Here is a 166,448-nt window from a genome sequence, read left to right on the forward strand (position 1 = left end):
TGGTCTTGAACTTCTCGAGGGAGCCGTCTTCCTGCAGCCGCTCGAGCGTGCCGTTGACCTTCTCCAGCATCGCCGTATTGCCCTTCTTCACGGAAATGCCCAGCTGCTCGCCGGTAGCAAATTCCTCAACGCTCTTGAACTTGGGATTGTCCTTGATGGCGTAGCCCAGGACCGACTGGTTGCCCAGGGCAGCATCGATGGTGCCGGCCTGGAGTGCCTGGACAAGGAGGCCGGTGTCCTCGAACTGCTGTGCGTCAAGGCCCTGCTCCTCCGCGTAGTCGGCGCCGGTGGTGGCCTGCTGGACGCCCACCTTCTTGCCCTTCGCGTCTTCGAGGCTGCTGATGCCGGAGTCCTCGCTGGCCACCAGGGCCAGGTCATCGTCCAGGTACGGGTTGGAGAAGTCCATGACGGATTTGCGGGTGTCCGTGATGGAGATGGATGAGATGCCCAAGTCGCACTGGGTGAGGGCGGTGCCGGTTTCGATGGCTTCAAAGGAGCTGTCCACGATGCTCAGTTCGGCGCCGAAGTCCTTGGCGAGCTCCTTGGCGATGTCCACGTCGAAGCCGACCGTCTGGCCGTCCTTCTCGAATTCGAACGGCTCGTAGGGGATATCGGAGCACACCGTGAGCTTGCCGGAGTTGATGAGCTGGATGCCGCCTTCAGAAGCGGCCGGGGTGGAGCCCCCGCCGCCGCAGGCCGTGAGGGTGAGGGCGCCGACGGCGAAGAGTGCTGCTGCCTTGGCGGTCATTTTGGCCGTGGCCAGGGACTTGAGCTGCATTTTTCTTACCTTTTGTTGCAGGAGTATGCGGTACTTAATCGGTTCATAGTGTAGCCCCGATTATGAGATGTGCATCACAGGAAACTTAGTTTCACTATTGGATAACTAAACCACAGAAGAAATCAAGCGGGTCGGGGAAGCCGCTGTCTTTAATTCCGGACTCAGCTCCTGATGCCCAGCGATTCCAGCATGGGGCGGAACTTTGCCCAGGTCTCCGCCAGCTCGGCTTCGGGCTGCGAGCCGTCCACTATTCCGCAGCCGGCATAAAGCCGAACCGTGTCCCGCGCTTCAATCACTGCACCCCGCAGCGCAATGCCCCATTCGCCGTTGCCGGCGGCGTCCAGCCACCCGACTGGCCCGGCGTACGGTCCGCGGTCCAGGTTCTCCAGCTTGCGGATCAGCGCGCCGGCCACTTGGGTGGGCGTTCCACAGACAGCCGCAGTGGGGTGGAGTGCATTAATGAGGGCCAGGCAGGTGGGGACATGTCCTTCCACCTCCGTGAGCTCCGCCTTAACGTCGGACGCCAGGTGCCACACATTCGGCAACTCAAGGATGAATGGCTCGTCGTGGGCATTCATCGCCTCGGAGAACGGCGCCAGCTGGCTGGTCAGCGACTGGATGGCGATCTCGTGTTCGTGCCGCTGCTTCTCGGAGCCCGCGAGCGCCCGCGTGGCGTAGTCAATGGGCAGTCCGTCCTCGCCGTGCGCATCGAGTCGGTCCAGCGTCCCGGCGAGGACGCGCGCCTGGGCGGTGCGGCCCTCCACCTGGATCAGCATCTCCGGCGTTGCCCCCACCAGGCCGTCCACCCCGTACGTCCAGCACTCGCGGTACCGGGCCGCAAGCTCGCGCAGCACGGTGGCCGCATGCACGCCCATGGGAAGGGTTGCCACCACGTCCCGTGCGAGCACCAGTTTCTCGAGCGCTCCGGTGCGGATTTCCGCCACCCCCGCTGCCACGGCATCCATCCACGCTTCCTCGCTCAGCGAACCGGTGTGCAAGGTGGCTCCGGCGGCAAGGGTAAGGGGCCGTACGACGGCGCCGCCTCCCTTGGCGGAACCCCCACCGGAGGTGCCGTTCCCGGCGGGGCCCGTTGCCGCCGTCGTGCTTTCACGTCTGGCGGAGGTGCCCAGCCACCGGTCCAGGGCGGCGAGGGCGGTGCCCTCGGTGAGGTCGCCGTCGTCGAGCGCCAGCTGGGTGAGCCAAACCTGGTTGTCACGTACTCCCACCACGATCTCCGGTACGATCAGCCGGGACTCATGGGCGGACGTTTTGGAAAAAGCGAAGGAGCCAAAAGCTACAGGGCCTGTCCCGGGAAGCTCCACGGAGTCTGCGATCTCGGCTTCGAGGACCAGGTGCCGCCACCAGACATCAGCCTCGAGGAACCGCTCCGGGCCGGTGGCGGTAAAGCGGATGATTTCCCCGAAGCCAGCAAGCCCGGCCTCACGGCGGGTCCAGCACAGGACATCGTCCCGGACCAAAAACGACGGCAGCCCCCCGGCAAATTTTTGGCCATCGAGGGGGACTGTCAAGGTGCGGAGCGTGCTCGTCATGATGAGACAACACTAGTACTGAAAGGTACTTACTACGCGGACTACCTGGTTGCGCATGCTGCGCAACCCTATTCGTCGTGGTCCGGGCGCTCCTGAACATTTGAGACAATGTCATGGTGAACCGAGCATCCTTGGATAAGCGTCCGGACGAAGTAGCCACGATGTTTGACGACGTCGCACCAAAGTACGACGTCGTCAACGATGTCCTCTCGATGGGGCAGACCCGCCGGTGGCGCAAGGTCGTGGTGGAAGCCATGGAGGTCTCCAAGGGGCAGCGCGTCCTGGATCTGGCTGCGGGCACCGGCACGTCCAGCGAGCCATATGCTGATGCGGGCATAGACGTGGTGGCCTGCGACTTCTCTTTGGGCATGCTTAAGGTAGGCAAGCGCCGCCGCCCGGACATCGACTTCATTGCCGGTGATGCCACCAACCTGCCGTTCGCGGACAACACCTTTGACGCGACCACCATCTCCTTCGGCCTGCGCAACGTAAATGAGCCGAAAAAGGCGCTGGCCGAGATGCTCCGCGTCACCAAGCCCGGCGGCCGCCTGGTCATCGCCGAGTTCTCCCAGCCTGTGGTTCCGCTCTGGCGCACCATGTACACCGAGTACCTGATGCGCGCGCTTCCGGCCATGGCTACCAAGGTCGCCTCCAACCCGGACGCCTACGTCTACCTCGCCGAATCCATCCGCGCCTGGCCGGACCAGGACCACCTCGCCGCGTGGCTGCAGGAAACCGGCTGGGAAACCGTGACCTACCGCAACCTCACCGGCGGCATCGTAGCCGTGCACCGGGCGTTCAAACCGGCCGGCACAACGCCCGACGGCGCTGCTGCCGCCATTGCCGCCCACAAGGGCCCGGTGGTCAAACTGCGCCGCAACATCGTCCGCTGACCCGCGTGAAGGTACTGATTGTTGGGGCGGGCCCTGCCGGGTCCACGGCCGCCTATTACCTCGCCAAGGCCGGCATCGAAGTCACCGTCCTGGAAAAGACCAGCTTCCCGCGGGAGAAGGTGTGCGGCGACGGGTTGACCCCCCGCGCGGTCCGCGAGATCCAGAAGCTCGGTCTGCCGCATCCCGAAAACGACGGATGGCGCCGCAACAAGGGCCTGCGCCTGATTGCGGGCGGCCGGACCATTGAAGTGCCCTGGCCTGCAGTTTCGGACTTTCCGCAGTACGGCCTGATCCGCACGCGCCTGGGCTTCGATGAGGAGCTGGCCCGGCACGCGCAGTCTGCCGGTGCCACCATCCTGGAGCGGCACAGCGTCACCGACGCCCTGCGCAACGACGACGGCCGCGTTACGGGAGTCCGGGCAGCGCTCCTTGACGGGTCCGGCCGCAGGACGGGCGAGACGCGCGAGTTCAGCGCCGACGTCGTCCTCGCCGCGGACGGAAACTCCACGCGCACGGCCGTGTCCCTTGGCATCCAGAAGCGCGACGACCGCCCGCTGGGCGTGGCCGTCCGCACCTACTTCACATCGCCACGTACGGACGACGACTGGATGGAGGGCTGGCTGGAGCTTCCCGGCCGGGACGGCAAGCTGCTGCCCGGCTACGGCTGGGTCTTCGGCGTGGGCGACGGCACCTCCAACGTGGGCCTGGGCATCCTCAACTCGTCCAAGGAATTCGGCAAGCTGGACTACAAGCAGGTCCTGCGCGAGTGGACCTCCGGCATGCCGATGGAGTGGGGCTTCAGCCCGGAAAACCAGGTGGGCGAGATCCGCGGCGCCGCGCTGCCCATGGGCTTCAACCGCACCCCGCACTACTCGCCCGGGCTGCTCCTGCTCGGTGATGCCGGCGGTATGGTTTCCCCGTTCAACGGCGAGGGCATTTCCTATGCCATGGAATCGGCTCGGTTTGCGGCCGGGTTTATTATCGACGCCCCGTCGCGCTCGGCTTCTTCGGGTGGAACGTACGACGCCGATGCGCACCTTGGCCGGTACGCGGAGTACGTGCGCGAACAGTGGGGATCGCATTTCACCCTGGGCCGCGCGTTTGCCGCGCTGATCGGGAAGCCGGCGGTCATGAGGCTCGCGCTCCGGACCGGCATGCCCGTTCCGGTGCTGATGCGGTTCGTGGTCCGGCTGCTGGCCAACCTCACCGACCCCTCGGCGAAGGGTTTCGAGGACAGGGTGATCCGGGTCCTGGAGGCGCTGGTCCCGGCTACATCCAATACCCTCTCGGCTTCGAATCAGCGGTATCCGCAACAAAAAGTTAGGGTTAACCAGTGAACTACCCCGCAGACCACAGCTGGACGCATGCCGGGCACGGCCTGCCGGAGTCCGAACCCAGCCTCAATACCACCGCCATCGCCACCGGACTGCAGCTGCCCGCTGGCTTCGCGGCCATCGCCGGGGATGCAGAGCTGGGGCCTGCCATCACCAATAACCTGGCCAAGGTGGAGAAGAAACTCCGCGAAGCCATCGCCAACTCGGACCCGCTGGCTGATGCAACGTCGCGTCACCTGGTTGAGGCCGGGGGGAAGCGCATCCGCCCGCTGCTGACCCTGCTGTGTGCACACCTCGGCAACGCCTCCCTGCCCGCCGTGGTGCAGGCCGCCGTCGTGGTGGAACTGACGCACCTGGCAACCCTGTACCACGACGACGTGATGGACTCCGCCCCTTTCCGCCGGGGCGCCCCCACTGCGCATGAGGTGTGGGGCAACTCGGTGGCGGTCCTCACGGGCGACCTGATCTTTGCCCGCGCTTCGATCCTGGTGTCCGAACTCGGCTCGCGTGCGCTGGGTATCCAGGCCCGCACCTTCGAGCGGCTGTGCCTGGGCCAGCTGCACGAAACCGTGGGTCCGCGGCCGGATGAGGACCCGGTGGAGCACTACCTGTCCGTTATTGCTGACAAGACAGGTTCCCTGGTGGCGGCTTCCGGCCAGCTTGGCGCCATCTTCGCCGAAGCCGATCCCGCATACGAATCGGTCCTCGTGAAGTACGGCGAGAAAGTTGGGGTTGCCTTCCAGCTGGCCGACGACGTCATCGACGTCACCGGCATCAAGGTCAAGTCCGGCAAGTCCCCGGGCACGGACCTGCGCGAAGGGGTCCCCACCCTGCCTGTCCTGCTCCTGCGCCGCGCTGCCTCGGGAGGTGACCAGTCCGCCGTCGACCTTCTTAAGCTCATTGACGGCGACCTGACCTCCGACGAGGCATTGGCTGAGGCGGTTGCGGGTCTGCGGGAGCACCCGGTCACGGCCGAGTCGTGGGTTGTGGCGCGCGAGTGGGCCAACGAAGCCATCGCCGCCCTTGCCCCGCTGCCGGAAGGCGTGGTCAAGGACTCGCTGTCCAATTTCGCGCTGGCCGTGGTGGACCGCGCCAGCTGACTGCTGCTTGCCTGAAGCCCGGTGCCTCTTGAAGGTGCCGGGCTTCTTCTTTTTGTGGTGCTGCAGTTTGGGGGACTGCCGTGCGGGCCGGTTAAACGGGACAACCCCGGTTCTCGGCAACGATACGAGTCATACGCTGCTTCGAACCGGGGTTGTCTCTCCGTTCGCATCAGACCCGCCGGAGGCGTTTAGCGGATCCTAAAACAGTTTATGACAGCATTGTCACAATGTGCAAGTTGGAATTACCAGCATTGTCATAGAGTTTCGCTGCCCTTCTTGGGGCACTTCCGCCCGCCTGTCTGGGCTTGATCCGTTAAAGCGCCGGCATGTCCGTGCCAAGGTGCCCCACGAAGGCGGGCTTGTCCACATACCCAAGGCCCAACCTGCCCCTGGCCGCGCCAGCCACGACACATTGGATGCATGGATATTGAAGCTTTTCTTCGCCGGCGCGCCGGTGTTGCCCGTAACTCCGAGCTCCGCCAGGCCGGCTTCTCCCCCGCAGCGCATTAACAAGGCCTTGGCCTCAGGCCGGATAGAGCGCCTTCGGAGGGGGGTCTACAGCCTGCCCCAGGAAGCGGGTGTCCTCGGCGAGGCGCTCAAGCACAACGTCTTGCTGACATGTTTGTCCGCTGCGCCTCTTTACGGACTGTGGACGCTGCATCCCGCCGGTGCCCCGCACGTGAGTCCCGGGCACAGGAAGGCCCCGCCCGGTGCACTCGCCCACGGACGTTGGGTCCATCCCCGGCACCGCTGGCTGCCGGTCGCCGGGTTGGCCGATGTCCTGATCCATGCCTTGCGGTGCCTGCCGGAGATCGAGGCGCTGGTCCTGGTCCAGTGCGCTGCACAGCACGGGGATATCACTATTGAGTTCCTGCGGCGCAAGCTTCCCGGGAACCGCAATGCGAGAGCAAGGGCAGTGCTCGATTACGTGATTCCGAGGGCGGATTCCCCGCTGGAGGTCCTGGCGAACTACTACTTCCGGAGAGCCGGGCTGCAGATCCGCCGTCATGTCGAGGTGCGCGGCGTGGGGGAGGTTGATTTCCTGGTGGAGGACTGCCTGGTGGCGGAGACCGACGGCGCCACCCACCTGGAGCCCCGCCAGGTCAAGAAGGACCGCAAGCGCAACAACGCCACATTGCCGGCGGGTACCTTGTCCTGAGGTTCGGCTATGACGACGTCGTCCATCACCCCGGGCGGATGATGGAAGAGGTGTTGGAGGTGCTTGAGTTGAGCAGGCGGGGAGCCTTCAACGGAAGGTGAGGGCCGCCGTCGTGGGGCACTTAGGGCCGTGGGAGCCCTGGGACGGGCGCGATGTCCGGCGAGTCCGCGCCAAAGTGCCCCGTTTTCGCACAAGGTGGAAGCGAAGCGGGAAAGCCCTAGTCTTCGTCTTCCTCGAACGCCCATTCGAACATGTCGAACACGAACTCGGAGAACGTGCCCTCTTCGGATTTCCACTGGCCACGGGTGTTGTTGCGGCGGTAGACGATGGGGTCCGGAATGCTGAGGTCGCCCACCCGGAAGCCCCAGGTGTATTCCTCTTCCTCATCCTCCAGGAACATCAGGAAGCCTTCGTCATCGACTTCGAGCTCATCCGGATCCCAGAAGTAGTGGTACGCCTCCATCAGGTCCTCGCAGCCGCCAACGGCCAGGTAGAACTCGCGGAGGACCATGGGAATCTGGAACTGGTGGTCGGCCAGGGCCTTGTCCAGCTCCTCGGGGGACAGCCCGTCCTCTTCCTGCCATTCATCCTCGAGATACTTCGGAACAAGCGCGCGGAACTTCTCGAGGAACATGTCAGTCATGCTCATATCCTAGCTAATTGCGGGGCCCGGAAAATGCCACCGAACACCCGCGGGGGACCACTTCACAGCCCGGGTTCGTCACCCCGTCGGTGCCACCCGTGAACGGCCAGGGGCGCCTGCCACGAGCGGCGCCACGCCAGGACCCGGAAGGCGAAAACCACAGCCGCGATGGCGGCCGCGGTCAGCACGTTGAACATCCCGAGCACCCACAGCACGGCAGTCATGGCAGCCCCTACGAATGCGGGCAGCGCGTAGATGTCCTTCGGGTTGAAGAGTTCGGGAACCTCGTTGGCGGTAACGTCGCGCAGCAGGCCCCCGCCCACGGCAGTGGTCACGCCCAGCAGCACCGCAGCCACCGGATTGACCCCGAACGACAGCGCTTTCAGAGTGCCCGTCATGCAGAACAGGGCCAGCCCGCCGGCGTCGAACAGGGTCAGCAGCGACGTGAAGCGCTGGACACTGGAGAACAGGAAGTACACCAGGGCCGTGGCCAGTACAGGCGGGACCAGGTAGGCGGGGTTGGTGAAAGCGGCGGGCACGACTGCGAGGATGATGTCGCGGATCACCCCTCCGCCAAGGCCCACCAGTGAGGCCAGAAGCAGGGAGCCCACGATGTCGATCTGCTTCCTCGCCGCCAGCAGGGAACCCGAAACGGCAAAGAAGAACACGCCCAGCAGATCCAGCCATACCGGCGCATTGTCAAAGGCGAATGTCATGGGGCGTCCCGGCGATTACAAAGAGGGCGGACAGGGCGGCTCCAACGTTACGCTAGCCCCTATGAACAGCCCCATCATGATCGCCTGCGCACATGGGACGTCCAGCACACAGGGAGCCGCGGAGGTCAATGCCCTGCGTGAGCACATCGCGGCCCTCCGCCCCGGCCTCGATGTCCGTGAAGCCTACGTTGATGTCCAGCAGCCGGACCTGGTGGACGTCATGGCAGGGCTGCCGGAGGGGGAGTCCGCCGTCGTGGTTCCGCTGCTGCTGAGCGTCGGCTACCACGTGAAGGTGGATATTGCCCGCGCCGTGAAGAGCAGGCCGGGCAGCGCTGCCGCCGCGCCATTGGGCCCGGATCCGCGCCTGGCTGCGCTTCTTGATCAGCGGCTGCGCGAAGCCGGCGTGACGGACAACGACGTCATTGTGCTCGCCGCCGCAGGATCCTCGAACCCCAACGCCGCCGTCAGCGTGGAGGAGCTGCTGGGCCAGCTGGGGGAGCTGCGGTCCAACCGGATGGTGGCCGCCTATGGTGCCTCGGCCAAGCCGTCCGTGCCCGACGCCGTCGCGATGCTTCGGGAGGAACTTGCCGGAGGTGCCGGGGCGGGGGAGTCCGCGGGAGCTGTCGACGTCGGCGGGCGGGTTGTCATCGCCTCCTACCTGTTGGCGCCGGGCTACTTCCACGACCAGCTGGCCAAGGCGGGTGCCGATCTCGTCACCGAGCCGCTGCTGCCGTCTCCGGTGCTCGCCGAAATCGCGCTCGACCGGTATGACGGCGCCGTCGAAAAGGCGCGGGAATCCGCGGCCCGCGCATCAGCCGGGGAACCGGCGAAGGCGCCGGCTGAAGCGGAGCCCCGGACGCCGTCGGAGGCTTCCCCGGAAGCCCCCGCAGAACCACCGGCAAATGCACAGCAGGGTGGCCCGATCAAGGCCGTCCGGCGTTTCGTGACGAAATATTTCCCTAGGTGACTTAGCGTTTCCGGGCCTTTGTGACGCAATTCGGGCGGGACCTACAGTCGTTTCATGACTGATACAGCTCTAGCCGGAGCGTCCGCGGACTCCGCTGCCCCCAAGCGCCCGGCCCGCCCGTCCCGTCCCGCCGCAAAGCCGCACGGGCAGTGGAAAGTGGACGGCAAGACGCCCCTGAACGCCAACGAAACCTGGAAACAGGAAGACGACGGCCTCAACGTGCGCGAGCGTATCGAAACCATCTACGCCAAAGAGGGCTTCGACGCCATCCCCGGCCAGGACCTGCACGGGCGCTTCCGCTGGTGGGGCCTGTACACCCAGCGCAAGCCCGGGATTGACGGCGGCAAAACCGCAACCCTTGAGCCGCACGAGCTCGAGGACAAGTACTTCATGCTGCGCGTGCGCATCGACGGCGGCGCCCTCAGCACGGAGCAGCTGCGCGTCATCGGCCAGATCTCGGTGGACTTCGCGCGGGACTCGGCCGACCTCACGGATCGCCAGAACATCCAGCTGCACTGGATCCGGGTGGAGGACATCCCGGAGATCTGGAACCGCCTGGAAGGTGTGGGCCTGTCCACCACCGAAGCCTGCGGTGACGTTCCCCGCGTGATCCTTGGCTCGCCCGTGGCCGGCATCGCCAAGGACGAGATTATCGACCCCACCCCGCTGATCGAGGAGCTGGGGGAGCGGTTCATCGGCAATCCGCTGCTCTCCAACCTGCCCCGCAAGTACAAGACGGCGATTACCGGGCATCCCAGCCAGGATGTGGTGCACGAAATCAACGACTTCGCCCTGGTGGGCGTCCGCCACCCCGAACTCGGGATTGGCTATGACCTCTGGGCCGGCGGCGCGCTGTCCACCAACCCGATGCTGGGCAAGCGCCTGGGCGCGTTCGTGAAGCCCGAGCAGGCAGCGGACGTGTGGCTCGGCGTCACCAGCATTTTCCGCGACTACGGCTACCGGCGCATGCGCACCAAAGCCCGCCTGAAGTTCCTCATGGCCGACTGGGGCCCGGAGAAGTTCCGCCAGATCCTCGAGGACGAATACCTCGGCTACAAGCTCGCCGACGGCCCCGCCGCGCCCAAGCCCACCACCCCCGGCGACCATGTGGGCGTGCACGAGCAGAAGGACGGCAAGTTCTTCATCGGTGCCACCCCGGTGGCCGGCCGCCTCTCCGGCGCCGCGCTGGTGAAGCTCGCGGACACCCTTGAGGCCCGCGGCTCGTACCGCCTGCGCACTACCCCGCACCAGAAGCTTGTTGTCCTGGATGTCGAGAAGGACCAGGTGGAGCCTCTGGTGGCCGAGCTGGACGCCCTGGGCCTGTCCGCCCGCCCGTCCGTGTTCCGCCGCGGCACCATCGCCTGCACCGGCATCGAGTACTGCAAGCTCGCCATCGTGGAGACCAAGCACACGGCCGCCACTGCCGTCGCCGAGCTGGAGCGCCGTTTGGCCGACCTCGCCGAAACCGGTCAACTGCCGCAGGCACTGTCGCTGCACATCAACGGTTGCCCCAACTCCTGCGCCCGTATCCAGACGGCGGACATCGGCCTCAAGGGCATGATGCTTCCCACGCCCGAGGGCGACCCCTCCCCGGGTTTCCAGGTCCACCTGGGGGGCGGGCTGGCGTCCAGGGACCGTGAGGAAGCAGGGCTGGGCCGCACCGTCCGCGGACTCAGGGTCTACGTCGACGACCTGCCCGACTACGTGGAGCGCGTGGTCCGCCGGTTTGTCTCCGACCGTGCCGAGGGGCAGACCTTCGCCGAATGGGCCCACGCAGCAGACGAGGAGGCACTCCAGTGAGCAAGCACGCCCTTGGTGTTGACCCGGTGGTTGCCCCTGCCGCGGCTTCCGCGCAGGTGGAGGCCACGGTGGCAACCGCGGTGGCTGAACCTGCCGACCCCAAGCTCCGCAGCAAGGAAGAGCTGAAGGCCGTGGCCGAGGCCGGCGCCGCCGAGCTCGGCTGGGACGCCCCGGCCCGCGACGTGATCGCCTGGGTGGAGCGGAACTTTGACCTGCCCGCCGTCGCCGTCGCCTGCTCCATGGCCGACGCCGTCCTGCCCGCCCTGGTGGCGGACCAGATGCCCGGCGTCGACGTCCTGTTCCTGGAGACCGGCTACCACTTCCCGGAAACCTACGCCACGCGCGACGAGGTTGCTGCCAACCTCCGCGTCAACGTGGTGGACGTGCTCCCGGAGAACACCGTGGAGCAGCAGGACCGGCTCCTGGGCAAAAACCTCTTTGCCCGCGATGCCGCCCAGTGCTGCGCCCTCCGCAAGGTGGCCCCGCTCCAGCGCACCCTGGCCAAATACGAACTGTGGTTCACTGGCGTGCGCCGCGACGAGGCCCCCACCCGCACCAACACCCCGCTGGTGACCTGGGATGAAAAGAACGGGCTGGTCAAGGTCAACCCGATGGCCGCGTGGACGTTCGACCAGGTGGTCCAGTACTCCGACGACAACCTCCTGCCCGTCAACCCGCTCCTGTCCCAGGGCTACCCGTCCATCGGTTGCCAGCCCTGCACCCGCAAAGTGGCACCCGGCGAGGACCCCCGCGCCGGCCGCTGGGCAGGAACCAACAAGACAGAATGCGGACTACACGTATGAGCACTTCATTAAGCGAGGAGACCCAGGTGACTGAGTCCGCCGTCTCAACCAGACTGAGCAGCCTGGACACCCTCGAGTCCGAGGCCATCCACATCATCCGTGAGGTGGTTGCCGAGTTCGAGAAGCCCGCGCTGCTGTTCTCCGGCGGCAAGGACTCCGTGGTGATGCTGCACCTGGCCACGAAGGCCTTCTGGCCCGGCAAGGTGCCGTTTCCCGTGCTGCACGTGGACACCGGCCACAACTTCCCCGAGGTCATCGACTTCCGCGACCGCACGGTTGAGCGTCTGGGCCTGAAGCTCGTGGTGGGTTCCGTGCAGGAGTTCATCGATCGCGGGGAGCTCGCCGAGCGCGCGGACGGCACCCGCAACCCGCTGCAGACCGTGCCGCTGCTGGATGCCATCCAGCAGAACAAGTTCGACGCCGTGTTCGGCGGCGGCCGCCGCGACGAGGACAAGGCCCGCGCCAAGGAGCGCATTCTGAGCCTGCGGGATGAGTTCGGCCAGTGGGACCCGCGCAACCAGCGTCCCGAACTGTGGAACCTCTACAACGGCCGCCACACCGTGGGCCAGCACGTCCGCGCATTCCCCATCAGCAACTGGACCGAGCTGGACATCTGGCGGTACATCGAGCGCGAGAACATCGAGCTGCCCGGGCTGTACTACGCCCACGAGCGCGAGGTCTTCGCCCGAGACGGGATGTGGCGCGCGGTCGGTGAGGTGTCCCAGCCGCTGCCGCACGAGGAAGTCATCACCAAGACTGTCCGCTACCGCACCGTGGGGGACATGTCCTGCACCGGCGCCGTGGAGTCGGACGCCTACACGGTGTCTGACGTGGTGATTGAGGTTGCCGCCTCCACCCTGACCGAGCGTGGCGCCACCCGTGCGGACGACCGCATCTCCGAGGCCGCCATGGAAGACCGCAAGAAGGACGGGTATTTCTAATGACCACCGAAGCAGTTCTCCCGGCGGACCTGGGAACAGCCCTGCCCACCACTCTCTTCCGGTTTGCCACCGCAGGATCGGTCGACGATGGCAAGTCCACTTTGGTGGGCCGCCTCCTTCACGATTCCAAGGCGATCCTGGCTGACCAGCTCGACGCCGTTGCCAGGACCTCCGCGGACCGCGGTTTCGGCGGCGACAAGGGCGGCATCGACCTCGCACTGCTGACCGACGGCCTGCGTGCCGAGCGCGAGCAGGGCATCACCATCGACGTGGCCTACCGCTACTTCGCCACCGACCGCCGCAGCTTCATCCTGGCCGACTGCCCCGGGCACGTCCAGTACACCAAGAACACGGTGACGGGGGCGTCCACTGCAGATGCCGTCGTCGTACTCATCGACGCTCGGAAAGGCGTGCTGGAGCAGACCCGCCGGCACCTGTCCGTGCTGCAGCTGCTGCGCGTGGCGCACGTGATAGTGGCCGTAAACAAGATTGACCTGGTGGACTTCAGCGAGTCCGTGTTCCGCGAGATCGAAGCCGATGTGCAGCAGGTGGGCCGCGAGCTGGGCCTGGGCTCGGACGGCATCAGCGACCTGCTGGTCATCCCGGTATCCGCGCTCGACGGCGACAACGTGGTGGAGCGCTCCGAGCGGACCCCGTGGTACTCCGGCCCGGCGTTGCTGGAGGTCCTCGAGACCCTCCCGGCAGCCGACGAACTCGAGAGCCACCTGGAGAGCTTCCGCTTTCCGGTGCAGCTGGTCATCCGGCCGCAGGGCGCCCTGGCCCCCGACGCGGTCGCCGCCGGCCTGGACGTAGAGGCCTACCGCGATTACCGTGCATACGCCGGCCAGATCACCGAAGGCTCGGTGAAGGTGGGGGACCAGGTGTCCGTGCTGACGCCGGGCCAGGATCCGCGCACCACCACGGTGGTGGGCATTGACTTCGCCGGAGCTTCCCTCGAGGAAGCCGCCGCGCCGCAGTCCGTTGCCATCCGCCTGGCTGAGGAGTTCGACGTCGCCCGCGGTGACACCATCGCAGCCGCCGGCACCGTCCGGGAAGCCTCGGCCGACCTGTACGCCTCGCTCTGCTGGCTGTCCCCGAAGCCGCTCCGCGAAGGTGCCAAGGTCCTGGTCAAGCACGGCACCCGCACCGTCCAGGCCCTGGTCCGCAACGTCAACGGCAAACTGGACCTGTCCACCTTCAAGCTGGAGCAGGCCTCCGCCCTGGAGCTGAACGACATCGGCCACGCACAGCTCCGGCTCGCCGCGCCGCTGCCGCTGGAGAACTACCTGCACCACCGCCGCACCGGTGCCTTCCTGCTGATCGACCCTTTGGACGGCAACACGCTGGCCGCGGGCTTGGTCAAGGACCACCCGGGCGACCACGAGGATGAGCGCTACAGCATCTAGCCTTCCTGAAACCGCGGCTTATTCCCAGATCCGGGCCCTGAGGGTTCTGATCCTCGAACAGGCCGCGGTTTTGTCGTTTGGACTGGTGAGCCGCCGCTCCAAGTACAGGTTCCGGCCCCCAGTGTCGTCCTGCTGAAATCCAAGTACTCGCTACTCGTGCGGGCTGCTGCGGCACAAGGAGTTAATGGTCAGCGGGGGCACGAGCTTCCTCAGGGACCTGGACGCGACGGCGTTGGGGCGGACCGGTAAGGAGTACCGTGGAGAGATCGACAGGACATCGGTGGTACAGCCGCGCGGCTGAACTCTTCAGACGGGATTCCGAGGACTGGAGGATCCCGCCGCGGCAGGCACTGCTGCTCGCGCTGCTCCCTCTTGTCCTCGCCGTCGTCGTAGCGGCCACTGTTCCCTTCAAGGAGTTCTACCTCTGGCTCGTTGACGAGGACTCCCTCATCGAGTGGCTCCAGTTCCTCTGCCTGCTGGGCGCCTGCATCCTCCTGCCCATCATCACCTTCCGCCTCTTCCGGTCGGGACTGGCGCGCATTGCAGTCCTCTATGGGCTCGTCACACTCGGTGTATGGTTCCTCACCGGCGAGGAGATCTCGTGGGGCCAGCGCATCTTTGGCTGGGACACCCCCGAAGACCTGGAAGAGGTCAACCGCCAGGGGGAAACTACCGTCCACAACATCCGTGGAGTGCAGGAACTGGTCCCTGTCGCCATGCTTCTGGCCAGCCTGTACGGTGCCTGTGTCCCGCTGGTGTCAGCGGCGCTGGGTGACAGGTGGAGGGGGCTTGCGGCCAGGAAGCTGCTCGTTCCGCCGCTCTGCCTAGTACCGGCGTTCCTGCTGGCCGCGGCCTACCGCCTGTTCCGCCTGCTGATCTGGCCGGAACCCACATTCGTGATTTCGGAATACGGCGAAGTGATGGAACTATGCCTGTATCTGGGGCTGGCGCTGTTCTGCTGGTTCAACCTGCGCCTCCTGCGGCGGCCGCAGCTGGAGGCTGAGACCGGGGATGCGCCCCGCCGCCTGCACCGGAGGGCTATGTAGCTACCCGCCGGCGGCGCCCACTTCATGTTTCCAGGACCGCTTTGGGTTTCTGCAGGTCCTTGGCGGTCTGCCGGTTAGCCTGGGAACCACGTTAGTTCCCGGCCCCGTGGGAGAGGCACCTGCATGGAAACGATCAGCCCGAAGCTGTTGAACTGGGCGTCCATCCTTGACAGTCAGACCCGCGAGCAGGCTGTCAAGACGGCAAGCCTGCCCTTCATCTACCCGCACCTGGCCCTGATGCCGGATGCGCACCTGGGCAAGGGCGCCACCGTGGGTTCCGTCATCCCTACGCTGCGGGCGATCATCCCGGCGGCCGTGGGCGTGGACATCGGTTGCGGCATGATCGCGGTCCGCACCCAGTACTCCGTCAAGGACCTTCCGAAGGACCGGAAACGGATCCGGGAGGACATCGAGCGTGTCATTCCTCTCTCGGCGGGGCGCAACAACAAAAGGATCCTGCCCACCGCCGAGCCACGCATCGCGGAGCTGAAGCAAATGGCTGCGAAGTCCGGGTTCAACCCGGCGCAGTACCTGCGCCAGTGGGAGCTGCAGCTGGGTTCGTTGGGCTCAGGCAACCATTTCATCGAAATCTGCGCGGACGAGGCGGACGGCGTATGGCTCTTCCTGCACTCCGGCTCGCGGGGCATCGGCAACAAGATTGCCCAACACCACATCGGCGTTGCCCAGCATGTCACCCGTAAGAACCAGGTCTACCTCCCCGACCCGGACCTCGCTTACCTCGACGAGGGCACGCCTCAATTCGACCGCTACATCGCCGAGCTGCGCTGGGCACAGCACTTCGCCCTGCTCAACCGCGAAGAAATGATGGACCGGGTGAGAGCCCAATTCGCCCACTGGGTCGGCGGGCCCGTGCAGGAGCTGGAACGGATCAACTGCCACCACAACTTCACCCAGCAGGAGACGCACTACGGCAAATCCGTGTGGGTGTCCCGGAAGGGGGCCATCAAAGCCGAGCCCGGCGATCCGGGACTTATCCCCGGATCCATGGGGACGGCGTCGTACGTGGTGGAAGGCCGTGGCAACGCGGCGTCCCTGCACTCATCGCCCCACGGTGCGGGCCGGGAGTACTCGCGCAACGCGGCCCGGAAGGCGTTCACGCTGGAGGAGCTGAAGCGGGCGATGCGGGGGATCGAATTCCGTGCTTCGGAGGCTTTTATCGACGAAATCCCCGCCGCCTACAAGCCGATCGACCAGGTGATGCAGGATGCCGCGGACCTGGTGAGCGTGAGGCACAAGCTGCGGCAGCTGGTCAATGTGAAGGGCAACTGAACCGCCATACCGAGGCAGTCCTGCGTCCAAATGTGACGCTAGATGAACCAGCGTGACCCCCCGTTTCCGCTTCATTGAACGGGTTTGGGCCACTCCCTATGGTGAAACAATGACTAGTTCCAAGCCCGGGATGACCCGCATCGTGGCAGGCGAAAGCGCGGTCCCCAAGCGCAAGCGTGCCATCGAGGCTGCCCTGGCTATCGGGCTGGTCCTGCTGATTGCCGTGGGCGCCGTGGTGGCATCCACCGTTTCGCGTAAAACCGAGGCTCAGGCGGCTGAACCCGCCCCCGCTGCCGAGCTCAAGCTGGGCTATTTCGGCAACGTCACGCACGCACCCGCCCTGGTGGGCATCAAAGAAGGCTTCCTTGCCGAAGCGTTGGGCAACACCGCCCTGAGCACAGAGACATTCAACGCCGGACCCGCGGCCATCGAGGCGCTGAACGCAGGCGCCATCGACGCCGCCTACATCGGCCCCAACCCGGCCATCAACTCTTTCGTGAAAAGCCAGGGCGAATCCGTCAGGATCATTGCCGGTGCCGCAGCCGGCGGAGCCCAGCTGGTGGTGAAGCCGGAGATCAATTCCGCCGCCAACCTCAAGGGAAAAACCCTTGCCTCGCCGCAGTTGGGCGGCACCCAGGACGTAGCCTTGCGGGCGTGGCTCGCGGACCAGGGATACAAGACCAACGTGGACGGCAGCGGCGATGTCGCCATCAATCCCACCGAGAACGCCCAGTCGCTGAAGCTGTTCCAGGACGGAAAGCTCGACGGCGCGTGGTTGCCTGAGCCGTGGGCCTCCCGCCTGGTGCTCCAGGCCGGAGCGAAGGTGCTGGTGGACGAAAAGGACCTGTGGGATGGGGCCGTAACCGGCAAACCCGGCGAGTTCCCCACCACCGTCCTGATCGTGAACCAGAAGTTCGCTGCGGACCACCCGGAAACCGTCAAGGCACTGCTGGCCGGCCACGCCAAGTCGGTGGCCTGGCTGAACCAGGCGCCGGCCGGAGAGAAGGCCGCCGTCATCAACGCCGCCCTGCAGGAGTCCGCCGGTGCGGCCCTGGCTGATGACGTCCTGGCCCGCTCGCTGGCCAATATCACCTTCACCCTTGACCCGCTGGCCGGAGGCTACCCGCGGCTGCTGCAGGACGGCGTCGAAGCCGGCACCACCAGGCAGGCCGATCTTAACGGGCTCTTTGACCTCCGCTCGCTGAATGAGGTCACCGCGGGCGCCGGCAGCACCGACAGGATTTCCGCGGCCGGCCTCGGCCAGGACTGACCAACCACTACCTAAGGACGGCACCATGCCAGTCGTACTGGAACACCTGGGCAAGCGCTTCGGCGACGGCGCCCCGGTACTGGACGACGTCAACGCCAACATCGCGAAGGGCGAGTTCGTTGCCCTCCTCGGTGCATCCGGCTGCGGCAAGTCCACGCTGCTGAACATCATTGCGGGACTGGAAGCGCCGACGTCGGGCGCCCTGGAAGTTCCCAGCGATGGTGCAGCCTTTATGTTCCAGGACGCCGCCCTGTTTCCCTGGCTCACTGCCCGGGAGAACATCGAACTGGCCCTGAAGTTCCGCGGCGTTGGTAAGTCCGAGCGCCGGACCAAGGCACAGGAGCTGCTGGAACTGGTGCACCTGGGAAACGCGGGGGACAAGCGCCCGCACGAGCTGTCCGGCGGCATGCGCCAGCGCGTTTCGCTCGCCCGGTCGTTGGCCCAGGACCGGCAGCTGCTGCTCATGGATGAGCCGTTCGCGGCTCTGGACGCAATCACCCGCGACCTGCTGCATGACGAGCTGGAGCGGATCTGGAAGGAAACCGGACGCACCATCGTCTTCGTCACCCACAACGTCCGCGAAGCCGTCCGGCTGGGCCAGCGCGTGCTGCTGCTGTCCTCCCGTCCCGGCCGCGTGGTCCAGGAATGGGCCGTCACCGAGGAACACCGAACCGACGCCGGGCTCGCCGGCCAGCTGACCGGGGTCATCACCGCCCGGCTGCGGGAGGAGATTCGCCGCCATGCCAAGTAATCCCACGCCCCTTGCAGAAGCGCCGTCCGAGCCTGCCGAAAGCCAGCACATCCATGCCGCTTTGACGAGGACTTCAACCGGCAGGGAGGACCTCCGGGAACTTGAGTCCGGGCTGGACTCGCTCCAGTCGGATGCCGAGCGCAAGCACCGGATCGAGTGGAGCCGGATCCTCCTGCCGGTTGCCGCGCTGGTGGTCCTGGTGCTCGTCTGGCAGTTCTATGTCTCGCTCGGGGTGAAGCGCCGGGACCTGGTGCCCGGGCCGCTCGACGTGGTCACCCAGATGGGCGTCCTGTGGAATGAGGGCAAACTCCAGGAAGCCGTGTGGACGTCCCTGCAGCGCGGGCTGGCGGGGTTCCTGATTTCGGTGGCAATCGCTACGCCGGTTGGCCTGCTGCTGGCCCAGGTTGCCCCGCTGCGCCGCGCCTTCGGCCCTTTGATTTCCGGCCTGCAGGTGCTGCCTTCCGTCGCCTGGGTGCCCGCGGCCATTATCTGGTTCGGCCTCACCGACGCCACCGTGTACTTCGTGGTCTTCATGGGCGCCATCCCCTCCATCATCAACGGGCTTATCTCGGGGGTGGACCAGATTCCGCCGCAGTACCGCCGGGTGGGGACCGTCCTGGGCGCCTCGCGGCTGCAAATGGCGCTGCAGGTCATCCTCCCGGCCGCGCTGCCTGGCTACCTGGGCGGGCTGAAGCAGGGCTGGGCATTCTCATGGCGTTCGCTCATGGCCGCGGAGATTATCGCGGTGGGCGGCACCATCGGCTTCGGCCTGGGCTCGCTGCTGGACCAGGGCCGCATCCTGTCCGACATGACCGTGGTGATGTCGGCAATCCTGCTGATCCTCGCCGTCGGCATTTTGATCGAACTGCTGGTGTTCGGGCCTATCGAGAAGCGCCTCCTGCGCCGCCGTGGCCTGTTGGCGGGCAGCACCCGGTAGCGCCTTCATCGTGACGGCCAAAGCCCGACGGCGACCTCCCGCCGTCGGGCTTCGTTGTGCTTGATGACCACATGCGTAACTTATGGCCGCCCCGCGCTGCCTCCGCCCTGTAGTTGCAGGGGCCGGCCCCCGCGGCTGTCCCAAGAGTTACGCAATCCGGTCGCATCCCCGACTCGAGCGCCACTGGTGCCCCGATCCAGCAGGGGTATACCGTAAGTTTCATCCGGCAACTCTCCTGAGACCGGGCGGACGGTAAGTTCGAGGCGGGAACATGGAACGTGCGGCGGAGGCAAGCGAGGGCGTCCTGGCGGGGATTGGTTCCACACCACTGGTCGAGCTGCGGAAAGTGGTGCCGCAGGGGTCAGCGCGGGTGCTGGCGAAGCTGGAATTCGCCAACCCTACCGGAAGCATGAAGGACAGGATGGCCGTGGCTGCGGTCAAAGCCGCAGAAGCACGCGGTGATATCAGCCCGGGCGACACCGTGGTCGAGTACACCGCCGGAACAACAGGCATCTCGCTCGCGTTGGCCTGCGCGGCCAAGGGCTACCGGCTGCATGTCGTTTTCTCGGACGCTTTCAGCGACGAAAAGCGCCGCACCATGGAGGCCCTGGGGGCAACGGTCGAGGACGTGCCCAGTGACCGTGGGCGCATCACTGAAACCTTGATCAAGGCGATGATCGCCCGCGCCGGTGAGTTAAGCGCCCAGCCGGGCCACTGGGCCTGCGACCAGCTCAACAACCGTGACGCCATCACCGGCTACCTGGCCCTGGGTGAGGAAATCTGGCAGCAGTCGAATGGCCGGATGGACGCCTTCGTCCAGTCTGTCGGAACTGCCCACTCCATCCACGGTGCGGCCCGCGCCCTGCGCCGGCACCTGCCTGCGCTGAGGGTCGTCGCCGTCGAGCCGGCTGAGTCGTCCGTACTCTCCGGCGGCCCTACTGGCTCCCACCGAATAGAAGGAATCGGGATCGGCTTCACGCCGCCGCTATGGGAACCGGAGGAGGTGGATGCCATAGAACTGGTCTCTTCCGAGGATGCAATGGCGATGGGCCGCCGCCTCGCCCGGGAGGAAGGAATTTTCGCCGGTACCTCCTCAGGAGGAAATGTTGTTGCCGCGTTGCGCGTAGCCGAACAGCTGGGTCCGGACGCAACTGTCGTCACCATCATGGTTGACTCCGGCTTCCGCTATCTCAGCACTGGGCTGTACGGGTAGAGGTGCCTGCCCGCCCTGAAACCATCTGAAAGACTGGCGCCATGACCGTGAGCTTCGTGTGCCGCACCGAATCCGACCTTCCGCCGGAGCAGCTCTTCGACTTGGCCCGCAGCGTTGACGTGCACGTGGATTCCCAGAAGGGAACGGGGGAGCGGGCAGTGGCCGGTGTGACGTCAGGGTTGATCGGGCACGGCCAGGAGGTCACGTGGCGGGCCCGGCACTTCGGGCTCCCGCTCACCATGACCAGCCGCATCACCCACTTTGACTACCCCAGGAGCTTTTTGGACGAGCAAGTCCGGGGCCCGTTCAAGTCCTTCCGTCACATCCACGGGTTCGAAGCCACGGCCGGCGGCAGCATCATGACCGACCAGGTTGAATTCACGGCGCCGTTCGGGCTCCTGGGACGGGTCCTGGAGCAGGTGGTCCTGCGCCGGTACCTGCAGCGGCTGATCCGGGAGCGCGGCCGGTACCTTGCCGGTGCGGGCAGCCGAACCGGGGGACTTTGACACGGACGCGCCGGGTGCCACGCCAACCCCGCCGCATTCCCCGCCAAAGTGCCCCGGATGGAGCACGACGGCGGGCGGTTGGCTATGTGACGCAGCGTTACCTCGCGTGAACTGGTGTTGCTCGGCCTTTGTGGGCGATTGTGACGCGGCCTACCGTTGATTCATGGCGATTCAGGATATCTACCCCACAGCGCTGCGGCTGCTCGGCCGTCCCGTGCTGGTGGTGGGCGGCGGCCCCGTGGCTGCCCGCCGCGCCAAGGGACTGCTCGACGCCGGTGCAGTGGTCACCGTCGTGGCTCCGGTTGCCTCGCCCGGGCTGAAGGACATGTCCGACGCCGGCCTCCTCACCTGGCAGCAGCGCCCGTACCTTTCACAGGACGTCGAGGGCGTCTGGTTCGTCCAGACCGCCACCGGTGATCCTGCAGTGGATGCCCAGGTTTCCACCGACGCCGAGGCGCAGCGCGTCTGGTGCGTCAACGCCTCCGACCATGAAGCCTCCGCTGCCTGGACCCCGGCTGTTGCGGAAGTGGATGACGTCAAGATCGCAGTGAACGCCGGGGGAGACCCGAGCCGCGCCATGGCAGTGCGCGACGCCGTTGCTACCGCCCTGGAAACGGGCGACCTTCCGTTGCGCCGCCGACGCGCCGCCCGGACCGGCTCCGTTGCCCTGGTGGGCGGCGGACCCGGCGACACCGGGCTCATTACCGTCCGCGGCCGCCGGCTCCTGGGCCAGGCCGACGTCGTAGTTGCCGACCGTCTCGGCCCGCGCGAACTCCTGAACGAACTGGCGCCGGACGTCCGCGTCATCGAGGTCGGCAAGACGCCCGGCCACCATCCTGTGCCGCAGGCAGAGATCAATCGGATCCTGGTCGAGGAAGCCCTGCACGGCCACCGCGTGGTCAGGCTAAAAGGGGGCGACCCCTACGTCCTGGGCCGCGGCGGCGAGGAAGCGGAATACTGCCGCCAGCACGGCGTCGAGGTTGAGGTGGTCTCCGGTGTCACGTCCGCGATTTCCGTCCCCGCCGCCGCCGGCATACCCGTCACCCACCGGGGCCTGGCCAAGGGCTTCAGCGTGGTCACCGGCCACGAAGAACTGTCCGAAGTTCCGGCCCGCGCGGACCACACCATCGTCCTGCTGATGGGCGTCGGCCAGCTTCGTGAGTCCGCGTCCGCGCTGGGCGAAGCCGGGCTGCCCGGTGACACCCCGGTTGGTATCGTAGAGAACGGCTATTTGCCGGACCAGCGCGTGACGATTGGCACGCTTGGTTCCATTGCCGACCAGGCGGAAGCCGCCGGCGTCGCAAATCCCGCAGTGATTGTCATCGGTGACGTGGTGCGCGTGAGCCCCTTCGCGCCGTTGCACTTCAAAACCGCTGACTACAGCACCACCACACCGAACAAGCCCCGCACCACCAAGCCCCGAGTCCTCACCACCTAGCCACTGGACCGAAGAAAAAGGAACACAGCCGTGTCATCAAGCACTCCCGTAGGTTCTGCCGAACGTCCGCTGCGCGTTGCCGTTGTGGGCTCCGGCCCGGCCGGCGTCTACGCCGCCGACATCCTCACCAAGAGCGAAGCCGTCAAGAGCGGCGAGCTGACCGTGAGCATCGACCTGTTCGACCGCTACCCGGCACCCTACGGCCTGATCCGCTACGGCGTGGCCCCGGACCACCCCCGCATCAAGGGCATCGTCAACGCCCTGCACAAGGTCCTGGACCGCGGCGACATCCGCTTCTTCGGCAACGTGGACTACGGCACGGACCTCACCATCGAGGACCTGCGCACGCACTACGACGCCGTCATCTTCGCCACCGGCGCCATCAAGGACGCAGACCTGAACATCCCCGGCATCGAGCTTGAGGGTTCCTTCGGCGGCGCAGACTTCGTCTCCTGGTACGACGGCCACCCGGACGTCCCCCGCGAATGGCCGCTGGACGCCAAGGAAATCGCCGTGATCGGCAATGGCAACGTGGCCCTGGACGTGGCCCGCGTCCTGTCCAAGCACGCGGACGACCTGGTCACCACCGAAATCCCGGACAACGTCTACGCCGGACTGAAGGCCTCGCCCGTCACTGACGTGCACGTCTTCGGCCGCCGCGGCCCCGCCCAGGTCAAGTTCACCCCGCTGGAGCTGCGCGAACTGTCCCACTCCAAGGACGTAGACATCATCCTGTACCCGGAGGACTTCGAGTTCGACGAGGAATCGGACCGCCAGATCCAGACCAACAACCAGACCAAGACCATGGTGGGCACCCTCACCAACTGGATCGCCGAGCAGCCCGAGGATCTTTCCGAGCTGAAGGCTTCCCGCCGCCTGCACCTGCACTTCCTGCACAGCCCGGTGGCGATCTATGACGACGCCGAGACGCCGGGCAAGGTGGCCGGCATCAAGTTCGAGCGCACCGAGCTGGACGGCACGGGTAATGCCCGGGGCACCGGCGAGTATGTGGATTACCCGGTCCAGGCCGTGTACCGCGCCATCGGCTACTTTGGTTCGGCCCTGCCGGAGATCGAGTTCGACCACAAGAAGGGTGTCATCCCGAACGATGGCGGCCGCGTCCTGGACGCCTCCGGCACCCATGTGCCGGGCATCTACGCCACGGGCTGGATCAAGCGTGGTCCGGTCGGCCTGATCGGCCACACCAAGGGTGACGCCCTCGAAACCGTCACTTATCTGCTGGAAGACCGGGAGAACCTGCCGGTGGCCAGCGTCCCCGGGGAGGACGCCGTCGTCGAACTGCTGGACTCCCGCGGCGTGAAGTTCACCAGCTGGGAAGGCTGGCTGGCCCTGGACGCCCACGAACTGGCCCTCGGCGCCGCGGCCACCGAGGCCGGCGGTTCGCACGGCGTTGAGGTCAAGCGTGAGCGCATCAAGGTGGTGCCGCGCGAGGACATGGTCAACATCTCGCGTGATGGTGTTGCCGCGCAGGTCTAGAAAACAGCTTCAAAAAGAAGGCCGGCAGGGCGGGAGGGAAGTTCCCGGGCTGCCGGCCTTCTTCGTCAACCGGGGCTATTTACCGGCACCGCCTGCGGCCATGAGTTCCAGCCGCTTGAGCGTCTCACGGTTCCGCACGGTGATCATGGGGTCCCGCAGGAACTTGGGCATCAGTTTCCCGGGCCCTCGGATGGCGTCCTCGGCCATGGTGACCTTGCAGGTATCGCCCTGGTCCTCCAGCGTGATGGCCACTCTTGCTTCCCCCAGCGGCCAGCCTCTCGCCACAATCTCAAGCGAGCGTTCGGGCTCCACCGATGTCACGCTGGTGCTGTCATTGATCAGGAAGGGCCAAGCGCCCACGGAATGGTGCAGCCGTGAACCGGCGTGCGGCCAGAGGTCGTCCACTGCCCGGATCCGGGAGGCACCCACCACCCAGCCGGAGTAGAGCCAGCCGTCGGCAATCACCCGCCAGACGTCTGCGGCGGGGCAGTTGAACACCTGGGACACAGTTGCCATGGTCTTCCTTTCTGTTGCCGCTGTGCCGGCAAGGCCGGCCGCGGAGTGGTCCGCTGGGGTGGAGGGTACGACGGCGGCTGGGGCCTTGCGCTGCGCCGCCAGGTAGGAGCGCTCCCGCAGGCGCCGGCTCCACCCGTAGGCCTGCAGCCCCGGGGGCTGGTTCGCGAGCGGGTCGAAGCGGAGGGACGTGTCGCCCGGGCGGGGGCTGGCATGGAGGCGGAGCTCGCCGCACTGGCGCCACGCCCGGCAGGCCTGGCCCAGTACAGTCCGAGCACCCACTCGCCGGTTGCCAATGACCCTTCGCGCAACTCCATGGTCCGCACCCCCAGAAGGACCGGGCCTTTCGGCCCCCGGTACGGCATGAGGGTTGTCAGGGTGGCGCTGGCGACGTCAAGTTTCGGCTGGAGCAGGAACCGGCCGGGAACCCGCCAGCCCGTGGAGGAGAACAGGATGTCGGCAGGGCTGCCGGTGGCTGCATGGCCGCTGGACGAAGAACCGGGATTCGGGGTGAGGCGCAGTGCCAGGCCCAGGACGTCCGGCAAGGACTGCGGCAGCCCGGCCGACCTGGAGAACCTCGCCTGGACGGTGTCCAGCCCCGGGGCGTCCAGCCAATCCACTCCGCTTGGCTCGTGCCCGCTGCCGGTCCTAACCAGCTCCCCGGAGAGTCCCAGGCCGTCCGGATGGATGGGCCGGTCGGGCCGTGCCAGCTTCACGAGCCGGAAAAGTCCCGCGAAGGCGCGGCCGGCGGCCTCCGTGACGGCGGGAGCCGGATCCCCGCGCATGCCCAAGGCAGAACCCGGGGCCAGGCCGGCGCCGTCGTCCGTTGTCTGTTCACTCAGCACGTGCTGCGTCATGCTTAACCCCTACCCACAAAAAGCGGAACTACATGCGTCCGAACCGCGACCGGATCAGGGCGAAGATGCCGTAGGCGATGAACCCGGCCCCGATGGCGACCAACAGGTACGGCCCCCAGGGATGGTCACGGAGGGCTTTGAGGCTACCGTCGAGGCCGGTGGATTCATCCGGGTTGTGCTTGGCGGCGGCTATGACGAACAGGAGTCCGGTGAGGACCAGGGCCACGCCCTTGGAGATGTGGCCGGTTATGCCCAGGCCGTCAATGATCCTGCCCCGCCGTCTGCCGTCGAAATAGAAAAGTTCCTCCTTGAAGCCCCGCCGGACGCCCTTCCACACGAAGTAGATGCCGATGCCCACGGTGGTCAGTCCCAGCGCCACAAGGGTCCACAGCCCCCAGGGCGTGGCCATCAGTGAGGCACTGAAGTCCCGGGTGCTTTCGCTGGAATCGCCCCGCAGCCCTACCGCAAAGCCGGCGAAGCTCACCCCAACGCTGCTGTAGGCGATGGCCAGGAAGCCCGAGGAAATCAGCTTGGCCACCCGTTCCTTGCGGGGGGCGCGGCGCATTCGCAGGGTGGCCTCGCTTGCCTGCCAGAGACCTAGGCCGAAACATGCAAGGACGCAGGCCCACATCACCAGCGGGCCCCACGCATTGGCCGCCAGCTGTTCAATCGCCCCGGTGGGTTCCGCTTCCCCGGGCTGGCCGAAAGCAACGGCGATGGCGATGGCACCGATGATCACGTGGAGCAGTGCCATGACGGCGAATCCCGCGCGCGCCAGGACGTCGAGGACCTTGTGGTTGGATGCCTCCTCGACCGCGTCGGCGGCCTGGCTGAGGGTGGATTCCCCGTCGGACATCGGTCAGCCGTTCATCGGCCCTTCGGCGCGCAGCTTCTCGGCGCCGGGTCCTTCGACGTGCACGGTGCAGCGGACCACGAGCTTCCCGGGGGCATTGTCGAGTTCCACGAGCGAATCGTCTGCGCTGAGTACGGTAAACACCTGGGAGTCAGCCACCACGGACACCCCCTTGGCCTTCGCGGTTTCCCGCGCATTGGCCAGCGCCTCGGCCTGGAGGTTTTTGACGTACGCACTTTCGTGTTCCCGTGCCGGGTCCCCGAAGGCCCAGCCGAACAGAGTCCCTGCATTTCCCATGGCGACGATATTACGCGGTCCACTCCTGAAAAGACGGGCTTTCGTAACATTAGTAAGTGTGCTTACCATAGGCGGACCATGACCTTGATGGGACACGGCAAGCGAAGTCCGCAGAAGCGGCATCTCGGAACCAGTTCAACGTTAGGAATGCACATCATGGCAGGAAATCTCTTTGCCCGGTCAGTTCACGATCTGACGGCAGCAGCGTGGTTCGGCGGATCCCTCATGGGTGCCATCGGCCTGAACGGAGCCGCGGCAGCGGCCAAGGACCCTTCCGAGCGGACCCGGCTGTCAAGTGCCGGCTGGATGAAATGGGCGCCGTTCCAGACGGCAGCGTTCGCCTCACACCTGGTGGCGGACCTTGCCATCGCTTTGGAGAACAAGGAACGCATCGCCAAGCAGGAGGGCGTTGCCCGGGACACGGTGATCAAGACTGCTGTCACCGTGGCCGGCGCAGCGGTGACCCTTTACTCAGGCATCCTGGGCAAAAAGGTCGAAAAGCTGGCGGCCGAGGGTGCCGAAGGTGCCACCGAGCCGCAGCCGGGCGCCTCGGAGGAGTTGAAGGCGGCACAGCAGCAGCTGAAGGCGCTGCAGTGGGTCATCCCCGCGTTCGCCGGACTGGTGATTGTCCTCGGTGCCAAGCACGGCGAGATGCAGCGGCCCAAGAATGTGTTTGCCGGACTTCGCTCCTAGGCACGCGTACCGCCCCTCGCGGCGGTAGGGGCAGAACACACGACGACGGTCCGGCACCCAGGTGCCGGACCGTCGCCGTACGTCCCCTCCCGGTAAGGTTTTTGTCCTCTTATGCAGAACTCCAAGTCCCGGAAGTCTGCATAGCTGGACAAAAACTCCGTGTGGCTAGATTGGGTTGGTTCCCGGCGGGGGCAGGTCAGGGTTCATGTCTTCCAGGTTCGGGTCCTCCGCGGTCCACACCTGGATGATGGCCCAGGCGACGGCGGCCAGCGGCACGGACAGCACAGCGCCTATGATGCCGGCCAGGATGGTGCCGGCAGTCAGTGCCATCAGGATCACCAGGGCGTGCAGCTGCAGCGACTTGCCCATCACGATCGGCTGCAGGAGGTCGCCTTCGAGCTGGTTGACCGCAATGACCACCGCCACCACGATCAGGGCAACAACCGGCCCGTTGGCCACCAGCGCCACGAGGGCCGCCAGGATCCCCGCAACGGTTGCGCCGACCAGCGGGATGAAGGCTCCGATGAATACGATGATGGCCAGCGGGATGGCCAGGGGCACTTGCAGGATCAGCAGCGCGGTGCCGATGGCCACGGTGTCCACCAGGGCCACGATGGCGGTGCCGCGGACGTAGCCGCCGAGGACCTCCAGGGTGCGGCTTCCCACCCGGCGCAGCTTGGCTTCACGCGGGCCGCTGAAGGGGCGGAGGAAGAATTTCCAGATCTTTGCGCCATCCTTCAGGAAGAAGAACAGGATGACGATCATAAGGCTGGCCCCGGCAATGAACTCGGTGACCACTGAAAGTCCGGTGATGGCGCCGGAGCGGACCTGGCTGCTGGTGGCAAATTCGGCGATTCCCTGCCTCGCCTGGTTTAGCTGCTCCTGGTCGATGGGGATGGGCCCGGTCAGCAGGAACCGCTGCAGCTCGTCCAGGCCGGAAGAAGCCTGGGCTGCCAGCTCGCCCCACTGGTTGCGGACGGAGAAGTAGATGACGGTGGATACCCCGCCCAGCACCAGCAGGAGGCCTATGAAGGCTATGCCGGTAGCAAGTCCTCCGCGGAGCCCCCGGCGCCGGAGCATGTTGACGAACGGACCGATGGCCGCGGCCAGGATCAGCGCTATCAGGATCGGGATGACCAGGAGCTTGATCTGCATGAGCGCGTGAACCGCAACCACGGCCACGGCGAGGATCAGCAGTATCTGGGCGGAGCGGATGCCAACCCTGCCCAGGCCGTCACCCCAAAGCTCGCCGGGGGACTTGGGTTCCCGGGGCCTCCGGGCCGGACCGGAACCCCGCGCCTGTCCCTGCCCATGGCGTTCCGCCTGTCCGGCGGCTACGGCGGCAGCCGGTGATTCCGCCGCTCCTGGCGGCGGCTGTTCTTGGCTTACATCGTGCTCGGTCACGCGTGATGATCGCGCCACGGGAACTCCTCATCGTCGGCGTGCCTGCCGCGTCGGGTGGAGGGCAGGCATGACTACCTCAGGTAGTAAGCCTACTGACCGATTAGGCCGCGAGCCACTCCGCGCAGGAATTCAGGTTCCGGTTGACCGTAGCAACTGCAGCCTCCGCGTCCCGGCGTTCAATGGCGTCCACCAGGAGGTCGTGTCCCTCGTGCGGGCGTCCATCGAAACCCGGCCGGCGCTGCTGCCTGAGGAGGTCCTGGTGGAACGCAGCCCCAAAACTGGCATAGAGCTCATGCAGCAGGGGATTGCCGGATGCCTGGGCCACCCGTTCGTGGAATTCCCAGTCGGCGCGCGCCCACGCCCCGTAGTCTTCGCCGCTCCAGGCCTGGTCCCGGGAGGCGAGCAGCCCACGCAGGGCTGTGACGTCGTCGGCCGTTGCATTGCGCGCTGCCAGCCGCGCCGCCTGCGTGTCCAGGGCCAGCCGGACTTCCAAGATGTGCTCCTCAGTGTGGTCCTGGTACATTCGTCGGGCCGCCCCGGAAATTTCGCTTGTGGCGCGGACGTAGGTGCCGTCGCCGCGGCGGACTTCCAGGATGCCGCTGTGGGCAAGGGCCTTAGTGGCCTCGCGGAGGGTGCCGCGCGAAACACCCAGGCCTGCCATCAGTTCGGTTTCGGAAGGAATGCGCTGGTTCAGGGACCACTCGCCGGACTGGACCATGGCCCGCAGCTTTGCGGTGACCTCGTCGGCCAGCGGCGGGCGGGAGGCAGGACTCAGGGCCATGGGCATCACTTCCTTCCTGCCGTGCCGGCCATGGCCCTGCCCGTGATCAGGTGCGCAACCACCGTCTGGACCACCGCCAGGGCGAGGAGCAGCAGCAGGGGCAGGGTCCACCCGCCGGACGCGTCATGGATCAGTCCCATCCCGAACGGCCCGGCGGTTGCGAGCAGGTATCCGGTGGACTGGGCCAGCGTGGACAGCGCCGTCGTCTCGGCCGTGCTTGCCCCGCTCCGGCTGATCATCACCATTACCAGCGGGAAGATGCCCAGGCCGAACCCCAGCAGGGCGGCAGGAATGGCGGCCAGCGCCACCGGCAGGACCAGCAGCAGTACCAGCCCAACCACCATGGTGAGGCTGACCAGGTAAAAGGCCGGCCGCAGCATTCGTGCCCGGGAACCGATGGCGATCAGCATCATGCCGGCCGGAACGGACACGAGCTGCATCAGCCCGAACATCAATCCGCTTTCGGAGGCGCTGAGCCCCATGGTGGTCAGCATGTAGGGGAACCAGCTCAGCAGCGCATAGGCAAGCAGGGCCTGGAGCGTGAAGATCGCGGTGAGGAGCATCCCCTTGCGGGTGCGCAGCAGCGGCCAGGGCGAAACGTGACCGGCGGTCGAGCGGGGGCGGTTGCGGTGGGCGTGCAGTGCCACGGGGAGGAATCCCACAAGCGCGGCGACGGCGGTAATGCCGATGGCCCCGACGGCGGCGGACGGTGAACCGAGTGCCTGGGCCAGCGGCACCACGGCGACGGCCGTGACTGTAGCCCCCGTGGTCATGGTCACCGTGTACACGGCAGTCATCAGCGAGGTTCGGTGCGCGAAGTGTTCCCGGATGAAGGACGGCATGGCCACGTTGCAGACCGCCAGGCCGGACATGCCCACAATGCTGCCCGCCACCAGCATGCCCGTGGCGGGGATGCCGCGCAGGAGGAGCCCGCCGGCGAGCAGCACGAGGGCCACCAGGATCGCCTTCTCGACGCCCAGCCGCCCCGTCAGCCAGGAGGTGGCCGCCCCTGCCAACGCAAAACACAGGGTGGGGATGGACGGGATGACCGCGGCCACCAGCGTCCCATAGCCGAGGACCGCCTGCAGGTCGTGCAGCAGTGCCGAGGTGCCGGTGATACCTGCCCGCAGGTTCAGTCCGATCAGCACCAGGGCTATGACAGCGAAGACGACGGCGGAGCGGGGCCGGGCCGGTGTCCCCACGCGGGCAGCGGCCGGGGAAGCGGCAGGCGGCGCAGCGGGGCTGGAGGCGGCGGGGGCGCGGACGGTAGAAGGAGAGGAGGCGGGCATCCCTCCAGCGTAAAGGTTAGACGTTTGATGTCTTGGGTTTTGTGGTGAAACTCTCCCGGCTTTCCGGCAGCGGGGAATAGACTGCCAGCGAATGCCCGGACGCCGGCGGCGCGTCCGGAGCCGGCATGCTCAGACGCGGAAGGACGGCTGTGAAGGCTTCGCAGGGACTTGAGATCGAGAAGAAGTACGACGTCGATGACGACGCCGTGGTGCCTCCGCTGGCAGGACTCCCCGGCGTGGCCCGGATGGGTGCAGCCCATACTGCAACCCTCGAAGCCGTCTACTTCGACACGGACACCCACGCCCTCGCGTCCCGGCGGATCACCCTTCGCCGGCGCACGGGTGGAACCGACGCCGGCTGGCACCTGAAGCTGCCGCCCCTGGAAACTGCCTCCGGGCCCGAACCCCAGCAGCGGCAGGAGTTGCACGCGCCGCTTGGCCAGCCCGACGTCGTGCCGGACAGCCTGCTGGCCCACGTCCAGGTGTACCTGCGTGGAACGGCAGTGGCGCCGGTAGTACGGCTGCAGACCAAGCGCACCACCCACTCCCTCTACGGGGAGGACGGCGTGCACCTGGCGGACCTGGCCGATGACCGGGTCACCGCTGAGCGTCTTCAGGCTGGAAGCGGAGGCAAGGGCGGGGCAAAGCAGCAGTGGCGGGAATGGGAGCTGGAACTCGTCCAAGGCGAACCTGCCCTCTTCGCCCCGGCGGAGGAGTTGCTCATCCAGGCCGGCGCCCGTCCTGCCGGACACGCCTCCAAGCTGGCACGGGCCCTGGGGGATGCAGCCGGCAGCGCGACTCCGTACTCCGGCACAGCCCAGGGCGAAAGCACCCCGGACCTCCTGGCAGGCAAGAAAGCCCCGGCCGCCGCCGTCGTCACTGCCTACCTGGGCGCCCAGGTGGGGGAGATGATGGCCCAGGACCCGGGGGTCCGGCTGGAGGAACCCGAGGCCGTGCACAATATGCGTTCGGCGGCCAGGCGCATCCGTTCTGTCCTTGCTGGCTACCGGAAGCTCTATGCCGCCGGGCCGGTCAGGAGGCTGCGGGATGAACTGAAATGGCTGGGCCAGATGCTCGGCGGCCCCCGGGACGCCGAGGTCCTGTTGGACCGCCTCCGCGGTCACCTTGACGAGCTCCCGCCGGGAGAAGGCACCGAGGCCGCCAGGGTGCGGGTCGAGGGCAAAGCCGGCGCCGCGTTCGACGGCGGCTCGCGGCTTCTCCAGGAGGCGCTGCGCTCTGACCGCTACTTCCGGCTGCTGGACGGCCTGGAGGACTTCCGGGACAACCCGCCAGTCCGGCCCGAAGCGGCGGCGTCGGGCCGGAGGGTTGCTGCGCAGGCCGTGGACAAGGCGGCCAGGCGGCTGCGGCGCTCGCAGAAGACAGCGGCGCACGCGCGGGACGGAACAGACCACGAGAACGCCCTCCACCAGGTTCGGAAGGATGCCAAGCGGCTCCGGCATGTGGCCGAAGCCGCCGCCCTGGTGCACGGCAAACGTGCAGGGAAGGTGGCCAGGGCGGCGCACCGGCAACAGAAAATCCTGGGTGACTTCCATGACGCCGTTATAGCCCGGGACCTGCTGACCGGTGTGCGTTCGGGCCAGGACGAGCCAGCCGCGGCGGAGGCGTACGCTGCGCTGGGCAGACGGCAGGACGAGCTGATCAAGGGCGCTGAGACGAAGTACCGGAAAGCCAGGAAGAAATTCCGCGACCTGCTGCGCCGCGGGGTCATCTAGTCTCTGCCCGGCCTGGCGGCCGAAGGCGGCTGCTTGCCCTGGCGCGACGACAACCTGGCCACGGCCAGTGCAAGCCAGAGCTGCACGCGGTCGGCGGTGACCGCAGGGTCGTACCCGGTCAGCTCGGTAATCTGCGCCAGCCGGTACCGGACAGTGTTCCGGTGCAGCGTAAGTTCTTCCGCCACAGCGGCCACGGAGCCGTTGTTGTTCAGGTAGCTCTCCAGTGTGGCCATCAGCTCCGAGCCGTGCGCCGCGTCGAAAGTACGCAGCGGGTTCAACGACTCGTTGGCCATGTCTGCCAGCGGCACGTCCTCGCTGGCCAGCAGCAGGGACGTCAGGCTCAGGCGTTCGGGCTCATTGACAGGCAGCCCATGGCTTGCGGCGTCCCGGGCCTCAAAGTAGCTCCACCGCAGCCCGTTCGGCTTGGTGTACGCCCCGCCGATACCGATCGTGGCGTGGATGCCGGCCTCTGCCAGGTGGTCGCTCAGTTTCCGGGCCAGCGCGGGCGAGCGGCCGCCGTCGTCATTGATGACCAGCACCAGATCCTTGCCACCCACAACGGCGGCCACAGCGTTTTCGAGCTCGCGCGGCACGGACGTGCTGCCCAGTGCCTTGTTATGCGCGGCGGAGACCGCCAGCAAAACCACGTTCTTCCGGGTGCTGTTCACCCCCACCCCCGCCAGGCGCCGCTGGGCCTCACTGGTTTCCAGGGCGCCATGGATGACGTCCTCGAGAACCTGTCCGCACAATGCACGCTGGGCCTGGCGCTGTTTGACCATGTTGTTCAGCTCCACGCTGATCAGGTTCTGGGCGTAGCCGATAATGCCGGAGTCCTCGAAGGGCTGCCGGACCCACAGCGTACAGGCGTCGCGGCGGCCGGTGGGGACAGGGTAGGAGGACCACGTGTCCGCGGACGGCGCATCGCTGCTGCTGTTGTAGAGCTGGGCAGTGAACTGGCTGAGGGCAACATCGGTGCGCAGCATGCCGCCCAGGTGCTTGAGCAGCTCGGCCAGCCCGCCGCCGGTGAGCAGTGCGCGTGCCAGCACCTGGTGCCCGGCGATCAGCCTTTCGAGTTTGGCGTAGTGGTCCGCGGACTGGGCATCAGCCACCAGTTTGCCGATTGCAATGAATGGCGTCTCGTAGGGAACCTCCACCACGGGAAGGCCCCACCGGTTCGCCTCAGCGAGCAGGGCCGGCGGAACGGTGTCATGGGAAAGCCCCACGCCGAACCCGATGCCGACCGCGCCGGCCCGCTGCACCTGCCGGACGAAGCGCCGTTGCTCAGGTGCTGACCGCAGCCGCAGTCCGGTGGTCAGGACCAGTTCGCCGCCGTTGATGAACCGGTGCGGATCTTCCAGCTCCGTGACTGCCACCCAGTTGATGTCCTGGTGCCAGGTGGTTTCGGCAACCCCCGCTTTGGACAGCTTCAGGGAGTTCACACCCGTCAGGGCGGCGAGGGAGATGGCCATGGATTAAGGATAAACGGGAGCTGGACAAGCGCACTAAATAGTTACAGGAACGGTGTGCAGGTGGCTATTCACCTCGCACGGGTGCTGGCATAGGCTCAAGGCAGTTCCATCCATCCGCCCTGAATTCCGCCCGGGCGCGGGTGGCCCCTACGAAAGAGGTTGCACACCGTGGTCCAAACCTTGCAGAACTTCATCAACGGCCAGTTCGTCACTCCCGCCGGCACCACCCTGCTGGACATCGTGAATCCCACCAACGGGGAAGTGGTGGCGCAGTCTCCCGTCTCCGTGCAGGCTGACGTTGACGCCGCCATGACGGCTGCCAAGGACGCGTTCAAGACCTGGAAGCACGTTACCCCGGGCCAGCGCCAGCTGATGTTGCTGAAGCTGGCGGACGCCATCGAGGCCAACAGCGACGAACTCGTGGAAGCCCAGCACCGCAACACCGGCCAGGTACGCTCCCTGATCGCCTCCGAGGAAATTGCCGCCGGCGCGGACCAGCTCCGCTTCTTTGCCGGCGCCGCCCGCATCCTTGAGGGCAAATCCGCCGGGGAGTACTTCGAGGGCCACACCTCCTACGTCCGCCGGGAGCCCATCGGCGTCGTAGCCCAGGTGGCGCCGTGGAACTACCCGTTCCTGATGGCCATCTGGAAGATCGGCCCGGCGCTCGCAGCCGGCAACACCGTGGTGCTCAAGCCTTCGGACACCACCCCCGAATCGACCCTCGTCCTGGCCCGCCTCGCCGGCGACATCCTGCCGGCCGGCGTCCTGAACGTGGTGCTCGGCACCGGCGAGACCGGAGCCATGATGGTGGAGCACAAGGTCCCCGGTTTGGTGTCCATCACCGGTTCCGTCCGCGCCGGCATCGCCGTCGCCTCCGGTGCCGCCAAGGGCCTGAAACGCGCCCACCTGGAGCTGGGCGGCAAGGCACCGGCCATCGTTTTCAAGGACGCGGACATCAAGAAGAGCGCGGCAGCCATCGCCGAGTTCGCCTTCTTCAACGCCGGCCAGGACTGCACCGCCATCACCCGCGTGCTGGTGGAGGAATCAGTGCACGATGACGTGGTGGCAGCCATGGTGGAACACACCAGGACGCTGCGCACGGGTTCGCAGAATGACGAGGACAACTACTTCGGCCCGCTTAACAACATCAACCACTACAACGCCGTAAGCGCGGCAGTGGAAAACCTGCCTGCCAACTGCCGGATCGAAACCGGCGGCCACCGGGCAGGGGAGAAGGGCTACTTCTTCGAACCCACCATCATCACCGGCGCCAACCAGAGCGATGACATCGTGCAGAAGGAGACCTTCGGGCCTGTCATCACCGTGCAGAAGTTCACCACCGAGGAAGAAGCGGTTGAACTGGCCAATGACGTCGAGTACGCCCTCGCCTCCAGCGTCTGGACCTCCAACCACGGCACGGCCATGCGCCTGAGCCGCGATCTGGACTTCGGGGCCGTCTGGATCAACACCCACATCCTCCTCACCGCCGAAATGCCGCACGGCGGCTTCAAGCAGTCCGGCTACGGCAAGGACCTCTCCATGTACGGGGTGGAGGACTACACGCGCATCAAGCACGTGATGTCCGCCCTCGACGCCTGACACTTCCCGTTGGTTGAGCTCGTCGAAACCCGGAATCGTAGAAAGAAATAACATGACCACCACCGCATCAGACATCACCTTCCGCCTGGAGCAGAAGCGCCGCGTCCAGGCCGGTTTCCCGGGCCCCAAGTCCCTGGCCCTGGCCGAGCGCCGCAAGTCAGTAGTTGCTGCGGGCGTCGCCTCCGGCGTGCCCGTATACGTCGCAGACGCCGACGGTGGCATCATCCACGACGTCGACGGCAACTCCTTCATCGACCTCGGCTCCGGCATCGCCGTGACGAGCGTGGGCGCGTCCGACCCCGCCGTCGTCGGTGCCGTAAAGGAAGCCGTGGAGCACTTCACGCACACTTGCTTCATGGTCACCCCCTATGAGGGCTACGTGGCCGTGGCCGAGCAGCTGAACCGCCTCACCCCCGGTGACCACGAGAAGCGCACCGTGCTCTTCAACTCCGGCGCCGAGGCAGTGGAGAACGCCGTCAAGGTGGCCCGCCTGGCTACCGGACGCGACGCGGTCGTGGCTTTCGACCACGCCTACCACGGGCGCACCAACCTCACCATGGCGCTCACTGCGAAGGCCATGCCTTACAAGACCAACTTCGGCCCGTTTGCGCCCGAGGTCTACCGCATGCCCATGAGCTACCCGTACCGCGAGGAAAACCCGGAGATCACCGGTGCCGAGGCCGCCAAGCGCGCCATCACCATGATCGAAAAGCAGATCGGCGGGGACCAGGTTGCCGCGATCATCATCGAACCCATCCAGGGTGAAGGCGGCTTCATCGTTCCCGCCGAGGGCTTCCTCCCCGCACTGGCTGCCTGGGCCAAGGAAAAGGGCATCGTCTTCATCGCCGACGAAGTCCAGTCCGGCTTTTGCCGCACCGGCGAATGGTTCGCCGTCAACCACGAAGGTGTCATCCCGGACATCATGACCCTGGCCAAGGGCATCGCCGGCGGCATGCCGCTATCCGCCATCACCGGCCGCGCCGACCTGCTCGACGCCGTCCACCCGGGCGGCCTGGGCGGCACCTACGGCGGCAATCCGGTAGCGTGTGCCGCTGCGCTGGCGTCCATCGGCACCATGGAGGAGTACGACCTCGCCGGCAGTGCCCGCCGCATCGAGTCCATTGCCACCACCCGCCTCCGGGAACTGCAGTCTGAACTGGCCGGCACCGGTACCGGCGTGATCGGCGATGTCCGTGGCCGCGGTGCCATGCTGGCCATCGAACTGGTCCAGGCCGGGTCCAAGGAACCCAACCCGGAACTGACCAAGGCCGTTGCCGCCGCCTGCCTGAAGGAAGGCGTCATCATCCTTACCTGCGGCACGTACGGCAACGTCATCCGCCTGCTGCCGCCGCTGGTCATCACCGACGACCTGCTGAACGACGGCCTGGACGTCCTGGCCGCCGCTATCAAGGCCAACACGTAACCCGGCCACCTAGAGTTAGCGTCACCTCGCAACGGCGCGAACAAACACGAGGCCCCGGAACTGCCGTTCCGGGGCCTCGGGTTTTTCCCGTTACTTCAAGACCGAGTCAAGCGGAATGAACTTCAGGTTGGACGTACGGCCGCCATCGTTCTCTTCATCGTGGACTACCAGGAGGCCCTTTTCGAACGGCGGCCCGGCATTGCTGGTGGTGACATCCAAACCGTCGGTCCCTGTCACCGCGTCAATATCGCCGTTCCCGCCCACCTTCACCTTCTTGATGAACGGGTTGTCGCCGGACCGGGAGTAGATGGCGATCGTGGAGTCGCCCTGGCTGGAGACGAAGAGGTATCCGGCACCATCGCCACCGTAACTGATGCCGAGCCCCTCGACGTCTGCCACCAGGCGCCCGGCCCCTGCTTTGTCCACGGACACGCGATCCTCACCGGCGCCAGGTTCGGCATTGTACTTCCACACCCCGACGTCCTCCTGGGCGACGTAAAGGTGCCCCAGTTCGTCGTCCGCCACGCAGCTTTCCGTGATGCTGCTGATCGGAAGCGTTCGGACCAGCATGCCGTCGACACGTCCGGCTCCGGCGTCCACCAGTTCGAATTGCTGGATGGGGCCTTCCTCGTTGGGCGTTACGAATGCGTAGAACTTGCCGCTGGCGCTGCTGCGATACATGCAGAAGCCGTAGTTAGGTGCAAATGTGGGAATGCTGCGCGCGGACACGGGCGTGAGGGTCCTGGTGTTGGGATCCAAAGTCCAGAGGGCAAGGGTGTTATCGTCCCGGTTGTTCCCGCCCACAAGCACGGTAGATGCGCCGGAAAGCCGGAGGCCTTCCCGCAGATCCACATTGCCGATCTTGCCGTCAGGGCGGAACTGGATCAGCCTGCCGTCCATGTCGAAGACCCCCACGCCACCATCCTCTGAGGCTTTGTTGTCCGCGATCACCACGCTGTTGCCGGGGTTGGCCGTGTCCACCCAGATCGCAGCGTCATCCGCCACGTCGCCTGAGCTTGCGAAGCTCGAGGTCTCCACCTTGGGTACTTCCGTCGTGATCTCCGGCGCCGCGCTGCCGGTCGGGGATGCGCTGCCGGTAGGGCTGCCTGTTGCGACTGCGCTGTCGGTAGCGCTGCCGGTAGGGCTTGGCGCGGGAACGCTTGATCGCGGTGCAGGGGGCCTGGTGAGGAAATACGCGAGCAACGCCAGTGCCCCCAGCACGGCAACTGCGAGAAGCGCTGCACGGATGGTGCGGGTATTGCTAGGCATGGTCACTCCCAACGGAACGCATTTCAGCTTGCCTTGGCTTGCCGTTTGGCCACCCTGTACTTGCCCGCAGTGCGAAGCATGTCCACCGTCAGGACCAGCAGCGCCACCCACACCACGCCGAACCCGATCCAGCGGTCCAGTGTCATCGCTTCACGGAACACCACCAGTGCCAGGATGAATTGCAGCAGTGGTGCAAAGTACTGCAACAGGCCGATGGTTGTCATGGGAAGCCGGCGCGCGGACGCCCCAAAAAACAGTAGCGGAACCGCTGTGATCACGCCGGAGGCCAAGAGGAGCCAGAAATGGCCGGGGCCCTGGCTGGTCAGGGTGGCGGTTCCGGCCATGGCCAGGTACACCATGACAGCAGCCGCAAACGGGGCCAGCACCATAGTTTCGACGCTGAGGCTGGTGACGGCATCCACACGGGGACCAACCCGCTTCTTCACGAAACCGTAGAGGCCGAAGCTAAAGGCCAGGGTCAGGGCGATCCACGGCAGTTTTCCGTAGGAGTAGGTGAGCACGCCTACCGCCACGAACCCGATGCCGACGGCGGCCCACTGGAGGGGCCGCAGCTTCTCCTTGAGGACGAAGACGCCCAGCAGGACGGAGACCAGCGGATTTATGAAGTAGCCCAAGGAGGCTTCGACGGCCTGGCCGGTGGTCACACCGTAGGTGTAGGTGAGCCAGTTGACGGCGATCAGGAACGCGGCGAGCGTCAGGCTGCCAAACACTGCACGGCTGCGCACTGCCTGCATCAAAGCGGACCAGGAGCGCGTCACTGTAATGAGGAGCGCGCAGAAGACCAGCGACCACACCACCCGGTTGGCAACGATTTCTACGGCGCCCGCGGGCATGAGCGCGAAGAAGTACAGCGGAAGCAGCCCCCACAGCCCGTACGCCCCGATGCCAAAGAGGACGCCCGCCGTCGTCTCCTTGTCCACGGCCTTCGGCCCGGCGGCCTTGGCATTCCCTGCGGTAGGCCCCGCGGCGCTTGCCTTTGCGGACGCTGCCCCGGGAGCCGGGGCGCTGGCGGGGAAGGATCCTTCGGGAGTGGGCATGAAACCCATAACACCACCTCTTCAGCGGGTATTCCAGCGGGCAGGGCACCCATTCAGCCAAATAGTCAGTAGGCTTGCTTTTATGACATTGGGCAACAGGCCAGGCGCTGCCCCGTGAGGCTCCGGCGCAGCAACGCCTCCGGACGCGGCTACCGCCGCGTCCCCGCCGGCAAGGGGTTCAGCTACCGGGACCTCGATGGCTCCACCCTGCCGCCGGGTCCGGTCCGGGAACGGTTGGAGGGCATCGGCATCCCGCCGGCATGGACCGACGTCTGGATCGCCCCGTTCGACAACGGGCACATCCAGGCCACTGGGGTGGACGCCGTGGGCAGGCGGCAGTACATCTACCACCCGGAATGGCGGGAACGGAAGGACCGGGTGAAGTTCAACCGTGCCCTCCAGTTGGCGGAGTCGCTGCCAGTCGCCCGGCGCAGGGTCACCATGGACCTGCGCAGTGAGGGCTTTTCCCGGGAGCGCGTCCTGGCCGGAGCATTCAGGATGCTGGACAGCGGCTCGCTGCGGGTGGGGTCGGAACGGTACACCAACGAGAACGGCAGCCACGGGCTTGCCACACTGCTGTGCGCCCACGTGCAGATCCGCAAGGACCGCATTCTCCTGAGGTTCCCGGCCAAGAGCGGCAAGGACTGGGAGTCGGAGTTCCGCGACCCCGACCTTGCGGTCCTGCTCCGCCTGCTTAAACGGCGGGGCCCCAATGCCCGCCTCCTCGCATACAAGGAAGGCCGGCAGTGGCGGCCGGTCACCAGCGCGGACATCAATGCCTACGTCAAGGAACGCACGGGCTCTGACTTTACTGCCAAGGATTTCCGCACGCTGCGCGGCACGGTGGCCGCTGCCTCGAGCCTGGCCCGCACCGGCGTCCAGAGAACAGCCGCCAAGCGCAAGAGGGCCATCAGCCGGGCCATGATCGAAGCGTCGGAGGTGCTTGGCAATACCCCGTCCATTGCCCGCAAGAGCTATGTGGATCCCCGCGTGCTGGACCACTACCACGAGGGCGAAACCATCGACCCCAAGCGTCCGGACTCAGCCGAGGCCGAGCTAAGGGCGCTGCTGTACCGCGAAGGCGCCGTGGTTCCGCTGGCCAAAAGCGGGTGAGGCCTAGAATAGGAGATTGTGCGCTGGGTGTTGCGGCGCATCCTCGTGAATCATGGAAATGATCAGTCCAGAAGGGCTTCCGGTGACCAACCACAGCGAAACCGCCTCCACCCGTCCCCTCCGTGTGGCCATAGTCGGCGCGGGTCCGGCGGGTGTCTACGCTGCGGACATCCTCACCAAGTCCAGCGGGGTCAAGGATGGCGACTTCGAGGTCAGCATCGACCTTTTCGAGGCGTACCCGGCACCGTACGGCCTGATCCGCTACGGGGTCGCACCGGACCACCCCCGGATCAAAGGCATCGTCAACGCCCTTCACAAGGTCCTTGACCGCGGCGACATCAGGTTCCTGGGCAACGTCACCTACGGTCGGGACCTCACACTGCACGATTTCCGCTCCTTGTACGACGCCGTGATCTTCTCCACGGGTGCTGTCAAGGACGCGGACCTGGACATTCCCGGCATCGGCCTTCACGGCTCCTTCGGGGCAGCCGACTTCGTGTCCTGGTACGACGGCCACCCCGACGTTCCCCGCGAATGGCCGCTTGAGGCCAAGGAAATCGCGGTGATCGGCAACGGCAACGTGGCACTCGATGTGGCCCGCATGCTGGTCAAGCACCCGGAGGAGCTGCTGAGCACCGAGATCCCGGACAACGTCTACCAGGGCCTGAAGGCCTCACCGGTGACGGACGTGCATGTCTTTGGCCGGCGCGGTCCGGCCCAGGTCAAGTTCACGCCCCTGGAGCTGCGGGAACTGAGCCACATGGATGATGTGGACATTGTGCTCTACCCCGAGGACTTCGAGTTTGATGAAGCCTCGGACGAGGCCATCCGCAGCAACAACCAGATCAAGACCATGGTCAACACGCTCACCAACTGGCTGGTGGAGGAGCATGCCGAGTCCGAAAATCCTTCCTCGCGCCGGCTGCACCTGCACTTCCTGCACAGCCCCGTTGAAGTGCTCGACGACGGCACGGGCAAGGTGGGCGGGATCAAGTTTGAGCGCATGCAGCTTGACGGCACCGGAAATGCCAAGGGCACAGGGGAGTACATCGAGTACCCGGTCCAGGCTGTGTACCGGGCCATCGGCTACCACGGCTCCGCCCTGGACGAACTGGAGTACGACGCCAAGCGCGGCGTCATTCCCAACGAAGGCGGCCGCGTCCTGGACGCGGAAGGCAACCCGGTCCCGGGGATCTATGCCACTGGCTGGATCAAGCGCGGACCGGTGGGCCTGATCGGCCATACCAAGGGCGACGCCCTGGAAACCATCGGATTCCTGCTGGAGGACCGGCTCACCCTGCCACCGGCGAAGAACCCGGACCCCCAGGCCATCATTGACCTGCTGGAACAACGCGGCATCGAGTACACCACGTGGGAAGGCTGGAACAAGCTTGATGAGCACGAGACCGGCCTGGGCGCCGCCTGGACCGGCCCCGAAGGCTTGGACCATGTGGTCCGCGAAAGGATCAAGGTGGTTCCGCGCGAGGAAATGATCCGCATCTCCCGCGGCTGACTCCACTGCAGGGATGGTGCTCGGGCTGGAATGGCGACCATCCCTTGGCCGGCATGGTGGTGCCGCGTTCACAGGCAGCACAGGAGCTCAATGAGGAACCTGATCCAGGCCGGACCGGTGCAGCGCAGCGCCCTGGCCGCCCATGAACAGCTCGACGGCGGTGCCCGCCCTGATGCCCCAACAGGCCTGATCCGCGAGTCCTGGCAGCGGTCTGCCAGCTTTAAGGCGGACCGCGCCGCTGGCTTTCGATTGGGACGAGCTGGAGGACTACCGCACGCAGCACCCCCTGGCCGCGATTATGCCGGTCATCAACAAGCTCCTGGTCCAGCCCAGCCACGAAAGCGGGCTCTTGGTGGCAGTCGGGGACTGGGAGCGGGGGGCTGGTCCCGCAACGGCAACGTTGCCTACCGGGCAGGCCGCGACATCCAGGCAGGCCGCGTCTGGGTGAACAACTACCACGCCTACCCGGCGGGAGCGGCGTTCGGCGGGTACAAGTCCTCCGGCACCTGACAGTGGATGTGGTGCAGGGCAGGGGAAGCGGCTTTTCAGTGGAAGCGCCGGAGGGCAAGCGGTTCCTGATCCGGTCCATTCTCACGGAATGGCCCGGGGTAGCAGTTCGACCGTAAAGCGCTTGAGGCCTTCTTTATGGAGGGCCTCAAGCTCTTTTAACAGAACAACGTTCGGAGAAGGGCCTGTCTCACCATTCGGGACAATTGGGCCCGTCCAGTGGATGGACACTACCGTTAATAGGTCTGTTTCCTTCACAAACCAGGATTGTGATCCCCTATGAACCTTCTCCGGACCAAATCCATCGAGCAGTCGATCGCCGACGCCGATGAGCCCGGACGCAAGCTCAAGCGCTCCCTCAGCACCTGGGACCTGATGATCATGGGCGTCGCCGTGGCCGTCGGTGCCGGCATCTTCTCCGTGGGCGCCAAGGCAGCTGCCAACTTTTCCGGCCCGGCAGTGACCCTGTCCTTCGCCATCGCCGCCATCACCTGCGCGCTGGCCATTATGTGCTACGCCGAGTTTGCCACCGCCATCCCCGTGGCAGGCTCCGCGTACGTTTTCACCTACGCCACCATGGGCGAATTCCTCGCCTGGATCATCGGCTGGAACCTGATCCTGGAGCTCTTCACCGCCGCCGCCGTCATCGCAAAGTACTGGGGCATCTACCTCAGCAAGGTCTTTGCCCTCATGGGGGCGGACATCCCGCCGGCGATCTCCCTGAGCGGGGTTGACCTCTACTGGGGCGCGTTCCTGATCGTGGCAGTGTTTACCGTGCTGCTGGTGCTGGGCACCAAGCTGTCCGCCCGCGTCGGCAACATCTTCACCCTGATCAAGATCGGCGTCGTCCTCTTCGTGATCGTGGTGGGCTTCACCTACGTCAAGTTCGAAAACTACGCCCCCTTCATTCCGGCCGCAGAGCCCACGGGTGGCACCGGCACCGCAGACGTCCTGAAGCAGTCCTTCTTCGGATTCCTGACCGGGGCCGCACCGGCACAATACGGCACCCTGGGCATCTTCGCCGGCGCCGCGCTGGTGTTCTTCGCCTTCATCGGTTTCGACGTGGTGGCCACCTCCGCTGAGGAAGTGAAGAACCCGCAGAAGACGCTGCCCCGCGGCATCTTCGGGGGCCTCGCACTGGTGACCCTGCTCTACATCCTGGTGTCGCTGGCGCTCACCGGCATGGTGTCCTACACCCAACTGGCGGAGGCGGAGAACCCCACGCTCACCACGGCCTTTGAAGCAGTGGGCGATACCTCCGCCGCCAAGATCATTGCCTTCGGTTCCCTGGTGGGCCTGACCACCGTGATCATGGTGCTCCTCATGGGCCTGTCCCGCGTGGTCCTGGCCATGAGCCGCGACGGACTCCTGCCCCGAGCGCTGTCCAAGACCAGTGAAAAGCGTTCGACGCCGGTGCGCCTCCAGGTCATCTGCGGTGCCGCAGTGGCCCTGGTGGCAGGCCTGACCAACGTGGACCTGCTTGAGGAAATGATCAACATCGGAACGCTCTCCGCGTTTGTGGTGGTGAGCCTCGGCATCCTGGTGCTCCGGAAGAAACGCCCGGACCTGAAGCCCGCTTTCCGCGTGCCGTTTGGCAAAGTCCTGCCGATCGTCTCGGCGCTGCTGTGCCTCTACCTGATGACCAACCTGGCAGTGGAGACCTGGATCTTCTTCGCCATCTGGCTGGTTATCGGCATGGCGATCTACTTCGCCTACGGCCAGCGCCACTCGCGCCTCAATGAACGCTTCAGTGCGGCGACAACGGCCGTGAACGGCACTCCTGCTGCCGGCACAGCCCGCAACGCCGAGGACGAGTTCACAAGGGCCTGACCCGCCGGATAACTCTTGCTGATGCCCGCCCGGGCTTTTCCCGGGCGGGCATCAGCATGCCCGGGCCCGGCCGGCCGCGCTGAAGCAGCCTCGTAGGATTGGACCATGGCCCGCCCCACACGACCCGAACGCAAGGCAGAACTCCTGGCCGCGATCCTTGATTACCTCATGGACAAAACGCTGGCCGAACTGACCTTCCGGAGCCTCGCTGAGGGACTGGGAATGAGCGCCTATGTGCTGGTGTACCACTTCGGAAGCCGTGACCAGCTGATCAACGACATCGTTGTGTCGATCGAGTCCCGCCTTGACCGGATGCGCAACACCGATGTGCGGGATATTGACCGGGCAGCCTGGCGCGAGTTCCTGCTGGACTCCTGGCAGTGGACCATGGCCCAGCGGAACCGGCACCTCACCCGACTCGAATTTGAAGCGACGGCGCAGGACATTGTGGCCGCCGAGCCGCGGGGGACATCGCAGGAGCACTTCCGCATGCTCCACCACAAAACCCGGGACTGGCTGATGGTGCAGGGGATTCCGAAGGAGTACGCCGATACCGACGCCCGCCTCTTCACGTCCACCTTCTACGGCCTGCAGTTCGACTTTGTGGTCATGAATGAACCGGAAGCCGCCACCAAGGCCTTCGAGCTGATGCTGACGGTGTTCTTCAACAACCTTGAGACCCGCCTGGCCGGAGCCGGCCAGGGGGCCTGACGGCTCCCGCCCACACGGCAGGACCGCTGTCATGGTGCGGCATGCCGGCTGACCCAGTCCACGAGCGGACGCAGGTCCTCCCACAGGTCCGCCAGGTGCTGGACGGCGGCAGGAGTGCCCAGCCAGTCCGGCCGTCCAAGGTTGACGCCGGCGGAGAGCGATTTGTGCTTCAGGAGTTCTGCGCGCGGATGGTCGCGGGCATAGCCCCGCGGAACAGTCTTGAGCTTCTCACCCTCGACGGCGAAACCGGCAGCAGTTACAGCTTCCAGGATGTGGCGAAGGGATTCACCGGTGCCCGACGCGTCAACGGAGTTGCGGTACCGTGCCAGCTGGGCAGGAGTGCGCGAGTGGTAGCCCCCGCCGACCAGCAGGCCGTCAGCAGAGATCTGCAGGTAATAGCCCACGCCCTCCTGTGCCGAAGCAACACCACCCTGGGCCGTCTTGTAGGGCGATTTGTCCTCTGAGAACCGGATGTCCCTGTTGGCACGGAAGAGCTTTGGGGGTCCGAACTGGGGTTCCAGCTCAGCGAGGAGTAACGCGAGTGGTTCCCTGACCAGGGACTGGTAGCTGTTCTTGTGCTCCTGCCACCACTCCCGGTTGTTGTTGTCCTGGAGCTCCTCGTAAAACTCAAAGGCACCGGGCGTGAGGCCCTGGAAAGTTGTCATGAAGCGATCCTAGGAACGGATAGGGTGCAGGGCCACAGGCAGAGCCTTCTATGTGGACAAGACAAAACCACCCCGCCACGGAAAACCGCGACGGGGTGGTTTCAGCAATTGACAAAAACTGGATCAGCCGATCTTGTTGGCAGCCTCTGCGTTGGAGGAAGGCGCCGAAGGCGCCGCCGGGGCGCCGAGGTTGGCGCGCAGCTTGGCACCGAGTTCGGCGTCGACGTTGGTCCAGTACTGGATGGCGCGTTCCTTGATGTCGGAGCGCTTTACGCCGCCCACGGCACCGGTGATGGTCTCCAGGAAGCGGGCCTTGGCCGCTTCGTCATAGACCTCGCGGTACAGGGTGCCGGCCTGGACGAAGTCGCCGTCCTCGGCGTGCAGGGAGTGCGCGGCGAGGGTCAGCTCGCCGTCGTTCTCCCAGCCCCCGGCCGGGTTCTGTGGCTCAAGCGCAGCCGGGCCGCCGAAGGTGTTCGGGGCGTAGACGGGCACGGAAGGGGCGTTGAAGAGGTAACGTCCGGCGCCGTCCTGGCTGTAGTTGTTGACCTGGTTCTTGGGCTGGTTTACCGGGATCTGGGCGTGGTTGGTGCCTACGCGGTAGCGGTGTGCGTCCGCGTAGGAGAAGATGCGTGCCTGCAGCATCTTGTCCGGGGACGCGGCGATGCCCGGCACGAAATTCGACGGCGCGAAGGTGGCCTGTTCGATCTGCGCGAAGTAGTTCTCCGGGTTCCGGTTCAGTTCCATGGTGCCCACCTTGATCAGCGGGTAGTCGCCGTGCGGCCACACCTTGGTCAGGTCGAACGGGTTGAAGCGGTAGGTCTTGGCGTCCTCGTAAGGCATGACCTGGACGTGCAGGTCCCAGGACGGGAAGTTGCCGGCCTCGATGTTCTCGGAGAGGTCACGGATGTAGAAGTCCGCATCGGAGCCGGCCAGGGCTTCTGCCTGCTCGCTGCTCATGGAGTTTACGCCCTGGTTGGACTTGAAGTGGTACTTGACCCAAAAACGCTCACCGGCTTCATTGATCCACTGGTAGGTGTGCGAGCCGTAGCCCTGCATTTCCCGCCAGGAGGCGGGCAGGCCGCGGTCGCCCATCAGCCAGGTCACCTGGTGTGCGGACTCGGGGGACAGGGTCCAGAAGTCCCACTGCATGTCGGCGTCGCGCAGGTGGGTGCCGGGCAGGCGCTTCTGGGAGTGGATGAAGTCCGGGAACTTGATGCCGTCGCGGATGAAGAATACCGGGGTGTTGTTGCCCACGAGGTCGTAGTTGCCCTCGCTGGTGTAGAACTTCACGGCGAAACCGCGGGGATCGCGCCAGGTGTCCGGGGAACCGTTCTCGCCTGCGACGGACGAGAAGCGGATCAGCATCTCGGTTTCGACGCCCGGCTGCAGGAACGCTGCCTTCGTGTACCTGGACATGTCCTCGGTGGTTTTGAACGTACCGAATGCACCGCCGCCCTTGGCGTGCACTACGCGCTCCGGAACCCGCTCACGGTTGAACTGGGCGAGCTTCTCCACCAGGTAGTGGTCAGTCAGGATGATGGCACCGTCGGCACCAACTGACTTAGAGTGCGCGTCGGATGTAACCGGTGCACCAGACTGGGTTGTCGAAACGACAGTCATTGTTCTCCTATTTCTCTGTTTCTTGTACGGGATGAATGGAAGGAAGTTGTTGGGACTGCTGGCAGTCCTGGCAGATGCCCTGGTACATCACATCGGCGATCTGGATGGTCATCGGTTTGGCGTTCTCGTCCCAATGCGGCGTCAGGCAGGGCGCATGGCCCACTGCGCAGTCCACGTCCTCCACACGGCCACAGCTGATGCAGATGGCGTGGTGGTGGTTGTCTCCGACCCGGGTTTCGTAGAGGGCCGGGGAATGCGGCGGCTCAAACCGGCGCAGCATGTGCAGATCCGTCAGGTCCCCCAGGACCACATATACGGACTGGGCGGTCAACTCGGGTAGCTCAGCGCGGGCCGCGGTGAGGATGCTTTCCGCGGGGGAGTGGGGATGGCGTTCGACGGCGGCGAGGACCGCCAGGCGCTGTTTGGTCACCCTGCGGCCATGGGCGCGAAGGGCCGCTGCCCATGCCTCGTGGCCGTCAAAATGCTCCGTCATGGCTCCATTGAAGCACTTATTGTGAGCTTCTCACAATAAGGCTTGGCTAACCTCTGCGGAACCCCAGGTCACACTGGAAACATTAAGGTTGCAGGGTGGGGAAACTGCTCGCTGACATCACGCCGCTCAAGGAGAGCGCAGCCTTCCGCCGGCTTTGGCTCGGTTCGGCGGTATCCGCGGTCGGAAGCCAACTGACCCTGGTGGCAGTAAGCCTGGAGGTTTACCGCCTGACGCAGGACAGTTTCTACGTGGGCCTGCTGGCGGTGTTTGCACTGGTGCCGCTGGTGATCGGTGGACTGCTGGGCGGATCCATCGCAGACTCCCACGATCGGCGCCGGGTTGCCCTGCTGGCCACGACGGTGCTGTGGCTGACCACCGGGCTTATAGCCCTGCAGTCCTGGCTGCAGGTGGGGAACGTCTGGGTCCTGTACCTGCTGGTGGCTGCGCAGAGCGGAGCGCAGGCCATCAACCAGCCGGCGCGCAGTGCCATCCTTCCCATGCTGGTCCGGAAAGAACTCCTGCCCGCCGCCAATGCCCTCAGCATGATGTCCTTCGGCCTGGCCATGACGGCCGGTCCGCTGCTGGCCGGCGTGCTGGTGGCCTGGGTGGGGTTTGGCTGGACCTATACCCTTGATTTCCTCACCTTCGCCTTCGTGCTGTGGGCGGTGTACCGGCTGCCGCCCCTGCCGCCGTCGGGAACTCCTGGAAAGCCTGGCATCCGCTCCGTCGTTGAAGGATTCCGCTTCCTTGGCACCCGGCCCAACCTCCGGATGACTTTCGTCATCGACCTGATCGCCATGATCCTGGCCCAGCCGCGGGCCCTGATGCCGGCCATTGGCGCCGTTATGATCGGCGGTGGCGAGGCCACCGTGGGCGTGCTGCTGGCCTCCACCGCCGTCGGTGCCTTCCTGGCCGGCCTGTTTTCCGGGCCGCTTGGCAGCGTCCGCCGGCAGGGGAGTGCCGTGGTCTTCTCGGTGATGGGCTGGGGTGCGTCCATAGCGGCGTTCGGTTTTGTGGTGCTGCTGGCCGGACCTGCCCCGGGCGGAGCGGTGACGCTCTGGCTGCTCCCGGCAGCTGTGTGTTGCGCGCTGGCCGGAATCGCCGATTCGATCAGCAGCGTCTTCCGGAACACTATCCTCCAGGCGGCAACCCCGGACCATCTCCGTGGCCGGTTGCAAGGGGTGTTCATTGTGGTGGTGGCCGGCGGTCCGAGGATCGGCGACCTGCTGGCGGGGGCCGCGACCAGGATCGTGGCCGAGGGCTGGGTCCTGCTGCTTGGCGGGATGCTGTGCACTGCAGCCGCGTGGGCGGCGGCCATGCTGCAGCCGGGATTCCGCAGGTATGACGCACGGAACCCCGCTCCCTAGACAGCCGTTCCCTTAGTGAGTAAGGAGGAGACGTGCACAAACACTACAACGGCCTCAAGACAGCGGCGCTGTTCGGCGTGCTGTGGGCAATGCTCCTGGGGCTGGGGGCGGTGATCGGCACCAGCACCCGCAGTTCTGCCCCGATCTGGATCATGGCCCTGGTGGGCATTGCCACCACCGCGTACGGCTACTGGAACAGCGACAAGATCGCCATCCGGGCCATGGCGGCCTATCCGGTAAGCGAAGCGCAGGCGCCGCAGCTGTACCAGATCGTTCGTGAGCTCTCCGTGCGGGCCAACCAGCCCATGCCCCGCATTTACCTCTCGCCCACCATGAACCCGAACGCCTTCGCCACCGGACGGAATCCCCGGAACGCGGCGGTCTGCTGCACCGAGGGGATCCTGCGGCTCCTGGACCCGCGCGAGCTCCGCGGCGTCCTGGGGCACGAACTCATGCACGTCTACAACCGTGACATCCTCACATCTTCTGTGGCAACCGCCGTTGCAGGCGTGATTACCTCGGTGGGCCAGATGATGCTGTTCTTTGGCGGCGGTGACCGGCGGAATTCGAACCCGCTGGCAATGATTGCCATGGCCCTGCTGGCCCCCTTCGCGGCGTCCCTGATCCAGCTGGCCATTTCGCGGACGCGGGAGTACGACGCCGACGAGGACGGTTCGGCGCTGACCGGCGATCCGTTGGCGCTTGCCTCAGCCCTGGCCAAGATCGAGCGCGGCGTGAGCATTGCCCCGCTGCCCCAGGACCAGCGGCTGGTCAACGCGTCGCACCTGATGATCGCCAACCCGTTCCGCGGCGGGGCCATGAACAAGCTGTTTGCGACGCATCCCCCCATGCGGGACCGGATTGCCCGGCTGGAGCGAATGGCGGGGCGGCCGCTGGCCTGACGCCTGCAGGGCAGCAGGAGGGATCGGGCGACGCGCACGCTGCCCTTCGACGCGCAAGTTCCCCGGTGACATGCAAAGAGGCTGGCGCCACCCATATGTTGGGTGCGCCAGCCTCTTTCCGTGGCGGCAGAACTTGTGCGCGTCGAAAACGACGGCGGGGGCGAGACTAGCTGCGGAAGTTTACGAACTGCAGGTCGGCTTCGTCGAAGTCCTTCAGCAGGGCCATGGTGGCCTGCAGGTCATCGCGTGACTTGGAGGAGACGCGGAGCTCGTCGCCCTGGATCTGCGACTTGACCGACTTGGGCCCTTCGTCGCGGATGAGTTTGTTGATTTTCTTGGCCAGGTCCTGGGCGATGCCCTCCTTGATGGAGGCTTCCAGGCGGTACTCCTTGCCGGAGGCGTAAGGCTCGCCGCTGTCCAGGGACTTGAGGGAGATGCCACGCTTGATCAGCTTGGACTGGAAGACATCCAGGACAGCCTTGACGCGCTCTTCCGAGTTGGCTTTCATAAGGATGTTCTCACCGCTGAAGTCAATCTCGGCGCCAACCCCCTTGAAGTCATAGCGCTGGGCAATTTCCTTCTGGGACTGATTGAGCGCGTTGGCTACTTCCTGCTTGTCCACTTTGCTTACGACGTCGAACGTTGACTCGCCTGCCATGACTCTCCTTTGCTGGTGGGAGCCCTGCACGCAGACAGGGCATGATCACTGCATTCCAGCCTAATACGGATGCCGGCCCCGATGCGGCTGCCCGGTTCACAGTTCCCTCCCAGCTGACGCTCCGCAGGAACGAAGGAGGGCCGGGAAGAGTTAGACCTGTTGGAAGCAGTCCGAAGGGAAACAACATGCACAGCAAGGCCGCCACCTACGTCATCCTCAGGTCGTCATCAGCAGGGGCGGTGGCGGCAGCGACGTCGTCCGTGGCAGCGGCAGCGGTGGCGGCGTCCATCATCTTCTCCCCGGTGGGCGATGAGTCATCCCGGATGGAGGGTGTCCGCGAGGACCTGCAGCGGGCAGTCCAACTGAACCAGATCACTGAGGAACAGGCCGTGAAGTTCGAGGCCAGGCTCGCCGGCCGGCTCCTCGGCGAGGGCTGACGCCGCCGGTTTTCCGCGTATTTCCGGGACGTTTGCCGCCCGGCAGGGGCCGATTCGATTCTTCAGCGGAAGTTCTGTAAAGTTGTCTTGCCCGCGGTTACTGGAAGCGGAACGGCCCGGAAACGGACGTTCTTTATGACTGCAGCCGGGGGTGATCTTCTTTTTGAAGTTCGGCAGATTACCCGAGCGGCCAAAGGGGGCTGACTGTAAATCAGCTGGCAACGCCTACGGGGGTTCGAATCCCTCATCTGCCACCCGAGGAGAAACCTCCGGAACCACCAGGTTCCGGAGGTTTTTTCGTGCCTGGGGCCTGCTCCTGCACTTCCGTCATGGGCTTGTTCACAGATCCTGCCCTTGAAGGGTTCTGAAGCGCGAAAGGCCAGGAATCCATGAAGCGGCCGGCACTCTGGGCGGAAAATCTCCTTCGAAAACCGTGCAAAACCGCCGTCGACACTGCCGGAGGGGCGGCGTAGGCTGGCAGCATCGGCGCATGTGCCCCGATGCCCTGCGTCGATACATCCATCGATGAAGGAGGATCCAATGAGTGCTGTACGTGAATTCATGACCACGGACGCACGGTGTATTAGTGAAAACCAGTCCCTGGTGGACGCGGCCCGGATGATGATGGATCTTGACTGCGGATCACTGCCGATTTGTGGTGATGACGGCAAGTTGAAGGGCATGATCACCGACCGCGACATTGTCCTCAAATGCGTTGCCGCCGGCCGCAACCCGGCCGACGTTATGGCCCGGGACCTCGCCGCCGGCAAGCCATACTGGATTGACGCCGACGCCAACGTTGACGCTGCCATCGAGATGATGGAAACGCACCAGGTCCGCCGGCTTCCCGTGATCGCCGACCACAAACTGGTGGGCATCATCAGCCAGGGTGACATTGCCCGGAATTACTCCGAGCAGCGTGTGGGCGAACTGGTGGAGCACATTTCGGAACGCAAGCGGATGAACGCTTAGCCGGAGCTGCTGCGCCAGGAATTCCACGCAACCTGCGCCACGGAGCCCGTCTCCGTGGCGTTTCTTGTGCGCGGTCTTGCCTGTCCGCGGCTCCACACCCTTCGCTGCCAAGAGCCGCGGACAAGCTTATGCAAACCGTTTGCCGAAGTCAGTTGAGCGCAACCAGGAGCATCTGGCTGGTGCCGGGGATGCAAGTCTGCAGTACCGCGCGGGGGAAGCCGCCGAAAACCGCAATGACGTCGTTGGTGGTCCCGGGGTTTGGTACCTGGCCCCGGGCTGTGACCGTATAGGTCCCGTAGCCCGGGATGCTCACTGTCTCACCGACTCCAATGCCGGAGAAGCGGGCCCAGCCGCCACAGAAGTCGTGCTCGGTGATGAAGAGCGAGTAGCCGTCGTTGGGCGTGTAGTGAATCGGCCCGATGCAGGCATCAACCATGGCCTGGCCGCCGGCACCTGCAACGTAGATGGTGCGGACTGCGGGAGCTGCCTGGACGGGGGCTGGAGCAGGTATCGGGGCTGGAGCAGGTACCGGGGCGGCAGCCGGAGCCGAGGCAGGAGCCGGGGCAGGGGAGGCAGCCGCCGGTGCCGCAACTGGCGGGCCCGTCATCAGCAGCGTCTGGCCGGGAACGATAATGCTGTAGTGGCCAAGCCCGTTGGCGGCCAGCATGGCGTTCATGTCCACCCCGTGCCGGGCAGCAATCGCACCGACGGTGTCTCCCGGAACTACCGTGTACAGGTTCGGGTCGAATGCAGGTGCATTTACGGGTTCCGCGACAACCTCAGGTGCCGGGGGTGTGGGTGCCGGTGCAGCGGGTGCTTCGGGTGCGGGGACCGCAGCGTCGGGAACGGCCGCGGCAGGAGCGGCGGCACCAGGCGCTTCAGCTCCGGGCACGGCCGGGGGCGGCGGCGCTGGCTCGCCTTCCGGAGCGGAGGCAGCGCCCGGTTCTGCAGGAGCGGCGGTGCCGGCAACCTGGCCGGCCGCCGTCGTGCCGTAAGTCACGGAGGCGGGGGGAGCGGCCAAGGCTCCAACACCCACTGCTGCCACCACGGCGGCGGTGGCCATGCCGGCCCATAGCCTGTTGCTGATGACCGGTTTTCCGGCTGCGAGATCGCGCCGTGGTTCATCGGTGGCGAAGCTCCTGCTGGAGGCTTCGGGCGAGTCGAGGTGTGGCTGGTTCATGGGTAGCCCGTCCAGGTTCGGCCCCGGCAGGCCGGCGCAGCTGGCGCCGGCAGGCAGGACGGATCGAGGGGAAAACGCCCGCTGCCCCCGTCCAATGCGGGGCCCGCAACAAGGGGCGCCTGATGGAGGCCTCCGCATACCCGGAACATACGGAAGCTCCGCGAGGAGGCGGTGACCCGGGAAGCCGCTCCGGGAGGCCGCCAACGTCTGTTCGGTCCTAGGAGTTCCGAGTCTAGGAGGGCATCAGGGCGGACAGCACCAGTAGGGATTACCCGAATGTTTCAGTGGGGTACTCGGCCCGGCAGAACCGGCTACGCAAGAATGCGGAGCCCGATACCTGCCCGGAGGGCAAGGAGCTAGATCGTTCGCCGTTCCTGGAGTTCGGCGACCTCCCGGCGTAGCGCGGCGATCTCAGCCACGAGTTCCGCCACCTCAGCCCTGACGGGTTCTTCGGCGTCGGCCACTGCTTCGGCGGTGTCCTCAACCCGCTGGACCAGCCAGGACGCGATGGATGCGGTAACCACGCCCAGGACCGCGATGCCGCTCATCATCAGTGCCGCTGCCACCATGCGGCCTGTCGCAGTCACCGGATACATGTCGCCGTAGCCAACGGTGGTGATGGTGGTCATGGCCCACCAGAGTGCATCACCAAAGGTGACGATCTTGGCGTCCGGGGCGGACTGCTCCACGTCCAGGACGGCCAGGGCGCCAACAAACACCAGCATGGCGGCGGAGCCGACAACGTAGGTGACCACGCGTCCCCTGAGTGTGTCCCCAAGCGTCCTGTGCAGGACGGCCAGCAGTGTGACCAGGCGCAGGAGGCGCAGCGGCCGGAACAGCGGCACGGCCACGATGACCAGCTCGTGCAGGTTGCGGATGAACCAGTTGCCCCGGGCCGGGGCAAGCCACAGGTTGGCCAGGTAATCCAGGGCAAAGATGCCCCAGGTGGCCCACATAATGGCTTCGATCCAGACGGCGGCGCCAGCTTCCAGCCTACCGATTACCTGCCACGCGTACGCACCCAGGAACACGAGTGCCGTCACCGTCAATGGCCAGTCCGCCAGGTCCCGGTAGCGTTGTTGGGTCATGCGGGAAATCCTACTGGGCGGGGGCGTATGCCTCGCCGGACAGCAATGTTACTGCCCGGTAGCATAGGGGGATGCACCTGCTCCTGAGAACCCTCCTGATGCTGTTCCGCTCGTCCCGCCGGCCGCCTCTCACCGTTTGGGAGAGTTCCTCTCTTCCGCTGAGGGTGCTGCCCACGGACATCGACATTGCGCTGCACGTCAACAACGGCATGTACCTGTCCCTGATGGACCTGGGCCGGTTCGACCTGATGGTGCGCAGCGGTGTGTGGAAGCGGATGCGGCGGCGAGGATGGGGGCCGGTGGTGGCAGCAGAGACCATCTCCTTCCGTAAGTCCCTCCAGCTGTGGCAGCACTACACCATCGAAACCCGGATCATCGGTTTGGACACCAAGGCCATCTTTTTCGAGCAGCACATGGTGGCCGACGGCGAGATCTACGCCCGTGCCTACATCGCCACCAGGCTGGTCAGTAAAGGGCGGCCGGTCAGCCAGGAGAAGATCCTGCGGGAGTTCGGCGGGCCGCCGGCGGACCTGGTGCTTCCGGAGTGGATCCACGAGTGGCGGGCGGCGAGTTCCCTGCCCGGCAGCCGGACGCCGGCCCCGCATACTTGGGAAGCCAGCGCCCGAGGTGCTTGTCCTGCACGGCCGGAAGGGCCGGTTATTCCCGATGACGCGCGGAGCGAACAAAGGCCGCTGCGGGGCGACATGCCGGGGCATGTCGCGTAGCGTGGATGCATGGCTACCCTTGACATCACAGGTGAACAGTTCGCATCCACGATCGAAGGCAACGACATTGTCCTGGTGGATTTCTGGGCAGAGTGGTGCGGCCCCTGCAAGCAATTCGGCCCCACGTACTCTGCTGTTTCCGAGAAGCACCCGGATGTCCTTTTCACCAAGGTGGACACCGAGGCCGAGCAGCAGCTCGCCGCGGAGGCAGGCATCACGTCCATCCCCACCCTGATGGCTTTCCGCGAAAAGGTGTTGGTATTCTCGCAGCCCGGCGCACTGAACGCCCAGCAGCTTGAACAGATGGTGGACGCCGTAAAGGCCCTGGACATGGAGGAGGTCCACGCACATGTGGCACGCCAGCGGGAAGAAGCTGCAGCCGCTGCGGGCAAGCAGGCCGGCCCGCAGGACGGGACGCAGATCCCCGATCTCTGATCTTCCCTAACTAAAAATGCGGGACCTCCCATTGGGAGGTCCCGCATTTTGGCTTAAGCCTTTAGATCCGTTCCACCTTGACAGGCTCGGCCAGCAGGGCGCTCAGGGACTCGTTCAGGTCCTGGACGGCGATGCCCTTGGAGTGCTTGTCGAGGTCTTCCTCAGATGCCCACTGCTCGGTGAGGACCAGCTTCTCCTCCGTGGCCTCCGTCAGTTCGTAGCGGATGCAGCCCGGTTCGTTCATCACCTCGTCAATGGCGATTTCCAGGGCCAGCTTCACGCGGAAGAACTCGCCGTCGTTGGGGATGAACGTTGCCTGCAGGTCAATCGGTGCACTCATGGGTCTCAGAATACCGGCCCCTGGCGCGGGTCCTTGACGGAGGCTTCAGTGCCGGCGGTGGTCCTGGATTGTTATCCGCGGCCCGAAAGTCGGCTTGCGGAAGCCGGTGGCCTGGATCATCCGGACCACTCGTTGCCGGTGTCCCTTCCACGGTTCCAGCAGCCGCAGCATGCCGGCGTCGTCCGTGCGCCGGCCCGTCAGCGCCGCCCCCACGTAGGCCGCGAGATGGTAGTCGCCCACGGAAATCGAGTCCGGGCAGCCGTGGGTCCGCTGCACCACTTCCGCTGCCGTCCAGATTCCAACGCCGGGGATCGCCTGCATTTTCGCGGCCGCTTCAGCCGCCGGCAGGGCTGCCAGCCGTTCAAGCGCGACGGCGGAGCGCAGCGCCCGCATGACGGTCGCCGAACGCTGCGGGCCCACTCCTGCCTTATGCCATTCCCAGCTGGGGACCTGCAACCACCGCCCGGCCGTCGGTGGCAGTACAAGGCCCGCCGGCGCCAGCGACCCCGCCTGCGGCGCGGGGGTTCCGTAGCGGTGCAGGAGATAGCGGTATGCGCGCCGCGCCTCGATCACCGTTACCTTCTGTTCCAGGATGATCGGGACGAGCTGGTCCACCACGCGTCCGCTGGCAGGAAGCCGCACTGCCAGGCTGCGCCGCCGTGCTTCCCGGACCATGCGCGGAAGGGTGGCGTGGAATGCAGGTTCGTCGAATTCCCGCCAGTCGTCACCCGACCCCAATAACCGCGGTACCGCCCGGACCGCGGCTGCGGTGCCCGGGCCCCACGCCTGGACGTCCACCCGGTGCTCCGCCTCGGGACCCCCCGCGAAGCTGAGCCGCAGGGTCACCGGCCCGTCCGTCGTCGTAAAAGCGTTCCAAATGACGCCGCCCTGGACGCAGAAGGACGGATCGCTGTTGCCCCGCAGGAGCGGGCCCAGCGTCCTGCCAAGATCGTAGGGGCCGCCCGGATACCAGCGCAGGGCGGCGTCGGCGGCGGCTGCCAGCCGGGAAGGTGCCGCTGCGATCGTCATGTCCTCATCGTCCCACGGAAGGCCGACAATACATCCGCAAGCCTGGCCGGGGCCTTAAACCCGGCGGCCCGGCGGACTACAATCCCAGGTGTGGCGCGGGGCGTCCGCGCCTTCCCTCGAAAATCCAGGAGAGCGCAATGGGCGGAGTAGTGCATTTCGAAATTCCGGCGGACGATCAGGAACGGGCCAGGAAGTTTTACCAGGAGGCCCTCGGCTGGCGGGTGGAACCTGTCCCGGGAATGGACTACAACATGGTGATCACCACCCCCATGGACGAGGCGACCGGCCAGCCGACAGCAGCGGGCGCCATCAACGGGGGCATGATGGCCCGGGACGGGGAAATCACCAACCCTGTCATCACGGTGGACGTTCCGGACATCGACGCCACCTTGAAAACCGTGGAACAGCTTGGCGGCTCAGTGGTAATGCCCAAGAACGAAATCCCGGGCATGGGGTATTTCGCCTACTTTAAGGATCCGGAAAACAACATTATGGGCCTCTGGGAGAACCTTCCCGCGGAGCAGACGGGGCAGGCCCACGAGTAGCTTCCGGCATTGAAGCGGTAGCTTTGTATCTATGAAGTACGCCCAGTCCATCCTGGACCTCATCGGCAACACCCCGCTCATCAAACTCAACCATGTGACCGGGGGCATCAAGGCCACCGTCCTGGTGAAACTGGAGTATCTGAACCCGGGCGGATCCATTAAGGACCGCATCGCTGCACAGATGATCGAGGACGCTGAGCGTGAAGGGAAACTGCAGCCGGGCGGCACCATCGTCGAGCCCACCTCAGGCAACACCGGCGTCGGCCTGGCCCTGGTGGCGCAGCAAAAGGGCTACAAGTGTGTGTTCGTGGTCCCGGACAAGGTGGGCGAGGACAAGCGCGCCGTGCTGCAGGCATACGGCGCCGAGGTTGTGGTCACGCCCACCTCCGTCCCGCCGGACAGTCCACAAAGCTACTACGGCGTTTCGGACCGGATTACCCGGGATACCCCCGGTGCATTCAAACCGGACCAGTTCTCCAACCCGGCGGCACCCGGCAGCCACTACAAGACCACCGGCCCGGAGATCTGGCGGGACACCGACGGAAGGGTCACCCACTGTGTCATCGGCGCCGGCACCGGCGGCACCATCACCGGTACGGGGCGCTACCTGAAGGAGGTTTCGGCTGGGAGGCCGGAGTCCGACGGCGGCGTGGTCCGGATCATCGGCGCCGACCCCGAGGGTTCGGTCTACTCCGGCGGCACGGGACGCCCGTACTTCGTGGAGGGCGTGGGGGAGGACATGTGGCCGGCGAACTACGACAAGTCGGTTCCGGACCAGGTCATCGCCGTCAGCGACGCTGAGTCCTTCGCCATGACCCGCCGCCTCGCCCGCGAAGAGGGCCTCCTGGTGGGCGGCTCGTCCGGCATGGCTGTGGTGGCCGCGCTGCAGGCGGCGCGGGACCTCCCGGAAAGTGCCGTCGTCGTCGTCATCCTGCCCGACTCGGGGCGCGGCTACCTGGCAAAAATCTTCAACGACCAGTGGATGCGCTCCTACGGTTTCCTCTCCGGAGGGGAGGAAACGTCCGTGGGCGAGGTCATCAAGTCCAAGACCGGCGAACTGCCGGACCTGGTCCACATCCACCCGAACGAGTCCGTCCGGGACGTCATCAACATCATGAACGAGTTCGGTGTCAGCCACATTCCGGTCCTGTCCCAGGAGCCGCCGGTGGTCATGGGGGAGGTCCTCGGCGCGGTGGACGAGCGCACGCTGACCGCCAAGCTGTTCCGGGGCGAAGCCAGGCTCACGGACAAGATCTCCGAGCACATGGGCCCCAAACTGCCCGTGATCGGATCGCTGGAAACCATCTCGGCTGCCAGGGAACTGCTCTCGGACGTGGACACCGTCATGGTCACGTTCGTTGGGGCGCCCATCGGCATCCTCACCCGGCACGACCTGCTCGCCTACCTCAGCAACTAAAGGAGCATCATGTCCTTCTCCGGAAACCAGGGCTTCAACACCCGCGCCGTCCACGCCGGGCAGGATTTCGAGCCGCGCACCGGTGCCGTGGTCCCGCCCGTGCACTTCGCCACCACCTACGCGCAGGACGGCATTGGCGGCCTCCGCGAAGGGTATGAATACAGCCGTGGCGGCAACCCCACCCGGGACGCGCTGCAGGAACAGCTGGCCGCGCTGGAGCTGGGTACGCATGCCTTCAGCTTCGGCTCGGGCCTCGCGGCGGAGGACTCTCTGATCCGTGCCCTGGCCGGCCCCGGGGACCACATCGTGCTTGGCAACGATGCTTACGGCGGGACCTACCGGCTGATCAGCCGCGTGCTCGGCCCGTGGGGAATCGGCAACACCCCGGTGGACATGGCCGACCTGGACACCGTCCGGCAGGCCGTAGCCGCCAACAGGGCCCGTTTGCTCTGGGTGGAGACGCCGTCCAACCCGCTGATGAAGATCACCGACATCGCGGCGCTCGCGGAAATCGCACACGACGCCGGGGCCCTCCTGGTCGTCGACAACACCTTCGCGTCCCCCTACCTGCAGACCCCGCTCGCCCTGGGCGCCGACGTCGTGGTCCACTCCACCACCAAGTACATCGGCGGGCATTCGGACGTGGTGGGCGGCGCCGTTGTCGTCAAGGACGCCGAGCTGGCGGAGAAGATCGGTTTCCTCCAGTTCGCTGTGGGCGCCGTCTCCGGCCCCATGGATGCCTTCCTCACCACCCGCGGCCTCAAGACCCTGGGCGTGCGGATGGACCGGCACAGCCTCAACGGCCAGGCCGTGGCCGAGTGGCTGCTTGAACGCCCCGAGGTTGAAAGCGTCCTCTACCCGGGCCTGCCATCACACCCGGGGCACGAGCTGGCGAAGAAGCAGATGCGGAATTTCGGCGGCATGGTGTCCGTGCAGTTCAAGGGCGGCGAAGCTGCTGCACGGAAGGTGGCGGAGTCCACGAAGGTCTTCATGCTGGCGGAGTCCCTCGGCGGCATCGAGTCACTGATGAACTACCCGTCGGAGATGACGCACGCGTCCGTCAAGGGCACAGAGCTCGCCGTTCCGGTGAACCTGCTTCGCCTGTCCTGCGGCATCGAGGACGTAGAGGACCTGGTCGCAGACCTGGAGCAGGCCTTCACCTCCATCCCGTAGTTGTCCCGCGAGATGGCACGTCACTGCAATGATCGCTGGCAGGACTGCCGTCAAGTGCCGAGTCGCGGTTTGTGCGGCCGCTAGGCTGGTCGGATGGACTCCCTCACACCAAACCCTGCCCGCCCCGTTGCCCTGATCACCGGCGCCGGCAGGCTGGCGGGCATCGGTGCCGGGATTGCCCGCCGGCTTGCAGCGGACGGCTGGGACCTGGTCCTGTCCTACTGGCAGGACTATGACGAGCGGATGCCGTGGGGGAGCGAGCCCGAAGACCTCGTCCGGCTGACTGCGGAGCTCGAGGCCATCGGCGCGCGCGTCCATGTCCTGTCCGCCGACCTGCAGGACCCGGGCGTGCCGGACAGGCTGGTAGGAGAGGGCGTCTCACTCGCCGGCCGGCTCCAGGGCCTGGTCCTCAGCCATGCCGAGTCCGTGGATTCGGGCGTGCTGGACACCAGCCTGGAGTCCTTTGAGCGGCACTTCGCAGTAAACACCCGCGCCAGCTGGCAGCTGATTGCCGCTTTCACGCGGCAGGCAACGGACGACGGCGGCGCGATCGTTGCGCTGACCAGTGACCACACAGCATTCAACCTTCCCTACGGTGCCTCCAAGGGTGCGCTGGACAGGATCGTCATCGCCGCCGCCCGCGAACTGGGGCCGCGGAACATTTCCGCGAACGTCCTGAACCCCGGGCCCATCGATACCGGGTGGATGAGCGACGAGGTCCGGGAGGCTTTGACGGCACAGCAGCCTGGCGGGCGGCTGGGAACCCCGGCCGACGTCGCGGGGACGGTGGCGTTCCTGCTCTCACCCGCAGGACGCTGGGTCTCCGGCCAGCTGATCAGGTCCGACGGCGGCTTCTCGGCCTGAGTGTCCGGCCCGCCTTTTCTGCTCTTCCGGTCCCAACTGGGTAGCGCGAACTGCCGTTCTGAGGCTCCAAAACTGCAGTGTTGGCGCTACTTATTTGGGGGAGGGTTAGTTGGGGGAGGGGGCTCGGGAGTGAGCCGCCCTGGCCTGGCCCGTGAAGTAACCGCGGGTCGAGGGTGCGAACCGGCAGAGGACAGCGAGCACTACGCCCACCGCCAGCAGCAGCACTCCGCTGACGAAGGCCCCGCCGACACCGAAGATCTCTGTGTCGCCGTATGCCGGGTCCCACATCTGCACGGCTGAGATGAAGAAAGCAGCAGTGAGCAGCAGCGCGCCCGTCAAGGGCAGGATGCCCCGGAACCACAGGTTGCGCGCCGAGTCGCGCAGGGTGCCCCGGAAGAACCAGTAGCAGGCGAAGCCGGTGAGCGCGTAGTAAAAGGCGATGAACAGGCTGATGGCGCTGATTGAGTCCGAGAGAAGGTTTTCGCTCAGGAAGCTCATGGCCACGTAGTAGGCGATGGCCGCCGCGCCCATCACCTGCGTCGAGAAACCGGGGGTCTTGTTCTTCGGGTGCACCTCGCCGAACTTGGCAGGCAGGGCACCGTGGACACCCATGGAGAGGGTCCCGCGCGCGGTGGGCAGGATGGTGGTCTGCGTCGAGGACAGCACCGAGGCAAGAACCGCGACGACGATCAGCCAGCCCCACGGGCCCAGCACCACATCCTTCATGGCCACGAACACGTCGTCCTGGTTCGCTTCGTTGCCAAGGCCGATGCCCTCGCTGCCCACAGTGGCGTACATCATCACCAGCAGGGCCACGGACACATAGATCGCCACCAGGACGAAGGCGGAGATGACAGCACCGCGGCCCGGCGTGGTGCTCGGGTTTTCGGTCTCCTCATTGACGGCCAGGCAGGTATCCCAGCCCCAGTAGATAAACAGGGCCAACAGTGCGCCATGCACGACGGCACCGGGATCGGCAAAGGCACCTACCGGGTTGAACCACTCAAAGTCGAAGGCCTGGCCCTCCGGCGCCCCGCCCACGATGCGGATGATGATGGCCAGCGCAAAGATACCCAGCGAGACGTACTGGATGTAGGTCAGTACCCGCTGGACATGCTCACCCAGCCGGATCCCACGGTAATTAACCAGCGTCATCACGGCAATGAACAGCACTCCGGTGAGCGTGACCAGCACCTTGTTTTCTGCAAGCGACCCATCACCGATCAGCAACCACAGGTACTGTCCGGCCACCTGGGCCAGGTTGGCCAGGACCACGATGCCCGCGAGCGCCACGCCCCAGCCGCCCAACCAGCCCGCCCAAGGGCCGAAGGCCCGCCGGGACCAGGTGAACGTGGTGCCGCAGTCCGGGATGGCGCTGTTCAGCTCACGGAAGGCGTAGGCGATGAACAGGACAGGGATAAACCCGATGAGCAGGATCAACGGAGTGTAGTTCCCGTTCACCGCCACGATGAGGCCCAGTGTGGCTGCCAGTGAGTACACCGGCGCGGTGGACGCCAGTCCGAGCATCACGGAATCACCAAGGTCCAGGATTCCGGCGCGGAGTCCCTTGGCCGGGATCGTACTGCCGGGCGGGCCGCCCGGGCCGCCCGCCGTCGTCATTTCTGTGCTCATGTTGCCACCGGATTCATAGTGCAATACCTGCTTTGCTGGAGGAGGGTACGGCCGAAAGCGGCGCCGGCGCGTCAATGGTGTTGGGCACGAAGCGGCAGAAGTAGTCCGTCACGGGGCCGTCCGACTCGCGGATCCCGCAGCCCACGGACTCGCCGTCCACCACCCACAGGCCCAGGACGGGGTGGTTGCCGTCGAAGTCGGGCAGTTGCTGGTACTGCTGGTAGCACCAGCCCTCGCGGCCGTACCCGCCGGGCTGTTCAAGGTTGATGCCATCGGCGTGGATGCGAATGTTGTCGCCTTCGCGGCCGTGCAGGGGTTTGGCCACCCACTCCTTCAGCGGCCCCGGTTCGTTGAGGAAGGCCGGCAGCAGGTTGGGGTGCTTCGGGTACAGGTGCCAGAGCGCGGCGAGGAGTGCTTTGTTGGAAAGCAGCATCTTCCAGGCAGGCTCCACCCAGCGCGGATTATGGGCCCGTTCAAGCAGCCGGTGGCCGAACGGCTCCTTCATCATCAGCTCCCATGGATAGAGCTTGAAGATGGTGCTGATCATGAAGTTGTCCAGGTCCACGAAACGGTTCAGGTTCGGGTCCCAGCCGATATCGGACATGTTGATGCCGATGGTGGTCCACCCGGCCTGGCTCGCCACGTCCCGCATGTAGGCGGCCGTCATCCAGTCCTCGCCGGACTCCTCGACTTCTGAATGGGCCACATGCAGGGTGCTCATGCCGGTGCGGTACTGGAACTTCTTCCACTGTCTGATCAGCGCCTCGTGGATTCCGTTCCACTGGTCCTTTTCCGGAAAAACATCCTGCAGCCAGAACCATTGGGCCACTGCTGCCTCAATCAGGCCGGTGGGAGTGTCCGCGTTGTACTCGAGCATCTTGGCCGGGCCGCCCTGCCCGTCATAGATGAAGTCGAACCGGCCGTAGACGTCCAGGTCCCCTGCCTGGAGCGATTCGGCAGCCAGCTCCAGCGCCTGCGGGCCGATCCCGAGCTGACCCATGGCGCCGGTGGCGAGGAAGCGTGCGGCCTCCAGGCACATCTTGTGCATGTCCTCCGCGGCCACCTCAAGGGTTTCCACCTCGCCCATGGTGAATTCGTAGTACGCGGACTCGTTCCAGTACTCGATCCTGCGTCCGTCGTCCATCGTGGTGGTGGAGAACACCAGGCCTTGTTCCTCGATTTTCTGCTTCCAGCCGGGCCTGGGTTCAGACAGCAAACGCTTCACGCTCAGCCCCCCGAGACTTTGCTGCCGCCGCCGCTGGTGCCGCTCTTGGCGCTGGTGCCGAAGCCGCCGCGGCTGACAGTGCCGCCTTTGGTGCTGTAGCCGGTGGCCACCTTGGCGCCGCTGGGCACCGTTTTGCTGTAGTTGGGGGCTGTAGAGCGGTTCTGGCCGATCGGCGGAACGTAGGCGCCGCGGGAGAAAAAGTACCAGGCGTAGATGCCGCCGGAGCGCCCGGCTGAGCTGTCGCAGCTGGTGTCCTCCACGCGCTCACCGGTTTCGTCGTTGAAGCACACCTGCGCGTACTCGGGATCGTCCTGGTTGCTTGCCACGACGGCGGTGATGGTGCCGGCGAGCAGGGCGGTAACGCCGAGGCCTACGACGACGGTGCGGCGCTGGGAGCGCTTCTTCCGTGCCGCTGCCTCATCCAGCTGCCTTTCCCGGTCCCGCGCAAACGGGTCCACCGGCGCTAGGGGTTCATTGAGCAGCTCGGGGCGGAGTTCGGGCTTGGGCACCTGCCAGGGAGGCGGCTTCGCGGCGCCTCCGGTCCCGGAGTCCCGGCCGCTTTGACCGGCAGGCCCGTCGCCGCCGGCTGGCCCGTGATCCGGATCCCTGCCCGGGTCCTTTTTGTCCGGGTCCATGGCGTCCCCCTCAATAGTCCAGATGAATTGGGCGCAGCGCTGCACCCCCAATTGCAAATCCTCGAATCAGCGTAGCCCCTGCGGACGCCTGCTGCGAGTAAGGAACAGGCGGGAAGTGCCCATCCCGCGAAGTTGCCGGCCACGGCAGCCGCGGACCCTACACTTGAGCCATGGAAACCGCTTCTGTCCTCGCCGTCTGCCGTGTCCACCAGCTCTTGCCGGACACGTCGAACGTGGGCGTGACGGCCATTGACAAGCGAGCTGTGGAAGGGCCGGTGAAGGTTCACAAGCTGGGCGTCCAGGGTGATATCCAGGCGAACCGGGTCCACCACGGCGGCCCGGACCAGGCCCTCTACGCCTACTCGCAGGCGGACGCCGACTTCTGGGCCGCGGAACTCCAGCGGGAGCTGCCGCCGGGGTTCTTCGGCGAGAACCTCCGTGTCGGGGGTCTGGACGCCACCGGCGCCGTCATCGGGGAACGCTGGAAGATCGGCGTGGACGTGGAGGTGGAGGTGACGTCACCGCGGACGCCCTGCTCCACCTTCCAGCGCCGGGTGGGGGAGCCCCGGTTCGTAAAGCGTTTCACGGAAGAGGGCCGCGTGGGCGCCTATCTTCGCGTGGTGCGCGTGGGCACTATCCGCGCGGGCGACCACATCCATAAGTTGTACGTCCCGAAGCACGGCGTCACGGTGGGCAAGTGGTTCAGTGAACCGGACCTGGAGTCCATGGAGGCGCTGCGGGATGCAGAGGCCGACGGCGACATCCGCCTCCAGCAGCCGGAGTTCAGCAGGAAGTTTGCGGCGCTGGAGCGGCAGCTGGCTCGGTAGCGGCAACGCGTGGGCGCGCTGCAGGGGAGGCATGTGCGCAAGCTCACCGCCGCCGTCGAGCCTTCAATTACCGGTGGAGGCGGTGCGTGCCCTACACTTGAAACATCCCCCACTCCGGAAATCCCTTATTCCTGCCCAATTCTTGAGGCAGGACTGGCAAGTGTTGGGGCCCGCAACTGTGATGCGGGCATTTTCATAGGGAGAGCCGGCTAAAGAAAACGCTGTACAGACTGCTGGGATAGCAGCCAAGAGATGCAGCGCGAAGTCCTGCCATGGGATTGCGAAAGCGCCGGACTTCTGTGACCGGCCGGTCAATGTTTGCCCGGCATCCACGGCACACGTACTGCGGCTCCGCTCACCTCGGGTAGTGCCGCCTGGCCCCCTATGGATGAGGAATCCTTCCCTATGCCCGAAAACCAGAACGACATTACTGTCGAAGCCGCCGCCGGAATCGAATTCACCGAGCCCGCTGCCCCTGCAGCAGAGGCCGTGACAGAGTCCGCTGAGGCTCCCGCCGCCAAGGTTGAAACCGAAGAAGACGGCGTGCGCTTCGCCGATCTCGGCATCGACGGCCGCGTCCTCGCCGCCCTGCAGGACGTTGGCTACGAGAAGCCGTCGCCGATTCAGGCAGCAACCATCCCGCTGCTGCTTGAAGGCCGGGACGTTGTGGGCCTCGCCCAAACCGGCACCGGTAAGACTGCAGCATTCGCAGTACCGGCACTGTCCCGCCTGGCCGAGCTCCACGACCTCAACGGCCCCTCCCGCAAGACCCAGGCGCTGGTGCTGGCCCCCACCCGGGAGCTCGCGCTCCAGGTTGCAGAGGCCTTCACCTCCTACGCCAAGCACATTGACGACTTCACAGTCCTCCCTGTCTACGGCGGCTCCGCCTACGGCCCCCAGCTCGCAGGCCTGCGCCGCGGGGCCCAGGTTGTTGTCGGTACCCCCGGCCGCGTGATCGACCACATCTCGAAGGGTTCCCTGGACCTGTCCGAGCTTCAGTACCTGGTGCTGGACGAGGCTGACGAGATGCTGCGGATGGGCTTCGCCGAAGATGTGGAGCAGATCTTCCAGCAGACGCCTGCGGAGCGCCAGGTTGCGCTGTTCTCGGCCACCATGCCGAGCCAGATCCGCCGCATGTCCAAGCAGTACCTGAACGACCCGGCCGAGATTTCGGTCAAGTCCAAGACCACCACCGGCGCCAACACCCGCCAGCGGTATCTGCAGGTAATGGGCCCGCACAAGCTCGATGCCATGACCCGCATCCTCGAGGTTGAAGAGTTCGACGGCGTTATCGCCTTCGTGCGGACCAAGATGGCCACGGAGGACCTGGCTGACAAGCTGAAGTCCCGTGGCTTCCAGGCTGCCGCCATCAACGGTGACATTCCGCAGCAGCAGCGTGAACGCACTGTGGACGCGCTGAAGGAAGGCCGCATCGACATCCTGGTGGCCACCGACGTCGCGGCCCGTGGCCTTGACGTTGAGCGCATCAGCCACGTCATCAACTACGACATCCCGCACGACACCGAGTCCTACGTGCACCGCATCGGCCGCACCGGCCGGGCAGGCCGCTCGGGTGACGCGATTCTCTTCATGACGCCCCGCGAAAAGTACCTGCTGCGTTCCATCGAGAAGGCTACCCGCCAGCCGGTGGAGCAGATGCACCTGCCCACGGCCGAGACCGTGAACACCCTGCGCCTGGGCAAGTTCGCCGAGCGCATCACAGAAACCCTCGCCTCCGAGGACGTGGCTCCGTTCCGCGACCTCATCGCGTCCTACGAGGAAGAGCACAACGTTCCGGCCTCTGAGATCGCCGCAGCCCTTGCCGTGATGGCCCAGGGCGGACAGCCGCTGCTGGTCAAGGAGCTCCCCGCAGCTCCCGAGTTTCAGAAGCGCGAGCGCTCCAAGGACGGCTTCGGCTCCCGCGGCCCCACCCGTGCACTCACCGAGGGCAACGCCACCTACCGGATCGCCGTGGGACGCCGCCAGCGCGTCATGCCTGGTTCCATCGTGGGTGCCATCGCCAACGAGGGCGGCATCTCCTCGGCCCAGATCGGCGGCATCGACATCCGCTCGGACCACTCCCTGGTGGAGCTGCCCGCGGACCTGAGCCCCGAGCAGTTGCGTGCATTGTCCCGCACCCGGATCGGCGGCGAGCTGATCCACCTCGAACTGGACAACGGCCGCAAGCCCTCGGGCGACCGCGGCGCCTACCAAGGCAACCGCGGCGGCGACCGTGGCGGCAACTTCAAGGGCAGCGGCGGGTTCAAGAAGGAGTTCCGCAAGAACGACGGCGAGCGGTCCTCCGCTGACCGCGGCGGACGTTCGTACAGCGAGCGTTCCGAGCGTTCCTTCGGTGACAGCGGCGCCAGCCGCGGCCAGTCCGGCGATTCCCGCTTCGGCGGCCACGGCGACGGCTCCCGCAAGCCCCGCAACGGCAGTGATGGAGGCCACCGCGACTTCAACCGCAAGGGCAAGTGGTAAACCTTCGCGCAGCTTGAGTAATTGACGACGGCGATGGGCCGGCTTTCGAGCCGGCCCATCTGCGTTAACGGCTCTTCCTGCCTCGCATGGGGCGGGACAGCGTACTGCACGCTAATGTGGGGCACCGCAAAGCAAAGGGGGGCCCGTGGGCAAGGTAGTCATGTACGGTTCAGTGTCGGTGGACGGCTTCGTCGCGGACGAGAATGACCAGCCCGGACCGCTGTTCGACTGGTTGTCCGACGGTGACGTCCCATTGGACGAGAGCGGCGAGGTGAAGGTTCCTCAGACGTCCTAGGACTACCCCCGGCCGTACTGGGACAGGATCGGGGTGACACTCGTCGGCGCCACGTCTTCGACCTGACGGACGGCTGGGACGGGAAGCCTCCGAGCCGGATCGACCACGTGGTCGTCGTGACGCACCGCCCGCAGCCCGAGGGCGGGACCCCGAGGCGCCATTTCACTTCGTCGACGGCGTCGAGGCAGCCCTAGCCAAGGCGCAAGAGCTTGCGGGCGGCCGCATTGTCGAGGTCGCCGCTGGTGACGTCGGTGGCCAGATGCTTGCCGCGGGCCTGGTAGGCGAGGTGCGCATGGACGTCGTACCCGCCGTGTTCGGGTCCGGCAAGCGCTACTTCAGGTCCGTCCAAGCGCAGCACCGGTTGGAGGATCCGGACGTGGTGATTCAGGGCAACCGGGTGCTTCACCTGCGCTGCCAGGTGCGCCATTGACCGATCTGAGCCGGCATGCAAAGAAGTCGAGGTCCTTCAGGGCGGTTGCGGGAGAGCGGACTGGCTGAAGTCCCGGTGTGCCCAGAAAACTCGGGACGGGGTGTGGGACTGGACACATCACTGCCGTCGACCAGTCCGCAATGGGCCCTGTAAAGGGTCACCAGGGCCCGCAGCTTGCCCGCGTCTCCCAGTAACGGCGCGGAAAACCCGGGTTGCCGGGATGCGGAACACGCAGGTTGAAGCGCTCCGGCTGCCTTTGGAGCCGATTTGTTGGTGGGAAAATCTTCCGGTAGAGTATTTACTCGTTGCCCCCCTAGCTCAGTGGTAGAGCGCGTTCTTGGTAAGAACGAGGTCACCGGATCGATTCCGGTGGGGGGCTCTGAATGAGGGCCTGTGTCAAGGCGGTTTTGACCGGCTTGACACAGGTTTTTCTCATTCGTGGCGGTGTAGCTCAGTTGGTTAGAGCGCACGACTCATAATCGTGAGGTCGGGAGATCGAGCCTCCCCACCGCTACAGGCTAAGCCCCCGGAATCCGCGAGACTCCGGGGGTTTTTCCGTTTAAGCCGCCGGTGCTCCGGGCCGGAGTACGCCAGCGCTCCATCACCTCCTGCAACACATGTGGCGGCCGCCTTCATCAGAAGTTATTGAGTGGTGAGCCAAAAGCCGCGGGAGGTATGGGGGATTGCAGGAAAAGCTGCAGAAGATGATGGGGCGTCGCTGCAGGGCCTGCAAGGATGCCAAACAGGGGCCGGCCGCGGGGCGGTGTACCTGTGTCACCGCATCCAGACCTGAACGGGGCGGACCCTGCGCGCCGGGGTGGCATCAGCGGGGCCGGGGAGCAGAATGGGTGCATGACCCGAATCGCAATCATCGGCGGCCACGGCAAAGTGGCGCTGCACCTGTCCAGGCTTCTTACCGAGGAAGGCCACCGTGTCACCTCGTTTTTCCGGAACCCCAACCATGCCGCCGCGGTCGCCGAAACGGGCGCAACGCCGTCGGTCCTGGATGTGGAAAATGCTGTGACGGCGGCCATCGCCGAAGCGCTGCAGGGCCACGATGCCGTGGTCTGGTCGGCAGGCGCAGGCGGCGGGAACCCGGCGCGCACCTATGCCGTTGACCGCGATGCGGCGATCCGCTCGATGGATGCCGCGGCGCGGGCCGGGGTCAGCCGCTACGTGATGGTGTCCTATCTGGGCGCCCGGAAGGACCACGGCATCCCCGAGGACAACGGCTTCTTTCCCTATGCAGAGGCCAAGGCGGCCGCTGATGATTACCTCCGCGGGACGGACCTGGCCTGGACCGTTTTGGGTCCCGGCTCCCTGACGGACAAGCCGGGGAGCGGTCTGATCGACGTCGACCCCTCACCGGAGGGCAGCCGCGAAACCTCCCGCAGCAACACGGCAAGTGTTGCCGTGGCAGTGCTGGACCTGCCGGAAACCGCGGGCAGGACGATCGAATTCTGTGACGGCAGCCTGCCTATCGCCGCCGCCCTGCAGCCCTAGCGTCGACTGCGACTGCGGGGAAAGTAACGAAGGCACGCCCCGGAGGTCCCGGATCTTCAGGTGGCCGCAAAAAATCTGCCTGGACCAGGTCACGATACGGGCTGGGCAGGTTTCGGCAACGAAGCGGGATGAAGGTCCAGTGCGTGCTCTTCGACGTAATCCAGGGCTAGGCGGATAGCACCGATGGAAACGATGCCATCTCCAAGGGAAGAGGCCTCCACCCGGGGCGGAGTGAAAGTATATTTCGGCAGCTCCTCCTCGATGACAGGGATGAGTGCGCGCGCAGAGGCTGCGACGCCTCCTGCAAGGACAACAAGCTCGGGATTTACCAGCGTGCTCACGGAGCCGATCACACGGGCCATGCGACGTGCAACCCGGTTGAGAACGCCCTGTGCGACGTGGTCGCCGTCGCTGGCGGCGGCAAACACCATCTCGGCCGTAAGGCTCGCCGGGGCACCGCCGCATAGCTCGTGCAGCTGGGTTTTAGCGCCGCAGGCGAGCGCTTCCTGGCCCCAAAACGCTACATAGTGAGCAATGCCGAGGGTGTCGCCGACACCCTCGACATTCCCCAGGTATCCCAGCTCGCCAAAGCCGCCAAGCTGTCCGTGCAGCAGGCGGCCGGATTCCAGTACGCCGGCGCCGAGACGGTCCCCGGCAAGCATGACGACGAGGTTGTCGACGCCCTGGGCCATGCCGCGCCAGCGCTCAGCCAGGGTGGCAAGGTTGGCGTCGTTCTCCAGAAGCACATGCCAGCCGTGCCGCTCGGAGACAAGCCGGCGGACATCGAAAGATTTCCAGAACTCCTGGACCGTGAGGACTTCGCCGTCACGACTCACCGGAGCGGCGACTCCAACGGATACGGCCAGGACGGAGTCCGCGGATACTGCCGCCTTCTCCAAGGCCTCCGCGGTGATGTGGTCCAGCACATCGGCGCGCTCGCCAGCGGGAACGTTGTGCGCCCGGAAGGGCATGGTTACCCGGGAGAGGGCCTTTCCCGCCATATCGGCGACGATGGCAGTGATCTTATTGGCCCCGATGTCGATGCCTAAAACGGTGGCTGCGCCGTCGTCGAAAACGAACCTGCGTGCAGGCCTGCCCTTCAGGTATCCCTCGGCAACGCGTTGGTTTTCCAGTTCCCGGAGCCATCCGAGGCGGACGAGCTCATCACAGATCGAGATAACCGTGGCCCGGGAAAGCCCGGTGGCCGCCATTAGGTCGGTGCCTGTCACGATGCCGGCACCGCGCATTGCCTTGAGCATCGCGCTGGCGTTGACCCTCCGCACCAGCTGCGTCGACGGTGCAGTCTGCGTGATCATCGGGCGCTCCCATTCTGGCCTGCTCATAGGACCCATCCCAGGCGGTTCTAAATTTAGGCCATAAATATAGCTGAAGAAACATATTCCGGAGTGCTTGACGCTCACGCCAAGGCGCCCATACTATCGATAGGAAGTAAATTTAGCTCTTATATAAAACGGCAACGGCTGGCGAAGGTTTGGCCGTCCCCGCCGTGATGCTGCGGCATTCTGCCGCACCACGAAAGGACGAGGGTGTCTTTGAAATTGACGCGCACACTACGCATGGCAGTGCTGGCTCTATGCCTTCCCCTGCTCGCCGGCCTCCTCTCAGGCTGCACCGGAGACTCCGGAAAGGAGACCATCCGGTTCACGTTCAGTAAGCGGGAGGCCATCGGTTTTATGACGAAGCTCGTAGCCGACTACAACGCCTCGCAGGACGAGACGGAGGTCGTGCTGGACACTTCAGGGGTTGACGTCGTTTCAGCAAGTTTTGTCCGGGGTAATCCGCCGGACATTGCCCTCGCGAACTACAACATGGAAACGGCCAGGTTCGTGCAGCGCGGCGCGCTAAGTGACCTGTCCGGAACACAGGCTTCCACCCGGATCCGGAAGGACCTCCAGCCTCTGATGGACCAGTACGGCTCTTATCCGGACCGGACCAGCGCCCTTCCGTACTCGATCATGGCGTCCTCCGTGATCTACAACAAGGAGATCTTCGCCGCCCACGGCATCGAGGTGCCTAAGACCTGGAGTGAACTGCTTGCAGCATGCGATGCGCTGAAAGCCGCCGGTGTCGCACCGTTCTACGGCACGTGGAAGGACGACTGGACAGTTGCCCAGGGATGGTTCGACTATTCCGTGGGCGGCCAGGTCGACACCCTTGACTTCTTCGAAAAGCTTGCCGAAGCAGGCACGGGGGTCGGACCGGACTCGCCGGCGTCGTTTCAAAAAGACTTTGAACAGCCGGTCGGGAAGATGCTGAAATTGGCGGGAACCTATGTGAACAAGGACGCCGCCAGCCGGGGCTACGGCGACGGGAACCTCGCGTTTGCGCAGGGCAAGGCAGCGATGTACCTGCAGGGCCCGTGGGCATTCAGCGAGATCGCCAAGACCGCCCCCGACCTCCAGCTCGGTACGTTTCCGCTTCCGATGACGGAGAACCCGGAAGACCTGCGCGTGCGGGTCAACGTCGACCTCGCGGCGTGGATTCCGGAGGGCTCCAAGCACAAGGACGCTGCCCGCGACTTCCTGGAGTTTCTCTACCAGCCCGAAAATATTGAAGCGTACAACAAGTCGCAGCTGGGCTTCACGCCCACTGTCGACGCCGACGCAGCACTGGACCCGCGAATTGAGGGGATGGTCGAGTACTACGAGAAGGGCCATGTTTACCAGGGACCCTCGGTGCTGGTGCCGCGCACAATCCCCATCATGAATTACACCCAGGCGCTCGTGTTGGGCGCAGATCCTGCAGCCACCTTCCGAACACTCGACGCTGACTGGGCGCGCCTGGCCTTTCGCCAGTAGCGCAGAACAAGGGAGCCAGACACATGTCCACCACCACAACAACCAGACGGGGGCAGGGTCGCCCCCAAAGCCGCAGCAAGCGGCGGGTCGAACCGGTTTTCTACTTTTTCCTCTTGCCGAGCCTGGTGCTCTTCACCCTGGCGATCACGGTGCCCGGCCTGGTCGGCATCTTCTTCAGCTTCACAGACTCCATCGGAATCGGTGACTGGAAGTTCGCCGGGCTGACCAACTACATCGCAATCTTCAGCGATCCCGCGATTCTGCAGAGCTATCTGTTTACCTTCGGCTTCTCGCTTATCACCGTGCTGGTGGTGAACATCATCGCCTTCCTCCTGGCCGTAGGGCTCACCTCGCAGATCCGCATGAAAACAGCGCTGAGGACCATCTTCGTCATACCGATGGTGGTCTCCGGCATCATCATCGCCTATGTTTTCAATTTCCTGTTCTCAAACTCGCTGCCCTCAGCAGGGGCGGGGTCGGGCATCTCCTGGCTCGAGACAAGCCTCCTTGCAAACCCCGACCTTGCATGGGTTGCCATCGTGGTGGTTACCGCCTGGCAGGCCGTGCCCGGGGCGCTCCTTATCTACATCGCCGGTCTCGTCTCGATTCCCGGAGACGTCTACGAGGCCGCAGAGATCGACGGCGCGAGCAAGTTCCAGCAACTCCTGAAGATCACCGCGCCGCTCGTGGCCGGCTACGTGGTGATCAACATTATTCTCGGATTCAAGGGCTTCCTTAACGCCTACGACATCATCGTCGGACTCACGAACGGTGGCCCGGGAACCTCAACAAGAAGCATTGCGATGACCGTCATCGCGGGCTTCAACGGTGGCGACTATGCCTACCAGATGGCCAACGCGACGATCTTCTTCATCGTTGCTGTCCTCATCTCTCTCCTGCAGCTTTCGCTGACGCGCGGACGGAACACACTCTAATGACCACATCAACCATCCTCACTGCCGAGGAACCCCACGGCACCGAATCAGGCTCCGCCAGCAGCGGACGAAGCCCACGTTTGAAGGTCGAGCGTGTGAACTGGCCGGGTACCGTCATCCTGGTCCTCTGTGCGGTCACGGTTCTGCTTCCGCTTTACGTGAGCCTGTCCATGGCTTTCAAAACCCAAGGGCAGGCTGTGGACGGCAACGCCTTTTCATTCCCTGCGCCTTTCAGTGTGGACGGTTTTGTCCAAGCGTGGACGTTGACGAATTTCCCCGTCGGCGCCGCAATGTCGTTGCTGGTCACTGCGGGGACTGTAGTGGCGACGATTGTGCTGGCCGCGTTTGCCTCATATGCGATCGTGCGCAACTGGGAACGCCGGTTGTTCCGGTACTCCTTTTACTACCTGCTCGCAGCAATGTTCATCCCGTTTCCGGTCGTTGCGCTGCCGCAAATCCAGTTGACCGGCCGCCTTGGCCTGGACAACCCCATGGGTGTGATCCTGCTCGCCACCATGTTTCAGTTGAGCTTCAGTGTTCTGCTGTTCACGGCGTTCCTGCGGTCAATCCCGATGGAATTGGAAGAGAGCGCCCGCATGGACGGCGCCACGACCTGGCAGACTTTCTGGAAACTGATCTTTCCCCTGCTTGCGCCAATGAGTGCCACTGTCGGCATTTTTGCGTTCCTGTACGCCTGGAATGACTTCATGATGCCTTCGTTGATCATTTCCGACCCGGCACTGCAAACCCTTCCCGTTCGGCAGAATCTGTTCCAGACTCAGTTCAGCAACAACTACCACGTGTCCTTTGCGTCCTACCTGATGGCCATGGCTCCGGCCATCGTGGCATATCTCTTTACCCAGCGATGGGTCATGGCCGGCGTCACACAGGGTGCCGTCAAGGGCTGAGCCTGCCGTCCTCGGCCCGGCCCCCAGCCGGAGCCGACATCCCACAGAAGAACAGCCCGCATGCAAGCCATCAATAACTCCAGCGCCCCGGAAAGGGGAAACTGCTTGTCCATCCTCGCCAGCCAGACGCCCAACGCCGACAACGGACTCACCGACGCCACCAACTGGTGGCGACAGGCTGCGGTTTACCAGATCTACCCGCGCAGCTTCGCCGACTCGAACGGTGACGGGATCGGTGACCTGAAGGGCATCACCGGGAAGGTGCCTTACTTGAAGAGCCTGGGAGTCGATGCCGTGTGGCTTAGCCCGTTTTACCCCTCGGCCTTGGCCGACGGCGGTTACGACGTAGATGACTACCGCAACGTCGATCCCATCATCGGCAGCCTGGCGGACTTCGACGCGATGGCCGCGGCTCTGCATGCCGCGGGAATCAAGGTGATCGTGGATATTGTCCCGAACCACTCTTCCAACCGGCACGCATGGTTCCAGGAAGCCCTGGCCACGCCTAAGGGGTCAGCGGCCCGGCAGCGGTACCACTTCCGGGACGGGGCGGGTGAACATGGCGAGCTGCCGCCGTCGGACTGGACAGCCGCTTTCGGCGGCCCGGCGTGGTCGCAGGTGGACGACGGGCAGTGGTATCTGCACACCTTCACTCCGGAACAGCCGGACTGGAACTGGGACAACCCGGAGGTCCGTGCAGACTTCCTCACTACTCTGCGCTTCTGGGCAGATCGGGGCGTGGACGGCTTCCGCGTGGACGTGGCCAATCTTCTGGTCAAGGACCTCCGCGCCGAACTTCCCAGCAAACAGGAACTGGGGTCAATGGACCGTACCTCCGGCACACACCCCCTGATGGACCGGGACGAAGTCCATGAGATCTACGCCGAGTGGCGCAAGGTATTCAACGAATATGACCCGCCGCGGTTTGCTGTGGCGGAGGCCTGGGTGGAGACCGCTGCGCGGCGCGCCAAGTACGCTTCCCCTGAAGGGCTTGGGCAGGCTTTCAGCTTCGACCTGCTCCTGGCCGACTTCAACGCTGCCCAGTTCCGCACCATCATCACCGACAACCTTGAACAGGCCCGCCTCACGGGCTCCACCACCACCTGGGTGTTCTCCAACCACGACGTCACCCGCCACGCCACCCGGTACGGTCTGGAACCGCTCAATGGGCGGCCGGGGAAACCGGGGGTGGACTGGGTCAAAGCCGGCGGTCCCCGCGAAGCACTGGACATGGAAGGAGGTCTTCGCCGGGCCAAGGCCGCTACGTTGCTCATGCTCGCCCTTCCGGGCTCTGCGTACCTCTATCAGGGAGAGGAACTGGGGCTGCATGAGGTGGCAGACATCCCGGCTGACCAGCGCCAGGACCCGTCATTTTTCAGGGGAGCCGAGTACGACGGACTGGGCCGGGACGGCTGCCGTGTGCCTCTGCCGTGGGAACCGTCCGGACCTTCCTTCGGCTTCGGTACCAACAGCGCCCACCTGCCCCAGCCGGACTGGTTTTCCGAGTACGCAGCCAGCTCCCAGGAGCGCGACATGAAATCAACCCTGCACTTCTACCGCCAGGCCTTGGCGCTGCGGCACAAACTCCAGGGTCCCGAGACCCTGGAATGGAGCCAAGGGGGAGACGAACAGGTGCTGCACTTTATGCGCCCCGGCGGCTGGCGCGTCGTTGCGAACTTCGGTACCGCCGCCGTCGAACTTCCTGACGGCGAGGTCCTGATCTCCAGCGGCGGGATCGAGGACGGCAGGCTCCCGGGAGAATCAACCGCCTGGCTCAGGGCCTAAAGCGGCGTCGGGCGGGAGCCAGGGTTGCTGTTGACCTTCCCCGCCCACCCAGCACATACTGTTCAAAACAAAATTTAGATTCTAAATAAAAGGAGCGTTGTGAGCACAACCGCCACCCTGGCAACCCTTTCCGATTCCGACCGCCTGGCCGATCCGAACTGGTGGCGCCAGGCCTCCGTCTACCAGATCTACCCGCGGAGCTTCGCCGACTCCAACGGTGACGGCATTGGTGACCTCAGGGGCATCACCTCGAAGGTCCCGTACCTGAAGTCCCTGGGGATCGACGCCGTCTGGCTGAGCCCGTTCTACCCCTCGGCGCTCGCTGACGGGGGCTACGACGTGGACGACTACCGCGACGTGGACCCCAAGCTGGGCACCCTGGAGGACTTCGACGAAATGGCAGCCGCGCTGCATGAGGCCGGCATCAAGCTGATCGCGGACATCGTCCCCAACCACTCCTCGAACCGGCACAAGTGGTTCCAGGAGGCACTGGCTTCGCCCAAGGGTTCTCCTGCCCGGGACCGCTACATCTTCCGGGACGGCAAGGGACCGAACGGCGAGTTCCCGCCGTCGGACTGGGACTCCGTCTTCGGCGGCCCGGCCTGGGAGCGCATCACCGAACCGGACGGCACCCCCGGCCAGTGGTACATGCACATCTTCGCGAAGGAACAGCCGGACCTGAACTGGTCCAACCGGGAAATCCGCGAAGACTTCCTGAAGACCCTGCGCTTCTGGTCGGACCGCGGCGTGGACGGCTTCCGCGTCGATGTGGCACATGCGCTGACCAAGGACCTCACCGAGCCGCTGCTGTCCAAGCTGGAGCTGAGCGCGGCCAACACGGGCGTGGACGGGTTCGACGACGGCACGCACCCCTTCTGGGACCGTGACGAAGTGCATGAGATCTACGCCGAATGGCGCGAGGTGTTCAACGAGTACAACCCGCCGCGCACCGCGGTGGCCGAGGCATGGGTTCACGCCACTCGCCGGGCCCGCTACGCCAGCCCGCAGGGGCTTGGCCAGGCCTTCAACTTCGACCTGCTGCAGGCCGATTTCGACGCCGCCGAGTACAAGGAAATCATTACCCGCAACCTGGCCGAGGCGGCCGCCACCGGTGCCTCGTCCACCTGGGTCTTCTCCAACCACGATGTGGTGCGCCACGCCACCCGCTACGGCCTGCCGCAGGTTTCCAAAGGCAAGGAACGCACCAAGGGCCAGGACGGCAAGGAGTGGCTGCTCGCCGGCGGACCCAAGGAGGAACTGGATGTGGAGCTCGGTGAACGCCGCGCCCGCGCAGCCACCTTGCTGATGCTCGCTGTGCCCGGCTCCGCCTACCTCTACCAGGGTGAGGAACTGGGCCTGCAGGAAGTGGCCGAGATCCCCGAATCCGAGCGGCAGGACCCTTCCTTCTTCCGCAACAAGGGCGTGGAGATCGGCCGCGACGGCTGCCGGGTCCCGCTGCCGTGGAAGGTCGAGGGAACCTCCTTCGGGTTCGGCGACGGCGGCGCACACCTGCCCCAGCCCGACTGGTTCAGCAAGTACGCCGTCGAGGCGCAGGACGGGACCGAGGGTTCCACCCTGGAGCTGTACCGCAAGGCCCTGAAGCTCCGCCATGAACTGCTGACGGACGAGGAGCTGGAGTGGGTGGAGACCGGCAACCCGGAGGTCCTGCACTTCCGCCGACCCAATGGCTGGCAGTCAGTAACCAACTTCGGGGACACCGCCGCCGACCTTCCCGCCGGCGAGGTGCTGGTCACCAGCGCACCCCTGGAGGACGGCAAGCTGCCTGCCAACACCACTGCATGGCTGCGCTGATCCCCGGCGGCCGTCCCTCGGGACGGCCGCACGCCGGTGACGCGCTGGTGCGGGGGCTGGGATGATGCAGGAACTGATCTAATGCAGGAGCTGATCTATGGCTGCATGGGCCTGGGCGGCAGCTGGTCTGACGAGCCGCACGCCGGCGAGCAGGTGGACGAGGCAGCTGCCGCCGTCGAGGCCGCCCTGGATGCCGGGATTACCTTGTTCGACCATGCCGACATCTACCGCAGCGGCAAGTCCGAGACCGTGTTCGGCGAGGTGCTGGCCGCCGCTCCGGGCCTCCGGGACCGTATCCGGCTGCAGACCAAGTGCGGCATCAGGCTGAACGAACGCGGCCTGCAAACGCACTATGACCTGAGCCGGGACGCCATCCTTGAGCGCGTTAACGGGAGCCTGAAGCGGCTGCGGACGGACTACGTTGACATCCTCCTGCTGCACCGCCCGGACCCGCTGACGAACCCGGCTGAGGTGGCAGCCGCCGTCGGGCAGCTGATGGCGGAAGGCAAGGTCCGGCAGCTCGGCGTGTCCAACATGTCAGGGGCGCAGATCGAGGCGCTGCAGGACCGGTTGGAAACGCCGGTGGTGGCGAACCAGCTCGAGATGAGCCTGTTGAAGCGGGCCTGGCTGGAAAGCCAGGTGCTGGTGAACCACGCCGAGCACCTGGACTACAGCTTCCCGCACGGCACCCTGGAGTACTGCGTCCGGAACTCCATCACCCTGCAGGCCTATGGTTCCCTGGCCAAAGGCCTGTACACGGGCGCGGAACCGGAAAGCCCCACATCCGCCGAGGCAGCCACCGCGGATCTCGTCGCTGAACTGGCCGGCGAGTACGGCAGCACGGGGGAGTCGGTACTGCTGGGCTGGCTGATGAAGCACCCGGCCGGCATCGCGCCGGTCATCGGGACCATCAATCCCGGCCGCATCCGGGCCTGCTCGGACGCGGCCCGCGTGGCCCAGGCCATGAGCCGCGCGGACTGGTACAAACTGTGGGTCACTGCGCGGGGCAGTAACATCCCCTGACCCACCCAACTGGGCAGCAGCAAGTGCCGTTACGGGGCCTACCAGCGGCACTTGCTGCCCCCTGCGTTCGCCAGGGCCCGAGTCATATCCTGTTTAGTTCGTATTGATCCTCACAAGGTGGCCATTTTCTGCGGCGTGCCGGTTGCCGGGCGGATACGGTAGATACATGACGTCTACCATCGCCACCGAGACCGTAAGGCCGGAACGCAATATCCCCGCAGAGATCGCCCGCTCCTGGCTCCTCGTGAATGCCATGAAGCCGGAGCTTTTCGACCAGTCGGCAGTCTCCCGCGCCGACTCGATCATCCTGGATATTGAAGATGCGGTGGACCCTTCCCAGAAGGACCAGGCCCGGAACAACGTCATCGACTGGCTGACCGCCGGCGGCAAGGCCTGGGTCCGCATCAACGACGCCACCAGCCCCTTCTGGGCCGACGACCTCGCCGGCCTCCGCGGCACCCCTGGCCTGCTCGGCGTCATGCTCGCCAAGACCGAATCCGCGGACCAGGTCACCGAAAGCTTCCACCGCATGGACGGCAAGACCCCCGTGATCCCGCTGGTGGAATCCGCCGTCGGCATCGAGGAAGCCAACAACATCGCCAAGGCCCAGGGCGCCTTCCGCCTCGCCTTCGGCTCCGGCGACTTCCGCCGCGACACCGGCATGGCGGCCACTCCGGAAGCCATGGCCTACCCGCGTGCCAAGCTCGTGGTCGCCAGCCGCGTGGGCAACCTCCCGGGCCCCATCGACGGCCCCACAGTGGGCACAAACCATCCCATTCTGCGCGAGCAGACTGGCATCACCGTGATGATGGGCATGACCGGCAAGCTCTGCCTGGCCATCGACCAGACCCCCGTCATCAACGAGGTCATCAGCCCAACGCCGTCGGACGTCGCCTGGGCCACCGACTTCATGGCTGACTTCGAAGCCAACGGCCGCGTCATCAGGGACGGCTCGGACCTGCCCCGCCTGGGCCGCGCCGAGAAGATCATGAAGCTCGCGGTAGCCTTTGGGGTGCAGCCCGCGCTGTAGCACCCACACTTTTCATTCCAGGAGACCCCGTGACCGCGACGCCCTATCTGGTACACGGGGTCTTTTGGCCCGCGCACGATGATATCGCCGGTTCATCCGACGCCCCTCCCGTGCTGCGCCTGCAGGCACCGGACGGCACCTTCAGGGAAACAGCGCTCGACGACGGCACGCGACTGGGCTTCCGGCTCGCCGCGGAAGGGAAGTCCTGCCTGGGCCACTACCGGGTGCACGGCCCAGCCCGCCGTGACCACGTGCTGTGCAGGAACAGCTCTCCCTCCGTCCGGGGCCACCAGTGCGACAGGTGCTTCATGCAGGACGAGTTCCGGCTGATGCATGAGTTCCACCGCGGCGGCGGTGTCCCGTCCGGCCTGCGCAGCTACTTGATGCAGCCGCACTGGCTCTATGTCGCAACCTTCGCCGACGGCGCCAGCAAGGTGGGAACGGCCTCGGACCTGCGCAAGTGGCAGCGGCTGGCCGAACAGGGCGCCGTGGCCGCCAGCTACGTAGCCCGCGCCGGGGACGGGCGGGTGGTCCGGGTCCTGGAGGACCTGGTAACGAGCAATGGCGGCCTGCCGCAGCAGGTGCGTTCTGCCGCCAAGGCAGCGGCCCTGGCAGCCCCGGCTCCCGCCGACCGGATCAAGGCCCGTAACTCCGCCCTCGCAGCCGTCGCGCGTAAGGTGGCGTCCACCGCAGGTGAAGAGGGGTTTGAGCTTGTGGACGAGACTTGGACCAGGCCCGGACTCGCTGGCCGGCTGTGCTCGGAAACGGCGCGGCATGCCTACCCCCATTCCCTGGAATCAGATGCCCACGGCTTCACCATCCGGTCCGTTTGCGGCAGCTTTGCCTTGGCAAGCCTGGATGGCGCGGATCTGGAGTTCGTGGTGGACCTGGGCCGGCTCAAGGGCCGCACCATAGAACTCGGAGACCACCGCTCGGATGTACCCGCGGTCCAGGAAGCGCTGTTCTGACTCCCGGTAGACTTGCAGGGTGCTGAACGAATTCTGGGCCACCGCGCCAACCCGCTACAAAGTGCTGGTCTTCAGCGCCATGGGACTGATCGCCGTCGGCGTCATCCTTAACCTGGTGGGCAACACCAGCGGCAACTCCTGGCTGGCCATGGCGTCGCTGCCGGTCATCGGGCTGGGACTCGTCCTGCACGTCGCTGGCATGGTGGTCCGTGGCCAGGCAATCCAAAAGAAACTTCGCCGCTAAGCCTCAAGGGACACCCGCCTCCCCAACCCTTCACCTTTTTTCTGCCGCTCAAGAGCCTGACGATAGGCTTGGGCCCATGACTATCAATCCGGACCTGCAGGGCCGCAGCTACCCTGCCGCAGAGGTGTACGACGTCGGCCGCGAGAAGATCCGCGAGTTTTCCCGCGCCGTGAAAGCCACCCACCCTGCACACTTCGACGTCGAGGCCGCCAAAGCCCTGGGCCACACAGACCTGGTGGCCCCGCCGACCTTCGCCATCATCGTCGCCCAGCGGGCCGACGCCCAGCTCATCGAGGACCCGGAAGCCGGCATCGACTTCTCCCGCGTGGTCCACGCCGACCAGCGCTTCACCCACCACCGCCCCATCTTCGCCGGAGACCAGCTGGTGGCGGAACTCCACGTGGACAGCGTCCGGGCCATGGGCGGGGGAGCGATGATCACCACCCGCTCCGAAATCTTCGCCCTCGGCGCAGGCGAATCCCGGGAACCAGTCACCACCACCACGTCATCAATCCTGGTCCGGGGAGAGGGACAGTAACCATGAGCCTCAGCATCCACGAACTCAGCCCCGGCCAGGAGATCGGCAGCCGAAGCATCGAGGTCACCCGCACCGACCTGGTCAAGTACGCCGGCGCCTCCGGTGACTTCAACCCGATCCACTGGAACGAGGCCTTTGCCACCAGCGTCGAGCTGCCCGGCGTGATCGCGCATGGCATGTTCACCATGGGTTCCGCTGTGCAGCTGGTCACCGACTGGGCCGGCGACCCGGCCGCCGTCGTCGACTTTCAGACGCGCTTCACCAAGCCCGTCCTGGTCACCGACACCACCGGCACAGCTGAGCCCGGCGCCACCATCGAGGTCAGCGGCATCATTGGAAAGCTGGACGCCGAGGCCAACACGGCGCGCATCGACCTCACTGTAGTTTTCGCTGGCCAGAAGGTCCTGATGAAGGCCCAGGCCGTCGTCGCGCTTTCCTAGTCCGCGTTGGCATCACAGCCAGTTGTAAAAAGTACTGAGGGAGGATGCCCGGTTGGGCAGCCTCCCTCAGTCTTTCAAGGCGATCCGGCCGCGATCAGTAAGCCGCCGTCAGTAGGACGAAGCGGCCGCGTTGTAGGCAGACTGGATGACGGAGCCCCAGTAAGGTCCGTACATCCTGGTGGAATTGTTCCCGTAGCCGTAGCTGTTGACCGGGTTCTGGTAACCGCCAGACGACGTTCCGATGAACCAGGGCCCGCCCGAGGAAGCACCCGTCATGTTGCACGGGATCCCCTGCGAGTTGAACCGCGGGTTGTAGGGATCGTTGGTTGCGGTGCCCGAGCAGCTCTTGAGGGTTTCTCCGTTGAAGGGTGCTGCTGCCGGGTAGCCGAATGCCTTGTAGCCAAGGCCGCGGGCCGCAGCGAACCTCACTCCGGAGGCTCCCACGACGTCAGCAAGATTGCGGCCGTTCAGCTGCGACATGACCGCGAACCCGGTGTCCTACTGCATGCTGCCCGTCGAGCTCCACTGGGTTGGCGCATAGAGGGCCTTGGCCGTCCACTTGCCATAAGGCGCTGCGCCATTGAGGTAAGCAGGAACAAAGGTGAACCTCGTCGCGAAAGCTCCGGGTCCCTCATTGAGGCAGTGGCCCGAGGTGGACACCGTGTTCCTGTTGGTGGAGGCCACCGAGTTGGCCGAGCAGACATAATCCGCTCCGCTTAGGGTGAAGAACACCTTGCCGATGTGAGGTACCGGTTCTCGCTGGCATTTGCCATGGGCTGGACTGCCGGCTCCGAAGCCTTGATTTTGGTTTCAGCTCCCTTGCCGGCGGCTTCTTCGGCGTGGACGGCATTGGTCTCCTGGCGTTGAAGCGCCTTCTTCGCGAGTACATCGCCGGGTATGGCAGCCCGCATCCGGTCAGGCGTCCAGTAGTCAGCACTGGAGGAGCCGGCGATCCTGGTGCTGGTCACGCCGGGAACTTCCTTGTTCTCTGGCGCAGCAGGCGCCGCCGTGGCTCCCCCTGCCGAGAGGGTGACCAGTGCGTCTACAAGTATTGTTACTGCATTTTTGAAGCTGTTGGGTGGCAAGGGGCAGCAGCAGGTGCCACAGAGTCGCGATGCTTTCCCTAGTACAGTGGTCTGGTGACTCCCAGGATGCTTTCCGAACTGACCACGGCCGCCGTCGGAGGTCCTGCCGGCACGTACATCGAGGCCCGCACCGAGACCGAGATCGTTGACGCCGTCCGCACTGCCGACGCCGCGGAGGAGCCGCTGCTGATCATCAGCGGAGGCTCCAACCTGCTGATTTCCGACGACGGGTTCCCCGGTACCGTGGTGAAAATCGCCTCGGAAGGCTTCACGGTCAACGCAGAAGATTCGTGCGGCGGCGTTGCCGTGGTGGTGCAGGCGGGCCACAACTGGGACAAGCTGGTGGAACACGCGGTTCTCCATGCCTGGTCGGGGATCGAAGCCCTGGCCGGCATTCCTGGCTCCACCGGGGCCACTCCCGTGCAGAATGTGGGCGCCTATGGCTCGGACGTGTCCCAGACCATCGCCGCTGTCCGCACCTGGGACCGCAAGCGGAACGCCGTGAAAACTTTCACCAACTCCGAGCTGAAGTTCGGTTACCGGGACTCGATCCTGAAGCAGACCACCGTAAACGGTTCACCCCGGTATGTTGTGCTGACCGTGGAGTTCCAGCTGCCCATCGGGCGGATGAGTGCACCCATCCGGTACGCGGAGCTGGCGCGCTCGCTGGGCGTGGAGCAGGGAAAGCGGGCCTACGCCACGGACGTGCGCCGGGAAGTACTGAGGCTGCGTGCATCCAAGGGCATGGTGTGGGACGCCGCCGACCGGGACACCTACTCCACCGGCTCCTTTTTCACGAATCCAATTGTGCCGGGCGAGGTGGCCGGGGCGCTGCCGGAGACGGCGCCACGTTATCCTGCCGGCCAGGACGGGCTGGTCAAACTGTCCGCTGCTTGGCTGATAGACCAGGCCGGGTATGGCAAGGGTTTTGGCCTCGAGCCGGACAGCGTCTCCGGCGGACGCGCATCACTGTCCACCAAGCACACCCTGGCCATCACCAACCGCGGTTCAGCCAAGGCGGCGGACGTGGTGGCCGTGGCGCGCGAGGTGCGCGCCGGCGTCGAACGCCGGTTTGGGATCACTCTGCACGCCGAACCGCTGCTCATCGGCTTGGAACTGTAGACGGTCCGTTTCTGCTGCCGGCCTCGACCCCGGCGGGGACGGTGAGTCCCATCAGGGCATCAGGGCAGAGGCCCAGCCGGCGCTGGTCAGGTAGAGCCCCAGGAACAGCCAGACGAGCAGGCCTGGGGCTGCGGGCTCACCATCCCGGCCGTAATGCAGGTCGCCAGGCCGCAGGTGGCGACGGCGAGCGACAGGACCCAGAGGACCCTCCCGGCGCGGGCGTGCTGCCGCCAGTCGCGGAGAACACGCAGCTGGCCCCGATTCACGCTGATCCCAGGGAAGAGCACGGCGTAGCCGGACGCCGTTCCGCCCGGCATCCACCGCTTTGTTCCTGAATCAAGCAACTGCCACAAACTCCCCAAAGTCATCTCCTACCCTAACCGGCCGTGTTGACGGACTCTGTCCGGCCGTAGGATGGGGCCATGACTGGGAAGCGTCTTACCGGTGCGGTCCTCGGCAGGCTTCGACTGGTGTCCCAGCGGCTGGTGCCTGCCCCCGTTGTGCCGACCGTCGGGCAGCTGGCCGATGTGCAGTCCGCCATCGCCGGGACGGTCCGCTGGATGACCGCCCTGCAGGCCCAGGACCTGCCGGCAGCCCTGTGGGCAGTGGGTACCAGGGTGCCCGGAGCGGGACTCAGCGATGTCCGGGCTGCCCTCGATTCCGGCGCGGTGGTGCGCTCCTGGCCCATGCGCGGTACCTTGCACCTGGTGGCGCCGGAGGATCTGGGCTGGATGCTGGAGCTCACCGCGGAGCGGCTGACCAAGGGCGTCGCCTCCCGGCACAGGGAGCTCGGCATCACATGGGCGGACATCGAGAAGTGCCGTGACATAGCACTGGACCATCTGGCCGGTGGTGCAGCCGCCGGCAGGCAGGAGCTGTTCCGGATATTCCAGGCAGCAGGGCAGCCCACCCAGGGCCAGCGGGGCATCCATATCCTGGGGACGCTTTGCCGGCACGGCTGGCTGGTCCTGGGGCCGCTGCCTGGAAACGAGCAGCTGTTTGCGGCCTTCGATGACTGGATCCGGGTGTCACGCCGCCTGGAGCGGCGGGAGGGGGTGGCAGAGTTTGCGTTGCGCTACTTCCGCAGTCATGGCCCTGCCACCGTCCGGGACTTCGCCTGGTGGACGCAAATTCCCCTGAGGGAGGCGCGGGCGGCGTTCGAGGACGTCAAGGACCAGCTGGTGGAGCTGGAATTCAAGGGGGCCAGCTACTGGCTGTCCCCGGAGGCGGGGGCGCTGCTCGACGGCGGTGTCCCCGGCTCGCGGTCCGTCCTCCTGCTTCCCGGCTTCGACGAGTTCCTGCTGGGGTACCAGGACCGGAGCGTGGTCCTGGCAGTGGAGCATGCGAACAGGATCGTGCCCGGCGGCAATGGCGTCTTCAAGAAGACCCTGGTGGCCGGGGGAGAGGTGACCGGCACGTGGGCTCGGGAAGGCACGGGCCCGGGCGCCGGCGTCGTGCCTGAACCCTTTGACGGGGCCCGGCCGCTGGGGGCCACCGCGCGGTCTGCCTTCAACCGTGCCGCCGGGCGCTACCTCGCATTCCTGCAGAGTTGACTGCGACGCTCTCTCACTTAACGTGCCTTTCCCGCCCACGCTCTCGCAGTCCTTTACGGGAGTGCGAGCGCGTACAAAGGGTGTTAAACGCAGCCGGCCCTGCCCCGCTTAGCCCGGTGCCGGTCAGCAACGGTTACGCGGGACAGGGCCGTCGTAAGGAACCTGCGGGTTACAGGTTCCCGGTGGCGATGTTCAGCATGCGGCGCAGCGGCTCGGCGGCGCCCCAGAGGAGCTGGTCGCCCACGGTGAAGGCGCTGATGTACTGCGGGCCCATCTCCATCTTGCGGATGCGGCCTACGGGGATGTCCAGGGTGCCGGAGGCGGCCACGGGGGTCAGTTCGGCCATGGAGGCCTCCTTGGTGTTGGGAACCACCTTCGCCCACTGGTTGTCCTCGTCCAGGAGCTTTTCGATCTCGGCGACGGACAGGTCTTCGCGGAGCTTGAGGGTGAGCGCCTGGGAGTGGGAGCGCATGGCACCGATGCGGACACAGAGGCCGTCCATGATGACGCGGTTCTCGTCGGAAGTGCCCAGGATCTTGTTGGTCTCAACCCCGGCCTTCCATTCTTCCTTGGACTGGCCGTTGCCCAAGTCCGCGTCAATCCAGGGGATCAGGGAGCCAGCCAGGGGAACACCGAACTGGGTGGCGTCGATTTCCGTGCGCTGGTGGGCCAGGACCTTGCGGTCGATATCCAGGATGGCCGACGCCGGGTCGTCCAGTTCCGTGCTGACCTCGGCGTTGAGCGTGCCGAACTGGCTGAGCAGTTCGCGCATGTGCCGGGCGCCGCCGCCGGAGGCAGCCTGGTAGGTCATGGAGGTGCCCCACTCCACCAGTCCGTTCTTAAACAGGCCGCCGAGGCCCATCAACATGCAGGAGACCGTGCAGTTGCCGCCGATGAAGTCCTTGGTGCCGTTGACCAGGCCCTTGTCGATAACGTCGCGGTTGATCGGGTCCAGCACGATGATGGAGTCGTCGTTCATGCGCAGTGTGGAGGCGGCATCGATCCAGAGGCCGTCCCAGCCGCGGCTGCGCAACTCACCGTGAACCTGCTTGGTGTAGTCGCCACCCTGTGCGGTGACAATAATGGGCAGCTTGGCCAGCGTATCGACATCGAACGCATTTTCGAGCTTGCCGGCGCCTTCGGCGAAGGAAGGCGCGGCACCTCCCGCGTTGGAAGTGGAGAAGAACACCGGGTTGATGTTGGCGAAGTCGCCCTCGTCCTGCATGCGCTGCATCAGGACGGAACCGACCATGCCGCGCCATCCGACCAGGCCGACGGAAGGGGTAGCTGCTGTAGTCATTGGACTATTTTAGACGCCGCAACCGCCAGGGCGCAGTCGGTTACGTCACTCCCGCCAGGCCTGGATGCCGTGCATGGCCCTCAATCGACCGGCCTCCCCGGTGCGCCGAGCGGCTAGCCCCGTTTCGATTCCTCCACAACAGCTGCTTTGCGTGCCCGCAGCGCGAAGAACGCCCCGAACGCGAAGACCTGCGTCACCACCACCAGCACGATGGCGCCGGCGATCTTGTTGCCGCCCAGAATCATGGTGAGCCCAACAATCGCGGAGAGCAGCGCCAGCAGGGGGAGCAGCATGTAACCCAGGACGAAGAGGGTTTCCGGTTTCTTCAACATTCCTAGCCCTCAGTCCTTGACCACTTGGTGAATCGGTAGCGGGTGCCGTTGGCGGCCGTCAACCAGCCGTCCGGCGGTACGGAGACGGTAGCCTCCCAACTGGTGCCAAGCTCTGGAGCGAACGTGTCGCCGTCGGCCTTTACATCGATGGTGGTGACCACCGCGACGTTGGCGAGGGCGGTGGACTGGCGGAAGATCTCGCCGCCCCCCAGGATCCAGACGGTGTCGCCCCCGTCGACGAACTGCGATTCGAGCAGGGCGTCATCCAGCGAAGGAACCACGACGGCGCCCTCCGCCTCGGGTGTGTCGGCCCAACTTCTCTGCCGGGTAATGACAATGTTCGTTCGCCCGGGAAGGGGCCGGTACTTCTCCGGGAAGGACAGCCAGGTCTTGCGGCCCATGATCACCGGGTGCCCGATGGTCAGTTTGGTGAAGTGCCTGAGGTCCTCCGGCAGATGCCAGGGCATGTCCCCGTCCTTGCCGATGACGCCGTCAGGGGTCTGGGCCCATATCAGGCCAACGCCAGTGACGGAGGCTGCCAATTCCTCCGTGAAGGACTGCGGATCGGTGGAGTAATCGGTGCTCATACAGCGATCGGCGCCTTAATAGTGGGGTGGTGCTTGTAGCCCACCACGTCGAAGTCCTCCAGGGTGTAGTCGAAGATCGACGCCGGCTTCCGGGTGATCTTCAGCTGCGGGTACTCATAGGGTTCCCGCTCCAGCTGCTTGAGGACCTGGTCCATGTGGTTCTCGTAGATGTGCACGTCACCTCCGGTCCAGATGAACTCGCCGGGTTCCAGACCCACCTGCTGGGCCACCATGCAGGTCAGCAGTGCGTAGGAGGCGATGTTGAAGGGCACGCCCAGGAACATGTCTGCGGAGCGCTGGTACAGCTGGCAGGAGAGCCTGCCGCCGGCCACGTAGAACTGGAAGAACGCGTGGCATGGGGGCAGCGCCATGTCGTGAAGTTCCGAGACGTTCCAGGCGGACACAATGTGCCGGCGGGAGTCCGGGTTGCACTTTAGGTTTTCGATGAGTTCCGCGATCTGGTCTATGTGCCCGCCGTCAGGCGTGGGCCAGCTGCGCCACTGGACGCCGTAGACGGGTCCCAGGTCCCCGTCCTCGTCAGCCCATTCGTTCCAGATGGTGACGCCCTGGTCCTGCATCCACTTGATGTTGGTGTCGCCGCGCAGGAACCACAGGAGTTCCACCGCCACGGATTTGAAGTGCACGCGCTTGGTGGTGATCAGCGGGAAGCTTTTGCCCAGGTCAAAACGCATCTGGCGGCCAAAAACGCTGGTGGTTCCGGTGCCGGTGCGGTCCGCTTTATGCGTGCCGGCAGCCAGGACATCGCGCAGGAGGTCTTCATAGGGAGTTGGGATGCTCACGCCCCAAGTCTATCCGGCTTGGGCCGGGCGTCCGGGAACCGGACCCCGGCCGGGGTCAGTCGTCAAACGGCTTGAACTGCTCCACCGCGACGATCCTCTTCCGTCCGCCGGGCGCCACGTGGCACACCACCAGCTCGCCCGGCGACAGATAGGGCTCCTTCGCCGGCAGGAGGATGCGCAGGTGCGGGGACATGTGGTGGGCGAGCTGCCCGAACACCGTGGGAAGCGCCGGGCGGTGCGTGCAGACGGCCACCGCGCGCTGCTTGTCGAAAAGCGCCTCGATGACGGCTGCAGTTTTCTTGGGGCTGCGCTGATGCCGGTGTTCGGTAAGCGCCTCTGCGAGCTTCACCTTCGCGCCCGCGGCTTTTGCATAGGGGGCGACGGTTGCGACGCACCGCAGCCAGGGACTGGTCACCACCCGCAGCGGTTTCCAGGCATGCAGAAGCCTGCTCACAGCCTTCGCCTGCCGTGTTCCGGTGGCGGCGAGGGGGCGTTCGCCTTCAGCCTTGCTCCAGGATGAGCGCGGCTTGGCCTTGGCGTGACGGAGAACCAGGAGCGGCCACGTATCCAGCTCCCCGCGCCTGTGCGCTTCCTGCAGGGCCTTCAGGGGGACGACGTCGGAGGGATTGGACAGCAGTGACGCCGCCTTTTCGGGGAGGCACCACATCAGGCTGTCCACCTCCTTGCCGTCCGGCAGCAGCCTTGCTCCGTTCACCTTGACGGCCCAGTAGTGGACCACCTTGAGCCCGGACGGCACGTGGTAGTGGATGGGCGGCAGCGGGATACCCAGCTGCGCCGTAAGCCCGATCTCCTCCTGAATTTCCCGGACAGCGCACTCAGGGATGGTTTCGCCGTCGTCTATCTTGCCCTTCGGCCATGACCAGTCGTCATAGCGCGGCCGGTGGATCAGCAGCACTTCAAGCCGGTCCTTCACCACCCGCCAGGGCAGCGCTCCGGCAGCCGTTACTGCTACTGGTTCCCCCGGATGGTCTGTCTGGTCTGCTACGAGTGCATCGCTCGACAGGACAGTGGCTTCAACGTCGCTCGACAAAACAGTGGCCCTTTACCGGCGGCTCAGGCTGCGCTGCCGGGGGCGGGACGCCAGCAGAAAGGACTGGACGTCCTCAAGAGGTCTGCCGTCGTCGGAAAGGTGGTGCCGGCTCCAGTTTCCCTCGTGGTCCAGGTGCCAGCTGGAGGTTCCCGGAGCCATGTAGCGCCGCAGCAGGTCAAGGACATAGTTGATGTCATCGGCGCTGGCCAGCTGGACCAGTGCTTCCACCCTGCGGTCCAGGTTGCGGTGCATCATGTCCGCCGAGCCGATGTACACCACGGGGTCCCCGGCATTGGCGAAGGCGAACACGCGGGAGTGTTCCAGGAACCGGCCCAGGATGGAGCGGACGGTGATGTTCTCGCTGAGGCCCGGCACTCCCGGGCGGAGGGAGCAGATGCCGCGGACCACCACGTCCACCTTGACGCCCGCCTGAGAGGCACGGTACAGGGAATCGATGATGGCCTCGTCCACCATGGAGTTCACCTTGATCTGCACGCGGCCGGGTATTCCCGCGCGGGCATTGCGGATCTCGGTCTCAATGCGGTCGATCAGTCCCGAGCGCACGGAGCGCGGTGCCACCAGCAGCCGCTTGAAAGTGGACTTCGGGGCGTAGCCGGAGAGCTGGTTGAACAGCTTGGACAGGTCCTCGCCCACTTGGTCGTTGGCAGTCAGCAGGCCCAGGTCCTCGTAGTAGCGTGCCGTCCGGGGGTGGTAGTTGCCGGTGCCGATGTGGCAGTAGCGGCGCAGCCCATCAACCTCCTGACGCACCACCAGGGACAGCTTGCAGTGGGTCTTGAGGCCAACAATGCCGTAAACCACGTGCACGCCGGCCTGCTCAAGCTTCCGTGCCCAGGAGATGTTCGCCTGCTCATCGAAACGGGCCTTGATCTCCACCAGGGCCAGTACCTGCTTGCCGGCCTCCGCGGCGTCGATCAGCGCGTCAACGATTGGAGAGTCGCCGGAGGTGCGGTAGAGGGTCTGCTTGATTGCCTGGACCTTGGGATCGGCCGCGGCCTGCTCCAGGAAGGCCTGGACGGAGGTCGAGAACGAGTCATAGGGGTGGTGCAGCAGGATGTCCCGGCGGCGCATGGCAGCGAAGACGTTGGCGGCCTTGGACGTTTCGGACTCGTTGAGGAAACGGGAAGTGTGCGGGACGTGCTTGGGGTAGTGGAGGTCCGCGCGGTCGATCCCGGCGATAACGGACAGTCCGCGGAGGTCCAGGGGAGCCGGTACCGAGTACACCTCCGATTCCTCCACCCCCAGTTCGCGGATCAGGAGCGCCCGGATGTTGGGGTTGATGTCGTTGGTGACCTCGAGCCGCACCGGCGGGCCGAAGCGTCGCCGCAGGAGTTCCTTCTCGAGGGCTTGCAGGAGGTTCTCGGCGTCGTCCTCCTCGACCTCCACGTCCTCGTTGCGGGTAACGCGGAAGGTGTGGTGTTCCAGGACCTCCATGCCGGGGAACAGCTTGTCCAGGTGCACCGCGATGACATCTTCCAAGGCAATGAAGCGGGCCACGCGCCCGGGCACGGCGCCTGCGCGCGGGCCATCAATGGAGATCAGGCGCGGCAACTGGTCCGGCACCTTGACGCGCGCGAACAGTTCCTTGTCGCTGATGGGGTTCCGCACCACCACGGCGAGGTTCAGCGAGAGGCCTGAAATGTAGGGGAACGGGTGCGCCGGGTCCACCGCCAGGGGCGTCAGGATGGGGAACACCTTTTCAGCGAACATCACACTGAGCTGCTGCCGGGCAGCATCATCCAGTTCATCCCACTGCATCAGGTGGATGTGCTCGTACGCCAGTGCGGGCCGGATTTGCTCCGCATACACCTGCGCGTGCCGCTGCTGGAGCCGGTGGGCTTCCTCGCTGATCTGTTCAAGGACCTCCACCGGGCTGAGGCCGGCAGGGGAGGGGACTGCCAGGCCGGTGGCAATGCGCCGCTTGAGGCCGGCCACGCGGACCATGAAGAACTCGTCAAGGTTGGAGGCGAAGATCGAGAGGAAGCTGACGCGTTCCAGCAGGTGCAGGGTGGGATCCTCGGCCAGTTCCAGGACCCGGGAGTTGAAGGCAAGCCAGCTCAGCTCACGGTCGAGGAAGCGGTCCGGCCGGATATCGCCTTCGGGCTGCAGGTTGGGCGCGAACTCGGGAATGTCGATGCGGTCCTGGGTGGCCCGTGACGCCGGAACCTCCGACGAACCGAAGCGGGCACGCACCGGCACCGCAACGTCCTGGGACGTGGCTGTTCCGGAAGGTTCCGGGTTCATGGCATCTCCTTTACCTGGCCGTTGATGCTGGCGCTTCCGGCCTGCGCGGTTCTGCTTCAACCTTACAAGCATTCATTGCGCCCAAGCCCGCTGATTTCCCGTCTGTCCCCTCCACGTCAGCCAGGGGGCTAACCCGCTGGCACCGGTCCATACATGACGTCCATGTCCCACCGGGTAAACCCCAGCCGGCGGTATAGCGCCACAGCGGGTGCATTATCAGCATCGGTGTACAGCATGACGGCGTGCAGCCCCAGTTCCTGGAGGTACTTGATGCCGGCTACCGTGAGTGCCTTGCCAAGGCCCATGCCCTGCGCTTCGGGGGCCACGCCCACGGCGTAAACCTCACCAATGGCAGGATGCGCGCCGTGCCGGGGGTGCACTTTGGTCCAATGGAAGCCGAGCAGCCGGCCCTCCCTGTCCTCGGCGAGGAGGAAACCTGCAGGGTCGAACCAGTCCTCGGCCATCCGCGCCTCCAGGTCGGCGCGCGTCAGGCTCCCTTGCTCGGGATGGTGGGCAAAAGCCGCCCGGTTCAGCGCCAGCCAGGCGTCCTCGTCGCGGCCCGGGACAAAGGCCCTCAGTGACACCCCCTCCGGCAGCACCACCTCGGGAAGGTCCGCACCCGCCGTCGTCAGCCTCATTTTCCACAGCTCACGGATGGGGCCAAAGCCGTAGCGGGCAGCGAGGTCGGCCGCGGCTTCATGATTGCCGTGGGACCAGGCCTTCAACCCGGCCAGTCCTCGGCTGTCCTTGAGGGCGCCCACCAGGCGGTCCGCCACGCCCTGGTTCCGGTAGCTGGGGTGCACCGCGATTTCCAGTACTCCGGTGCCGTCCGGTGCTTCCACCACCACCGCGAAACCGGCAAGGTCCTGGCCGGTGGCGGGGTCTGAGTCCTCGTCCGGGGCATACAGCGCCAGGGTCATCAGCGAGTGATCGCCGCTGTCCCCGGCCTTCATGGTCACCAGGGTCTGCTCGGAAATGGAGGGGTTGCCGTCTGATTCCTCCGCAGCGGCCAGGAGATCCCGGCAGTCCTTCAGGAGCTGACGGTCAACGCCGCCGCGTTCAGCATGGACAGGCCACTTCTCAGGGTGCGCTGGAGTCATGAGGCAAGGCTATACGGGAAGCGCGGAGGATGGTTCAGGCCTCTGTCAGCTCATCTTCCTGCTGGCGCACCAGCGTGAGGCGGTATCCCACGTTGCGCACGGTGCTGATGAGGTTCTCGTGGTCCGCCCCCAGCTTCGCGCGCAGGCGCCGGACGTGGACGTCCACTGTGCGGGTGCCGCCGTAATAGTCGTAGCCCCATACCTCGGTGAGCAGCTGCTGGCGGGTGAAGACGCGCCCCGGGTGCTGCGCCAGGTATTTCAGCAGCTCGAATTCCTTGAAGGTCAGGTTCAGAGGGGCGCCGTTCACGCGGGCGGTATAGCTCGCCTCATCGATGATGACGCCGGCGGCACGGATCTCCGTGGGCGCGTCCTCCTGCTCCGGGACCGCGCGCGCAACGGAAAGCCTGATGCGGGCCTCCACTTCCGCGGGACCGGCGGAATCAAGGACTATGTCGTCCACTGCCCAGGCGGAGGAAACGGCGGCCATGCCGCCTTCGGTGAGGATAAGGACCAGCGGGGCGCTGAGGCCTGTCGCCTTAAGGAGCTGGGTCAGTGAGCGGGCACCGACCAGATCCTTGCGCGCGTCCAACAGGACGATGTCGCAGGGATCGGTCTCCAGCAGCGCAGTGGGCTCGGCAGGGAGAATATGGACCCGGTGGTTCAGCAATTCCAAGGCAGGCAGGATGTCCACCGAAGTGCCAGTGCTGTTCGTCAAGAGCAGGATGTGCGACATTGTTCCTCCAAGGGCCGTCCGCGCATCATTGGGCGACTGAACCGGATTTTCACCGGCCGGTACTGGCTTCCTGCTCCGGTATCGGGCCACGGGTAAAGCGCCGGCCGGCCACCTCAGCAGGGAGCGTAGCTGAGCCTTGAGTATACCCGGCAGCGTGTCCGGAGCCACGGATCCGGCCCCGAAAAGGGTACGTTTTGCGACATATGCGGTTCATATAAGGCAGGATTGAGGCAGGGCCCCGACGCCCTCCCGGGAAGAGCGGCCCCGCCTTTCCAGGTCGACGCCAGGATGGGATTGCAGCGCAGTGAGTGCACAAACTAAGTCCAGGCCGGGCTCCGCATGACCGCGGAGCTGCAGGCGCCTGCGCGGTCTTTGGGCTCCTGGACCATCGGGGTTGCGGGAATGGCAGGCCTCGCCGCCATTGTTGCCGGTGTCTACACGTCGCGGGAGGCGCTGGTGGCCCTGGCCGTGGCCATCGCCGCCGCCATCGGTTTCGGCTGGCCGCACTTCCTTCGTATTCCGGCCAAGAAGACCTTGGCCGCCGTAATTGCGCTGCCAGGTGCCGGGGCCGCGGTCGCTGCCGGCTGGACGCCGGCACCCGGATACCTGGACTGGACCCCCTCGTTCATTGCCCTGGGCATGATGGCGGTCTTCGTGGTGCAGTTGATCCGCGGTACCGGCCAGGCCCAGCGGCTGGAATCCACGCTCGGGTGCTGCGCAGGGGTACTGCTCGCTTGCCTGGGATCCGGATGGATAGCAGGTGCGCGCTTCAACGGCGTCCGCGAGATGCTGCTCGTGGCGGCCATCAGTGCCGCGGTGGCCCTGCTTGCCGGGCTGATCCGCTGGCCCGACAGCATCGTGGCGCCCCTCAGCATCGTCATGGCAGGGCTGGCCGGGCCGCTGGCCGGGCTGGTCTTGTCGGATATCGCCGTGCTGCCCGCCGTCGTCTTCGGCGTGGTGGTGGGGGCAGTGCTGGCGAGCTTCCGCCGGCTTGCCACCCTCCGCGGCGCGCCCCTGAACATTCCTGCGGCCCTGAGCATGGGCCTTGCCCCTGTTGCAGCGGTGGGATCGCTTGCCTACTTCATAGACAAACTACTCATCTACTAACGCGTTAGGATGGCATCATGTCCGTACTTGCTTTTGAAATCTTCTTCCTTGTCCTGCTCGGCATCGCCAGCCTCGCCATGGCCTGGTTTGCCGGCTTTGTGGTCTACCGCCTCTTCAAAGGCCAGAAGTAGACCTCCAATTTCCGGAGCTAGCCGTTTCCAGAGGTAATTGCTGTGCCCATTGAGATTCCGACAGATCTGACCCCGGAACTTGTTCCGCTTTCCTGGCTCATTGGTGAGTGGGAGGGCCGCGGCCGCCTTGGCAGCGGGGACGAGGACTCCGAGCACTTCATGCAGCACGTGTCCTTTACCCACAACGGGCTGCCCTACCTTCAGTACCGCGCAGAGAGCTGGCTGACCGACGACGACGGCACGCGCCTGCGGCCGCTCACCGTCGAGACCGGCTTCTGGGCGCTTGAGCGCAAGCAGCTTGATGCCGACGGCGGTCCGGGCCTTATCCCCGCGGATATCGTTCCAGCGCTCAAGAGCGCGGACGAGGTGGAGGCGCTGCGCAACAGCGAGGGCGGCTTCGACATCTCGGTGTCCATCTCGCACCCAGGCGGCATTTCCGAGCTGTACTACGGGCAGATTAAAGGCCCGCAGATCCAGCTCACCACGGACATGGTGATGCGCGGCAGCCATTCGAAGGATTACAGTGCCGCCACCCGGATCTTCGGCCTGGTGGACGGCAACCTCCTTTGGCGTTGGGACGTAGCCGTGGGCGGCAAGGAAGGCAAGGGCCTGGAAGCGCACGCCTCAGCCTTCCTTAAGAGAGTGTCCTGACTCCTCCCGGTACTGATTGGGGACATTTGCAGGCCCCAAACCGGCCTTGTCGCGAAAACCCGGAATACTGCTGAGCCCCAAGGACTTCTACTCAATATGACTACTCCCAGCCCCCTGTTGTCGCGCCCTGGCGCCGTCGAGGCGGCCGGCGCGGACGCCGGCGTCGCCGCCCACTACGGTGAGCCCCTCCGGGAGCAGCGCGCCCTCGCGGCCGGAACCGCCGTCGTCGACCTCTCCCACCGCGGCGTGGTCACGGTGGCCGGTCCGGACCGCCTGAGCTGGCTCAACACCCTTTCCTCGCAGCAGGTTGCCGGCCTCCGCCCGGGTGAATCCAGCGAACTGCTCCTCCTGAGCGTCCAGGGCAGGATCGACTTTGATGCCCGCGTGATTGATGACGGCGGGACCACCTGGCTGATTGTCGAGGCCGCCGAGGCCGCACCGCTGGCAGGGTTCCTCAACAGGATGAAGTTCATGCTGCGGGTGGAAATCGCCGATGTTTCGGCGGACTGGGGGGTCATCGGCAGCACCAAGGCTGTGCCCGAGTGGCAGGACCTGCTGTTCTGGCAGGATCCGTGGCCGCACGTGGGGGCGGGCGGGTACTCCTACGCGACTGTTCCGGAGGGAAGTCACCCCGGGCTGGAACGCCCCTGGTTCGAATACCTGGTGCCCGCCGCCGAGCTGGAGCAGAGGGTGGCCGAGCGGACGCTCGCGGGAACGCTCGCGGCGGAAGCGCTGCGGGTGGCTGCCTGGCGGCCAAGGATCGGTGCCGAGACGGACGACAAGACCATTCCGCACGAACTGGACCTCCTCCGCACGGCCGTCCACCTTGCCAAGGGCTGCTACAAGGGGCAGGAAACGATCGCGCGTGTCCACAACCTCGGGCACCCGCCCCGCCGGCTCGTCTTCCTGCAGCTGGACGGTTCGCAGCACACGCTGCCCCAGGCCGGAAGTCCGGTCCTGCTGGGGGAGCGGAAGGTAGGAACAGTCACCTCCGTGGCCCAGCACTACGAGATGGGCCCGGTTGCCCTGGCAGTCATAAAGCGTTCCGTCGGCCCGGATGAAATACTGACGGTCCTGGATGGTGATGAGCCTTATCCTGCCGCCCAGGAAATCATTGTTGCCCCTGACGCCGGCCAGGTCGTGGGGCGCCAGACCGGATTCCTCAAGGGGCCACGCGCATGACCGACAACACCTCCAATCCAACGGCAGGGCCCGGCGACGAGACGCTGGCCCTGGCGGAGACGCTCTTCCAGGCTGCCAGGGAGGGGAATACCGCGCTGCTGCGTGCCTATCTGGAGGCGGGGGCTCCCGCCACCCTGACGAACGCCGCCGGTGACTCGCTTCTGATGCTGGCCGCCTACCATGGCCATGCCGAGACCGTTCAGCTGCTGCTTCAGCATGGCGCCGACGCCGGCGGCACCAATGACCGGGCCCAGACTCCGCTGGCCGGGGCCGCGTTCAAGGGTTACCCCGACGTGGCCCGCGTCCTGCTGGACGCCGGGGCCGATCCTGACGCCGGTACCCCGTCTGCCCGGGCCGCCGCGCAAATGTTCGCCCGCCAGGAGATCCTCGATCTCCTGGGTTAGTTTCGCCGGGTTCCGCCCGGCAGCCGACACCCCGTGAAGGATGGCCGAGTGGAAAACGTAGCAAAGCCCTGGCCGGCCCTGTGGTCGCTGGTGATCGGGTTCTTCATGATCCTGCTGGACACAAACATCGTGTCCGTGGCGAACCCGCGGATCATGGAGGCCCTCCGCGCTGACATCAACTCGGTGATCTGGGTGACCAGCGCCTACCTCCTGGCCTACGCCGTCCCCCTGCTGATCACCGGCAGGCTGGGAGACCGCTTCGGACCCAAGAAGCTTTATCTCACAGGGCTGGTGGTATTCACCCTGGCTTCGCTGTGGTGTGGGCTGTCCATGAACGTGGAAACCCTCATCGCGGCCCGCGTACTGCAGGGTCTCGGAGCCGCGATCATGACGCCCCAGACCATGGCCGTCATTACCCGTATCTTCCCGCCGGACCGGCGCGGTGCGGCTATGTCCATCTGGGGCGCCACGGCCGGCATGGCCACGTTAGTGGGCCCCATCCTGGGCGGCCTCCTGGTGGACGGCCTTGGCTGGCAGTGGATCTTCTTCATCAACCTGCCCATCGGCGTCGCAGGCTTCATCCTGGTGCTGCGGAACGTCCCTAACCTCAGCACCCACCCGCACAGGTTCGATATCCCCGGCGTCGTGCTCAGCGCCGTCGGACTGTTCCTGCTCGTTTTCGGAATCCAGGAAGGCGAGACTTACAACTGGGGCACCATTGCCGGGCCGGTCAGCGTGTGGGGACTCATTATTGCAGGGGTTGCCGTGCTGGCCGCGTTCGGGCTGTGGCAGCGGTTTAACAGGGGCGAGCCGCTCCTGCCGTTGGGACTGTTCCGGGACCGGAACTTTTCCCTCGCCAACATCGGGATCACTGCGGTGGGCTTCACGGTGACCGCATTCGGCCTGCCGCTGATCTTTTACTATCAAATGGTCCGCGGCCTGACTCCCACCCAGTCCGCGCTCCTGATGGTGCCCATGGCGGTGATCTCCGGCGGTCTGGCGCCGGTGGTGGGAAAGATCGTGGACCGGGTCAACCCCAAGTACCTGGCCGCGGGAGGCCTGGTGCTCATGGCCGCGGCGCTGGTGTGGAATTCCGCCCTTATGCATCCGGGCACGCCCATCCTGATGTTCCTGTTGCCGAGCGCCGTCCTTGGCTTTGCAAACGCCGGTATCTGGGCTCCCCTGAGCACCACCGCAACCAGGAACCTTCCGCCGCGGCAGGCCGGAGCAGGTTCGGGCGTCTACAACACCACCCGCCAGTTTGGCGCAGTGCTGGGCAGCGCCGCCATTGCCGTGCTCATCCAGGCACGCCTGGCTGCCGAGCTGCCCGCGGGCCGACAGGCGGGAGCAGCGGGTGAGGGGATGGCCCTGACCGGCACGCTGCCGGAGGCCCTGCACAGCGGATTTTCGACGGCGATGGGCCAGTCGATCCTGCTGCCCGCCGCGGTGGTCCTGGTGGGGGCCGCGGTGGCGCTGTTTTTCGCTAAACCTCAGCCCGTTGACGGCTGGGGCGGGCGCGGCGAAGCTGCCCGGTCAGGCAAGGCGCTGTCAGCCAAGGTGGACGCTGGTCTGGATTCCGCCAGCTGACAATCCCAGCTTCCGGGCCAGCGCCAGTGAGCCGGTATTGCTGACGTCGGTCCGCCACTGCAGGGTAAGCCCTGCCGTCAGTGCTTCATGGGCGGCGATGGATGCAGCCAGTGTTCCCAGGCCCTGCCGGCGCCATTCCGGATCCACCAGGACACCCAGGTGGGCCAGCAGCCCTTCCCACTCCGCATACGCACCGCAGGCCAGCGGCACCCTTTGGCCGTCAATCTCCTGGACAATTGTGTAGCGGTTCTCCAGGTCCGACAAGCCAACCTCGTTGACGTCGTCCGGCGGGCACCGGCTTTCAAGCTCGATCGTCTCCGGGTTGCCGTGGGAGACGGTCATGTCCTCTGCCGGCTGCTTGACGGGCAGGTCATCCGCGAAGAAGAGTGCCGCAGCGCCCAGGCCGTGGCCGCCGTGGGACCGGGTGAGGGTCAGGAGTGTGACGTGCTGCGCCATTTCCTCGTCCGGAATGTCGGCAGCGGCGTCGATGATCCACTGCGGACCCACCAGGGCGGAGCTGCCGAACAGCCGGATGAACTCCACGGTGCGTACTGACTCGTCGGCACGCACAATCCGTTGTCCGCTCGCCAGTGCTGAGCTGAAAGCGTTGTCCTCCAGGCCCAGGCGCCGTGCCCAGGCAAGCTGGATGATGGCGGCGGAACCGGGGTCTAGTGTCATGCTCCCAGCCTAGGACGGACAGCAGACCCAGCCGAACAGGACACCACGGCCAGGCAGGACTGCTCAGCCAAAGAGGACGGCGGCTTCGTCGTAGCGCTTTTGCGGGACAGTCTTGAGCTGTCCAAGTGCTGCCTGGAAGCCCACGTGCTCGATGTCCGTGCCCTTGAGCGCCACCATGGTGCCCCAATACCCCTCCACTACGGAGTCGATGGCGGCCATGCCCAGCCGGGTGGCCAGGACCCGGTCGAAGGCGGAGGGGACGCCGCCGCGCTGGATGTGGCCCAGGATGGTGGCGCGTGTTTCGATGCCGGTCCGGGCTTCCAGTTCGGGGGCGAGCTGGTCTGCGATGCCGCCCAGGCGGGGGCGGCCGAAGGTGTCCAGGCCGCGCTCGGAGTGCGGGGTTTCCATGTGCTCGGGCACGAAGCCTTCGGCCACTACCACCAGCGGCGCGCGGCCGCGGGCGTGGGCTTCCTTCACCCATTCGGTGATCTGGTCGATGCTGACCTTCTGCTCGGGGATGAGGATGGCGTGCGCGCCTGCTGCCATGCCCGCGTGCAGCGCGATCCAGCCCACGTGCCGGCCCATCACTTCGGCGATCATGCAGCGGTGGTGGGACTCGCCGGTGGTCCTGAGCCTGTCGATGGCTTCGGTGGCGATCTGCACTGCGGTGTCGAAGCCGAAGGTGTAGTCGGTGGCATCGAGGTCGTTGTCCACCGTCTTGGGAACACCGACGATCTTCAGCCCGGCGTCGGTGAGGCGCTTGGCAGCCGCCAGGGTTCCCTCACCGCCGATGGCGATGATGGCATCGATGCCCAGGCGGTCCATGTGGGCCTTGATGACCTCGGGTCCGCCGCCGTTGTCGAACGGGTTGGTGCGGGAGGTGCCGAGGATGGTGCCGCCCTGCTTGGCGATCCCGCGGACCATGGTCCGCGGGATGTCGATGATGTCGCCCTCAACAACGCCGCGCCATCCGTCCAGGAAACCGACGAATTCGTGGCCGTGGATGGCTATGCCTTTAAGGACGGCGCCGCGGATCACGGCGTTCAATCCGGGGCAGTCGCCACCGCTGGTAAGGATTCCAATTTTCATGTCTCGCTCAAATCCTGGGAAGAGGGTTTACAGGCAGAGCGCCACGCTGAGCTCACATAGAGTCTAGTGCGGTGTGTGGGGTACGACACAAACCGGTTACACAAGGGTCCCGCTCCAAGTAGCAGGAGCGGGGCCCTTGTCCCGGCGGTCTTCCGATGGGGTTTACGGGCGGTTCAGAGACCGCCGTTCAAGGAAAGTCTGCAGCGGAATGACGTTCCGCTGGTCCGGCAGGATGGCCCAGGCGAGGAGGTAGAAGACGAAGGCCGGGCCGGGGAGGAGGCAAAAGAGGAGGAACGCGATGCGGACGTAGGCAACATCCACGTTGAGCTTTGCTGCGATTCCGCCGAGAACGCCGCCCAGGATGCGTTGCGGTCCGCGTTTCAGGCCTGTGCCCCTGACGATGCTGAAGAACTTGTCCATGGCTTAAGATTTCCCTTTTGTGGTGCCATTGTCACGTTTTCGGGCCGATAGGAGTCCCCCGACCACCAGCGCCGCGCCTGCCCCGATCATGAGCCCGATCAGGACATATGTCCCGTTCAGGGTGACGATGCCGAGCTGCGCGATGATGATCAGGGCGGCGAGGGCCAGGACTATCAGGCCCCAGACGATGGTTCCTACCCGCGCTCCGGAAGCTGGGGCCGGGGAGTCACCTCCCGCCGTCGTGCTTCCCGGAGCGTAGGGGTCCGGAGCCGGTGTTTCGCTGCTCATGTCAGTTACCTTCCTGGATGGTGACGTTGCTGACGGTGCCGTTGATCTGGATCACCAGGTGGCTGCCGGGCTTGTCGGTGTTGTAGCTGCTTTCGCGGGTGGTGATGCCTCCACGCTGGTCCCCGTGTTCGTTCAGGTTGCCGAGGGTCATGTCTGCCCTGACCTGCACGGGCACCTCATCCGGGATGAGCACCGTGACGTTGCTGGCCGTGATGTCCAGCGGGACGCGCACTTCCGATTCAAGCGGGGCCTCGAGGGCCAGCTCCGTCAGGTCCACGGTTCCGCTGCCGGCGGTGATGTCGAACCCGTCGCTTGCCTGCTGGATGCTCGTTGGTGTCCAGTCGAAGTCCTGGAACCGGACGCGCTCCCCATTGTTGCCCACGACGTTGAAGATTCCTCCCGTGATGAGGGCTGCCACCGCGAAGAACGAGAGGATGCCCGAGGTCCTGCCGCGGAGGCCCAGAAGGACGATGCCGATGCCGAGCACGGCTGCGGCGCTGGCCCACGCGATGGCGTTGGCTGCATCGCCCAGGTCGATGACGTTCGTGAGATCCAGCGCCTTCAGTCCGGCACCCGCCAGCAGGGCGGTGCCGGCGGTGATGGCGACGGCGGGGGCACCGGGCCCGGTGGGCCGCACCTTGGCTGCGGGCGGCGGAACAGGTGATGGGCTGCTGCCGCCATATCCTCCGGCGCCCCATCCCGCACCGCCGGACCCGCTGGTTCCGTACGGGTTGCCGCTGAACGGGCCGCTGCCTGCGACATCCGAAAAGGGCGGAGCTGTTGTACCGGTGGCGCCCGTTGAGTAGGCCGTGGTGCCGGACGCGGCTGCACCCCGCGGAGTTCCCGCAGCGGTTTTGTTCCGCTGAACCAGGTAGGAGATCAGGTAGATGGTGCCGCCGACCCAGAACACAGTCCAGAGGAAGAAACCGAAGCCGTGGTTGTTCCAGCCCCAGAAGCCGTTGCCCAGGCCGCTGAATCCAAGCACCACGGTGATCAGGGAACCCGTCATGCCACTGGTCCATTGGCCTGCGCCGGCTTCCTGGACGTGGATCCTGCCATCAGGCTCGGGCAGGAAGGCCCATGCCAGGCCGTAGAAGAGCACGCCGATGCCGGCGAAGAGGGCAAGGATGATGAAGACGCCGCGGACGATCAGCGGGTCGATTCCCATGCGCTGCGCGATACCGCTGGAGACGCCCCCCACCCAACGGTCCTGGCCGCGGGTGATTCCCTGGCTGCGGACCCAGGTGAAGAAATCAGTCTGCTGGTTTGGCGCGCCCGGGTAGGAGTAGTTTCCGGCGGCCGGGCCGTCCTGCACCGGGGGAATCCGGGGTGGCGGATCGTTAGGGCCTGGATCCTGGGGCCGCGGCTGGTGCGGGTAGTCCCCGGCGGATTCCCGGTGCGGTTCACTTGCTGATTCACTCGTTGATCCGTGAGTGGATTCCTTTGATGACGCAGAGGGCAATGGCGGCGGCAGCAGGGGCTCAGTGCGGTTTTCCCGCCTGGGAAGGGGCTCTGTTGGGTTTTCATTTCCCCGGTTGGCAGGGGGCTCCGTCGGCGTGCTGTCGTTGGGGGTGGGAGTGTGCGGGTTCATGCTTCGATCCTCCCGTCCGGGGTGCCGCGGCCTCTACTGGGGGACACCCTGAACTGTCCCTGAGAGGCCCCCGGTTCAGGCTTGCAGCGCGTTCAGGGGAGCCTGATCCGTGCTTGGATTGATCCATGACATCCGCCCCCGAACGCCCGCCACTGGTCCGCCGCAGCGACCGGATCATCGCGGGTGTTTGCTCCGGCCTGGCTGTGCATCTTGGGCTGCCGGTGAACACCGTACGCCTGGTGATGGTGCTTGCGTCCTTCGCCGGTGGGATAGGCGTCGTCTTTTACGCCTGGCTGTGGATCATGGTCCCCACCGCGTATGAAAGCGCACGACGGCAGGGGCGCCGCCCGGCGTCGCCCATCGCTCCCGCCGTGAGCCGTGCGCCGGGAAGGTCCGACGACGGCAGGGGCACCGCCCATGCGGGCGCGGGCGCTGCCGCCGGTGGAGCCGGCGGGCCCGGCGATGACAGGCCGGCTGCGGAAGCGGCACCTCCGCCGTGGCTCCGGCTCCAGGACATGCGGTACGCGAAGGAGATCCTGCTCGGCGTGGCGCTGCTGCTGGTGGCGGGCATCCTGACTGCGCAGTTGCTGGGCGTGGACGTTCCCTTGGGAACCCTGATTCCGGCCGCTGCTGTTCTAGGCGGCGCATCCATAGCGTGGATGCAGCTCGATGAGACCCGGCGTGCAGGCCTCGTGGACAAGACCAAAGCTAACCAGGCCGGGGGTTGGGCACGGCTCGTGGCCGGGCTGGCGTTGGTGGTGGCCGGCGTGCTGGTCATGGTGTCCGGCTCCGGTTCATGGGAACAAACCTGGTTGGCGTTGCTGGCGTCCGTCGCCGTTCTTGGCGGGGTGGTGCTGGTCCTGCTCCCGTGGGGGCTGAAGTTTTGGCGGGACCTTGAGGCCGAGCGGGCCGGCCGCATCCGCGAAACCGAGCGCGCGGAAATCGCAGCGCACCTTCACGATTCGGTGCTCCAGACGCTTGCACTGATCCAGCGGCGCGCGGCCAACGAACACGACGTCGTCCGCCTCGCCCGCGCACAGGAGCGGGAACTCCGGAGCTGGCTGTTCGATGACCCGGGCAAGGATGCCGGGCAGTTGTCCGACCGGATCAAGGCCGTGGCCGCGGAAGTGGAGGACCTGCTGGGCAACGCGGTGGACGTGGTCAGCGTGGGGGATACCGCCGTCACCGAGGGCCACGCGGCCTTGATCCACGCCAGCCGTGAGGCCATGCTAAATGCCTCCCGCCACGGCGGAGGCACGGTCTCGGTCTACCTGGAGGTATCGGGTGGGCGTGCCGAAGTCTTCATCAAGGACCGCGGCCCGGGCTTCGAACTTCGGAACGTCCCGGAAGACCGGCTGGGCGTGCGGGAGTCCATCATCGGCCGGATGAACCGGCACGGCGGCAGTGCCACCATCATCAGCACCAGCGACGGTACGGAGGTGCGGCTGGGCTTTCCGGCTGCGCAGCCGGAGAAGGTTCCGCCGGTGCAGCCAGACAGGGTGCAGCCGGCCACTAGGGAAGGAAGGCCATGAATTCGATGCAGGGAACCGGCAACGGGACGCCCGGGGCCGGAAAGTCTGTCCGCGTGGTGCTCGTGGATGACCACGCGATTTTCCGCTCCGGGTTGAAGGCTGACCTGGACCCGAGCATCCAGGTGGTGGGCGAGGCAGCCACGGTGGAGCAGGCCATCGCCGTGATTGCGCAGGAGCGGCCGGACGTGGTGCTGCTGGACGTGCACCTGCCCGGCGGCCTGGGTGGCGGCGGCAGGGAAGTCATTGCCGGTTCAGCTGCCCTGCTGTCCACCACGCGGTTCCTCGCCCTTAGTGTCTCGGACGCGGCAGAGGACGTTGTGGCGGTGATCCGGGCCGGGGCCCGGGGCTACGTCACCAAGACCATTTCCGGAGCGGATATTACTGACGCCGTCTACCGGGTTGCCGGGGGAGACGCCGTCTTCTCACCGCGGCTGGCAGGCTTTGTTTTGGACGCGTTTGGCACGGCTCCGGCTGACATCGCTGACGACGAACTGGACAGGCTCTCCGCCCGGGAACTGGAGGTCATGCGCCTCATCGCGCGCGGGTACAGCTACAAGGAAGTGGCCAAGGAGCTGTTCATCAGCATCAAGACGGTGGAAACGCACGTCTCCGCGGTGCTGCGGAAGCTGCAGCTCTCCAGCCGGCACGAGCTTACCAAGTGGGCCGCCGAGCGCCGCCTCCTCTAACCACCCCCGGACGCTCTCTCAGTTGCTGTCGCTTATTTCCAAACGCTCTATCACTAGATGCGCCTTAAACACGGACGCTCTATCACTCTCCTGAGGTGAGTGATAGAGCGTCCGGGTTTTATTGCGTCAGGTGATAGAGCGTCCAGGTTTTTCCCGCGTCAGGTGATAGAGCGTCCTACTGGGCCTTGCCCAGGAAGTCCTGCAGCCGCTGCACGCCGGTGGTCAGGTCGTCGTCGCCCAGGGCGTAGGAGAGGCGAAGGAAACCGGAGGGGCCGAACGCCTCACCGGGAACCACGGCCACCTCAACCTCGTCGAGGATCAGGGCCGCCAGTTCGGCGGAGGTCTGCGGCGCCGCGGTGCCGGACGTCGTCGGGAATTGCTTGCCCAGCAACGCGCGGACGTCCGCGTAAACGTAGAAGGCGCCCTTCGGCGTCGGGCACTCCACTCCATCGATGGCGTTCAGGCCCGCGACGATCGCCTTGCGGCGGCGATCAAACGCTACCTTCATCTCGTCCACGGCGGTCAGCGGTCCGGACACCGCGGCGAGGGCCGCAATCTGCATGATGTTGGAGACGTTGGACGTGGCGTGGGACTGCAGGTTGGTGGCGGCCTTGATGACGTCGGCCGGGCCGATCATCCAGCCGACGCGCCAGCCGGTCATGGCGTAGGTCTTGGCCACACCGTTGAGGATGACTACCTTGTCGCCCAGTTCAGGGGCGGCGGTGGCGATGGAAGTGAAGGGAACGCCGTCGTAGGTGAGGTGCTCGTAGATCTCGTCCGTGACTACCCACAGGCCCTTGGACGCGGCCCACCTGCCAATCTCTGCCACTTGCTCAGGAGAGTAGACAGAACCGGTGGGGTTGGACGGCGAAACGAACAGCAGGATCTTCGTCTTGTCCGTGACGGCCGCCTCAAGCTGGTCAACCGTCACCAGGTAGTCCTGTTCGGGGCCGGCGAAGACCTCAACGGGGACCCCGCCCGCGAGCCGGATGGCCTCCGGGTAGGTGGTCCAGAACGGGCTGGGCACGATGACCTCGTCGCCCGGATCCACCAGGGTAGCGAAGGTGTTGTAGACCGCCTGCTTGCCGCCGTTGGTCACCAGGACCTGGGACGGATCGACGACGTAGCCCGAGTCCCGCAGGGTCTTCTCGGCGATGGCCTTTTTCAGCTCCGGAAGCCCGCCGGCAGGGGAATAGCGGTGGTACTTCGGCTGGCCTGCAGCTTCAACAGCTGCCTGGACGATGTAGTCGGGGGTGGGAAAGTCCGGCTCACCCGCACCGAAACCAATAACCGGCCGCCCCGCTGCCTTCAGCGCCTTCGCCTTGGCATCAACGGCAAGGGTGGCGGATTCGGCAATTGCGGATATGCGCTGGGAAACGCGGGCGGCAGACATGGCAGGTCCGTTCTTCGCTGTGCAGCCTGGCGGCTGGAATGTGGGATTCGACGAGTTCTACTCTATGCTGTTCACCGGACCCTCCGGGTTGCCGGATTTGAATTGTGACTGCGTGCCAGTCCACCTCAGGCCGGGCAGCGGGGAGGGCCGGAAATGGGCTGGTTCGACGAACGCGAAGTTGTTGCGTAGACTGGTTCACCGGTGTTGAAACACGGATGATGGCGTGCGCCCCAGTAACAGGCTGGTGTTCGCCGTAAAACGTGGAATTCACTCCATAGGGTAGTGGCGCAATTGGTAGCGCAGCGGTCTCCAAAACCGCAGGTTGCAGGTTCGAGTCCTGTCTGCCCTGCGCAAGCTGCCCCGGGCAAAAGCCGGGGCAAGCGCAGCAACCATGGTTCTGATCAGGGCCGGGTAATCCAACATTGCAAGGATGAGCGAGGACCAGGTGACCGAAACAGCTGCCAGCAGCTCCAAGGGCCGCCCAGCTAAGAAGGACGCCAAGGCAAACTTCTTCGCCCGCATTGCACTCTTCATCCGCCAGATCATTGGCGAGCTGAAGAAAGTTGTTGCACCTACCCGCAAGGAACTGATTAATTACACGCTCGTGGTGCTGGTGTTCGTGGGCATCATGATGGTCATCGTCAGCCTGCTGGACATTGGATTCGGAACCGCCGTCGGCTGGATCTTCGGCGGAACCGGCACCACGGACAGCTGAGGCTGAACGGTCCGCAGGCTGCGTGTTCCTTCCGGGAAGCCGGAGGGAAACACCGGTGTGCGGAATTGAGCCATTTAAATAGGCATGTTAGGCAATGAGGAAGCAGGAGACCAAGTGTCTGAGCAGGAGCTCGAGGTAACCGAGGCCGGGCTGGAAGAGTCCGCGGACATCACGGCAGAAGCCGGTGACGAGTCTGGGGTTGAGTCCTCCGTGCCCGAATCCGCTGACGCCGATTCCGACTTCGACGCAGAGGCCGCCGACGACTCCGGGGAGGAGTCCACGGACGCCCTCGCCGCTGCCGCCGCCAAGGCAGAGGTGGACCCCGCCGAGGAGTTCAAGGCCAAGCTGCGCCGCCAGGAAGGTGACTGGTACGTCATCCACTCCTACGCCGGTTACGAAAACCGCGTGAAGGCCAACCTGGAAACCCGCATCCAGACCCTGGACATGGAAGATTACATCTTCGAAATCCAGGTCCCCATGGAAGAAGTCGTTGAGATCAAGAACGCTCAGCGCAAGGTCATCAACCGCGTCCGCATCCCCGGCTACGTGCTGGTCCGGATGGACCTGACGGACGCCTCCTGGGGCGCCGTCCGCCACACTCCCGGTGTTACCGGCTTCGTGGGCAACGCCCACAACCCCGTGCCGCTGCGCCTTGATGAAGTCTTCTCCATGCTCGCCCCGGTCTTCGAGGAAGAGCAGGCCGAAAAGGGCAAGCCGGTCAACAAGCAGAACCAGGCTCCCGTGGCCGTCGACTTCGAAGTTGGCGAGTCCGTCATCGTCAAGGAAGGCCCGTTCGAGACCCTTCCCGCCACGATCTCCGAGATCAAGCCCGAGTCCCAGACCCTCGTGGTGCTGGTTTCCATCTTCGAGCGCGAAACGCCCGTCACCCTGGCGTTCAACCAGGTCACCAAGATCTGACAACCCCAAGAATTCGTCCCGGCGCTGCCTGCTTAGCAGCACTGGAACGGCCGGTCGCCTTGCCATGGCGGCCAAAAACCTGAGGCACGCTCCTGTGCCCCAGGACGTTATTGAGAGAAGGACCCTACATTGGCTCCCAAGAAGAAGGTCACCGGCCTCATCAAGCTGCAGATCCAGGCAGGTGCCGCTAACCCGGCTCCGCCGATCGGTCCTGCGCTTGGCCAGCACGGTGTCAACATCATGGAATTCTGCAAGGCGTACAACGCTGCGACGGAAGCCCAGCGCGGAAACGTCATCCCCGTGGAAATCACCGTCTACGAGGACCGTTCCTTCACGTTCATCACCAAGACCCCGCCGGCTGCAGAGCTCATCAAGAAGGCTGCAGGCGTTGCCAAGGGTTCGGCTACGCCGCACACCGTCAAGGTTGCCAAGCTGACCCAGGCCCAGGTTAACGAGATTGCTTCCACCAAGATGGAAGACCTTAACGCCACCAGCCTCGAAGGCGCAGCGAAGATCATCGCCGGCACCGCCCGCTCCATGGGCATCACCGTCGAGGGCTAACTGCCCCCGCAGCCTTCCGCAACCGTGAAATCACGACGACGGGCGGCACCGCCGGGACAACCGGCACCAAACAAAATTGAAATGTTGGGCATTCGGCACGGATAACGGGCCGGAGCACCAACTGTGGCAGGGCCCAGCGCGGTCCGCAGACCACAACTGCACAAGGAGAAATAAGCAGCATGGCAAAGCGCAGCAAAGCATATGAGGCAGCAGCCGCCAAGATCGACGCGGGGAAGTTCTACGCGCCGTTCGAGGCAATAACCCTCGCCAAGGACACCAACCCGTCCAAGTTCGACGCCACCGTTGAGGTTGCCTTCCGCCTCGGCGTCGACCCCCGTAAGGCTGACCAGATGGTCCGCGGCACGGTCAACCTGCCCCACGGCACCGGTAAGACCGCCCGCGTCCTGGTTTTCGCTACGGGTGACAAGGCAGAGGCAGCAATCGCTGCCGGCGCTGACTTCGTTGGTTCCGACGACCTGATCGAAAGGATCGCCGGTGGCTGGACCGACTTCGACGCCGCCGTCGCCACCCCTGACCTCATGGGCAAGGTTGGCCGCCTCGGTAAGGTCCTGGGTCCGCGTAACCTGATGCCGAACCCGAAGACGGGCACCGTGACCCCCGACGTCGCCAAGGCCGTTAACGACATCAAGGGTGGAAAGATCGACTTCCGCGTCGATAAGCACTCTAACCTGCACTTCATCATCGGCAAGGTTTCCTTCGACGCCAACAAGCTGGCCGAGAACTATGCAGCAGCACTGGAAGAGGTTCTTCGCCTGAAGCCGTCCGCCGCGAAGGGCCGCTACATCCAGAAGGCTACTGTCGCCACCACGTTCGGTCCCGGCATCTCCGTTGACCCGAACGTCACCAAGGTTCTGATCGAGGCCTAAGTCCTCGTGTGAGCAACCGCCGCGGACCCGTCCGCAGCAGGAAAGACCGCCCGGCCTGTGCCGGGCGGTCTTTCCTTTAACCGGCAGAAGCTATTCCGGAAAGACCGTTCCTGCCTAAGCTGTACAAGTGGCCGAACCGGAGCCGGGTGCCTCCACAGGCAAGCCCGCTGCCCTGACGATTTCCGCCGTCGCCGTCTTCAACAATTTCGACGGCGGCGCGCTCCCAGGCAGGGGCGCAGTGCCGCTTTCCGCCGCCCCCACAGCCGACTTCAGGCTGTGCCATGACATGCGGGTGGCACACGAGCTGGCGCTGTGGGGCACCATGGACAGGTGCCCCACGCTGCAGGAAGCCGCGGAGTACTGGCAGGGCAACGACTACGAGGAACGGCAACTGTACCTTGCCAGACTGGGGCGCGAGCCTGTAGGCACGTGCTCGGTGACCCTCCCGCTGCATGAGAACACTCACACTGCCGGCATTGATGTCCTCGTCGCCCCCGCGCACCGGCGGCAGGGCCTTGGCCGGATGCTGCTGGAGCACGCTGAAACCGTAGCCCGGAAACGCGGCAGGACCTCGCTGGACGGCTACCACGAGATCCCAATGCAAGGCGCGGACGGGGCCCTGCTCGAGGCGAAGTCAGGGGCCGGCGGCCTGCCGCTCCAGCACCCCGCCGTCGCCTTCGCTTCCGCCAGCGGATATGAGCTGGAGCAGGTGGAGCGTTCCAGCAGGCTTGACCTTCCTGTCCCCGCCGAACTGCTGGAGCGCCTGGAGACTGAGGCCCGGGCCCGGGCAGGGGACTACCGGATCATCGGCTGGGACGACAGCTGCCCTGACAACCTCGTGGACGCCTATGCCGGGGTTAAGGCCAGGATGAGCGCCGACGTCCCCACCGCGGGCCTCGATTGTGAGCTCGAAGACTGGGACGCGGCCCGGGTCCGCGAAGAGGAGGGGAGCCTGGCCCGCGGCGGCGTGCAGACGGCGGTGGCGGCCGCCCTGCACCGCACCACCGGGGAACTGGTCGCCTATACGGTCCTGAACTGGCGGCCGGCGGTGCCGGCGTCCATCGCCCAGCAGGACACACTCGTGGCTCGGGAACACCGCGGACACCGGCTGGGCATGCTCACCAAAGTGGCCAATCTCCGGCACGTCCAGAAACGGTGGCCGTCGGCACGCTATGTTTTGACATGGAATGCCACCGAAAACCAACATATGCTGGCCATAAATATTGCCCTTGGCTTCAGGCCCGTTGGCCTTGAAGGTGAATGGCAGAAACGGCTGGGATGATGCGCCTATGGAACAAGACGTGAAGATCGAGCAGCTGTGGATCCCTGATTCACTTGAGGCACCCGATGCCGCAGACTTCCTTGCCGCCGTCGAGGTGGGGCGCAAGGTAAGGATGCATACGTGGGGGAGCGACGACCTCGCTTACGGCCCGCAGGAAAAGCTCCTGGAATTCGCGGACCCGTATGAGCGGCAGCTGATCCTCGTGGCAAAGGTGGACGGGGAGATTGTGGGAACGGTGGACATCGCCCTTCCCCTCACGGACAATCTGGACCTCGCGGAGTTCACCCTCGACATCCTGCCGGAATTCCAGCGTCAAGGCGTCGGCAGGCGCCTGCTCCAGGCCGCCGAACAGTTGGCCCGCGCAGAAGGCCGGACGATGATCCTCGTGGACACCAACCACCCGGGCGCCTCGCTGCACGAATTCGAGCGGGCCCAGCTTGTCCCCGGTTCCGGCCAGGGGTTCGTGCCGTTGGAGAGCCGGGAGGTGGAGTTCGCGCAAAAGACCGGATACACCCTGCAGCACATCGAACAGTTCAGCTCCTGCACCCTGCCGCTGGATACCAAGCTGGTGGCCGACCTGCAGGCCGAGGCGGAGGAGGCCAACAACGGCCGGTACCGGCTGCACCATTGGACGGACCGCTGCCCGGACCGTTGGCTGGAAGCAGTCGCGGCCCTCGAGAACCAGGCGGGGGCCGGCGTCGACCCTTCCTTGCAGGCGCCTGTTGAGCAGGACATGGTGTTCGACGGCGGCATCCTCCGGGAAGCTGAAGACGTCGCCATTGCACAGGGCAGGCAGACGGTGGTCACCGCCGTCGAACACCTCGCCACAGGGGCCCTCGTGGGACTGACCACGATCACGGTGCTGGCTCACCGCACCGACGTAGTGTTCCAGGACGACACGCTGGTCCTGCAGGAGCACCGCGGGAACAAGCTGGGATTGCTGATCAAGGTGGCCAACATGGAACGGCTCAGCGAGCAGTTCCCCGATGCCCGGGTGATCTACACCTGGAATGCCCCCGAAAACCGGTACCTCCTGACGGTGAACAAACAACTGGGCTTCCAGACGGCGGGGGTGACCGGCATCTGGCAAAAGGAGCTCCCCCGGCTTCGCGCCAGCAACAGCTGATGCACCGATTTGGCGGACAGTGGGCCCTCCCGTAGACTTGAACTACCAAAGACCGTCGGTTGTTGGAAACCCACTCTCCTGAACATGGCTCAACTCTGCAGTTGTGCGCGGGAGACTGAAGTGGTTTTCCGGACGAAGGACCCTCAACGCAGGGCGGCCAACGCAGGTGAACGAAGCATAGTTCCATGGAATTGTCCATGTTGAGCCAAGCCCCGTGCATCTGCGCGGGGCGTTTTTAGTTTTAGCTCATCCGAGCGGGGACCGTCGAATACCGGCACTATCCCCGGAAGGAGGGTTATGGCAACGCCTACCAAGGTTTCAGCAGTAGCTGAGATCACTAACGATTTCAAGGAATCGAACGCCGCTGTCCTGACCGAATACCGCGGGCTCACCGTTGCACAGCTCAAGCAGCTGCGTGTTTCTCTCGGCCAGGACACCAAGTTCGCGGTCGTGAAGAACACCCTGACCGCCATTGCAGCCAAGGAAGCCGGTGTCGAAGCATTCGACGGCCAGCTTGCCGGCCCCACTGCAATTGCGTTCATCAAGGGTGACGCAGTTGCCGCTGCCAAGAGCCTGACGGATTTTGCCAAGGCCAACAAGCAGCTGGTCATCAAGACCGGTTACTTCGAGGGCAAGGCTCTGGATGCCACCGAGGTCGCCGCACTGGCTGCCCTCGAGTCCCGCGAGCTGCAGCTCGCCAAGGTTGCAGGCGTCCTCAAGGCACCCGCCGCCGCAGCTGCACGCATCATCGACGCACTGCGCCTCAAGCTTGAAGAAGAGAACGGTGCGCCGGCAGCTGCCGAGGCTCCCGCCGCTGAAGAAGCTCCCGCCGCTGAAGCCGAAGCTGCCGCTGAAGCTCCCGCAGCCGAAGAGAACTGATTCTCTTTACCCCAAAAGACTCAGGTGTGCTGCCCGGCCATGTGCCGCTGGACACCACAACAGGAAGGACGCCTACCATGGCGAAGCTCAGCAACGAAGAGCTCATTGAAGCTTTCAAGGAACTGACCATCATCGAGCTCTCCGAGTTCGTCAAGCTCTTCGAAGAGACCTTCGAAGTTACCGCTGCTGCTGTTGCAGTTGCCGGCCCCGCCGGTGGCGGAGCTGCTGAAGAGGTTGAAGAAAAGACCGACTTCGACGTCATCCTCGAAGCTGCCGGCGACAAGAAGATCGCAGTGATCAAGGAAGTCCGCGCCATCACCTCCCTGGGCCTCAAGGAAGCCAAGGACCTGGTTGACAGCGCACCGAAGGCTGTCCTCGAAGGCGCCAACAAGGAAGCTGCCGAGAAGGCCAAGGAGCAGCTCGAGGCTGCAGGCGCCACCGTTACCCTCAAGTAACAGCGCTTTATTCCTTCGAAAGCCCCGTCCACGTTTGTGGGCGGGGCTTTCGCTTTAACAGCGGCTGCCGTGGCAGCGGCCTAGGCGGGGTCGCTGATGTCCGCAACCACGGCCCCCAATGCTGAGGTGAGGGCATCGGCGTCAACGAAGGCGCTGTAGCCGTGAGCGCCGGCCCCCATGGAGATCCGCCGGCCGGTGATGGTGGCGTCCGCATAGACTGGCCAGCTTGTGGTGCTGCCCAGGGGCGTGATGGTTCCCCGCTCGTAGCCCGTGGCATCCAGCGCCACGTCGGCCGGTGGCAGCGACAGCTTGTTGACGCCCACCAGGGCCCGGAGCTTGGGCCACGAGATCTGCCGGTCACCCGGGATCAGCGCAAACAGGAACGTGCCGTCCTTGTGCTTGACCACCAGGGACTTGACGATATCGGCGGGGGTGATGCCCAGGATGCCGGCGGCTTCGGCCAGGCTCCTGGCGGCAGGCCTCTCCACTACGTCCACCTGGAGACCGCGGGCGGCGGCGTCAGCCAGGAAACGCTCCCGCCCGACGCCGTCCGGTCCGTCCGTTGCTGCGCCCGCCATCAGTCGCGGTACAGCAGGAGCGCCTCGCCCTGCCCACCGCCGCCACACAGGGACACAGCGGCCTTGCCGCCTCCGCGCCGCTTGAGTTCGTGGGCTGCATGCACGGCCAGGCGTGCCCCCGATGCCCCAATCGGGTGGCCCAGCGCAGTGGCGCCGCCATGGAGGTTGCACTTTTCCAAGGGGTAGTCGAGGTCCTTGAGTGACTGCACGGCCACGGACCCGAAGGCTTCGTTGATCTCGATGAAGTCCAGGTCCGCCGTGGTCCAGCCTGCCCGGCCCAGCGCGTTCATGATCGCGTTGGACGGCTGGGAGTGAAGCGAGTTGTCCGGGCCCGCAACCTGTCCCGGCTTTCCCACCACTGCCAGATATTCCAGTCCGTGCTCTTCGGCGTAACCGCGGGACGTGAGCACCAGGGCGGCAGCGCCGTCGGACAATGGGGAGGAGTTGCCGGCGGTGATGGTGCCGTCCGTGACGAAGGCTGCGCGCAGGCCTGCCAGCGACTCGACGGAGGCATTCGGGCGGACGCCCTCGTCGGTGTCCACGACTATGGGATCGCCCTTGCGCTGCTTGACGCTGATGGGGACGATCTCGTCGTCGAACGTTCCATTCTTGGCTGCCAGCGCCGCGCGCTGGTGCGAATAGGCGGCCACGTTGTCCTGTGAGGTGCGGTCAATGCCCAGGGCAAGGTTGCGCATCTCCGTGGACAGGCCCATCGACTGGCCGTCAAAAGCATCGGTGAGGCCGTCATGCGCGGCGGCATCCAGGGCCTGGATGGACCCGTAGGTCCAGCCCTGGCGTGAACCGGGAAGCAGGTGGGGCGCCCGGGTCATGGACTCCTGGCCGCCGGCCACGACGACCGCAGCCTCGGCGCCACGGATCATCCTGGCCGCATCGATGACGGCCGTCAGGCCGGACAGGCATACCTTGTTGACCGTCACCGCAGGGACGTTCCAGCCGATTCCGGCGGCGATGGAACTCTGCCGGGCAGGGTTCTGGCCCGCCCCGGCCTGCAGGACCTGGCCCATGATCACGGCCTCAACATCGGCAACATCGACGCCGCTGGCTGCCAGGGCGGCTTTGATGGCATGTGCGCCGAGGTCCACCGCCGTGAAGCTGGCCAGTTGGCCATTGATGCGCCCGGTAGGAGTCCGCGCACCCGCAAGGATGACAACGTCGCTGTTGCCTGGAGAGTTGCCCATGGTTATCTCTTCCGCTCTGATCCGATGTAAGCCACCAAGGTTATCGTGACCCTGGTCACCTAACTATTCAAACGCGCGGGCCGGCTTGTGCATTCCGCGAAGCTCAAGGGGACGGGTCCCCTTTGGGGGCAGAGGCGGCTGGCGCTGTTTCCGGGGCGCCGCCGTCGTCCTTCTCCAACGGCCAAGCCCGCCGGCCGTGCATCAATCAACTGGCCTGACGCTGTAGAACAGGAAAAAACAGGTGCTTGCAATCCGGCCGGACATGGGGTAGACACGTAGGTTGTTTTGCCGTATCGTAGATATTTGCGTCTTCCCTGTTTACCTTCAGCCTTCATATAGCGGTGGGCTTCGCCTGGCAGCTGGCAATCAACGTGCCGTAACAACGTCACAGCATAGCCGGTACAGGTCCCGGGTCATATAGCGGAACCGGATGGTAGCGCTGTGGAGTCATTCCGCAGGGTGCACAGCGGGGGAGATCTGAAAACGCCTGAAGGTCTGTGGAAGGATCCCTCTTGGTCGCCTCGAGCACCTCTAATAACGAAACCGCTAACACCGCCGACAGCACTGATGGTGCCACTCGCCGGCTCTCATTCGCAAAGATTCACGAACCTCTTGACGTTCCGAATCTGCTTGCCCTCCAGACGGACAGCTTCGACTGGCTGGTCGGAAATGAGCGCTGGCAGGCCCGGGTAGCGAAGGCTGTGGAAGAAAACGATCTCAGCGTCGCCACCACGTCCGGCCTGTCGGACATCTTCGAAGAGATCTCCCCGATCGAGGACTTCCAGGGCACCATGTCCCTGAGCTTCTCCGATCCGGAGTTCGCCGATCCCAAGTACACCATGGCCGAGTGCAAGGACCGGGACGCTACGTACTCCGCTCCGCTGTACGTCAAGGCCGAGTTCATGAACAACAACACGGGCGAGATCAAGCAGCAGACCGTGTTCATGGGCGACTTCCCGCTGATGACCGAGAAGGGCACCTTCGTGGTCAACGGCACCGAGCGTGTTGTCGTCTCCCAGCTGGTCCGTTCCCCGGGCGCCTACTTCGAGCGCGCCGCTGACAAGACCAGTGACAAGGACATCTTCACCGCGAAGATCATCCCGTCCCGGGGCGCCTGGTTCGAGCTTGAAATCGACAAGCGCGACCAGGTCGGCGTCCGCCTCGACCGCAAGCGCAAGCAGTCGGTCACGGTCCTGCTGAAGGCCCTCGGCTGGACCGAAGGCCAGATCCTCGAAGAGTTCGGCCAGTACGACTCCATGCGGGCAACCCTGGAGAAGGACGCCACCGAAACCCGCGAAGACGCGCTGCTGGACATCTACCGCAAGCTGCGCCCGGGCGAGCCGCCCACCGTTGAGGCTGCCCAGTCCCTGCTGGACAACCTGTACTTCAACTCCAAGCGCTACGATCTGGCCAAGGTTGGCCGCTATAAGATCAACCGCAAGCTTGGCATTGACCGCTCCCTTGGCGACAAGGAAGCTTCGGTCCTGCACGTTGAAGACATCGTCGCCATGATTAAGTTCCTCGTCGCGCTGCACGCCGGCGAGAAGACCATCAAGGGCGTCCGTGACGGCCAGGAAGTGGACCTGCGCGTCGAGATCGACGACATCGACCACTTCGGCAACCGCCGCATCCGCGCCGTTGGCGAGCTCATCGAGAACCAGGTCCGCACCGGTCTTTCCCGCATGGAGCGCGTTGTCCGCGAGCGTATGACCACCCAGGACGTCGAGGCCATTACGCCGCAGACCCTGATCAACATCCGCCCCGTGGTCGCAGCCATCAAGGAGTTCTTTGGAACCTCCCAGCTGTCGCAGTTCATGGACCAGAACAACCCGCTCTCGGGCCTTACCCACAAGCGCCGCCTGTCGGCCCTTGGCCCCGGTGGTCTGTCCCGCGACCGCGCCGGCATGGAAGTCCGTGACGTGCACCCGTCCCACTACGGACGTATGTGCCCCATCGAAACCCCTGAAGGCCCGAACATTGGTCTGATCGGTTCGCTGGCATCCTACGGACGCATCAACCCGTTCGGCTTCATCGAGACCCCGTACCGCCTGGTTAAGAACGGCGTCGTGTCCGACGACGTCCAGTACCTGACGGCCGACGACGAGGCCGAGGTGCTGATCGCCCAGGCCAACGCCCCGCTGGACGAGAACAACAAGTTCGCCGAAGACACCGTCCTGGTCCGTGCCCGCGGTGGTGGAGGCGAGCCTGTCCTGGTTCCCGCCGAGGACGTCGAGTTCATGGACGTTTCCCCGCGCCAGATGGTGTCCGTGGCAACCGCCCTGATCCCGTTCCTGGAGCACGACGATGCAAACCGCGCACTCATGGGTGCCAACATGCAGCGCCAGGCCGTGCCGCTGGTCCGCTCCGAGGCCCCGTTCGTGGGCACCGGCATGGAGCGCGCCGCTGCCGTGGACGCCGGTGACGTCGTCATCGCGAAGAAGGCCGGTGTGGTCACCGAGGTCTCCGCCGAGCTCGTCATCATGCTCAACGACGACGGCACCGAGACCAACTACCGCATCAACAAGTTCGCCCGCTCCAACCAGGGCAACTGCTACAACCACCGCGTCCTGGTGAACGAAGGCCAGCGCCTGGAAGTTGGCGGCATCATCGCCGACGGCCCGGCAACGGACCAGGGTGAGCTCGCCCTCGGCAAGAACCTGCTCGTGGCATTCATGTCATGGGAAGGCCACAACTTCGAGGACGCCATCATCCTCTCGCAGCGCATCGTTGCCGAGGACGTCCTTTCCTCCATCCACATCGAGGAGCACGAGATCGATGCCCGCGACACCAAGCTTGGTGCCGAGGAAATCACCCGTGACATCCCCAACGTGTCCGAGGAAGTTCTGGCGGGCCTGGACGAGCGCGGCATCATCCACATCGGTGCCGAGGTTGAAGCAGGGGACATCCTGGTCGGAAAGGTCACCCCGAAGGGTGAAACCGAGCTGACCCCGGAAGAGCGCCTGCTGCGCGCCATCTTCGGTGAGAAGTCCCGCGAAGTGCGTGACACCTCCCTGAAGGTGCCCCACGGCGAGTCCGGCACCGTCATCGGCGTGCGTGTCTTCGACCGGGACAACGACGACGAGTTGCCCCCGGGCGTCAACCAGCTGGTCCGCGTCTACGTGGCTGCCAAGCGCAAGATCACCGACGGCGACAAGCTCGCCGGCCGCCACGGCAACAAGGGTGTTATCTCCAAGATCCTCCCCGTTGAGGACATGCCCTTCCTTGCCGACGGCACCCCCGTTGATATCGTCCTGAACCCGCTGGGTGTCCCGGGCCGCATGAACGTGGGCCAGGTGCTCGAAACGCACCTTGGCTGGGTTGCCAAGACCGGCTGGAAGATCGAAGGAGAGCCCGAGTGGGTCAAGCAGCTGCCGAACCTGCCGCGCGAAAGTGGCCAGACCACTGTTGCAACGCCGGTGTTCGACGGCGCCCGCGAAGAGGAAATCACGGGGCTGCTGGACTCCACCAACCCGACGCGTGACGGCGAACGCCTGATCAACTCCTCCGGCAAGACGCGTCTGTTCGACGGCCGCTCCGGCGAGCCGTTCCCGGATCCGATCTCGGTCGGCTACATGTACATCCTGAAGCTCCACCACCTGGTGGACGACAAGATCCACGCCCGGTCCACCGGTCCGTACTCCATGATCACGCAGCAGCCGCTGGGTGGTAAGGCGCAGTTCGGTGGCCAGCGCTTCGGTGAAATGGAAGTGTGGGCGCTCGAAGCCTACGGCGCCGCCTACACGCTCCAGGAACTCCTCACGATCAAGTCCGACGACATCCACGGCCGCGTGAAGGTCTACGAAGCCATCGTCAAGGGCGAGAACATCCCGGAACCGGGCGTACCCGAGTCCTTCAAGGTCTTGATCAAGGAAATGCAGTCGCTGTGCCTGAACGTGGAAGTCCTTTCCACGGACGGAACCACAATTGAGATGCGTGACTCTGATGACGCAGTCTTCACGGCTGCGGAAGAACTGGGTATCGATCTGTCCCGTGCAGAGCCCAGTTCCGTAGAAGAGGTCTAAGGGATACGACGGCGGGCGACCGCCCGCCGTCGTACATCACCTCCCTCATTCCGCACCCAAAGACTTCAGAGTTTAGAGAACAAGAGAGAACAGGGACCATATGTCCAGCGAATCCTCCTTCGGCCTCATGCAGATCGGCCTCGCCACCGCGGAAGACATCCGCGGCTGGTCGTACGGCGAGGTTAAGAAGCCGGAAACCATCAACTACCGCACGCTCAAGCCCGAGAAGGACGGACTCTTCTGCGAGAAGATCTTCGGCCCGTCCCGGGACTGGGAATGCTACTGCGGCAAGTACAAGCGCGTGCGCTTCAAGGGCATCATCTGTGAGCGGTGTGGCGTTGAAGTCACCCGTGCAAAGGTCCGCCGTGAGCGCATGGGCCACATCGAGCTGGCCGCTCCCGTTACCCACATCTGGTACTTCAAGGGTGTTCCCTCCCGCCTGGGCTACCTCCTTGACCTGGCGCCGAAGGACCTCGAAAAGGTCATCTACTTCGCTGCCTACATGATCACCAGCGTTGACGAGGCCGCCCGCCACGAGGAACTGCCCAACCTGCAGGTTGAGCACGACATCGAGAAGAAGCAGCTGATCGACAACCGCGACTCCGACATCGCTGCGATCGCCCGCGACCTCGAAGGCGAAATTGCCCGCCTGGAAGCCGAAGGCGCCAAGGCTGCCGACAAGAAGAAGGCCCGCGACTCCGCCGACCGCCAGATGGCGAACGTGCGCAAGCGCGCCGACGCCGACATCGAGCGCCTCGAGCAGGTCTGGGACCGCTTCAAGAACCTGAAGGTCGCAGACCTCGAAGGTGACGAAGGCCTGTACCGCGAACTGCGCGACCGCTATGGCATGTACTTCGAAGGCTCCATGGGTGCCGAAGCCATCAAGAAGCGCCTTGAGAGCTTCGACATGCAGGCTGAGTCGGACCTGCTGCGTGACGTCATCGCCAACGGCAAGGGCCAGCGCAAGACCCGTGCCCTCAAGCGCCTCAAGGTGGTCAACGCGTTCCTGACCACCAACAACAGCCCGCTTGGCATGGTCCTCGACGCCGTCCCGGTGATCCCGCCGGAACTGCGCCCCATGGTCCAGCTGGACGGTGGCCGCTTCGCGACCTCCGACCTCAACGACCTGTACCGCCGCGTGATCAACCGCAACAACCGCCTCAAGCGACTGCTTGACCTGGGTGCTCCGGAGATCATCGTCAACAACGAGAAGCGCATGCTTCAGGAAGCTGTTGACAGCCTCTTCGACAACGGCCGCCGCGGCCGTCCGGTCACCGGACCGGGCAACCGTCCGCTGAAGTCCCTGAGCGACATGCTCAAGGGCAAGCAGGGCCGTTTCCGCCAGAACCTCCTCGGCAAGCGCGTCGACTACTCCGGCCGTTCGGTCATCGTCGTCGGCCCGCAGCTGAAGCTGCACCAGTGCGGCCTGCCCAAGCAGATGGCGCTGGAGCTCTTCAAGCCGTTCGTGATGAAGCGCCTGGTTGACCTCAACCACGCGCAGAACATCAAGTCGGCCAAGCGGATGGTGGAGCGCTACCGCCCGCAGGTCTGGGACGTACTGGAAGAGATCATCACCGAACACCCGGTGCTGCTCAACCGTGCACCTACCCTGCACCGCCTCGGCATCCAGGCGTTCGAGCCGCAGCTTGTTGAAGGCAAGGCAATCCAGCTGCACCCGTTGGTGTGTGGCGCGTTCAACGCCGACTTCGACGGCGACCAGATGGCAGTCCACCTGCCGCTGAGCCCCGAAGCCCAGGCTGAGGCCCGCATCCTGATGCTGTCCTCGAACAACATCCTGAAGCCCTCTGACGGGCGCCCGGTCACCCTGCCCTCGCAGGATATGATCATCGGCCTCTACCACCTGACCACCAAGCGCAAGGGCTCAGCCGGTGAAGGCCGCGTCTTCGGCTCGGTTGCCGAGGCCATCATGGCGTTCGACGCCCGCGAGCTGCACCTGAACTCGCAGGTCAAGATCCGCCTCGAAGGCTTCGTGCCGTACGCCGGCTGGGAAGCTCCGGAAGGCTGGGAGCCGGGGCAGCCCGCGCTCGTCCAGACCTCCCTGGGTCAGGTGCTCTTCAACGAGACCCTGCCCGAGGACTACCCGTGGGTTGAGGCTGTTGCCGACAAGGGCGAACTGTCCCGCATCGTCAACGACCTCGCGGAGCGCTACCCCAAGGTCGTTACCGCGGCAACGCTGGACAACCTGAAGGACGCCGGTTTCTACTGGGCCACCCGTTCAGGCGTCACCGTCGCCATCTCCGACATCGAGGTTCCTGCCGCCAAGCCGGAAATCCTTGCCGGGTACGAGGAGCGGGCTGCCAAGATCCAGGGCCAGTACGACAAGGGCCTGATCGACGACGACGAGCGTCGCCAGGAACTGATCGAGATCTGGAACAAGGCAACCAACGAGATTGCCTCCGTGATGCGCGAGAGCCTGTCGCCGATGAACACCATCAACCGCATGGTGTCCTCCGGTGCGCGTGGTAACTGGATGCAGGTCCGCCAGATCGCGGGTATCCGTGGCCTGGTGGCCAACCCGAAGGGTGAGATTATCCCGCGTCCCATCAAGTCCTCCTACCGTGAGGGCCTGTCGGTGCTGGAATACTTCATCGCCACCCACGGTGCACGTAAGGGTCTGGCTGACACCGCCCTCCGTACCGCCAACTCGGGTTACCTGACCCGTCGTCTGGTGGACGTGTCCCAGGACGTCATCGTCCGCGAAGAGGACTGCGGCACCGAGCGCGGCCTGGTCACGCCGATCGCCGTCGCCGACTCCAACGGTGAGCTGGTCCTGGACGAGAACGTCGAGAACAGTGCCTACGCACGTACCCTCGCCGTCGACGTCGTGGACTCCGAGGGCAACGTCCTCGCGGCTGCCGGCACCGACTGCGGCGACGTGGTCATTGCCGAGCTCTACAAGGCAGGCATTACCGAGGTCAAGGTCCGCTCCGTACTCACCTGTGAGTCCAGCGTCGGCACCTGCGCCCTGTGCTACGGCCGTTCGCTGGCCACCGGCAAGACCGTGGACATCGGCGAGGCCGTGGGCATCATCGCCGCACAGTCCATCGGTGAGCCGGGTACCCAGCTGACCATGCGTACGTTCCACACCGGTGGTGCAGTCTCGGCCAGCGGCGGCGACGACATCACGCAGGGTCTGCCCCGTATCCAGGAGCTCTTCGAAGCCCGTACTCCGAAGGGTGTTGCACCGATTGCTGAGGCAGCCGGCCGCATCACCATTGAAGAGTCCGAGCGCCAGATGCGCCTGGTCATCACCCCGGATGACGGAAGCGAAGAGATCGCCTACCCGGTCCTGCGCCGTTCACGCCTGCTGATCGAGGATGGCGACCACGTCACCGTCGGCCAGAAGCTGATCAACGGGCCGGTGGACCCCAAGCAGGTCCTGCGCATCATGGGTCCGCGTGCGGCACAGAAGTTCCTGGTGGACGAGGTGCAGGGCGTGTACCGCAGCCAGGGCATCGGTATCCACGACAAGCACGTCGAGGTTATCGTCCGCCAGATGCTGCGCCGCGTCACGGTCATCGAGTCCGGCGAATCGGACCTGCTGCCCGGCGAGCTCGCCGAGCGCAGCCGCTTTGAGGACGCCAACCGCCGTGTTGTGTCCGAGGGCAAGACTCCGGCATCCGGACGTCCTGAGCTCATGGGCATCACCAAGGCGTCGCTGGCCACCGAGTCCTGGCTGTCCGCGGCTTCCTTCCAGGAGACCACCCGCGTCCTGACGCAGGCGGCCATGGAAGGCAAGAGCGACCCGCTGCTGGGCCTCAAGGAGAACGTGATCATCGGTAAGCTGATCCCGGCCGGCACGGGTCTCCCGCGCTACACCGAGGTCACCGTCGAGCCCACTGAAGAAGCGAAGGCCAACCTGTTCACCGGCCCGAGCGCGTTCAGTGACTTCTCGTACGACACCCTGGGCGGCGACGGAGCTCCTGAGTTCCACGCCATCCCGTTGGATGACTACGACCTGGGCAACGACTTCCGCTAGGAGTTCGTGAACGGGCCCCGTCTCCGCAGTGCTTCGGCGCTGGGAGGCGGGGCTCTCCCGTTTAACCCAGCTGGCTAGCGCTAGGTGTCGTTATGAGCCCCATAACGACGCCTGGTGCTATCCAGTTGGGGGAGGGGCGCCGATTAAGGCGTGGGAGCGGTCCATGCTAGACTTGTTACCAATTGTTATTGTGGCAGTGGATGAGTGCGCCGGTACCAGCTGGAAAGCTGAACCAGAGCGACGTTTCCGGTTTGCAGGGTTCTTGTGCAACGTATGCCACATTTTTGCATGCCTAGGGAACTGTACGCGCGAGCCGCAGCCAAGGAATGCGATCCGACTATTAAGGCTTCGCCTTCGCCGCCGTGGAGATCTTCTTCAAGGCCCGGGCGGCGGGGCAACGCAACAAGAGAGTGACCGGAAGCGGCCACTCCGGATAAAACGGAGAACACGAGAGTGCCTACGATTAACCAGCTGGTCCGTAAGGGCCGCACGCCTAAGGTCTCAAAGACCAAGGCTCCCGCGCTTAAGGGCAGCCCCATGCGCCGCGGTGTTTGCACCCGCGTTTACACCACCACCCCGAAGAAGCCGAACTCGGCTCTGCGTAAGGTGGCACGTGTGCGCCTCAACGGCGGCATTGAAGTTACCGCCTACATCCCCGGTGTTGGCCACAACCTGCAGGAGCACTCCATTGTGCTCGTCCGCGGTGGCCGCGTGAAGGACCTCCCGGGTGTTCGCTACAAGATCGTCCGTGGCGCCCTCGATACCCAGGGTGTGAAGAACCGTAAGCAGGCACGCAGCCGCTACGGCGCAAAGATGGAGAAGAAGTAATATGCCTCGCAAGGGTCCGGCCCCCAAGCGGCCGCTCGTTTCGGATCCGGTCTACGGTTCCCCGCTGGTAACCCAGCTCATCAACAAGGTGCTCGTTGACGGCAAGAAGTCCACGGCAGAGCGCATTGTCTACGGTGCCCTCGAAGGCGCACGCGCCAAGTCCGGGGGCGACCCCGTAGCAGCGCTGAAGAAGGCCATGGACAACGTCAAGCCTTCCCTTGAGGTCCGCTCCCGCCGTGTCGGTGGCGCCACTTACCAGGTTCCGGTTGAAGTCAAGCCGGGCCGCTCCACCGCTCTCGCCCTGCGGTGGCTGGTTGGCTACTCCAAGGCCCGCCGTGAGAAGACGATGACCGAGCGGCTCCAGAACGAAATCCTGGATGCCTCCAACGGTCTCGGTGCCGCTGTGAAGCGTCGCGAAGACACCCACAAGATGGCCGAGTCCAACAAGGCCTTCGCACACTACCGCTGGTAATACTCCCCGGACGCCGCCGGCTCAATAGAGCCGGCGGCGAACGCGTAGTCCATCCCAAAAGGAGACCCCGTGGCACAGGACGTGCTTACCGACCTTAGTAAGGTCCGCAACATCGGCATCATGGCCCACATTGATGCCGGCAAGACCACCACCACCGAGCGCATCCTGTTCTACACGGGTGTGAACCACAAGATCGGCGAAACGCACGACGGCGCTTCGACCACCGACTGGATGGAACAGGAAAAGGAACGCGGCATCACCATCACGTCTGCCGCCGTGACCTGCTTCTGGGAAAACAACCAGATCAACATCATCGACACCCCCGGCCACGTTGACTTCACGGTCGAGGTTGAGCGCTCCCTGCGCGTCCTCGACGGTGCCGTTGCCGTGTTCGACGGCAAGGAAGGCGTGGAGCCGCAGTCCGAGACTGTGTGGCGCCAGGCTGACAAGTACAACGTCCCGCGTATCTGCTTCGTCAACAAGATGGACAAGCTGGGTGCCGACTTCTACTTCACCGTAGACACGATCATCAGCCGCCTCGGTGCCAAGCCGCTGGTCATGCAGCTGCCGATCGGGGCCGAGAACGACTTCATCGGCGTCGTTGACCTGCTCTACATGCGTGCCCTCGTATGGCCCGGCGACGCCAAGGGCGACGTGACCATGGGTGCGAAGTACGAGATCCGCGAGATCCCGGCTGACCTCCAGGAAAAGGCCGAGGAGTACCGCGCGAACCTCGTTGAGACCGTCGCCGAGTCCTCCGAGGAACTCATGGAGAAGTACCTCGAGGGTGAAGAGATCTCGATCGAAGAGCTCAAGGCCGGCATCCGCAAGATGACCATCAACTCTGAGCTGTACCCGATTTTCTGCGGTTCCGCGTTCAAGAACCGCGGCGTTCAGCCCATGCTCGATGCAGTGGTGGACTACCTGCCGAACCCGCTCGACGTTCCCCCGATGGTCGGCCACGATCCTCGCGACGAAGAGAAGGAGCTCACCCGCAAGCCTTCCTCTGAAGAGCCCTTCTCAGCACTGGCCTTCAAGATTGCTGCACACCCCTTCTTCGGCCAGCTCACCTTCATCCGCGTGTACTCAGGTCACGTGGAGGCAGGCGCACAGGTGGTCAACTCCACCAAGGGCAAGAAGGAGCGCATCGGCAAGCTCTTCCAGATGCACGCCAACAAGGAAATGCCCGTGGAGGGCGCTACCGCCGGCCACATCTACGCAGCCATCGGTCTGAAGGACACCACCACGGGTGACACCCTGTGCGATGCCAACAACCAGATCGTCCTCGAGTCCATGAGCTTCCCGGAGCCCGTGATCTCGGTTGCCATCGAACCCAACACCAAGGGTGACCAGGAGAAGCTCTCCACGGCCATCCAGAAGCTCTCCGCTGAGGACCCCACCTTCCAGGTGTCCCTCAACGAAGACACCGGCCAGACCATCATCGCCGGCATGGGCGAGCTCCACCTGGACATTCTGGTGGACCGCATGCGCCGCGAGTTCAAGGTCGAGGCCAACGTTGGCAAGCCGCAGGTTGCCTACCGCGAGACCATCAAGCGTGCTGTGGAGCGTCACGACTACACGCACAAGAAGCAGACCGGTGGTTCAGGCCAGTTCGCAAAGATCCAGATCGCGATCGAGCCGCTGGACACCGCCGAGGGCGAACTGTACGAGTTCGAGAACAAGGTCACTGGTGGCCGCGTTCCCCGCGAGTACATCCCGTCTGTCGACGCCGGTATCCAGGATGCACTGAACGACGGCGTCCTGGCCGGTTACCCGGTTGTCGGCATCAAGGCCACGCTGGTTGACGGCGCGTACCACGATGTTGACTCCTCGGAAATGGCGTTCAAGATCGCCGGCCGGATGGCTTTCAAGGAAGCTGCCCGTAAGGCGAACCCTGTCCTGCTCGAACCCCTGATGGATGTCGAGGTCCGCACCCCTGAGGAATACATGGGTGAAGTTATTGGTGACCTCAACTCCCGCCGTGGCCAGATGCAGTCCATGGAGGATGCACAGGGCGTCAAGGTCATCCGTGCGCACGTCCCGCTGTCCGGCATGTTCGGATACATCGGTGACCTGCGCTCCAAGACCCAGGGCCGTGCTGTTTACTCCATGACGTTCAACAGCTACGCCGAGGTCCCGAAGGCTGTTGCCGACGAGATCATCCAGAAGAGCCGCGGCGAATAATCCCTCGGGACTTTTCAACGCGAACAACCTCGGGTGCGCCTGCCGGAATCGGAAAGCGCAGCCGGTGCAGATGGCCGGACCGGCCGCAACCATCCGGTCGGGCCGGATCCGGGCATCTGCACGAACAGGCTCAAGGCACTAGTATTAGTTCCTGAATCTGCAATTTCACCAATCCAAAGCCCCCAAGTAGACTTGCCTGAGTTTCTGCCGCGACAAGCGCGGCTGAAAGGTAAGTCATTTGAAAACGTTCTAGGAGGAACCTGTGGCAAAGGCAAAGTTCGAGCGGACTAAGCCGCACGTTAACATCGGCACCATTGGTCACGTTGACCACGGTAAGACGACGTTGACGGCCGCCATTTCCAAGGTGCTGTACGACAAGTACCCGGATCTCAACGAGAAGCGCGACTTCGCGTCGATCGACTCTGCTCCCGAAGAGCGTCAGCGTGGCATTACCATCAACATCTCCCACGTGGAGTACCAGACCGAAAAGCGCCACTACGCACACGTAGACGCCCCGGGTCACGCTGACTACATCAAGAACATGATCACCGGTGCTGCCCAGATGGACGGCGCGATCCTCGTGGTTGCCGCCACTGACGGCCCCATGGCACAGACCCGCGAGCACGTTCTGCTCGCCCGCCAGGTTGGTGTTCCCTACCTGCTGGTCGCGCTGAACAAGGCCGACATGGTTGACGATGAGGAACTGCTGGACCTCGTTGAAATGGAAGTTCGTGAGCTCCTGAGCTCGCAGGGCTTCGATGGCGACGAAGCACCCGTCGTTCGCGTTTCCGGCCTCAAGGCCCTGGAAGGCGACCCCGAGTGGGTCAAGTCCGTTGAGGACCTGATGGCTGCAGTCGACGAGTCTGTTCCGGACCCCGTACGTGACCGCGACAAGCCGTTCCTGATGCCGATCGAGGACGTCTTCACCATCACCGGCCGTGGCACCGTTGTTACGGGCCGCGCCGAGCGTGGCACCCTCGCCATCAACTCCGAGGTCGAGATCGTCGGCATCCGCCCGGTCCAGAAGACCACGGTTACCGGTATCGAGATGTTCCACAAGCAGCTCGACGAAGCATGGGCCGGCGAGAACTGTGGCCTCCTGCTCCGTGGTCTGAAGCGCGACGATGTCGAGCGTGGCCAGGTTGTCGTCAAGCCGGGTTCCATCACCCCGCACACCGACTTCGAGGCCAACGTCTACATCCTCTCCAAGGACGAAGGCGGACGTCACAACCCGTTCTACTCCAACTACCGCCCGCAGTTCTACTTCCGTACGACGGACGTTACCGGCGTTATCACCCTGCCCGAGGGCACGGAAATGGTTATGCCCGGCGACAACACTGAGATGACCGTTGCGCTCATCCAGCCGATCGCAATGGAAGAGGGCCTTGGCTTCGCAATCCGCGAAGGCGGCCGCACCGTTGGTTCAGGACGTGTTACCAAGATCATCAAGTAATTCTTGTTGAACTGAAGAACGGCCCCGCTGCAGATGCAGCGGGGCTGTTCTTTTTGGTTAACCCGTCCCTGATAATCTTGCTGGACCGAAAGGAGATCACCATGAGCTGGCTTATTTTCCTGATCATCATCGTTGCCGTCGTGGCAGGTGTGTTCTGGGCAAAGAGGTACTTCCGCCACGAGATCGACCGTGCCAAGCGGATCAACCGGGCAAACAAGAACCAGTAGCCTAGTCTTTCCTGGCCTTTCGCGCCCGGCTCAGCGCCTGGTACCAGTAGAAGGACTCCTTGGGGGTTCGCGCCTGGGTTGAAAAATCCACGTGGACCAGGCCGAATCGCTGCGAATATCCGGCTGCCCATTCGAAGTTGTCCATGAGGGTCCAGACGTAGTATCCGCGCAGGTCTACCCCTGCGGCGACTCCGCCTGGCGCCGTTGCATCCAGGGCTGCCCGCAGGTGTGCTGCTAAGTACTGCACCCGGTCCTCGTCCTGCAGTATCCCGGAAACAGTGTCGGGCTCCGGAAAGCTGGCTCCGCCTTCGGTGATGTACACCGGCGGAAGGACGTCCCCGTAGCGGTCATGAAGTTCCTTCAGCAGGATGCCCAGATGGTCGGGGGCCACGGGCCACCCGAAACCTGTGCTGCTGTATTCCGGGTAACCGACTTCATGGAACGGAAGCCGTGCCACCGCCTTGTGCACATCAGCCGGAATCGACGCCGATCCGGGGCCCAGGGCAACCTTCACCGGGAAGTAGTAGTTGAGGCCGTAGAAGTCCAGCGGCTGGTGGATGGTGCGCAGATCAGCGTCGGAAATCTTACCAAGGGAGCGCAGCCAGGGCCTGGCATAGAGGGGGAGTGCCGGGTAGCGGCCCAACAGGACTGGGTCTGCATAAACCCGGTTCATCAGCAGGTCGTAGAGGTGGGCAACCAGCCTGTCGCCGATCTTGCGGGAGGCAGGACGGACAGGGGCATGCAGGTTGGTAACCCCAATTCCCCCGGCAACGCCGGCTGCCCGCAAGGCCTGCACACCCATGCCGTGAGCCAGAAGCTGGTGATGGATGGAGGGGAGGGCGTCGAACATCAGGGCCTGGCCAGGCGCGTGCACTCCCAGGGCATAGCCGTTCAGGGTAACGGAGACGGGCTCATTCAAAGTCACCCACTGCGCCACTCTGTCACCGAAACGTTCACCCGCGGCACTCGCGTACTCGCCGAACCTTTCCGCCGTCTCCCTGTTCAGCCAGCCGCCGCGATGCTCCAGCGGCAGCGGTGTATCCCAGTGATACAGGGTTGCCATGGGCGAGATGCCGGCAGCAAGCAGCTGGTCGAGCAGCCGGTCGTAGAACTCAAGGCCCTCCCGGTTGAAGCCGCCGCGGCCTTCGGGCTGGATCCGGGGCCAGGAGAGGGAGAAGCGGTAGGAATCAACCCCCAGGTCCTGCAGCAGGGCGATGTCCTCCGGCAGCCTGTTGTAGTGGTCGCAGGCGACGGCGGGGGAGTGCCCGTCGACAATGGCTCCCGGCTTTTCCGCGAAGGCGTCCCAGCCGGAGGGGCCGCGCCCGCCGTCGGACAATGCTCCCTCAATCTGGAAGGCGGCCGCGGCGACTCCCAGCGTGAACGACGGCGGCATGCGGCTCGCCAGTTCCGTCGCCGATTCTGTGCTTTCCAGCGTCATGCCCCTATCATCCATTCGGAAACTATCCGGGGCAATGGGCCTTACACCGCGCTGACCGGTCCCGATTCGCATCTGGCGCCGATTTCCGGCATACTAGATGAGTTGTTCAAGCGCTTCTTCGCGTCCCGATCCGGATAATGCCGGGTGCCAGGGTCCAAGTTGAAGACCAAACATAACCCACTCCCCTGGAATAGCGGATTTGTATGCGTGCCAAGCGCGACACGCCCGACCGCGGGGGTCGGTTGCGCCGGCAAGGTGAGGAACCCGGGTTCATCCGGATTCAGTTTGTGCGGCGGGTGGTGGTTACGACCTCAAATGCTTCGGCAGCCATACAACGAGTAAGTGAACAGGGCAGCCCTAACCAGGGGAAGCACAGACTGAAAGAGAGTCAGGCGACATGGCGGGACAAAAAATCCGCATCCGGCTGAAGTCATACGACCACGAGGTCATTGACGTTTCAGCACGGAAGATCGTTGAGACGGTCACGCGCGCAGGCGCAACGGTAGTCGGCCCCGTGCCGCTGCCCACGGAGAAGAACGTTTACTGCGTGATCCGCTCTCCGCACAAGTACAAGGACAGCCGCGAGCACTTCGAAATGCGCACGCACAAGCGTCTTATCGACATCATCGATCCCACGCCGAAGGCTGTTGACTCGCTCATGCGTCTCGACCTGCCGGCAGACGTGAACATCGAAATCAAGCTGTAGGGAGGTGCTGAGAAACTATGACCGCAACCCGTAACGTAAAGGGCCTGCTGGGCACGAAGCTCGGCATGACCCAGGTCTGGGACGAGAACAACAAGCTCATCCCCGTCACTGTGGTCCAGGCAGATTCGAACGTCATCACCCAGCTGCGCAACGCAGAAGCTGATGGCTATGTCGCCGTTCAGATCGGCTACGGCCAGATCGATCCCCGCAAGGTCACCAAGCCGCTGGCTGGTCACTTTGAGAAGGCAGGCGTTACGCCTCGCCGCCACGTCGTCGAACTCCGTACCGCAGATGCTGCCGAGTACGAGCTGGGCCAGGAGCTCTCCGTAGAGGTCTTCGAAGCCGGACAGAAGATCGACGTCATCGGCACCACCAAGGGTAAGGGCTTCGCCGGTGTGATGAAGCGTCACGGCTTCCACGGCGTTGGAGCTTCCCACGGTGCCCACAAGAACCACCGTAAGCCCGGTTCAATCGGTGGCGCATCCACCCCGAGCCGCGTCTTCAAGGGCATGAAAATGGCCGGCCGCATGGGCGCCGTCCGTCACACCACGCTGAACCTCACGGTCCACGCGGTTGACGTCGAGAAGTCGCTGCTCCTTATCAAGGGTGCCGTTCCCGGTGCCCGCGGCCAGGTCGTACTCGTACGCACCGCCGTGAAGGGAGCCTAGTCCAATGGCTAACACTGTCCAGGTTGACCTGCCTGCAGAGATCTTCGACGTCCAGACCAACGTGCCGCTGCTGCACCAGGTCGTCGTTGCACAGCTCGCTGCTGCTCGCCAGGGTACCCACAAGACCAAGACCCGCGCTGAAGTTTCCGGTGCAGGACGCAAGCCGTTCAAGCAGAAGGGCACCGGCCGCGCCCGTCAGGGTTCAATCCGTGCTCCGCACATGACCGGCGGTGGCGTTGTCCACGGTCCCACCCCGCGTGACTACAGCCAGCGCACCCCCAAGAAGATGATCGCTGCTGCACTGCGCGGCGCACTCTCTGACCGGGCCCGCAACGGACGCATCCACGTTGTCGCCGACCTGGTTGAAGGCACCAAGCCCTCCGCCAAGACTGCACTGGCAACACTGCGTGGCGTTTCCGACCGCAAGAACCTGCTGGTCGTCATCGAGCGTGACAACGATGTTGCTGCACTGTCCGTGCGCAACCTCGCCGGCGTTCACGTTCTGTACGCAGACCAGCTGAACACCTACGACGTTCTCGTGTCTGATGACGTTGTCTTCACCAAGGCTGCCTACGACGCATTCGTTGCCGCCAAGGCAGCTAAGAACGAGGAGGATGCCAAGTGAGTGCAGCCACCATCAAGGATCCCCGCGACGTCGTGCTTGCACCCGTCGTGTCCGAAAAGAGCTACGGCCTGATCGATGAGGGCAAGTACACCTTCCTGGTGGACCCCCGTTCGAACAAGACCGAGATCAAGCTGGCCGTGGAGAAGATCTTCTCCGTCAAGGTCGAATCGATCAACACCATCAACCGTGCCGGTAAGCGCAAGCGCACCAAATTCGGATGGGGTACCCGCAAGAACACCAAGCGTGCGATTGTCACCCTCAAAGAAGGCACCATCGACATCTTCGGCGGTCCGCTCGCGTAGCGGAGACCACTTTAACGAGGAAATAAATTATGGGAATCCGTAAGTACAAGCCGACTACCCCGGGCCGTCGTGGCTCGAGCGTAGCGGACTTCATCGAAATCACGCGGTCGACGCCGGAAAAGTCGTTGGTACGTCCGCTGCCCAAAAAGGGCGGCCGTAACAACACCGGTAAGATCACCACCCGTCACAAGGGTGGCGGACACAAGCGCCAGTACCGTCTGATCGACTTCCGTCGCCACGACAAGGACGGCGTTGACGCCCGCGTTGCAGAAATTGAGTACGATCCGAACCGTACGGCCCGCATCGCGCTCCTGCACTACGTTGATGGCACCAAGCGTTACATCATCGCCCCCAACAAGCTGTCCCAGGGTGACTTCGTTGAGGCTGGCCCCAACGCTGACATCAAGCCGGGCAACAACCTGCCCCTGCGCAACATCCCCGTGGGTACGGTTATCCACGCGGTTGAACTGCGTCCGGGCGGCGGCGCCAAGATGGCCCGCTCCGCAGGTGCCTCTGTGCAGCTCGTTGCCAAGGAAGGCCGCTTCGCCCAGCTGCGTCTGCCTTCCGGCGAAATCCGCAACGTCGACGTGCGCTGCCGCGCAACCGTCGGCGAGGTCGGCAACGCCGAGCAGTCGAACATCAACTGGGGCAAGGCCGGCCGCATGCGGTGGAAGGGCGTCCGCCCGACCGTCCGTGGTGTCGCCATGAACCCCGTTGACCACCCGCACGGTGGTGGTGAGGGTAAGACGTCCGGTGGACGTAACCCCGTCAACCCCAACGGTCAGCGTGAAGGCCGCACGCGCCGCCCCAACAAAGAGAGCGACAAGCTTATTGTGCGTCGCCGTCGTACTGGCAAGAACAAGCGATAGGAGCCTGGACACATGCCACGCAGCCTGAAAAAAGGTCCTTTCGTCGACCAGCACCTCTTTGTGAAGGTAGCCAGGGAAAACGAAAAGGGCACCAAGAACGTCATCAAGACCTGGTCCCGCCGTTCGATGATCATTCCCGACATGCTCGGACACACGATCGCCGTACACGACGGACGCAAGCACATCCCGGTGTTTGTCACTGAGTCGATGGTCGGGCACAAGCTCGGCGAATTCGCTCCCACGCGGACATTCCGCGGCCATGTCAAGGACGACCGTAAGGGCAAGCGCCGCTAGGCGCCTGCACCTGCGTCAAAGACGAGAGAAGGAAAGCAATGGAAGCCAAGGCAATTGCGCGCCACATCCGCGTAACGCCTATGAAGGCCCGGCGCGTCGTCAACCTTGTTCGTGGTTTGCAAGCGAATGAGGCTCTGGCAATTCTGAAGTTTGCCCCCCAGGCAGCTTCGGAGCCGGTATTCAAGGTAGTACAGTCGGCAATCTCCAACGCCCGGGTCCTCGCGGACCGCGACGGCGTGGCGTTTGACGAAGGTGACCTCATCATCAGCGAAGCGTTTGTTGATGAAGGCCCGACCATGAAGCGGTTCCAGCCGCGCGCCCAGGGTCGTGCATTTCAGATCAAGAAGCGCACCAGCCACATCACCGTGGTAGTCGCTACCCCGGAGAAAGAGGAGGCTCGCTAAGTGGGACAGAAAGTAAACCCGCACGGGTTCCGACTCGGCATCACCACCGATCACGTATCGCACTGGTTCGCTGACAGCACCAAGGCCGGCCAGCGGTACAAGGACTTCGTTCGCGAAGACATCCGCATCCGCCAGCTCATGTCCACGGGCATGGAGCGCGCCGGCATCGCCAAGGTTGAGATCGAGCGCACCCGTGACCGCGTCCGCGTGGACATCCACACGGCCCGTCCCGGCATCGTCATCGGCCGCCGTGGAGCTGAAGCAGACCGCATCCGCGGCGAGCTCGAAAAGCTCACCGGCAAGCAGGTCCAGCTGAACATCCTCGAGGTCAAGAACCCAGAGATGGAAGCTCAGCTTGTTGCCCAGGGCGTTGCAGAGCAGCTGACTTCGCGTGTGGCATTCCGCCGCGCGATGAAGAAGGCCATGCAGTCCGCGCAGCGTGCCGGTGCCAAGGGCATCCGTATCGCCTGCTCGGGTCGACTGGGTGGCGCTGAAATGTCCCGCTCGGAGTTCTACCGCGAAGGCCGTGTGCCCCTGCACACCCTCCGTGCGAACATCGACTACGGCTTCTACGAAGCCAAGACCACCTTCGGCCGCATCGGCGTGAAGGTTTGGATCTACAAGGGTGACGTCACCGCCAAGGAACTGGCTGCACAGGCCGCTTCCGCCCCGTCCCGCGGCCGCTCCGGCGACCGTCCGGGCCGTCCGGGTGGTGCTGACCGTGGTGACCGCCGCCGTCGCAACGACCGCCCGGCCGCTGACGCAGCTCCTGCTGCCGAAGCACCGGCAGTTGAGGCTGCACCTGCTGCAGCAGTAGAAGGAGGACAGGCTTAAATGCTTATCCCACGTCGAGTAAAGCACCGTAAGCAGCACCACCCGGGTCGTTCCGGCGCTGCTACGGGCGGTACCAAGGTCTCCTTCGGTGAGTACGGCATCCAGGCCCTGAGCCCGGCATACGTCACCAACCGTCAGATCGAGTCTGCCCGTATCGCCATGACCCGCCACATCAAGCGTGGCGGTAAGGTCTGGATCAACATCTACCCGGACCGTCCGCTGACCAAGAAGCCTGCTGAAACCCGTATGGGTTCCGGTAAGGGTTCGCCGGAATGGTGGGTCGCCAACGTCAAGCCGGGCCGGGTTCTCTTCGAACTCGCCGGTGTCAATGAAGAGGTAGCTCGCGAGGCCCTGCGCCTGGCAATCCACAAGCTGCCGTTGAAGGCACGCATCGTGCGTCGCGAGGGTGGTGAATAGAAATGGCAGTAGGATCCAAGGATCTGGCTCCCGCACAGCTGGACGGTTTCGACAACGAGCGTCTCGTTGAAGAACTCCGCAAGGCCAAGGAAGAGCTGTTCAACCTGCGTTTCCAGTCCGCCACCGGTCAGCTGGAGAACCACGGTCGTCTGCGCGCGGTCAAGAAGGACATCGCCCGCATCTACACCGTTCTCCGCGAACGCGAGCTGGGCATTCGTGCCGAGGTTGCCGCACCGGTTGTGGAAGCCAAGGAAGAGAAGAAGTCCAAGAAGGCTGCAGCCAAGAAGGCCGACGAGGCTGAAACGGCTGAGACCGAGGAGGATGCCAAGTGAGTGAAAAGGACGAGAACGTGACGGAAACTGCTACCGCCGCCAAGGCCGGTCAGCGCGGTTACCGCAAGACGCGTCGCGGCTACGTGGTATCGGACAAGATGGAAAAGACCATCGTTGTCCAGGTTGAGGACCGCGTGAAGCACGCCCTGTACGGCAAGGTCATCCGCCGTACCTCCAAGGTCAAGGCCCACGACGAAGAGAACACCGCCGGCATCGGCGACCTCGTTGTCATCGCCGAGACCCGTCCGCTGTCCGCCACCAAGAACTGGCGGCTCGTGGAAATCCTCGAGAAGGCCAAGTAGCACCTGCTGCTTCGGTTGTTGGAAGCCCTTGCTCCCCTTGGGAGCGGGGGCTTCCCTCGTTTAACGCCAGGTCGTGCTCTTGGTGGACGGCCGACGGCGGGTTGCGGCTTGTCGGGGAGTGGCACGCAGGCTGTTCAAGGGGCTGCCGTGCCTGCCGCCGTCGTCCGCGCCTGCCTCGGGACGCTCTCGCACTTAACGCGTGAATATCCTGAACGCTCTATCACCGGCATCAGGAAAATGGGAGAGTGTTGCCTGAAGAGCCGCGTTACGTGGGAGAGCGTGCGACGGCGGTGAAGCGGGAGCCCGGGGGAGCGGCACCAAGGGCGGCCCGAAAGGCAGCCGTGCTTGGCGCCGTCGCCCGTGTTGCGGGTGGCCCCCCACCGGTGATATGGGGACGGGCTGAAACTGTGCTAGGATATTGAGTTTGTATGGCGCTTTCGCGCGCCATCATCAACCTCGTAAACAAGCGTGCCACAGCATAGTGCCCCCTTGCGCCCAGGAGCAGTCCTGGACCGGATGGGAGCAACTGCTTCTGGCACGGGAGTTTAGGCCTGGGCTGGCAAAATCCAGGCAGGTCAAGAGACACCCCGATCAACCGTTCCGCAAGGCTCATTCCGTAGGAAGATTTTCGGTCTGAGAACCGGCGCGACGCAAGGAGTAAATAGTGATTCAGCAGGAGTCGCGACTCAAGGTCGCCGACAACACGGGTGCTAAGGAAATCCTTACCATTCGCGTTCTCGGTGGATCCGGCCGTCGCTACGCAGGCATCGGCGACGTCATCGTCGCCACCGTCAAGGATGCAATCCCGGGCGGCAACGTAAAGAAGGGCGACGTCGTCAAGGCTGTCATCGTCCGTACCAAGAAGGAACGCCGCCGTGCGGATGGTTCCTACATCAAGTTTGACGAGAACGCAGCTGTGATTCTGAAGAACGACGGTGACCCCCGCGGTACCCGTATCTTCGGACCGGTTGGTCGTGAACTGCGTGACAAGAAGTTCATGAAGATCGTTTCTCTGGCTCCGGAGGTGCTCTAGTCCATGGCTGCAAAGATCAAGAAGGGTGACCTCGTTCAGGTCATCACTGGCGCCAAGGCTGAGCGCGGCGGCGACCGCGGCAAGCAGGGCAAGGTCCTGCGCGTTTTCACCGACACCAACCGCGTGTTGGTCGAAGGCGTCAACCGCGTCACCAAGCACACCAAGGTCGGTCAGTCGCAGCGCGGCACCAAGACCGGCGGTATCGAGGTTGTCGAAGCCCCGATCCACATCTCCAACGTGGCACTGGTTGACCCGTCCACCAAGAAGCCGACCCGCGTGGGCTTCCGCCTCGACACGGTCGAGAAGAACGGTGTGCAGAAGACCGTCCGCATCCGCGTGTCCAAGAGCTCCGGGAAGGACATCTAATGACTGAGACTCTCGAGACTCCGGCAACGAAGATCGTTCCTCGTCTGAAGACCAAGTACGCAGATTCCATCAAGGGCGCGCTCATTGAGGAATTCAAGTACCAGAACGTAAACCAGGTTCCCCGCCTCGTGAAGGTCGTCGTGAACATGGGTGTTGGAGACGCCGCCAAGGACTCCAAGCTGATCGACGGCGCTGTCCGCGACCTCACCCAGATCACCGGCCAGAAGCCGCAGGTAACCAAGGCCCGCAAGTCGATCGCACAGTTCAAGCTGCGCGAAGGCATGCCCATCGGTGCGCACGCTACCCTGCGTGGCGACCGCATGTGGGAATTCCTGGACCGCCTGGTCACTCTCGCACTGCCCCGTATCAGGGACTTCCGCGGCCTGAGTGGCAAGCAGTTCGACGGTAACGGCAACTACACCTTCGGTCTGACCGAGCAGGTTATGTTCCACGAAATCGACCAGGACAAGATCGACCGTGTCCGCGGTATGGACATCACGGTTGTCACCACTGCCAAGACCGATGACGAAGGCCGCGCGCTGCTCAAGGCGCTTGGTTTCCCGTTCAAGACCGAAGCTTAACTAACTACGTAAAAGGTCCGGCCGTTGTGCTCCCTGGGAGCAACCGGCGGAAACCGTTACGAGGAAGGGCAAGAGCCCACCATGACAATGACAGATCCTGTCGCAGATATGCTTACGCGCCTGCGTAACGCAAACTCGGCATACCACGACTCCGTGTCTATGCCTTACAGCAAGCTCAAGGCACGCGTTGCCGACATCCTCAAGGCCGAAGGCTTCATTGCCGGCTGGAAGGAAGAGGACGCTGAGGTTGGCAAGAAGCTGACCCTCGAACTCAAGTTCGGTCCGAACCGTGAGCGTTCCATCGCGGGTGTTCGCCGCATCTCCAAGCCGGGTCTTCGTGTTTACGCGAAGTCCACCAACCTGCCGCACGTGCTCGGTGGCCTGGGTATCGCAATCCTGTCCACCTCTTCCGGCCTCCTGACTGACAAGCAGGCCGGCAAGAAGGGCGTGGGCGGCGAAGTCCTCGCATACGTCTGGTAACGGGAAAGGAAGAGAAAAATGTCACGAATTGGACGTCTCCCCATCACCGTTCCTGCCGGCGTTGAGGTCAAGGTTGACGGCTCTGTCGTCAGCGTCAAGGGTTCCAAGGGCGAGCTGAACCACACTGTGGCCAGCCCGATCGAGGTTTCCCTGGAAGCAGACACCCTGACTGTCGCCCGCCCGAACGACGAGCGCGCATCCCGCTCCCTCCACGGCCTGACCCGCACCCTGATCTCCAACATGATCGAGGGCGTTACCAAGGGCTACGAGAAGAAGCTTGAAATCGTCGGTACCGGTTACCGCGTTCAGGCCAAGGGATCTGACCTTGAGTTCGCTCTCGGTTTCAGCCACCCGGTCAGTGTCACCGCACCGGAGGGCATCACCTTTGCAGTTGAGACCCCGACCAAGCTCTCTGTTTCAGGTATCAACAAGCAGCAGGTCGGCGAGGTTGCTGCCAACATTCGCAAGCTGCGGAAGCCGGACCCCTACAAGGGCAAGGGCATCCGTTACGCCGGCGAAGTCATCCGCCGCAAGGTCGGAAAGGCTGGTAAGTAACCATGGCCATCTCAATTAACAAGAAGCGTACGAACAAGAGCAAGTCTGCTTCGCGCAGCCGCCGCCAGCTTCGTATCCGTAAGCGCATCTCCGGTACGGCAGTACGTCCCCGCCTGGTGGTCAACCGTTCCGCACGCCACGTATTTGTCCAGGTTGTCGATGACACCATTGGCCAGACCGTAGCAAGCGCGTCCACGCTGGAAGCCGACCTTCGTTCGTTCGACGGTGACAAGACCGCCAAGGCCAAGCGCGTTGGCGAGCTCGTTGCCGAGCGTGCCAAGGCTGCCGGCGTCGAAGCAGTTGTCTTCGACCGCGGTGGTAACAAGTACCACGGCCGGATTGCCGCCGTCGCTGACGGTGCACGCGAAGGTGGGCTGTCACTGTGACGGAAGCAAACAAGGAAAAGGACACTGTGTCTGCAGAACAGAAGGCGACAGAAGCCGCAGCTGCTGAGACCACTGCCCCCGCCAGCGAGGACCGCCGCGGCGGTGCCCGCCGCGGCGAGCGTGGCGACCGCGGCCAGGGCCGCGGCGACCGCGGTGGCCGTGGCGGCCGCGACGGCGGACGTGAAGCCGAAAAGAACCAGTTCGTAGAGCGCGTTGTCACCATCAACCGCGTTTCCAAGGTCGTCAAGGGTGGTCGTCGCTTCAGCTTCACCGCACTCGTCGTCGTTGGTGACGGTAACGGCATGGTCGGCGTGGGCTACGGCAAGGCCAAGGAAGTTCCCGCTGCTATCGCCAAGGGCGTTGAGGAAGCTAAGAAGTCCTTCTTCCGCGTTCCCCGCGTTGGCAACACCATCCCGCACCGCGTTCAGGGTGAGGCTGCTGCCGGCGTCGTCATGCTGCGTCCGGCATCCGCCGGTACCGGTGTTATCGCCGGTGGTCCGGTCCGCGCGGTACTGGAGTGCGTGGGCATCCACGACATCCTCTCCAAGTCGCTCGGTTCGTCCAACGCCATCAACATTGTTCACGCGACTGTTGATGCACTGAAGCGCCTCGAAGAGCCGGCAGCAGTGGCAGCACGCCGCGGCCTGCCGCTGGACGAGATTGCTCCGCAGGCGCTGGTGAAGGCCCTTTTGAGCCCGAAGGCAGGTGCATAGTCATGGCTAAGAACCTGATTCCCTCCGACTCCCAGTTGGAGATCACTCAGATCAAGTCCGCCATTGGCGGCAAGCAGAACCAGCGCGACACCCTGCGGTCCCTCGGCCTGAAGCGGATCGGACACACCGTTGTCCGCACCGCCGACGCCGTGACCGTGGGCATGCTCAACACGGTTCCGCACCTGGTAAAGGTAGAGGAGGCGAAGTAAATGGCAGAGAATACTGCTGATAAGGCACAGGCTGCTGACAAGCAGAACGCCCTGAAGGTTCACCACCTGCGTCCTGCCCCGGGTGCGAAGACCGCCAAGACTCGTGTTGGTCGTGGTGAAGCATCCAAGGGTAAGACCGCCGGTCGCGGTACCAAGGGTACTGCGGCCCGCTACCAGGTGAAGGCTGGCTTTGCCGGCGGCCAGCTGCCGCTGCACATGCGCCTTCCCAAGCTGCGCGGCTTCAAGAACCCGTTCCGCGTTGAGTTCCAGGTTGTAAACCTGGACAAGCTGAACGAGCTGTTCCCCGAAGGTGGCGCCGTCACCGTGGAGAACCTGGTTGAAAAGGGCGCCGTTCGCAAGAACCAGCCCGTCAAGGTGCTGGGCACCGGCGACATCACCGTCAAGGTTGACGTCACCGCCCACGCATTCTCGGCCAGTGCTGCTGAAAAGATTGCCGCAGCGGGCGGAAGCACCACCGCTCTCTAGAGCCGGTGGGTGAAAGCCCGATGCTGAACTCCCGGTCCTGGGGCTAAGTCCCCGGGGCCGGGAGTTTTTCCATCCGCCCGCCGTTTTTTCGCTGCCACCCGGCGCACGGACTTCCCCCGTGGATTGTTCGCATGGCGCATCCAACCGTTAGACTCGGTTGTTGGGATTTATAGATCCCCATCACACCACTCTTATTAACACCACAGGAGGACGCTTGCTTAGCGCATTTGGCCGGGCCTTTCGCACGCCTGATCTGCGACGCAAGTTGTTGTTCACGCTGGGAATTATCACCATCTTCCGCTTGGGTGCCTTCATTCCCTCGCCTGGTGTGAACTACCAGAATGTCCAGCAATGCTTGCAGAACGGTCAGACCGCAGGCGGGCTGTACCAGCTCGTTAACCTGTTCAGCGGCGGCGCGTTGCTCCAGGTGTCCATCTTCGCCCTGGGCATCATGCCGTACATCACGGCCAGCATCATCGTCCAGCTGCTCCGGGTGGTTATTCCCCGCTTCCAGCAGCTCTACGAAGAAGGCGCTTCAGGCCAGTCCAAACTGACCCAGTACACGCGCTACCTCACCATCGCGCTGGGCCTGCTCAACGCCACCACGCTGGTGTCCCTGGCGCGTTCCGGCCAGCTCCTGCCCGGCTGTGCGCTCCCGATCATTCCTGACGAGAGCGTGATCACCACCATCCTGATCATCATCACGCTGACGGCCGGCACCGGCCTGATCATGTGGATGGGCGAGCTCGTGACGGAGAAGGGCGTGGGCAACGGCATGTCCCTGCTCATCTTCACCTCCATCGCAGCCACGTTCCCCACCTCCCTGGGCGCCATCTGGACCTCGCAGGGCCCTGCCACGTTCTTCACCGTCCTCGCCGTGGGCCTGCTGACGGTGGCGCTGGTGGTCTTCGTGGAGCAGTCGCAGCGCCGCGTTCCGGTGCAGTATGCAAAGCGGATGATCGGCCGCCGGACGGTGGGCGGCACCAGCACCTATATCCCGATCAAGGTCAACATGGCCGGCGTGATCCCCGTGATCTTCGCTTCGTCCATGCTCTACCTGCCCGGCCTGATCTCACAGTTCAACCAGCCGCGCGCGGGCGAGCAGCTCCAGCCGTGGGTCGAATGGATCAACAACAACCTGGTCCGTGGCGACCAGCCGATCTACATGGTGCTTTATTTCGCCATGATCGTGTTCTTTACCTACTTCTACGTCGCGATCACCTTCAACCCTGAAGAAGTCTCAGACAACATGAAGAAGTACGGCGGCTTCATCCCGGGCATCCGGGCCGGCAAGCCGACCGCCGACTATCTGCAGTATGTGCTCTCCAGGATCACCCTGCCCGGTGCCCTCTACCTGGGCTTCGTGGCACTGATCCCGCTGGTGGCACTGGTACTCATCAACGCAAACCAGAACTTCCCGTTCGGTGGCACCTCTATCCTGATCATGGTGGGCGTTGGCCTTGAGACCGTCAAGCAGATTGATGCGCAGCTACAACAACGTCACTACGAAGGGCTTTTGCGATGACGAGAATGCTGATTATTGGACCTCCCGGTTCCGGAAAAGGAACGCAGGCGGAGCGGATTTCAGGGCGCCTTGGCGTTGTGGCGATCTCCACCGGCGACATCTTCCGCGCCAACGTGAAGGGGGAGACGCCGCTTGGCATTGAAGCCAAGAAGTACATGGACAACGGCGACTTTGTTCCGGACAGCGTGACCAACAAGATGGTGCGCGACCGGCTCAGCGAGCCCGACGTGGAGAACGGCTTCCTGCTGGACGGCTACCCCCGCACCACCGCCCAGGTGGACTACCTGGACGAGATCCTCGCCAAGGGTGAGGAAAAGCTCGACGTCGTCCTGCAGCTGACTGCCGACGACGAGGAACTGGTTCACCGGCTGCTCGGCCGGGCCAAGGAAACGGGCCGGAGCGACGACAACGAAGCCGTCATCCGCCACCGCCTTGACCTGTACCACGAGCAGACCGAAGCTGTAGTGGCCAAGTATGCGGAGCGTGGCATCCTTACCCAAGTTGACGGCATCGGCGCCATCGATGAAGTCACAGAGCGCGTCATGCAGGCCATCAAGGCAGCCCAGGCAGCCTGATCCCGGCGTTAGTTTTTCCGAGGCTCCTCCCATGAACCGGGAGGAGCCTCAGCCATTTGAAAGGAAACACCATGGCCTTTGGCCAGCCCCGCATCGAATACAAGACCAACAGCCAGATGCGCATCATGCACGAGGCAGGCCTGGTCCTGAGCCGGGCACTGGATGCAGCCGTTGCCGCCGCCGTGCCTGGAGTGACCACAAAGCACCTGGATGACGTCTTCGCCGCCGTCCTGAACGAAGCGGGCGCCAAGTCCAACTTCTTTGGCTACCACGGCTTCCCGGCCACCATCTGCACTTCCGTCAACGAGGAGGTGGTCCACGGCATCCCGGGCGGCCGGGTGCTTGAGGACGGCGACATCATCTCGATCGACGGTGGCGCCATCGTCAACGGGTGGCACTCCGACTCTGCCCGCACCGTCATTGTGGGCACCGCTGATCCCGAGGACCAGCGGCTTTCCGACGTCACCCGGGCGGCGATGTGGCGCGGAATCGCTGCTCTGGCCACTGGCAAGCATGTTGGTGACATCGGTGCGGCCATTGACGACTACGTCTCCTCCGTCCCGGGCAAGCCGCTGGGCATCCTGGAAGACTACGTGGGCCACGGCATCGGTTCGGAAATGCACATGCCGCCGGACGTACTGAATTACCGGACCAGCCACCGCGGGCCCAAGATCAGGCCCGGCCTGTGCCTGGCGATCGAGCCGATGCTGGTGCGCGGCGGCATCGAGACGGCCGTACTGGAGGATGACTGGACCGTGGTGACAACCGACGGAAAGCGTTCCTGCCAGTGGGAGCACTCCGTTGCGGTTCACGAGAAGGGCATCTGGGTGCTGTCCGCCCCCGACGGCGGTGCAGAGCACCTGGTGCCCCTCGGCGTCACCCCGGTACCCATCCCGTAGCAGGGGCTTCGGGTCCGCCGGAAACGTGCGACGTCGCTGGACGGGACCGGCGAACTGGAGCGTTCCCGGCGGCTTGGCGTCGGAGTAGCCTCCCGGCAGGCAGAATGAAGCTTATGGGAGCAATCACCGACGTGCCCGGGATCCGGGTGGGCCACGTGCAGAAGTCCGACGACGGGTGGCTGAGCGGGGTGACGGTGGTCCTGCCGCCGACGGGTACGGTTGGGTCCGTGGACGTCCAGGGCGGCGGGCCCGCCACCCACGAGACCGACGCGCTGGAGCCCACCACGCTGGTCAGCGAAGTCAACGCGGTGGTGCTCACGGGCGGCAGCGCCTACGGCCTGGCCTCGGCCTCCGGGGCCCAGCGGTGGTGCGAGGAAAACGGCCGCGGCTTCGCGGTCCCCGGGGGAGTGGTGCCGATCGTCCCGGCCGCCGCGATCTTCGACCTTGGCAGGGGCGGGGACTTTACCGCACGCCCAACACCGGACATGGGCTACGCGGCTGCCGCTGCCGCTGCCGTAGAGAGGGACGGGCACGACGTCGGACGCGGCAACGTCGGCGCCGGGACCGGAGCGCTCATCGGCAGGATCTACAAAGGCGGCGTGGGCACAGCTTCCATCGTCCTGGAGAATGGGGTGGTTGTCGGAGCCCTCGCGGTCGTGAACGCGCTGGGGTTACCAACGGTCGAACATTCTGTTCTCGAGGAATCCGTGGTTCAACCTGGCGCCCCGCTCAACACCACGCTTGTCGTCGTCGCCACGAATGCTTTCCTGGATGTGGCCGAGTGCAAGCGGACTGCCAGTGCTTCGCATGCCGGGATTGCCAGGGCTCTGAGTCCGAGCCACACCCTCGCTGATGGAGACACTGTCTTTTGCCTCGCCACTGGTGCCCTCGCAGTCGACCGCAGCGACGAACCTGCGCGGCAGCTTAGCCTCATCACCCTGCAAAGCGCTGCAGCCGACGTCGTACGTTTTGCCATCCTGGACGGCGTGGCCACGGCTGAAGCCGTACACACCGCAGCCGGCGACTATGGTGTATTCGGCGCTGTCTAGGTTACTATTTCCGATTTAACTTTTACCGGCCAACAGGGTAGTGTTGTTTGTTGGTTGTCTGGATTGCCACGCCCTTTTGGGCCTGGGGCCGGCAATCGATCCAACAAAAACGTTCGTGGCCATGCCCGGTGCAATCCGGCGGGGCCGCGGCAACGACAGTTAGCGGAGGGTATGGCCAAGAAGGACGGGGTCATTGAGATCGAAGGCGTTGTGACCGAGGCGCTGCCTAACGCGATGTTTCGCGTTGAGCTCACCAACAAGCACATCGTTTTGGCACACATCTCTGGAAAGATGCGTCAGCACTACATTCGAATCCTCCCGGAGGACCGCGTAGTGGTGGAGCTGAGCCCGTACGACCTCACCCGTGGTCGTATCGTCTACCGCTACAAGTAAATTGCTGGGCGGCCCAGTGCGAGCTGGCCGCCGCTCCAGTTGACCAACTGTTACACGCAAAGGAATGCCATGAAGGTCAAGCCGAGCGTCAAGCAGATCTGCGAAAAGTGCAAAGTGATCCGCCGTAATGGCCGGGTCATGGTGATCTGCGAGAACCCGCGCCACAAGCAGCGCCAGGGCTAATTCCCCTCACCGGGAATCCTGGGTTGCCAACCCACGCAAGTAAATAAAGGCAGCACAAGCTGATCTGGAACATTGAGCTCGAAAGAGTCCGGACAGCTAACCCCCGGTCGGAGGCTGGGGCCGCGCAGAACGTGCGGGTGTACTGCCTACGACCTCCGGTTTATTCAAGGAGTACTGCCACTATGGCTCGTCTCGCTGGCGTAGACATTCCCCGCGAAAAGCGGCTGGAAATTGCGCTTACTTACATCTACGGCGTGGGCAAGACCCGTGCACACGAAACCCTGGCTGCCACGGGCATCAGCGCTGACGTTCGCGTCAAGGATCTGACTGACGCCCAGCTGGTTCAGCTGCGTGACTACATTGAAGGCAACTACAAGGTTGAGGGTGACCTTCGCCGCGAAGTGGCAGCCGACATCCGCCGCAAGGTTGAAATCGGCAGCTACGAAGGCCTGCGCCACCGCAAGGGCCTGCCCGTACGTGGACAGCGTACGAAGACCAACGCCCGTACCCGCAAGGGCCCGAAGCGCACCGTCGCCGGCAAGAAGAAGGCCCGTTAAAATCCCGGCCGGGATTAACGGAGCTTTCCCCAATAACTTTCTGTAGGAGAAATAATGCCCCCGAAGACTCGTGGCGCGGTTCGCAAGCCGCGTAAGAAGGACAAGAAGAATATCGCGCTTGGCCAGGCGCACATCAAGAGCACTTTTAACAACACCATCGTTTCCATCACGGATCCGACCGGCGCTGTTATCTCCTGGGCTTCCTCAGGTGAGGTTGGCTTCAAGGGCTCGCGTAAGTCCACCCCGTTCGCAGCCCAGATGGCTGCCGAAGCTGCTGCCAAGCGTGCGCAGGAGCACGGCATGCGCAAGGTAGACGTTTTCGTCAAGGGTCCGGGCTCCGGACGCGAGACCGCCATCCGTTCGCTGCAGGCCGCTGGCCTCGAGGTTGGCTCCATCCAGGACGTCACCCCCGCAGCCCACAACGGCTGCCGCCCGCCGAAGCGCCGCCGCGTCTAAGGCTTTTCCGCCGCACCAGCTTGCCCGGACCATCGATGGTCCGGGCAAGCCCAGCGCGTTAAGTCTTCAGACCGAATTTCCACCACCTGTGTTGCGTCATATAGCGGATGCTCGCCGAAAGGAAAACTAAGTGCTCATTGCACAGCGCCCCACCCTCTCCGAAGAGGTAGTCTCCGAAAACCGTTCGCGTTTCGTCATCGAACCGCTGGAACCGGGCTTCGGCTACACCCTCGGAAATTCCCTCCGCCGTACCCTGCTCTCCTCCATCCCCGGTGCCGCCGTAACCAGCATCCGGATCGATGGCGTGCTGCACGAGTTCACCACGGTTCCGGGTGTCAAGGAAGATGTCACCGAGATCATCCTTAACATCAAGAACCTGTCGGTGTCCTCCGAGCACGACGAGCCTGTTGTGGCTTACCTGCGCAAGCAGGGTCCCGGAGTCGTCACCGCCGCGGACATCGCTCCGCCGGCCGGCGTCGAATTCCACAACCCGGATCTGCACATTGCCACGCTGAACTCGAAGGGCAAGTTCGAGCTCGAACTGACCATCGAGCGCGGCCGCGGCTACGTTTCGGCAGCTCAGAACAAGTCCGGCGACGCAGAGATCGGCCGTATCCCGGTCGACTCCATTTACTCGCCGGTGCTGAAGGTTACTTTCCGCGTGGAAGCAACCCGTGTTGAGCAGCGCACTGACTTCGACAAGCTGATTGTCGACGTTGAGACCAAGCAGGCCATCGCCCCGCGCGATGCCGTTGCTTCCGCAGGCACTACCCTGGTGGAACTGTTCGGTCTGGCCCGTGAGCTGAACACCGCAGCTGAAGGTATCGAGATCGGCCCGTCGCCTACTGATGCTGCCCTGGCAGCCGACATGGCACTGCCGATCGAGGATCTGGACCTCACCGTCCGTTCCTACAACTGCCTCAAGCGTGAGGGCATCCACACCGTGGGTGAACTCGTTGCCCGCTCCGAGGCTGACCTGATGGACATCCGCAACTTCGGTGCCAAGTCCATTGACGAGGTCAAGGCAAAGCTGGTTGAACTGGGCCTGTCCCTCAAGGACTCGCCTCCCGGTTTTGACCTCGCAGCACGCGCCGCAGCAATCGAAGAGGACGACGCCGCCTTCGGCGACGACGAACTCTAAACCAGACCTTGGCCGGCGGGCGGCACCACGGTGTGCAGCCCACGGCTTCCATTTGAGGAGAAACAACTATGCCTACCCCCACTAAGGGTCCGCGCCTCGGAGGCGGCCCGGCTCACGAGCGCCTCATGCTCGCGAACCTGGCATCATCCCTGTTCGAGCACAAGCGGATCACCACCACGGTGACCAAGGCCAAGCGCCTGAAGCCGTACGCAGAGCGCCTGGTGACCTTCGCCAAGCGCGGCGACCTGGCTTCCCGCCGCCGCGTCCTGGGCCTGATCAGCAACAAGGGCGTCGTCCACGAGCTGTTCACCGACATTGCCCAGGCAGTGGAGAACCGCGACGGCGGCTACACCCGCATCACCAAGATCGGCAACCGCAAGGGCGACAACGCCCCCATGGCCGTCATCGAACTGGTTCTCGAGCCGGTTTCCGCCAAGCAGGCCGTAGTCGCTGAGGCTACCCAGGCTGCTGCCAAGGCTGCTCCGGCCGCCGAAGAAGCTCCCGAGACCGAAGCAGCTGTTGCTCCGGCCGCTGAGGAGACCACGGAGGCTCCTGCTGCAGAAGAGGCTGTAACCGAAGAGGCTCCGGCCGCTGAGGAAGCTCCCGAGGCTCCGGCTGCCGAGGAGAAGGACGCGAAGTAATTCGCTGATCCGCTTCGCATAGACTTGGGTCTATGAACCACCAAAAACCCGCGGCCCCCGTTTTGGGGGGCGGCGGGTTTTTGCGTATCCGGCTTGATCTTTCGTACGACGGCCGTCCCTTCAGCGGGTGGGCCGTGCAGCCGGGACTGCGGACCGTGCAGGGCGTCCTGGAGGAGGCACTGCAGCTGCTGATCCGCCGTCACGTCCGTGTAACCGTTGCCGGACGGACGGACGCCGGCGTGCATGCCCGTGGACAGGTGGTCCACCTGGACCTGACTGAAGCCGAGTGGCTGGGACTGCCGCGCGGGCACGAACTGGATCCCGCCGTCGCCATGCACCGCCGCATCCGCGGGGCCCTCAGCCGGATCCTCGGCGACCTGACCGGATCGGTGGAGGTGCACAGGATCTCGCTGGCCCCCGCTGGCTTCGACGCCCGGTTCTCCGCCCTGTGGCGGCGCTACAGCTACCGGATAGCGGACGGTCCCGCGCTCTGGGACCCGCTGGAGCGGTACTTCACGCTGTGGCACAAGAACCCGCTGGATGTTGCGTTGCTGAACGAGGGCGCCTCCCGGCTGCTGGGGCTGCAGAACTTCCTGGCTTTCTGTAAGCCGAGGGAGGGGTCCACCACCCTCCGTGAACTGCAGCGCTTCGAGTTCGCCCGGGGGGAGGACGACGTCATTGTCGCTACCGTCCAGGCGGACGCCTTCTGCCACAACATGGTGCGCGCCCTGATCGGATCCTCCCTGTACGTGGGGGAGGGGACTGTGGATCCCGGCTGGCTGTACGAGCGGCTGCTGGCCCAAAAGCGGGACGCTAAGTCTGTGCTGGCGGCGCCGCATCCCCTGGTGCTGGAGGAGGTAGCCTACCCGTCCGACGGCGAACTCCTGGCCCGCGCGGAACTCACGCGGGCGCTGCGCGAGTAGTGCCATCACCCTAGCCTCGCAAGCTCAGCCAGGGAACCCTGCGGGCATTGGCCCAGTCAAAATGAGGGCGGCGGGCCATCGGCCGGAAGGGTCAGCGTGAAGGTGCTTCCCTCCCCTTGGCCGCTCTCGCAGGTGATGGTGCCGCCGTGGCCTTCCACGATCATCTTGGTGATGGACAGGCCCAGGCCTGCGCCGGCGATCGCTGCGTTCCGGGCTGATTCGGTGCGGAAGAAGCGCTTGAACACCCTGGTGGTGTCCTCCCGGGACATGCCCATTCCGGTATCGCTGACGCTAAGCTGAACCCAGTCCTTGCTGGACCTGGCGCTGATGCTGACCTTGCCGCCGTCGGGGGAGTACTTGATGGCGTTGGACACCAGGTTGTCCAGCGCCTGCCCTATGCGCAGGGGATCGGCGTAGGCCCAAAGGGGAGACGGAACGTCGGCACTGAGCTGAATGTGGGCCCGCTCCGCCTGGGCCTGCACGGAGCCAAGGCTGGTCTCTACAAGGCTGGCGAGGTCCGTACGTTTGGGGTGGACGTTCAGCGCGGTTGAGGCCGTTGCGGTCAGGTCAGCGACGAGGGCAAGAAGCCGTTCCGCGTTGCGCTGCACCACCAGCAGGCGGCGGGACAGATGTGGCGGCAGGGCGTCTTCGTCCAGGATCAGGTCTATGTTTCCGATGACGGAGTTGAGGGGCGTCTTGAATTCGTGGGAGACGTTGGAGACGAGTTCCTGGTTCGCTGCCAGCGCCTCTACCCAGCCCGTGACATCGCTGTACACCACAACAGCGCCGGCAAAGCTGCCGTCCTCGCTTATGAGGGGCCGGGCAGCCGTGGACATGGCGCGCTGCTCCGCTCCTTCCCCTGCCCACACCAGGTAGTCCGCGAAGGATTCTCCAGCGATGGCCCGGCTGATGGGGCGCTTCTCCGGCGGCAGCAGAGTGCGCCGGTCCTGCCCGAAGATCAGCTGGTGCCCCTGCCCCGGGGCGGCATCCTCCGCTCCGGTGGCCCGCCGGAAATGCCGTTGGCGGTCATTGGTCACCAGGAGCCGGCCGGACCGGTCGACGGCGGCAATGCCGACGTCGGTGGCGTCAAGGACCGTCTGGAGCAACTTTTCACGTTCCCTGCTCTCGCGCAGCAGTTTCCTCAGTTCCCTGTCCTTCTCCGCCAGTTCCCGCTGCTGCAGCCGCACGTGGACACTGGCAAAACGGATGGCGAGGGACACAGCCAGCATCATGAGCGGAAGGAGAAGTGTGGTGGTGATGTCCGAGGGCGTCAGGTTGGGGAAGCGCCCGGCCAGTGACGGAACCATGATGAGCATGGGGCCGAAGAAACTCAAAACCAGACTGCTCCGCGCCAGCATGCCGGAGGCGGACAGCCAGATGACCGGAAACACGGCCAGGACGGCCAGCCCCGGGAGCAGCGGCGCGGCCCCATTCCGCAGCAATCCAATGGCCAGGAAATCCAGGATCGGAATCAGAAGGTAGGGGCGGTGGGCCAGGCGCTCCCATGGCACGAGGAGGCATCCCAAGAAAAGGATGGCGAAAAGATGGATTCCGGACATATAGAGGGGGCTGTGCAGCAATGTGGGCCAGGCGAAGGGCGTAGCCACGGCAAGTGCTGCCACAACAAGCGTGAGCGGCAGCTGGCACAGGACAACCTGCGCCCGGGGCCCAATCCCGCGGAGAAACCGGCCGGGTCCGCGCTGGAACAGGTGTTCAGCCATGAAGAGGGCTCAACCCCGTGCACCTGTACTGAATAGCCGCGCCGTCAATGCATTCGAATTCCTGCACGTAACTCGTCACACATCCCTTCGGCTCGTAATCCACATGTTCTGTCATGATAATTGACTTCTGGAAATGAATGGGGAAGAAGATGTCATCAGCTGTGCTTACTAGTAGCGTATAAATGGTTGGAGCGGGTATGGCATTGGCGCTGGGCTGATGGGGGGCCATGTCCGCCTGGCACAGGGATACTGATGGACGAACTTGGTGTGGCCGTAGTAATTGAAGACGATGCCGATGTACGCAACCTCCTTGAGGGAGTGCTGACCCAGGCCGGCTTCGAAGTCCATACGGCGGCAGACGGACGGGCCGGCGTGGAGGTTGTGCGCAGCAAAGAGGCCAATGTTGTGACGCTCGACATCGGACTGCCGGATATTGACGGGTTTGAAGTGCTGCGCCGGATCCGCCATTTCAGCAACGCCTATGTGGTGATGCTGACGGGCAGGACCGAGGAGCCGGATCTGTTGTCGGCCCTCAACGCCGGAGCAGACGACTACATCGCAAAACCCTTCCGGCCCAGGGAACTCCGGGCGCGGGTGGCAGCGATGATGCGCAGGCCGCGGCATGAAGTGAACGCGCAAAAGCCCGTGGTGCCCACGTGGGGAGCGCCTCCTGTGCCGGCCGCCGTGCCGCGCCCCCACGACAACGCCGTCTTGCAGCACAACGGACTCACCCTGAACCATCGGACGCGGACGGTGGAAGTCAATGGAGAACCGCTGGGGCTGACGCGCAGTGAATTCGACCTGCTTCACGTGCTCCTCCGCGGCGGCGGGGCTGTGTGCACCCGCACGGATCTTGTGCGGGCAGTGCGGGGGGAGTTCTACGACCAGGACAGCTACATCAGCGAGGCGGACGAACGCGCCGTCGAAGTCCACATCGGCAACCTGCGGCGCAAGCTGAAGGAAGACCCGTTGTCACCGCGGTGGCTGCAGACGGTCCGCGGGGTGGGCTACCGGCTGGCGCCCGGCCGGCCTGCCGGGAAGTCCTAGTCTGTCTTCAGGATGTAGCTTGCCTGGAGTTCAGAGACGGTCTGGTCGCCGTCTTCGGCAACCCGCGCCATCAGCACCTGCCCCTGGCCAAAGTCGCCCAGCCGGATCACGGACTCCAACAGTTCGGCCAGCTTGGCCAGCCGCAGCCCGCCCACCATGGCGGAGGTGATCTTCAGGCTGATCGCGGCATCCAGGGCTGAGGCAGTGTCCTGGTTGTCCACGGCTGCTGCCAGCCGGGTGTAACGCTGATCCCACATGGCCGCGTAATCACGGGCGAAGCGCTGGGCAAGGCCGGATCCGACGAGCTCGTCCTCAAGCTCCTCCAGGACCGCGGCGTCAATCAGCGGCAAGTGCCCGGCCGCTTCCTGTGTGGGCGCGCTGCCGGCAGCTGGAGCGATTCCGGGCTGCAGGGAGTCCGCAGCGGCGGCCTCGCTGCAGGAGCCGGAATCTTGACTGTGCATTGTTCAAGGCTACTTCCTGAAATTCTTTCATTGTCCTAGTTCGGCTTTTCCTGCGCGAACCCTGAGGATGTTGCAGGCGAACGGTCAGCTACTGCCGGCTGAATGTCTCTATCGTGTTGATGACTGCTGGCCCCAGAATGGCGATAAACAGCACCGGAAAAATGAAAAAGAGCAATGGAAACAGGATCATGACGGGAAGTTTCATTGCTTTCTCTTCCGCTCTTTGCCGACGTTTGACGCGCATAACCTTGGCTTGCACCCGCAGGACCCTGCTGATGGCGATGCCGTAGATATCGGCCTGAACCACTGCCTGCACGAAGCTGCGCAGCTCGGGTACGTTGGTGCGCTCAGCAAGGGCGAGGTATGACTCGCGGCGGCTGCGGCCCACCTGCATGTCCTGCAACGTCCGCACGAGTTCTTCTGCCAGCGGACCCTTGCCGTTTTCACCGGCGCGCGACATAGCACCTTCGAAGCCAAGTCCGGCCTCCACGGAAATCAACATCTGGTCAAGGGTGTTGGCCAGTTCCAGTTGAATGACCTTTTGTCGCTCCTGCCCCCTGCTGTAGAGCAGGAGGTCCGGAATGAAGTATCCCAGACCAAATATAAACAGCCCCACGAGTTTGATGATCGGCGTGGTGCCGACGGAACTCAGCCACACCCCGATCAGCGCACCCACAAAGCCCAACGCGGGCTTGGCCGCCAGAACCCGGCCCAGCGGAAGGCTCGCCGGCCGGCCGGCCAAGGACAGCAAGCGGTCAAGCTTGTGCACGTAACCGGCGGGAGTCAGTGCGCGGCCGATCTTTTCCAGTACGTCGTTGTTGGGCTTCTTCTCCATCTCGGCGCGGTGGGCACCGCGGGACAGGATGTCGCGGACTACTGCTTGGCCCTTTCTGTCCACTGTGAGTACGGACCAAGTGAGGTAGGCGAGCGGCAGGCACACCAGGAGGAGGGAGAGGAAAACTAGAGGACTCATATGCGCTCAGAACTTCAGGTCGATGATCTTGCGCATCCATAGGCCACCGATCGTCATCATGATGGCCGATGCTATGACCATGACCCAGCCCAGGACCGTTGTGAACAGCTTGTCCATGTAGCCGGGACTGACCAGCATGAGCATCACAGCGATGCCGAACGGGAGAGCCATGAGGATGTAGGCGGAAAACTTGCCTTCCGCGGCAAGGGCCTTGATATGGCCTTTGATTTCATTGCGCTCGCGGATGGTTTCGTTGACCTGGTCCAGTACTTCAGCCAAGTTGCCTCCTACTTCCCGATTGATTTGGATGGCCTGGCTGATCCATACGAAGTCTTCACTCTTCATGCGCGCGGCGGTGTCGTTGAGCGACACCAGCAAATCCCTGCCCAGGCTGGTCTCAGAAACGACGCGTCGCATCTCCTCGGATGTCGGCGCCTGCGATTCGTTGGCCGCCGCGTCGATGGCCCGAAGAATACTGTGGCCGGCACGAAGACTGCCTGACAGGAGCTGCAGGGTGTCGCCCAGTTGGTCGCCAAATTTGGCGCGCCGCTTATCAGTGAGGACCTTTAGGACCATCTGCCCAACGAAGGGCGCTGCGATAAGCAGCAGCACCGCGAGCAAGGGACCGGCAACAATCAGCCCCACCAGGCCGCCAACAAGGGACCCGATGAGCACCAGGAGCAGGAAATCCGCCTGGCTGAGACGCAAGCCGGCGTTTTCGAGGGCTTCGCGGTTGAAATAACGGATGTTCCTTTTTGCCAGGCCCTGTTCAAGTCCCTGCACGGCGAATCCCGCAAAACGCGTCAGCTGGGAGTCAGATTCGGTCCGGAATGGCCGGCGTCGCTCCAGCGGCACGGCCGGGGCACCCGGGATCAACACAACCACGGCCGCCAACACTATGGCTGCGACAACCAGGACGATACCCAGTGATAGGGACACGTCATGCCCTCCCACTGACTGCGGCGGCTGCGCCGAAGACACCAGGGGAGACGTAAATTCCCATGTCCTCGAACCGGTCGATAAAGCGCGGACGGATGCCGGTGGGGATGGGCGCGCCGAGGAAACGCCCGTGCTGGTCCACGCCGGCGGAGTAATCGAACACGAAAGCGTCCTGGAGGGTGACGATGTCGCCTTCCATGCCCTGGACTTCCGTCACGTGTGTAATCCGGCGGGTACCGTCACGCAAGCGCGAGATCTGGATGATCAGGTTCACGGCGGAGGCGATCTGCTCCCGGATGGCCCGCAGCGGCAGGTCCATTCCGGCCATGAGGACCAGAGTTTCAAGGCGCGCAATGGCGTCACGTGGCGAGTTGGAGTGGACGGTGGAAAGCGAGCCGTCGTGGCCGGTATTCATGGCCTGGAGCATGTCCAGCGATTCACCGCCACGGACCTCGCCCACCACGATGCGGTCAGGGCGCATACGCAGCGAGTTCCGAAGAAGCTCGCGGATACTGACTTCGCCTTTGCCTTCCGTGTTTGGCGGGCGGCTTTCAAGCCGCACCACGTGTTCCTGCTGGATCTGCAGTTCAACGGCGTCCTCAATGGTGACGATTCGTTCGTCGTGCGGAAGGAAGGATGACAGTACGTTAAGGAGCGTGGTTTTGCCGGTGCCCGTGCCGCCGGAGACGATGATGTTGAGCTTGGCCTTGACGCAGGCGTTGAGCAGCTCGGCCATCTCCGGCGTGAGCGTGCCGAAGTCGATGAGGTTGCGGACAGTCAGCGGCGTCTTGCTGAACTTGCGGATGGTCAGGGAAGAGCCGCCCACGGCCAGCGGCGGGATGACGGCGTTCACGCGGGAACCGTCCTCGAGGCGTGCATCCACGAGGGGAGAGGACTCGTCGATCCGGCGACCTACTTTGGACACAATCCGCTCGATAACCTTGCGCAGGTGTTCCTCGGAGCTGAACCGCGATTCGGTGAGTGTCAGTTTCCCTTTTCGTTCCACGTAAATCTGGTCCATCCGGTTCACCATGATTTCGGTGACGGCCGGGTCATCCAGCAGCCGCTGGAGCGGTCCGTAACCGAGCACATCGTCCGCCACGTCGGCGACAAGCCGGGTGCGCTCTTCCGCGGTAAGCGGCACCTGCTCCGCGTCGATAATGCGGCTGAGTTCCTCACGGGCAGTGCTGCGCAGTTCCCGTTCGGTCAGGGTGGAGTCGTTAAACCGGGCACCCAAATGCTCGAAGAGGGCCGTGGCGGCCCTTTCTTTGAGGGCGGCGAAAACATCCACCGGCTGCTGGGTCTTCGGCCGAAAGGCTTCCTGCTGCACGGCCGGTATCTGCAGCACACTTCCGGTACCGGACACATCCTGACGGACGGGCTTAGGGATGCTCTCGTCGAAGCGGGCAGCCAGGTTCGTCGGTGCCGGTGGAACTACTGAAGCGGTCGCGGGAGTTGCGAGGGATATAAAGCTGGCAGCTGTGGCAGGGACCGACGCCGGAGTGGGCACCTGTGTATCGGTCGGAGCCGCGGTTGCCTCGGCCTTGGCCTGTGCCGCCTGGAGGCGTTCGGACAGCTTCACCTTAAACCACCACCCGGCGGTGGCTCTTGCGCTGGTTCTTCGCGTGCCCGGCAAGCACGAAGCGCTCAACGAGTTGGCGGAGGCCCTTTGCCGCGGGGTCCTTCTTGGATTCCTGCAGCACGGGAACGCCCCGGTTGGTGGAAAAGGCGACGGCGCGGGAGCGCGGCACACTGACGTCTACCGGAGCACCGATGGTGGCTTCGATGTCCTGTACCGAGAGTCCGGATTTCGCGTCGGCCATATTCAGTACAACATGCCTTCCTTCGGGCAGGAGATCGAGCTGGCGGAGGACGTCCAGCCCCGAGCGGAGCCCCCGGACGCTCGGAATGTCCATAGCGGTCACCCACACCACGTCCGTGCAAGCTTCCATCGCGGCGAGTCCTATCTCCTGCAGACCTGGAGCAGTGTCTACCACGACGTACTGGAATTCCTCGGCCAGCTGTTCCAGCAACCTCGTGACTTGGTCGGGGGTGATGTGGTCGGCCTCAACGGGATTATCCGGGGCACACAGGGCGTAGATGCTGGAAGGGTGAACGGTGAGGAAGGCCTTCAATACCAAGGTGTCCTGGCTGGCGGCGGGCGAGACTGCATCCGTCACTGTGTGCTCGGGGTTGAGGTACAACCCCGAGGCTACGTCCCCGAACTGCAGGTCCAGGTCCACCACCACCACGCTCATCGGCGCCGCCTCGCCCAGGCCAATTGCCAAGTTTGTGGCGATGGTCGTTTTTCCCACTCCGCCCTTGGGGGAAAAGACGCCTATGACTCGTCCCTTGCTGGGTGCCTGGTACGGCTGGTCTGTGCGGTGCCTGCCAGCCAGCGACTGGCAGGCCCGCTCGAGCAAAACCCGCAACTGCGCGGGGTCTGCAGAGGGAGAAATAATGTCCCGGACGCCGGCACGCATCGCCTGCAGGATGAGCTCGGGATCCGCGTCACTGACCAGCAGCACGGTGAGGTCCGGCACCTGCAGGTCGAGCACGGTGGCAAAACGGAGGGCCTCGTCCACGGGCACGTCCGGGCCGAGGATGAGAACTTCAGGCTGCTCCTGGTTGAGCTGCGCGAACAGGTCGTAGGGGCCTGCGGGCACGCTTTTGGTGAATAGCGTTTGTACGCCGCCCTGGAGCCCGCCCGCCACGGCCTGCCGCAGGCGGCCGTCGAAATCGGCGCTGGGGCTGATGAGGACGAAGCGGCTCACTTGTACACCTCCGTCCGCTCGATAATGCGCGGTCCGCTGTCGGTAGCATCGGTAGGCTCCTTGCTGAGCCACATTTTGGCGTACTCTGCTGCGAAAACTATTTTGGCTGCATCAACATCATTGACGGCCACCGTAAGCATGAGGGAACCGGTTGGCAGGGTGGTGTCCTGGGGGTCAGCAGCACTGGGATCCGCGCTCGCTGAAGGGGCGGGCGTTGCCACCGGCGCCCGCTGCACGGCGGTGACAAGCGCTTTCCGGACTGTGAGCTTGGTAGTTTCCTTGTCAGCCCGGGCCGCGATGGCGCCCTCATCCATCGAGACAAAGACACCCACGTGATCCCCAGGTGCCAGCCTTCCACCCACCACACGGTCGGGTTCAAGTTGGAAGGAAACTTCCTGCAGTCCGGCCGGCACCTCCACAGAGCCTTGTGTCTTTAGCTCTGCAGGTGCAACGAGACGCTCGGCGACTAGTTGTTCTCCTGGTAGGAGGTCGACAGCGGCCACCTTGCCGGCGCTGCCGTCCAGCGTCGTGAGGGCGGAGTCGCTAATCGCTGAGGCCGGCAGTTGTTCCGTAACCACTGAGGCCGCCATTGATTCAACGGGAGTACCTGCAGGAACAGCTGCCTTCACCACCAGGACTGCCTTGGGTTCGAGGTTCTTCACGGCCCGCTGGTCGGCGCCCTGCGCGTAATTAACGATGAGGAACACGCCGGCGATGGCGAGGACTGCCGCTGCCGCTCCTGCCAACAACCGAGACTTCACGAACTGCTCCTGGGGTTTTATAGGGAATTACGGACTACTGCGTGAGTTTGACGAGCTTGGCGCCATCAGCCGTGGGGGGGCCTAAAGTGAATTCGTCGGATAAGGAGAGGTACTCCACGAATTTTCCGATGATCCCGCGGCACGACCCGAAGCATTGCAGCTCTGCCGGAACATCTGGAGTCCGGTTGCGAAATGTGTAAGGCAGGCCAGTGGCACCCAGCTTCCAACCCATCACCCTGAACGCTGCAATGGTTTTGAAATGGTAGGTTGCGTTGTCTCCCACGCCGGTAACGGCATCAAAAATTGGCAACAACATGATCACCTCTTTACCTGCCTGCATATCGGCGGCCCAGCCATTCAAAGCACTGTCACAGTGTTTGGGCGGATCATTACCCGTGTTGCTGCCGGCACTAGCGGCCTCTATATCGATGTCCGCCCCGCAAAAGGAGGTGTTTTCCTTGAGGCCGCCGAACCCGCCTGGTACCGGCGCCCCGTTGGGACCGTAGGAGCAGTCCGGGTTGGCATTGTTCCCGTGTAGCTGGAGCAATTGCGGGACGCCGGTTTGGCCCCGCACTTGGCATATTGAAACAGTGATGGGAAAGGGCGTCCTGCCTTTTGCGGGACTACCCCAGCGGGCACTGGAAGCGGCTGAGACCTCGGCGCTCGTGAAGCCGAGAACACCGGCAAAGAACAAAGACACGCTGTTGGTTCCTGCTCCAATTTCTTCTGCGCCTGTAACCACCCGTACCGTGCCGGCCGACTTGTCCAGGTCGACTGATATTACGTTGCTGATTCCATCCACAGCGTTGTCACCAGCCAGGGCTTTGGCAGCGGGTGCATTCGACGAGCAGTTAGAGTCGTCCGTTCCCTTGGCGCATTTCTGGGCAACCATTAAAGCGACGGCATCTGCTCCATTCTGAAGCTGAGCGCGTTCGGAGTAGAGTTTCGCGACGTCGATGGAGATAGCCGCGAAGCCGAGCAGCACCACCATGAGCACAGCAACGAGCACGGCAACCGCGCCACGTTCCCCACCGGCAGTGTTTGCTATCCGCCGCACAGCATTGTTCCTTTTCCTGTCATAGCGAAGGGACCCGCGATGCCTGTGAGGGTGTCCAAGTTGTAACTGACGGTGACTGTCGTTTGTGTGTTTGCCATGCAGCCGGACTGACTGAAGTTAATGTTGGTGTCCGCAAGGGGCGGATTGAGGTCTGATGATGCGTTCTTGGTTGCAGTTCGGGCAGTGTCCTGACTTTTGTTGATGGCCATGCTTCGGGCGCCTTCCCGGGCAGCATTAGTCAACGTAGTTTGTATGTTGTAGGCCCTGCCGAACTCCAAAATACCGAGCAGCAGCATGATGAGGACCGGTACTAAAAGCGCGAACTCCACTGCTGCAGCACCTCGTTCATCCTGTCTGCGCAGCAAGGCTCATTCCTTCGATTAGTCATCAAGTTGAGGCGGGTCTTCGGCAACTGCACTTGATGGCGGCGGACAACCGCCGCCATCAAGTTTGGTTACCTATGCTTTGCTGCAGCTGGAGGCAACAGCGGCTGAGCCTCCGGTTCCATCGGAACCGGCAGGAACGGCATCCTTGGCCGCGGTGTAGGTGCCGCCCTTGACACTGCAACCCACGCTCTCGAAGGTGCCCTTCAGGTTTCCACCGATAAGCGTGACAGCGGCGATGATGACGACGGCGATAAGGGCAACCATGATTCCGTATTCAACGGCGGTTGCGCCCTTTTCATCGCGACGAACGCGGGCGGCGGTATTGGAGAAAAAAGCGAGCATTTGAGACTCCTGTGCGAGTGAGAGTGGCTGGCCCTGCACCAGCTCTGCAATACAAGCTAGCCGCTGAAAATCCAATCGAAGCAAGAACTAAGCGCATCTTGATTCAAGTTTTCCCTCACTGGGCATTTCCTGCGCATGTCTTGCGTCTTTCCTGCGTTTCCAGCTGGGGATCGCAGCCAGCGTCAGTGACCATGGCTGTAACGGCGGTGGGTGGGCTTGGAAAAAGAAAATCAGTAGGCGGCTAGTATCGTTCCCACAAGCGCGGCGAGCATTGACGGGGCGAAAGCCACTTCTGCCTTACTTGTCCGTCTCTTTGACGCGACCAGAATTGCGGAAAGAATCCCACTCAAAACAAATCCTAAAGCGCCGCCGTAGAATATTTCGCTCCAGCCCAGGTAGCCCAGATACAGACCAACCGGCGCCGCTAGTTTGACGTCGCCCATACCGATACCGCTCGGAGACACGAGGGCCAGTGCCAGGTAGACAACGAAAAGGACTGCGGCGCCAGCAATCGCGCGCAGCAAGGCGGCAAAGTCCGCGGAGGCATAACTGCTGAGGGCCAGGAGGGCCACGCCCGCGGTCAACAAACCCAGAACCAACGGATTCGGCAGCAGGTGGCTAGTTAGATCGATGCACGCGAGTTGCACGGCAAAGACTCCCAGCACGAGGAAAGCCGGCAGTGCCCAATCCACGCCAATCCGCAACGTGAGGGCCGCGCACAGGGCTGCGGTGACTGCCGCCGTCGTTATACGCACCCGGGGGGCAGGAAGCTGGCCGAGCCGGGGGAGGAAGCGGAAGATGAGCAACTCCGCAGCGGCGCTCAGCAGTGCGCCCAGGAAGGCGGTGGCGATGGCAGGAACCAACACCGGGCCCAGGGTCGTCCCTACAAGCGTCACGCAACTCCTCAACTGAACGGGTCCGGTGTAAGGCAGGGGCAGGAGCCCGCCTCCGGCTACCCCATTTTGACCCTGTACCCCTTAACGCGCTAATCTTGGTAGTCGTTGTGCGTGTCCTATTCCGATGGTGCGTGCCCGCTTGAGAATCCGGTTGCAGGATAACTACTCAACGTGCACATTCGGAACTTCAGGATGACTGGTTACATAGAGCCCTCACCTCTGTTCCGGTAGCGCGCAGACAGTAGGTGCACGAACGAGTGACACCTAAACAAGAACGCCAGAACAAGAACGAGGCAAACACCGTGCGTACGTACACCCCGAAGCCCGGCGATATCAACCGCCAGTGGCACGTCATTGACGCCACCGACGTTGTCCTTGGCCGTCTTGCAAGCCAGACCGCAATCCTGCTGCGCGGCAAGCACAAGGCCACCTTTGCATCCCACATGGACATGGGCGACTTCGTCATCATCATCAACGCTGAGAAGGTCGCCCTGACCGGCGCCAAGCTGGAGCAGAAGCGCGCCTACCGCCACTCCGGCTACCCGGGCGGCCTGACCTCCGTCAACTACGCGGAGCTGCTGGAATCCAACCCGGTCCGCGCCGTGGAGAAGGCCATCAAGGGCATGCTCCCCAAGAACTCCCTGGCTGCACAGCAGCTGGGTAAGCTGAAGGTGTACCGCGGTGCTGAGCACCCGCACGCCGCCCAGCAGCCCAAGACTTTCGAAATCACCCAGGTCGCCCAGTAGTCCTGGCCACCAAACAACTTATCTATACAAGGAGAATCGTGGCTCAGAACGAAGAGACCACCGAAGCCGTTGAGGCTGAGGAAACCCTGACCAGCTACACCTCTGAGAGCTCTGCTGCTGAAGCTGCTCCCAAGAAGGAACGCCCGGCCCTGACCGTTGCCGGCGCAGCTGTTGGCCGCCGCAAGGAAGCCGTTGCACGCGTCCGCGTCGTTCCCGGCTCCGGCAAGTGGACCATCAACGGCCGCGCGCTGGACAACTATTTCCCGAACAAGCTGCACCAGCAGGACGTCAACGAGCCCTTCAAGATCCTTGACCTTGAAGGTGCCTACGACGTCATCGCCCGCATCCACGGCGGCGGCATCTCCGGCCAGGCGGGTGCCCTGCGCCTCGGCATCGCCCGTTCACTGAACGAGATCGACGTCGAGAATAACCGCGCCACCCTGAAGAAGGCCGGTTACCTCTCCCGCGACGCACGCGTCATCGAGCGTAAGAAGGCCGGTCTGAAGAAGGCCCGCAAGGCCCAGCAGTACTCCAAGCGCTAAATCCGCTTGCACAGAAGCCCGTCCCGCCATTCGGTGGGGCGGGCTTCCGGCGTTAAATCAACCGCGGATTCTTGCCGCGAGATAGCCGGTGACCCATTGCTCAAATTTACGGGTGTCCCAAGTGGATGTAGCCGCGAGGAGCACTTCACGGTCTTCGCTGATGACGCAGAGGCGTAACACGGCTAAGGCCGCTTCTGGTCTGCAGGCCAGCCCCTGTTCCGTCTCCTGCGCCCATTAACTCCACTCTGGCCAGCAGTTTCAAGCCGAACGACCCCCATCCTCTAGACTTGACCGGTGTCTAGATTATTTGGAACTGATGGTGTCCGGGGGCTGGCCAACGGCCTGCTGACAGCAGAGCTGGCCATGCAACTGGCCCAGGCGGCCGCCGTCGTGCTCGGCCACGATCGCAACTCAAACGGCTCCCGGCCGCGCGCCGTGGTGGCCCGCGACCCCCGCGCAAGCGGCGAGTTCATCGCCGCGGCGGTGGAGGCGGGGCTTTCCAGTTCAGGCGTTGACGTCTACGACGCCGGCGTCCTCCCCACCCCGGCCGCTGCCTACCTGGTGGCGGACCTGGACGCTGACTTCGGCGTCATGATTTCCGCCTCCCACAACCCTGCACCGGACAACGGCATCAAGTTCTTCGCCCGTGGCGGCCAGAAGCTTCCTGACGACGTTGAGGACGCCATCGAAGCACAGATGGGCAAGGAAGCGGTCCGGCCCACAGGCGCCGACGTCGGCCGCATTCAGCGGTTCTCCGACGCCGAGGACCGCTATGTCGTGCACCTCCTGCGCACCCTCCCGCACAACCTTGAGGGCATGAAAGTTGTCCTCGACTGCGCCCACGGTGCCGCGAGCGGCTGCTCGCCGCAGGTCTTCAAGGATGCCGGCGCGGACGTCGTCGTCATCGGCGCGGACCCGGACGGCCACAACATCAACGACGGCGTCGGCTCCACGCACCTGGGCCCTCTTAAGGAAGCTGTGGTCAGGTACCACGCCGACCTGGGCATTGCGCACGACGGCGACGCCGACCGCTGCCTCGCCGTCGACCACGAGGGCAACGAAGTGGACGGCGACCAGATCATGGCCATCCTTGCGCTGGCGCTGAAGAACTCAGGCAAACTGAAGGACAACGTCCTGGTAGCTACCGTCATGAGCAATCTCGGCCTGAAGATCGCCCTCCGTGAAGCCGGGATCAACATCCGCGAAACGGCGGTGGGGGACCGGTACGTCCTGGAAGAAATGCGCGATGGCGGTTTCAGCCTGGGCGGCGAACAGTCCGGTCACGTAATCTTCTCGGACTACGCCACCACCGGCGACGGCGTTCTCACCGGGCTCCAGCTGGCCGCCCAGGTGGCCCTGACCGGAAAGCCGCTCAAGGAACTCGCCACCGTGATGACCAAGCTTCCCCAAGTGCTCATCAACGTCAAGGGCGTGGACCGGGCCCGGGTCAAAAGCAATGAGGTACTGGCACAGGCCGTGGCGGCAGCGGAAGCGGCGCTGGGGGACACGGGCAGGGTACTGCTCCGTCCTTCCGGCACGGAGCCCGTGGTCCGGGTCATGGTGGAGGCTGCGGACGAGGAAACAGCCCAGTCCATTGCCGAGCACCTGGCCCAGGTGGTCCGCACCGAGCTCGCGCTTGAGCTGGTCAGCGACTAAGTAGCCAAATGAACAAAAAGTGGCCCGCTTCCGGAAGGAAGCGGGCCACTTTTTGCTGTGCCGGATTAGGATGCGTTGCTCTTCAGTGCATCCCGGATCTCGGTCAGCAGCGCAATCTGGGGATCCTCGGCAGACTCCTCCTTCACGTCCGGGCCGATGCCGAGCCTGCGGTTGCGGCGCTCGATCATGAGGTTCATGGGCATCACCACAACGAAGTAAATGGCCGCCGAAATCAGGAGGAAGTTGACGATCGCGGTCAGCAGGACGCCGAATTCCATGAAGTTCCCGTTGAAATCGATCCGGGCAAAGCTATCGAAGTTGGGCGAACCCGTCAGCCCGGCAATGAACGGCATAAGCACCTTGTTCACCAGCGCCGTCACCACCGCGCCAAAGGCCGTTCCTATAACCACCGCAACGGCGAGGTCAACAACGTTGCCCTTCATAATGAAATTCTTGAATCCAGTAAGCATGGAAACCACGCTAGTACATCGGTTTACGGGTACCCCGGCGCCGGCTCCACGCCGAAGTACTCCTCCAGGGTGAAAATGCCGCGGTTCACCATGTCGGTCGCGGCCTCGACCCCGATGTACCGGAGGTGCCACGGCTCGTAGTAGTACCCCGTGATCGGGTGGAACATCCATGGGTACCGCACCACGAACCCGAACCGGTGCCCGTTCGCCTTCGCCCACACCGCCGCGGGCTGGTCCGCGAAGCACGGCTGGAAGCCGCAAACGCCGTTTCCGTCGGCAATGTCGAACGCCCACCCTGTCTGGTGCTCTGAGTAGCCCGGGCGTGCGCTGGCCGTGTCGGCGTCGGCCTGTCCACGCGAGGCGACATACCCGTTGTAGGTGGCCACCTGCGTGTTGTACGAGCGGTACCCGCTGGCCAGGACCATGGACACGCCGTCCTGCGCGGCAGCCGCGAACATCGCCTCGGCAGCCGCCGCCGTCGTACTGTTCAGCAGCGACGCCTCACCGGAGACGGTCATCGCGACGGCGGGCTGCACCAGGTCAGGCGGCATATACGCGGCCGGGACCAGCGGCCGGTGCTTGTTGACGATCAGCCAGGGGCTTGCCGGGTCCGTGAGGGAGAACTGCCGCGGCAGCGTGGCGGAGGGTGAGGGCGTGGGGGACGGCTCCGGAGATGCCGCGGCCGGCGTGGGAGGTTCCGCCGTCGGGCTTGCCGCAGCGGTGACGGCCGCGGCGGAGGGGGACGCAGAAGGAGAAGCCGACGACGGCGCCACCGCCTTGGGTGCCCCCGGCGTGCACGCTGCCAGGACAGTCAGTCCGGCACCCGCCGCAAGGAAGCGGGTGAAGCTGCGGCGGCTGGCGCCTGCCTCATCAGGTTTGGCGGAGCAGTCGTAGCACACCTGTGCTAGACCTTCCGGAGCAGCATGCGGCGGATCGTATGGTCCGCTTCCTTGGTGAGCACAAGCTGGGCACGGCCCCTGGTGGGAAGCACGTTCTCCTCCAGGTTCGGCTCGTTGATCCGCTTCCAGATGTCCCGGGCAGTGCGTTCCGCCTCTTCATCAGACAGGCTGGCGTAGCGGTGGAAGTACGATTCCGGCTGGGCGAACGCCGTGCTCCGCAGCTTGCGGAACCGGTCCACGTACCACTCCTCAATGTAGGAGGTCTTGGCGTCGACATAAATGGAGAAGTCGAAGAAGTCGCTGAGGGCCAGGCCCTGCCGTCCGTCGTGCCGCGGACGCGCCGGAGCCAGCACGTTAAGCCCTTCCACAATCAGGACATCCGGCCGGCGGACCACCACTTCCTTGCCGGGAACGATGTCGTAGGTGACGTGCGAGTACCAGGGGGCACGCACCTCCTCGGCGCCGCTCTTGATCTCGCTCACGAACCGGAGCAAAGCGCGGCGATCATAGGACTCCGGGAAACCCTTGCGGTCCAGCAGCTGCCGGCGCTTCAGCTCGGCCAGGGGATACAGGAAACCGTCCGTGGTGATCAGTTCCACGTTGGGGGTGCCGGGCCAGCGCCTCAGCATCTCGCGGAGCACACGGGCAATGGTGGACTTGCCCACGGCCACTGATCCCGCAACGCCGATCACGAACGGTGTGCGCTGGGTGTGCTCCCCAAGGAATGTGGTGGTGGCGGCGTGCAGCTGGCCCGCAGCCTCCACATAGAGGTGCAGAAGCCGGGACAGCGGCAGGTAGACCTCCCGGACTTCCTTCAAGTCCAGGGGATCGCCAAGGCCGCGGAGACGGACAATGTCCTCTTCATTAAGAGGCTGTTCCATCTCGTCTGCGAGCCGGGACCAGGTCTGCCGGTCCAGCTCGACGAATGGGGAGATACCCTCCCCATTCGCCTCGTTGCGTTGCAAAGTCACGTTAGAGATTCTGCCCCTCGCCCGGCACATAGTGAAATGCAGGCCGCTCCAAGCAGCGCGCGTACCGCAATACACAGGCGCCCGCACGGCGGTCCAGTCGTTTAGAGGTACCGCCTTCCAGCCGATAGTCTTGAGCTTATGTGTGGAATCGTGGGATATGTGGGCCGTTCTGGTAACGGTGGAAGTCACAGTGCTTTGGATGTTGTTCTTGAGGGGCTGCGCCGCCTGGAGTACCGGGGCTACGACTCGGCCGGTGTTGCCGTGGTGTCCCAGGGCTCCATTGAGGCCCGGAAGAAGTCGGGGAAGCTGAGCAACCTGATTGCCGAGCTGGAAGCCCGGCCTTTGCCGGAGACGCTGACCGGCATCGGACATACCCGGTGGGCCACGCACGGCGGGCCGACGGACCGCAATGCCCACCCGCACCTGGCCGACGGCGGCAAGCTGGCGGTGATCCACAACGGCATCATTGAAAACTTCGCTGAGCTCAAGCTGGAACTGCTGGACAAGGGCGTGGAGTTCCTGTCCGAGACTGACACCGAGGTCGCCGCTGCGCTGCTGGCGGACATTTTCCGGAACAAGCTGGGCGGGGACGCGTCCAACGGGGGCCTGACCCACGCCATGGAGC

The 166,448-nt window shown here is 64.6% G+C and carries 164 protein-coding genes, 4 tRNA genes and 7 pseudogenes (1 of these 175 only partly in view); 118 read left to right on the forward strand and 57 right to left on the reverse strand.

What is annotated here, in order from left to right:
* Positions 1-778 carry the 5' portion of an ABC transporter substrate-binding protein gene (locus FDW81_RS04950; protein WP_138133056.1) on the reverse strand. Its footprint begins 26 nt before the window's first position, so only the first 778 of its 804 coding nucleotides appear in the window; the start codon lies at positions 776-778; its stop codon lies off the left edge, out of view.
* A gap of 161 nt (positions 779-939) precedes the next feature.
* Positions 940-2,328, reverse strand: coding sequence for an isochorismate synthase MenF (locus FDW81_RS04955; RefSeq protein WP_138133057.1), 1,389 nt, complete (start codon positions 2,326-2,328; stop codon positions 940-942).
* A gap of 116 nt (positions 2,329-2,444) precedes the next feature.
* Here FDW81_RS04955 and FDW81_RS04960 point away from each other — a divergent pair, with 116 nt between their 5' ends.
* The 4 genes from FDW81_RS04960 (at position 2,445) to FDW81_RS04975 (ending at position 6,814) form a co-directional block, all read left to right on the forward strand.
* Positions 2,445-3,221 (forward strand): demethylmenaquinone methyltransferase, encoded by a 777-nt coding sequence (locus FDW81_RS04960; protein ID WP_240719979.1) that lies wholly within the window; start codon positions 2,445-2,447, stop codon positions 3,219-3,221.
* A 5-nt stretch (positions 3,222-3,226) separates the two neighbouring features.
* Complete coding sequence (locus FDW81_RS04965) at positions 3,227-4,558, forward strand: geranylgeranyl reductase family protein (RefSeq protein ID WP_138133059.1); 1,332 nt, start codon at positions 3,227-3,229, stop codon at positions 4,556-4,558.
* Positions 4,555-5,655 carry a polyprenyl synthetase family protein gene (locus tag FDW81_RS04970; RefSeq protein ID WP_138133060.1) on the forward strand — a complete coding sequence of 367 codons (1,101 nt, stop codon included), beginning with the start codon at positions 4,555-4,557 and terminating at the stop codon, positions 5,653-5,655. Before FDW81_RS04965 ends, FDW81_RS04970 begins: the two co-directional genes overlap by 4 nt.
* 427 nt (positions 5,656-6,082) lie before the next feature.
* Entirely contained in the window at positions 6,083-6,814 is a 732-nt protein-coding gene (locus FDW81_RS04975) for a type IV toxin-antitoxin system AbiEi family antitoxin domain-containing protein (RefSeq protein ID WP_240719966.1), read from the forward strand.
* A gap of 217 nt (positions 6,815-7,031) precedes the next feature.
* On the opposite strand, the gene FDW81_RS04980 is transcribed toward FDW81_RS04975, so the two are convergent.
* Together FDW81_RS04980 and FDW81_RS04985 are read right to left on the reverse strand one after the other, a co-directional pair.
* Positions 7,032-7,457 (reverse strand): hypothetical protein, encoded by a 426-nt coding sequence (locus tag FDW81_RS04980; protein WP_138133061.1) that lies wholly within the window; start codon positions 7,455-7,457, stop codon positions 7,032-7,034.
* A gap of 62 nt (positions 7,458-7,519) precedes the next feature.
* Positions 7,520-8,173, reverse strand: coding sequence for a trimeric intracellular cation channel family protein (locus FDW81_RS04985; protein ID WP_138133062.1), 654 nt, complete (start codon positions 8,171-8,173; stop codon positions 7,520-7,522).
* Positions 8,174-8,234: 61 nt separating this feature from the next.
* Here FDW81_RS04985 and FDW81_RS04990 point away from each other — a divergent pair, with 61 nt between their 5' ends.
* From FDW81_RS04990 to FDW81_RS05055, 14 genes are all read left to right on the forward strand, one after another.
* Complete coding sequence (locus FDW81_RS04990) at positions 8,235-9,140, forward strand: sirohydrochlorin chelatase (RefSeq protein ID WP_138133063.1); 906 nt, start codon at positions 8,235-8,237, stop codon at positions 9,138-9,140.
* Between the two features lie 54 nt (positions 9,141-9,194).
* Complete coding sequence (locus tag FDW81_RS04995; protein WP_138133064.1) at positions 9,195-10,940, forward strand: nitrite/sulfite reductase; 1,746 nt, start codon at positions 9,195-9,197, stop codon at positions 10,938-10,940.
* A complete protein-coding gene (locus tag FDW81_RS05000; protein ID WP_240719968.1) occupies positions 10,937-11,743 on the forward strand; it encodes a phosphoadenylyl-sulfate reductase in 807 nt (268 codons plus the stop codon). The genes FDW81_RS04995 and FDW81_RS05000 overlap by 4 nt, the downstream gene beginning before the upstream one ends.
* Positions 11,740-12,684: a sulfate adenylyltransferase subunit CysD gene (gene cysD, locus FDW81_RS05005; protein ID WP_138133065.1), complete on the forward strand. Its 945-nt coding sequence runs from the start codon at positions 11,740-11,742 to the stop codon at positions 12,682-12,684. Before FDW81_RS05000 ends, cysD begins: the two co-directional genes overlap by 4 nt.
* Positions 12,684-14,090, forward strand: coding sequence for a sulfate adenylyltransferase subunit 1 (locus tag FDW81_RS05010; protein ID WP_138133066.1), 1,407 nt, complete (start codon positions 12,684-12,686; stop codon positions 14,088-14,090). Before cysD ends, FDW81_RS05010 begins: the two co-directional genes overlap by 1 nt.
* A gap of 257 nt (positions 14,091-14,347) precedes the next feature.
* Complete coding sequence (locus FDW81_RS05015; RefSeq protein ID WP_138133067.1) at positions 14,348-15,136, forward strand: hypothetical protein; 789 nt, start codon at positions 14,348-14,350, stop codon at positions 15,134-15,136.
* Positions 15,137-15,259: 123 nt separating this feature from the next.
* Positions 15,260-16,426 (forward strand): RtcB family protein, encoded by a 1,167-nt coding sequence (locus FDW81_RS05020; RefSeq protein WP_138133068.1) that lies wholly within the window; start codon positions 15,260-15,262, stop codon positions 16,424-16,426.
* A gap of 130 nt (positions 16,427-16,556) precedes the next feature.
* A complete protein-coding gene (locus tag FDW81_RS05025) occupies positions 16,557-17,696 on the forward strand; it encodes an ABC transporter substrate-binding protein (protein WP_138133199.1) in 1,140 nt (379 codons plus the stop codon).
* Between the two features lie 25 nt (positions 17,697-17,721).
* A complete protein-coding gene (locus FDW81_RS05030; protein ID WP_138133069.1) occupies positions 17,722-18,447 on the forward strand; it encodes an ABC transporter ATP-binding protein in 726 nt (241 codons plus the stop codon).
* Positions 18,437-19,384 (forward strand): ABC transporter permease, encoded by a 948-nt coding sequence (locus FDW81_RS05035; RefSeq protein ID WP_138133070.1) that lies wholly within the window; start codon positions 18,437-18,439, stop codon positions 19,382-19,384. Before FDW81_RS05030 ends, FDW81_RS05035 begins: the two co-directional genes overlap by 11 nt.
* Positions 19,385-19,655: 271 nt before the next feature.
* Positions 19,656-20,597, forward strand: coding sequence for a PLP-dependent cysteine synthase family protein (locus tag FDW81_RS05040; RefSeq protein WP_138133071.1), 942 nt, complete (start codon positions 19,656-19,658; stop codon positions 20,595-20,597).
* A gap of 41 nt (positions 20,598-20,638) precedes the next feature.
* Complete coding sequence (locus FDW81_RS05045) at positions 20,639-21,103, forward strand: SRPBCC family protein (protein WP_138133072.1); 465 nt, start codon at positions 20,639-20,641, stop codon at positions 21,101-21,103.
* 163 nt (positions 21,104-21,266) lie between these two features.
* The gene (gene cobA / locus FDW81_RS05050; protein WP_138133073.1) at positions 21,267-22,541 is read left to right on the forward strand and encodes a uroporphyrinogen-III C-methyltransferase; all 1,275 of its coding nucleotides are present in this window, start codon (positions 21,267-21,269) and stop codon (positions 22,539-22,541) included.
* Between the two features lie 30 nt (positions 22,542-22,571).
* Complete coding sequence (locus FDW81_RS05055) at positions 22,572-24,038, forward strand: FAD-dependent oxidoreductase (RefSeq protein WP_138133074.1); 1,467 nt, start codon at positions 22,572-22,574, stop codon at positions 24,036-24,038.
* A gap of 75 nt (positions 24,039-24,113) precedes the next feature.
* Here FDW81_RS05055 and FDW81_RS18370 read toward each other — a convergent pair whose 3' ends face one another.
* From FDW81_RS18370 to FDW81_RS05075, 3 genes are all read right to left on the reverse strand, one after another.
* Positions 24,114-24,833, reverse strand: a complete 720-nt coding sequence (locus tag FDW81_RS18370; protein WP_240719970.1) for an SRPBCC family protein — start codon at positions 24,831-24,833, stop codon at positions 24,114-24,116.
* A gap of 603 nt (positions 24,834-25,436) precedes the next feature.
* On the reverse strand, positions 25,437-26,264 hold the full coding sequence (locus FDW81_RS05070) for a DUF1206 domain-containing protein (RefSeq protein WP_138133077.1): 828 nt from the start codon (positions 26,262-26,264) through the stop codon (positions 25,437-25,439).
* Between the two features lie 3 nt (positions 26,265-26,267).
* A complete protein-coding gene (locus FDW81_RS05075; RefSeq protein WP_138133078.1) occupies positions 26,268-26,558 on the reverse strand; it encodes a hypothetical protein in 291 nt (96 codons plus the stop codon).
* Positions 26,559-26,714: 156 nt separating this feature from the next.
* Between FDW81_RS05075 and FDW81_RS05080 the strand changes: the two genes are divergently transcribed.
* Positions 26,715-27,251, forward strand: a complete 537-nt coding sequence (locus FDW81_RS05080; RefSeq protein ID WP_138133079.1) for a hypothetical protein — start codon at positions 26,715-26,717, stop codon at positions 27,249-27,251.
* Between the two features lie 165 nt (positions 27,252-27,416).
* Here the strand turns inward: FDW81_RS05080 and FDW81_RS05085 are convergent, their stop codons facing one another.
* From FDW81_RS05085 to FDW81_RS05095, 3 genes are all read right to left on the reverse strand, one after another.
* Positions 27,417-28,673: an AI-2E family transporter gene (locus tag FDW81_RS05085; RefSeq protein ID WP_138133080.1), complete on the reverse strand. Its 1,257-nt coding sequence runs from the start codon at positions 28,671-28,673 to the stop codon at positions 27,417-27,419.
* An 82-nt stretch (positions 28,674-28,755) separates the two neighbouring features.
* A complete protein-coding gene (locus FDW81_RS05090) occupies positions 28,756-29,436 on the reverse strand; it encodes a FadR/GntR family transcriptional regulator (protein WP_138133081.1) in 681 nt (226 codons plus the stop codon).
* Positions 29,437-29,441: 5 nt separating this feature from the next.
* A complete protein-coding gene (locus FDW81_RS05095) occupies positions 29,442-30,725 on the reverse strand; it encodes a CynX/NimT family MFS transporter (RefSeq protein WP_138133082.1) in 1,284 nt (427 codons plus the stop codon).
* Positions 30,726-30,874: 149 nt separating this feature from the next.
* Here FDW81_RS05095 and FDW81_RS05100 point away from each other — a divergent pair, with 149 nt between their 5' ends.
* Positions 30,875-32,458, forward strand: coding sequence for a CYTH and CHAD domain-containing protein (locus FDW81_RS05100; RefSeq protein WP_138133083.1), 1,584 nt, complete (start codon positions 30,875-30,877; stop codon positions 32,456-32,458).
* Here the strand turns inward: FDW81_RS05100 and FDW81_RS05105 are convergent.
* On the reverse strand, positions 32,455-33,927 hold the full coding sequence (locus FDW81_RS05105) for a PucR family transcriptional regulator (protein WP_138133084.1): 1,473 nt from the start codon (positions 33,925-33,927) through the stop codon (positions 32,455-32,457). The genes FDW81_RS05100 and FDW81_RS05105 overlap by 4 nt on opposite strands.
* Before the next feature lie 168 nt (positions 33,928-34,095).
* Here FDW81_RS05105 and FDW81_RS05110 point away from each other — a divergent pair, with 168 nt between their 5' ends.
* Both FDW81_RS05110 and gabT read left to right on the forward strand, forming a co-directional pair.
* Entirely contained in the window at positions 34,096-35,526 is a 1,431-nt protein-coding gene (locus tag FDW81_RS05110) for a gamma-aminobutyraldehyde dehydrogenase (RefSeq protein ID WP_138133085.1), read from the forward strand.
* Between the two features lie 52 nt (positions 35,527-35,578).
* The gene (gene gabT, locus FDW81_RS05115; RefSeq protein WP_138133086.1) at positions 35,579-36,949 is read left to right on the forward strand and encodes a 4-aminobutyrate--2-oxoglutarate transaminase; all 1,371 of its coding nucleotides are present in this window, start codon (positions 35,579-35,581) and stop codon (positions 36,947-36,949) included.
* A 90-nt stretch (positions 36,950-37,039) separates the two neighbouring features.
* On the opposite strand, the gene FDW81_RS05120 is transcribed toward gabT, so the two are convergent.
* The gene (locus FDW81_RS05120) at positions 37,040-38,218 is read right to left on the reverse strand and encodes a phytase (RefSeq protein ID WP_138133087.1); all 1,179 of its coding nucleotides are present in this window, start codon (positions 38,216-38,218) and stop codon (positions 37,040-37,042) included.
* Positions 38,219-38,241: 23 nt separating this feature from the next.
* Positions 38,242-39,285, reverse strand: a complete 1,044-nt coding sequence (rarD, locus tag FDW81_RS05125) for an EamA family transporter RarD (RefSeq protein WP_138133088.1) — start codon at positions 39,283-39,285, stop codon at positions 38,242-38,244.
* 105 nt (positions 39,286-39,390) lie between these two features.
* On the opposite strand from rarD, the gene FDW81_RS05130 reads away from it, so the two are divergent.
* The 7 genes and pseudogenes from FDW81_RS05130 to FDW81_RS05160 all read left to right on the forward strand — a co-directional run bounded on the left by FDW81_RS05130 (position 39,391) and on the right by FDW81_RS05160 (position 44,950).
* Positions 39,391-40,389 carry a DNA topoisomerase IB gene (locus tag FDW81_RS05130; protein ID WP_138133089.1) on the forward strand — a complete coding sequence of 333 codons (999 nt, stop codon included), beginning with the start codon at positions 39,391-39,393 and terminating at the stop codon, positions 40,387-40,389.
* Between the two features lie 52 nt (positions 40,390-40,441).
* Positions 40,442-41,902: an FAD-dependent oxidoreductase gene (locus tag FDW81_RS05135; RefSeq protein ID WP_370278753.1), complete on the forward strand. Its 1,461-nt coding sequence runs from the start codon at positions 40,442-40,444 to the stop codon at positions 41,900-41,902.
* Positions 41,903-41,992: 90 nt separating this feature from the next.
* Positions 41,993-42,269: pseudogene (locus FDW81_RS05140) on the forward strand (transcriptional regulator); the annotation flags it as partial.
* Positions 42,266-42,406, forward strand: a pseudogene (locus FDW81_RS05145) (aldehyde dehydrogenase family protein); the annotation flags it as partial. The pseudogenes FDW81_RS05140 and FDW81_RS05145, both read left to right, overlap by 4 nt.
* Positions 42,406-42,528 (forward strand): annotated as a pseudogene (locus FDW81_RS05150) (DUF779 domain-containing protein); the annotation flags it as partial. The pseudogenes FDW81_RS05145 and FDW81_RS05150, both read left to right, overlap by 1 nt.
* A gap of 160 nt (positions 42,529-42,688) precedes the next feature.
* Positions 42,689-44,239, forward strand: a complete 1,551-nt coding sequence (locus FDW81_RS05155) for an amino acid permease (protein ID WP_138133090.1) — start codon at positions 42,689-42,691, stop codon at positions 44,237-44,239.
* A gap of 105 nt (positions 44,240-44,344) precedes the next feature.
* Positions 44,345-44,950 (forward strand): TetR/AcrR family transcriptional regulator, encoded by a 606-nt coding sequence (locus tag FDW81_RS05160; RefSeq protein ID WP_138133091.1) that lies wholly within the window; start codon positions 44,345-44,347, stop codon positions 44,948-44,950.
* 29 nt (positions 44,951-44,979) lie between these two features.
* Here FDW81_RS05160 and FDW81_RS05165 read toward each other — a convergent pair whose 3' ends face one another.
* The 3 genes from FDW81_RS05165 to FDW81_RS05175 form a co-directional block, all read right to left on the reverse strand.
* Positions 44,980-45,615, reverse strand: a complete 636-nt coding sequence (locus FDW81_RS05165; protein WP_138133092.1) for a DUF2461 domain-containing protein — start codon at positions 45,613-45,615, stop codon at positions 44,980-44,982.
* Positions 45,616-45,738: 123 nt separating this feature from the next.
* Positions 45,739-47,235, reverse strand: coding sequence for a catalase (locus FDW81_RS05170; RefSeq protein ID WP_138133093.1), 1,497 nt, complete (start codon positions 47,233-47,235; stop codon positions 45,739-45,741).
* Between the two features lie 7 nt (positions 47,236-47,242).
* Positions 47,243-47,728, reverse strand: a complete 486-nt coding sequence (locus FDW81_RS05175) for a Fur family transcriptional regulator (RefSeq protein ID WP_138133094.1) — start codon at positions 47,726-47,728, stop codon at positions 47,243-47,245.
* Between the two features lie 95 nt (positions 47,729-47,823).
* Between FDW81_RS05175 and FDW81_RS05180 the strand changes: the two genes are divergently transcribed.
* The gene (locus FDW81_RS05180) at positions 47,824-49,095 is read left to right on the forward strand and encodes an MFS transporter (protein ID WP_138133095.1); all 1,272 of its coding nucleotides are present in this window, start codon (positions 47,824-47,826) and stop codon (positions 49,093-49,095) included.
* A 32-nt stretch (positions 49,096-49,127) separates the two neighbouring features.
* Positions 49,128-49,997 carry a zinc metalloprotease HtpX gene (htpX, locus tag FDW81_RS05185; RefSeq protein WP_138133096.1) on the forward strand — a complete coding sequence of 290 codons (870 nt, stop codon included), beginning with the start codon at positions 49,128-49,130 and terminating at the stop codon, positions 49,995-49,997.
* A 166-nt stretch (positions 49,998-50,163) separates the two neighbouring features.
* Here htpX and FDW81_RS05190 read toward each other — a convergent pair whose 3' ends face one another.
* On the reverse strand, positions 50,164-50,655 hold the full coding sequence (locus tag FDW81_RS05190; RefSeq protein ID WP_138133097.1) for a YajQ family cyclic di-GMP-binding protein: 492 nt from the start codon (positions 50,653-50,655) through the stop codon (positions 50,164-50,166).
* Positions 50,656-50,840: 185 nt separating this feature from the next.
* Here FDW81_RS05190 and FDW81_RS05195 point away from each other — a divergent pair, with 185 nt between their 5' ends.
* From FDW81_RS05195 to FDW81_RS05205, 3 genes are all read left to right on the forward strand, one after another.
* Positions 50,841-51,092 carry a hypothetical protein gene (locus tag FDW81_RS05195; RefSeq protein WP_138133098.1) on the forward strand — a complete coding sequence of 84 codons (252 nt, stop codon included), beginning with the start codon at positions 50,841-50,843 and terminating at the stop codon, positions 51,090-51,092.
* A gap of 172 nt (positions 51,093-51,264) precedes the next feature.
* Positions 51,265-51,346: transfer RNA gene (locus tag FDW81_RS05200), tRNA-Tyr, on the forward strand.
* A 286-nt stretch (positions 51,347-51,632) separates the two neighbouring features.
* Complete coding sequence (locus FDW81_RS05205) at positions 51,633-52,064, forward strand: CBS domain-containing protein (protein WP_138133099.1); 432 nt, start codon at positions 51,633-51,635, stop codon at positions 52,062-52,064.
* Positions 52,065-52,212: 148 nt separating this feature from the next.
* Here the strand turns inward: FDW81_RS05205 and FDW81_RS05210 are convergent, their stop codons facing one another.
* Positions 52,213-53,244 (reverse strand): LysM domain-containing protein, encoded by a 1,032-nt coding sequence (locus FDW81_RS05210; RefSeq protein WP_138133100.1) that lies wholly within the window; start codon positions 53,242-53,244, stop codon positions 52,213-52,215.
* 356 nt (positions 53,245-53,600) lie between these two features.
* Positions 53,601-54,332, reverse strand: a complete 732-nt coding sequence (locus tag FDW81_RS05215; protein WP_138133101.1) for a potassium channel family protein — start codon at positions 54,330-54,332, stop codon at positions 53,601-53,603.
* Between the two features lie 71 nt (positions 54,333-54,403).
* Here FDW81_RS05215 and FDW81_RS05220 point away from each other — a divergent pair.
* Positions 54,404-54,943, forward strand: a pseudogene (locus FDW81_RS05220) (acyl-CoA thioesterase); the annotation flags it as partial.
* A gap of 123 nt (positions 54,944-55,066) precedes the next feature.
* Positions 55,067-55,492, forward strand: coding sequence for a co-chaperone YbbN (locus tag FDW81_RS05225; RefSeq protein ID WP_138133102.1), 426 nt, complete (start codon positions 55,067-55,069; stop codon positions 55,490-55,492).
* Positions 55,493-55,553: 61 nt separating this feature from the next.
* On the opposite strand, the gene FDW81_RS05230 is transcribed toward FDW81_RS05225, so the two are convergent.
* Both FDW81_RS05230 and FDW81_RS05235 read right to left on the reverse strand, forming a co-directional pair.
* A complete protein-coding gene (locus FDW81_RS05230; RefSeq protein ID WP_138133103.1) occupies positions 55,554-55,832 on the reverse strand; it encodes a putative quinol monooxygenase in 279 nt (92 codons plus the stop codon).
* 45 nt (positions 55,833-55,877) lie between these two features.
* Positions 55,878-56,861, reverse strand: a complete 984-nt coding sequence (locus FDW81_RS05235) for a DNA-3-methyladenine glycosylase (RefSeq protein ID WP_138133104.1) — start codon at positions 56,859-56,861, stop codon at positions 55,878-55,880.
* 137 nt (positions 56,862-56,998) lie between these two features.
* Between FDW81_RS05235 and FDW81_RS05240 the strand changes: the two genes are divergently transcribed.
* From FDW81_RS05240 to FDW81_RS05255, 4 genes are all read left to right on the forward strand, one after another.
* Positions 56,999-57,406: a VOC family protein gene (locus FDW81_RS05240; protein ID WP_138133105.1), complete on the forward strand. Its 408-nt coding sequence runs from the start codon at positions 56,999-57,001 to the stop codon at positions 57,404-57,406.
* Between the two features lie 31 nt (positions 57,407-57,437).
* Positions 57,438-58,823 carry a cystathionine beta-synthase gene (locus FDW81_RS05245; RefSeq protein WP_138133106.1) on the forward strand — a complete coding sequence of 462 codons (1,386 nt, stop codon included), beginning with the start codon at positions 57,438-57,440 and terminating at the stop codon, positions 58,821-58,823.
* 9 nt (positions 58,824-58,832) lie between these two features.
* The gene (locus tag FDW81_RS05250; RefSeq protein ID WP_138133107.1) at positions 58,833-59,996 is read left to right on the forward strand and encodes a cystathionine gamma-synthase; all 1,164 of its coding nucleotides are present in this window, start codon (positions 58,833-58,835) and stop codon (positions 59,994-59,996) included.
* A 93-nt stretch (positions 59,997-60,089) separates the two neighbouring features.
* Positions 60,090-60,860: an SDR family oxidoreductase gene (locus tag FDW81_RS05255; RefSeq protein WP_138133108.1), complete on the forward strand. Its 771-nt coding sequence runs from the start codon at positions 60,090-60,092 to the stop codon at positions 60,858-60,860.
* A 105-nt stretch (positions 60,861-60,965) separates the two neighbouring features.
* Here FDW81_RS05255 and FDW81_RS05260 read toward each other — a convergent pair whose 3' ends face one another.
* Genes FDW81_RS05260 through FDW81_RS05270 form a run of 3 tightly spaced genes read right to left on the reverse strand, consistent with a single transcriptional unit; the run spans position 60,966 to position 64,352 of the window.
* Positions 60,966-62,492 (reverse strand): APC family permease, encoded by a 1,527-nt coding sequence (locus FDW81_RS05260; RefSeq protein WP_138133109.1) that lies wholly within the window; start codon positions 62,490-62,492, stop codon positions 60,966-60,968.
* 13 nt (positions 62,493-62,505) lie between these two features.
* The gene (locus FDW81_RS05265) at positions 62,506-63,717 is read right to left on the reverse strand and encodes a glutathionylspermidine synthase family protein (RefSeq protein ID WP_138133110.1); all 1,212 of its coding nucleotides are present in this window, start codon (positions 63,715-63,717) and stop codon (positions 62,506-62,508) included.
* 2 nt (positions 63,718-63,719) lie between these two features.
* A complete protein-coding gene (locus FDW81_RS05270; protein ID WP_138133111.1) occupies positions 63,720-64,352 on the reverse strand; it encodes a Tat pathway signal protein in 633 nt (210 codons plus the stop codon).
* Between the two features lie 170 nt (positions 64,353-64,522).
* On the opposite strand from FDW81_RS05270, the gene FDW81_RS05275 reads away from it, so the two are divergent.
* The 6 genes and pseudogenes from FDW81_RS05275 to FDW81_RS05300 all read left to right on the forward strand — a co-directional run bounded on the left by FDW81_RS05275 (position 64,523) and on the right by FDW81_RS05300 (position 69,888).
* Positions 64,523-65,179 carry an MOSC domain-containing protein gene (locus FDW81_RS05275; protein WP_138133112.1) on the forward strand — a complete coding sequence of 219 codons (657 nt, stop codon included), beginning with the start codon at positions 64,523-64,525 and terminating at the stop codon, positions 65,177-65,179.
* A gap of 405 nt (positions 65,180-65,584) precedes the next feature.
* A complete protein-coding gene (locus tag FDW81_RS05280; RefSeq protein ID WP_138133113.1) occupies positions 65,585-67,660 on the forward strand; it encodes a DEAD/DEAH box helicase in 2,076 nt (691 codons plus the stop codon).
* 145 nt (positions 67,661-67,805) lie between these two features.
* Positions 67,806-68,385, forward strand: a pseudogene (locus FDW81_RS05285) (dihydrofolate reductase family protein).
* 307 nt (positions 68,386-68,692) lie between these two features.
* Positions 68,693-68,764 (forward strand) — tRNA-Thr (locus FDW81_RS05290).
* A 61-nt stretch (positions 68,765-68,825) separates the two neighbouring features.
* A tRNA-Met gene (locus FDW81_RS05295) sits at positions 68,826-68,899 on the forward strand.
* A gap of 338 nt (positions 68,900-69,237) precedes the next feature.
* Positions 69,238-69,888, forward strand: coding sequence for an SDR family oxidoreductase (locus FDW81_RS05300; protein WP_138133114.1), 651 nt, complete (start codon positions 69,238-69,240; stop codon positions 69,886-69,888).
* A gap of 89 nt (positions 69,889-69,977) precedes the next feature.
* On the opposite strand, the gene FDW81_RS05305 is transcribed toward FDW81_RS05300, so the two are convergent.
* The gene (locus tag FDW81_RS05305; protein WP_138133115.1) at positions 69,978-71,204 is read right to left on the reverse strand and encodes an ROK family protein; all 1,227 of its coding nucleotides are present in this window, start codon (positions 71,202-71,204) and stop codon (positions 69,978-69,980) included.
* 261 nt (positions 71,205-71,465) lie between these two features.
* Between FDW81_RS05305 and FDW81_RS05310 the strand changes: the two genes are divergently transcribed.
* From FDW81_RS05310 to FDW81_RS05360, 11 genes are all read left to right on the forward strand, one after another.
* Positions 71,466-72,707, forward strand: a complete 1,242-nt coding sequence (locus tag FDW81_RS05310) for an ABC transporter substrate-binding protein (protein ID WP_171027114.1) — start codon at positions 71,466-71,468, stop codon at positions 72,705-72,707.
* A gap of 23 nt (positions 72,708-72,730) precedes the next feature.
* Positions 72,731-73,642 (forward strand): carbohydrate ABC transporter permease, encoded by a 912-nt coding sequence (locus FDW81_RS18595; RefSeq protein ID WP_138133117.1) that lies wholly within the window; start codon positions 72,731-72,733, stop codon positions 73,640-73,642.
* Positions 73,642-74,550 (forward strand): carbohydrate ABC transporter permease, encoded by a 909-nt coding sequence (locus FDW81_RS05320; RefSeq protein ID WP_138133118.1) that lies wholly within the window; start codon positions 73,642-73,644, stop codon positions 74,548-74,550. Before FDW81_RS18595 ends, FDW81_RS05320 begins: the two co-directional genes overlap by 1 nt.
* A 105-nt stretch (positions 74,551-74,655) precedes the next feature.
* Complete coding sequence (locus FDW81_RS05325) at positions 74,656-76,335, forward strand: glycoside hydrolase family 13 protein (protein ID WP_240719972.1); 1,680 nt, start codon at positions 74,656-74,658, stop codon at positions 76,333-76,335.
* 99 nt (positions 76,336-76,434) lie between these two features.
* The gene (locus FDW81_RS05330; RefSeq protein WP_138133120.1) at positions 76,435-78,147 is read left to right on the forward strand and encodes a glycoside hydrolase family 13 protein; all 1,713 of its coding nucleotides are present in this window, start codon (positions 76,435-76,437) and stop codon (positions 78,145-78,147) included.
* Positions 78,148-78,228: 81 nt separating this feature from the next.
* The gene (locus FDW81_RS05335) at positions 78,229-79,170 is read left to right on the forward strand and encodes an aldo/keto reductase family oxidoreductase (RefSeq protein ID WP_138133121.1); all 942 of its coding nucleotides are present in this window, start codon (positions 78,229-78,231) and stop codon (positions 79,168-79,170) included.
* Between the two features lie 166 nt (positions 79,171-79,336).
* Positions 79,337-80,200 (forward strand): CoA ester lyase, encoded by an 864-nt coding sequence (locus FDW81_RS05340; protein WP_138133122.1) that lies wholly within the window; start codon positions 79,337-79,339, stop codon positions 80,198-80,200.
* A gap of 29 nt (positions 80,201-80,229) precedes the next feature.
* On the forward strand, positions 80,230-81,168 hold the full coding sequence (locus FDW81_RS05345; protein ID WP_138133123.1) for a DUF2797 domain-containing protein: 939 nt from the start codon (positions 80,230-80,232) through the stop codon (positions 81,166-81,168).
* Positions 81,169-81,187: 19 nt separating this feature from the next.
* Positions 81,188-81,412 (forward strand): DUF3188 domain-containing protein, encoded by a 225-nt coding sequence (locus FDW81_RS05350; RefSeq protein WP_138133124.1) that lies wholly within the window; start codon positions 81,188-81,190, stop codon positions 81,410-81,412.
* Positions 81,413-81,488: 76 nt separating this feature from the next.
* The gene (locus tag FDW81_RS05355) at positions 81,489-81,950 is read left to right on the forward strand and encodes a MaoC family dehydratase N-terminal domain-containing protein (protein ID WP_138133125.1); all 462 of its coding nucleotides are present in this window, start codon (positions 81,489-81,491) and stop codon (positions 81,948-81,950) included.
* Positions 81,951-81,952: 2 nt separating this feature from the next.
* On the forward strand, positions 81,953-82,390 hold the full coding sequence (locus tag FDW81_RS05360) for a MaoC family dehydratase (RefSeq protein ID WP_138133126.1): 438 nt from the start codon (positions 81,953-81,955) through the stop codon (positions 82,388-82,390).
* Between the two features lie 108 nt (positions 82,391-82,498).
* Here the strand turns inward: FDW81_RS05360 and FDW81_RS05365 are convergent.
* Positions 82,499-83,475 (reverse strand): annotated as a pseudogene (locus FDW81_RS05365) (serine protease).
* A 54-nt stretch (positions 83,476-83,529) separates the two neighbouring features.
* Here FDW81_RS05365 and FDW81_RS05370 point away from each other — a divergent pair.
* Positions 83,530-84,597 carry a UDP-N-acetylmuramate dehydrogenase gene (locus tag FDW81_RS05370; RefSeq protein ID WP_138133127.1) on the forward strand — a complete coding sequence of 356 codons (1,068 nt, stop codon included), beginning with the start codon at positions 83,530-83,532 and terminating at the stop codon, positions 84,595-84,597.
* Between the two features lie 422 nt (positions 84,598-85,019).
* Positions 85,020-86,150 (forward strand): winged helix DNA-binding domain-containing protein, encoded by a 1,131-nt coding sequence (locus tag FDW81_RS05375; protein ID WP_138133128.1) that lies wholly within the window; start codon positions 85,020-85,022, stop codon positions 86,148-86,150.
* A 169-nt stretch (positions 86,151-86,319) separates the two neighbouring features.
* Here the strand turns inward: FDW81_RS05375 and asd are convergent, their stop codons facing one another.
* The 8 genes from asd to FDW81_RS05415 form a co-directional block, all read right to left on the reverse strand.
* Entirely contained in the window at positions 86,320-87,450 is a 1,131-nt protein-coding gene (gene asd, locus FDW81_RS05380; protein ID WP_138133129.1) for an aspartate-semialdehyde dehydrogenase, read from the reverse strand.
* 113 nt (positions 87,451-87,563) lie between these two features.
* The gene (locus tag FDW81_RS05385; RefSeq protein ID WP_138133130.1) at positions 87,564-87,782 is read right to left on the reverse strand and encodes an NF038396 family protein; all 219 of its coding nucleotides are present in this window, start codon (positions 87,780-87,782) and stop codon (positions 87,564-87,566) included.
* Between the two features lie 2 nt (positions 87,783-87,784).
* Positions 87,785-88,369, reverse strand: a complete 585-nt coding sequence (locus tag FDW81_RS05390; RefSeq protein WP_138133131.1) for a dihydrofolate reductase — start codon at positions 88,367-88,369, stop codon at positions 87,785-87,787.
* Positions 88,366-89,169, reverse strand: a complete 804-nt coding sequence (locus FDW81_RS05395; RefSeq protein ID WP_138133132.1) for a thymidylate synthase — start codon at positions 89,167-89,169, stop codon at positions 88,366-88,368. Before FDW81_RS05395 ends, FDW81_RS05390 begins: the two co-directional genes overlap by 4 nt.
* Positions 89,170-89,224: 55 nt before the next feature.
* The gene (locus FDW81_RS05400) at positions 89,225-90,193 is read right to left on the reverse strand and encodes an NUDIX hydrolase (RefSeq protein WP_138133201.1); all 969 of its coding nucleotides are present in this window, start codon (positions 90,191-90,193) and stop codon (positions 89,225-89,227) included.
* A 39-nt stretch (positions 90,194-90,232) separates the two neighbouring features.
* The gene (locus tag FDW81_RS05405; RefSeq protein ID WP_138133133.1) at positions 90,233-92,482 is read right to left on the reverse strand and encodes an RNA degradosome polyphosphate kinase; all 2,250 of its coding nucleotides are present in this window, start codon (positions 92,480-92,482) and stop codon (positions 90,233-90,235) included.
* A gap of 128 nt (positions 92,483-92,610) precedes the next feature.
* Positions 92,611-93,582, reverse strand: coding sequence for a mycothiol synthase (gene mshD / locus FDW81_RS05410; RefSeq protein ID WP_138133134.1), 972 nt, complete (start codon positions 93,580-93,582; stop codon positions 92,611-92,613).
* Positions 93,583-93,616: 34 nt separating this feature from the next.
* Positions 93,617-94,315, reverse strand: a complete 699-nt coding sequence (locus FDW81_RS05415) for a response regulator transcription factor (protein WP_138133135.1) — start codon at positions 94,313-94,315, stop codon at positions 93,617-93,619.
* Positions 94,316-94,654: 339 nt separating this feature from the next.
* Between FDW81_RS05415 and FDW81_RS05420 the strand changes: the two genes are divergently transcribed.
* From FDW81_RS05420 to FDW81_RS05440, 5 genes are all read left to right on the forward strand, one after another.
* A complete protein-coding gene (locus FDW81_RS05420; RefSeq protein WP_138133136.1) occupies positions 94,655-95,422 on the forward strand; it encodes a permease in 768 nt (255 codons plus the stop codon).
* 173 nt (positions 95,423-95,595) lie between these two features.
* A complete protein-coding gene (locus FDW81_RS05425; protein ID WP_138133137.1) occupies positions 95,596-96,204 on the forward strand; it encodes an FABP family protein in 609 nt (202 codons plus the stop codon).
* Positions 96,205-96,300: 96 nt separating this feature from the next.
* On the forward strand, positions 96,301-97,386 hold the full coding sequence (locus FDW81_RS05430) for a folate-binding protein YgfZ (RefSeq protein WP_171027115.1): 1,086 nt from the start codon (positions 96,301-96,303) through the stop codon (positions 97,384-97,386).
* Positions 97,383-97,790 (forward strand): ankyrin repeat domain-containing protein, encoded by a 408-nt coding sequence (locus tag FDW81_RS05435; RefSeq protein ID WP_138133138.1) that lies wholly within the window; start codon positions 97,383-97,385, stop codon positions 97,788-97,790. Before FDW81_RS05430 ends, FDW81_RS05435 begins: the two co-directional genes overlap by 4 nt.
* A gap of 48 nt (positions 97,791-97,838) precedes the next feature.
* The gene (locus tag FDW81_RS05440; protein ID WP_138133139.1) at positions 97,839-99,377 is read left to right on the forward strand and encodes a DHA2 family efflux MFS transporter permease subunit; all 1,539 of its coding nucleotides are present in this window, start codon (positions 97,839-97,841) and stop codon (positions 99,375-99,377) included.
* Here the strand turns inward: FDW81_RS05440 and FDW81_RS05445 are convergent.
* The 5 genes from FDW81_RS05445 to FDW81_RS05465 all read right to left on the reverse strand — a co-directional run bounded on the left by FDW81_RS05445 (position 99,339) and on the right by FDW81_RS05465 (position 103,443).
* The gene (locus FDW81_RS05445) at positions 99,339-100,055 is read right to left on the reverse strand and encodes a GNAT family N-acetyltransferase (protein ID WP_138133140.1); all 717 of its coding nucleotides are present in this window, start codon (positions 100,053-100,055) and stop codon (positions 99,339-99,341) included. The two genes, FDW81_RS05440 and FDW81_RS05445, sit on opposite strands and share 39 nt — an antisense overlap.
* A gap of 63 nt (positions 100,056-100,118) precedes the next feature.
* Positions 100,119-101,144, reverse strand: coding sequence for an ATP-dependent 6-phosphofructokinase (locus FDW81_RS05450; protein ID WP_138133141.1), 1,026 nt, complete (start codon positions 101,142-101,144; stop codon positions 100,119-100,121).
* 162 nt (positions 101,145-101,306) lie between these two features.
* Entirely contained in the window at positions 101,307-101,564 is a 258-nt protein-coding gene (locus FDW81_RS05455) for a PspC domain-containing protein (protein ID WP_138133142.1), read from the reverse strand.
* Positions 101,565-101,567: 3 nt separating this feature from the next.
* A complete protein-coding gene (locus tag FDW81_RS05460; RefSeq protein WP_138133143.1) occupies positions 101,568-101,852 on the reverse strand; it encodes a hypothetical protein in 285 nt (94 codons plus the stop codon).
* A gap of 1 nt (position 101,853) precedes the next feature.
* The gene (locus tag FDW81_RS05465; protein ID WP_138133144.1) at positions 101,854-103,443 is read right to left on the reverse strand and encodes a PspC domain-containing protein; all 1,590 of its coding nucleotides are present in this window, start codon (positions 103,441-103,443) and stop codon (positions 101,854-101,856) included.
* Between the two features lie 125 nt (positions 103,444-103,568).
* On the opposite strand from FDW81_RS05465, the gene FDW81_RS05470 reads away from it, so the two are divergent.
* Entirely contained in the window at positions 103,569-104,975 is a 1,407-nt protein-coding gene (locus tag FDW81_RS05470) for an ATP-binding protein (RefSeq protein WP_138133145.1), read from the forward strand.
* Positions 104,972-105,661 (forward strand): response regulator transcription factor, encoded by a 690-nt coding sequence (locus tag FDW81_RS05475; RefSeq protein WP_171027116.1) that lies wholly within the window; start codon positions 104,972-104,974, stop codon positions 105,659-105,661. Before FDW81_RS05470 ends, FDW81_RS05475 begins: the two co-directional genes overlap by 4 nt.
* A 175-nt stretch (positions 105,662-105,836) precedes the next feature.
* Here FDW81_RS05475 and FDW81_RS05480 read toward each other — a convergent pair whose 3' ends face one another.
* Positions 105,837-107,054, reverse strand: coding sequence for a pyridoxal phosphate-dependent aminotransferase (locus tag FDW81_RS05480; RefSeq protein ID WP_138133146.1), 1,218 nt, complete (start codon positions 107,052-107,054; stop codon positions 105,837-105,839).
* A gap of 276 nt (positions 107,055-107,330) precedes the next feature.
* Between FDW81_RS05480 and FDW81_RS05485 the strand changes: the two genes are divergently transcribed.
* The 9 genes from FDW81_RS05485 (at position 107,331) to rplL (ending at position 113,877) form a co-directional block, all read left to right on the forward strand.
* Positions 107,331-107,403: transfer RNA gene (locus tag FDW81_RS05485), tRNA-Trp, on the forward strand.
* An 81-nt stretch (positions 107,404-107,484) separates the two neighbouring features.
* The gene (gene secE, locus FDW81_RS05490; protein ID WP_138133147.1) at positions 107,485-107,769 is read left to right on the forward strand and encodes a preprotein translocase subunit SecE; all 285 of its coding nucleotides are present in this window, start codon (positions 107,485-107,487) and stop codon (positions 107,767-107,769) included.
* Positions 107,770-107,883: 114 nt separating this feature from the next.
* Positions 107,884-108,687, forward strand: coding sequence for a transcription termination/antitermination protein NusG (nusG, locus tag FDW81_RS05495; RefSeq protein ID WP_138133148.1), 804 nt, complete (start codon positions 107,884-107,886; stop codon positions 108,685-108,687).
* Positions 108,688-108,816: 129 nt separating this feature from the next.
* On the forward strand, positions 108,817-109,248 hold the full coding sequence (rplK, locus tag FDW81_RS05500) for a 50S ribosomal protein L11 (protein WP_003803853.1): 432 nt from the start codon (positions 108,817-108,819) through the stop codon (positions 109,246-109,248).
* Positions 109,249-109,427: 179 nt separating this feature from the next.
* On the forward strand, positions 109,428-110,135 hold the full coding sequence (rplA, locus tag FDW81_RS05505; RefSeq protein WP_138133149.1) for a 50S ribosomal protein L1: 708 nt from the start codon (positions 109,428-109,430) through the stop codon (positions 110,133-110,135).
* Between the two features lie 127 nt (positions 110,136-110,262).
* On the forward strand, positions 110,263-111,417 hold the full coding sequence (locus tag FDW81_RS05510) for a GNAT family N-acetyltransferase (protein WP_240719975.1): 1,155 nt from the start codon (positions 110,263-110,265) through the stop codon (positions 111,415-111,417).
* A 7-nt stretch (positions 111,418-111,424) separates the two neighbouring features.
* On the forward strand, positions 111,425-112,543 hold the full coding sequence (locus tag FDW81_RS05515) for a GNAT family N-acetyltransferase (RefSeq protein WP_138133150.1): 1,119 nt from the start codon (positions 111,425-111,427) through the stop codon (positions 112,541-112,543).
* Between the two features lie 297 nt (positions 112,544-112,840).
* Complete coding sequence (rplJ, locus tag FDW81_RS05520) at positions 112,841-113,422, forward strand: 50S ribosomal protein L10 (RefSeq protein WP_018769122.1); 582 nt, start codon at positions 112,841-112,843, stop codon at positions 113,420-113,422.
* A 77-nt stretch (positions 113,423-113,499) separates the two neighbouring features.
* Positions 113,500-113,877 carry a 50S ribosomal protein L7/L12 gene (rplL, locus tag FDW81_RS05525; RefSeq protein ID WP_138133151.1) on the forward strand — a complete coding sequence of 126 codons (378 nt, stop codon included), beginning with the start codon at positions 113,500-113,502 and terminating at the stop codon, positions 113,875-113,877.
* Positions 113,878-113,957: 80 nt separating this feature from the next.
* On the opposite strand, the gene FDW81_RS05530 is transcribed toward rplL, so the two are convergent.
* Both FDW81_RS05530 and FDW81_RS05535 read right to left on the reverse strand, forming a co-directional pair.
* Positions 113,958-114,455 carry an aminoacyl-tRNA deacylase gene (locus tag FDW81_RS05530; protein ID WP_138133152.1) on the reverse strand — a complete coding sequence of 166 codons (498 nt, stop codon included), beginning with the start codon at positions 114,453-114,455 and terminating at the stop codon, positions 113,958-113,960.
* Positions 114,455-115,654, reverse strand: coding sequence for an acetyl-CoA C-acetyltransferase (locus FDW81_RS05535; protein ID WP_138133153.1), 1,200 nt, complete (start codon positions 115,652-115,654; stop codon positions 114,455-114,457). Before FDW81_RS05535 ends, FDW81_RS05530 begins: the two co-directional genes overlap by 1 nt.
* A 512-nt stretch (positions 115,655-116,166) precedes the next feature.
* Here FDW81_RS05535 and rpoB point away from each other — a divergent pair.
* The 7 genes from rpoB (at position 116,167) to FDW81_RS18600 (ending at position 128,840) form a co-directional block, all read left to right on the forward strand.
* Positions 116,167-119,676 carry a DNA-directed RNA polymerase subunit beta gene (rpoB, locus tag FDW81_RS05540; protein WP_138133154.1) on the forward strand — a complete coding sequence of 1,170 codons (3,510 nt, stop codon included), beginning with the start codon at positions 116,167-116,169 and terminating at the stop codon, positions 119,674-119,676.
* Positions 119,677-119,776: 100 nt separating this feature from the next.
* Positions 119,777-123,676, forward strand: a complete 3,900-nt coding sequence (locus FDW81_RS05545; RefSeq protein ID WP_138133155.1) for a DNA-directed RNA polymerase subunit beta' — start codon at positions 119,777-119,779, stop codon at positions 123,674-123,676.
* A 453-nt stretch (positions 123,677-124,129) separates the two neighbouring features.
* On the forward strand, positions 124,130-124,504 hold the full coding sequence (rpsL, locus tag FDW81_RS05550) for a 30S ribosomal protein S12 (RefSeq protein ID WP_003803830.1): 375 nt from the start codon (positions 124,130-124,132) through the stop codon (positions 124,502-124,504).
* A gap of 1 nt (position 124,505) precedes the next feature.
* On the forward strand, positions 124,506-124,976 hold the full coding sequence (gene rpsG, locus FDW81_RS05555; RefSeq protein ID WP_003803829.1) for a 30S ribosomal protein S7: 471 nt from the start codon (positions 124,506-124,508) through the stop codon (positions 124,974-124,976).
* Between the two features lie 69 nt (positions 124,977-125,045).
* The gene (gene fusA / locus FDW81_RS05560) at positions 125,046-127,160 is read left to right on the forward strand and encodes an elongation factor G (RefSeq protein WP_138133156.1); all 2,115 of its coding nucleotides are present in this window, start codon (positions 125,046-125,048) and stop codon (positions 127,158-127,160) included.
* 262 nt (positions 127,161-127,422) lie between these two features.
* Positions 127,423-128,613 carry an elongation factor Tu gene (tuf, locus tag FDW81_RS05565; RefSeq protein WP_056334246.1) on the forward strand — a complete coding sequence of 397 codons (1,191 nt, stop codon included), beginning with the start codon at positions 127,423-127,425 and terminating at the stop codon, positions 128,611-128,613.
* 101 nt (positions 128,614-128,714) lie between these two features.
* Positions 128,715-128,840 carry a hypothetical protein gene (locus tag FDW81_RS18600; protein WP_255467078.1) on the forward strand — a complete coding sequence of 42 codons (126 nt, stop codon included), beginning with the start codon at positions 128,715-128,717 and terminating at the stop codon, positions 128,838-128,840.
* A 1-nt stretch (position 128,841) separates the two neighbouring features.
* Here the strand turns inward: FDW81_RS18600 and FDW81_RS05570 are convergent, their stop codons facing one another.
* Positions 128,842-130,278 carry a GH1 family beta-glucosidase gene (locus FDW81_RS05570; protein ID WP_138133157.1) on the reverse strand — a complete coding sequence of 479 codons (1,437 nt, stop codon included), beginning with the start codon at positions 130,276-130,278 and terminating at the stop codon, positions 128,842-128,844.
* Positions 130,279-130,675: 397 nt separating this feature from the next.
* Here FDW81_RS05570 and rpsJ point away from each other — a divergent pair, with 397 nt between their 5' ends.
* The 31 genes from rpsJ to FDW81_RS05725 all read left to right on the forward strand — a co-directional run bounded on the left by rpsJ (position 130,676) and on the right by FDW81_RS05725 (position 149,182).
* Positions 130,676-130,984 carry a 30S ribosomal protein S10 gene (rpsJ, locus tag FDW81_RS05575; RefSeq protein WP_003803825.1) on the forward strand — a complete coding sequence of 103 codons (309 nt, stop codon included), beginning with the start codon at positions 130,676-130,678 and terminating at the stop codon, positions 130,982-130,984.
* 17 nt (positions 130,985-131,001) lie between these two features.
* Positions 131,002-131,652 carry a 50S ribosomal protein L3 gene (gene rplC, locus FDW81_RS05580; protein ID WP_013601833.1) on the forward strand — a complete coding sequence of 217 codons (651 nt, stop codon included), beginning with the start codon at positions 131,002-131,004 and terminating at the stop codon, positions 131,650-131,652.
* Between the two features lie 4 nt (positions 131,653-131,656).
* Positions 131,657-132,277, forward strand: a complete 621-nt coding sequence (rplD, locus tag FDW81_RS05585) for a 50S ribosomal protein L4 (RefSeq protein WP_138133158.1) — start codon at positions 131,657-131,659, stop codon at positions 132,275-132,277.
* Positions 132,274-132,579 carry a 50S ribosomal protein L23 gene (rplW, locus tag FDW81_RS05590; protein ID WP_011692807.1) on the forward strand — a complete coding sequence of 102 codons (306 nt, stop codon included), beginning with the start codon at positions 132,274-132,276 and terminating at the stop codon, positions 132,577-132,579. The genes rplD and rplW overlap by 4 nt, the downstream gene beginning before the upstream one ends.
* 29 nt (positions 132,580-132,608) lie before the next feature.
* Positions 132,609-133,448: a 50S ribosomal protein L2 gene (gene rplB, locus FDW81_RS05595; RefSeq protein WP_138133159.1), complete on the forward strand. Its 840-nt coding sequence runs from the start codon at positions 132,609-132,611 to the stop codon at positions 133,446-133,448.
* 12 nt (positions 133,449-133,460) lie between these two features.
* Complete coding sequence (gene rpsS / locus FDW81_RS05600) at positions 133,461-133,742, forward strand: 30S ribosomal protein S19 (protein ID WP_003803803.1); 282 nt, start codon at positions 133,461-133,463, stop codon at positions 133,740-133,742.
* Between the two features lie 38 nt (positions 133,743-133,780).
* Complete coding sequence (rplV, locus tag FDW81_RS05605; protein ID WP_009358304.1) at positions 133,781-134,146, forward strand: 50S ribosomal protein L22; 366 nt, start codon at positions 133,781-133,783, stop codon at positions 134,144-134,146.
* A complete protein-coding gene (gene rpsC / locus FDW81_RS05610; RefSeq protein WP_138133160.1) occupies positions 134,147-134,980 on the forward strand; it encodes a 30S ribosomal protein S3 in 834 nt (277 codons plus the stop codon).
* Positions 134,981-135,397, forward strand: a complete 417-nt coding sequence (gene rplP / locus FDW81_RS05615) for a 50S ribosomal protein L16 (protein ID WP_009358302.1) — start codon at positions 134,981-134,983, stop codon at positions 135,395-135,397. It begins immediately after the preceding gene.
* 2 nt (positions 135,398-135,399) lie between these two features.
* The gene (gene rpmC, locus FDW81_RS18645; protein WP_138133161.1) at positions 135,400-135,729 is read left to right on the forward strand and encodes a 50S ribosomal protein L29; all 330 of its coding nucleotides are present in this window, start codon (positions 135,400-135,402) and stop codon (positions 135,727-135,729) included.
* Entirely contained in the window at positions 135,726-136,031 is a 306-nt protein-coding gene (gene rpsQ, locus FDW81_RS05625; protein WP_138133162.1) for a 30S ribosomal protein S17, read from the forward strand. Before rpmC ends, rpsQ begins: the two co-directional genes overlap by 4 nt.
* Positions 136,032-136,695: 664 nt before the next feature.
* On the forward strand, positions 136,696-137,064 hold the full coding sequence (rplN, locus tag FDW81_RS05630; protein ID WP_003803789.1) for a 50S ribosomal protein L14: 369 nt from the start codon (positions 136,696-136,698) through the stop codon (positions 137,062-137,064).
* Positions 137,065-137,067: 3 nt separating this feature from the next.
* Positions 137,068-137,430: a 50S ribosomal protein L24 gene (rplX, locus tag FDW81_RS05635; protein ID WP_138133163.1), complete on the forward strand. Its 363-nt coding sequence runs from the start codon at positions 137,068-137,070 to the stop codon at positions 137,428-137,430.
* Positions 137,430-138,011 (forward strand): 50S ribosomal protein L5, encoded by a 582-nt coding sequence (rplE, locus tag FDW81_RS05640; protein WP_138133164.1) that lies wholly within the window; start codon positions 137,430-137,432, stop codon positions 138,009-138,011. The genes rplX and rplE overlap by 1 nt, the downstream gene beginning before the upstream one ends.
* Positions 138,012-138,092: 81 nt before the next feature.
* On the forward strand, positions 138,093-138,491 hold the full coding sequence (rpsH, locus tag FDW81_RS05645) for a 30S ribosomal protein S8 (protein WP_018769139.1): 399 nt from the start codon (positions 138,093-138,095) through the stop codon (positions 138,489-138,491).
* Positions 138,492-138,509: 18 nt separating this feature from the next.
* The gene (gene rplF, locus FDW81_RS05650) at positions 138,510-139,046 is read left to right on the forward strand and encodes a 50S ribosomal protein L6 (RefSeq protein WP_138133165.1); all 537 of its coding nucleotides are present in this window, start codon (positions 138,510-138,512) and stop codon (positions 139,044-139,046) included.
* A gap of 2 nt (positions 139,047-139,048) precedes the next feature.
* Positions 139,049-139,432, forward strand: a complete 384-nt coding sequence (rplR, locus tag FDW81_RS05655) for a 50S ribosomal protein L18 (protein ID WP_138133166.1) — start codon at positions 139,049-139,051, stop codon at positions 139,430-139,432.
* Positions 139,429-140,145, forward strand: coding sequence for a 30S ribosomal protein S5 (gene rpsE / locus FDW81_RS05660; RefSeq protein WP_138133167.1), 717 nt, complete (start codon positions 139,429-139,431; stop codon positions 140,143-140,145). Before rplR ends, rpsE begins: the two co-directional genes overlap by 4 nt.
* A gap of 2 nt (positions 140,146-140,147) precedes the next feature.
* Complete coding sequence (rpmD, locus tag FDW81_RS05665; RefSeq protein ID WP_013601818.1) at positions 140,148-140,354, forward strand: 50S ribosomal protein L30; 207 nt, start codon at positions 140,148-140,150, stop codon at positions 140,352-140,354.
* Complete coding sequence (gene rplO, locus FDW81_RS05670) at positions 140,355-140,840, forward strand: 50S ribosomal protein L15 (protein WP_138133168.1); 486 nt, start codon at positions 140,355-140,357, stop codon at positions 140,838-140,840.
* A 214-nt stretch (positions 140,841-141,054) separates the two neighbouring features.
* The gene (secY, locus tag FDW81_RS05675; RefSeq protein ID WP_138133169.1) at positions 141,055-142,365 is read left to right on the forward strand and encodes a preprotein translocase subunit SecY; all 1,311 of its coding nucleotides are present in this window, start codon (positions 141,055-141,057) and stop codon (positions 142,363-142,365) included.
* Positions 142,366-142,370: 5 nt separating this feature from the next.
* Entirely contained in the window at positions 142,371-142,940 is a 570-nt protein-coding gene (locus tag FDW81_RS05680) for an adenylate kinase (protein WP_171027121.1), read from the forward strand.
* Between the two features lie 71 nt (positions 142,941-143,011).
* Positions 143,012-143,839: a type I methionyl aminopeptidase gene (map, locus tag FDW81_RS05685; protein WP_138133171.1), complete on the forward strand. Its 828-nt coding sequence runs from the start codon at positions 143,012-143,014 to the stop codon at positions 143,837-143,839.
* Positions 143,840-143,952: 113 nt separating this feature from the next.
* Complete coding sequence (locus tag FDW81_RS05690) at positions 143,953-144,888, forward strand: P1 family peptidase (RefSeq protein WP_138133172.1); 936 nt, start codon at positions 143,953-143,955, stop codon at positions 144,886-144,888.
* Positions 144,889-145,059: 171 nt separating this feature from the next.
* Positions 145,060-145,281, forward strand: a complete 222-nt coding sequence (gene infA, locus FDW81_RS05695) for a translation initiation factor IF-1 (RefSeq protein ID WP_009358723.1) — start codon at positions 145,060-145,062, stop codon at positions 145,279-145,281.
* Positions 145,282-145,350: 69 nt separating this feature from the next.
* Positions 145,351-145,464 carry a 50S ribosomal protein L36 gene (rpmJ, locus tag FDW81_RS05700; protein ID WP_009358722.1) on the forward strand — a complete coding sequence of 38 codons (114 nt, stop codon included), beginning with the start codon at positions 145,351-145,353 and terminating at the stop codon, positions 145,462-145,464.
* 182 nt (positions 145,465-145,646) lie between these two features.
* Positions 145,647-146,021 carry a 30S ribosomal protein S13 gene (gene rpsM, locus FDW81_RS05705; protein ID WP_138133173.1) on the forward strand — a complete coding sequence of 125 codons (375 nt, stop codon included), beginning with the start codon at positions 145,647-145,649 and terminating at the stop codon, positions 146,019-146,021.
* A 54-nt stretch (positions 146,022-146,075) separates the two neighbouring features.
* The gene (gene rpsK, locus FDW81_RS05710; protein ID WP_009358720.1) at positions 146,076-146,477 is read left to right on the forward strand and encodes a 30S ribosomal protein S11; all 402 of its coding nucleotides are present in this window, start codon (positions 146,076-146,078) and stop codon (positions 146,475-146,477) included.
* A 130-nt stretch (positions 146,478-146,607) separates the two neighbouring features.
* Positions 146,608-147,618: a DNA-directed RNA polymerase subunit alpha gene (locus FDW81_RS05715; protein WP_009358719.1), complete on the forward strand. Its 1,011-nt coding sequence runs from the start codon at positions 146,608-146,610 to the stop codon at positions 147,616-147,618.
* Between the two features lie 68 nt (positions 147,619-147,686).
* Positions 147,687-148,259, forward strand: coding sequence for a 50S ribosomal protein L17 (gene rplQ, locus FDW81_RS05720; RefSeq protein WP_138133174.1), 573 nt, complete (start codon positions 147,687-147,689; stop codon positions 148,257-148,259).
* Positions 148,260-148,291: 32 nt separating this feature from the next.
* Positions 148,292-149,182: a tRNA pseudouridine(38-40) synthase TruA gene (locus FDW81_RS05725; RefSeq protein ID WP_171027117.1), complete on the forward strand. Its 891-nt coding sequence runs from the start codon at positions 148,292-148,294 to the stop codon at positions 149,180-149,182.
* A 56-nt stretch (positions 149,183-149,238) separates the two neighbouring features.
* Here FDW81_RS05725 and FDW81_RS05730 read toward each other — a convergent pair whose 3' ends face one another.
* Positions 149,239-150,903 (reverse strand): cell wall metabolism sensor histidine kinase WalK, encoded by a 1,665-nt coding sequence (locus FDW81_RS05730; RefSeq protein WP_138133175.1) that lies wholly within the window; start codon positions 150,901-150,903, stop codon positions 149,239-149,241.
* A 252-nt stretch (positions 150,904-151,155) separates the two neighbouring features.
* Here FDW81_RS05730 and FDW81_RS05735 point away from each other — a divergent pair, with 252 nt between their 5' ends.
* Positions 151,156-151,950 (forward strand): response regulator transcription factor, encoded by a 795-nt coding sequence (locus tag FDW81_RS05735; RefSeq protein ID WP_138133176.1) that lies wholly within the window; start codon positions 151,156-151,158, stop codon positions 151,948-151,950.
* Here the strand turns inward: FDW81_RS05735 and FDW81_RS05740 are convergent.
* The 10 genes from FDW81_RS05740 to FDW81_RS05785 form a co-directional block, all read right to left on the reverse strand.
* Positions 151,947-152,411: an Hpt domain-containing protein gene (locus FDW81_RS05740; RefSeq protein ID WP_171027118.1), complete on the reverse strand. Its 465-nt coding sequence runs from the start codon at positions 152,409-152,411 to the stop codon at positions 151,947-151,949. The two genes, FDW81_RS05735 and FDW81_RS05740, sit on opposite strands and share 4 nt — an antisense overlap.
* Positions 152,412-152,499: 88 nt before the next feature.
* Positions 152,500-153,384 carry a type II secretion system F family protein gene (locus FDW81_RS05745; protein ID WP_138133177.1) on the reverse strand — a complete coding sequence of 295 codons (885 nt, stop codon included), beginning with the start codon at positions 153,382-153,384 and terminating at the stop codon, positions 152,500-152,502.
* A 6-nt stretch (positions 153,385-153,390) separates the two neighbouring features.
* A complete protein-coding gene (locus tag FDW81_RS05750; protein WP_138133178.1) occupies positions 153,391-154,323 on the reverse strand; it encodes a type II secretion system F family protein in 933 nt (310 codons plus the stop codon).
* Position 154,324: 1 nt separating this feature from the next.
* On the reverse strand, positions 154,325-155,671 hold the full coding sequence (locus tag FDW81_RS05755; protein WP_370278767.1) for a CpaF family protein: 1,347 nt from the start codon (positions 155,669-155,671) through the stop codon (positions 154,325-154,327).
* 235 nt (positions 155,672-155,906) lie between these two features.
* Entirely contained in the window at positions 155,907-157,097 is a 1,191-nt protein-coding gene (locus FDW81_RS05760) for an AAA family ATPase (protein ID WP_138133179.1), read from the reverse strand.
* A complete protein-coding gene (locus FDW81_RS05765) occupies positions 157,094-157,858 on the reverse strand; it encodes a Flp pilus assembly protein CpaB (protein ID WP_138133180.1) in 765 nt (254 codons plus the stop codon). The genes FDW81_RS05760 and FDW81_RS05765 overlap by 4 nt, the downstream gene beginning before the upstream one ends.
* Positions 157,859-157,892: 34 nt before the next feature.
* Positions 157,893-158,915 carry a pilus assembly protein TadG-related protein gene (locus FDW81_RS05770; RefSeq protein ID WP_138133181.1) on the reverse strand — a complete coding sequence of 341 codons (1,023 nt, stop codon included), beginning with the start codon at positions 158,913-158,915 and terminating at the stop codon, positions 157,893-157,895.
* The gene (locus tag FDW81_RS05775) at positions 158,903-159,277 is read right to left on the reverse strand and encodes a TadE/TadG family type IV pilus assembly protein (RefSeq protein ID WP_138133208.1); all 375 of its coding nucleotides are present in this window, start codon (positions 159,275-159,277) and stop codon (positions 158,903-158,905) included. Before FDW81_RS05775 ends, FDW81_RS05770 begins: the two co-directional genes overlap by 13 nt.
* Before the next feature lie 96 nt (positions 159,278-159,373).
* Positions 159,374-159,643, reverse strand: a complete 270-nt coding sequence (locus tag FDW81_RS05780) for a Flp family type IVb pilin (RefSeq protein WP_138133182.1) — start codon at positions 159,641-159,643, stop codon at positions 159,374-159,376.
* Positions 159,644-159,873: 230 nt separating this feature from the next.
* Positions 159,874-160,539: an A24 family peptidase gene (locus FDW81_RS05785; RefSeq protein ID WP_138133183.1), complete on the reverse strand. Its 666-nt coding sequence runs from the start codon at positions 160,537-160,539 to the stop codon at positions 159,874-159,876.
* Between the two features lie 302 nt (positions 160,540-160,841).
* Here FDW81_RS05785 and rplM point away from each other — a divergent pair, with 302 nt between their 5' ends.
* From rplM to glmM, 3 genes are all read left to right on the forward strand, one after another.
* Positions 160,842-161,285, forward strand: coding sequence for a 50S ribosomal protein L13 (gene rplM / locus FDW81_RS05790; RefSeq protein ID WP_015937805.1), 444 nt, complete (start codon positions 160,842-160,844; stop codon positions 161,283-161,285).
* A 38-nt stretch (positions 161,286-161,323) separates the two neighbouring features.
* Positions 161,324-161,827, forward strand: a complete 504-nt coding sequence (rpsI, locus tag FDW81_RS05795; protein WP_050054349.1) for a 30S ribosomal protein S9 — start codon at positions 161,324-161,326, stop codon at positions 161,825-161,827.
* A gap of 294 nt (positions 161,828-162,121) precedes the next feature.
* Complete coding sequence (gene glmM, locus FDW81_RS05800; protein ID WP_138133184.1) at positions 162,122-163,483, forward strand: phosphoglucosamine mutase; 1,362 nt, start codon at positions 162,122-162,124, stop codon at positions 163,481-163,483.
* Between the two features lie 65 nt (positions 163,484-163,548).
* On the opposite strand, the gene mscL is transcribed toward glmM, so the two are convergent.
* From mscL to coaA, 3 genes are read right to left on the reverse strand one after another with little or no spacing between them, the layout of a single operon-like run.
* Entirely contained in the window at positions 163,549-163,953 is a 405-nt protein-coding gene (gene mscL / locus FDW81_RS05805) for a large conductance mechanosensitive channel protein MscL (RefSeq protein WP_138133185.1), read from the reverse strand.
* 23 nt (positions 163,954-163,976) lie between these two features.
* On the reverse strand, positions 163,977-164,852 hold the full coding sequence (locus FDW81_RS05810; RefSeq protein WP_138133186.1) for a D-alanyl-D-alanine carboxypeptidase family protein: 876 nt from the start codon (positions 164,850-164,852) through the stop codon (positions 163,977-163,979).
* A 5-nt stretch (positions 164,853-164,857) separates the two neighbouring features.
* Complete coding sequence (gene coaA / locus FDW81_RS05815) at positions 164,858-165,853, reverse strand: type I pantothenate kinase (protein ID WP_171027119.1); 996 nt, start codon at positions 165,851-165,853, stop codon at positions 164,858-164,860.
* A gap of 108 nt (positions 165,854-165,961) precedes the next feature.
* On the opposite strand from coaA, the pseudogene FDW81_RS05820 reads away from it, so the two are divergent.
* Positions 165,962-166,448 (forward strand): annotated as a pseudogene (locus tag FDW81_RS05820) (glutamine--fructose-6-phosphate aminotransferase); the annotation flags it as partial.

This window comes from Pseudarthrobacter sp. NamB4 (assembly GCF_005796185.1).
Lineage (GTDB): Bacteria > Actinomycetota > Actinomycetes > Actinomycetales > Micrococcaceae > Arthrobacter.

Excerpts from the sequence above, each read along its gene's own strand:
- FDW81_RS04955 (WP_138133057.1), bottom strand. The coding sequence starts at position 2,328 with ATGACGAGCACGCTCCGCACCTTGACAGTCCCCCTCGATGGCCAAAAA.
- FDW81_RS04980 (WP_138133061.1), bottom strand. The coding sequence starts at position 7,457 with ATGACTGACATGTTCCTCGAGAAGTTCCGCGCGCTTGTTCCGAAGTAT.
- FDW81_RS04985 (WP_138133062.1), bottom strand. The coding sequence starts at position 8,173 with ATGACATTCGCCTTTGACAATGCGCCGGTATGGCTGGATCTGCTGGGC.
- FDW81_RS04990 (WP_138133063.1), top strand. The coding sequence starts at position 8,235 with ATGAACAGCCCCATCATGATCGCCTGCGCACATGGGACGTCCAGCACA.
- FDW81_RS04995 (WP_138133064.1), top strand. The coding sequence starts at position 9,195 with ATGACTGATACAGCTCTAGCCGGAGCGTCCGCGGACTCCGCTGCCCCC.
- cysD (WP_138133065.1), top strand. The coding sequence starts at position 11,740 with ATGAGCACTTCATTAAGCGAGGAGACCCAGGTGACTGAGTCCGCCGTC.
- FDW81_RS05010 (WP_138133066.1), top strand. The coding sequence starts at position 12,684 with ATGACCACCGAAGCAGTTCTCCCGGCGGACCTGGGAACAGCCCTGCCC.
- FDW81_RS05020 (WP_138133068.1), top strand. The coding sequence starts at position 15,260 with ATGGAAACGATCAGCCCGAAGCTGTTGAACTGGGCGTCCATCCTTGAC.
- FDW81_RS05025 (WP_138133199.1), top strand. The coding sequence starts at position 16,557 with ATGACCCGCATCGTGGCAGGCGAAAGCGCGGTCCCCAAGCGCAAGCGT.
- FDW81_RS05030 (WP_138133069.1), top strand. The coding sequence starts at position 17,722 with ATGCCAGTCGTACTGGAACACCTGGGCAAGCGCTTCGGCGACGGCGCC.
- FDW81_RS05035 (WP_138133070.1), top strand. The coding sequence starts at position 18,437 with ATGCCAAGTAATCCCACGCCCCTTGCAGAAGCGCCGTCCGAGCCTGCC.
- FDW81_RS05040 (WP_138133071.1), top strand. The coding sequence starts at position 19,656 with ATGGAACGTGCGGCGGAGGCAAGCGAGGGCGTCCTGGCGGGGATTGGT.
- FDW81_RS05045 (WP_138133072.1), top strand. The coding sequence starts at position 20,639 with ATGACCGTGAGCTTCGTGTGCCGCACCGAATCCGACCTTCCGCCGGAG.
- cobA (WP_138133073.1), top strand. The coding sequence starts at position 21,267 with ATGGCGATTCAGGATATCTACCCCACAGCGCTGCGGCTGCTCGGCCGT.
- FDW81_RS05070 (WP_138133077.1), bottom strand. The coding sequence starts at position 26,264 with ATGTCCGACGGGGAATCCACCCTCAGCCAGGCCGCCGACGCGGTCGAG.
- FDW81_RS05075 (WP_138133078.1), bottom strand. The coding sequence starts at position 26,558 with ATGGGAAATGCAGGGACTCTGTTCGGCTGGGCCTTCGGGGACCCGGCA.
- FDW81_RS05080 (WP_138133079.1), top strand. The coding sequence starts at position 26,715 with ATGGCAGGAAATCTCTTTGCCCGGTCAGTTCACGATCTGACGGCAGCA.
- FDW81_RS05090 (WP_138133081.1), bottom strand. The coding sequence starts at position 29,436 with ATGGCCCTGAGTCCTGCCTCCCGCCCGCCGCTGGCCGACGAGGTCACC.
- FDW81_RS05095 (WP_138133082.1), bottom strand. The coding sequence starts at position 30,725 with ATGCCCGCCTCCTCTCCTTCTACCGTCCGCGCCCCCGCCGCCTCCAGC.
- FDW81_RS05105 (WP_138133084.1), bottom strand. The coding sequence starts at position 33,927 with ATGGCCATCTCCCTCGCCGCCCTGACGGGTGTGAACTCCCTGAAGCTG.
- gabT (WP_138133086.1), top strand. The coding sequence starts at position 35,579 with ATGACCACCACCGCATCAGACATCACCTTCCGCCTGGAGCAGAAGCGC.
- FDW81_RS05120 (WP_138133087.1), bottom strand. The coding sequence starts at position 38,218 with ATGCCTAGCAATACCCGCACCATCCGTGCAGCGCTTCTCGCAGTTGCC.
- rarD (WP_138133088.1), bottom strand. The coding sequence starts at position 39,285 with ATGGGTTTCATGCCCACTCCCGAAGGATCCTTCCCCGCCAGCGCCCCG.
- FDW81_RS05135 (WP_370278753.1), top strand. The coding sequence starts at position 40,442 with ATGGAAATGATCAGTCCAGAAGGGCTTCCGGTGACCAACCACAGCGAA.
- FDW81_RS05155 (WP_138133090.1), top strand. The coding sequence starts at position 42,689 with ATGAACCTTCTCCGGACCAAATCCATCGAGCAGTCGATCGCCGACGCC.
- FDW81_RS05160 (WP_138133091.1), top strand. The coding sequence starts at position 44,345 with ATGGCCCGCCCCACACGACCCGAACGCAAGGCAGAACTCCTGGCCGCG.
- FDW81_RS05165 (WP_138133092.1), bottom strand. The coding sequence starts at position 45,615 with ATGACAACTTTCCAGGGCCTCACGCCCGGTGCCTTTGAGTTTTACGAG.
- FDW81_RS05170 (WP_138133093.1), bottom strand. The coding sequence starts at position 47,235 with ATGACTGTCGTTTCGACAACCCAGTCTGGTGCACCGGTTACATCCGAC.
- FDW81_RS05175 (WP_138133094.1), bottom strand. The coding sequence starts at position 47,728 with ATGACGGAGCATTTTGACGGCCACGAGGCATGGGCAGCGGCCCTTCGC.
- FDW81_RS05190 (WP_138133097.1), bottom strand. The coding sequence starts at position 50,655 with ATGGCAGGCGAGTCAACGTTCGACGTCGTAAGCAAAGTGGACAAGCAG.
- FDW81_RS05195 (WP_138133098.1), top strand. The coding sequence starts at position 50,841 with ATGCACAGCAAGGCCGCCACCTACGTCATCCTCAGGTCGTCATCAGCA.
- FDW81_RS05205 (WP_138133099.1), top strand. The coding sequence starts at position 51,633 with ATGAGTGCTGTACGTGAATTCATGACCACGGACGCACGGTGTATTAGT.
- FDW81_RS05210 (WP_138133100.1), bottom strand. The coding sequence starts at position 53,244 with ATGAACCAGCCACACCTCGACTCGCCCGAAGCCTCCAGCAGGAGCTTC.
- FDW81_RS05215 (WP_138133101.1), bottom strand. The coding sequence starts at position 54,332 with ATGACCCAACAACGCTACCGGGACCTGGCGGACTGGCCATTGACGGTG.
- FDW81_RS05225 (WP_138133102.1), top strand. The coding sequence starts at position 55,067 with ATGGCTACCCTTGACATCACAGGTGAACAGTTCGCATCCACGATCGAA.
- FDW81_RS05230 (WP_138133103.1), bottom strand. The coding sequence starts at position 55,832 with ATGAGTGCACCGATTGACCTGCAGGCAACGTTCATCCCCAACGACGGC.
- FDW81_RS05235 (WP_138133104.1), bottom strand. The coding sequence starts at position 56,861 with ATGACGATCGCAGCGGCACCTTCCCGGCTGGCAGCCGCCGCCGACGCC.
- FDW81_RS05240 (WP_138133105.1), top strand. The coding sequence starts at position 56,999 with ATGGGCGGAGTAGTGCATTTCGAAATTCCGGCGGACGATCAGGAACGG.
- FDW81_RS05245 (WP_138133106.1), top strand. The coding sequence starts at position 57,438 with ATGAAGTACGCCCAGTCCATCCTGGACCTCATCGGCAACACCCCGCTC.
- FDW81_RS05250 (WP_138133107.1), top strand. The coding sequence starts at position 58,833 with ATGTCCTTCTCCGGAAACCAGGGCTTCAACACCCGCGCCGTCCACGCC.
- FDW81_RS05255 (WP_138133108.1), top strand. The coding sequence starts at position 60,090 with ATGGACTCCCTCACACCAAACCCTGCCCGCCCCGTTGCCCTGATCACC.
- FDW81_RS05260 (WP_138133109.1), bottom strand. The coding sequence starts at position 62,492 with ATGAGCACAGAAATGACGACGGCGGGCGGCCCGGGCGGCCCGCCCGGC.
- FDW81_RS05270 (WP_138133111.1), bottom strand. The coding sequence starts at position 64,352 with ATGGACCCGGACAAAAAGGACCCGGGCAGGGATCCGGATCACGGGCCA.
- FDW81_RS05275 (WP_138133112.1), top strand. The coding sequence starts at position 64,523 with ATGGAAACCGCTTCTGTCCTCGCCGTCTGCCGTGTCCACCAGCTCTTG.
- FDW81_RS05280 (WP_138133113.1), top strand. The coding sequence starts at position 65,585 with ATGCCCGAAAACCAGAACGACATTACTGTCGAAGCCGCCGCCGGAATC.
- FDW81_RS05300 (WP_138133114.1), top strand. The coding sequence starts at position 69,238 with ATGACCCGAATCGCAATCATCGGCGGCCACGGCAAAGTGGCGCTGCAC.
- FDW81_RS05305 (WP_138133115.1), bottom strand. The coding sequence starts at position 71,204 with ATGATCACGCAGACTGCACCGTCGACGCAGCTGGTGCGGAGGGTCAAC.
- FDW81_RS05310 (WP_171027114.1), top strand. The coding sequence starts at position 71,466 with ATGGCAGTGCTGGCTCTATGCCTTCCCCTGCTCGCCGGCCTCCTCTCA.
- FDW81_RS18595 (WP_138133117.1), top strand. The coding sequence starts at position 72,731 with ATGTCCACCACCACAACAACCAGACGGGGGCAGGGTCGCCCCCAAAGC.
- FDW81_RS05320 (WP_138133118.1), top strand. The coding sequence starts at position 73,642 with ATGACCACATCAACCATCCTCACTGCCGAGGAACCCCACGGCACCGAA.
- FDW81_RS05335 (WP_138133121.1), top strand. The coding sequence starts at position 78,229 with ATGCAGGAGCTGATCTATGGCTGCATGGGCCTGGGCGGCAGCTGGTCT.
- FDW81_RS05340 (WP_138133122.1), top strand. The coding sequence starts at position 79,337 with ATGACGTCTACCATCGCCACCGAGACCGTAAGGCCGGAACGCAATATC.
- FDW81_RS05355 (WP_138133125.1), top strand. The coding sequence starts at position 81,489 with ATGACTATCAATCCGGACCTGCAGGGCCGCAGCTACCCTGCCGCAGAG.
- FDW81_RS05360 (WP_138133126.1), top strand. The coding sequence starts at position 81,953 with ATGAGCCTCAGCATCCACGAACTCAGCCCCGGCCAGGAGATCGGCAGC.
- FDW81_RS05375 (WP_138133128.1), top strand. The coding sequence starts at position 85,020 with ATGACTGGGAAGCGTCTTACCGGTGCGGTCCTCGGCAGGCTTCGACTG.
- asd (WP_138133129.1), bottom strand. The coding sequence starts at position 87,450 with ATGACTACAGCAGCTACCCCTTCCGTCGGCCTGGTCGGATGGCGCGGC.
- FDW81_RS05385 (WP_138133130.1), bottom strand. The coding sequence starts at position 87,782 with ATGTTGAAGAAACCGGAAACCCTCTTCGTCCTGGGTTACATGCTGCTC.
- FDW81_RS05390 (WP_138133131.1), bottom strand. The coding sequence starts at position 88,369 with ATGAGCACCGATTACTCCACCGATCCGCAGTCCTTCACGGAGGAATTG.
- FDW81_RS05405 (WP_138133133.1), bottom strand. The coding sequence starts at position 92,482 with ATGAACCCGGAACCTTCCGGAACAGCCACGTCCCAGGACGTTGCGGTG.
- mshD (WP_138133134.1), bottom strand. The coding sequence starts at position 93,582 with ATGACTCCAGCGCACCCTGAGAAGTGGCCTGTCCATGCTGAACGCGGC.
- FDW81_RS05415 (WP_138133135.1), bottom strand. The coding sequence starts at position 94,315 with ATGTCGCACATCCTGCTCTTGACGAACAGCACTGGCACTTCGGTGGAC.
- FDW81_RS05420 (WP_138133136.1), top strand. The coding sequence starts at position 94,655 with ATGACCGCGGAGCTGCAGGCGCCTGCGCGGTCTTTGGGCTCCTGGACC.
- FDW81_RS05430 (WP_171027115.1), top strand. The coding sequence starts at position 96,301 with ATGACTACTCCCAGCCCCCTGTTGTCGCGCCCTGGCGCCGTCGAGGCG.
- FDW81_RS05435 (WP_138133138.1), top strand. The coding sequence starts at position 97,383 with ATGACCGACAACACCTCCAATCCAACGGCAGGGCCCGGCGACGAGACG.
- FDW81_RS05445 (WP_138133140.1), bottom strand. The coding sequence starts at position 100,055 with ATGACACTAGACCCCGGTTCCGCCGCCATCATCCAGCTTGCCTGGGCA.
- FDW81_RS05450 (WP_138133141.1), bottom strand. The coding sequence starts at position 101,144 with ATGAAAATTGGAATCCTTACCAGCGGTGGCGACTGCCCCGGATTGAAC.
- FDW81_RS05455 (WP_138133142.1), bottom strand. The coding sequence starts at position 101,564 with ATGGACAAGTTCTTCAGCATCGTCAGGGGCACAGGCCTGAAACGCGGA.
- FDW81_RS05460 (WP_138133143.1), bottom strand. The coding sequence starts at position 101,852 with ATGAGCAGCGAAACACCGGCTCCGGACCCCTACGCTCCGGGAAGCACG.
- FDW81_RS05465 (WP_138133144.1), bottom strand. The coding sequence starts at position 103,443 with ATGAACCCGCACACTCCCACCCCCAACGACAGCACGCCGACGGAGCCC.
- FDW81_RS05470 (WP_138133145.1), top strand. The coding sequence starts at position 103,569 with ATGACATCCGCCCCCGAACGCCCGCCACTGGTCCGCCGCAGCGACCGG.
- FDW81_RS05475 (WP_171027116.1), top strand. The coding sequence starts at position 104,972 with ATGAATTCGATGCAGGGAACCGGCAACGGGACGCCCGGGGCCGGAAAG.
- FDW81_RS05480 (WP_138133146.1), bottom strand. The coding sequence starts at position 107,054 with ATGTCTGCCGCCCGCGTTTCCCAGCGCATATCCGCAATTGCCGAATCC.
- secE (WP_138133147.1), top strand. The coding sequence starts at position 107,485 with ATGAGCGAGGACCAGGTGACCGAAACAGCTGCCAGCAGCTCCAAGGGC.
- rplA (WP_138133149.1), top strand. The coding sequence starts at position 109,428 with ATGGCAAAGCGCAGCAAAGCATATGAGGCAGCAGCCGCCAAGATCGAC.
- FDW81_RS05515 (WP_138133150.1), top strand. The coding sequence starts at position 111,425 with ATGGAACAAGACGTGAAGATCGAGCAGCTGTGGATCCCTGATTCACTT.
- rplJ (WP_018769122.1), top strand. The coding sequence starts at position 112,841 with ATGGCAACGCCTACCAAGGTTTCAGCAGTAGCTGAGATCACTAACGAT.
- rplL (WP_138133151.1), top strand. The coding sequence starts at position 113,500 with ATGGCGAAGCTCAGCAACGAAGAGCTCATTGAAGCTTTCAAGGAACTG.
- FDW81_RS05530 (WP_138133152.1), bottom strand. The coding sequence starts at position 114,455 with ATGGCGGGCGCAGCAACGGACGGACCGGACGGCGTCGGGCGGGAGCGT.
- FDW81_RS05535 (WP_138133153.1), bottom strand. The coding sequence starts at position 115,654 with ATGGGCAACTCTCCAGGCAACAGCGACGTTGTCATCCTTGCGGGTGCG.
- FDW81_RS05545 (WP_138133155.1), top strand. The coding sequence starts at position 119,777 with ATGTCCAGCGAATCCTCCTTCGGCCTCATGCAGATCGGCCTCGCCACC.
- rpsG (WP_003803829.1), top strand. The coding sequence starts at position 124,506 with ATGCCTCGCAAGGGTCCGGCCCCCAAGCGGCCGCTCGTTTCGGATCCG.
- FDW81_RS18600 (WP_255467078.1), top strand. The coding sequence starts at position 128,715 with ATGAGCTGGCTTATTTTCCTGATCATCATCGTTGCCGTCGTGGCAGGT.
- FDW81_RS05570 (WP_138133157.1), bottom strand. The coding sequence starts at position 130,278 with ATGACGCTGGAAAGCACAGAATCGGCGACGGAACTGGCGAGCCGCATG.
- rpsJ (WP_003803825.1), top strand. The coding sequence starts at position 130,676 with ATGGCGGGACAAAAAATCCGCATCCGGCTGAAGTCATACGACCACGAG.
- rplC (WP_013601833.1), top strand. The coding sequence starts at position 131,002 with ATGACCGCAACCCGTAACGTAAAGGGCCTGCTGGGCACGAAGCTCGGC.
- rplD (WP_138133158.1), top strand. The coding sequence starts at position 131,657 with ATGGCTAACACTGTCCAGGTTGACCTGCCTGCAGAGATCTTCGACGTC.
- rplB (WP_138133159.1), top strand. The coding sequence starts at position 132,609 with ATGGGAATCCGTAAGTACAAGCCGACTACCCCGGGCCGTCGTGGCTCG.
- rpsS (WP_003803803.1), top strand. The coding sequence starts at position 133,461 with ATGCCACGCAGCCTGAAAAAAGGTCCTTTCGTCGACCAGCACCTCTTT.
- rplV (WP_009358304.1), top strand. The coding sequence starts at position 133,781 with ATGGAAGCCAAGGCAATTGCGCGCCACATCCGCGTAACGCCTATGAAG.
- rplP (WP_009358302.1), top strand. The coding sequence starts at position 134,981 with ATGCTTATCCCACGTCGAGTAAAGCACCGTAAGCAGCACCACCCGGGT.
- rpmC (WP_138133161.1), top strand. The coding sequence starts at position 135,400 with ATGGCAGTAGGATCCAAGGATCTGGCTCCCGCACAGCTGGACGGTTTC.
- rplX (WP_138133163.1), top strand. The coding sequence starts at position 137,068 with ATGGCTGCAAAGATCAAGAAGGGTGACCTCGTTCAGGTCATCACTGGC.
- rplE (WP_138133164.1), top strand. The coding sequence starts at position 137,430 with ATGACTGAGACTCTCGAGACTCCGGCAACGAAGATCGTTCCTCGTCTG.
- rpsH (WP_018769139.1), top strand. The coding sequence starts at position 138,093 with ATGACAATGACAGATCCTGTCGCAGATATGCTTACGCGCCTGCGTAAC.
- rplF (WP_138133165.1), top strand. The coding sequence starts at position 138,510 with ATGTCACGAATTGGACGTCTCCCCATCACCGTTCCTGCCGGCGTTGAG.
- rplR (WP_138133166.1), top strand. The coding sequence starts at position 139,049 with ATGGCCATCTCAATTAACAAGAAGCGTACGAACAAGAGCAAGTCTGCT.
- rpmD (WP_013601818.1), top strand. The coding sequence starts at position 140,148 with ATGGCTAAGAACCTGATTCCCTCCGACTCCCAGTTGGAGATCACTCAG.
- rplO (WP_138133168.1), top strand. The coding sequence starts at position 140,355 with ATGGCAGAGAATACTGCTGATAAGGCACAGGCTGCTGACAAGCAGAAC.
- FDW81_RS05680 (WP_171027121.1), top strand. The coding sequence starts at position 142,371 with ATGCTGATTATTGGACCTCCCGGTTCCGGAAAAGGAACGCAGGCGGAG.
- map (WP_138133171.1), top strand. The coding sequence starts at position 143,012 with ATGGCCTTTGGCCAGCCCCGCATCGAATACAAGACCAACAGCCAGATG.
- FDW81_RS05690 (WP_138133172.1), top strand. The coding sequence starts at position 143,953 with ATGGGAGCAATCACCGACGTGCCCGGGATCCGGGTGGGCCACGTGCAG.
- infA (WP_009358723.1), top strand. The coding sequence starts at position 145,060 with ATGGCCAAGAAGGACGGGGTCATTGAGATCGAAGGCGTTGTGACCGAG.
- rpmJ (WP_009358722.1), top strand. The coding sequence starts at position 145,351 with ATGAAGGTCAAGCCGAGCGTCAAGCAGATCTGCGAAAAGTGCAAAGTG.
- rpsM (WP_138133173.1), top strand. The coding sequence starts at position 145,647 with ATGGCTCGTCTCGCTGGCGTAGACATTCCCCGCGAAAAGCGGCTGGAA.
- rpsK (WP_009358720.1), top strand. The coding sequence starts at position 146,076 with ATGCCCCCGAAGACTCGTGGCGCGGTTCGCAAGCCGCGTAAGAAGGAC.
- rplQ (WP_138133174.1), top strand. The coding sequence starts at position 147,687 with ATGCCTACCCCCACTAAGGGTCCGCGCCTCGGAGGCGGCCCGGCTCAC.
- FDW81_RS05725 (WP_171027117.1), top strand. The coding sequence starts at position 148,292 with ATGAACCACCAAAAACCCGCGGCCCCCGTTTTGGGGGGCGGCGGGTTT.
- FDW81_RS05730 (WP_138133175.1), bottom strand. The coding sequence starts at position 150,903 with ATGGCTGAACACCTGTTCCAGCGCGGACCCGGCCGGTTTCTCCGCGGG.
- FDW81_RS05735 (WP_138133176.1), top strand. The coding sequence starts at position 151,156 with ATGGACGAACTTGGTGTGGCCGTAGTAATTGAAGACGATGCCGATGTA.
- FDW81_RS05740 (WP_171027118.1), bottom strand. The coding sequence starts at position 152,411 with ATGCACAGTCAAGATTCCGGCTCCTGCAGCGAGGCCGCCGCTGCGGAC.
- FDW81_RS05745 (WP_138133177.1), bottom strand. The coding sequence starts at position 153,384 with ATGAGTCCTCTAGTTTTCCTCTCCCTCCTCCTGGTGTGCCTGCCGCTC.
- FDW81_RS05780 (WP_138133182.1), bottom strand. The coding sequence starts at position 159,643 with ATGCTCGCTTTTTTCTCCAATACCGCCGCCCGCGTTCGTCGCGATGAA.
- mscL (WP_138133185.1), bottom strand. The coding sequence starts at position 163,953 with ATGCTTACTGGATTCAAGAATTTCATTATGAAGGGCAACGTTGTTGAC.
- coaA (WP_171027119.1), bottom strand. The coding sequence starts at position 165,853 with ATGTGCCGGGCGAGGGGCAGAATCTCTAACGTGACTTTGCAACGCAAC.